This is a genomic window from Humitalea sp. 24SJ18S-53 (genome assembly GCF_050632385.1).
In the GTDB taxonomy this organism is placed as follows: Bacteria; Pseudomonadota; Alphaproteobacteria; order Acetobacterales; family Acetobacteraceae; genus Humitalea.
The window spans coordinates 677,164-898,628 of record NZ_CP192599.1 but is presented as its reverse complement, the minus strand read 5'-3'; the positions used below and the strand labels follow the sequence as shown (position 1 = coordinate 898,628).

Annotated in this window: 221 protein-coding genes, 5 tRNA genes and 2 other RNA genes (2 of these 228 only partly in view); 120 read left to right on the top strand and 108 right to left on the bottom strand. The window is 68.9% G+C overall.

Features of this window, described 5'->3' with window-relative positions; genetic code table 11:
- Together ACQW02_RS04345 and ACQW02_RS04340 are read right to left on the bottom strand one after the other, a co-directional pair.
- Positions 1-54 carry the 5' end (the start) of an NADPH:quinone oxidoreductase family protein gene (locus ACQW02_RS04345; protein WP_431284041.1) on the bottom strand. The gene continues 942 nt to the left of window position 1, outside the view, so 54 of the gene's 996 nt are visible here — the first part of the coding sequence; the start codon lies at positions 52-54; the stop codon falls past the left edge of the window.
- Entirely contained in the window at positions 54-1,013 is a 960-nt protein-coding gene (locus ACQW02_RS04340; RefSeq protein ID WP_431284040.1) for a Bug family tripartite tricarboxylate transporter substrate binding protein, read from the bottom strand. The genes ACQW02_RS04345 and ACQW02_RS04340 overlap by 1 nt, the downstream gene beginning before the upstream one ends.
- Positions 1,014-1,070: 57 nt before the next feature.
- On the opposite strand from ACQW02_RS04340, the gene ACQW02_RS04335 reads away from it, so the two are divergent.
- Positions 1,071-1,769, top strand: coding sequence for an SOS response-associated peptidase (locus ACQW02_RS04335; RefSeq protein ID WP_431284039.1), 699 nt, complete (start codon positions 1,071-1,073; stop codon positions 1,767-1,769).
- Positions 1,770-1,891: 122 nt separating this feature from the next.
- On the opposite strand, the gene ACQW02_RS04330 is transcribed toward ACQW02_RS04335, so the two are convergent.
- The 4 genes from ACQW02_RS04330 to ACQW02_RS04315 all read right to left on the bottom strand — a co-directional run bounded on the left by ACQW02_RS04330 (position 1,892) and on the right by ACQW02_RS04315 (position 6,331).
- Positions 1,892-3,256, bottom strand: a complete 1,365-nt coding sequence (locus ACQW02_RS04330; RefSeq protein WP_431284038.1) for a flavin monoamine oxidase family protein — start codon at positions 3,254-3,256, stop codon at positions 1,892-1,894.
- Between the two features lie 281 nt (positions 3,257-3,537).
- Entirely contained in the window at positions 3,538-4,512 is a 975-nt protein-coding gene (locus ACQW02_RS04325) for a Bug family tripartite tricarboxylate transporter substrate binding protein (protein WP_431284037.1), read from the bottom strand.
- Between the two features lie 36 nt (positions 4,513-4,548).
- Positions 4,549-4,899 (bottom strand): hydroxyisourate hydrolase, encoded by a 351-nt coding sequence (gene uraH, locus ACQW02_RS04320; RefSeq protein ID WP_431284036.1) that lies wholly within the window; start codon positions 4,897-4,899, stop codon positions 4,549-4,551.
- A 4-nt stretch (positions 4,900-4,903) separates the two neighbouring features.
- Positions 4,904-6,331 (bottom strand): FAD-dependent oxidoreductase, encoded by a 1,428-nt coding sequence (locus ACQW02_RS04315; RefSeq protein WP_431284035.1) that lies wholly within the window; start codon positions 6,329-6,331, stop codon positions 4,904-4,906.
- A 142-nt stretch (positions 6,332-6,473) separates the two neighbouring features.
- Between ACQW02_RS04315 and ACQW02_RS04310 the strand changes: the two genes are divergently transcribed.
- From ACQW02_RS04310 to serA, 4 genes are all read left to right on the top strand, one after another.
- Positions 6,474-7,730, top strand: a complete 1,257-nt coding sequence (locus tag ACQW02_RS04310; RefSeq protein WP_431284034.1) for a M20 family metallo-hydrolase — start codon at positions 6,474-6,476, stop codon at positions 7,728-7,730.
- A 76-nt stretch (positions 7,731-7,806) separates the two neighbouring features.
- A complete protein-coding gene (locus tag ACQW02_RS04305; protein WP_431284033.1) occupies positions 7,807-8,118 on the top strand; it encodes a hypothetical protein in 312 nt (103 codons plus the stop codon).
- Positions 8,115-9,578: a methyl-accepting chemotaxis protein gene (locus ACQW02_RS04300; protein WP_431284032.1), complete on the top strand. Its 1,464-nt coding sequence runs from the start codon at positions 8,115-8,117 to the stop codon at positions 9,576-9,578. Before ACQW02_RS04305 ends, ACQW02_RS04300 begins: the two co-directional genes overlap by 4 nt.
- Positions 9,579-9,705: 127 nt before the next feature.
- A complete protein-coding gene (gene serA, locus ACQW02_RS04295; RefSeq protein ID WP_431284031.1) occupies positions 9,706-10,950 on the top strand; it encodes a phosphoglycerate dehydrogenase in 1,245 nt (414 codons plus the stop codon).
- 257 nt (positions 10,951-11,207) lie between these two features.
- On the opposite strand, the gene ACQW02_RS04290 is transcribed toward serA, so the two are convergent.
- From ACQW02_RS04290 to ACQW02_RS04280, 3 genes are read right to left on the bottom strand one after another with little or no spacing between them, the layout of a single operon-like run.
- Positions 11,208-12,227 carry an amino acid ABC transporter substrate-binding protein gene (locus ACQW02_RS04290; RefSeq protein WP_431284030.1) on the bottom strand — a complete coding sequence of 340 codons (1,020 nt, stop codon included), beginning with the start codon at positions 12,225-12,227 and terminating at the stop codon, positions 11,208-11,210.
- Positions 12,224-14,107: a TRAP transporter permease gene (locus tag ACQW02_RS04285; RefSeq protein WP_431284029.1), complete on the bottom strand. Its 1,884-nt coding sequence runs from the start codon at positions 14,105-14,107 to the stop codon at positions 12,224-12,226. The genes ACQW02_RS04290 and ACQW02_RS04285 overlap by 4 nt, the downstream gene beginning before the upstream one ends.
- Positions 14,108-14,122: 15 nt before the next feature.
- Positions 14,123-15,112 carry a TAXI family TRAP transporter solute-binding subunit gene (locus tag ACQW02_RS04280; RefSeq protein ID WP_431284028.1) on the bottom strand — a complete coding sequence of 330 codons (990 nt, stop codon included), beginning with the start codon at positions 15,110-15,112 and terminating at the stop codon, positions 14,123-14,125.
- Between the two features lie 152 nt (positions 15,113-15,264).
- Between ACQW02_RS04280 and ACQW02_RS04275 the strand changes: the two genes are divergently transcribed.
- Together ACQW02_RS04275 and ACQW02_RS04270 are read left to right on the top strand one after the other, a co-directional pair.
- Positions 15,265-16,284 (top strand): YeiH family protein, encoded by a 1,020-nt coding sequence (locus ACQW02_RS04275; RefSeq protein ID WP_431284027.1) that lies wholly within the window; start codon positions 15,265-15,267, stop codon positions 16,282-16,284.
- A 2-nt stretch (positions 16,285-16,286) separates the two neighbouring features.
- Positions 16,287-17,138 (top strand): peptidase, encoded by an 852-nt coding sequence (locus ACQW02_RS04270; protein ID WP_431284026.1) that lies wholly within the window; start codon positions 16,287-16,289, stop codon positions 17,136-17,138.
- Between the two features lie 4 nt (positions 17,139-17,142).
- Here ACQW02_RS04270 and pdxY read toward each other — a convergent pair whose 3' ends face one another.
- Entirely contained in the window at positions 17,143-18,030 is an 888-nt protein-coding gene (gene pdxY / locus ACQW02_RS04265; RefSeq protein ID WP_431284025.1) for a pyridoxal kinase PdxY, read from the bottom strand.
- A 119-nt stretch (positions 18,031-18,149) separates the two neighbouring features.
- On the opposite strand from pdxY, the gene ACQW02_RS04260 reads away from it, so the two are divergent.
- From ACQW02_RS04260 to ACQW02_RS04230, 7 genes are all read left to right on the top strand, one after another.
- Positions 18,150-19,478: an ABC transporter substrate-binding protein gene (locus ACQW02_RS04260; RefSeq protein WP_431284024.1), complete on the top strand. Its 1,329-nt coding sequence runs from the start codon at positions 18,150-18,152 to the stop codon at positions 19,476-19,478.
- Positions 19,478-20,413: a branched-chain amino acid ABC transporter permease gene (locus tag ACQW02_RS04255; protein ID WP_431284023.1), complete on the top strand. Its 936-nt coding sequence runs from the start codon at positions 19,478-19,480 to the stop codon at positions 20,411-20,413. Before ACQW02_RS04260 ends, ACQW02_RS04255 begins: the two co-directional genes overlap by 1 nt.
- Complete coding sequence (locus ACQW02_RS04250; protein ID WP_431284022.1) at positions 20,406-21,356, top strand: branched-chain amino acid ABC transporter permease; 951 nt, start codon at positions 20,406-20,408, stop codon at positions 21,354-21,356. Before ACQW02_RS04255 ends, ACQW02_RS04250 begins: the two co-directional genes overlap by 8 nt.
- Positions 21,353-22,111: an ABC transporter ATP-binding protein gene (locus ACQW02_RS04245; RefSeq protein ID WP_431284021.1), complete on the top strand. Its 759-nt coding sequence runs from the start codon at positions 21,353-21,355 to the stop codon at positions 22,109-22,111. The genes ACQW02_RS04250 and ACQW02_RS04245 overlap by 4 nt, the downstream gene beginning before the upstream one ends.
- Positions 22,108-22,764, top strand: a complete 657-nt coding sequence (locus tag ACQW02_RS04240; RefSeq protein WP_431284020.1) for an ABC transporter ATP-binding protein — start codon at positions 22,108-22,110, stop codon at positions 22,762-22,764. Before ACQW02_RS04245 ends, ACQW02_RS04240 begins: the two co-directional genes overlap by 4 nt.
- 95 nt (positions 22,765-22,859) lie before the next feature.
- The gene (gene rpmE / locus ACQW02_RS04235) at positions 22,860-23,090 is read left to right on the top strand and encodes a 50S ribosomal protein L31 (protein WP_431284019.1); all 231 of its coding nucleotides are present in this window, start codon (positions 22,860-22,862) and stop codon (positions 23,088-23,090) included.
- 221 nt (positions 23,091-23,311) lie between these two features.
- Positions 23,312-23,776: an Hsp20 family protein gene (locus tag ACQW02_RS04230; RefSeq protein ID WP_431284018.1), complete on the top strand. Its 465-nt coding sequence runs from the start codon at positions 23,312-23,314 to the stop codon at positions 23,774-23,776.
- A 46-nt stretch (positions 23,777-23,822) separates the two neighbouring features.
- On the opposite strand, the gene ACQW02_RS04225 is transcribed toward ACQW02_RS04230, so the two are convergent.
- Complete coding sequence (locus tag ACQW02_RS04225; protein WP_431284017.1) at positions 23,823-24,014, bottom strand: DUF1192 family protein; 192 nt, start codon at positions 24,012-24,014, stop codon at positions 23,823-23,825.
- 320 nt (positions 24,015-24,334) lie between these two features.
- Between ACQW02_RS04225 and ACQW02_RS04220 the strand changes: the two genes are divergently transcribed.
- Positions 24,335-24,895 (top strand): DUF1013 domain-containing protein, encoded by a 561-nt coding sequence (locus tag ACQW02_RS04220; RefSeq protein ID WP_431284016.1) that lies wholly within the window; start codon positions 24,335-24,337, stop codon positions 24,893-24,895.
- Positions 24,896-24,953: 58 nt separating this feature from the next.
- Here ACQW02_RS04220 and ACQW02_RS04215 read toward each other — a convergent pair whose 3' ends face one another.
- Positions 24,954-25,127, bottom strand: a complete 174-nt coding sequence (locus ACQW02_RS04215) for a YdcH family protein (protein WP_431284015.1) — start codon at positions 25,125-25,127, stop codon at positions 24,954-24,956.
- 132 nt (positions 25,128-25,259) lie between these two features.
- Between ACQW02_RS04215 and ACQW02_RS04210 the strand changes: the two genes are divergently transcribed.
- The 6 genes from ACQW02_RS04210 (at position 25,260) to ACQW02_RS04185 (ending at position 31,058) form a co-directional block, all read left to right on the top strand.
- Positions 25,260-25,460 (top strand): YdcH family protein, encoded by a 201-nt coding sequence (locus ACQW02_RS04210; protein ID WP_431284014.1) that lies wholly within the window; start codon positions 25,260-25,262, stop codon positions 25,458-25,460.
- A gap of 32 nt (positions 25,461-25,492) precedes the next feature.
- Positions 25,493-25,948 (top strand): 5-(carboxyamino)imidazole ribonucleotide mutase, encoded by a 456-nt coding sequence (purE, locus tag ACQW02_RS04205; protein ID WP_431285860.1) that lies wholly within the window; start codon positions 25,493-25,495, stop codon positions 25,946-25,948.
- The gene (locus ACQW02_RS04200; RefSeq protein WP_431284013.1) at positions 25,945-27,069 is read left to right on the top strand and encodes a 5-(carboxyamino)imidazole ribonucleotide synthase; all 1,125 of its coding nucleotides are present in this window, start codon (positions 25,945-25,947) and stop codon (positions 27,067-27,069) included. Before purE ends, ACQW02_RS04200 begins: the two co-directional genes overlap by 4 nt.
- 200 nt (positions 27,070-27,269) lie before the next feature.
- Complete coding sequence (locus ACQW02_RS04195; protein ID WP_431284012.1) at positions 27,270-28,373, top strand: OmpA family protein; 1,104 nt, start codon at positions 27,270-27,272, stop codon at positions 28,371-28,373.
- Positions 28,374-28,617: 244 nt separating this feature from the next.
- Complete coding sequence (locus ACQW02_RS04190) at positions 28,618-29,721, top strand: OmpA family protein (protein ID WP_431284011.1); 1,104 nt, start codon at positions 28,618-28,620, stop codon at positions 29,719-29,721.
- Positions 29,722-29,957: 236 nt separating this feature from the next.
- Complete coding sequence (locus ACQW02_RS04185; protein ID WP_431284010.1) at positions 29,958-31,058, top strand: OmpA family protein; 1,101 nt, start codon at positions 29,958-29,960, stop codon at positions 31,056-31,058.
- A 132-nt stretch (positions 31,059-31,190) separates the two neighbouring features.
- Here the strand turns inward: ACQW02_RS04185 and ACQW02_RS04180 are convergent, their stop codons facing one another.
- From ACQW02_RS04180 to def, 3 genes are all read right to left on the bottom strand, one after another.
- Positions 31,191-31,748, bottom strand: coding sequence for a hypothetical protein (locus tag ACQW02_RS04180; RefSeq protein ID WP_431284009.1), 558 nt, complete (start codon positions 31,746-31,748; stop codon positions 31,191-31,193).
- A 183-nt stretch (positions 31,749-31,931) separates the two neighbouring features.
- Positions 31,932-32,531, bottom strand: coding sequence for a COQ9 family protein (locus ACQW02_RS04175; protein WP_431284008.1), 600 nt, complete (start codon positions 32,529-32,531; stop codon positions 31,932-31,934).
- The gene (def, locus tag ACQW02_RS04170) at positions 32,528-33,049 is read right to left on the bottom strand and encodes a peptide deformylase (protein ID WP_431284007.1); all 522 of its coding nucleotides are present in this window, start codon (positions 33,047-33,049) and stop codon (positions 32,528-32,530) included. The genes ACQW02_RS04175 and def overlap by 4 nt, the downstream gene beginning before the upstream one ends.
- A 179-nt stretch (positions 33,050-33,228) precedes the next feature.
- Between def and rpsU the strand changes: the two genes are divergently transcribed.
- Complete coding sequence (gene rpsU, locus ACQW02_RS04165) at positions 33,229-33,432, top strand: 30S ribosomal protein S21 (protein WP_007006360.1); 204 nt, start codon at positions 33,229-33,231, stop codon at positions 33,430-33,432.
- A gap of 201 nt (positions 33,433-33,633) precedes the next feature.
- Here rpsU and ACQW02_RS04160 read toward each other — a convergent pair whose 3' ends face one another.
- The 4 genes from ACQW02_RS04160 to ACQW02_RS04145 all read right to left on the bottom strand — a co-directional run bounded on the left by ACQW02_RS04160 (position 33,634) and on the right by ACQW02_RS04145 (position 37,743).
- A complete protein-coding gene (locus tag ACQW02_RS04160) occupies positions 33,634-34,695 on the bottom strand; it encodes a hypothetical protein (protein ID WP_431284006.1) in 1,062 nt (353 codons plus the stop codon).
- 93 nt (positions 34,696-34,788) lie between these two features.
- On the bottom strand, positions 34,789-36,189 hold the full coding sequence (locus ACQW02_RS04155; protein WP_431284005.1) for an NAD(P)(+) transhydrogenase (Re/Si-specific) subunit beta: 1,401 nt from the start codon (positions 36,187-36,189) through the stop codon (positions 34,789-34,791).
- Between the two features lie 4 nt (positions 36,190-36,193).
- Complete coding sequence (locus ACQW02_RS04150; RefSeq protein ID WP_431284004.1) at positions 36,194-36,586, bottom strand: NAD(P) transhydrogenase subunit alpha; 393 nt, start codon at positions 36,584-36,586, stop codon at positions 36,194-36,196.
- Complete coding sequence (locus ACQW02_RS04145) at positions 36,583-37,743, bottom strand: NAD(P) transhydrogenase subunit alpha (protein ID WP_431284003.1); 1,161 nt, start codon at positions 37,741-37,743, stop codon at positions 36,583-36,585. The genes ACQW02_RS04150 and ACQW02_RS04145 overlap by 4 nt, the downstream gene beginning before the upstream one ends.
- 122 nt (positions 37,744-37,865) lie before the next feature.
- Between ACQW02_RS04145 and ACQW02_RS04140 the strand changes: the two genes are divergently transcribed.
- Positions 37,866-38,633 (top strand): DUF3891 family protein, encoded by a 768-nt coding sequence (locus tag ACQW02_RS04140; protein ID WP_431284002.1) that lies wholly within the window; start codon positions 37,866-37,868, stop codon positions 38,631-38,633.
- 5 nt (positions 38,634-38,638) lie between these two features.
- Here the strand turns inward: ACQW02_RS04140 and ACQW02_RS04135 are convergent, their stop codons facing one another.
- Entirely contained in the window at positions 38,639-39,106 is a 468-nt protein-coding gene (locus tag ACQW02_RS04135) for a MarR family winged helix-turn-helix transcriptional regulator (RefSeq protein WP_431284001.1), read from the bottom strand.
- 113 nt (positions 39,107-39,219) lie between these two features.
- On the opposite strand from ACQW02_RS04135, the gene ACQW02_RS04130 reads away from it, so the two are divergent.
- From ACQW02_RS04130 to ACQW02_RS04115, 4 genes are all read left to right on the top strand, one after another.
- Positions 39,220-40,353, top strand: a complete 1,134-nt coding sequence (locus tag ACQW02_RS04130) for a TRAP transporter substrate-binding protein (protein ID WP_431284000.1) — start codon at positions 39,220-39,222, stop codon at positions 40,351-40,353.
- Between the two features lie 74 nt (positions 40,354-40,427).
- Entirely contained in the window at positions 40,428-41,150 is a 723-nt protein-coding gene (locus ACQW02_RS04125) for a TRAP transporter small permease subunit (protein WP_431283999.1), read from the top strand.
- Entirely contained in the window at positions 41,147-42,556 is a 1,410-nt protein-coding gene (locus tag ACQW02_RS04120; protein WP_431283998.1) for a TRAP transporter large permease, read from the top strand. Before ACQW02_RS04125 ends, ACQW02_RS04120 begins: the two co-directional genes overlap by 4 nt.
- A complete protein-coding gene (locus tag ACQW02_RS04115; protein ID WP_431283997.1) occupies positions 42,553-43,248 on the top strand; it encodes a hypothetical protein in 696 nt (231 codons plus the stop codon). Before ACQW02_RS04120 ends, ACQW02_RS04115 begins: the two co-directional genes overlap by 4 nt.
- Here the strand turns inward: ACQW02_RS04115 and ACQW02_RS04110 are convergent, their stop codons facing one another.
- The 44 genes from ACQW02_RS04110 to ACQW02_RS03895 all read right to left on the bottom strand — a co-directional run bounded on the left by ACQW02_RS04110 (position 43,249) and on the right by ACQW02_RS03895 (position 76,720).
- Positions 43,249-45,570: a xanthine dehydrogenase family protein molybdopterin-binding subunit gene (locus ACQW02_RS04110; protein WP_431283996.1), complete on the bottom strand. Its 2,322-nt coding sequence runs from the start codon at positions 45,568-45,570 to the stop codon at positions 43,249-43,251.
- Positions 45,571-45,606: 36 nt separating this feature from the next.
- Positions 45,607-46,467, bottom strand: a complete 861-nt coding sequence (locus tag ACQW02_RS04105; RefSeq protein ID WP_431283995.1) for a sulfite oxidase heme-binding subunit YedZ — start codon at positions 46,465-46,467, stop codon at positions 45,607-45,609.
- Positions 46,468-46,579: 112 nt separating this feature from the next.
- Positions 46,580-47,005 carry a 50S ribosomal protein L17 gene (gene rplQ / locus ACQW02_RS04100; RefSeq protein WP_431283994.1) on the bottom strand — a complete coding sequence of 142 codons (426 nt, stop codon included), beginning with the start codon at positions 47,003-47,005 and terminating at the stop codon, positions 46,580-46,582.
- A 21-nt stretch (positions 47,006-47,026) separates the two neighbouring features.
- Entirely contained in the window at positions 47,027-48,091 is a 1,065-nt protein-coding gene (locus tag ACQW02_RS04095; RefSeq protein WP_431283993.1) for a DNA-directed RNA polymerase subunit alpha, read from the bottom strand.
- Positions 48,057-48,461 carry a 30S ribosomal protein S11 gene (gene rpsK / locus ACQW02_RS04090; protein ID WP_431283992.1) on the bottom strand — a complete coding sequence of 135 codons (405 nt, stop codon included), beginning with the start codon at positions 48,459-48,461 and terminating at the stop codon, positions 48,057-48,059. The genes ACQW02_RS04095 and rpsK overlap by 35 nt, the downstream gene beginning before the upstream one ends.
- A complete protein-coding gene (gene rpsM, locus ACQW02_RS04085; protein ID WP_431283991.1) occupies positions 48,461-48,838 on the bottom strand; it encodes a 30S ribosomal protein S13 in 378 nt (125 codons plus the stop codon). Before rpsM ends, rpsK begins: the two co-directional genes overlap by 1 nt.
- Before the next feature lie 182 nt (positions 48,839-49,020).
- Positions 49,021-49,683: an adenylate kinase gene (locus ACQW02_RS04080; protein WP_431283990.1), complete on the bottom strand. Its 663-nt coding sequence runs from the start codon at positions 49,681-49,683 to the stop codon at positions 49,021-49,023.
- A 27-nt stretch (positions 49,684-49,710) separates the two neighbouring features.
- A complete protein-coding gene (gene secY / locus ACQW02_RS04075) occupies positions 49,711-51,066 on the bottom strand; it encodes a preprotein translocase subunit SecY (protein WP_431283989.1) in 1,356 nt (451 codons plus the stop codon).
- A 98-nt stretch (positions 51,067-51,164) separates the two neighbouring features.
- Positions 51,165-51,668 carry a 50S ribosomal protein L15 gene (gene rplO / locus ACQW02_RS04070; protein WP_431283988.1) on the bottom strand — a complete coding sequence of 168 codons (504 nt, stop codon included), beginning with the start codon at positions 51,666-51,668 and terminating at the stop codon, positions 51,165-51,167.
- Between the two features lie 4 nt (positions 51,669-51,672).
- Complete coding sequence (gene rpmD / locus ACQW02_RS04065) at positions 51,673-51,864, bottom strand: 50S ribosomal protein L30 (RefSeq protein WP_431283987.1); 192 nt, start codon at positions 51,862-51,864, stop codon at positions 51,673-51,675.
- Positions 51,857-52,495: a 30S ribosomal protein S5 gene (gene rpsE / locus ACQW02_RS04060; RefSeq protein ID WP_431283986.1), complete on the bottom strand. Its 639-nt coding sequence runs from the start codon at positions 52,493-52,495 to the stop codon at positions 51,857-51,859. The genes rpmD and rpsE overlap by 8 nt, the downstream gene beginning before the upstream one ends.
- Positions 52,496-52,506: 11 nt before the next feature.
- Positions 52,507-52,866 carry a 50S ribosomal protein L18 gene (rplR, locus tag ACQW02_RS04055; protein WP_431283985.1) on the bottom strand — a complete coding sequence of 120 codons (360 nt, stop codon included), beginning with the start codon at positions 52,864-52,866 and terminating at the stop codon, positions 52,507-52,509.
- Positions 52,866-53,399, bottom strand: a complete 534-nt coding sequence (rplF, locus tag ACQW02_RS04050; protein WP_431283984.1) for a 50S ribosomal protein L6 — start codon at positions 53,397-53,399, stop codon at positions 52,866-52,868. The genes rplR and rplF overlap by 1 nt, the downstream gene beginning before the upstream one ends.
- A 15-nt stretch (positions 53,400-53,414) precedes the next feature.
- Positions 53,415-53,813 (bottom strand): 30S ribosomal protein S8, encoded by a 399-nt coding sequence (gene rpsH, locus ACQW02_RS04045; protein WP_431283983.1) that lies wholly within the window; start codon positions 53,811-53,813, stop codon positions 53,415-53,417.
- A 10-nt stretch (positions 53,814-53,823) separates the two neighbouring features.
- Positions 53,824-54,129, bottom strand: coding sequence for a 30S ribosomal protein S14 (gene rpsN / locus ACQW02_RS04040; protein WP_431283982.1), 306 nt, complete (start codon positions 54,127-54,129; stop codon positions 53,824-53,826).
- 69 nt (positions 54,130-54,198) lie between these two features.
- The gene (rplE, locus tag ACQW02_RS04035) at positions 54,199-54,759 is read right to left on the bottom strand and encodes a 50S ribosomal protein L5 (protein ID WP_431283981.1); all 561 of its coding nucleotides are present in this window, start codon (positions 54,757-54,759) and stop codon (positions 54,199-54,201) included.
- On the bottom strand, positions 54,756-55,076 hold the full coding sequence (gene rplX, locus ACQW02_RS04030) for a 50S ribosomal protein L24 (protein ID WP_431283980.1): 321 nt from the start codon (positions 55,074-55,076) through the stop codon (positions 54,756-54,758). The genes rplE and rplX overlap by 4 nt, the downstream gene beginning before the upstream one ends.
- Before the next feature lie 2 nt (positions 55,077-55,078).
- Positions 55,079-55,390, bottom strand: a complete 312-nt coding sequence (gene rplN / locus ACQW02_RS04025; protein WP_431285859.1) for a 50S ribosomal protein L14 — start codon at positions 55,388-55,390, stop codon at positions 55,079-55,081.
- A gap of 53 nt (positions 55,391-55,443) precedes the next feature.
- Positions 55,444-55,728 carry a 30S ribosomal protein S17 gene (gene rpsQ, locus ACQW02_RS04020; RefSeq protein ID WP_431283979.1) on the bottom strand — a complete coding sequence of 95 codons (285 nt, stop codon included), beginning with the start codon at positions 55,726-55,728 and terminating at the stop codon, positions 55,444-55,446.
- 15 nt (positions 55,729-55,743) lie between these two features.
- Entirely contained in the window at positions 55,744-55,956 is a 213-nt protein-coding gene (rpmC, locus tag ACQW02_RS04015; RefSeq protein WP_431283978.1) for a 50S ribosomal protein L29, read from the bottom strand.
- Positions 55,957-55,960: 4 nt separating this feature from the next.
- Positions 55,961-56,380, bottom strand: coding sequence for a 50S ribosomal protein L16 (rplP, locus tag ACQW02_RS04010; protein ID WP_431283977.1), 420 nt, complete (start codon positions 56,378-56,380; stop codon positions 55,961-55,963).
- Between the two features lie 15 nt (positions 56,381-56,395).
- Complete coding sequence (gene rpsC / locus ACQW02_RS04005; protein WP_431283976.1) at positions 56,396-57,088, bottom strand: 30S ribosomal protein S3; 693 nt, start codon at positions 57,086-57,088, stop codon at positions 56,396-56,398.
- 1 nt (position 57,089) lies between these two features.
- Positions 57,090-57,491, bottom strand: coding sequence for a 50S ribosomal protein L22 (gene rplV / locus ACQW02_RS04000; RefSeq protein WP_431283975.1), 402 nt, complete (start codon positions 57,489-57,491; stop codon positions 57,090-57,092).
- A gap of 1 nt (position 57,492) precedes the next feature.
- A complete protein-coding gene (rpsS, locus tag ACQW02_RS03995; RefSeq protein ID WP_431283974.1) occupies positions 57,493-57,771 on the bottom strand; it encodes a 30S ribosomal protein S19 in 279 nt (92 codons plus the stop codon).
- Positions 57,772-57,776: 5 nt separating this feature from the next.
- Complete coding sequence (gene rplB, locus ACQW02_RS03990) at positions 57,777-58,610, bottom strand: 50S ribosomal protein L2 (protein WP_431285858.1); 834 nt, start codon at positions 58,608-58,610, stop codon at positions 57,777-57,779.
- 4 nt (positions 58,611-58,614) lie between these two features.
- Positions 58,615-58,911 carry a 50S ribosomal protein L23 gene (locus ACQW02_RS03985; RefSeq protein ID WP_431285857.1) on the bottom strand — a complete coding sequence of 99 codons (297 nt, stop codon included), beginning with the start codon at positions 58,909-58,911 and terminating at the stop codon, positions 58,615-58,617.
- A 32-nt stretch (positions 58,912-58,943) separates the two neighbouring features.
- Positions 58,944-59,564 carry a 50S ribosomal protein L4 gene (rplD, locus tag ACQW02_RS03980; protein ID WP_431283973.1) on the bottom strand — a complete coding sequence of 207 codons (621 nt, stop codon included), beginning with the start codon at positions 59,562-59,564 and terminating at the stop codon, positions 58,944-58,946.
- A 16-nt stretch (positions 59,565-59,580) separates the two neighbouring features.
- Complete coding sequence (gene rplC, locus ACQW02_RS03975) at positions 59,581-60,264, bottom strand: 50S ribosomal protein L3 (RefSeq protein ID WP_431283972.1); 684 nt, start codon at positions 60,262-60,264, stop codon at positions 59,581-59,583.
- 10 nt (positions 60,265-60,274) lie between these two features.
- Positions 60,275-60,583 carry a 30S ribosomal protein S10 gene (rpsJ, locus tag ACQW02_RS03970; RefSeq protein ID WP_027285682.1) on the bottom strand — a complete coding sequence of 103 codons (309 nt, stop codon included), beginning with the start codon at positions 60,581-60,583 and terminating at the stop codon, positions 60,275-60,277.
- Positions 60,584-60,610: 27 nt separating this feature from the next.
- Positions 60,611-61,798: an elongation factor Tu gene (tuf, locus tag ACQW02_RS03965; protein WP_431283961.1), complete on the bottom strand. Its 1,188-nt coding sequence runs from the start codon at positions 61,796-61,798 to the stop codon at positions 60,611-60,613.
- 29 nt (positions 61,799-61,827) lie between these two features.
- Positions 61,828-62,304 (bottom strand): 30S ribosomal protein S7, encoded by a 477-nt coding sequence (gene rpsG / locus ACQW02_RS03960; protein ID WP_431283971.1) that lies wholly within the window; start codon positions 62,302-62,304, stop codon positions 61,828-61,830.
- 11 nt (positions 62,305-62,315) lie between these two features.
- The gene (gene rpsL, locus ACQW02_RS03955) at positions 62,316-62,687 is read right to left on the bottom strand and encodes a 30S ribosomal protein S12 (RefSeq protein ID WP_431283970.1); all 372 of its coding nucleotides are present in this window, start codon (positions 62,685-62,687) and stop codon (positions 62,316-62,318) included.
- A gap of 289 nt (positions 62,688-62,976) precedes the next feature.
- A complete protein-coding gene (rpoC, locus tag ACQW02_RS03950; protein ID WP_431283969.1) occupies positions 62,977-67,173 on the bottom strand; it encodes a DNA-directed RNA polymerase subunit beta' in 4,197 nt (1,398 codons plus the stop codon).
- Positions 67,174-67,243: 70 nt separating this feature from the next.
- Positions 67,244-71,437, bottom strand: a complete 4,194-nt coding sequence (gene rpoB, locus ACQW02_RS03945; protein WP_431283968.1) for a DNA-directed RNA polymerase subunit beta — start codon at positions 71,435-71,437, stop codon at positions 67,244-67,246.
- Positions 71,438-71,678: 241 nt separating this feature from the next.
- Positions 71,679-72,053, bottom strand: coding sequence for a 50S ribosomal protein L7/L12 (rplL, locus tag ACQW02_RS03940; RefSeq protein ID WP_431283967.1), 375 nt, complete (start codon positions 72,051-72,053; stop codon positions 71,679-71,681).
- Positions 72,054-72,146: 93 nt separating this feature from the next.
- Positions 72,147-72,683: a 50S ribosomal protein L10 gene (gene rplJ, locus ACQW02_RS03935; protein ID WP_431283966.1), complete on the bottom strand. Its 537-nt coding sequence runs from the start codon at positions 72,681-72,683 to the stop codon at positions 72,147-72,149.
- A 282-nt stretch (positions 72,684-72,965) separates the two neighbouring features.
- The gene (gene rplA / locus ACQW02_RS03930) at positions 72,966-73,667 is read right to left on the bottom strand and encodes a 50S ribosomal protein L1 (RefSeq protein WP_431283965.1); all 702 of its coding nucleotides are present in this window, start codon (positions 73,665-73,667) and stop codon (positions 72,966-72,968) included.
- Between the two features lie 4 nt (positions 73,668-73,671).
- A complete protein-coding gene (gene rplK, locus ACQW02_RS03925) occupies positions 73,672-74,106 on the bottom strand; it encodes a 50S ribosomal protein L11 (RefSeq protein WP_431283964.1) in 435 nt (144 codons plus the stop codon).
- A gap of 176 nt (positions 74,107-74,282) precedes the next feature.
- The gene (nusG, locus tag ACQW02_RS03920) at positions 74,283-74,819 is read right to left on the bottom strand and encodes a transcription termination/antitermination protein NusG (protein ID WP_431283963.1); all 537 of its coding nucleotides are present in this window, start codon (positions 74,817-74,819) and stop codon (positions 74,283-74,285) included.
- Between the two features lies 1 nt (position 74,820).
- The gene (gene secE, locus ACQW02_RS03915; protein ID WP_431283962.1) at positions 74,821-75,018 is read right to left on the bottom strand and encodes a preprotein translocase subunit SecE; all 198 of its coding nucleotides are present in this window, start codon (positions 75,016-75,018) and stop codon (positions 74,821-74,823) included.
- Positions 75,019-75,100: 82 nt separating this feature from the next.
- Positions 75,101-75,177, bottom strand: a tRNA-Trp gene (locus ACQW02_RS03910).
- An 85-nt stretch (positions 75,178-75,262) separates the two neighbouring features.
- Entirely contained in the window at positions 75,263-76,450 is a 1,188-nt protein-coding gene (gene tuf, locus ACQW02_RS03905; RefSeq protein ID WP_431283961.1) for an elongation factor Tu, read from the bottom strand.
- A 65-nt stretch (positions 76,451-76,515) separates the two neighbouring features.
- A tRNA-Gly gene (locus tag ACQW02_RS03900) sits at positions 76,516-76,589 on the bottom strand.
- 48 nt (positions 76,590-76,637) lie between these two features.
- Positions 76,638-76,720 (bottom strand) — tRNA-Tyr (locus ACQW02_RS03895).
- 154 nt (positions 76,721-76,874) lie between these two features.
- Between ACQW02_RS03895 and rlmB the strand changes: the two genes are divergently transcribed.
- The 6 genes from rlmB to ACQW02_RS03865 all read left to right on the top strand — a co-directional run bounded on the left by rlmB (position 76,875) and on the right by ACQW02_RS03865 (position 80,505).
- Positions 76,875-78,197 carry a 23S rRNA (guanosine(2251)-2'-O)-methyltransferase RlmB gene (gene rlmB, locus ACQW02_RS03890; RefSeq protein WP_431283960.1) on the top strand — a complete coding sequence of 441 codons (1,323 nt, stop codon included), beginning with the start codon at positions 76,875-76,877 and terminating at the stop codon, positions 78,195-78,197.
- Between the two features lie 18 nt (positions 78,198-78,215).
- Complete coding sequence (locus tag ACQW02_RS03885) at positions 78,216-78,980, top strand: 2-keto-4-pentenoate hydratase (protein WP_431283959.1); 765 nt, start codon at positions 78,216-78,218, stop codon at positions 78,978-78,980.
- Between the two features lie 146 nt (positions 78,981-79,126).
- Positions 79,127-79,330 carry a hypothetical protein gene (locus tag ACQW02_RS03880; protein ID WP_431283958.1) on the top strand — a complete coding sequence of 68 codons (204 nt, stop codon included), beginning with the start codon at positions 79,127-79,129 and terminating at the stop codon, positions 79,328-79,330.
- An 81-nt stretch (positions 79,331-79,411) separates the two neighbouring features.
- Positions 79,412-79,483: transfer RNA gene (locus ACQW02_RS03875), tRNA-Thr, on the top strand.
- An 81-nt stretch (positions 79,484-79,564) separates the two neighbouring features.
- Positions 79,565-79,990, top strand: a complete 426-nt coding sequence (locus ACQW02_RS03870; RefSeq protein ID WP_431283957.1) for a hypothetical protein — start codon at positions 79,565-79,567, stop codon at positions 79,988-79,990.
- A 158-nt stretch (positions 79,991-80,148) separates the two neighbouring features.
- On the top strand, positions 80,149-80,505 hold the full coding sequence (locus tag ACQW02_RS03865; protein WP_431283956.1) for a hypothetical protein: 357 nt from the start codon (positions 80,149-80,151) through the stop codon (positions 80,503-80,505).
- Positions 80,506-80,507: 2 nt separating this feature from the next.
- Here ACQW02_RS03865 and ACQW02_RS03860 read toward each other — a convergent pair whose 3' ends face one another.
- From ACQW02_RS03860 to thyX, 4 genes are read right to left on the bottom strand one after another with little or no spacing between them, the layout of a single operon-like run.
- Positions 80,508-81,404 (bottom strand): ribokinase, encoded by an 897-nt coding sequence (locus ACQW02_RS03860; RefSeq protein WP_431283955.1) that lies wholly within the window; start codon positions 81,402-81,404, stop codon positions 80,508-80,510.
- A complete protein-coding gene (locus ACQW02_RS03855; RefSeq protein WP_431283954.1) occupies positions 81,401-82,000 on the bottom strand; it encodes an HD domain-containing protein in 600 nt (199 codons plus the stop codon). Before ACQW02_RS03855 ends, ACQW02_RS03860 begins: the two co-directional genes overlap by 4 nt.
- Complete coding sequence (locus tag ACQW02_RS03850; protein WP_431283953.1) at positions 82,000-82,251, bottom strand: hypothetical protein; 252 nt, start codon at positions 82,249-82,251, stop codon at positions 82,000-82,002. The genes ACQW02_RS03855 and ACQW02_RS03850 overlap by 1 nt, the downstream gene beginning before the upstream one ends.
- On the bottom strand, positions 82,244-83,185 hold the full coding sequence (thyX, locus tag ACQW02_RS03845; protein WP_431283952.1) for an FAD-dependent thymidylate synthase: 942 nt from the start codon (positions 83,183-83,185) through the stop codon (positions 82,244-82,246). The genes ACQW02_RS03850 and thyX overlap by 8 nt, the downstream gene beginning before the upstream one ends.
- A 151-nt stretch (positions 83,186-83,336) precedes the next feature.
- Between thyX and ssrA the strand changes: the two genes are divergently transcribed.
- Positions 83,337-83,691, top strand: a transfer-messenger RNA (tmRNA) gene (gene ssrA, locus ACQW02_RS03840).
- Between the two features lie 100 nt (positions 83,692-83,791).
- Entirely contained in the window at positions 83,792-84,301 is a 510-nt protein-coding gene (locus ACQW02_RS03835) for an SspB family protein (protein ID WP_431283951.1), read from the top strand.
- Positions 84,302-84,322: 21 nt separating this feature from the next.
- Here ACQW02_RS03835 and ACQW02_RS03830 read toward each other — a convergent pair whose 3' ends face one another.
- Both ACQW02_RS03830 and ACQW02_RS03825 read right to left on the bottom strand, forming a co-directional pair.
- The gene (locus ACQW02_RS03830) at positions 84,323-85,291 is read right to left on the bottom strand and encodes a Bug family tripartite tricarboxylate transporter substrate binding protein (RefSeq protein WP_431283950.1); all 969 of its coding nucleotides are present in this window, start codon (positions 85,289-85,291) and stop codon (positions 84,323-84,325) included.
- Between the two features lie 10 nt (positions 85,292-85,301).
- A complete protein-coding gene (locus tag ACQW02_RS03825) occupies positions 85,302-87,608 on the bottom strand; it encodes a DUF3604 domain-containing protein (RefSeq protein WP_431283949.1) in 2,307 nt (768 codons plus the stop codon).
- Positions 87,609-87,722: 114 nt separating this feature from the next.
- Here ACQW02_RS03825 and ACQW02_RS03820 point away from each other — a divergent pair, with 114 nt between their 5' ends.
- Genes ACQW02_RS03820 through ACQW02_RS03795 form a run of 6 tightly spaced genes read left to right on the top strand, consistent with a single transcriptional unit; the run spans position 87,723 to position 91,435 of the window.
- Positions 87,723-88,460, top strand: coding sequence for a GntR family transcriptional regulator (locus ACQW02_RS03820; RefSeq protein ID WP_431283948.1), 738 nt, complete (start codon positions 87,723-87,725; stop codon positions 88,458-88,460).
- A 57-nt stretch (positions 88,461-88,517) separates the two neighbouring features.
- Positions 88,518-90,185, top strand: coding sequence for a fumarate hydratase (locus ACQW02_RS03815; protein ID WP_431283947.1), 1,668 nt, complete (start codon positions 88,518-88,520; stop codon positions 90,183-90,185).
- Positions 90,182-90,415 carry a hypothetical protein gene (locus ACQW02_RS03810; RefSeq protein ID WP_431283946.1) on the top strand — a complete coding sequence of 78 codons (234 nt, stop codon included), beginning with the start codon at positions 90,182-90,184 and terminating at the stop codon, positions 90,413-90,415. The genes ACQW02_RS03815 and ACQW02_RS03810 overlap by 4 nt, the downstream gene beginning before the upstream one ends.
- On the top strand, positions 90,412-90,807 hold the full coding sequence (locus tag ACQW02_RS03805; RefSeq protein WP_431283945.1) for a RidA family protein: 396 nt from the start codon (positions 90,412-90,414) through the stop codon (positions 90,805-90,807). The genes ACQW02_RS03810 and ACQW02_RS03805 overlap by 4 nt, the downstream gene beginning before the upstream one ends.
- A complete protein-coding gene (locus ACQW02_RS03800; RefSeq protein WP_431283944.1) occupies positions 90,807-91,217 on the top strand; it encodes a VOC family protein in 411 nt (136 codons plus the stop codon). Before ACQW02_RS03805 ends, ACQW02_RS03800 begins: the two co-directional genes overlap by 1 nt.
- Complete coding sequence (locus tag ACQW02_RS03795) at positions 91,148-91,435, top strand: ribbon-helix-helix domain-containing protein (RefSeq protein ID WP_431285856.1); 288 nt, start codon at positions 91,148-91,150, stop codon at positions 91,433-91,435. The genes ACQW02_RS03800 and ACQW02_RS03795 overlap by 70 nt, the downstream gene beginning before the upstream one ends.
- Positions 91,436-91,535: 100 nt before the next feature.
- Here ACQW02_RS03795 and ACQW02_RS03790 read toward each other — a convergent pair whose 3' ends face one another.
- Positions 91,536-94,412: an AsmA family protein gene (locus ACQW02_RS03790; protein ID WP_431283943.1), complete on the bottom strand. Its 2,877-nt coding sequence runs from the start codon at positions 94,410-94,412 to the stop codon at positions 91,536-91,538.
- Positions 94,413-94,474: 62 nt separating this feature from the next.
- The gene (locus ACQW02_RS03785; protein WP_431283942.1) at positions 94,475-98,077 is read right to left on the bottom strand and encodes a hydantoinase B/oxoprolinase family protein; all 3,603 of its coding nucleotides are present in this window, start codon (positions 98,075-98,077) and stop codon (positions 94,475-94,477) included.
- Between the two features lie 66 nt (positions 98,078-98,143).
- On the opposite strand from ACQW02_RS03785, the gene ACQW02_RS03780 reads away from it, so the two are divergent.
- The 20 genes from ACQW02_RS03780 to ftsZ all read left to right on the top strand — a co-directional run bounded on the left by ACQW02_RS03780 (position 98,144) and on the right by ftsZ (position 120,515).
- Positions 98,144-98,656, top strand: a complete 513-nt coding sequence (locus ACQW02_RS03780; protein ID WP_431283941.1) for a winged helix DNA-binding protein — start codon at positions 98,144-98,146, stop codon at positions 98,654-98,656.
- A 213-nt stretch (positions 98,657-98,869) separates the two neighbouring features.
- The gene (locus tag ACQW02_RS03775; protein WP_431283940.1) at positions 98,870-99,634 is read left to right on the top strand and encodes a TerB family tellurite resistance protein; all 765 of its coding nucleotides are present in this window, start codon (positions 98,870-98,872) and stop codon (positions 99,632-99,634) included.
- Positions 99,631-100,308, top strand: a complete 678-nt coding sequence (locus ACQW02_RS03770) for an N-acetylmuramoyl-L-alanine amidase (protein WP_431283939.1) — start codon at positions 99,631-99,633, stop codon at positions 100,306-100,308. The genes ACQW02_RS03775 and ACQW02_RS03770 overlap by 4 nt, the downstream gene beginning before the upstream one ends.
- A gap of 31 nt (positions 100,309-100,339) precedes the next feature.
- Positions 100,340-100,743: RNase P RNA component class A (gene rnpB, locus ACQW02_RS03765), an RNA gene on the top strand.
- Positions 100,744-101,369: 626 nt separating this feature from the next.
- Positions 101,370-101,789: a division/cell wall cluster transcriptional repressor MraZ gene (locus ACQW02_RS03760; protein WP_431283938.1), complete on the top strand. Its 420-nt coding sequence runs from the start codon at positions 101,370-101,372 to the stop codon at positions 101,787-101,789.
- Complete coding sequence (gene rsmH / locus ACQW02_RS03755; protein WP_431283937.1) at positions 101,786-102,715, top strand: 16S rRNA (cytosine(1402)-N(4))-methyltransferase RsmH; 930 nt, start codon at positions 101,786-101,788, stop codon at positions 102,713-102,715. Before ACQW02_RS03760 ends, rsmH begins: the two co-directional genes overlap by 4 nt.
- Positions 102,712-103,707, top strand: a complete 996-nt coding sequence (gene ftsL, locus ACQW02_RS03750) for a cell division protein FtsL (RefSeq protein WP_431283936.1) — start codon at positions 102,712-102,714, stop codon at positions 103,705-103,707. The genes rsmH and ftsL overlap by 4 nt, the downstream gene beginning before the upstream one ends.
- The gene (locus tag ACQW02_RS03745; protein ID WP_431283935.1) at positions 103,704-105,956 is read left to right on the top strand and encodes a peptidoglycan D,D-transpeptidase FtsI family protein; all 2,253 of its coding nucleotides are present in this window, start codon (positions 103,704-103,706) and stop codon (positions 105,954-105,956) included. Before ftsL ends, ACQW02_RS03745 begins: the two co-directional genes overlap by 4 nt.
- 4 nt (positions 105,957-105,960) lie before the next feature.
- On the top strand, positions 105,961-107,400 hold the full coding sequence (locus ACQW02_RS03740; RefSeq protein ID WP_431286005.1) for a UDP-N-acetylmuramoyl-L-alanyl-D-glutamate--2,6-diaminopimelate ligase: 1,440 nt from the start codon (positions 105,961-105,963) through the stop codon (positions 107,398-107,400).
- Entirely contained in the window at positions 107,397-108,755 is a 1,359-nt protein-coding gene (locus ACQW02_RS03735) for a UDP-N-acetylmuramoyl-tripeptide--D-alanyl-D-alanine ligase (protein ID WP_431283934.1), read from the top strand. The genes ACQW02_RS03740 and ACQW02_RS03735 overlap by 4 nt, the downstream gene beginning before the upstream one ends.
- Complete coding sequence (gene mraY, locus ACQW02_RS03730) at positions 108,752-109,840, top strand: phospho-N-acetylmuramoyl-pentapeptide-transferase (protein WP_431283933.1); 1,089 nt, start codon at positions 108,752-108,754, stop codon at positions 109,838-109,840. The genes ACQW02_RS03735 and mraY overlap by 4 nt, the downstream gene beginning before the upstream one ends.
- Positions 109,837-111,207, top strand: coding sequence for a UDP-N-acetylmuramoyl-L-alanine--D-glutamate ligase (gene murD, locus ACQW02_RS03725; protein WP_431283932.1), 1,371 nt, complete (start codon positions 109,837-109,839; stop codon positions 111,205-111,207). Before mraY ends, murD begins: the two co-directional genes overlap by 4 nt.
- Positions 111,204-112,346: an FtsW/RodA/SpoVE family cell cycle protein gene (locus ACQW02_RS03720; protein ID WP_431286004.1), complete on the top strand. Its 1,143-nt coding sequence runs from the start codon at positions 111,204-111,206 to the stop codon at positions 112,344-112,346. The genes murD and ACQW02_RS03720 overlap by 4 nt, the downstream gene beginning before the upstream one ends.
- Positions 112,347-112,363: 17 nt before the next feature.
- On the top strand, positions 112,364-113,464 hold the full coding sequence (locus ACQW02_RS03715) for a UDP-N-acetylglucosamine--N-acetylmuramyl-(pentapeptide) pyrophosphoryl-undecaprenol N-acetylglucosamine transferase (RefSeq protein ID WP_431283931.1): 1,101 nt from the start codon (positions 112,364-112,366) through the stop codon (positions 113,462-113,464).
- Positions 113,464-114,891 (top strand): UDP-N-acetylmuramate--L-alanine ligase, encoded by a 1,428-nt coding sequence (gene murC, locus ACQW02_RS03710; RefSeq protein WP_431283930.1) that lies wholly within the window; start codon positions 113,464-113,466, stop codon positions 114,889-114,891. Before ACQW02_RS03715 ends, murC begins: the two co-directional genes overlap by 1 nt.
- Positions 114,888-115,775: a UDP-N-acetylmuramate dehydrogenase gene (gene murB, locus ACQW02_RS03705; protein ID WP_431283929.1), complete on the top strand. Its 888-nt coding sequence runs from the start codon at positions 114,888-114,890 to the stop codon at positions 115,773-115,775. The genes murC and murB overlap by 4 nt, the downstream gene beginning before the upstream one ends.
- Positions 115,772-116,689: a D-alanine--D-alanine ligase gene (locus tag ACQW02_RS03700; RefSeq protein ID WP_431283928.1), complete on the top strand. Its 918-nt coding sequence runs from the start codon at positions 115,772-115,774 to the stop codon at positions 116,687-116,689. Before murB ends, ACQW02_RS03700 begins: the two co-directional genes overlap by 4 nt.
- The gene (locus tag ACQW02_RS03695) at positions 116,679-117,530 is read left to right on the top strand and encodes a cell division protein FtsQ/DivIB (RefSeq protein WP_431283927.1); all 852 of its coding nucleotides are present in this window, start codon (positions 116,679-116,681) and stop codon (positions 117,528-117,530) included. The genes ACQW02_RS03700 and ACQW02_RS03695 overlap by 11 nt, the downstream gene beginning before the upstream one ends.
- A complete protein-coding gene (ftsA, locus tag ACQW02_RS03690) occupies positions 117,527-118,828 on the top strand; it encodes a cell division protein FtsA (protein WP_431283926.1) in 1,302 nt (433 codons plus the stop codon). Before ACQW02_RS03695 ends, ftsA begins: the two co-directional genes overlap by 4 nt.
- A gap of 85 nt (positions 118,829-118,913) precedes the next feature.
- Complete coding sequence (gene ftsZ, locus ACQW02_RS03685; protein ID WP_431283925.1) at positions 118,914-120,515, top strand: cell division protein FtsZ; 1,602 nt, start codon at positions 118,914-118,916, stop codon at positions 120,513-120,515.
- Positions 120,516-120,537: 22 nt separating this feature from the next.
- Here the strand turns inward: ftsZ and ACQW02_RS03680 are convergent, their stop codons facing one another.
- Entirely contained in the window at positions 120,538-122,610 is a 2,073-nt protein-coding gene (locus ACQW02_RS03680; protein WP_431283924.1) for a methyl-accepting chemotaxis protein, read from the bottom strand.
- Positions 122,611-122,937: 327 nt separating this feature from the next.
- Here ACQW02_RS03680 and lpxC point away from each other — a divergent pair, with 327 nt between their 5' ends.
- The 4 genes from lpxC (at position 122,938) to ligA (ending at position 128,756) form a co-directional block, all read left to right on the top strand.
- Positions 122,938-123,957, top strand: a complete 1,020-nt coding sequence (gene lpxC / locus ACQW02_RS03675; RefSeq protein ID WP_431283923.1) for a UDP-3-O-acyl-N-acetylglucosamine deacetylase — start codon at positions 122,938-122,940, stop codon at positions 123,955-123,957.
- Between the two features lie 105 nt (positions 123,958-124,062).
- Positions 124,063-124,929 (top strand): outer membrane protein assembly factor BamD, encoded by an 867-nt coding sequence (locus ACQW02_RS03670; RefSeq protein WP_431283922.1) that lies wholly within the window; start codon positions 124,063-124,065, stop codon positions 124,927-124,929.
- 33 nt (positions 124,930-124,962) lie between these two features.
- Positions 124,963-126,654 (top strand): DNA repair protein RecN, encoded by a 1,692-nt coding sequence (recN, locus tag ACQW02_RS03665; RefSeq protein WP_431283921.1) that lies wholly within the window; start codon positions 124,963-124,965, stop codon positions 126,652-126,654.
- Entirely contained in the window at positions 126,651-128,756 is a 2,106-nt protein-coding gene (gene ligA, locus ACQW02_RS03660; protein ID WP_431283920.1) for an NAD-dependent DNA ligase LigA, read from the top strand. The genes recN and ligA overlap by 4 nt, the downstream gene beginning before the upstream one ends.
- Here the strand turns inward: ligA and ACQW02_RS03655 are convergent.
- Together ACQW02_RS03655 and ACQW02_RS03650 are read right to left on the bottom strand one after the other, a co-directional pair.
- The gene (locus tag ACQW02_RS03655; protein WP_431283919.1) at positions 128,740-129,498 is read right to left on the bottom strand and encodes a hypothetical protein; all 759 of its coding nucleotides are present in this window, start codon (positions 129,496-129,498) and stop codon (positions 128,740-128,742) included. The genes ligA and ACQW02_RS03655 overlap by 17 nt on opposite strands.
- Positions 129,495-131,258 (bottom strand): aminopeptidase P family protein, encoded by a 1,764-nt coding sequence (locus ACQW02_RS03650; protein ID WP_431283918.1) that lies wholly within the window; start codon positions 131,256-131,258, stop codon positions 129,495-129,497. Before ACQW02_RS03650 ends, ACQW02_RS03655 begins: the two co-directional genes overlap by 4 nt.
- Positions 131,259-131,462: 204 nt before the next feature.
- Here ACQW02_RS03650 and ACQW02_RS03645 point away from each other — a divergent pair, with 204 nt between their 5' ends.
- A complete protein-coding gene (locus ACQW02_RS03645; RefSeq protein ID WP_431283917.1) occupies positions 131,463-131,750 on the top strand; it encodes a DUF1127 domain-containing protein in 288 nt (95 codons plus the stop codon).
- A 116-nt stretch (positions 131,751-131,866) separates the two neighbouring features.
- Here ACQW02_RS03645 and ACQW02_RS03640 read toward each other — a convergent pair whose 3' ends face one another.
- A complete protein-coding gene (locus tag ACQW02_RS03640) occupies positions 131,867-133,027 on the bottom strand; it encodes a YncE family protein (protein ID WP_431283916.1) in 1,161 nt (386 codons plus the stop codon).
- A 137-nt stretch (positions 133,028-133,164) separates the two neighbouring features.
- On the opposite strand from ACQW02_RS03640, the gene ACQW02_RS03635 reads away from it, so the two are divergent.
- The 9 genes from ACQW02_RS03635 to ACQW02_RS03595 all read left to right on the top strand — a co-directional run bounded on the left by ACQW02_RS03635 (position 133,165) and on the right by ACQW02_RS03595 (position 142,869).
- Positions 133,165-134,043, top strand: coding sequence for a 2-dehydro-3-deoxygalactonokinase (locus ACQW02_RS03635; protein ID WP_431283915.1), 879 nt, complete (start codon positions 133,165-133,167; stop codon positions 134,041-134,043).
- Positions 134,040-134,663: a 2-dehydro-3-deoxy-6-phosphogalactonate aldolase gene (locus tag ACQW02_RS03630; protein WP_431283914.1), complete on the top strand. Its 624-nt coding sequence runs from the start codon at positions 134,040-134,042 to the stop codon at positions 134,661-134,663. Before ACQW02_RS03635 ends, ACQW02_RS03630 begins: the two co-directional genes overlap by 4 nt.
- Positions 134,664-134,779: 116 nt before the next feature.
- Positions 134,780-135,823, top strand: coding sequence for a TRAP transporter substrate-binding protein (locus tag ACQW02_RS03625; protein ID WP_431283913.1), 1,044 nt, complete (start codon positions 134,780-134,782; stop codon positions 135,821-135,823).
- A gap of 138 nt (positions 135,824-135,961) precedes the next feature.
- Positions 135,962-136,483, top strand: coding sequence for a TRAP transporter small permease (locus ACQW02_RS03620; RefSeq protein ID WP_431283912.1), 522 nt, complete (start codon positions 135,962-135,964; stop codon positions 136,481-136,483).
- The gene (locus tag ACQW02_RS03615) at positions 136,483-137,805 is read left to right on the top strand and encodes a TRAP transporter large permease (protein ID WP_431283911.1); all 1,323 of its coding nucleotides are present in this window, start codon (positions 136,483-136,485) and stop codon (positions 137,803-137,805) included. Before ACQW02_RS03620 ends, ACQW02_RS03615 begins: the two co-directional genes overlap by 1 nt.
- A gap of 68 nt (positions 137,806-137,873) precedes the next feature.
- On the top strand, positions 137,874-139,019 hold the full coding sequence (gene pcaC / locus ACQW02_RS03610) for a 4-carboxymuconolactone decarboxylase (protein ID WP_431283910.1): 1,146 nt from the start codon (positions 137,874-137,876) through the stop codon (positions 139,017-139,019).
- A 108-nt stretch (positions 139,020-139,127) separates the two neighbouring features.
- Positions 139,128-140,096: a Bug family tripartite tricarboxylate transporter substrate binding protein gene (locus ACQW02_RS03605; protein WP_431283909.1), complete on the top strand. Its 969-nt coding sequence runs from the start codon at positions 139,128-139,130 to the stop codon at positions 140,094-140,096.
- A 38-nt stretch (positions 140,097-140,134) separates the two neighbouring features.
- Complete coding sequence (locus tag ACQW02_RS03600) at positions 140,135-141,412, top strand: hydroxymethylglutaryl-CoA reductase, degradative (RefSeq protein WP_431283908.1); 1,278 nt, start codon at positions 140,135-140,137, stop codon at positions 141,410-141,412.
- Between the two features lie 26 nt (positions 141,413-141,438).
- Positions 141,439-142,869 (top strand): PLP-dependent aminotransferase family protein, encoded by a 1,431-nt coding sequence (locus tag ACQW02_RS03595; protein ID WP_431283907.1) that lies wholly within the window; start codon positions 141,439-141,441, stop codon positions 142,867-142,869.
- Here ACQW02_RS03595 and ACQW02_RS03590 read toward each other — a convergent pair.
- From ACQW02_RS03590 to pyk, 3 genes are all read right to left on the bottom strand, one after another.
- Positions 142,823-142,969 carry a hypothetical protein gene (locus ACQW02_RS03590; protein WP_431283906.1) on the bottom strand — a complete coding sequence of 49 codons (147 nt, stop codon included), beginning with the start codon at positions 142,967-142,969 and terminating at the stop codon, positions 142,823-142,825. The two genes, ACQW02_RS03595 and ACQW02_RS03590, sit on opposite strands and share 47 nt — an antisense overlap.
- A gap of 29 nt (positions 142,970-142,998) precedes the next feature.
- Positions 142,999-143,424, bottom strand: a complete 426-nt coding sequence (locus ACQW02_RS03585) for a hypothetical protein (RefSeq protein WP_431283905.1) — start codon at positions 143,422-143,424, stop codon at positions 142,999-143,001.
- Between the two features lie 74 nt (positions 143,425-143,498).
- On the bottom strand, positions 143,499-144,932 hold the full coding sequence (gene pyk / locus ACQW02_RS03580; RefSeq protein ID WP_431286003.1) for a pyruvate kinase: 1,434 nt from the start codon (positions 144,930-144,932) through the stop codon (positions 143,499-143,501).
- Positions 144,933-145,273: 341 nt separating this feature from the next.
- Between pyk and ACQW02_RS03575 the strand changes: the two genes are divergently transcribed.
- The gene (locus ACQW02_RS03575; RefSeq protein ID WP_431283904.1) at positions 145,274-145,729 is read left to right on the top strand and encodes a hypothetical protein; all 456 of its coding nucleotides are present in this window, start codon (positions 145,274-145,276) and stop codon (positions 145,727-145,729) included.
- Between the two features lie 14 nt (positions 145,730-145,743).
- Here the strand turns inward: ACQW02_RS03575 and ACQW02_RS03570 are convergent, their stop codons facing one another.
- Both ACQW02_RS03570 and ACQW02_RS03565 read right to left on the bottom strand, forming a co-directional pair.
- Positions 145,744-147,018: a glycerate kinase type-2 family protein gene (locus ACQW02_RS03570; protein WP_431283903.1), complete on the bottom strand. Its 1,275-nt coding sequence runs from the start codon at positions 147,016-147,018 to the stop codon at positions 145,744-145,746.
- A gap of 70 nt (positions 147,019-147,088) precedes the next feature.
- A complete protein-coding gene (locus ACQW02_RS03565; protein ID WP_431283902.1) occupies positions 147,089-147,787 on the bottom strand; it encodes a GntR family transcriptional regulator in 699 nt (232 codons plus the stop codon).
- Positions 147,788-147,835: 48 nt separating this feature from the next.
- Between ACQW02_RS03565 and ACQW02_RS03560 the strand changes: the two genes are divergently transcribed.
- The 4 genes from ACQW02_RS03560 (at position 147,836) to ACQW02_RS03545 (ending at position 151,502) form a co-directional block, all read left to right on the top strand.
- Positions 147,836-148,912, top strand: coding sequence for a tartrate dehydrogenase (locus ACQW02_RS03560; RefSeq protein WP_431283901.1), 1,077 nt, complete (start codon positions 147,836-147,838; stop codon positions 148,910-148,912).
- Positions 148,909-149,883, top strand: coding sequence for a tripartite tricarboxylate transporter substrate-binding protein (locus tag ACQW02_RS03555; RefSeq protein ID WP_431283900.1), 975 nt, complete (start codon positions 148,909-148,911; stop codon positions 149,881-149,883). The genes ACQW02_RS03560 and ACQW02_RS03555 overlap by 4 nt, the downstream gene beginning before the upstream one ends.
- A 374-nt stretch (positions 149,884-150,257) precedes the next feature.
- Entirely contained in the window at positions 150,258-151,094 is an 837-nt protein-coding gene (locus ACQW02_RS03550) for a hypothetical protein (RefSeq protein WP_431283899.1), read from the top strand.
- A gap of 63 nt (positions 151,095-151,157) precedes the next feature.
- A complete protein-coding gene (locus tag ACQW02_RS03545) occupies positions 151,158-151,502 on the top strand; it encodes a DUF1244 domain-containing protein (RefSeq protein ID WP_431283898.1) in 345 nt (114 codons plus the stop codon).
- A 4-nt stretch (positions 151,503-151,506) separates the two neighbouring features.
- On the opposite strand, the gene ACQW02_RS03540 is transcribed toward ACQW02_RS03545, so the two are convergent.
- Positions 151,507-152,268: a VIT1/CCC1 transporter family protein gene (locus ACQW02_RS03540; RefSeq protein ID WP_431283897.1), complete on the bottom strand. Its 762-nt coding sequence runs from the start codon at positions 152,266-152,268 to the stop codon at positions 151,507-151,509.
- A 109-nt stretch (positions 152,269-152,377) separates the two neighbouring features.
- On the opposite strand from ACQW02_RS03540, the gene ACQW02_RS03535 reads away from it, so the two are divergent.
- The gene (locus tag ACQW02_RS03535) at positions 152,378-153,451 is read left to right on the top strand and encodes a calcium:proton antiporter (RefSeq protein WP_431283896.1); all 1,074 of its coding nucleotides are present in this window, start codon (positions 152,378-152,380) and stop codon (positions 153,449-153,451) included.
- Between the two features lie 258 nt (positions 153,452-153,709).
- Here the strand turns inward: ACQW02_RS03535 and ACQW02_RS03530 are convergent, their stop codons facing one another.
- From ACQW02_RS03530 to ACQW02_RS03510, 5 genes are all read right to left on the bottom strand, one after another.
- Positions 153,710-155,305, bottom strand: coding sequence for a DUF6311 domain-containing protein (locus ACQW02_RS03530; RefSeq protein WP_431283895.1), 1,596 nt, complete (start codon positions 155,303-155,305; stop codon positions 153,710-153,712).
- A gap of 16 nt (positions 155,306-155,321) precedes the next feature.
- Complete coding sequence (gap, locus tag ACQW02_RS03525; RefSeq protein WP_431283894.1) at positions 155,322-156,344, bottom strand: type I glyceraldehyde-3-phosphate dehydrogenase; 1,023 nt, start codon at positions 156,342-156,344, stop codon at positions 155,322-155,324.
- 16 nt (positions 156,345-156,360) lie between these two features.
- Complete coding sequence (gene tkt, locus ACQW02_RS03520) at positions 156,361-158,403, bottom strand: transketolase (RefSeq protein WP_431286002.1); 2,043 nt, start codon at positions 158,401-158,403, stop codon at positions 156,361-156,363.
- Between the two features lie 88 nt (positions 158,404-158,491).
- Positions 158,492-159,595 carry an AbrB family transcriptional regulator gene (locus ACQW02_RS03515; RefSeq protein ID WP_431283893.1) on the bottom strand — a complete coding sequence of 368 codons (1,104 nt, stop codon included), beginning with the start codon at positions 159,593-159,595 and terminating at the stop codon, positions 158,492-158,494.
- Between the two features lie 180 nt (positions 159,596-159,775).
- Positions 159,776-160,162 (bottom strand): DUF6636 domain-containing protein, encoded by a 387-nt coding sequence (locus ACQW02_RS03510; RefSeq protein ID WP_431283892.1) that lies wholly within the window; start codon positions 160,160-160,162, stop codon positions 159,776-159,778.
- 44 nt (positions 160,163-160,206) lie between these two features.
- On the opposite strand from ACQW02_RS03510, the gene ACQW02_RS03505 reads away from it, so the two are divergent.
- Positions 160,207-161,397, top strand: a complete 1,191-nt coding sequence (locus tag ACQW02_RS03505) for a phosphoglycerate kinase (protein ID WP_431283891.1) — start codon at positions 160,207-160,209, stop codon at positions 161,395-161,397.
- Positions 161,398-161,446: 49 nt separating this feature from the next.
- The gene (locus ACQW02_RS03500; protein WP_431283890.1) at positions 161,447-162,406 is read left to right on the top strand and encodes a tripartite tricarboxylate transporter substrate binding protein; all 960 of its coding nucleotides are present in this window, start codon (positions 161,447-161,449) and stop codon (positions 162,404-162,406) included.
- Positions 162,407-162,478: 72 nt separating this feature from the next.
- On the opposite strand, the gene ACQW02_RS03495 is transcribed toward ACQW02_RS03500, so the two are convergent.
- The gene (locus ACQW02_RS03495; protein WP_431283889.1) at positions 162,479-163,450 is read right to left on the bottom strand and encodes a Bug family tripartite tricarboxylate transporter substrate binding protein; all 972 of its coding nucleotides are present in this window, start codon (positions 163,448-163,450) and stop codon (positions 162,479-162,481) included.
- 197 nt (positions 163,451-163,647) lie between these two features.
- Between ACQW02_RS03495 and ACQW02_RS03490 the strand changes: the two genes are divergently transcribed.
- The gene (locus ACQW02_RS03490) at positions 163,648-164,442 is read left to right on the top strand and encodes a carboxymuconolactone decarboxylase family protein (protein ID WP_431283888.1); all 795 of its coding nucleotides are present in this window, start codon (positions 163,648-163,650) and stop codon (positions 164,440-164,442) included.
- A 26-nt stretch (positions 164,443-164,468) separates the two neighbouring features.
- Here the strand turns inward: ACQW02_RS03490 and ACQW02_RS03485 are convergent, their stop codons facing one another.
- A complete protein-coding gene (locus tag ACQW02_RS03485) occupies positions 164,469-165,551 on the bottom strand; it encodes an anhydro-N-acetylmuramic acid kinase (protein WP_431286001.1) in 1,083 nt (360 codons plus the stop codon).
- 257 nt (positions 165,552-165,808) lie between these two features.
- Here ACQW02_RS03485 and ACQW02_RS03480 point away from each other — a divergent pair, with 257 nt between their 5' ends.
- From ACQW02_RS03480 to panB, 3 genes are all read left to right on the top strand, one after another.
- On the top strand, positions 165,809-166,159 hold the full coding sequence (locus ACQW02_RS03480; RefSeq protein WP_431283887.1) for a hypothetical protein: 351 nt from the start codon (positions 165,809-165,811) through the stop codon (positions 166,157-166,159).
- A 186-nt stretch (positions 166,160-166,345) separates the two neighbouring features.
- A complete protein-coding gene (locus ACQW02_RS03475) occupies positions 166,346-166,666 on the top strand; it encodes a DMT family transporter (protein WP_431283886.1) in 321 nt (106 codons plus the stop codon).
- A gap of 190 nt (positions 166,667-166,856) precedes the next feature.
- The gene (gene panB, locus ACQW02_RS03470; protein WP_431283885.1) at positions 166,857-167,603 is read left to right on the top strand and encodes a 3-methyl-2-oxobutanoate hydroxymethyltransferase; all 747 of its coding nucleotides are present in this window, start codon (positions 166,857-166,859) and stop codon (positions 167,601-167,603) included.
- A gap of 132 nt (positions 167,604-167,735) precedes the next feature.
- Here panB and ACQW02_RS03465 read toward each other — a convergent pair.
- Positions 167,736-167,810, bottom strand: a tRNA-Gly gene (locus ACQW02_RS03465).
- A gap of 254 nt (positions 167,811-168,064) precedes the next feature.
- Between ACQW02_RS03465 and metZ the strand changes: the two genes are divergently transcribed.
- From metZ to ACQW02_RS03450, 3 genes are all read left to right on the top strand, one after another.
- Positions 168,065-169,423 carry an O-succinylhomoserine sulfhydrylase gene (gene metZ, locus ACQW02_RS03460; protein ID WP_431283884.1) on the top strand — a complete coding sequence of 453 codons (1,359 nt, stop codon included), beginning with the start codon at positions 168,065-168,067 and terminating at the stop codon, positions 169,421-169,423.
- A 10-nt stretch (positions 169,424-169,433) separates the two neighbouring features.
- Positions 169,434-170,051: a LysE family translocator gene (locus ACQW02_RS03455; RefSeq protein WP_431283883.1), complete on the top strand. Its 618-nt coding sequence runs from the start codon at positions 169,434-169,436 to the stop codon at positions 170,049-170,051.
- A gap of 201 nt (positions 170,052-170,252) precedes the next feature.
- Complete coding sequence (locus tag ACQW02_RS03450; protein ID WP_431283882.1) at positions 170,253-170,846, top strand: PEP-CTERM sorting domain-containing protein; 594 nt, start codon at positions 170,253-170,255, stop codon at positions 170,844-170,846.
- 40 nt (positions 170,847-170,886) lie between these two features.
- On the opposite strand, the gene ACQW02_RS03445 is transcribed toward ACQW02_RS03450, so the two are convergent.
- On the bottom strand, positions 170,887-171,744 hold the full coding sequence (locus ACQW02_RS03445) for an SH3 domain-containing protein (protein ID WP_431283881.1): 858 nt from the start codon (positions 171,742-171,744) through the stop codon (positions 170,887-170,889).
- A 158-nt stretch (positions 171,745-171,902) separates the two neighbouring features.
- On the opposite strand from ACQW02_RS03445, the gene ACQW02_RS03440 reads away from it, so the two are divergent.
- Complete coding sequence (locus ACQW02_RS03440; protein ID WP_431283880.1) at positions 171,903-173,009, top strand: acyltransferase family protein; 1,107 nt, start codon at positions 171,903-171,905, stop codon at positions 173,007-173,009.
- Positions 173,010-173,040: 31 nt separating this feature from the next.
- On the opposite strand, the gene hemC is transcribed toward ACQW02_RS03440, so the two are convergent.
- A complete protein-coding gene (gene hemC / locus ACQW02_RS03435) occupies positions 173,041-174,039 on the bottom strand; it encodes a hydroxymethylbilane synthase (protein ID WP_431286000.1) in 999 nt (332 codons plus the stop codon).
- 35 nt (positions 174,040-174,074) lie between these two features.
- On the opposite strand from hemC, the gene tsaD reads away from it, so the two are divergent.
- The 9 genes from tsaD (at position 174,075) to phoB (ending at position 182,453) form a co-directional block, all read left to right on the top strand.
- Positions 174,075-175,118 carry a tRNA (adenosine(37)-N6)-threonylcarbamoyltransferase complex transferase subunit TsaD gene (gene tsaD / locus ACQW02_RS03430; RefSeq protein ID WP_431283879.1) on the top strand — a complete coding sequence of 348 codons (1,044 nt, stop codon included), beginning with the start codon at positions 174,075-174,077 and terminating at the stop codon, positions 175,116-175,118.
- A 40-nt stretch (positions 175,119-175,158) separates the two neighbouring features.
- Complete coding sequence (locus ACQW02_RS03425) at positions 175,159-175,986, top strand: 23S rRNA (adenine(2030)-N(6))-methyltransferase RlmJ (RefSeq protein ID WP_431285999.1); 828 nt, start codon at positions 175,159-175,161, stop codon at positions 175,984-175,986.
- Positions 175,987-176,967 (top strand): NAD(P)H-dependent glycerol-3-phosphate dehydrogenase, encoded by a 981-nt coding sequence (locus ACQW02_RS03420; protein ID WP_431283878.1) that lies wholly within the window; start codon positions 175,987-175,989, stop codon positions 176,965-176,967.
- A gap of 140 nt (positions 176,968-177,107) precedes the next feature.
- On the top strand, positions 177,108-178,160 hold the full coding sequence (gene pstS / locus ACQW02_RS03415) for a phosphate ABC transporter substrate-binding protein PstS (protein ID WP_431283877.1): 1,053 nt from the start codon (positions 177,108-177,110) through the stop codon (positions 178,158-178,160).
- Positions 178,161-178,230: 70 nt separating this feature from the next.
- Positions 178,231-179,205 (top strand): phosphate ABC transporter permease subunit PstC, encoded by a 975-nt coding sequence (gene pstC / locus ACQW02_RS03410; protein ID WP_431283876.1) that lies wholly within the window; start codon positions 178,231-178,233, stop codon positions 179,203-179,205.
- A gap of 16 nt (positions 179,206-179,221) precedes the next feature.
- Positions 179,222-180,094 carry a phosphate ABC transporter permease PstA gene (pstA, locus tag ACQW02_RS03405; protein WP_431283875.1) on the top strand — a complete coding sequence of 291 codons (873 nt, stop codon included), beginning with the start codon at positions 179,222-179,224 and terminating at the stop codon, positions 180,092-180,094.
- An 80-nt stretch (positions 180,095-180,174) separates the two neighbouring features.
- Positions 180,175-180,987: a phosphate ABC transporter ATP-binding protein PstB gene (gene pstB, locus ACQW02_RS03400; RefSeq protein WP_431285998.1), complete on the top strand. Its 813-nt coding sequence runs from the start codon at positions 180,175-180,177 to the stop codon at positions 180,985-180,987.
- A gap of 13 nt (positions 180,988-181,000) precedes the next feature.
- Positions 181,001-181,726: a phosphate signaling complex protein PhoU gene (gene phoU, locus ACQW02_RS03395; RefSeq protein ID WP_431283874.1), complete on the top strand. Its 726-nt coding sequence runs from the start codon at positions 181,001-181,003 to the stop codon at positions 181,724-181,726.
- Between the two features lie 10 nt (positions 181,727-181,736).
- Complete coding sequence (gene phoB, locus ACQW02_RS03390) at positions 181,737-182,453, top strand: phosphate regulon transcriptional regulator PhoB (RefSeq protein WP_431283873.1); 717 nt, start codon at positions 181,737-181,739, stop codon at positions 182,451-182,453.
- Here the strand turns inward: phoB and ccmB are convergent.
- Positions 182,450-183,100 carry a heme exporter protein CcmB gene (gene ccmB, locus ACQW02_RS03385; protein WP_431283872.1) on the bottom strand — a complete coding sequence of 217 codons (651 nt, stop codon included), beginning with the start codon at positions 183,098-183,100 and terminating at the stop codon, positions 182,450-182,452. The two genes, phoB and ccmB, sit on opposite strands and share 4 nt — an antisense overlap.
- Positions 183,097-183,696 (bottom strand): heme ABC exporter ATP-binding protein CcmA, encoded by a 600-nt coding sequence (gene ccmA / locus ACQW02_RS03380; protein WP_431283871.1) that lies wholly within the window; start codon positions 183,694-183,696, stop codon positions 183,097-183,099. The genes ccmB and ccmA overlap by 4 nt, the downstream gene beginning before the upstream one ends.
- 101 nt (positions 183,697-183,797) lie before the next feature.
- Here ccmA and acnA point away from each other — a divergent pair, with 101 nt between their 5' ends.
- Positions 183,798-186,503 carry an aconitate hydratase AcnA gene (gene acnA, locus ACQW02_RS03375; RefSeq protein WP_431283870.1) on the top strand — a complete coding sequence of 902 codons (2,706 nt, stop codon included), beginning with the start codon at positions 183,798-183,800 and terminating at the stop codon, positions 186,501-186,503.
- 122 nt (positions 186,504-186,625) lie between these two features.
- Here acnA and ACQW02_RS03370 read toward each other — a convergent pair whose 3' ends face one another.
- Complete coding sequence (locus ACQW02_RS03370; RefSeq protein WP_431283869.1) at positions 186,626-187,324, bottom strand: DUF1194 domain-containing protein; 699 nt, start codon at positions 187,322-187,324, stop codon at positions 186,626-186,628.
- Positions 187,325-187,502: 178 nt separating this feature from the next.
- Between ACQW02_RS03370 and ACQW02_RS03365 the strand changes: the two genes are divergently transcribed.
- Entirely contained in the window at positions 187,503-188,453 is a 951-nt protein-coding gene (locus ACQW02_RS03365; protein ID WP_431283868.1) for an amidohydrolase family protein, read from the top strand.
- Here the strand turns inward: ACQW02_RS03365 and ACQW02_RS03360 are convergent.
- Entirely contained in the window at positions 188,432-189,562 is a 1,131-nt protein-coding gene (locus ACQW02_RS03360; protein WP_431283867.1) for an MFS transporter, read from the bottom strand. The two genes, ACQW02_RS03365 and ACQW02_RS03360, sit on opposite strands and share 22 nt — an antisense overlap.
- Before the next feature lie 82 nt (positions 189,563-189,644).
- Here ACQW02_RS03360 and ACQW02_RS03355 point away from each other — a divergent pair, with 82 nt between their 5' ends.
- The 5 genes from ACQW02_RS03355 (at position 189,645) to ACQW02_RS03335 (ending at position 196,171) form a co-directional block, all read left to right on the top strand.
- Positions 189,645-192,617 (top strand): helicase-related protein, encoded by a 2,973-nt coding sequence (locus tag ACQW02_RS03355; protein ID WP_431283866.1) that lies wholly within the window; start codon positions 189,645-189,647, stop codon positions 192,615-192,617.
- 9 nt (positions 192,618-192,626) lie between these two features.
- Positions 192,627-192,947: an RNA-binding S4 domain-containing protein gene (locus ACQW02_RS03350; RefSeq protein WP_431283865.1), complete on the top strand. Its 321-nt coding sequence runs from the start codon at positions 192,627-192,629 to the stop codon at positions 192,945-192,947.
- Between the two features lie 83 nt (positions 192,948-193,030).
- The gene (gene fdxA, locus ACQW02_RS03345; RefSeq protein ID WP_431283864.1) at positions 193,031-193,363 is read left to right on the top strand and encodes a ferredoxin FdxA; all 333 of its coding nucleotides are present in this window, start codon (positions 193,031-193,033) and stop codon (positions 193,361-193,363) included.
- 149 nt (positions 193,364-193,512) lie between these two features.
- Positions 193,513-194,571, top strand: coding sequence for a CarD family transcriptional regulator (locus ACQW02_RS03340; protein WP_431283863.1), 1,059 nt, complete (start codon positions 193,513-193,515; stop codon positions 194,569-194,571).
- Positions 194,572-194,689: 118 nt separating this feature from the next.
- A complete protein-coding gene (locus tag ACQW02_RS03335; protein WP_431283862.1) occupies positions 194,690-196,171 on the top strand; it encodes a mechanosensitive ion channel family protein in 1,482 nt (493 codons plus the stop codon).
- Between the two features lie 22 nt (positions 196,172-196,193).
- Here the strand turns inward: ACQW02_RS03335 and ACQW02_RS03330 are convergent, their stop codons facing one another.
- The 6 genes from ACQW02_RS03330 to ACQW02_RS03305 all read right to left on the bottom strand — a co-directional run bounded on the left by ACQW02_RS03330 (position 196,194) and on the right by ACQW02_RS03305 (position 204,807).
- Positions 196,194-198,140, bottom strand: a complete 1,947-nt coding sequence (locus ACQW02_RS03330; RefSeq protein ID WP_431283861.1) for an alpha/beta hydrolase domain-containing protein — start codon at positions 198,138-198,140, stop codon at positions 196,194-196,196.
- A 106-nt stretch (positions 198,141-198,246) separates the two neighbouring features.
- Positions 198,247-199,035: a Bax inhibitor-1/YccA family protein gene (locus tag ACQW02_RS03325; RefSeq protein WP_431283860.1), complete on the bottom strand. Its 789-nt coding sequence runs from the start codon at positions 199,033-199,035 to the stop codon at positions 198,247-198,249.
- A gap of 152 nt (positions 199,036-199,187) precedes the next feature.
- Positions 199,188-200,918, bottom strand: coding sequence for an ABC transporter ATP-binding protein (locus ACQW02_RS03320; protein ID WP_431283859.1), 1,731 nt, complete (start codon positions 200,916-200,918; stop codon positions 199,188-199,190).
- Positions 200,915-201,406 carry a deaminase gene (locus tag ACQW02_RS03315; RefSeq protein WP_431283858.1) on the bottom strand — a complete coding sequence of 164 codons (492 nt, stop codon included), beginning with the start codon at positions 201,404-201,406 and terminating at the stop codon, positions 200,915-200,917. Before ACQW02_RS03315 ends, ACQW02_RS03320 begins: the two co-directional genes overlap by 4 nt.
- Before the next feature lie 45 nt (positions 201,407-201,451).
- A complete protein-coding gene (locus tag ACQW02_RS03310) occupies positions 201,452-204,040 on the bottom strand; it encodes an ABC transporter permease (RefSeq protein WP_431283857.1) in 2,589 nt (862 codons plus the stop codon).
- A complete protein-coding gene (locus ACQW02_RS03305) occupies positions 204,037-204,807 on the bottom strand; it encodes an ABC transporter ATP-binding protein (protein ID WP_431283856.1) in 771 nt (256 codons plus the stop codon). The genes ACQW02_RS03310 and ACQW02_RS03305 overlap by 4 nt, the downstream gene beginning before the upstream one ends.
- Here ACQW02_RS03305 and ACQW02_RS03300 point away from each other — a divergent pair.
- The 7 genes from ACQW02_RS03300 (at position 204,788) to ACQW02_RS03270 (ending at position 209,443) form a co-directional block, all read left to right on the top strand.
- On the top strand, positions 204,788-205,465 hold the full coding sequence (locus ACQW02_RS03300; RefSeq protein ID WP_431283855.1) for an arylesterase: 678 nt from the start codon (positions 204,788-204,790) through the stop codon (positions 205,463-205,465). The two genes, ACQW02_RS03305 and ACQW02_RS03300, sit on opposite strands and share 20 nt — an antisense overlap.
- An 87-nt stretch (positions 205,466-205,552) precedes the next feature.
- Positions 205,553-206,089 (top strand): RNA 2',3'-cyclic phosphodiesterase, encoded by a 537-nt coding sequence (thpR, locus tag ACQW02_RS03295; RefSeq protein ID WP_431283854.1) that lies wholly within the window; start codon positions 205,553-205,555, stop codon positions 206,087-206,089.
- A gap of 27 nt (positions 206,090-206,116) precedes the next feature.
- Positions 206,117-206,470 carry a hypothetical protein gene (locus tag ACQW02_RS03290; RefSeq protein ID WP_431283853.1) on the top strand — a complete coding sequence of 118 codons (354 nt, stop codon included), beginning with the start codon at positions 206,117-206,119 and terminating at the stop codon, positions 206,468-206,470.
- A gap of 46 nt (positions 206,471-206,516) precedes the next feature.
- A complete protein-coding gene (locus ACQW02_RS03285; protein ID WP_431283852.1) occupies positions 206,517-206,990 on the top strand; it encodes a copper chaperone PCu(A)C in 474 nt (157 codons plus the stop codon).
- Positions 206,991-207,054: 64 nt separating this feature from the next.
- Positions 207,055-207,804, top strand: coding sequence for a RadC family protein (gene radC / locus ACQW02_RS03280; RefSeq protein WP_431283851.1), 750 nt, complete (start codon positions 207,055-207,057; stop codon positions 207,802-207,804).
- 64 nt (positions 207,805-207,868) lie between these two features.
- Positions 207,869-208,768, top strand: a complete 900-nt coding sequence (locus tag ACQW02_RS03275; RefSeq protein WP_431283850.1) for a S1C family serine protease — start codon at positions 207,869-207,871, stop codon at positions 208,766-208,768.
- A 120-nt stretch (positions 208,769-208,888) separates the two neighbouring features.
- Positions 208,889-209,443, top strand: coding sequence for a hypothetical protein (locus tag ACQW02_RS03270; RefSeq protein WP_431283849.1), 555 nt, complete (start codon positions 208,889-208,891; stop codon positions 209,441-209,443).
- Positions 209,444-209,694: 251 nt separating this feature from the next.
- On the opposite strand, the gene ACQW02_RS03265 is transcribed toward ACQW02_RS03270, so the two are convergent.
- Positions 209,695-210,087, bottom strand: coding sequence for a RidA family protein (locus ACQW02_RS03265; RefSeq protein WP_431283848.1), 393 nt, complete (start codon positions 210,085-210,087; stop codon positions 209,695-209,697).
- Positions 210,088-210,282: 195 nt separating this feature from the next.
- Here ACQW02_RS03265 and ACQW02_RS03260 point away from each other — a divergent pair, with 195 nt between their 5' ends.
- Genes ACQW02_RS03260 through ACQW02_RS03245 form a run of 4 tightly spaced genes read left to right on the top strand, consistent with a single transcriptional unit; the run spans position 210,283 to position 214,228 of the window.
- Positions 210,283-211,356 carry a TRAP transporter substrate-binding protein gene (locus tag ACQW02_RS03260; RefSeq protein WP_431283847.1) on the top strand — a complete coding sequence of 358 codons (1,074 nt, stop codon included), beginning with the start codon at positions 210,283-210,285 and terminating at the stop codon, positions 211,354-211,356.
- A 15-nt stretch (positions 211,357-211,371) separates the two neighbouring features.
- Entirely contained in the window at positions 211,372-211,977 is a 606-nt protein-coding gene (locus tag ACQW02_RS03255; protein ID WP_431283846.1) for a TRAP transporter small permease subunit, read from the top strand.
- Positions 211,974-213,332, top strand: a complete 1,359-nt coding sequence (locus ACQW02_RS03250) for a TRAP transporter large permease (RefSeq protein ID WP_431283845.1) — start codon at positions 211,974-211,976, stop codon at positions 213,330-213,332. Before ACQW02_RS03255 ends, ACQW02_RS03250 begins: the two co-directional genes overlap by 4 nt.
- On the top strand, positions 213,320-214,228 hold the full coding sequence (locus ACQW02_RS03245) for a polysaccharide deacetylase family protein (RefSeq protein WP_431283844.1): 909 nt from the start codon (positions 213,320-213,322) through the stop codon (positions 214,226-214,228). Before ACQW02_RS03250 ends, ACQW02_RS03245 begins: the two co-directional genes overlap by 13 nt.
- A gap of 93 nt (positions 214,229-214,321) precedes the next feature.
- Here the strand turns inward: ACQW02_RS03245 and ACQW02_RS03240 are convergent, their stop codons facing one another.
- From ACQW02_RS03240 to ACQW02_RS03230, 3 genes are all read right to left on the bottom strand, one after another.
- Positions 214,322-215,548: a hypothetical protein gene (locus ACQW02_RS03240; protein ID WP_431283843.1), complete on the bottom strand. Its 1,227-nt coding sequence runs from the start codon at positions 215,546-215,548 to the stop codon at positions 214,322-214,324.
- 6 nt (positions 215,549-215,554) lie between these two features.
- Entirely contained in the window at positions 215,555-216,124 is a 570-nt protein-coding gene (locus ACQW02_RS03235; RefSeq protein WP_431283842.1) for a hypothetical protein, read from the bottom strand.
- Positions 216,125-216,187: 63 nt separating this feature from the next.
- The gene (locus ACQW02_RS03230; RefSeq protein WP_431283841.1) at positions 216,188-217,810 is read right to left on the bottom strand and encodes an ABC transporter substrate-binding protein; all 1,623 of its coding nucleotides are present in this window, start codon (positions 217,808-217,810) and stop codon (positions 216,188-216,190) included.
- Between the two features lie 207 nt (positions 217,811-218,017).
- On the opposite strand from ACQW02_RS03230, the gene ACQW02_RS03225 reads away from it, so the two are divergent.
- Both ACQW02_RS03225 and ACQW02_RS03220 read left to right on the top strand, forming a co-directional pair.
- On the top strand, positions 218,018-219,031 hold the full coding sequence (locus tag ACQW02_RS03225) for a Rieske 2Fe-2S domain-containing protein (protein ID WP_431283840.1): 1,014 nt from the start codon (positions 218,018-218,020) through the stop codon (positions 219,029-219,031).
- Entirely contained in the window at positions 219,028-220,044 is a 1,017-nt protein-coding gene (locus ACQW02_RS03220) for an ABC transporter substrate-binding protein (protein WP_431283839.1), read from the top strand. The genes ACQW02_RS03225 and ACQW02_RS03220 overlap by 4 nt, the downstream gene beginning before the upstream one ends.
- A gap of 44 nt (positions 220,045-220,088) precedes the next feature.
- Here the strand turns inward: ACQW02_RS03220 and ACQW02_RS03215 are convergent, their stop codons facing one another.
- Both ACQW02_RS03215 and ACQW02_RS03210 read right to left on the bottom strand, forming a co-directional pair.
- Complete coding sequence (locus tag ACQW02_RS03215) at positions 220,089-220,406, bottom strand: DUF4387 domain-containing protein (RefSeq protein ID WP_431283838.1); 318 nt, start codon at positions 220,404-220,406, stop codon at positions 220,089-220,091.
- A gap of 1 nt (position 220,407) precedes the next feature.
- Positions 220,408-221,465, bottom strand: the 3' portion of a protein-coding gene (locus ACQW02_RS03210; RefSeq protein WP_431283837.1) for an acyclic terpene utilization AtuA family protein. It continues 304 nt past the right edge of the window; 1,058 of the gene's 1,362 nt are visible here — the last part of the coding sequence; its start codon lies off the right edge, out of view; its stop codon occupies positions 220,408-220,410.

Here is a 221,465-nt window from a genome sequence, read left to right as displayed (position 1 = left end):
CTTGACCTCCAGCGCATCGAAGTCGCGGTAGGTTTCGCAGACCAGGGCGCGCATCAGTCCCCCGTGATCCCGGCGGTGCGGACCAGCGCACCCCAGCGGTCGTATTCGCTGCGGCAGAAGGCGGCGAATTGGGCGGGGGTGTCGGCCACGGGCTCGGCGCCCAGGCTGGCCAGGCGGGCCGCGGCCTCGGGGGCGGCGACTGCGCTGGCAGTGGCCTGTTGCAGCCGCTCCACGATCGGCATGGGCGTGCGTGCGGGGGCCCAGATGCCGTACCAGGTGGAGATGTCGAACCCCGGCACGCCAGCCTCGGCCACAGTCGGCAGCTCGGGGAAGGCGGCGGTCCGCGTGGTCGATGTCACCGCTAGCGCCCGCAATTGCCCCGCCCGCACGGCCCCGGCTGATGATGGGATGCTGTCGAACATCACCTGCACATTGCCGGCCATCAGGTCGGCGATGGCGGGGCCACTGCCGCGATACGGGATGTGCTGCATCTGGGTGTCGGTCATCTGCTTGAACAATTCCCCCGCCAGATGCGGCGCCGCGGCATTGCCGGAGGAGGCGAAGGACGCCCGGCCCGGATTGGCGCGCAACCACGCGATCAGGTCGGCGATGGTCTGGATCGGCAGGGCCGGGTTCACCACCACCATCAGCGGCACGCGGGCGATCATCGTCACCGGCACGAAATCGGCCAACGCATCGAAGGGCATGGCGCGGTTGAGGTGCGGGATGATGGTGTGGATCGAGGCATTGACCAGGAAGGTCTGGCCATCGGGGGCGGCGCGCGCGACCTCCTGGCTGCCGATCACGCCCGAGGCCCCGGCGCGGTTTTCCACCACCACCGATTGGCCGATCGCGGCCGGCATGCCCAGTGCCACGACGCGGCCCAGGATGTCGGTCGGGCCGCCGGGCGGATAGGGGATGACGAAGCGGAAGGGGCGGGTGGGCCAGGTTTGCGCGCGCGCCGCCATCGGCAGCAGCGCGGCGGCAAAGCCCGCCCGGCGGGTGAAGCGCATGTTTTTATGTCCCAGGACGTGTTGGCCCGACGCTAGCGCGGACGTTAGCCTGCCGCCATGTGCGGACGCTTCTTCCTGCAACGCGACCCCGCGGGGCTGGCCCGGTATTTCGAGACGACGAACCCCACGCCGAACCACGCGGCGTCGTGGAACATCGCGCCGACGCAGGACAGCCTGGTGGTGCGCCGGCATCCGGAAACCGGCGCGCGGCACCTGGATGTGCTGCGCTGGGGGCTGGTGCCGCGATGGGCCAAGGATGCGTCGGGGGCGGCACGGTTGATGAACGCGCGATCGGACGGGATCGCCGACAAGCCATCCTTCCGCGACGCTTTTGCCAGGCGCCGCTGTCTTGTGCCGGCCGATGGATTCTACGAATGGCGGGCGGAGGACGCGAAGCAGCCCTATGCCGTCGCGCTGAAGTCGGGCGCGCCCATGGCCCTTGCGGGGCTGTGGGAAGGATGGAAGGCGCCGGACGGCACCTGGCTGAAAACCTTCTGCATCATCACGACCGAAGCCAACGCCAAGCAGGCGCTGATCCATGCGCGGATGCCGGTCATTTTGTCGCCCGAGGATTGGGACGCCTGGCTGGGCGACGGCCAGGACGCCGCGGAGTTGCTGCGCCCCTGCCCGGCCGAAATCCTGGCCACCTGGCCGGTGGGGCGCCGCGTGGGCAAGTTCGCCGAGAATGATGCGGGGCTTCTGGTCCGCGATCCGGCGGCGACACCGCCGCCGGCACTGGACGACGCACCGCCCTGAGCGAAATCCGCCCCCGCGTCCGTGTCACCGGATGGGGCGGTGAAAGTCCTCGCGCGGGGCCGCCTGGCTGGACCGGTTTCCGAATTGCCGCTTGAAAACCACGCCCCCTTGGCGCCGCGCGATCACCATTCCTGCCGAATGCGCGGCCGACCTTCCGCCGGCGCCGCCGCGTCGATCTGCCGCGCCGCTCGCAAGCCCGACTCGATCGCTCCCTCGACCCAGCCTGTCTTCAGCGTCGTGAAGTCACCCGCGAAGTGGATGCGGCCCTCGGGCTTGGACCACTCCCTCAGCATCCAGCCGCCGCCCATGGGCGGGCCGCCGAAGGACCCCTTGATCCACGGCTGTTCGCCCCAGGCGAAATCCTGCACCGCAAGAACCTCGTCGATGAGATCGGGCATGTCGGTCCGAAACTGATCCACGACGGGCTGCCCGCGGTTTGGCCCGGGCCGGGCGAGCACGGCGTCGGCATTCGCGCCGTTCAGGTAGAAAAACAGGCTTCCATGACCTCCGGGCTCATTGCCCGTGATGTCGATCGCACGCTCCCAGGAGCGGTCGCCACCCGCCATCGGCCAGCCACGCGCGTTCTTCGCCAGCCACGAGGGGGTCCGCGTCTTGACGACGACCTTGACGGTCTGGTCCCACTCCATCTCGGCGAAGAGGCGGGCCTTGGCGGCCGACCAGCCGGGCGTGACCTGGATATCCCCCATGACGCTGAAGGGAATGGTCGAGATGACGACATCGCCCGAAAACAATCGACCGCTTCGCGTGGTCACATGGACACGGCCCCCGGACTGGTCGATGGCCGCCACCGGGGAGCCGAGGAAGATCCGGTCGCGCCCGATCGCATCGGCCATGGCCAGCGGCAGCCGCTCGTTCCCGCCTTGAATACGGAACAGGTTCTGATCGCCGAAATGGTAGGCGAGGTCCGGAATGATCGCGAGCGCCGGCGACCCCGAGGTAAACCCGCCGCCATGCGCGTCGAGCAGCTTGCAGAAGGCGTCGGAGGCACCGACCCGGCGAATCATGTCGCCGAGCGTCACGTTCGAAAGACCCTCGATGGCATCGCCCTCGGGCCAGCGGGCGTCCAGCACCGTGTCGGTATCAAGCCCCACGCGCTGGAGGTAGCGGTTCAGGCTGGCGGCAATCGTGACGTTCCGTTCCGCCCTGTCGAGCGGCCAGGGCCAGTTGCCGAGATCCGCCGCCGAGGCGGTCATGCCATCGACCATATAGCGGGGCAGGCCATCATTGAGCGCCAGCAGCGGCAGGCCGAAATGGCGCACGTAGCCCAGCACATACGGCATGTTGGATCGGAAATGACCGCCGCCGGCTTCCGAGAACATGCCATCGCCGAGCGGAAGCGACAGAAGACGCCCGCCGATCCGGTCCTGGTATTCAAGCAGCGTGACCCGATGGCCCCGCCGCAGCAAGGACAGGGCGGCCGTGAGTCCCGCCATGCCGGCACCCAGCACGAGCACGTCGCGCGGCATCTGCCGGTTCTGCGCAAGGCCGGGGGAGGACAGGGTCGCGGACCCAGCGGCGGCGGCCCCACCGACCAGGAGGTTGCGCCGGGACAGTCCTGCCCGCAGCCGAGGCTGCGACGTATCGTCAGACATTCTTTTTCCTGATCCCGCGTGAGCGTTGAACTGAGGTCCGGCAGGCGACGTGTCCAGACCATCTTCCGTTCGCAAGGGCTCACGTCAAACGGTCTGGCCTGTTGTTCGTCGCAGTTTCCGGGTCGTCAGGTGAGTCCACCTCACTTGAACATGCTTCAGCCTGGCGTGACGCCCGCCGCGCGCACCGCTTCCCGCCACTTGGCGATCTCGGTGCGCACGAAGGTCGCGCATTCGTCGGGGGTCTGCGGCGCGGGGGTGCCGCCCAGTTCCACCATGCGGGCGGCAAAGGCGGGTTCGCGCAGGATCGCGGTCACATCGGTGTTGATGCGTTCCACGATCGCGCGCGGGGTCGCCGCCGGCACCGCCAGCCCGGCCCAGCCGATGGCGGAAAACCCCGGCAGGGTTTCGGCGATGGTCGGCACATCCGGCATCTGCGGCGCGCGTTCGGGGGAGGTGACGGCGATGGCGCGGATCCGCCCGCCCTGCACCTGCGGCAGCGCGCTGGCGACGCTGTCGAACATCATCGGGATATTGCCCGACAGCAGGTCGGCCATGGCCGGGCCGCTGCCGCGATAGGGCACGTGGGTCAGGCGGATGCCGGCCTGGGCCGCGAACATTTCGGCCGCCAGGTGCTGCGACGTGCCGGGGCCGCCGCTGCCGTAGTCGATGGCCCCGGGGCGTTCGCGGGCGGCGGCGATCAATTCGGCCGTGGTCCGCGGGGCGAAGCCCGGCCCCGCCACGATGACCAGCGGCACGGTGAAGACGGTGGTGATATAGGCGAGGTCCCGTTCCGCATCGAAGGGCAGGTTGGGGATCAGGCTGGGGTTGATGCCGATGGTGCCGCTGGTGCTGACGGTGACGGTATAGCCATCGGGGGCGGCACGCACGCCCGCCTCGGTGCCCACGACCCCTGCCCCACCGGCGCGGTTTTCCACGACGACGCGCTGCGGCCAGCGCTTGGACAGTTCCTCACCCAACAGGCGGATCATCGTGTCGGTCGCCTGGCCGGGCGGAAAGGGGATCAGGAAGCGGACGGGGCGGCTGGGCCAGGCGTCCTGCGCGCGAACGGCGGGGGCGGCCAGGATGGCGGCGGCCGTGAGCAAGCCGCGGCGGGCGATGGGGTTGGTCATGGGCGGGGTTCCTCCGCCGCGCTCCATAGAACCGCGCTACGATCCCCGATAGGTGGAGTAGGCCCATGGCGTGCAGCCCAGCGGCACATGGTAATGCCCGCCCGCGGTCGAAAACCCGACGTTGATCGCCACCACGTCGAAATACGCCGGGTCCGGCGCCATCCCGCGCGCGGCCCAATAATCTCCGATGCGAAAGCGCAATTCATAGCGGCCTGGGACAAAGGTTCCCGGCGGCAACAGCGGCGTCGGGGATTTGCCGTCCGAATCGGTCATCACCACAGCCACCTGCTCCAGCGGCGCCATGCGCCAGAGTTCGACGGTGATGCCGGCGCCGGGGATGCCCTCGGCCTGGTTCAGCACATGGATGGTCAGGATGCTGTCGTGCATGGGGTTACTCGGCGGCCAGGGGGAGTTCCTGCGGGATGGGTGCGGTCAGCTCCCATTCATCGTAATCCAGCAGGCTGTCCATATGCGCCTGGGCATCATCGACCCAGAGCGCCTGGCAGATGCCGTCCGACAGCCGTGCGACGCCATACTTCAACCCGCTGATGGACGCCCCGGACAGCCCCATGCTGGGGGTCGCGCCGTAGTTGATCAGGTGGAGGTGGCGCAGGGCGGGCGCCGCACCGGGGGTCTTTTCCCGCAGGGCAAAGGTTTTTTCCAGATAGGGACAGGCGCCCAGCGCCGGCCATTCCTGGCCCGGCGGCGGCGTATAGACGTCGCGCCACAGCAGGATCTTGTCTGACAAGCCGTCCAGTTCCGGACGCAGGGTCAGGTCGAAGGCGGTGCCGGTGCCGACGATCACATGGTCGCAGCGATGCGTGCCGTTCGGGGTTTCGACGACGATCTCGGCCCCCTCCATCCGGGCCGCGGTGGTCGGCGCCCCCATGAACAGGGAAAAGCGCGGATCATCCTTCACCCGGTCCCAGGAGGCCGGCGGCGGCGGTTGGTTCAGGTCGAAGATCTTGCGCATCATGCGCCACTTCATCGCATCCGGCATGGCGTGGAACTGGCCGAGGAAGCCCGCCTGTTCCATCCAGCGGAAGGGATTGACCCGCGGCATGCGCGGCCGCCGCACCAGCATGATGCCGGCGGCCGCCCCACTTTCCAGTGCCGTCGCCAAATTGTCGAAGGCCGAGGCCCCCGCCCCCACCACCAGCACCCGCTTGCCCGCCAGGCCCGCGAAATCGACGGGGCCAGACGTATGCGACACGCAAGCTGCCGGCAGCGTGTCGAAGGGTGCCGGGATCGACCATTGCCCCATGCCGTCCATGCCCGTCGCCAACACGCATTTGCGCGCCTTGACGGTGATCTCGCCAGCGGCGGTGCCGACCCGCAGGTGCAGCAGGTCGGTCGCCGGATCATGGCCGATGCCAAGCAGTTCATGGCCATGCCGCACCGGCAGGTCCAGCGTCGCCTGGACCCAGTCCAGGTAGCGCTGCCAGTCCTCACGGCCGATCTTTGGCAGGGCCTCCCAGGCGTCGGCGCCATCGCGGGCGGAAAAATAGGCTTCCGGGGTCAGGGCGGGCACGCCGAGGTCGGGGCCGGAGACGTGCTTTGGTGTCCGCAGGGTCCGCATCCGGGCGAAATTCGTCCAGACGCCGGTCTGGCCTGGCGGCGCGCGGTCCAGGATGGCCACGTTGGTGACACTCTGTCGCCGCAAGGCAAATGCGGTGGTCAGCCCGGCCTGGCCGCCGCCGATGATCGCCACGTCCAGCACATCGGCTGCCGCGGGCGGCACCCAGGCGCCGCGGGGATAGGACAGCAGCGCCAATTGGCGATGAACTTCGGCGGACAGGTCCTGAAGCGCTTGCGGCATGGGCGGGCGTCCTGGGCGTGGCGTGATCATTGCGTGCACCGCAGCATGTTCCGCCGCGCCGCACCGCGACAAGGCAAAGCAGCCCATTGATTTCGCGCATCGGGGCGGTGAAACACAAAGGCAGCACGGAGATGATGCAGCGATGACCAATGGCGTGGCACCGAACCTGGTCGCAGCGGTGGATGAAGCCCGGCAATGGGGCCGCCTGATGGAGATGGCCCGCCTGGGCGCCATCCCCGGCGATGGGGTGAACCGCGCCTGCCTGACGCCGTTGGATCGTGAATCCCGCCGGCTGCTGATCGGCTGGGGGCATGCGATCGGGCTGACCGAAAGCATCGATGCCCTGGGCAATCTGTTCCTGCGGCACGAAGGCACCGACCCAAGCCTGGCCCCCGTCCTGACCGGCAGCCACATGGACAGCCAGCCGAGCGGCGGGCGCTTCGACGGCATCTGGGGCGTGATCGCGGCGCTGGAGGCGATCCAGGCCCTGCGCGAGGCGGGCACGCCAACCAAACGCCCGATCGAACTGGTCGCCTGGACCAATGAGGAAGGCGGCCGCTTCGCGCCGGGCTGCATGGGCAGCATGGCCTATGCCGGGCACAGCGCCCCGGACACATGGGATGCGGCCACCGACAAGGATGATATCCGGTTTGGCGACGCCCTGGCCGAGCACCTGGCCCTGGAAGCGGATATCCCGCGCCGGCCGCTCGGCGGCAAACCCTTCGCCTATGTCGAGGCGCATATCGAGCAAGGCCCAAAACTGGAAGCCGAGGACCGCGACATCGGCATCGTCACCGGCATCCAGGGCAGCCGCTGGTTCACGGTGGACATCACCGGCAAATCCGACCACGCCGGCACCGCGCCGGTGGGCATGCGCCAGGACGCCGTGCAGGACATGGTCCGCGCCATCACCGCGCTGAATACGCTGATGTACGACCCCACCGATGTGCTGCGCTTCACCGTGGCGCGGATCGAGGTCTCGCCCAATTCCTCCAACTCGGTCGCCGGGAATGTGCGCTTCACCATCGACCTGCGGCACCCGGACAATGCGGTGCTACTGGCGCGGGGCAATGCCATCCTGGGCGTGGTGCAGGCGGCCATGCGGTTCTGCACGGCATCGGTCATCGAACGCTTCACGGCGGCCCCCGTGGTGTTCCAGCCCGAGGTCCCGGACGCGATCGAGCGCGCGGCGCTGGCCCAGGGCTTGAACGCGGTGCGCATGCCCTCCGGTGCCTTTCACGATGCGCAATTCATGGTGCCGCTGTGCCCGACGGGGATGATTTTCGTCCCCAGTGCCCGGGGCGTCAGCCATCACCCCAGCGAATACACAGCGCCGGAGCAACTGGCGGCCGGGGCGCGGGTGCTGGCGGCGGTGCTGGCGGATCTGGCGAACCAGTGACCTCGCGGCGTTAAACCCGGATTCACCGGGCAGGCGCCATGTCGCGTTCCGACAAGCGGAACGGAACGCCGACGCCATGCATGCCCTGCGACCAGCGCTGCTGCTGTTCGCCGCGATGACCGCGGCGGTGGCGGTGCTGCAACTGTTGCCCCGCCCGGGTGGGGCCGTGGCCGTCATCTATCCGCCCGGTGTTTCGGCCGGGATGGCGCTGCCCGGCTTGCTTGAAGCACGGCCTGGCTGGCTGCCGCTGCGGCTGGCCGAGGGGCTGGTCACGGTGATCTACGCCGATCCGGCGGCCGATCCCGCGCCCGGCCGGCCGCCCGGCGCCCTGTTCCTCGTCGCCGCCCGCACGCAGCCCGGCTGCGCCCCCCAAAGGACACGCACGTGAACCTCGATCATCTTCGCCAGGCGGCGGCCCGGCTTCTGTTGGCGCTGATCTGGACCATGGCCGCGGTGGCCATGCTGCTGGACCTTTTCACCCCCGGCGCCGGCGGCCCGGCGTGGCTTGCGACCGCACTCGCCCTGGTGCTGGCGCTTGGCGTCACGGTGCCGGCGCTGCGCGATCCGGGCGCCGAAGCCACCCGCTACCTGCTGACCGTGGCGCTGATGGGGGCGGTGTCGCTGCTGGTCTGGCGCGCCGGGCCGGTCTGGCAGATCGACATCCACATGGCCTATTTCGCGGGCCTGGCCGTGGTCACCGCGTTTTGCGACAAGCGCGCGATCCTGCTCGGCGCCGCCGTGGTGGCCGTGCATCACCTGGGGCTGGACCTGCTGCTGCCGGGCAGCGTGTTCCCCGCCGGCATGGGCGGGATCGACCGTGTGGTACTGCATGCCGCGATCCTGGCGGTCGAAGCCGGGGCGCTGGCCTGGGTCGCGCATGAACTGGACACGGCCGCCCGGGCCGCGACGGCCAGCGCCGCCGCCCTCGCCCAATCGCGCCACGCCGAACAGGAGGCCCTGGCCCATGTCCAGGCGCTGGAGCGCGACGCCGCCGCATCGGCCCATGCGGCACGGCAGGCGATGGCGGGCGGCATGGAGAAGGACACGGGCGCTGCCTCGGTCGCGCTGGGCGCGGCCGTGGTGGACCTGAATGGCTGCGCCACCCGCCTGTCGCAGGCCACCAGCCAGGCCGCGCGGGACGCCGCCGCCGCCAGCGACAATGTCGGGTCCAGCATGGCCGAGGTGCATACCGTCGCCGCCGCGGCCGAGGAACTGTCTGGCTCGGTCAGCGAGATCACCCGCCAGGTCGCCCAGGCCTCCGCCGTCACCCAGCGTGCCGTGGACGAAACGGCGGCGAGCAACACCGCCGTCCAGGGCCTGGCCGATGCCACCAACGAAATCGATCACGTCGTCCGCCTGATCCGCAGCATCGCCGAGCAGACCAACCTGCTGGCGCTGAACGCGACGATCGAGGCCGCGCGCGCCGGCGATGCCGGCAAGGGTTTTGCGGTCGTGGCCGGTGAGGTGAAGCAGCTTGCCGCCAGCACCGCCCGCGCGACCGAACAGATCTCGGCCCAGATCGCCACGGTGCAGCAGCGCACCGGCGTCGCCGTCACGGCGATCGGCAACATCGCCCGGGTGGTGGCGGAGGTGGACCAGGTCGCGACCGCCATCGCCGCCGCGGTGGAGGAACAGGGCTCCGCGACACGTGAGATCGCGGCCGCCGCCGCCCGCGTCGCCGCCGGCACCGACCAGGCGGTGACCGCGACCGGCCAGGCGGCCGAGGCCATCATGGCCGCCGCCAGCCTGGTGCAGCCGCTGGAACAGACCGCCCGGGACATCCGGCAGCAGCAGGACATCATGGATACGGCCATCGATGGGGTCGTGCGCGGGCTGCGCAAGGGCTGACGCAGGTCCGAGACCGGGGCCGCCCGGCCAAAAACGCGGGGCGGCCCTTCGGCGTCCAGACTTCCCCCGGGGCCCCGACTGGGGCAGGAAGCGGCCGGAATCATCCTTTTTCCGGATACCACCTGGCATGAGCCCCAAGCTTTCGCTTCCCAAGGACCTGATCCGCATCCTGCTGCTGGAAGGTATCTCGGACACCGCCGCCCAGACCCTGCATGACGCCGGCTACCGGTCGGTCACCCGCATGGCCAAGGCCCTGGATGGGGAGGCGCTGCACGATGCCCTGCGGGGCGTGCATCTTCTGGGCATCCGGTCGCGGACGCAGATGGACGCGGCGGCCTTTGCCGCGGCCGACCGGTTGATCGCGGTGGGCTGCTTTTCGGTCGGCACCAACCAGGTGGACCTCCAGGCCGCCAAGGACATTGGAGTGCCGGTGTTCAACGCCCCCTTCAGCAACACCCGCAGCGTCGCCGAACTGACGATGGGCGAGATCGTGATGCTGCTGCGCCGCATCCCGGGCAAGTCCAACGCCGCGCACGACGGCCGGTGGGAGAAGTCGGCCGAAGGGTCACGCGAAGTGCGCGGCAAGACGCTGGGCATCATCGGCTATGGCAACATCGGTTCCCAATTGTCAGTGCTGGCCGAGGCATTCGGCATGCGCGTGATCTTCCACGACGTCGTGCCCAAGCTCGCGCATGGCAATGCCGCGGGCAACACGCCGCTGCCGGTGCTGCTGGCGCAGAGCGACGTGGTCACCCTGCATGTGCCGGAAACCCCGGCGACCGAGAACCTGATGTCGGCCGACATGATCGCGCGGATGAAGCCGGGCGCGGTGCTGATCAACAACAGCCGCGGCACGGTGGTCGACCTGGACGCGCTGGCCCAATCCCTGCGCGACGGGCACCTGGGCGGGGCCTCGGTCGATGTCTTCCCCGAGGAACCGGCCAAGGGCAACGACATCTTCCGCACGCCCTTGCAGCACCTGCCCAACGTGATCCTGACCCCGCACATCGGCGGCAGCACGATGGAGGCACAGGAGCGCATCGGTGAGGAAGTGGCCCGCAAGCTGGTGGACTGGTCGGATACCGGCACCACCCTGGGTGCCGTGAACTTCCCCGAAGTGGCGCTGCCCGCGCGCCAGGCCGGCACGCGCTTCATCCATATCCATCGCAACCAGCCGGGTGTGCTGGCCTCGGTGAACGACATTTTTCGCGCGGCCTCGGCCAATGTCGCGGCGCAATACCTGCAGACCGATCCGCAGATCGGCTACGTGGTGGTGGATGCCGAAGGCATCGAGGATGCGGAGGTTGTGCAGGCCGCGCTACGCGACGTGCCCGGCACCTTGCGCAGCCGGGTGCTGTACGACCGGGGGTAGCTGAAGAACGGTGAGGTTGCGCCATGGAGAGGGCGTCGCCCCCTCCAAACCTCCCCCACCAGGGGCCGCCGCCCCTGGACCGGCGCGATGTATTGGAAAAATAAAGGGAGGGGCATGGGGCATGCCTGATCAATAGCGTGACCTTGATGCCCCTCCCTTTATTTTTCCAAATCCCGTGGGTTCCAAGGGGCCACGGCCCCTTGGTGGGGAGAGTTTGAGAGGGGCGAAGCCCCTTTCAAGACGCTACTTCACCCCCACTACCGCACCGGCGGCGCGTACATCAGTCCGCCCCGGTTCCACAGTGCGTTCAGCCCGCGCGGCAATTGGCTCGGGCTGTTCGGACCGACGTTACGGTCATAGATCTCGCCATAATTGCCGACGGCGCGGATGGCGTTGTAGGCCCAGCGCCGGTCCAGCCCCATCATCGGGCCGTGGTCGCCGGCGACGCCCAATAGGCGGCGGACATTGGGGTTGGTGCTGGCCAGCATCGCTTCGGCATTGGCCTGGGTGATGCCCAGCTCCTCGGCCTCAATCAGGGCGAAGACGGTCCAGCGCACGATGTCGAACCACTGGTCGTCGCCGTGGCGCACGGCCGGGGCCAGCGGTTCCTTGCTGATGACGTCGGGCAGGATCATGTGGTCGTCGGGGCGCTGGAGATTGGCGCGCACGCCGGTCAACTGGCTGATGTCGGTGGTGAAGACATCGCAGCGGCCGGAGGCATAGGACGCCTGGGTTTCGGCATTGTTCTCGAACACCAGCGGCCGGATCGCGACGCCCGTGGTGCGCGACCAGTCGGCCAGGTTCAATTCACTGGTGCTGCCGGCGGTGACGCAGATGGTGGCCCCCGCAAGATCGGCCGCACGCGCGACATTGGCGCTGCGCCGGACCAAGAAGCCCTGGCCGTCATAGAAATTCACCGCCGTGAAGTTCAGCCCATTGGCGGTGTCGCGCGCATGGGTCCAGGTGGTGCTGCGCGACAACACATCGACCTGCCCCGCCTGCAAGGCCGGCAGGCGGGTGGTGGAGGTCAGGACCGTCCAGCGCACCTTCTCCCCATCGCCCAGGGTGGAGGCGGCGATGGCGCGGCAGGTATCGGCGTCGAGGCCGCGATACACCCCGCGGCTGTCCATCATGCCAAGCCCCGGCGCCCCCGGATGCGCGCCGCAATCCAACACCCCCTTGGAGCGCACGCCGGCCAGGGTCGGCCCCGGCGCCACGCCCTGTTGCGCCACGGCGGGAACGGCGAGGAGGAGCAGGCCAAGCGTCAGGCGGATCATGCGGGCAGACCTTTTCGAATGGCGAGGAATTGCAGGAGAAGCGCCGCGGAAAGCCCCCCGACCGAAATCAGCAGCCGCGTCTCGTCGCCAAGACTATGCGCGAAGACTGCCAGCGTGCCACCGACGCCCAATGCCATGCGCAGCACCGGCCCCATCGGGCGAATCAGGAAGCCGGCGAAGGCGGCCGTGACCATCGTCAGGGCCGCCGCCTGGTTCGCGGTCGCGGAAAAAATGGTCCAGGCACTGCCCTGGAACATGATCCCCGGATCGTAGATGAAGCCGAAGCCCACGGTGAATCCGGCAATGCCGAACTTGGTCGCATGCACGCTGGTGATGGTCGGCCCGGATTTGGCGATCGCACTGGCGGCAAAGGCCGCGGCGGCCACGGGTGGCGAGGCATCGGCCAGCACGGCGAAATAGAAGATGAACAAATGCGCCGCCAGCATCGGCACGCCCAGGTCGATCAACTGCGGCACGCCGATGGCGGCGGCGATGATGTAGGACGGCGTGGTCGGGATCCCCATCCCCAGCACCAGCACGGTGAAGGCCAGAAGCACCAGCAGGATCGGCAGCGATCCGCCGGCCAGGCCCTTGATGATGCCGCCGAAGGCCACGACCATCCCCGTCGCGGTCAGGCAGGACACGACGATGCCAGCCCCCGCGATGGTCACGGCCAGCGGCGCCATGGTCAGCCCGGCATTGACGAAGGCATCGACGATCTGGCGCGGCCCCATCCGCGTGCGGCGCCGTATCACGGCCACGACGACCATCGCGACACAGGCCCAGAAGGCGGCGAAATTGCCCGACCAGCGCTCGCTCATCAGCCAGACCAGCACGCCGATCGGGATGACCAGGTGGGCATCGGCCAGGACTTCGCGCCAGGGCGGGATTTCCTCGGCCGTCATGGGCCGCATGCCGGCCTTCTTCGCCTCGAAATGCACGGCGGCCAGGATGCCGTAGTAGTAGAGCACCGCGCCGATGGCGGCGGCGACGACGATCTGGCTGTAGGGAATGTTGGTGATCTCGGCCATCACGAAGGCCGCGGCCCCCATGACCGGGGGCATCAGCGCGCCGCCGACCGATGCGGCGGCCTCGATCCCGCCCGCGACGGCGGGCTTGTAGCCGATGCGGATCATCAGCGGGATGGTCATGGCCCCGGTGGTGATGACGTTGGACACCGAGGACCCGCTCATCGTGCCGAACAGGCCGGAGGTGACCACCGCGACCTTGGCCGGCCCGCCGGAAAAGCGACCGGCGGCGGCGGCGCCAAGGTTGGTGAACAGCCGCCCCGTGCCTGACGCCTGCATGAAGGCGCCGAACAGGATGAAGACCGCGATGGTGGTCGCGACGATGCCGGTCAGCGGGCCATAGACACCGCCCGCGGTCGGCACCAGCCAGGCGCTTTCGACGATCTCGGCCCAGGTGAAGGTGCGGGTGTTCAGCACGCCCGGCAGGTATGGCCCGGCCAGCATGTAGCCCAGGCAGATGATGATCATCCAGGCGAGGCCCGGTTCAACCGCGCGGCGCGTCGCCTCCAGCAAGGTCACGATCGCGATGATGCCGAGCGCCATATACATCGGCCCGAACGGATCGACGTATTCCATGCGGTCGGAGACGACGTCCCAGTTCCACATCACCCAGGCATGCGGGGCGGCGGCGACGAAGGCCCAGACCCAGTCGAGCCAGGTCGGCCGGTCCATCCGCGACGACTTCAACGCCGGCCACAACAGGAAACACAAGGGGACGAAGACGGTCAGGTGGAAGCCGCGCATCCCGATGGGTTCGGGAAAGCCGAACCCACCGAAATACAGATGCACCGCCGCCGCCGAAGCCGCCCAGGCGAAAATGAACAGCCGCAATGGCCCGGAAAGATCGCGCATCGCGGCCTCTTTGGATCAGGCGGCCGGCATCACCCCGGCGGCCCGAAACGCCGCGGCCGCCCCCGGCGCCAGCGGCACGCCCGGATAGCGCCAGGCGGTGGCCGGATCGAAGGCCGCCATGCTGGCGTGGATGGCCGCCATGCGTGGCCCCTTGGCGTTGATCAGCGTCTTGGTGATCGCCTCGACGATCGGGGCCGGGACGCTTTCGTTGACCAGGATCACCGTGTCCATCGCGGTCACCTTGATCGCGTCGGGCTGCAGCGCCGGGTAGGTGCCGGCGGGCAGGTCGGCCTGGGTATAGGCATAGGTCGAGATCAGATGGTTGCGGATATCGTCCGGGAAGCCGACCAGCCGGCCGGTGCGGCGGCCCTGGGCGATTTCGGTCAGGATCGCGGCCGGGCGGGCGAGGGCCACATAGACATAGTCCACCTGGCCATCGATGAAGGCCGCCGAGATATCGGCATAGGAGCCGTTCAGGTAGCGCCCGCCACCGGAACGAATCGCCTCGGGGCTGGTGCCGAGGAAGCGCAGGATGCGCTGCATCGTCATCTCATCCGTGCTCGACCGTTGCGGCGTGCCGATCTTCAGCCCGCGCTGGGTCAGGATGCCGCGCATATCCTCCGGCCCGCCATCGGCGCGGCGCAGCAGGTAGTGGTCGGTCGGCGAATAGCCGGTGCCCAGGCTGCGCAGCTTGTCGTGGACGGCGGTGTAGGGCTCCTCGCCCTTCGCGGCATTGGCGGCGAAGGCATCGATGCCGAAGCCGATCTGGCTCTGGCCATTGTTGATGCGCGTGGCATTGGCCAGGCCCCCGCCGGGCACGACGCGGATGCGGATCTGCGGGTTCTCTTCCTGGATCAAGGTCGCGAGGCCGGCGGCCATAGTGTACCAGCCGCCACCGAGCGAACCCGCGACCCATTCCAGCGTCTGCTGTGCCTGCGCGGTGCGGATGAAGGGCAGCGCCAGGGCGCTGCCGGCGATCAGCGTGCGGCGGGTCGTCTGCGTCATGGTCGGAGCCTCGTGTCGAATGAAGCGCGGATGATGGGCGCGGCTTGGCAAGGTCCGCAATCCCGTATCCGCAGACATGTCACACGGTTGACCAGCGGCAGTTGCGGCGGCAAGCCTGTCCGGAACCTTGGCCACGGAGCCCGAACCCACCCATGGCCATGCCAGCCGGAGCCACCCTCACCTCACCGCTCGACCGGCTGCGCGCCATCGCGCCGGGCCTGCTGGTGGCTTTCGCCATCGCCGCCGTTGCCATCGTGATCCGCCGGGCTTCGGGGCTGGCGGCGCTGAACCCGGTGGTGGTCGCCTTGGTGATCGGCATCGCCGTGCGCGCCGCGATGGGGGCGCCGGCCGCCTGGAGGCCGGGCATCGCCTATGCCGTGCGGCCGGTGCTGCGCTTCGCCATCGTGCTGCTTGGCTTGCAGGTGACGCTGACGGAACTTCTGGGGATCGGCGCGCCGGCCCTGGCGCTGGCCTTCGTCGTGGTCGCGGCGACCTTGCCGTTTACCATGTGGCTGGGCCGGGTGATGGGGGTGGATCACACGCTGTCCTTGCTGATCGGCACGGGCACGGCGATCTGCGGCGCATCGGCCATCGTCGCCGCCAACCAGGTGGCCAAAGGCCGGGATGAGGATGTCGCCTATGCGCTGGCGGTCATCACCCTGTGCGGCACGGCGGCGCTGCTGATCTGGCCGATGCTGGCGGCCCCGCTCGGGCTGTCGCCGCTCGGCTACGGGATCTGGGCGGGGGCCAGCATCCATGAGGTTGTGCAGGCCGTGGGGGCCGCCGCCGCGGGCGGTACCGAGGCCGCGCAATCCGGCACGGTGATGAAGCTGGCGCGGGTCTTCCTGCTGGCCCCGGCGGTGCTGGTGCTGGGCTGGTGGGTGGCGCGCGGCGGCACCGCCGGCGATGCCAAGGTCGCCACCCCCTGGTTCGCCTTCGGCTTCCTGGGGCTGGTGCTGCTGGGTTCGACCGGGCTGCTGCCGCCGGAAGCGCGGGAAGCTTCGCGTGCCGTGGTGCCCTGGCTGCTGGCGGCATCGGTCGCGGGCCTGGGCCTGTCCACCGACTTGCGGGCCTTGCGGGCGCGCGGCGCGGCGCCGCTGATGCTGGGTGTCTTGAGCACGGTGTTCATCGCCGCCCTGGCCTGGGCCGGTGTGCGGCTGATCGGGATTTGAACATGGGCGTGATCCATCCGCTGACGGTCAGCCTGGGTGCCAGGCGCTACCGTGTCGAACGCCCCTGGGGCGTATTGCCGGCGGGCTATGGCCTGGTATCGGATGTCGCCTGCCTGGCCGATGGACGGGTGCTGGTGTTGCTGCGGAGCGACCCCTGCATCGGCGCCTGCGACCCGGCCGTTGCGGTACTGGGTGCCGATGGCACGCTGCTGGGTGGCTGGGGCGGCGATATCATCGCCGATGGGCACATGCTCTCCGTCGCCCCCGATGGCCGCGTCTGGGTGATCGACCGCGATGCGCACCAGATCATCGTCTTCACCCCCGATGGCGTGCCGGTGGCGACGCTGGGCACGCGGCACCGCGCGGACGTGCCGTTCAATGCGCCCTGCGATGTCGGGTTTGCCGCCGATGGCACGGCCTATGTCGCCGACGGCTATGGTGCCACGCGCGTGCATGTCTTCGGCCCGGATCTGTCCCCGCGCGGCGGCTGGGGCGAAGCGGGTCGTGGCCCCGGCCAGTTCAGCACGCCGCATTCGGTCGCCGTCTTCGCCGATGGCCGCGTCGCGGTCGCTGACCGTGAGAACGACCGCGTGCAGGTGTTCGCCCCCGATGGGCGGCACCTGCTGTCCATCGACGATGTCTATCGGCCGATGTCGGTCAATGTGGATGCCGATGGGCATCTGCTGGTGACCGACCAGGTGCCGCGCCTGTCGATGTTCACGGCGGATGGCGCGCTCGTCGCCCGCTGCCGGCCGGTGCTGAACGGCGCCCATGGCATGGCGATCGGGGCCGATGGGGCGATCTATTTGTCTGAGATGAACCCAGGCCGGGTCACGCGGCTTACGCCCATCTGAACCGTCAGGCGGGTTCGGGCGCGAAAACCCGTGACGGGCGCACGAACTCCTCCTGCGCGGCAACGGTCAGGATTTCGCGCGACCCCGCGGCCTCGGTCGCGCGCAGCACGCCAAAAATGCTGCTGACGGCGGATGCCATCGCGCCGGCGCCGCCCTGCCCCCGCAGCAGGTGGAACAGGAACAGGGCGGCGATGGCGTCGCCCGCGCCGTTCACCTGCACCGACAGGCGCGGCGTGCGCAGGCGGTGGAAGGCGCCGCCTTCGCCGACCAGCAGGTCGACCGCGTCATCGGGCGTGTCCTCGACCGCCAGGCTGGTCAGCAACACCACGCGCGGGCCGCCCGCCATCAGGGTGGCGACGGCGGCCTTGGCATCGGCCAGGGTCGCGATGGTCGTCCCGGTCAGCCATTCCAGCTCGAACTGGTTCGGGGTCGCGATATCGGCCTTCGGCAGCGCCTGGTCGCGGAAGAATTCCGGAATGCCGGGGCGGACGAAGATGCCGCGCCCGACATCGCCGATCACCGGATCGCAGCACCACAGCGCGCGCGGGTTGGCGTCCTTCACGCACAGCGCCGCGTCCAGGATCGCCTGCCCGATCGCCGCATCGCCCATGTAGCCCGACAGCACGGCATCGCAGCGCGGCAGCACGCCGCGATCGGCGATGCCCTGCACCAAGTCGCCGATCAGCGCCGCGTCGAACACCTGCCCGCGCCAGGCGCCATAGCCGGTGTGGTTGCTGAACTGCACGGTATTGATGGCCCAGACATCCGCGCCCAGCCGTTGCAGCGGAAACACCGCCGATGAATTGCCGACATGGCCATAGGCGACCGAGGATTGGATCGAGAGGATATTCACGCGCTGCACCCGCCGTTCGCGGCCGACCCTGCGGGTCACTCGGCCAAGAATCAACCGGCACCGGCGCATGGCCGGCGTGGGCCTTGCGCCGATCCCGGGCCGGTCACCATACTGCCCCCACAATGATCCGCTTCAGCGGACGGCACAGGGAAACGGCCATGATCGAGAACGAAGTCTCCCGGCGCGGGCTGATGCTCGGCACCGGCTTCGGCGGAGTGTTCCTGCCGGAGGCGCTGCGCAACGCCGCCATGGCGCAGGCAACCAAGCCGACCGAATTGAAGATCGGCATCACCACCTTCCTCTCCGGCCCCGCCTCGGTCTTCGGCGTGCCGGGCCGCCAGGCGGCGGAAATGCTGGCCGAGGAACTCAACGCCGCCGGCGGTATCGGCGGCGTGCCGGTGCGGCTGTTCTTCGTCGATGAAGCGCCGGGGATCGATCATCTGGTCGGCGAATTCCGCCGGCTGGTGCAGAATGAGCGGGTCGACGTCATCTTCGCCTCGATCTCCTCCGGCTCCTGCCTCGCCTGCACGCCGCTGGCCGAGGAGTTGCGCAAGGTCACGCTGCTGTGGGATTGCGGCACCCAGCGCATCTTTGAGGAGAAGCGCTACCAATACGCCTTCCGCCCGCAGGCCAATGCGACGCCGGAAGTCCTGGCCCCGCTGCTGTATCTGCTGAAGACCAAGCCCAATTTCCGCACCATGGCCGTGCTGAACCAGGACTACGCCTGGGGCCGCGATTCCTGGGAGATCTGGCGCACCGCGATGACGGCGCTGAAGCCCGACACGCGGACGGTGGCGGAACTCTTCCCGCGGTTCGGCGCCACCGATTTCTCGACCGAGATCACCCGCCTGCTGCAGTTGCGGCCGGATGTGATCTTCTCGACCACCTGGGGCGGGGAGTTGGACACCTTCATCCGCCAGGCCAATGAACGGCGGCTGTTCGAACGCTCGACCCTGGTGTCGCCCCTGGCGGAATCCTCGCTGGAGCGGGTCGGGCGCAGCCTGCCGGCGGGGCATATCATCGGCAGCCGCGGCGATCATTGGCACCTGCATCCGCGCCCGCGCGACCCCGCGGCGCTGCGCCGCTTCACCGAGGGGTTTCGCCGTCGCTACAACGCCTATCCGATCTACCCGACGCATCACATGGCCCAGGCGTTTTCCGCCTTGCAGGCCGCCTATGCCAAGGCCATCGCGACCAAGGGCGGCGCCTGGCCGAATGAGGCGGAACTGGCCGCGGCCTTCCCGAACCTGGAATTCGACACGCCGACCAGCCGCATGAAAATCCGCGAGGACGGCCAGGGGCTGGAACCGCAGTTGATCGGCACGACCCGCCATGTGGACGCCTATCCCTTCGCGGTCATGGACAGCATGGTGATCTTCCCGCCGGAACTGGTGACCACCCCGGCCGGGCAGAACAGCATCGAATGGCTGCGCGGGCTGAAGCCCGAGATCCTGGACCGGGTGCCGGCCCCGATCCCCTACGCCTGATGGGCGATTGGCTCGCCGACAATGGGCTGCTGGTGGGGTTGGCGCTGCTGGACGGGATTTCGTCGGCGGCGCTGATCTTCCTCGTGGCCGTGGGGCTGACCCTGGTGTTTGGCGTGCTGCGCGTGCTGAACGTCGCGCATGGCTCGCTCTATGCGATCGGGGCCTATGCGGCGGCCAGCGCGGGGATTTTCGCGGCATCGCGCGGGTTGCCGGCCTGGGCCTCGCTGCCGGCCATCGTCTTGTCGGCGGCGCTGGTGGGGGCGGTGCTGGGGCCGTTGATCGAAAAGCTGCTGCTGCGCCGGGTCTATGGCCAGGATCCGGTGCTGCAACTGCTGGTGACCTTCGCCCTGTTCATGATCCTGGAGGATGTCCAGAAACTGATCTGGGGCGTGCAGCCGGTGCACAATGACGCCGCGGTGCGGCTGCTCGGCACGGTGGATGTGCCCTTTGGCGGCGATGCCATCCCGTTCACCGCCTATCAGCTTTTCCTGCTGCCTGGCGTGGCCGTGGCGGTGCTGATCGGGCTGACCGTCTTCCTGCGCCGCACCCTGACCGGCCGCGTGATCGTCGCGGTGACCGAGGATCGGGAGGCCGCGACCGCCATCGGCATCGATAGCGCGCGGGTCTATCTGCTGACCTTCACCTTTGGTGCGGCGCTGGCGGCGCTCGGCGGGGCCTTGTCGTCGCCGACGGCGGCGCTTGTGCCGGGAGTCGGCGCCTCCACCATCGTGCTGAGTTTCGCCGTCGTCGCCACGGCCGGGCTGGGGCAGATCGAGGGTGCGGCCATCGCCGCCTTGCTGATCGGACTCGGGCGTTCGGTCGCCGTCTACTTCGCGCCGGAGTTCGAGGTCGTGGTGCCCTACATCATCATGGTGGCGGTGCTGCTGGTGCGGCCGCAGGGGCTCTTCGGCGTGGCGGTGACGCGTCGTGTCTGAGCCAGGGGGACGCACCGAAGCCGCCCTGGCCCTGGCCGGGGCCGCCGCCCTCGTGGCGGTGGCCTTCGCGGCACCCTGGCTGAAATTCGTGCTGACCCTGGCACTGGCCAAGGGGCTGGCGGTGCTTGGCATCCTGCTGCTGCTGCGCGCGGGGCAGGTCAGTTTCGGCCATGCGCTCTACGTCGCCTTCGCCGCCTATGTCGTGGCCTTCGCGGCACCTTCGATGCCGGAGGCGCTGGTGCTGCTGCCACTGGCCGCCGCCGGATCGGCGCTGCTGGGGTTGGTCATCGGGCTCTTCGTCTGCCGCTACCGCGAGATCTTCTTCGGCATGATGAACCTGGCCTTGAGCATGGTCTTCTATTCGCTGCTCGAAAAACTCTACCACCTCACCAAGGGCACCGACGGGATACGGGTCCTGGCGCCAACGGTCGCCGGGATGCGGCTGGACCGGGATTCCTATGAATGGGCGCTGTTCGGCATCGCCCTGGCGCTGGCGCTGGGGGCCGGGTTTTTGGCGCGGGTCTACCTAGCATCGCCGATGGGCCAGGCGCTGAGCGCGATCAAGACGCGCGAGACGCGGCTGGAATTCATGGGCGTGTCGGCCCGCGCCGCGCTGCTGTGTGCCTATGTCGCCTCGGCCCTGCTGGCCGGCTGCGCCGGGGCGCTGATCGCGATGACGACGCGGCATGTGACGCCGCTGCTGGGCTATTGGACCGCGTCCGGGGAATTGGTGTTCATCGCCATTCTGGGCGGGGCCGGGGCGGTGCTGGGGCCGTTCCTGGGGGCGGTCGCGTTCGAGATGGTCCGCGTCTACGCGGCGGCCACCGTCGCCGATTCCTGGCAGTTGATCCTGGGCAGCGTGTTGCTGGGCGTCATCCTGTTTGCCGCGCGGGGGCTGTGGGGCCTGCTGGAGAGCGCCTTGCGCCGGGTGCGCGGGGCATGAGCGTGCTGCTCTCCGCCAAGGGGTTGCGCCTGGCCTTCGGTGGCGTGAAGGCGGCCGATGGCATCGACCTGGATGTGATGGCCGGGGAATTTTTGGCGATCATCGGGCCGAACGGGGCGGGCAAGACCACCTTCATCAACATGACCACCGGCTACCTGCGGCCGCAGGGCGGCAGCATCGCCTTCGACGGCCAGCCGATTCTGGGATTGTCGCCGCGCGCCATCGTGCATCGCGGAATCGCGCGGTCGTTCCAATTGCCGCAGCTTTCGACGGAACACACGGTGCTGGAAAACGCCGCCCTGGCCGTCGCCGCCCATGCCGGCTTCTGGTCGCCCTTCCGCCCCCTGCTGCGGCCCGACTATCGCCGGGATGCCGAGGCGTTGTTGGATCGTTTTGGCCTTTTGCCCGTGGCCCATGCCCGCGCCGATGCGCTGAACGAGGGCGCGCGCAAGCTGACCGATATCGCCATGGCCGTGGCGCTGAAGCCGCGGTTGTTGCTGATGGACGAGCCGACCTCCGGCGTCGCCGCATCGGAAAAGATGGCGATCGTCGAAACCCTGGTCCGCGTGCTGCGCGCCGCCGGCGTCACCGCCGTCTTCGTCGAACACGACATGGAGGTGGTGGCCCGTTTCGCCGACCGCGTCGCCGTCTGGTCGCAGGGGCGTATCCTTGCGCTCGGCACGCCCCAGGCCGTGCTGAACGACCCCGTCGTGCGGCGCGAGGTCATCGGCATCGAGACGGGTGCCCCCGCATGATCGCGCTGGAGGGTGCCTCGGTCGCCATCGCCGGCGTGCCGGTCCTGCGCGGCGTGTCGCTGCATGTGCCGCCCGGTGGGCGGGTGGCGCTGGTCGGGCGCAATGGCGCGGGCAAGACCACCACCCTGCGTGCCATCATGGGGCTGGTGCCGCTGGAGGCCGGGCGCCTGATGCTGGGCGGCGCGGATGCCGCCACCCTGCCCGCGCATCACCGCGCCCGCATCGGCATCGGCTACGCGCCGGAGGAACGGCGCCTGTTCGGTGCCTTCACCGTGCGCCAGAACATGCTGCTGCCGGCCGAGGTTCTGGGATTGCCCAAGCCGGAAATCGCCCGGCGGCTGGAGGCGATTTTCGCCCTGCTGCCCGAATTGCGCGACCTCGCCCCCCGCCCGGCCGCGGGGCTTTCGGGTGGCCAGGGCAAGATGGTGGCGCTCGGCCGCGCGCTGATGGTCGGCACCCGGGCCGTGCTGCTGGACGAACCCTTCCAGGGCCTGGCCCCCGCCCTGGCGCAGCGTTATGCAGAGGCGCTGAAACGCCTGCGCGACGCGCTGCCCGATGTCGCCATCCTGATCACCGAGAGCAATCCCGAACTGCTGCGCCCCTTGGTCGAGGCCAGTTTCGTGATCGAGCGGGGCGAGATCACCCACGCGTAGGGTGCCCCCGTGGTTGCCTTGGCCGTCTCCCTCGCCTAAACACCGCCCCTTGCACGCGCCGGTCCCAATCGGCGCCAACCCGGAACCATGCCGCCATGAAGCCCGACATCCACCCCGAATACCACGAAATCAACATCATCATGACCGACGGGACGACGTTCAAGACGCGGTCCTGCATGGGCAAGGCGGGCGACACGCTGCGGCTGGACATCGACCCGAAGTCCCACCCGGCCTGGACCGGCGTGCAGCGCATGATGGACACGGGCGGCCAGGTGGCCAAGTTCAACAAGAAGTTCGCCGGCATCGGTATCCGCAAGGGCACCTGATCCCGTCCGAAAATTCGATGCTTCGGCGCCACCCCTTGAACCAGGGGGTGGCGCTTTTTATGTCTGGCCTGTCGATGGTGCCCGAACGGGGCCGTCGGCGCGGATCGCGGTCCGGCGGGGGAAACCCGTTGGCGCTGCCAGTTCTGGATCGCCCATTCGGGGGTCCGTCGGAAAACGATCCGCCCTGAAACAGAACCTTGCTGATGCAGGAGGTTTTTTCCATGAACGTCGATTTTCAGCCGCTTTTTCGTTCCGCCATTGGTTTCGACCGTCTGGCTCGCCTGCTCGATACCGCCCGCGCGGCGCCGGAGCAGAGCGCCTACCCGCCCTACAACATCGAAAAGACGGGTGACGACACCTATGTCCTGACGATGGCCGTTGCCGGCTTCTCGGCCGATGATCTTGAGATCACGGCACAGGACAACACGCTGCTGATCAGTGGCCACGGCCCGCAGGACAATGGCGAGCGTCGCTATCTGTATCGTGGCATCGCCGGCCGCGCCTTCGAACGGCGCTTCGTGCTGGCCGACCACATGCAGGTCGCCGGCGCCGACCTGGTCAACGGGCTGCTGCACGTGACCTTGCGGCGCCTGGTTCCGGAGGCCTTGAAGCCCCGCCGGATCGAGATCGCGGCCGCACCGCACACGCAGCCCGCGGCGATCGAACAGCAGTCCGTCGCGGCGTAACGACGATGGTTGGGGGCCGGCGGGTGACCGCCGGCCCCTTTCCACGTCACGGCGTGCGGAAGAACGCCGAGGCCGCGTGTTTCTGGGCCTGCCGCTTGGCGATGGCCGCTTCGGCGCGGGCGATTTCTTCCCGCAATTCGGCGATATAGGCCGCCAGTTCCTCCTCCCCCATCGGATCCAGCACGCGCGGAACAAAGGCATCCCGCCGCCTGGGGGCGTCATCTTCCAGCATTGCCATGCGTTCCTCCGTCAACCGCCCTGCACCGATCGGGTCGCGGGAGTCTTTGACCCCCGGGCCGCCGCCGCTTATATCCTCGAACATTCTGCGGTGCGGTGTGGTCTTCGCCAACCTGTCGCGCGCCTTGGCCCGAAGGTCGTTGAACCTTGGGGGGCCGGCGCGGACGGATTGGCCGGGTTGCCGGCACGCGTCGGCTGGCCTGTCGCTTTTCCCGAAGATCGGGCGGCAAGGCGGGTCCGGGGCGTGCCATGCTGCGCCCGGACCCGTGCCGCATCGCGGCACGTCCCGCTTTTCCGCTGCCAGACCCTAAGGTGCCGCTCATGTCCACGCCTCTGATGCCGAAGGCCACCGCCGTGTGGCTCATCGACAAGACCGCCCTGACTTTCGAGCAAGTGGCCGATTTCGTGGGGATGCACCCGCTGGAGGTGCAGGCGATCGCCGATGGCGAAGTCGCGCAAGGCATCGTCGGCTACGACCCGGTTGCCAACATGCAGTTGACCAAGGCCGAAATCGCCCGTTGCGAGGCCGATTCCAACGCGCGGTTGCAGATCCTCGCCTCCGCCACGCCGCCGCCCAAGGCCCGCGGCAAGGGTGCGCGCTACACGCCGGTCGCCAAGCGGAACGACCGGCCGGACGGCATCGCCTGGCTGCTGCGCAACCATCCGTTGCTGTCCGATGCCGCGATCGGCAAGCTGTTGGGGACCACGAAGGAAACCATCCAGAAGGTGCGCGACCGCACCCACTGGAACAGCGCCAATATCAAGCCGCGCGACCCGGTGATCCTGGGCCTGTGCAGCCAGTCCGACCTCTATGCCGTGCTGGCGCCGCTGGGCGAAAAGGCCATGCACGCGCCGCTGCCGGCGAATGAGGATGCGGCCTGAGGCTGAGGTGGCGTCTCGACCAGGCGGGTTCGCCTGATCGAGACGTATTGGCGTCGGGTTAGCGCGCCGGTTCTTTCAGTTTCTCCATTTCTTCCTTCAGTCGCAGCTTGTCGCGCTTCATCTGGGACAGCACACCACCGTCCGGTTGGGGTCGGCCATCTTCCGACTTGATCTGGCGATCAAGTGCGGCGTGGCGTTCCTCAAGGGCGCGGAGTCTTGCGATGATTGCCATGGGCGACGTCTCTCCGAGGCTGTGATTCGCCGGACAGGTCCGGCGCGCGGCGACTGGCGCCACCGCGCATCGGCATGGTAGGTCCAAGGCGTTAATCTTCGCAGCATTTTCCTTTAGGTGCTCCCGCACGCCATGCTTGCAGACCGCGACGCCCTGCTCCGACGCCTGCACGAGTTGCGGACCGAGCACCGGGACCTCGACACCGTCATCGCCCGGATCGAGGCCGGAACCGCCGATCAACTGCACCTCCAGCGGCTGAAGAAGCGCAAGCTGAAGCTGAAGGACGAGCTGGCCTGGATCGAAAGCCGCCTGGTGCCGGACATCACGGCGTGAGCGCCCCCCAGCCCCCCCGCGTCGGCATCATCATGGGCAGCCGCAGCGATTGGGAAACCATGCGCCATGCGTCCGAAACGCTGGACAAGCTGGGCATCGCCCATGAATCGACGGTCGTATCGGCCCATCGCACGCCGGACCGTATGTATACGTATGCGCGCGATGCCGCCGGGCGGGGCCTTGGCGTGATCATCGCCGGCGCCGGGGGTGCCGCGCATCTGCCGGGGATGACGGCATCGATGACCCGCCTGCCCGTGCTGGGCGTGCCGGTGCAGAGCCAGGCGCTGAACGGCATGGATAGCCTGTTGTCGATCGTGCAGATGCCGGCGGGCATCCCGGTCGGTACCCTGGCGATCGGCCGCGCCGGGGCGGTGAACGCGGCCCTTCTGGCCGCGGCGATCCTGGCCCTGGCCGATGCCCCATTGGCGGCACGGCTTGAGGCTTACCGTGCCGAGCACACGGCCAGCGTCGCTGAAACCCCGACATGAGCAGCGGGCCGCTGGCGCCTGGCGCGCGGATCGGCATTTTGGGGACCGGGCAGTTGGGCCGGATGTCGGCGTTGTCGGCCGCCCGACTCGGCTACCGGACGCATGTCTTCGGCCCCGAGGCCGATGGGCCGGGCATGCAGGTCGCCACGGCGCGCACCTGCGCCGCCTATGACGACACGGCGGCCCTGACGGCATTCGCCGGGCAGGTCGATGTCGTGACCTTCGAATTCGAGAATGTGCCGCATGCGACCCTGGCCGCCCTGGATGGCCGGGTTGCCTGCGCCCCCGGCGCGCAGGTCCTGGCCAATTGCCAGGACCGCCTGGTCGAAAAGCGCTTCATGGCCGCGGCCGGCGTGCCGGTCGGGCCCTGGGCGCCGGTCGAGTCGGCGGCCGACCTGGCCGCCGCGATCGCCGCCGTCGGTCTGCCCGCGGTGCTGAAGACGACCAGGCTCGGCTACGACGGGCGCGGCCAGGCGGTGGTGCACACGGTCGAGGACGCCAAGGCGGCCCTGGCGCGACTCGCCCCCCACCCGCTGATCCTTGAGGCCTTCATCCCTTTCGTCGCCGAAATCTCCGCCATCGTGGCGCGCGGCACCGATGGGTCGGTGGTGAGTTTCGATGCGGTCGAGAATCGGCACACACACCATATCCTGGACCTGTCCTTCGCGCCGGCGCGGATTCCCGCGGGCGTCGGCGCGGCGGCCCGGCGCCATGCGATGGCGCTGGCGACGGCCCAGGACCTGGTTGGCGTGTTGGCGGTGGAGTTCTTCCTGCTGGCGGACGGCCGCCTATTGGGCAATGAAATGGCGCCCCGGCCGCATAATTCCGGCCATTGGACGATGGACGCCTGCGACGTCAGCCAATTCGACCTTCACATACGCGCGATTGCCGGATGGCCCCTTACTGCACCCGCGCGGCACGCCGATGCGGTGATGCGCAACCTGATCGGCGCCGAGGGCATGGCGCGGTGCCCTGCCATGATGGCCATGCCCGGCGTGGCCCTGCACCTCTACGGCAAGGCGGAAGCAAGGCCAGGCCGCAAGATGGGCCATGCCACACGCTGCCTGCCGCTGGGTGCCCTTGGTTATCTGCCGGATGCGGGTGCCTTAGGGGAGCTTTAAACAAACCCCAGAACCTGTGACCAATTTGCCGATCCCGGGTGTGGCCCGAATGCCACATGGTTCTCTCGATTACCGCAACCCCGTAGGCAAACGCGTAATGACGGTGCTACCAAGCGATGGATGCGGCGGGCAGCCTGGGCATGGGTTCAGGGGATTGTCGCAATCACAACTCGTGTTCCTACTCTGAAGGGGGATTTATCATGAGCCTCAAGAAGGCGCTTCTTGCCGCCACGATGCTGAGCCTGCCGCTTGCGGCCCAGGCGCAGCCGATCACTGGCGTGTACATCGGCGGCGGCGCCGGTGTGAACTTCCTGGACGACATGGGCATCAAGCCCGGTTCGGGCACCACCGCGCAGCTGCAGGCCGCTGGCCTTGGCCCGTCGGGCAATGCCTCGTTCGCCACCGGCTGGGTCGGCGTCGTCTCCGTTGGTTGGGGCTTCGGCAACGGCGTGCGCGCTGAAGTCGAAGGCAACTTCCGCCAGAACGATGTGGACTCGGTCACGGGCTTCCGCACCGGCGTCGGCGCCACCAACTCGACCGGCAGCGTCCAGCAGTACGGCGTGATGGCCAACGCCCTGTTCGACTTCGACCTCGGCCTGCCGATCGTCCCCTACCTGGGCGTTGGCGCGGGTTACGTCGTGCAGAAGTGGAACTCGGTGACGGTTCGCCAGGGCTCCTCGGGCGGCCTGAACATCGACGGTGACGATGGGCAGTTCGCCTATCAGGGCATCGTCGGCGCGGCGTTCCCGATCGCGGCCGTCCCCGGCCTGTCGATCACCGCCGAATACCGCATCATGGCGACGCTCGAGGGCACGATCGATGCCACGCTGCGTAACCAGGCGACGGGCGCCACCACGCGCACGACGATCGACACGGACGGCCTGAACAACAGCCTGCTCATCGGCCTGCGTTATGCCTTCGGCGTCGAGCCGCCGCCGGCCCCGGTCGTGGCCCCGGCCGCTGCCCCGGCCCCGGCCCGCACCTACCTGGTGTTCTTCGACTGGAACCGTGCGGACCTGACGGATCGCGCGCGCCAGATCATCGCCGAAGCGGCTCAGAACAGCCGCCGCGTGCAGGTGACCCGGATCGAAGTGAACGGCTTCACGGACACCTCGGGTTCCGCGCAGTACAACCAGGGCCTGTCGGTGCGTCGCGCCGAAGCCGTTGCGGCCGAACTCGCCCGCCTCGGCATCGCGCGTTCCTCGATGACGATCCAGGGCTTCGGTCAGACCCGTCTCCTGGTTCCGACCGCGGACAACGTGCGCGAGCCGCAGAACCGTCGCGTCGAGATCATCCTGCGCTGATCAGTGCGGGACACCCCGGATCGCAAGATCCGGGGATCTCTTCGAAGCGAAAGGGGCACTCCGAAAGGGGCGCCCCTTTTTCTTGTCCGGATATTTTCCAGTTCACCACATATCCCGTTGCGGAAATGCGACACTGCGACTTCCGCGTGCAAGCCTGGACACAATCACGCCACAGAATTGAAGAGATGGGTATACGAATTCATAGCGATATGACTGTCGTTCTCGTGCTTCTCGGAGATCCATCATGCGCTCTTCCAAAAGCTTCTTGCTCGCTTCCGCCGCGCTGATCGCGTCGGCCCCCATCGCCTTCGCGCAGCCAGTGACGGGCGTCTACCTGGGGGCCGGCCTGGGCGTGAACTGGGCGTCCGACGCGGATATCTCGATCGACGGCGCGCTCTCCCCCGCAGCGGTTGCCGGGGGCATCACGCAAAGCGGCAAGGTCTCCTACGACCTTGGCTGGGTCGCCCTGGGTTCCGTCGGCTGGGGCTTCGGCAACGGCCTGCGGGTCGAAGGCGAAGTCTCCTACCGGCGCAACGACCTGGACGGCACCTCCGGCTTCGGCCAGAGCAACTTCTCGGGCTCCGAAGGGCACCGCGAAACCATCGGGACGATGGTGAACCTGCTCTACGACTTCCCGGTCAACTGGCCCGTCATCCCCTACATCGGCATCGGCGCCGGCTATGCCTGGACGTCGCAGGTGAATGCTGTGTCGATCTCCAGCACGGGCAATCAATTCAACTATCGCGGCGTCAATGGCGAATTCGCCTACCAGGGCATTCTCGGCGCCGCCTTCCCGATCACGGCGGTGCCCGGGCTGTCGCTGACCGCCGAGTATCGCTACTTCGCGACGCTCGACACGGACGTGGACGTGAAGGTGACGCAGGCCAACCGGCCGTCGCAGTTCCTGTCCGGCACCACGGACAATGCGAACAACAGCGTACTGATCGGCCTGCGCTATGCCTTCGGCGTCGCGCCGCCGCCGCCGCCGGTCGTGGCCCCGGCCGCGGCCCCTGCCCCGGCCCGCACCTATCTGGTGTTCTTCGACTGGAACCGCGCCGACCTGACCGATCGCGCGCGCCAGATCATCGCCGAGGCCGCCGAGAACAGCCGCCGCGTCGAACTGACCCGCATCGAGGTGAACGGCTTCACCGACACCTCGGGTTCCGCGCAGTACAATCAGGGCCTGTCGGTCCGGCGCGCCGAAACGGTCGCCGCGGAACTCGCCCGACTCGGCGTCCCGCGTTCCGCGATGTCGATCCAGGGGTTTGGCCAGACCCGCCTGCTGGTGCCGACCGCGGACAATGTGCGTGAACCGCAGAACCGCCGCGTGGAGATCATCCTGCGCTGATCGGCGCGGGACGCCCCGGATCGCACGATCCAGGGATCGGTTCGAAGGGAAGGGGACGCTCCGAAAGGGGCGTCCCTTTTTCTGCGTCGGATGCCCGTCGCTCGATAGTTGCACAAAAACCACACTGCGGCTTTTGTGTTAATGATGGGTTCCTGTATCGGTGTCCTATCGATTACAGTCACTACCAGTTGCACGGCCTGAATAATTTTCGCCTTTCCGTCACTCGGGGATACATCATGCGCTCCAGCAAAAGCGTCCTGCTCGCTTCCGCCGCCCTCATCGCAACGGCGCCCCTCGCCTTCGCTGAGCCGCTGACCGGCGTCTACATCGGTGCCGGCGTCGGCGTGAACATGGCATCGGACGCCGATCTCTCCATCGACGGTGCATTGAGCCCCGCAGCGACGGCCGCCGGCATCACGTCCAGCGGCAAGCAGTCCTACCAGCTCGGCATCGCGCTCGTCGGCTCGGTTGGCTACGGCTTCGGCAACGGCCTGCGGTCCGAGGTCGAGGTCTCCTACCGCCCCACCGGGCTGGACGACACGACCGGCTTCGGCCAGCGGAGCTTCAATGTTTCGACCGGCTGGCGTGCGACCACCGCGGCCATGGTGAATGTGCTCTACGACTTCCCCGTCGCCTGGCCGATCATCCCCTACGTCGGCGCCGGCGTCGGCTATGCCTGGACGTCGCAGGTGAACGCCCTGTCGATCTCCACCACCGGCAACCAGTTCAACTACCGTGGCGTGAACGGCGAATTCGCCTACCAGGGCATCATCGGCGCGGCCTATCCGATCGCGTCCGTCCCGGGCCTGGCGATCACCGCCGAGTATCGCTACCTCGCGACGCTCGACACCGATGTGGACATCAAGGTCACGCCGGCGAACCGGCCGTCGCAGTTCCTGTCCGGCAGCACGGACAATGCGAACAACAGCCTGCTGGTCGGCCTGCGCTATGCCTTCGGCGTCGCGCAGCCGGCCCCGGTCGTGGTGCCGGCCGCAGCCCCGGCCCCGGCCCGCACCTACCTGGTGTTCTTCGACTGGAACCGCGCCGACCTGACCGATCGCGCGCGCCAGATCATCGCCGAGGCGGCACAGAACAGCCGTCGCGTCGAGGTGACCCGCATCGAGGTGAACGGCTTCACCGATACCTCGGGGTCCGCCCAGTACAACCAGGGCCTGTCGGTGCGCCGCGCCGAAGCCGTCGCGGCTGAACTCGCCCGCCTCGGCATCGCGCGTTCCTCGATGACGATCCAGGGCTTCGGTCAGACCCGCCTGCTGGTGCCGACCGCGGACAACGTGCGCGAGCCGCAGAACCGCCGCGTCGAGATCATCCTGCGCTGATCGCACACAAGCGCGAAAGACCAGGGGCGCCTCCGCAAGGGGGCGCCCCTTTTTCTTGCCCGCTCCCCTCCGGCGCCGGGCACAAAAAAAGGACGCCCTGGGGCGTCCTTTTTCATGGCCGGGCGGCGGTGTTCAGCGCGCGGTGGTCGCCGGTGCCGCGCTGCGGTTGGCGGCCGGTGTGGCCTGCGCCGTGCGGGTCGGTTGCGCGGCGCGCGTCGGGGCCGCGGCGGCGGAGCGCGTGGCATTGGCGGCGCAGGCCGGCGCTTCCTGCAGGGTCGCGATGCGGCGATTCGCCGTCACCTGCTGCAGGCCTTCACGGCCATTGGCGGCCAGCGCCTCCTGGAACAGCGCGCCGACGTCGCGGCAGAAGTGCGAGCCCTGGCGGATGCCTTCCTGCGAATGGGTGTTCGCCAGGGTGGTGATGTAGTTGTCCACCGCCGTCGAATTGCCGCGGTAATAGGTGCGGATGGTGGTCAGCGTGGTGCGCAGCTCGGTCTGGTTGCGGTTCATGAACTGGCCGTATTCGGTGTACTTGTCACAGGACAGCGCTGCGACCATCAGCTGGCTTTGCAGCGCGCGCATGTCGAACGCAGCCCTTTGGGCGGCGGGCATGCAGGACTGCGCCACGGCCGGGGCAGCGATAGACGCCGCGACGAGGCCTGCGATCAGGGGACGAATCATGGTCTTCACGCTGGCTCTCCCGCCGAGAAATTTTCCGTTAAGGCTTCTACACGGTTCCGCACACGCTTGCGAAGCCTGAGTTCTGTAACACGAATCGCGCCAGGCCATGGACTTGGCCGATGTTGTGCATGTGTGGCCCTAGAATCACGGTTTCATAACGGTCCCGTCAAGCCCCATTGTCGCGGGGACGCCTCAGGCGGCCTGGGCCTTCGGCCGGCGCGACAGCCGCCCCAGGTCCCGCAGGCGCCGATCGAGGAAGGCCATCGTGGGCGCCAGGTCGTCGCTGTCATCCGTCAGCCAGAACGCCAGGGTCGCCCCGTAGACGGCCGCCAGCGAGGCTCGGCGCGTGTACCAGGACATGTCGGCGGAGGTGTCGCCCGCCGCATGCCACATGGCATCGACGGTCCGTGCGGTGCACCTGATCGCGGCGCGGGCGTTCCACGGCAGCGCCAGCAGCGCCAGGCCGCGTCGCACCGCGGGCTTGTCGGCCTGGGCCGCCCGCAGGCGCAATTCGACCAGGCGGCGAATCCGCGCCGGAACGCGCAGCGCGCCCAGCGATTCGGCCTGGGCGGCGGCGTCCATGTCGCGGTCGGCAAGGTCGCTCCAGGCCTCCACCATGCCGGTGGGGCCGGCGGGGAAGAGGAAGGGCGCATCGGCCACCGACAGCCCCGCCGCGGCGGCCTGGGGGCCTGCCAGGCCGTGGCGCAGGGCGGCCTCGGTCCAGCCATGCTCGGCCACATGCGGCAGCATGCAGCGCAGGGCGGCGTCGCGCTCGGGGCTGCGCTCGATCATGCGATGGTCTCCGTCTCGGCCGGGGTGGGGGGGTGCTGCGCCAGTTCCTCGGTGAACCCCAGCAGGGACAGGTCGTGCATCCGCATCAGGTAGAGCACGCCGTCCAGATGGTCGCATTCATGCTGCATCACGCGGGCCAGCAGCCCCTCCGCATCGCCCTCGACCACGCGTCCGTCCAGGGAGAAGCCGCGGAAGCCGACGCGCCGGCTGCGTCGGACGGCGCCGCGCAGGCCGGGAATCGACAGGCAGCCCTCGAAGCCCACCTCATCGGCCGGGTCCAGCAGGGTGATCTCCGGGTTGATCAGCGCGGCGACGCCGTCCTTGCCCTGCCGCCAGACGAAGATGCGCAGCGATTCATGGACTTGTGGGGCTGCCAGGCCCAGCCCCTGGGCGTCCAGCATGGTCGCCCCCATATCCATCACCAGCCGCCGGATCTCGGGCGCCATCGGATCGGCCACGGGCTCCGCGCGGCGGAGCAGGACGGGGTGCCCAAGCCGGGCGATCTTCAGGAGGGACATGACGCCACAAATAGGCGCTGCCCGGCCGATGCGACAGGAGGCCCCCCGCGCAAAATCGCAGGCAGGGGCTTCCATCCTCTCGCGTCCGCATGCTAGACGCTGCGCTTCCGCGACGGGTTTCGGCCCGGCGCTGTTTCCTTTTCGCCCTTTGGCATCCCTTTTGGCAGGAGTTGCACCGCGTGCAGGTCGTCGTCCGCGACAACAACATCGATCAGGCGCTTAAGGCCCTGAAGAAGAAGCTCCAGCGTGAGGGCGTCTTCCGTGAGATGAAGCTTCGTCGTCATTATGAGAAGCCCTCCGAACGCCGTGCGCGTGAGGCGGCCGAAGCCGTCCGTCGCGCCCGCAAGGTGGAGCGCAAGCGCCTGGAGCGCGAAGGCTTCTGACGACCTGAGGGCAGCGGCCGACGCCCCTGCCCTCAGCCAGTGTTTTGCGCGCTACGTCAGGCGGATTCGATCCGCGGCGTGGCCCGAAACCCCGCTCTGACATGATCTATCTGGCTGCCGCGCCCATGGCGTAGGCGGTCTGTTTTTGCATGCGCATCGCCTCGCGGGGCAGAGGCGATGCCCCTGCCCCGGCCCATTGCGTCAGCCGGGCACCAGCCGGACGCGATCGGCGGCGTAGCTCAGCGATCCGGTCCACCGGCTGACCGAGCACATGTGGAAAAGCTGCTGCACGAACAACGGATGCGGCCGCGCATCCTCCGGCATCACACGGGCGCCGGTATTGCGTTCGAACCAGTCCGTCCCCGAATCCACCTGCCAGAACATCCGGCAGTCGGGATCATCATTCGCGGCCGTGTTCGTGGCCGTTTTCATCGCCCGGAAGGTCGAGTCGTCCGTGATGTCGTGGAACCGCTCGGGGATGGCATAGACCAGCGTCCGCGGGTCCTCGAGGCTGCGAAACACGGGATTCGTCGGGAAGGTCTTGTAGGCGAAATTGCCGATGCGGACGAAGGACTCGAACATATCCTCCTGGCCGTTCCGGTAGCGCGCTGCGACCAGCGGATCGAAGAACGGGAATTCGATGCCGCGCAGTTTCAACACGGCGCACCAGTGATTGTCGAAGACGTCGCGGTGGCTCTTGGTGATGTTCTGGTTCTCGTAGTGCCGGCCGGGGAACCAGGCGCCGCGACGGACATGGACCGCATTGGTCGCGGTGATCCGGGCCTGCGGATAGGCCGTGGCGATGTATTCCCAGGGCCCGCCGAAGGTGGTGGTTCCCCGCACATTGGCCGGGTGCAACCGGGCGCTGGGTTTTTGGGCGATCTTCCCGAACTGGGGCGTCAGCGGATGGGATTGCTGCAAGCCCAGCAGGGCGACGGGGAAGCCCAGGTGCTGCAACAGGTAGTTGAAGCCCAGGGCGAGGTTCATGCAGTTGCCGCGCAGCACGCCGGTCACCCAGGCGCCACTGTCCCATGGCACGCCGACCTGCGTGAAGCTGTAGACGAAGTGGCTGGCGTCGATGTAGCGGCAATAGGCCTGGAAGGCGGTGAAGGCCACGCGCTCCAGGGTTGGGCCGCCGGCGTAGCGCGGCAGTTGCCGCGCGTTCACGAAGGCGTCCAGGCGCCTCTTCAACTCACCAACGGCTCGGGGATTATAAAGGGCGGATTCGACGGTATCCGGTAGCGTCGTCAGGGTCAGCGGCACGCAAGGATCCTTCTGGCCTGCAACGTTGCCCCCGTAAAATGGTTCGGCAGGCGATTCGATCGCCTGCCGCGCAACGTGCAGTTGAAGGATGGCTTATTTCTGCAGCGCCTGCACGATCTGCTGGGTCACCTTTTTGGCATCCCCAAACAGCATCATCGTGTTGTCGCGGAAAAACAGCTCGTTCTCGACGCCGGCATAGCCGGACGCCATGCCGCGCTTCACGAAGAACACGGTCTTGGCCTTTTCGACGTCCAGGATCGGCATGCCATAGATCGCCGAGGACTTGTCCGTCTTGGCGGCAGGGTTGGTCACGTCGTTTGCCCCGATGACATAGGCGACGTCCGCGTCGGCGAATTCGGGGTTGATCTCCTCCAACTCATGCACCTCGTCGTAGGGCACGTTGGCCTCGGCCAGCAGCACGTTCATGTGGCCGGGCATACGGCCCGCGACGGGGTGGATGGCGTAGGAGACGTCGACGCCTTCCTTCTTCAGCAGATCCGCCATTTCGCGCACCACCTGCTGGGCCTGGGCCACCGCCATGCCGTAGCCGGGCACCACGATGACCTTCTGGGCGTTCTTCATGATGTAGGCGGCATCTTCCGGGCTGCCGTTCTTGGTCGGCCGCGCCGGGCCACCGCCACCGGCGGCCGCCTCGCCACTCGTGGTCCCAAAGCCACCCAGCAGCACGTTGATGATGCTGCGGTTCATGCCCTTGCACATGATGTAGGACAGGATTGCGCCCGAAGCGCCGACCAAGGCGCCGGTCACGATCAGCAGCAGGTTGCCGATGGTAAAGCCGATGCCCGCCGCCGCCCAGCCGGAGTAGCTGTTCAGCATGGACACCACGACCGGCATGTCCGCGCCACCGATCGGGATGATCAGCAGGAAGCCCAGCCCGAAGGCCAGGATCGCGATCAGCCAGAACAGGATCGGGCTGCCCGTCGCGACGAAGCTCACGACCAGCACCAGCATCAGGATGCCGAGCCCGAGGTTCAGCTTGTGCTGGCCCGCGAAGAGGATCGGCGCGCCGGACATGCGCCCGTCGAGCTTGGCGAAGGCGATCAGCGAGCCGGAGAAGGTGATGGCACCAATGGCTAGGCCCAGCGACATCTCGACCAGCGATTGGGCGTGGATGTGCCCGCGCGTGCCGATGCCGAAGGATTCGGGGCTGTAGAAGGCCGCCGCCGCGACGAAGACCGCCGCCATGCCGACCAGGCTGTGGAAGAAGGCCACCAACTGCGGCAGCGACGTCATCTGGATGCGTCGCGCCAGCACCGTGCCGACGCTGCCGCCGATCGCGATGGCGACGATGATCAGCGCGAAGCCGCCGCCATCGATACCGCTGTGGAACAGGGTCGCGACCACAGCGATCCCCATGCCGATCATGCCGAACAGGTTGCCCTGGCGGCTGCTTTCGGGGTTCGACAACCCGCGCAGGGCCAGGATGAACAGGACGGACGCGATGAGATACGCGAGCGTGGAAATCGTCGCCATGTTCTCAGCCCTTCCGCTTGAACATCGCGAGCATGCGTCGCGTCACGATGAACCCACCAAAGATGTTCACCGAAGCAAGCATCACGCCGAGGAAGCCGAAGACGCGGGCGACATTGCTCTCGGCCATGCCGGCCGCGAGGATCGCGCCCACCACGATCACCGAGGAAATCGCGTTGGTGACGCCCATCAGCGGCGAATGCAGCGCAGGCGTCACCGACCAGACGACGTAATAGCCGACGAAGCAGGCGAGCAAGAAGATCGTCAGCATCAGCAGGAAGGGGTTGGCGGCCTCGGCCAGGGGCTGCACCGCCTGGGCGGCGGCCAGCGCGCGGTCGGCCATCGTCAGCGCCAGGTCGGCGGTGGCCTTGGCCTGGTTGGCGAGATCGGTCGGGTTCATGCCGCGGTCTCCTTCGGCAGAAAGTTGGGATGGACCACGGCGCCGGCGCGGGTGATCTGGCTGCCCTTGATGATGTCATCCTCGGGGTTCAGCACCGCCTTCTTGGCCTCCTTGTCCCAGAAGGTCGTCAGGAAGGTCAGCAGGTTGCGCGCATAGAGGTTGGACGCGGCCCCGGCGATGCGCCCGGGCCAGTTGTTCCAGCCCAGCACCTTCACCCCATTGGCGGTGGTGATCGCCTGGCCCGGCACCGTCGCCGAGCAATTGCCGCCGGCGTCGGAGGCGATGTCCACGATCACCGAGCCCGGCTTCATGCTGGCGACCATCGCGTCATTGATCAGGATCGGCGCGCGGCGGCCCTGCACCAGCGCGGTGCAGACGATGACATCGGCCTTGGCGGCGGCGACCGCGACGACCTCGGCCTGCTTGGCCAGGTATTCGGGGCTCATCGCCTTGGCATAGCCGCCGGTGGTCTGGGCGGCCTTCATCTCCTCATCCTCGTAGCCGACGAAGGTCGCGCCGAGGCTCTTGATCTCTTCCTTGGCGGCCGGGCGCACGTCGGTCGCCGACACGCGGCCCCCGAGGCGACGGGCCGTGGCGATCGCCTGCAACCCGGCGACGCCGGCGCCCATGATCAGGACGTTCGCGGCCGGGATCGTGCCCGCCGCGGTCATCAGCATCGGGAAGCCCTTGTCGTAGGCGACCGCGCCCTCGATCACCGCGCGATAGCCCGCCAGGTTCGCCTGGCTGGACAGCACGTCCATCGACTGCGCGCGGGTGATGCGCGGCAGCAGTTCCATCGACACCGCATCCAGGCCGAGCGTCGCATAGCGCTGTGCCGCCACGGTATCGGCGCCCAGGGTGCCGATCACCAGCGCGCCGCGCGGGATCAGGTAAAGCTCGTCCACCTCCCCTTCGCCCTGCGCCAGGGGGGCGCGCACCTTCAGCACGATCTCGGCGCCGGCGAGGGCTCCGGCGGCGTTGTTGAAGATCAGCGCCCCGGCTTCGGCATAGGCCGCGTCGGGCTGGCCGGCATGGATGCCGAGCCCGGCCTCGACAGCCACCGTGCAGCCGAGGGCGATGTATTTCTTCACCGTCTCCGGCGTCGCGGCCACGCGCGTTTCGCCGCCGCGGCGTTCCTTCAGCACCGCAAGGCGCATGTCACCAAATCCCCTGACCCAATTCGCACCGCAACATGATGATACAGGCCGATCAACGCAAGGCGGATAGCATGGCGGCAGGCCGCTTGCGGGGAAGCACCGGGCGCGGGCAACATCGCGCCATGCTCCTGCGCCCCATGCCCGACGGCGGCCTGCTGTGCGTCAGCCAGCCCGCCCATGCCCTGATCTCCGGCCAGTTGGCGCGCGCCTGGGGCGCCCCCGGCTTTGCCGCGCCGGCGCCGCTGGAACCGGTCGCGCTGGCCTGCGCGCAGCACGACGTGGCCTGGATGGGGTGGGAGGCCGAGCCCAGCTTCGACCCCGCGACCGGCCGGCCGCTGGAATTCCGCGGCCTGGGCGGGCGCCACCATGCGCCGATGTGGGCGGAGGGGGTGCGTCTCGCGCTGGCATCCTGGGGGCTGTGGCCGGCGCTGCTGATTTCACGCCACGGCAACCTGATCTATCGCCGCTTCCTCGACCGGCATCGCGTGGACCCCGCGGATGCGGCGGCGGCCGATGCCTACCTGGCCGAACAGGCGGTGCTGCAGGCCGAATGGGCGGCGCGCTTGGGTGTGACCGAGGCCGAGGTCGCGGCCAACAGCGCCATCCTGGGCGCGGTGGACCAGATGTCGCTGACCATCTGCTGGGGCCTGGCCGATTGCTGGACCGGCGACGCGCCACTGGCCGATGGCAGCCATGCCCGGATGATGCTGCGGCAAGGCGACGGCTATCTGGTCTGCGACCCCTGGCCGTTCCGCGAGGCCGAGGTGCGGGTCCAAACCGAAGCGACCCTTCTGGCCGCGCCCGCGACCTATCCGGATGCGGCGGCGATGCGTCAGGCGCTGGCCGTGTCGCCGCGAGTCGCCGTGTCGGCCGTGTTGCGCCGGGCGTAGCGCCGTCAGATCGCCAGGCGGCGCAGCAGCGCGAGCAGCGCCACCCTTTCGCCGGGATCGAGCGGGTTCAGCAGGGCATCCCGCGCCCGCAGCCCCTGGGCGCGGGCTTCGACCAGGGCGGCCTGGCCCTCCTCCGTCAATGTCAGGACCACGGTGCGCCGGTCCATCGGGTCGGTCGTCGCGGCGATCAGCCCGCGGTCGCGCAGCCGCTGCACCACCCCCTTCGTCGTCGCGGAATCGAGGGCCACAAGGCGGCCAAGCCGATTCTGCGTGATGCGGCCGGATTGATCGAGCCTGACCAGCGTCGCGAATTGCGTGGGCGTCAGGCCGCCGGGCCCACCGAGGGCGAGAAAGATCGCCGCGTAGCGCTGGTGCGCGCGGCGCAGCAAATGGCCAACCGAATCGTCCAGGCTGTAGGGCGGCTCCCCTGCCGCCGATGCGTCACGATCGAAGTCTTCCGCCGGCCGAACCATGGGATCGTTTCCGATTCTGCGTTTCTCGCATGACCGTATTGCGCTCTGAACGCATGTCCAATATGCGCTTGAGGTAATCTCCGCGCAACGTCGGGGACAGGGAGAAGATGTGCATGGAACAGGACGTAAAGCCGGGCCGCCGTGGACTTCTGGCGGGTGCGGCCGCGGCGACAGGTGCCGTCGTGCTGGCGACGCCGCAGGTCAGCCGGGCGCAAACGGTCGCCCTGCGCTTCCAATCCACCTGGCCACAGCGCGACATCTTCCACGAATTCGCACAGGATTATGTCAGCCGGGTTAACGCGATGGCGGGGGGGCGTCTGCGTCTTGACCTGCTGGCCGCCGGGGCCGTCGTCGGTGCCTTCCAGTTGCAGGACGCGGTGTCGGCCGGCACGCTGGATGGCGGGCACGGCGTGGCGGCCTATTGGTTCGGCAAGAACAAGGCCTTCAGCCTGTTCGGCACGACACCGCCCTGGTTCGGCGATGCGCATCAATTGCTCGGCTGGTTCTATTATGGCGGTGGTGAGGCGCTGTACCGGGAATTGGTGAATGACACGCTGCGGGTGAACACCGTGGGCTTCCTGACCGGGCCGATGCCGACGCAGCCGCTCGGCTGGTTCAAGAACCCGATCGAACGCGCCGACCAGGTCCGCGGCCTGAAGTATCGCACCGTGGGCCTGGCCGCCGACCTGATGGCCGAAATGGGGGCCGCCGTCGTGTCGCTGCCGGGGGGTGAGATCGTGCCCGCGTTGGAACGCGGCGTCATCGACGGCGCCGAGTTCAACAACCCGTCGTCCGATCGCGTGCTCGGTTTCCCCGACGTCGCGAAGAACTACATGATCCAGAGCTACCACCAGCCGGTGGAATGCTTCGAAGTCCTGTTCAACAAGCCGAAGTACGACGCGTTGCCGGCCGAATTGCAGGCGACCTTGCGGCATGGCGCGGAAGCGGCCTCCGCCGACATGTCGTGGAAGCTGCAGGACCGCTATTCGCGCGACCTGCTCGCCATGGCGCAGACCCAGGGTGTGAACGTGCGCCCGACGCCGCGCCCGGTGCTGGACGCCCAACTGGCCGCCTGGGACCGTGTCATCACGCGGCTTGAGGCGGATAACAGCAGCCCGGTGAACGGCCCGCTGTTCAAGAAGATCTGCGACAGCCAGCGCGACTGGTGCCGCCGGATCGGCAACTTCTTCCTGCGCTACGAAGTCAGCCCCGTGGTCTCCTACAACCACTTTTTCGCGCGCACCTGACGGCGGGCAGGGTCCGGCGGGCCGGTCGGGATTGCTCCCGTCCGGCCCGTTTTTCGTAAAGGGAGGGATCGGCGATGGGCGCTTCCGACAGCCTTGTGGTGGGACTGCTGGCGTCGCTGGTGGTGGCGGCGCTGCTGGTCGGCATCCTGTTTTCCGACCACCCCGCCGTGCAGAAGACCTTGCTGGGCATCGACCGGCTGTCGACCGTGGTCGGCCAGACCTTCGCCTGGTGCATCATCGCGTTGACCGGCGTCGTCGTTTACGAAGTGACCGCGCGCTACGTGTTCCGGGCGCCGACGACTTGGGGCTACGACGTCTCCTACATGCTCTACGGCACGCTGTTCATGATGGCGGGCGCCTATGCGCTGTCGCGCAACGGCCATGTGCGCGGCGATTTCCTCTACCGGATGATGTCGCCGCGGCGGCAGGCCGGGCTCGACCTGACGCTGTTCATCCTGTTTTTCTTTCCCGCGATCTTCGCCTTCATGATCGCCGGCTGGCATTTCTTCGCCATCTCGCTGGCGCAGAATGAACGCAGCATGTTCAGCCCCTCCGGCCCGGTGATCTGGCCGTTCAAGGGGCTGATCCCGGTCGTCGGTTTCATGTTGCTGCTGCAAGGCATCGTGGAATCCGTGCGCTGCGTGCGCACGCTGCGCGACGGCGTCTGGCCGCCGCGGCTGTCGGATGTCGAGGAACTGGACCAGGTCATCCTCGCCGCCGCCGAGGCCAAGGGGGCCGACGAACTCGCCCGCGAACTCGCAGCCAAGGGCGAGTCCGCCCTGACAGGACCCCGATGAGCGATCCCGCCCTTGGCCTGACCATGCTGGCGCTGTTCCTGGCGTTCATCATGCTGGGCTTCCCCATTGCATTCACCCTGATGGCGATGGGGCTGGGCTTCGGCTACCTCGGCATGGGCGACCGGGTCTTCGATCTGCTGGTGCAGCGCACCTATGCGGTCATGGCCAATGACGTGCTGCTGTCGGTGCCGCTGTTCGTGCTGATGGGCTACATCATCGAACGCGCCAATATCCTGGATCGATTGTTCAGATCCTTGCAGATGGCATCGGGCAATATCCCCGGCAGCCTGGCCGTCGCGACCCTGCTGACCTGCGCCTTGTTTGCGACGGCGACCGGCATCGTCGGCGCGGTCGTGACCCTGATGGGGTTGCTCGCCTTCCCGGCCATGCTGCGCGCCGGCTACGACCCGAAGCTGGCGGCGGGCGTGACCTGCGCGGGCGGGTGCCTGGGCATCCTGATCCCGCCGTCGATCATGCTGATCCTGTATGGCGCGACGGCCGGCGTGTCGGTGGTGCAGCTTTACGCCGCGGCCTTCATCCCGGGCATCATGCTGGCGGGGCTCTACATCGTCTATGTGATCGTGCTGGCGATCGTGAAGCCATCGGTCGCGCCGCGCCTGCCGCCGGAGGAGGTGAACATCCCCTTCGGCCGCATCCTCCTCAACCTCGCGACCTCCTTCATCCCGTTGGCGGCGCTGATCGGCATGGTGCTGGGGTCGATCCTGATGGGGCTGGCGACGCCGTCGGAAGCGGCCGCGATGGGCAGCCTGGGGTCGATCCTGCTGGCGGTGATCTACCGCGCCTTCACCTGGCAGAAGCTGCGCGAATCCGTCTATCTGACCGCGCGGACCAGCGCGATGGTCTGCTGGCTCTTCGTCGGCAGCTACGTCTTCTCCTCGGTCTTCGGCTACCTGGGCGGCCAGACGGTGGTGGAGGAATTCGTCAAATCCCTGCCGCTGAACACCTTCACCTTCATGCTGCTGGCGCAGGCGATCATCTTCGTGCTGGGCTGGCCGCTGGAATGGACCGAGATCATCGTGATCTTCGTGCCCATCTTCCTGCCGCTGCTGGATGATTTCGGCGTGTCGCCGCTGTTCTTCGGCGTGTTGATCGCGCTGAACCTGCAGACGTCGTTCCTGTCGCCGCCGGTCGCGATGGCGGCCTTCTACCTCAAGGGCGTGGCGCCGAAGCATGTGCGGCTGGAGGATATTTTCGCGGGCTGCATGCCCTTCATCTACATCGTCATCCTGACCATGCTGATGGTCTATATCTTCCCCGAACTGGTCACCTGGCTGCCGGATGCGCTGTATGGGAACGACCCCAATGCCGCCCCGACGATCCAGATGGAAGCGCCCCCCGCCGGCGGGTTCCAGGAGGAAGAAATCACCCTTCCGCCCATGCAATGAGCGAGGTCGACACGGCCGATGAGGCAGCCCGCTGGCTGGCCGAGGCCTGGACAACAGGCAACCCGCTGGCCGCCCTGCCGCCGGGCCTGGCCCCACGCGACACGGAGGCCGCCGAGGAGATCGCCGCCGCGCTGCTGACCTCCCTGGGGCAGCCACCGGTCGGGCTGCGCCTTCTGGCCGGGATGGTTGGCCCCCTGCTGGCCGGTCGGTTGATCGCCGGAGGCACGCCGATCGCCCTGGCCGGGTTGCGCCACCCCGTGGCGACGGCGGCCGTGGCGGGCGTGCTGGCGGCGCCGCTGGAGGAGGGTGCGACGACACCGCCCGTCTTCGCCAGCCTGCACGCCGCGGTGGATATCGCCGCGACGCGCTTCGGCACGCCACCCACCGATCCCGCGCAAACCATCGCCGACCTGGCCGGGCTTGGGATGGTGGTGCTGGGGCCGGCGATGCGCGTGGCCCCCGGCGACACACCCATCGCCCTGGCCCCCGGCCGCACCCGGCCCGCGGGCATCGCGCATGACCTGGCGGGCCTGTTCGCCACCGCCGCGGCGGAGGCCCGCGCAAGGGGTGGGTTGCCGGTGGGCGCGATGCTGCTGGTGGCTGGTCTGTCGCCGCCGGTCACGCCGGTTGCCGGGCTGCGCCTGACCTGCGCCGGCGGCGCCCTGGGCCGGGCGCGCGCCGATTTCGCCTGACTACGCCGCCGCCAGCGCCCGCCACACTTTTTCTGGCGTCACCGGCATGTCGATATGCGCAACGCCCAGCGCATCGGCTACGGCCGAGACGATCGCTGGCGGCGCGCCGCAAGACCCGCCCTCCCCCGCGCCCTTCACGCCCAACTCATTGGTCGGCGTCGGGACGATGTTGAAGCCGAGGTCGAACTCCGGCGCGTCGGCGGCGCGTGGCATCGCGTAATCCTGGAAGGTCGCGGTCAGGAACTGGCCGCTGTCATCGTCGTAGCGGGCGTGTTCCAGCATCGCCTGGCCGATGCCCTGCATGATCGCCCCATGCGCCTGGCCATGCACCAGCATCGGGTTGATCAGCTTGCCGCAGTCATCCACGGCGGCGTAGCGCGCCAGGGTGACGTGGCCGGTCTCAGGGTCCACCTCGACCTCCGCGACGTGGCAGCCGTTGGGGAAGTTGCATTCGGTGTCGCGCTTGTAGGTGAGTTGCTCGTCCAGCCCCGGGGTTTCGCCTGCGGGCAGGCGGGCGGGGTCCAGCGCGACCTCGATCACCTGCGCCCAGGTGGCGGACAGGTCGGTGCCGGCGACGCGGAAGGCATCGTCGTCCCATTCGATGTCGGTCACACCCGCTTCCAGGATATGCGCGGCGATCCGCTTGGCCTTGGCCATCACCATGTCGGAGGCGCGCAGGGTCGCGACCCCGCCCATCTGGCTGGAGCGCGAGCCACCGGTGCCGCCGCCATTGGCCACCGTCTCGGTATCGCCCTGCACCAGGTCGATGGACTCGAAGGGGATGCCCAGGCGTTCGGAGACGATCTGGGCAAAGGCCGTCGCATGGCCCTGGCCATGGCTGAAGGTGCCCATGTGCAGCTTGGCGCGCCCATCGGCCTCCATCCGCAGCCGCGCCCACTCGAAGGGCTGGCCGCCCGAGGCCTCGATGAAATAGCCGAGGCCGATGCCGCGTCGCTTACCCGCCGCTTCCGACGCCGCGCGCCGAGCCGGGAAACCGGCCCAATCGGCCAGGTCCAACGCCATGTCCTGGGTTTCGGCAAAATGGCCGCTGTCGATCAGGTTGCCGGCGGTGTTGCGGTAGGGGATCTGGTCCGGACGCACATAGTTGCGGCGGCGGATCTCGTCGCGGCCAATGCCGAAGGCCGCGGCGCCCATGTCGAGCAGCCGTTCCATGACATAGGCCGTCTCCGGCCGCCCTGCCCCGCGATAGGCGTCGGTGCTGGCGGTATTGGTGAAGACGCAGCGGACCTGCTGGTGCACGGCCTGCACGTCATAGACCGTGCCGGCGATGCGGGCGCCGGCGATGGTCGGGATGCGCGGCCCGAAATCCATCAGATAGGCGCCCATGGCGGCATCGGTGCGGACGCGCACGCCGGTTGCCTTGCCCGTCGCGTCGAAGGCCATTTCCGCCGTGGTCACATGGTCGCGCCCATGCGGGTCGCACAGGAATGTCTCGGTGCGGCCGCTGCGCCATTTCACCGGGCGGCCCAGGCGCTTGGCGGCCCAGAGCACCATCGCGGATTCGGGAAACAGTTTTCCGCGCAAGCCAAAGCCGCCGCCGACATCGGGCGAGATCACCCGCAACCGGTCCATCGGCACCTTGAAGATGAACTTGGCCAGGCTGTCGCGCACGCGGATGACGCCCTGGGTCGGGCTGTGCAACACGTGCTTGCCGTCCCGCCAGTCGCCGATGGCGACGCGGGGCTCCATCGGATTGCCGACCACGCGCTGGTTGACGAAGGACAGGGTGACCTGGCGGTCGGCGGCGGCGAAGGCGGCGTCCGTCTCCTCCTGCCGGCCGCTGTCCCACAGCACGCACAGGTTGTCGCGGCGCTGGTGGTCCGCCCAGATCACCGGGGCGTCCGGATCCATGGCGCGGGCGGTGTCGGTGACGCTGGGCAGGGGGTCGTAATCGACCTCGATCAGTTCCGCCGCGTCCTGGGCCTGGGCGCGGGTTTCGGCGACGACCAAGGCCACGGGGTCGCCGACGAAGCGGACCCGGGCCTCGGCCAGGATCGGCCTGGGCGGGCAGAAGACGGGGTCGGCGGCGGGGATTTCGACCTGCAGGGGGATCAGGCCCAGCCCGTCCGCATGGGCCTCGGCGACGGTCAGCACGGCCAGGACGCCGGGCGCGGCGCGGGCGGCGGCCAGGTCCATGCCGCGCATGATCGCGTGGGCGTGGGGGCTGCGGAGGATGACGGCATGCGCCTGGCCGGCCAGGTCCAGATCGTCGGTGTAGTTGCCGGCGCCCGTCAGGAAGCGGACGTCTTCCTTGCGCCGGACCGGTTGGCCGATGCCAAATTTTTCCCCCGCGTGATCCATTTTTTCCATCCCCAATTCGTCATGACTTGTATCGGGTCAGCGGGGCGGGCCGGCAAGGGCGCGTTGGCGCCAGAAGGTGATGAGGGCCATGACGAGCCCCGCGACAAGCACCCAATGCACCGGGCGTGGCACCATCTCCCAGTCCAGGTTCGCCGCGGCGATCCGATCGGCTGGCAGGCGCGTCGCCAGCGCGTACCAGGCGTATTCCAGCCCGGCCGTGACCACCGCGGCGGCGGGGGCCAGCGCCAGGATCGGCCAGGGTTGGGCGCGGCGTTCGGCCGGCAGCAGGCGCCAGAACATCAGCCAGACGAACAAGCCGGCCGAGAGCGTCGCCTCCGTCACATCCACCTTGCCCTGCAGGAAGTGGTGGAACAGCGCCAGCGCCGTGAGGGGGTAGACCCAGCGGTGCAGCTTCTTCCACCCCCGCCCCATCCGCCGCACGGCCCCATCGGTCGAGGTCCAGCCCAGCACCACCAGGCCGATGAAGGAGACCATGCCGATGGTCAGGTAGAAGCGAACCAGGATTTCCCAGGCGACCGTGCCGAGTTTCCAGTTCTGTTCGACGGCATAGAGAAACAGGTGGACGACGGCGTAGACGAGGCCCGTCAGCCCGACCATGCGGCGTAGCGGCACGACCTGCGGCCAGGCGGCAGTCCAGCGCAGCGGCGTGACCGCCAGCGCCAGCAACAGGGCGCGCACGGCCCATTTGCCGGTCTCGTGCAGGGCGGCCTTGGCGACCTCCGGCTCAAACGCGCCGCTGAACCACAACCAGAGCATCCAGACCCCCGGCGCGCAGCACAGTGCGAAACACCCCAGGCGCAGCCCTGAGACGCGGCCACCCCGCCCCAACCAGGGCCAGGGGATAGTGGGCAGGATGCGGCGGGCGGTCGCGGACATGGCGGGGGCTCGCTCGGGTGATGGTCAGAATGTGGTGGCGGGGCGCCAAACAGCAAACGGGGCCGGAGGGATTGCTCCCGCCGGCCCCGTTCGTGTCGTACAAGGGCTGTGATCAGCCCTGGTCGTCGTCCTCTTCGACCGCTTCCGGCCGCGGGCCGCTGTCGAGGCCCTTGGCAGCGGTGTCGCGATCCACCAGTTCGATCACCGCCATGTCGGCGGCATCGCCGTAGCGCACGCCGGCCTTGAGGACGCGGCAATACCCGCCGGTCCGGCCCTTGTAGCGATCGGCGATCGTGGTGAAGAGCTTGTCCACCATCCGCTCGTCGCGGATGACGGCATAGGCCTGACGGCGGGCGTGCAGCCCACCGCGCTTGCCCAGGGTGATCACCTTCTCGGCGTAGGGCCGAAGCTCCTTCGCCTTGGGCAGGGTGGTGGTGATCTGTTCGTGCTTGATCAGCGCCGTCACCATGCTGCGAAGCATGGCGAAACGGTGGCTGGTTGTGACGCCGAGCTTACGGCCGGCTACTCCGTGACGCATTGTCTTATCCTATCCGGCTGCTCAGAACGGCTCTTCGATCTTCTTGGCGAGGTCCTCGATGTTCTCGGGCGGCCAGCCGGTCACGGCCATGCCGAGACCCAGGCCCATCGAGGCGAGGACTTCCTTGATTTCGTTCAGCGACTTGCGCCCGAAATTCGGGGTGCGGAGCATTTCCTGCTCGGTCTTCTGCACGAGATCGCCAATGTAGACGATGTTGTCGTTCTTCAGGCAGTTCGCGCTGCGAACCGACAGTTCCAGCTCGTCCACCTTGCGCAGCAGGTGACGGTTGAAGCCGAGGTCTTCCTCGACTTCCGCCGCCTTGAACTGCGTCGGCTCGTCGAAGTTGATGAACAGCTGCAACTGATCCTGCAGCACGCGGGCGGCCACAGCCACCGCATCGTCAGGGGTCACGGTGCCATCGGTTTCGACCGTCAGCACCAGCTTGTCGTAGTCGGTGCGCTGACCCACGCGGGTCGGCTCCACCTTGTACGCCACGCGGCGGACGGGGCTGTAGATCGCATCGACCGGGATCAACCCGATCGGCGCATCCTCAGGCCGGTTCTCGGCGGCCGGAACATAGCCACGACCGAGGTCGATGGTCAGTTCCATCGACAGCTTCGCGCCTTCGTCCAACGTGCAGATCACGAGGTCAGGGTTCGAAATCTCGATGTCGCCGGTCGTCTGGATCTGGCCAGCCGTGACTTCGCCAGGACCCGTCGCCGTGAGCTGGAGGCGCTTCGGCCCCTCACCCGGCATACGGATCGCCAGCTTCTTGATGTTCAGCACGATGTCGGTCACGTCCTCGCGGACGCCCGACAGGGCGCTGAATTCATGCAACGCGCCGTCGATGCGGATGGCCGTGACAGCGGCCCCCTGCAAGGACGACAGCAGGATGCGCCGCAGCGCATTGCCAAGCGTCACGCCAAAGCCGCGTTCCAGCGGCTCGGCAATGATCGTGGCGGTGCGTGACGGATCGACCCCAGGCTCGACATCGAGCTTTTCGGGGTGGATCAGGTCGCGCCAGTTGCGTTCGAGCAAGTGTTCTTCCTCCTCAGACGCGCCGGCGCTTGCGCGGGCGGCAACCATTGTGGGGGATCGGCGTCACGTCGCGGATGGCGGTGACGTAGAAGCCGACCGCCTGGAGCGCGCGCAGTGCCGATTCACGGCCCGAACCGGGACCGGAGACGTGGATTTCCACGGTCTCCATCCCATGCTCGCGCGCCTTCTTGCCCGCATCCTCGGCCGCGACCTGCGCGGCGTAGGGGGTGGACTTCCGGCTGCCCTTGAAGCCCTGGCTACCGGCCGAGGACCAGGCAATCGCATTGCCCTGAGCGTCGGCGATGGTGACGATGGTGTTGTTGAAGCTGGCCAGCACGTGCGCGATGCCGGAGGAGATGTTCTTCCTCTCCTTGCGCTTCACGGGGCCGCGGGCGCCGGCGCGGGGTTCGCGGGCCATTACTTCGTCACCTTCTTCTTGCCGGCGATCGCAACGGCCTTACCCTTGCGCGTGCGCGCATTCGTGTGCGTGCGCTGACCGCGGACCGGCAGGCCCTTGCGGTGACGCAGGCCGCGGTAGCAACCGAGGTCCATCAGGCGCTTCTTGTTCATCGCCTCTTCACGGCGAAGATCGCCCTCGACGCGGTAATCACGGTCCACCATCTCGCGGATCCGCATGATCTCGTCGTCGGTCAGCTGGTTGACCCGGCGATCCTCGGGGATCTTCAGGGCCGCCACGATGTCCTTCGCGTTGTTCGGACCGATGCCGAAGATGTAGCGAAGGGAGATGAGCACCCGCTTGTTCGCGGGGATGTTAACGCCGGCGATGCGCGCCACTGGTTTTCACTCCTGGGGCCTGTCAGGGCCCGCTTATGCCCCGCACGAATGCGGCGGCCGATGGGTCAAGAGGTGATCCTTACGCCGCGTGGGCCTATTGCCACGATGCGCAAGTGCTTACGCGGCCGGGGTTGAACCCGTCCGCGTGAGAGGCGGGCTGTTAGGCCTGATTGGCCCAGCCGTCAAGCCGTGGCGGTTGCCTTGCCCAGGATAGTGGCGATCTGGCTGGCGACGACATCCATGTCGGCCATGCCATCGACCGTCTGCAACCGGCCGCGCGCGGCGTAATAGGGCAGCAGCGGCGCCGTCTGGCGGTGGTAGGCATCAAGCCTGGCCGCGACCGTTTCGGCCTTGTCATCCGCCCGGCGGATGAAGTTGGTGGCACCACAATTGTCGCAGACGCCGGACTTGGCGGTCGGCTTGAAGGTGTCGTGGTAGCCAGCCCCGCAACTGCCGCAGGTGAAGCGCCCGGCGATGCGCTCGACCAGGGCCGCGTCATCCACCTGCAATTCGATCACATGATCCAATGCCAGGCCCATTTCGGTCAGCATGGAATCCAGCGCCTCGGCCTGGGGCACGGTGCGCGGGAAGCCGTCCAGGATGAAGCCCCGGGCGCAATCGGGCTGGGTGACGCGCTTGGCCAGCATGGCGGTGATGATGCTATCGGGCACCAGGTCGCCGCGCTCCATGATGGCGCGCGCCTCGGTCCCGATGGCGCTGCCGGACTTCACCTCGGCCCGCAGCATGTCCCCGGTGGAGATCTGCGCGATGCCGTACTGTTCCTCCAGCCGCTTGGCCTGCGTGCCCTTGCCCGCACCCGGCGGCCCCAGAAGGATCAGGTTCATCGTGGTATTCCCCTTAGCGACGGCCCATTAGCGACGATTGGGTTGCCCCTTGCCACCCAGGCGCGCCTTCTTGATCAGACCCTCATACTGGTGCGCGAACAGATGCGACTGGACCTGCGCCACCGTGTCCATCGTGACAGAGACAATGATCAGAAGGGAAGTGCCGCCAAAATAGAAGGGAACACCATACTGCGAAATAAGCAGTTCGGGGATCAGGCAGACCACGCAGAGATAGGCAGCGCCCACCGCGGTCAGACGGGTCAAGACCCGGTCGAGGTAGTCGGCGGTGCTTTGGCCCGGCCGGATGCCGGGGATGAACCCGCCATACTTCTTCAGATTGTCGGCCGTCTCGGTCGGGTTGAACACCACGGCGGTGTAGAAGAAGGCGAAGAACACGATCATCACGACATACATGACCATGTAGAGCGGCTGCCCATGCGCCAGCCAGCCCGCGATGGTCGAGACCCAGGTATCCGAGGTCCGGTCGCCGAAGCCCGCAAACGTCGCCGGCAGCAGCAGCAGCGAGGAGGCGAAGATCGGCGGGATGACACCGGCGGTGTTCAGCTTCAGCGGCAAATGCGTGTTCTCACCGCCGAACATGCGGTTGCCCACCTGGCGCTTGGGGTATTGCACCGGGATGCGGCGCTGCGCGCGTTCGACATAGACGACCAGCGCGATCACGCCCAAGGCCATCGCCAGGAAGAACAGGATGAAGAAGGTGGACAGCGCGCCCGTGCGGCCGAGTTCCAAGGTCGCGGCCATCGCCGAGGGCAGGTTCGCCACGATGCCGGCAAAGATGATCAGGCTGATGCCATTGCCGACGCCGCGCGCGGTGATCTGCTCACCCAGCCACATCAGGAACATGGTGCCGCCGACCAGGGTGATCACGCAGGACAGCATGAAGAAGGCGCCAGGATCGGCGACCGCCGGCCCGAAGGATCCGCGCATAGACTGCAAGCCCGCGGCAATGCCCCAGGCCTGGAAGACCGCGATCACCACCGTCAGGTAACGGGTGTACTGGTTGAGCTTCTTGCGGCCCGACTCGCCTTCTTTCTTCAGCGTCTCCCAGGCCGGGATCGCCGCGGTCATCAGTTGCACGATGATGCTGGCGCTGATGTAGGGCATGATGTTCAGCGCGAAGACGGTCATGCGCCCCAGCGCACCGCCGGTGAACATGTCGAACATGCCGAGCACGCCGCCGCCATGCTGACGCAGGATATCCGCCATCACCGAGGCATCGACGCCAGGCACCGGCACATAGGTGCCGATCCGATACACGATCAGCGCGCCCAGGGTGAACCAGATGCGCTTCTTGAGTTCGGTCGCCTTGCTCAGCACCCCGAGGTTCAGGTTGGACGCAAGCTGTTCGGCGGCTGAAGCCATGGTCGGCGACCCTTCGAAGACAAAAACGGCGCCGGCGGAGGTCCCGCGCGGCGCCGCATATGGTGACTAGCCGAGGCCGGGATAACCCGGCAAGCGGATCAGGCTTCCGCGGCTGCTTCTGGCGCGGCTTCGGCGACCGGAATGGTCAGCGTGACCGTGCCGCCAGCGGCCTCGATGGCGGCGCGGGCGGCCACGGAGGCGCCGGCGACCGTGATCGTGATGGCGCGCTTGATCTCACCCTTGGCGAGCAGACGCACGCCGGCCAGGCCGGCCTTGGTCCGCACCACACCGGCGGCGCGCAGGGCGTCCTCGGTGATCGGCTCGCCGGCCGGCAGGCGGCCGGATTCGATCGCCGCATCCAGCGCGCCGATATTCAGGGCGGCGTATTCGCGACGGAAGGGGTTCACGAAGCCACGCTTGGGCAGACGCCGATAGATCGGGAGCTGACCGCCCTCGAACCCATTCAGCGAAACGCCGGAACGCGCCTTCTGACCCTTGACGCCGCGGCCACCGGTCTTGCCCTTGCCGGACCCGATACCACGACCGATGCGCTTGAATTTCTTCCGCGCGCCGTCGTTGTCCTTGAGTTCATTGAGCTTCATGGAATTACCCTTCCACCTTGATCAGGTGGGCGACCTTGCGGATCATCCCACGCACGGCGGGGGTGTCCTCAAGCTCGCTCGTGCGGCGGATCTTGTTGAGGCCGAGGCCGATCAGTGTCTCCTTCTGCCCGGGCTTGCGGCCCAGGGCAGAGGCGATCTGCACCAGCTTCACGGTCTTCTTCGGGGCTTCAGACACCGGTCGACTCCACTTCGACAGCGGCCGCAGCTTCACGCTTCTGCGGCAGCAGGTCGGTGACCTTCTTGCCACGGCGGGCGGCGACAGCACGGGGGCTGGTGCAACGACCCAAAGCGGCAAACGTCGCCTTGACCATGTTGTGCGGGTTCGTCGTGCCGGTGCACTTGGCGACGACATCGCCCATGCCCAGCGTTTCGAACACGGCGCGCATCGGGCCGCCGGCAATGATGCCGGTCCCCGCCGGGGCGGCGCGCAGGATCACGGAGCCGGCACCGAAATCGCCGGTCACGTCGTGATGCAGCGTGCGGCCTTCGCGCATCGGCACCTTGATCATGCCCTTCTTGGCACGCTCGGTCGCCTTGCGGATCGCCTCGGGCACTTCGCGCGCCTTGCCGGCGCCCCAGCCAACGCGGCCCTTCTCGTCACCCACGACAACCAGGGCGGCGAAGGAGAAGCGACGGCCACCCTTCACAACCTTGGCCACTCGATTGATGGTGACCAGCTTGTCCTTCAGTTCGTCGCCCTGCTCGCGCTCCTGCTGGCGCTCAGGTCCACGATCACTGCGGCGACGGCGGCGATCGCCTTCGCCACCACCCTCGCCGGGGCCGCCGGCCCTTGGTTCACGTGCCATCTAAATGCTCCTCAGAACGACAGCCCGCCCTCGCGGGCGCCGTCCGCCAGGCTCTTGACCCGGCCATGATAGAGATAGGGACCGCGGTCGAAGACCACGGCCGAGACGCCGGCGGCCAGGGCGCGTTCCGCCACCAGCTTGCCAACGGCCGAGGCCGCATCCTTGTCCGCGCCGGTCTTCAGCGTCTCGCGCATCGGCTTCTCGATGGACGAAGCGGCCGCAATGGTGCGGCCCGCCTTGTCGTCGATCACCTGGGCGTAGATGTGCTTGCCGGAACGGAAGACCGACAGGCGCACGCGCCCACCGCTCTTCTGCTTGAGGGAGTAGCGCAGACGGGCCCGCCGCCGCGCTTCGAGAGCCAACTTGTCCATTACTTCTTCTTGCCCTCCTTGCGACGGATGACTTCGTCCGTGTAGCGAACGCCCTTGCCCTTGTAGGGCTCGGGACCACGATAGCCGCGGATCTCAGCGGCGACCTGACCGACAACCTGCTTGTTGGCGCCCTCGACCTTGACCATGGTCGGCTTCTCGCAGGTGATCTTGATACCTTCCGGCACCTGGTAGCGGATTTCGTGGCTGTAGCCGAGGTTCAGGATCAATTCCTTCCCCTGGACGGCGGCCTTGTAGCCCGTGCCGGTGATTTCCATCGACTTCACGTAGCCGGCGGAAACGCCGACCACCATGCTGTTGATGAGCGAACGCGTGGTGCCCCACAGCGTGCGCGCGCGGCGATCATCGCCCCGCGGCGACACCGCCACCTCGTTGTTCTCGATCACCACATCGACCTGGTCGGTCAACGGAAGCGACAGCTCGCCCAGCTTGCCCTTGGCGGTCACCGTGCGGCCAATGAGCGACACCGTCACCCCGGCCGGCACAACCACCGGATATTTGCCTACGCGCGACATTGGATCATTCCTCCGTCAAAACACGCGGCAAAGGACTTCGCCGCCAACATTGGCAGCGCGGGCCTCATTGTCGCTCATCACGCCGCGCGGCGTGGAGAGGATGGAGATGCCGAGACCATTGTACTCCTTCGGGAGCTCCTTGATCTTGGAATACACCCGGCGCCCCGGCTTGGAGACGCGGCTGATTTCCTTGATGGCGGGCTCGCCCTCGGAATACTTCAGTTCGACGTGGATGTTCTTGATGCCCGGGCGAACATCTTCGATGCGCCAGCCGCGGATGTAACCTTCCCGCTTCAGCACTTCGAGGACGTCGGCACGGAGGCGCGACGCGGGCGAGACGAGCTTCGTCTGGCGCGCAGACTGCGCATTGCGGATGCGGGTCAACAGATCGCCCACAGGATCGGATAGCGACATGCCGGGTCCCCTACCAGCTTGCCTTGACCATGCCGGGGATGGCGCCCGCGGACGCGAGCTCCCGCAGCTGGATACGGCAAAGCTTGAACTTGCGATAATTGCCGCGCGAACGGCCTGTCAGCTCGCAACGCAGCCGCACCCGGACCTTGGCCGAGTTGCGCGGCATCTGCGCGAGCTTCAGGGTCGCGGCAAAACGATCCTCGACCGGGACGTCCCGGTCCATGATCACTTCCTTCAAAGCCGCACGACGCGGAGCGAAGGCCTTCGCCATCGCCTCGCGGTGCTTGTTCTTCATGATCGACGATGTCTTCGCCATGATCGTCCTAACCCTCCGGAACCTGTCGCGTCATCCGCGACGGTTTTCCAAACTCAGTTGATACCAAACTCAAGCAATGAAAGGCAGATCGAACGCCTTCAACAGCGCCTTCGCTTCCTTGTCGGTCTTCGCCGTCGTCACGAAGGTGATGTCCATGCCGCGAACGGCATCCACCTTGTCGTAGTTGATTTCGGGGAAGATGATCTGTTCCTTCAGGCCGAGGTTGAAATTCCCCAGCCCGTCGAAGCCCTTATTGCCCGGCAGGCCGCGGAAGTCACGCACGCGCGGGAGCGCGATCGTCACCAGGCGGTCCAGGAATTCGTACATCCGCTCACGGCGCAGGGTGACCTTGCAGCCGATCGCCTGGCCGGCGCGGATCTTGAAGCCGGCGATCGCCTTCTTCGAGATCGTCTTGACCGGCTTCTGGCCCGAGATCGCCGTCATGTCGGCAACCGCCGCATCCAGCTTCTTGCCGTCCGCGGCCGCTTCGCCCACGCCCATGTTGATCACGATCTTGGTCAGCTTCGGCACCTGCATCGGGTTGCCATAGCCGAATTCCGCCATCAGCTTCGCCCGCACGCTTTCGGCGTACAGGGTCTGCAGGCGCGGAAGTTCCTTCACGTCGCTCATGCGTCAATCACCTCGCCGGACGCCTTGGCGACCCGGACCTTCTTGCCGTCTTCCAGCACCTTGAAGCCGACACGGGTGGGCTTGCCGCCCTTCGGGTCGAGCAACGCGAGGTTGGAGAGGTGAATTGGCCCCTCCTTCTCGATGATGCCGCCCGGCTTGCCCATGCCCTGGGGCTTGGTGTGCCGCTTGACCATGTTCACGCCCTGCACGAAGGCACGGCTTTCCGTCGGGGAGATGCTCAGCACCTCACCGCGCTTGCCCTTGTCGCGACCGGCCAACACGTGGACCGTGTCGCCCTTGCGGATCTTTGCTGCCATGATCAGAGAACCTCCGGCGCCAGGGAGATGATCTTCATGTACTTCTTGGCGCGCAATTCGCGAACGACCGGCCCAAAGATACGCGTGCCGATCGGCTCGCCCTGCTTGTTGATCAACACCGCGGCGTTGCTGTCGAAGCGGATCGCGGAGCCGTCGTTGCGCCGCACCGGATAAGCGGTGCGGACGATGACGGCGCGATGCACCTCACCCTTCTTCACCTTGGCGCGAGGAATGGCATCCTTGATCGACACCACGATGATATCGCCGACCCCGGCGAAACGCCGCTTGGAGCCACCGAGCACCTTGATGCACATCACGCGACGGGCGCCGGAATTGTCGGCGACGTCGAGATGGCTTTCGGACTGGATCACGAGATCGCCCCTTCCGCATCAAAGCCGGCGGGACGTGCCACAGGCTGACCGGCGCGGGTGATCAGCAGCCAGGACTTGGTCTTGCTGATCGGCCGGCATTCTTCGATCTGCACCAGTTCGCCTTCGCGGGCCTGGTTCGTATCGTCATGCGCGGCATACTTCTTCGAGCGCCGGATGAACTTCTTGTAGAGCGGATGCATCACGCGACGTTCGACCAGGACCGTAATGGTCTTGTCCGTCTTGTCGCTAACGACCCGCCCGGTGAGGACGCGCTTCGGCATGGCCGGGGTCTCCTCTCAGGCTTGAGCGGTTGCGGCGGCGCGGCTGCGCTCACCGATAATGGTCTTGACCCGGGCGATGTCGCGGCGGACCGCCTTCACCCGGCTCAGGGCCTCAAGCTGCCCGGTCGCCCGCTGAAAGCGCAGGTTGAACTGCTCCTTCCTCAGGTCGAGCAACATCGTCTGCAATTCGTCCGGGGACTTGCCCCGCACATCGGCGATCTTGGTCATGGCGTCAGGCCTCCGCGCCCAGCCGCTGCACGACCTTGGTCTTGATCGGCAGCTTCGCCGCACCGAGCGAGAGGGCGGCCTTCGCCGTCTCGATCGATACGCCGTCAATCTCGAACATGATGCGACCGGGCTTCACCCGGCACACCCAGAATTCCGGGGCACCCTTGCCCGAACCCATCCGAACTTCGGCGGGCTTGGAGGACACGGGAACATCCGGAAAAATACGGATCCAGACCCGGCCGGCGCGCTTCATCTCACGGGTGATCGCGCGGCGAGCCGCCTCGATCTGCCGCGCGGTGACGCGCTCAGGCTCCATGGCCTTCAGCCCATAGGCGCCGAAGTTCAGGGTGAACCCGGCACGGGCCACACCCTTAATCCGACCCTTATGCGCCTTGCGATAAGTCGTGCGCTTCGGTTGCAACATCGTCGTAGATCTCTCTCAGCGCTGCGGGGCTTGTTCGGCCGCGCGCTTGTCCTGCGCCATCGGATCGTGCGCCAGGATCTCGCCCTTGAAGATCCAGACCTTCACGCCGCAGGTGCCGTAGGTGGTCTTGGCGGTCGCGACCCCGAAGTCGATGTCGGCACGCAGCGTGTGCAACGGCACGCGACCTTCGCGGTACCATTCCATACGTGCGATTTCGGCACCGCCCAGACGGCCGGAGCAGTTGATCCGGATGCCACCGGCGCCCAGACGCATCGCCGACTGAACCGCCCGCTTCATCGCGCGACGGAACGCCACGCGGCGCTCCAGCTGCTGCGCGATGCTTTCGGCGACCAGCGTGCTGTCGATTTCCGGCTTGCGGATTTCAACGATATTCAAGGAGACCTCGGCACCGGCCAGCTTCGCCATGTCCAGGCGCAGCTTCTCGATGTCCGCACCCTTCTTGCCGATCACGACGCCCGGACGGGCAGCGTGGATCGTCACGCGGGGCTTCTTGGCCGGGCGTTCGATGACGACACGGGACACGCCCGCGCCCTTCAGCCGATCGCGCAGCGTGGCACGAAGCTTCAGGTCGGCGTGCAGCAGGCTGGCGTAACCGCCGGAGCCGCTGGTGGCGTTGGCGAACCAACGGCTGTCCCAGGTGCGATTGATGCCGAGCCGGAGCCCGATCGGATTGACCTTGTGACCCATGTTACGCGGCCTCCCTCGTTGGTGCCGCAACCACCGTCTTTTCGGCGACCACGATCTTCAGGTGGCTGAACCATTTCTCGACACGCGCCGCCTTGCCGCGACCGCGGGCCTGGAAGCGCTTCATCACCATGCTGCGGCCAACCTCGGCCCGCGACACGACCAGGCGGTCGACGTCGAGCTGGTGGTTGTTCTCGGCATTGGCGATGGCGCTTTCCAACGTCTTCTTCACCGTCTGCGCGATGCGCTTCTTGCTGAAGGTCAGGTTGGCGACAGCGTCCTGCACCTTGGCGCCGCGAATCATCGCGGCCACCAGGTTCAGCTTGGTCGGCGAGACCCGAATATTCTTCAGGATCGCCTGTGCCTCGGTCTCAGGAAGACCGCGCGGATGATTTGGCTTGCTCATATCAGCCCCGCTTCGCCTTCTTGTCCGACGAGTGACCCGTGAAGGTCCGCGTCGGGGAGAATTCGCCGAACTTGTGCCCGACCATGTTCTCGGTCACCTGCACCGGGATGAACTTCTTCCCGTTGTAGACGCCGAAGACCAGGCCGACGAACTGCGGCAGGATCGTGCTGCGGCGCGACCAGATCTTGATGATCTCGCTCCGCTTGCTCTCCCGGGCCGCATCCGCCTTGCCCAGCAGGTAGCCGTCGACAAACGGCCCCTTCCATACGCTGCGCGCCATGGCGATCAGCCCTTCTTCACGTTGGCACGGCGGACAATCAGGCTGTCCGTGCGCTTGTTGTTGCGCGTCTTGTAGCCCTTCGTCGGCTTGCCCCACGGCGTGACGGGATGACGGCCACCGCTCGTGCGACCTTCACCACCACCATGCGGGTGATCGACCGGGTTCATGACAACACCACGCTGATGCGGCTTGCGACCGAGCCAACGGCTACGACCGGCCTTGCCGAGTTCCTGGTTCTGGTTGTCCGGGTTGGACACCGCACCGATGCTCGCCATGCATTCGCCACGCAGCAGGCGGACTTCGCCCGACTGCAGCTTGACCTGCACGTAGCCGCTGTCCTTGCCCACGAGCTGGGCGAAAGTACCAGCGGAGCGCGCCATCTTCGCGCCGGCGCCGGGCTTCATCTCGATGTTGTGGATGATCGTCCCGACCGGGATCGCACCCATCGGCATCGCGTTGCCAGGCTTGATGTCAGCCTTGGCGCCCGAGATGACCTGGTCGCCAACCTTCAGGCGCTGCGGCGCGATGATGTAGGCGAGCTCGCCATCCTCGTACTTCAGCAGCGCGATGAAGGCCGTGCGGTTGGGATCGTATTCGATCCGCTCCACCACGCCCGGCACGTCGAACTTGCGCCGCTTGAAGTCCACGATGCGGTAGGACTGCTTGTGTCCACCCCCACGGAACCGCACGGTGATCCGGCCGTGGTTGTTACGCCCGCCCGACGAGTGCAAGCCAACGGTCAAACCCTTGACGGGCTTGCCCTTCCACAATTCGGACCGGTCGATCAGCACGGTCCCGCGAAGGGACGGCGTGACCGGTTTGAAACTTTTCAGTGCCATGGTGTCACGCAAGCCCCGTCGTCAGGTCGATGCTCTGACCGGCTTCAAGCCGGATCATCGCCTTCTTCCAATCGGATCGCTGGCCTGGCCGGCCCTTGAACCGCTTGGATTTTCCCTTCACCACAATGGTGTTCACGGCCAGCACCGTGACGCCGAACAGGCCTTCGACCGCGGCCTTGATCTCGGGCTTGGAAGCCTCGAGCGGCACGCGGAAGACGATCTGCCCCTGTTCGGACAGCAACGTCGCCTTTTCGGTCACCAGCGGCGCCAAGATGGTCTGGTACATCCGCTCGCGCGTGATGGTGACCTTGGATGCCTTGATCTGCGTCTCGCTCACGAGAGCCGCTCCTTCAGGGCCTCGATGCCGGCGCGGGTCACCGCGAGGACATCATGGTTGAGGATGTCGTACACATTCGCGCCGATCGTCGGCAGGACATGCACGTGGGGCAGGTTGCTGACCACCCGGCCGAAGCTTTCGTCCACGGCGGCATCAACCACCAGGGCGCTCGTCCAGCCCAGGGCCTTGACCTTGGCGGCCATCGCGCTGGTCTTGGCACCCGTGTCGGCCGAAGCCGTGTCCAGGACGATCAACTTGCCCTCGGCCGCCTTCTGGCTGAGCGCGCTGATCAGCCCGAGACGGCGGACCTTCTTGTTCAGGCTGTAGCCATGGTCGCGCACGACCGGCCCATGCACGACGCCGCCCTTGCGGAACTGCGGCGCGCGCAGCGAGCCCTGGCGTGCATTGCCGGTGCCCTTCTGGCGATAGGGCTTCTTGGTCGTGCCGCTGACCTCGCCCATGCCCTTCACCTTGTGGGTGCCGGCACGGCGCTTGGCGAGCTGCCAATGAATGACGCGCGCCATGATATCGGCGCGGGGGGCGGTGCCGAACAGCTCGGCGGGGAGATCAATCTCCCCCGCCGCGGCATTGTCCAGCGAGATGACAGGAACTTGCATTGTCTTCAGGCGCCCCTTACGCCGCGGCCGTCGGATAAGGCGCATCGGCATGCCGCTTGCGCTTCACCGCGTCCTTGATCAGCACATAGGCGCCCTTGGCGCCCGGCACCGCGCCAGTCACCAGCAGCAGGCCCTTTTCAAGGTCGTGCCCGGCGATCTTCAGGTTCTGCGTCGTGACGCGCTCGGACCCGAGATGGCCAGCCATCTTCTTGTTCTTGAAGGTCTTGCCCGGATCCTGGCGGTTGCCCGTCGAACCGTGCGAACGGTGGCTGATCGACACGCCGTGCGACGCTTCGAGGCCCGAGAAGTTCCAGCGCTTCATCGCACCGGCGAAGCCCTTGCCCTTCGTGATGCCGACGACATCGACGAACTGGCCCTTCACGAAGTGCGCGCCGGACACCTTGGCGCCCATGTCGAGCACGGCGTCGGTGGCGACGCGGAACTCAACGATCTTCTGCGGGGCTTCGACGCCCAGCTTGGCGAAGGCGCCCTTGTTCGGCTTGGAAACGTTCTTCGCCTTAGCATGCCCGATGCCGAGCTGCACAGCCGTGTACTTGTTCTTCGCTTCATCGCGCTGCCCGACTACGCGCACGTCATCGACGTGCAGCACAGTGACGGGAACAGTGGAGCCGTCCTCGTTGAACACGCGGCTCATGCCGAGCTTGCGTGCGACCAGGCCGGTCCGGCCATAGATAGCCATGACGTCGTCCTCAGATCTTGATTTCGACATCCACGCCGGAGGCCAGGTCGAGCTTCATCAGCGCGTCCACGGTCTGCGGGGTGGGGTCGACGATGTCGAGAAGCCGGCGATGAGTCCGGATCTCGAACTGCTCGCGGCTTTTCTTGTCCACGTGCGGCGAACGGTTCACGGTGAAGCGTTCGATCTGCGTGGGCAGCGGGATCGGCCCGCGAACCCGCGCACCGGTGCGCTTGGCCGTGTTGACGATCTCCCGCGTGCTGCCATCCAGCACGCGGTGATCGAACGCCTTGAGGCGAATGCGGATATTCTGGCTGTCCATGGCGATAGGCCTGTTCGTCCTTTCGGCTTACGCCACGATCTTCGCGACGACGCCCGCACCAACCGTGCGGCCACCTTCGCGGATCGCGAAACGCAGACCCTCATCCATCGCGATCGGCGCAATCAACTCGACGTCCATCGTCACGTTGTCGCCCGGCATCACCATCTCAACGCCCTCAGGCAGCTGCACCACACCCGTCACGTCCGTCGTGCGGAAGTAGAACTGCGGACGATAGTTCGTGAAGAACGGCGTGTGACGGCCACCCTCTTCCTTCGTCAGCACATAGGCCTCGGCCTTGAACTTCGTGTGCGGCGTGATCGAACCCGGGGCCGCCAGGACCTGGCCGCGCTCCACGTCTTCACGCTTCGTGCCGCGCAGCAGCGCGCCGATGTTGTCGCCCGCCTGCCCAGAGTCCAGCAGCTTGCGGAACATCTCGACGCCCGTGACCACCGTCTTCACCGTCGCCTTCAGCCCGATGATCTCGACTTCCTCGCCGACCTTGACGATCCCGCGCTCGACGCGACCCGTCACCACCGTACCGCGGCCCGAGATCGAGAACACGTCTTCCACCGGCATCAGGAACGGACGGTCCATCGCACGCACCGGCTGCGGGATATACGCATCCACCGCCGCCATCAGCTTCAGGATCGCCTGCTCGCCCTTCTCCGGATCCTTGTCCTCCAGCGCCATCAGCGCCGAGCCATGGATGATCGGAATGTCGTCGCCAGGGAACTGGTAGCTGCTCAGCAGCTCGCGCACTTCCATCTCGACCAGTTCCAGCAGGTCGGGGTCGGCCATGTCCGTCTTGTTCAGGAACACCACCAGCGCCGGCACGCCAACCTGCCGCGCCAGCAGGATGTGCTCGCGCGTCTGCGGCATCGGGCCATCGGCCGCCGACACCACCAGGATCGCGCCGTCCATCTGCGCCGCGCCCGTGATCATGTTCTTCACGTAGTCCGCGTGACCCGGGCAATCCACGTGGGCGTAGTGACGGTTCGCCGTCTCATACTCCACATGCGCCGTCGAGATCGTGATCCCGCGCGCCCGCTCCTCAGGTGCCTTGTCGATCTGGTCATACGCCGTGAACGTCGCACCACCGGTCTTCGCAAGGATCTTGGTGATCGCCGCCGTCAGCGACGTCTTGCCATGATCCACATGCCCGATCGTGCCGATGTTGCAGTGCGGCTTGTTCCGCTCAAACTTCGCCTTGGCCATCGTCGTCTATCCCTCAGATCGGGGTTTCGTTACCAGCGGTAGTGGCTGAAGGCCTTGTTGGCCTCTGCCATCCGGTGCGTGTCTTCGCGCTTCTTGACAGCCGTGCCGCGGTTGTTCGCCGCGTCCATCAGCTCGCCGGAGAGGCGTTCAATCATCGTGTTCTCGCCACGCTTGCGCGCCGCGTCGATCAGCCAGCGGATCGCCAGCGCCTGACGGCGCTCCGGGCGAACTTCCACCGGCACCTGGTACGTCGCACCACCGACGCGGCGCGAACGCACCTCGACGGCCGGCTTGGCGTTGTCCATCGCTTCGTGGAACACGCGCAGCGGGTCGGCGGCAGGGCCGCCACGGCGCTTCAGCGTTTCCATGGCACCATAGACGATGCCTTCGGCGGTGCTCTTCTTCCCGTCGTACATCAGCACGTTCATGAAACGGCTAAGGACGAGATCGCCGAACTTGGGATCCGGCAGGACTTCACGCTTTTCGGCGCGGTGACGACGCGACATATCTCAGCCCCTCACTTCGGCCGCTTGGCGCCATAGAGCGAACGCCGCTTGCGCCGCTTCGGCAGGCCCTGCGTGTCCAGAACGCCGCGCAGGATGTGGTAACGCACGCCCGGCAAGTCCTTCACGCGACCACCGCGGATCAGGACGACCGAGTGTTCCTGGAGGTTGTGACCCTCACCAGGAATATAGCTGACGACTTCGTAGCCGTTGGTGAGCCGGACCTTGGCGACCTTACGGAGCGCGGAGTTCGGCTTCTTCGGCGTCGTCGTATAGACGCGCGTGCAGACGCCGCGCTTCTGCGGGCACCCTTCAAGGGCCGGAACCTTGTTCCGCGTCGGCTTCGGCTCGCGCCCGTTGGCGATGAGCTGGTTGATCGTCGGCATGACGCCCCTTCGTGACCTTCGTCAAAACAAACAGCCCCAAACCAAACAGAACCGCCCGCCCAGGAACGCGTGAGCGTCTCCCTGGCGGGCACTGTCCTGCCTGCGGCCTATGTCGGAGAATTCCCGACGGCGCCGCTGGCGTAGAACTGTCAACCAAACCGACCGAGGCAACCGAGGGCTGCCCTGGCGTGAGATGCGGCTTCTAGGGTGCCCCATCCGATGAGTCAAGTGAGGTTGCCCCCACCTGAAACCGGCCGCCGTCCTTACGGGCGTCGACCGGAAAGCCTTGCTATTCCGCGGCCTGCGTGGCGTTGCCAGGCAATGCCACGGGCTGTGCGGGGGCCGCTGGCGCCGGTGCCAGACGCCCCTTGTCGCGCTGCGCGGCAATGGCGCGCAGGCGGTTCATGACGGACCCCGTGCCCGCCGGGATCAGACGCCCGACAATCACGTTTTCCTTCAAGCCGTTCAGCGTATCGACCTTGCCCGCGGTCGCGGCCTCGGTCAGCACGCGAGTCGTCTCCTGGAACGACGCCGCGCTGATGAACGACGTGGTCTGCAACGACGCCTTGGTGATGCCCTGCAGCACCGGTTCGGCGAAGGCCAGGCGTTCCTTGGCAGCGAGTCGCTTGGCGTTCTCGACCTCGTATTCCATGCGCTCGACCGTCTCGCCCACCAGGAAGGTGGTGTCGCCCGGATCCAGGATCTCGACCTTCTGCAGCATCTGGCGAACGATCACCTCGATGTGCTTGTCGTTGATCTTCACGCCCTGGAGTCGATAGACGTCCTGCACCTCGTTCACGAGGTAGTTCGCCAGGGCTTCCACACCCAGGACCCGCAGGATGTCGTGCGGGACTCGCGGCCCGTCCACCAACGGGTCGCCCCGCTTGACGTAGTCGCCTTCCTGCACGGACACGTGCTTGCCCTTGGGCACGAGGTATTCGCGCGGCACGGGCGGCTCGTCATCCACCTGGTCCGGCACCACCAGCACGCGGCGCTTGGCCTTGTAGTCCTTGCCGAACTCCACGCGCCCATCGATCTCGCTGATGATCGCGTGATCCTTGGGACGCCGTGCCTCGAACAACTCGGCGACTCGGGGCAGACCACCCGTGATGTCGCGCGTCTTGGACGATTCGCGCGGCAGGCGGGCCAGCACGTCGCCGGCGGCGACGGTCGTGTGGTTGTCGGTCGACAGAATCGAGCCCGGCGGCAGGAAGCTGATCGCTTCCGACCCATTGGCCCGCTTCACCACGGCGCCGTTCTCATCCTTGAGCAACAGGCGCGGCCGCAGGTCGGCGGCCTTGCCCGGCGCCTTGTATTCGACGACTTCCTTGAACGACAACCCGGTCACATCGTCCTGGCGATCGACCAGGGTGATGCCCTCGATCAGGTCGGCGTATTCCACGATGCCCGTGCGCTCGGTGATGATCGGAAGGGTGAATGGGTCCCACTCGGCCAGCTTCTGGCCGCGCACGACCTGCGCCCCCTCGTCCGTCAGCAGCTTCGCGCCATAGGGCACGCGGAAGCGCGCGCGTTCACGGCCCGCCACGTCGGACAGCAGGATCTCGCAGTTCCGGCTCATCACGATCGGCGCGTTCTGGCTGTTCACCACGATGTTGCGGTTGAACACCTTCACGCTGCCATCCGCCGTCGCCTCGACCGCCGACTGCTCGACGCCGCGCTGGGCGGCGCCGCCGATGTGGAAGGTACGCATGGTCAACTGCGTGCCAGGCTCACCGATCGACTGGGCAGCGATGACGCCGACAGCCTCACCGATATTGACCGGCGTGCCGCGGGCGAGGTCGCGCCCGTAGCAGAAGGCACAGCAACCCTGCTTGGCTTCGCAGGTCAGCACCGAGCGGATGAAGACTTCTTCGACACCAGCCTTCTCGATCTTCTCGGCATCCGGCTCGTCCACCAGACGGCCGCGGGTGACGATCACCTCCCCGGTCGCCGGGTCGATCACGTCGCGCTGGATGGTCCGGCCGAGGATCCGTTCGGACAGCGGCGAGACGACCTCACCCCCATCCATCACGGCGCGCACGGTCAGGCCCTTGTCGGTGCCGCAATCGACTTCCGAGATGATGCTGTCCTGCGCCACGTCCACCAGACGCCGCGTCAGGTAGCCCGAGTTCGCCGTCTTCAGCGCGGTATCGGCCAGGCCCTTACGGGCGCCGTGGGTGGAGTTGAAGTACTCCAGCACGGTCAGGCCTTCCTTGAAGTTCGCGATGATCGGCTGCTCGATGATCTCGCCCGAGGGCTTGGCCATCAGCCCGCGCATACCTGCCAACTGGCGCATCTGCGCCGGCGAGCCACGCGCACCGGAATGCGACATCATCCAGACGCTGTTGGTCTGGCGGCCGATCTCCTCGCGGGAAATCTCCGCCATCATGGCCGAGGCGACCGTGTCGGTGCAGCGCGACCAGGCGTCGACGACCTTGTTGTAGCGTTCGCCGGCGGTGATCAACCCGTCGAGGTACTGCTGCTCGAACTCCTTGACCTCGCTCTTGGTCTTGGCGATCTCGCCGCCCTTGCTGGCGGGGACCATCATGTCGTCCTTGCCGAAGGAAATCCCGGCCTTGGCCGCATTGGCGAAGCCCAGGCCCATCAGCCGGTCGGCGAAGATCACGCTCTCCTTCTGGCCGCAGTGACGGTAGACCGCGTCGATCACGTCCGACACGGCCTTCTTGGTCAGCATGCGGTTGACCAGCGAATAGGGCAGCAGCGGATGCTTCGGCATCAGGTTGCCGATCATCACGCGGCCCGGCGTGGTCACCACGCGCTCCATGACCAATTCCCCTTCCGGGTTCATGGTCTGGCGGCGCATGCGGATCTTGGTGTGCAGCGTGATCGCCTTGGCGGCCAGCGCCTGCTCGATCTCGCCCATCTCCGAGAAGGCCTTGGCGGCGCGCTCGTCGGCCACCTTGTACTCGGGCGTTTCCAGGCTGAGGTAGTAGATGCCGAGCACGATGTCCTGGCTCGGCACGATGATCGGCTTGCCGTTCGCGGGCGACAGGATGTTGTTCGTGCTCATCATCAGCACGCGGGCTTCCAACTGGGCCTCGAGGCTCAGCGGCACGTGCACGGCCATCTGGTCGCCGTCGAAGTCGGCGTTGAAGGCGGTGCAGACCAGCGGGTGCAACTGGATCGCCTTGCCTTCGACCAACACCGGCTCGAACGCCTGGATGCCCAGGCGGTGCAGCGTGGGCGCGCGGTTCAGCAGGACCGGGTGCTCGCGGATCACCTCTTCCAGGATGTCCCAGACCTCCGGACGCTCCTTCTCCACCATCCGCTTGGCGGCCTTGATGGTCGTGGCGTGACCGTACTTCTCCAGCTTGGAGTAGATGAACGGCTTGAACAGCTCGAGCGCCATCTTCTTCGGCAACCCGCACTGGTGCAGCTTCAGCTCAGGCCCGACCACGATGACCGAACGGCCCGAGTAGTCGACGCGCTTGCCGAGAAGGTTCTGACGGAAACGGCCCTGCTTGCCCTTCAGCATGTCGGACAGCGACTTCAGCGGGCGCTTGTTGGCGCCGGCGATCGCACGGCCGCGACGGCCGTTGTCGAACAGCGCGTCCACCGCTTCCTGCAGCATGCGCTTTTCATTGCGCACGATGATGTCGGGCGCGCGCAGTTCGATCAGGCGCTTCAACCGGTTGTTACGGTTGATGACGCGGCGATACAGGTCGTTCAGGTCCGACGTCGCGAAGCGACCGCCGTCCAGCGGCACCAGCGGGCGCAGTTCCGGCGGAATGACCGGGACGACGTCCAGGATCATCCATTCCGGCCGGCAGCCGCTTTCGCCAAAGGCTTCCAGCAGCTTCAGCCGCTTGACCAGCTTCTTGCGCTTGGCCTCGGACGTCGTCTCCTTCAGGTCGGCGCGCAGGCGCGGCGCTTCCTTCTGGATGTCGATGCCGTGCAGGATCTGCTTCACCGCCTCGGCGCCGATGCCGACCTGGAAGGCTTCCTCGCCGAACTCGTCGAGCTTGGCCTGGAACTGGTCCTCGGTCAGGAGCTGATGCAGCTTGAGGTCGGTCAGACCCGGCTCCAGCACCACATGGCTTTCGAAGTACAGGACCTTCTCCAGGTCCTTCAGCGTCATATCGACCATCAGGCCGACGCGCGACGGCAGCGACTTCAGGAACCAGATGTGCGCGACGGGGCTGGCGAGTTCGATGTGGCCCATGCGCTCACGGCGCACCTTGGCCAAGGTGACTTCGACGCCGCACTTTTCGCAGATGATGCCGCGGAACTTCATCCGCTTGTACTTGCCGCACAGGCACTCGTAGTCCTTGATCGGCCCAAAGATGCGGGCACAGAACAGCCCGTCCCGCTCCGGCTTGAAGGTGCGGTAGTTGATCGTCTCGGGCTTCTTGATCTCGCCGTAGCTCCAGGAGCGGATCTGCTCCGGGCTCGCGATCGCGATCTTGATCTGGTCGAAGGTCATTGCCTGGCCGGTCTGGCCCAGGATCTTCATCAACTCGGACATGCAGCGTCCTTTCCGTCAGGGGGGAAAGCCGGGGCCGCGCGGGCCCCGGGTCCAAATCATTCGGCCAAGGTCACTCGGCGCGGGTTTCCAGGTCGACGTTCAGGCCAAGGCTCTTCAGTTCCTTGACCAGCACGTTGAAGGATTCCGGAATACCGGCCTCGAACGTGTCCTGGTCGCGCACGATCGCCTCGTAGACCTTGGTACGGCCCGACACGTCGTCCGACTTCACCGTCAGCATTTCCTGCAACGTGTAGGCGGCGCCGTAAGCTTCGAGCGCCCAGACCTCCATTTCGCCGAAACGCTGACCGCCGAACTGCGCCTTGCCGCCCAGGGGCTGCTGCGTGACCAGCGAATACGGACCAATCGACCGCGCGTGGATCTTGTCGTCGACCAGGTGGTGCAGCTTCAGCATGTAGATGTAGCCGACAGTCACCTTGCGTTCGAAGCGTTCGCCCGTGCGACCATCCTGCAGCCAGACCTGGCCCGAGGTATCGAGGCCGGCCTTCACCAGCATGCCTTCGATATCCTGGATGTTCGCGCCGTCGAACACCGGCGTCGCGATCGGAATGCCCTTCTTGAGGTTGTCGCCGAGTTCGATCAGCTCATCCTCGGTCATCCCGGCGATGTCGCGGTCGAAGACCTCGGTGCCATAGATGTCCTTCAGCTTGTCCATCAGCTCGTCACGCGCGGCGGCGGTGCGGCGGTAGTCTTCCACCAACTCGCCGACCTGCTTGCCGAGAGAGGCGCAAGCCCAGCCCAGGTGCGTCTCCAGGATCTGCCCGACGTTCATGCGCGACGGCACGCCCAGCGGGTTCAACACGATGTCCACATGCGTGCCGTCTTCGAGGAACGGCATGTCCTCGATCGGCACGACGCGGCTGACGACGCCCTTGTTGCCGTGACGGCCGGCCATCTTGTCGCCCGGCTGCAGCTTGCGCTTCACCGCCACGAAGACCTTGACCATCTTCATCACGCCAGGGGGCAGTTCATCGCCGCGCTGCAGCTTCTCGACCTTGCTGTCGAAACGCTTCTGCAGCTTCTCGACGGCAGCATCGAACTCCCGCTTCAGGGCTTCGATCTCGGCCATCGAGGCATCGTCCTGCACGCCGATCTGGCGCCAGGTCATGCGGTTGAACTCGGACAGCACCTCATCGGTGATGACCGTGCCGACCTTGACGCCCTTGAAGCCGCCCGAAGCCTTGCGGTTCAGCAGGCGTTCGCGCAGGCGCGAGGTGAAGCTGCGCTCCTGGATCGCGCGCTCGTCGTCGCGGTCCTTGGCCAGGCGCTCGATCTCCGAACGCTCGATCGCCATCGCGCGCTCGTCCTTGTCCACGCCACGGCGGCTGAACACGCGGACGTCGACGATGGTGCCCGTGACGCCCGGCGGCAGGCGCAGCGACGTGTCGCGCACGTCGGACGCCTTTTCACCGAAGATGGCGCGCAACAACTTCTCTTCCGGCGTCATCGGGCTTTCGCCCTTCGGCGTCACCTTGCCGACCAGGATGTCGCCCGGCTGCACTTCGGCGCCGATGTAGACGATGCCGGCCTCGTCGAGGTTGCGCAGGGCTTCCTCGCCGACGTTCGGGATGTCGCGGCTGATTTCTTCCTGCCCGAGCTTCGTGTCGCGGGCCATGACTTCGAATTCCTCGATGTGGATCGAGGTGAAGACGTCATCCCGGGCGATACGCTCGCTGATCAGAATGCTGTCTTCGAAGTTGTAGCCATTCCATGGCATGAAGGCGACGAGCACGTTCCGGCCCAGCGCCAGTTCGCCGAGTTCGGTCGACGGGCCGTCGGCGATGATGTCGCCCGGCCGCACCACATTGCCGACCCGCACGAGGGGCCGCTGATTGATGCAGGTGCTCTGGTTGCTGCGCATGAACTTGCGCAGGCGGTAGATATCGACGCCACGGGTGGTGCCGTCATCGCCCGTCGCGCGCACCACGATACGGGCGCCGTCGATGCTGTCCACGATGCCGTCGCGGCGGGCCACGATGGTCGCGCCCGAGTCACGGGCAACCGCCGCTTCCATCCCCGTGCCGACCAGCGGCGCATCGGACTGGATCAGCGGCACCGCCTGGCGCTGCATGTTCGAACCCATGAGCGCGCGATTCGCGTCGTCGTTCTCAAGGAACGGGATCAGCGCCGCGGCCACGGAGACCAACTGCTTCGGCGACACGTCGATCGCCGTCACTTCCTCCGGCTTCACCAGGCGGAAGTCGCCGTTCTGCCGCACGCTGACCAATTCGCTGCGGAATTGGCCGGTGACCGCGTCCACATCGGCATCGGCCTGGGCGACGATCAGCTTGTCTTCCTGCATCGCCGACAGATAGATCGGGTCGCCCGAGATATGGCCGTCCTTCACCATCCGGTACGGCGTCTCGATGAAGCCGTACTTGTTCACCTTGGCGAAGGTCGCGAGGCTGTTGATCAGCCCGATGTTCGGCCCTTCCGGCGTCTCGATCGGGCAGATGCGGCCGTAATGCGTCGGGTGCACGTCGCGCACCTCGAAGCCGGCACGCTCACGCGTAAGACCGCCCGGCCCGAGCGCCGAAAGACGACGCTTATGCGTCACTTCCGACAGCGGGTTGGTCTGGTCCATGAACTGCGACAACTGGCTGCTGCCGAAGAACTCGCGCACCGCGGCGGCCGCGGGCTTCGCGTTGATCAGGTCATGCGGCATGACGCTGTCGATATCGACCGAGCCCATGCGTTCCTTGATCGCGCGCTCCATGCGCAGCAACCCGACGCGGTACTGGTTCTCCATCAACTCGCCGACCGAACGCACCCGGCGGTTGCCGAGGTTGTCGATGTCGTCGATCTGGCCCTTGCCGTCCTTCAATTCCTGAAGGGTCTTCACCGTGGCGACGATGTCCTGCTTGCGCAGGGTGCGCAGGGTGTCCGGCGCGTCGTCGAAGGAGAAGTTCAGGCGCATGTTCATCTTCACGCGGCCGACCGCGGAAAGGTCATAGCGGTCGCCGTCGAAGAACAGCCCACGGAACAGCGCTTCGGCCGTGTCCGGCGTCGGCGGTTCGCCCGGGCGCATCACCCGGTAGATGTCCATCAGCGCTTCGTCACGGTTGGAATTCTTGTCCACCGCCAACGTGTTGCGGATCCACGGGCCGACCTGCTGGTCGATCGCCAGCATCGACAACTCGTCGATCCCGGCCTGCTCCAGCGCGGCCAGCTTCGGCTCGGTCAATTCCTCGCCGGCTTCGGCCCAGATCTCACCCGTTTCCAGGTTGACCATGTCCTCGGCGACGTAGCGGCCGAGCAGGTCGGCGCGGCTGACCAGCACTTCGGTCGTGCCGGCTTCCAGGATCTTCCGCGCCACGCGCGGGGTCATCTTGGCTTCCTTCTCCGCCACGACCTGGCCGGTCTTGGCGTCGACCAGGGCCTCGATCAGCTTGATGCCGCGGAAGGCCTCGGGCTCGAACGGACGGCTCCAGCCCTTCGGGCCGTTGCGGAACTGCACGCGGCCGTAGAAGTGGGTGAGGATCTCCTCGGCATCCATGCCGCGGACCTCGTTCGGCTCCAGCGGGGCGCCCTTCTCCAGGCGCTTCTGCTCGGTCGCGGCGCTGTCCAGCGCATAGAGCAAGGTCGTCGCCGGCAGCTTGCGCTTGCGGTCGATGCGAACGTAGCAAATGTCCTTGGCGTCGAATTCGAAGTCGAGCCACGAGCCGCGATACGGGATCACCCGCGCGGCAAACAGGTACTTGCCGCTGCTGTGGGTCTTGCCCTTGTCGTGGTCGAAGAAGACGCCCGGGCTGCGGTGCATCTGGCTGACGATGACGCGCTCGGTGCCATTGATGATGAAGGTGCCGTTGTCGGTCATGAGCGGCATGTCGCCCATGTAGACGTCCTGCTCCTTGATATCGCGGACCGACCGGCTGCCGGTGTCCTCGTCGATATCCCAGACGATCAGGCGCAGGCGCACCTTCAGCGGGGCGGCATAGGTCAGCCCGCGCTGGATGCATTCCTCGACGTCGTACTTGGGGTCTTCCAGCTCGTACTGGACGAATTCCAGCCGGCCACGGCCCGCGAAGTCGTCGATCGGGAAGACCGATTTGAACACTTCCTGCAGCCCGGCATGCATCCGGGCGTCCGGATGGACCTCCATCTGCAAGAAGGCCTCGTAGCTGGCCCGTTGCACGTCGATGAGGTTGGGCATCGGCGCCACTTCGGGCAGACGCCCAAAGGACTTGCGGATACGCTTCCGCCCGGTGAAGCTGCCCGAACCAAAGGACTTGCCGATCGCGTTCATGCCTGTCCTGCTGCCCCTATCTGCTCCGGCCCCGAACTCCCCGGCCGGCGGGGTAAAATCCCTCCAAGGCCGCCATCGGCCCGAAAGGACACGCCGGACAAGTCCCGGCGAAGAAACGCCCCGGTCATAGTCACCCGGGTAAAAAACGCAGGCGCGGGAAGAAGCCGGTTCCCCGGCCTCCCCCCGTTCCCGTCAGTCGTAACCCCGGCGCTGTCGCAGCGCCGGGCGGTCGAGAGCCGTGTTACTTGACCTCAACCTTGGCGCCGTTCTCTTCCAGCACCTTCTTGATCTTCTCGGCCTCATCCTTCGAGACGGCTTCCTTGACGACCTTCGGAGCGCCTTCGACCAGATCCTTGGCTTCCTTCAGGCCGAGGCCCGTGATCGTCCGGATCTCCTTGATCACGTTGATCTTCTTGTCGCCGGCGGCAACCAGGGTCACCGTGAATTCGGTCTGCGCCTCAACCGGGGCAGCAGCGGCGGCGGCGGGGGCTGCGGCAGCAGCGACCGGCGCGGCAGCGGAGACGCCCCACTTCTCTTCGAGCATCTTCGACAGTTCGGCGGCCTCGAGGACCGTCAGGGCGGAGAGTTCCTCCACCAGCTTAGCGAGTTCGGCCATGTTCGTGTTCCTTCGATCTAATGGCTTGGATTGGACTTGACAACCCCGGACCCCGGACAACCCGGGGCGGGGACACTGGCTGGCGACCTATAGTCAGGCCGCCTCGGCCTCATCCTTGCTCTCGTCCTTCTTGGCATACGCCGCCAGGACCCGCGCAACCTGCCCACCGGGGGCCTGAAGCACCGACGCGATCCGCGTGCCTGGGGTCTGGATCATGCCCAGCAACCCTGCGCGCAGCGCGTCCAGCGACGGCAGCTCGGCCAGTGCCTTGACCCCATCGGGGTTCAGCATCTGGGTCCCGAGCGCGCCGCCGAGGATCACGAACTTATCGTTCGTCTTGGCGAACTCCACGGCAGTCTTCGCCACGGCCACCGGATCCCGCGACCACGCAAGCGCGGTCGGACCCTTCAGCATAGGCGAAATGCCCTGGAAGCGGGTGCCGTCGAGGGCGAGCATGGCGAGCCGGTTCTTCGCGACCTTATACGTCGCTCCCGCCGCCTTCATCCGGCGCCGCAGGTTCAGCACGTGCGTGGCGGTCAACCCATTGTTCTGGGTAACCAGCACGAACGACGTCTCTGCGAACACCGTGGCGAGGGAGGCGACGAAATCGCGCTTCTCCGTACGATCCACGTCTCGTCTCCGTCGGTGGCCGAACCCTTATGGAAGGGGCACGGCCGGTTCACACCGGGGCGTCACGGATGTGACACCCCTGTTCGCCTGCCTGAGTTCGAGACACCAAGCCAAGCCATTGCGCGGGCGAACCCGCGGTCTGTCTGTTCTGGCACCCCGCCTACCCGTCGCGCCGCCATGCGGCCTTAAAGCCTTGAAAAGGCTACGTCGGGTCTCTGACAGGTTTCGGATGGCGACCATGGCCGCCACCCTGCCCACCACCCCGGAGGGTGGCGAATTTCTTCAGCCGTTGGCCGAAAGGGACGCGATGTCCACCTTCACACCAGGCCCCATCGAAGACGACACGGCGGCCTTCTTCACATAGGTGCCCTTGGCACCCGCCGGGCGGGCGCGCTGGATCGCATCGACCAGGGCGCGGGCGTTCTCGACCAGCTTCTCTTCGCTGAAGGAGACCTTGCCGATGCCGGCATGGATGATCCCGGCCTTCTCGGCGCGGAACTCGACCTGGCCGGCTCGGGCGGCGTTGATCGCGCCCTTCACGTCCATGGTCACGGTGCCGAGCTTGGGGTTCGGCATCAGGCCGCGCGGGCCCAAGACCTTACCCAGGCGACCAACGAGGCCCATCATGTCCGGGGTCGCGATGCAACGATCGAAGTCGATCTTGCCTTCCTGCACCGCGGCGGCCAGGTCGTCGGACCCAACCACGTCGGCGCCGGCGGCGGTCGCTTCATCGGCCTTGGCGCCACGGGCGAAGACCGCCACGCGCACGGTCTTGCCGGTGCCGTTCGGCAGGCCGACGACGCCGCGGACCATCTGGTCGGCGTGGCGCGGATCGATGCCGAGGTTCATCGACATCTCGACCGTCTCGTCGAACTTGGCCTTCGCATTGGCGCGGACCAGCTTCACGGCCTCCACCAGGCCATAGGACTTCTCGCGATCGAAGGCCTCATAGGCCGCGGTCAGCTTCTTGCTCAGCTTGGCCATCGGATCAGCCCTCCAACACGGTGATGCCCATGGAACGGGCGGAGCCCGTCAGCATGGACACGGCGCTTTCCACATCGGTGCAGTTCATGTCCTGCATCTTGATCGCCGCGATCTCGCGAAGCTGCGTCTTCGTGACGCGGCCGACGGGGCCACCCTTGCCGGGGGTCGTCGTGCCCTTCTCGATCTTCGCCGCCTTCTTCAGGAAGTAGGTGTTCGGCGGGGTCTTGGTCACGAAGGTGAAGGTACGGTCGCTGAACGCGGTGATGACCACCGGCGTCGGCGTGCCGGGCTCCATGCCCTGCGTCGCCGCGTTGAATTCCTTCACGAACTGCATGATGTTCAGGCCGCGCTGACCCAGCGCCGGGCCGACCGGCGGCGAGGGATTCGCCTTGGCCGCGGGGATCTGCAGCTTGATGTAACCGACGATTTTCTTCGCCATTAACCAAAGTCCTCTGTTGCGTCAGAGGCCCGCGGTTCATGCGGCCGGGTTGCCCCGACCTCCCGCGTTCCTGCGAACAAGTTAATAAACCGCAGACCGGAAACCGGCCCGCAGGGGAGGCGGGCGTATAGTCCCCCCTCACCCGACTGTCGAGTCACCCCAGCCATACCCAGGGGTCAGAGCTTCTCCACCTGGGCGTATTCCAACTCGACCGGCGTGGAACGCCCGAAGATGGACACGCTGACCTTGAGGCGGGAGCGTTCCTCGTCGACCTCTTCCACCGTGCCGTTGAAGCTGGTGAACGGGCCATCGGCCACCCGGACCTGTTCGCCGACTTCGTAGATGATCGAGGGGCGCTTGGGCTTGTCCACGCCTTCCTGGACCTGCTTGACCACCCGCTGGGCTTCGGCCTCGCTGATCGGGGTGGGCTTGTTCTTGGTGCCGAGGAAGCCGGTGACCTTGGGGGTGTCCTTGACCAGGTGCCAGGCGTCGTCGGTCATCGCCATCTTCACCAGCACGTAGCCGGGGAAGAACTTGCGCTCGGAGGCGATCTTCTGGCCCTTGCGGACCTCAACCACTTCTTCCGTCGGGACCAGGATGTCGCCGAAGGCATCGGCCAGGCCCTTCTGTTCGGCCTGCTGCTTGATCTGCTCCGCAATCTTCTTCTCGAAGCCGGAATAGACGTGCACGACGTACCACTTGAGATCGGCCATCTCAGACTCCAAAACCAAAGAGGAGGCTCATGGCGAGCTGGATCAGCTTGTCCACAACCAGGAAGAACACGGCCGCCAACGCCGACAGCGCCAGCACAAGCCCGGTCGTGATGAGGGTTTCCTTGCGTGACGGCCAGGTGACTCGCGCCACCTCGGTCTTCACGTCGCGGACGTATTGCACCGGATCGAACCTGGCCAATTCCGGCCCCTTCAACGCTGCGCGGGCGGAAGGCCCTTTTAGGGCCCGCCACCCGCGGTGGAAACAGGACTGCGGCGGGGGTTGGCAGGGGCGGAGGGTCTCGAACTCTCAACCTCCGGTTTTGGAGACCGGCGCTCTAGCCAATTGAGCTACGCCCCTTCACCCCACCGCAGTGGACGCGCCTTATAGCCGCGCCCGTTTCCGCCCGCCATACCCTGGCGGACGGAATCTCCATTAAGGATCGTTACGCCACGATCTTCGCGACGACGCCCGCACCAACCGTGCGGCCACCTTCGCGGATCGCGAAACGCAGACCCTCATCCATCGCGATCGGCGCAATCAACTCGACGTCCATCGTCACGTTGTCGCCCGGCATCACCATCTCAACGCCCTCAGGCAGCTGCACCACACCCGTCACGTCCGTCGTGCGGAAGTAGAACTGCGGACGATAGTTCGTGAAGAACGGCGTGTGACGGCCACCCTCTTCCTTCGTCAGCACATAGGCCTCGGCCTTGAACTTCGTGTGCGGCGTGATCGAACCCGGGGCCGCCAGGACCTGGCCGCGCTCCACGTCTTCACGCTTCGTGCCGCGCAGCAGCGCGCCGATGTTGTCGCCCGCCTGCCCAGAGTCCAGCAGCTTGCGGAACATCTCGACGCCCGTGACCACCGTCTTCACCGTCGCCTTCAGCCCGATGATCTCGACTTCCTCGCCGACCTTGACGATCCCGCGCTCGACGCGACCCGTCACCACCGTACCGCGGCCCGAGATCGAGAACACGTCTTCCACCGGCATCAGGAACGGACGGTCCATCGCACGCACCGGCTGCGGGATATACGCATCCACCGCCGCCATCAGCTTCAGGATCGCCTGCTCGCCCTTCTCCGGATCCTTGTCCTCCAGCGCCATCAGCGCCGAGCCATGGATGATCGGAATGTCGTCGCCAGGGAACTGGTAGCTGCTCAGCAGCTCGCGCACTTCCATCTCGACCAGTTCCAGCAGGTCGGGGTCGGCCATGTCCGTCTTGTTCAGGAACACCACCAGCGCCGGCACGCCAACCTGCCGCGCCAGCAGGATGTGCTCGCGCGTCTGCGGCATCGGGCCATCGGCCGCCGACACCACCAGGATCGCGCCGTCCATCTGCGCCGCGCCCGTGATCATGTTCTTCACGTAGTCCGCGTGACCCGGGCAATCCACGTGGGCGTAGTGACGGTTCGCCGTCTCATACTCCACATGCGCCGTCGAGATCGTGATCCCGCGCGCCCGCTCCTCAGGTGCCTTGTCGATCTGGTCATACGCCGTGAACGTCGCACCACCGGTCTTCGCAAGGATCTTGGTGATCGCCGCCGTCAGCGACGTCTTGCCATGATCCACATGCCCGATCGTGCCGATGTTGCAGTGCGGCTTGTTCCGCTCAAACTTCGCCTTGGCCATCGGGCCGTTCTCCGTCTCTACAGATTTGATTGGATGAGTCGCAGCCCAAGGCGTGGCCCGCGATCTGGAGCGGGTGACGGGAATCGAACCCGCACTACCAGCTTGGAAGGCTGACACTCTACCGTTGAGTTACACCCGCTAAGGAAAATCAGTCCACAGATTACGCGCCCCAACACCGGCCGGCATATGGAAGGGGTTGGATTCGAACCAACGTAGGCGTGCGCCAGCGGATTTACAGTCCGCCCCCTTTAGCCACTCGGGCACCCTTCCCCAACGCCAGCCGGTGAGAGCGGGCGGAGGTATCGGCAAAACGGACGGGGTGTCAACGTGACAATCCGAAGTTGGCCGCGCGACGTCCTCCTGGCGCAGGGGAGCCGCGCGGGATCGGCCCTTGTGCGGCGGCCCGGCATGGGCAGGATACATCATGCCCCGACCCCCTTCCCGCCCACCCAGCCGCCGCCCCGGTGCGGGTGGCCATGATGCCGATGCGCCCCGCGCACCGCGCGCCCCCCGCCCCCCGACGTCGGAAGACCGCGGCCGCAAGCCGCCTTTCGCCGGCCGCGAACGCCCCGAAGCCGCCGCGGCGCCATTCCGCGCCGGGCGCGACGACAGCCGCGCCCCACGCCGGTCCTTCGAATCCCGTGACGAGGAGCGCCGGCCCGCCGGCCCGCCGCGCGGCGCCCCCATGGCCGACCGCCCGCCCTACCGCGCCCGCAGCGCCCAGCCGGCCGCCGAGGGCGAACGCCCGCCCCGCGCCGCCCGCCCCTACAACCAGGACAAGCCGGCCCGCACGCCGCGCGCCGACGAACGCCCCCGTGGCGGGTTTGCCCCCCGCCCGGCCGATTCGGATCGGCCGGCCAGGTCGGAGGCGCGCCCAAGCGCGCCGCGCCCGCCGCGCTTCGACCCGACACGCACCGAATCCCCCCGCGCCGAGTCGCAGCGCCCCGCCTTCCTGCGCGACGCCCGCCAAGGCCGCCTGCCGCGTGTCACCGAGGCCGATGCCGCCCCCATTGCCACCCCGCCCAATACCTACTGGCTCTACGGGCTGCATGCGGTCGAAGCGGCGCTTCGCAACACCTCCCGCCGCGGCCACCGGCTGCTGCTGACGGCCGATGCCGAAGCGACCCTGACCGCCCGCCTGCCGCCCGAGGCGCTGACCCGTGGGCGCCTGACCCCCGAACGCGCCGACCGGCAGCGCTTCCAGACCTTCCTGACCGAGGATGCGGTGCACCAGGGCGCCGCCATGCTGGTCGAACCCCTGACCAATTCGCAGTTGGAGCGGGTGATCGCCGCCCGCCCCGGCCCGGTCGTGCTGCTCGACCAGGTGACCGACCCGCGCAACGTGGGTGCGATCCTGCGTTCCGCCGCGGCCTTCGGCGCCGCCGCCGTGGTGCTGCAATCGCGCCACGCGCCGCCGGAAACCGGCGCCATGGCCCGGGCCGCATCCGGCGCGCTGGACCTGGTGCCGATCGTGCGGGAGGTGAACCTGGCCCGCACCATCCAGTCGCTCCAGAAACTGGAATTCTGGGTCGTCGGCCTGGCCGGCACCGCCACCCGCACGATGGCGGAGGCGGGGCTGGGCACGCGCCGGATCGCGCTGGTGCTGGGGGCGGAGGACGCCGGTCTGCGCCGCCTGCAGCGCGAGACCTGCGACGAATTGCTGCGCCTGCCGATGGCCGAAGGGGTCGAGAGCCTGAACGTCTCGGCCGCCGCCGCTGTCGCGCTGTATGAAGTCTCCCGTCGCTAAAAAAGGGGGAAACCCGCGATGTCCGACGCCGCCAGCCTGATTCTGCAAGCACGTCGCGCGCGAAGAATGCTGGCGCCGTTGGAGGCGCTGGCGCCGAACACGCCGGCCGAGGGCTATGCCATCCAGGTCGCGCTGGCGGGGTTGATGGGTGACGTGCCGCCGGCCGGCTTCAAGATCGGCGCGACGACGGCGCAGATGCAGGCCTACCTCGGCCTGACCGGGCCGGCCGCCGGATTCGTGTCGGCGGCGGGGCTGCATGCCTCGGGAGCCAGGCTGCGCTTCGCCGATTTCGTGAACCCTGGCGTCGAATGCGAAATCGCCCTGCGGCTTGGCCGCGATATCGCACCCGCCCCCTGCACGATCGAACAGGCCACCGCCGCCATCGCCGAGGTCTTTGCCGGCATCGAGATCGTCGAACGCCGCTACGACGACTTCCTGGCCCTGGGCGCCCCGACCCTGATCGCCGACCAGGTCTTCCACGCCGCCGGCGTGACCGGCGCCCCCGCCCCCGGCTGGCCGGGCATCGCGCTGAAGGCGGCGCGCGGCCGCATGCTGGTGGATGGGGTGGAACGCGGCGCGGGCGTGGGCGCCGACCTGCTGGGCGACCCGCTGGCGGCATTGGCCTGGCTGGCCGATTCGGGCGCGGCGCACGGGTTTGGCGGGCTGCGGGCCGGGCAGATCGTGTTCCTGGGGTCGGTGACGCCGCCGATCTGGCTGGATGGCCCCTGCACGGTGAAGGTCGCCTTCGACCTGCTGGGCGAAGTGCAGCTTTCGTTCGCCTAGCGATCCCACGATTCATTCGGGGTTAGGGATTCGCGACCCATAACACCCGTGCCGCTGCTGTCTTGCGGTTCCGCGCCAGAAGGGCCCGTGGGTGAGGAACCCCTCGTATGTGCCCCGCCGAGATGCGACCTTCTACCTGGCCTGACTTGTCCGATGACCACCAGCTTGTCCTTGCGCGTGAAGCCCTGCGTCGCGCGGCCGAAACCATGGCGCAGCACGCCGATCTGCTGGCGGTCGAGATGGAGCGTGGCACCCTCCTGGACCAGGGCGGCCCTGATGCCTTGCGGCTCTTCGCCAATGTGATGCGCGCAACGAACTCCGATGCTTTCGGTGTGGCGGGCCATGCGTGACCTGACAGCGCGAAGGGCAAGCCTTGCCTGATGGCAGGCGGCCGGACTAATCCTGCGCGGACCACGCTGTGGTCGTGCAATGCCCGGTTAGCACAGCGGTAGTGCAGCGGTTTTGTAAACCGAAGGTCGGGGGTTCAATCCCCTCACCGGGCATGCCGCCCCGAGCACACATCCGTCATTGCAGCGGCGACACCGACGGCATTAGCGTGACCTCCTCCCAAAGGAGGCTCTGCAATGTGGACCTTCATTCGCCCGCTCTGCATCTGGCTCTGCCTCTGGGCGGTGCCGCTGGCGGCGCGTGGGAATGACGCGCAGCCGCCATCCTTCGCCCCACCCGTGCTGGCCCAGGCGGGTGGCGCTGCCTTCGACGGTACCTGGGATGGCCGCGGCACGCTCGTCTCCGTCGGGGGGCGCGGAACCGATTGTGGGGGGCCATCGATCGGGCATCGCCTGACCGTCAACAACGGCCAGCTCACGATCGAGTACAGCCCGCCCAATGGGATTCGGTTTGCCGGGCCGGTGGCGGCGGATGGGCGCTTCGATCTCTATTCCGGACCATCCCACTTCGCCGGGCAGTTCGCCGGCGGGACCATGACCGCGACATTCCGCAACCGGTCCTGCGAACGAAACTGGCGATTCCGCCGCCAGGCGGCTGGTTGAGCCTGGATCGGCTGCTGCCGCGATCGGCGGCGCGTCGCAGCATCGGGACCGCAAGGTAAATTGTTGCGAAGTCATACCGATTGACGGGCCGTCCATTTTGATGCGTTATCGAATCGTATCGATTACGATACTTTCGATCGCAAAGGCCCCGATCCCCCATGCCAGCATCTCGCCTGCTCGTCTGCGCCCTGTCCCTCGGCCTCGCCGCCTGTGCCGGCCGCGCCCCGGCCCCCGTGGCGGTCGTTCAACCGATGGACGAAAGCATGGATTGCAACGCGATCCAGGCCGAGGTCGCCGCCAACAACCAGCGCCTTTCGGCCCTTGGGTCCGAAAGCGGGGCCAAGGTGGCGCAGAACGTCATCGCGGGGGTCGCGGGCGCGATCTTCATCCTTCCGCTCTTCCTGATGGATTTCCAGGGTGCCGCCGGGATCGACGAACGGTCGATCCAGGCCAGGAACGCCTATCTCTCCACCCTTGCGCGGGCCCGCTGCACCACGCAGGCGCCTGTTGCCTGACGCTACGCCAGCATCGCCGCGATCTCCGCCGCCGTCGGCATCGCCGTCCCTGCGCCCTGCCTGGTGCAGGCGATGGCCGCCGCGGCATTCGCCCGCGCCATGGCGGGCGCCAGCGGCATGCCCGCCGCCAGGCCCGCCGCCAGCACCCCGCACCAGCAATCCCCGGCGCCCACGGTATCGACCGGCGTGACGACAAACGGCGATGCCGTCACCACCCCCTGCCTGGTCGCCGCCACAGCACCCCGCTCCGCCAGGGTCACCACCACGTCGATGCCCAGCGCCCGGTGCAGCGCCGCCGCGTCTGGGTGGCAGCCAAGCCCGGCGCCGAGCCAAGCGGCTTCCGGCTCGTTGACCACCAACAGGTCCAGCGCGCGCAGGGCCGCGACCTCCATCGGCGCGGCCGGTGCCAGGTTCATCACCACCCGCGCGCCGCGGGCGCGGGCGCGCAGGATCAGCGCCGCGTTCTCCGCCGCCGGGACCTCCATCTGCAACAGCAGCACCGTGCCCGGCCCCAGGTCCGCGTCCCCGACCTGATCCGCACGGGCCAAAGCATTGGCGCCGGTCGATACGGCGATCTGGTTGGCGCCCTGTGCATCGACGCAAACGGCGGCCAGCCCCGTCGGGCGATCGACAACCCGCAGCCGGGTCAGATCGACACCGGCCACCCGCAGCGGGGCCGTGACCACCTCGGCCGCCGGATCCGCGCCGACGGCACCGGCAAAGGCGATGGCGACGCCCTGCCCGCCCCGCGCCGCCGCCAGCGCCTGGTTCGCCCCCTTGCCGCCGGGCAGCATAGGGCCGGCCTCGCCCAGCACCGTCTCGCCGGCGCGCGGCAGGTGCGGCAGGCGGAAGACCAGGTCGGCGGCGGCCGAGCCAAAGACCAGGACAAGCGGAGTCATGGCACCAGCAGCGCCTCGTCCATCGCGCGTTCGCGCAGGCGGGTGATCAGCGCGCCAAACGCCGGGTCCACCGCCGCGGCCGGGTCCATCCGCCGGGCCGACTGCGCCACGGTCACCCCCGCCTGGCGCCAGGCCAACCCGCCGGAGATGACGCCCTGGCAAAACCCCTGCAACCGGTCGCAGCCCATGGCGAAGCGGGCCTCGTTGCTCTCGCCCGCCTCGAACTCCTCCCACAGCGCGCGCAGGGGCTGGCCGAGGTCGGGTGGCAGGGTCGCGAAAATGCGGTCGGCGGCGGCCAGTTCGCGGGCGGCCTGGGTGGCCGCACCTGGCGCGTCGAAAGCGAAGGTATCGCCGGCCTCGATCTCGACCAGGTCATGCGCCGCGATCATCGCCAGCGCCCGGCCCAGATCCACGGAAAACCCGACTTCGCCATGCAGCAGCACGGCGGCCAGCGCCACGTGCCAGGAATGTTCGGCGCTGTTTTCCCACCGGGCCTGGCCCTCGGCCGACAGGGTCCGGCCCTTGCGCAGCACGTGCTTCAACTGGTCCGCCAGGGTCAGGAAGCCCAGCAGCGCGTCGGCACGGTCGGGCGCCATCAGCGCCAGGCCCGCCCGATCAGGATGCCGGCGATCAGCGCCAGGATCACCAGCGCGCCGACATCGCCGACCAAGGCCACGGCCAGCGGCAAGCCGACCACCAGCAGCACGCCGCCCAGGATCGCCCAGCCCCAGCGCCGCAGCACCGGCCGCCCGGCCACCGCCTGGCCACGCTTGGCCCGCGCCGCCGGGGCGGCCGGGCGGCGCGCGGGGGCGCGGCGTGGCGAAGGCTGCGGCTTCGGATCAGCCATCGGCGCGGCCCAGCGTCTCCATGAACTCGCGCCATTCGCGCTTCGACAGGCCGGATTTCGCCTGGTCCACCGCCTCACCGGCCAGCATGCGTCGCACGATGCCGAGCATCTGGGCCGACAGCGTCACCGCGCCCAGCCGGTAGTCGCTGAAGGCTTCGGTCGACAGTGGCACCCAGGCGCGGACCGTATCCATCATCGCCTCGGCATAGACGCGGATTTCGTATTGCGCATGCGCATCGCCGCGCAGCGACAGGAAGCCGAACAGATTGTGCAGGTCGGTCTTCCAGTACCACTGCGTATAGGTGTTCAAGGTCAGGTTCATGCGCGCCAATTCACGCGCCAGCCCCGGACGCGACGGATCGCCCGGCGTGCCGTCCTCCGATTCGTTCAGCATATCGAGGTAATTGTCGTAGGTGCGCGTCGCATCGTCGCGCAGCAGCGCCAGCACGCGGTCCGCCTCGGCCCCTTGCAGCACCTCGCCCCGCCCCTGGCGGTTCACCGATGATTGTGCGGCCAGCGCCGTCGGCGCGGGCAGGTAGAACTCGCGCTCCAGGATCGAATACCGCGCGGAAATCTCGTTCACATTCGCCGTGCGGTGACGAATCCATTGGCGTGCGACGAAGATCGGCAATTTCACATGATACTTGATCTCGCACATCTCGAAGGGCGTCGAATGGCGGTGCCGCATCAGGTAGCGGATCAGGCCGCGGTCCTCGTTCGCGGCACGGGTGCCGCGGCCGTAGGAGACCCGGGCCGCCTGCACGACCGCGGCATCGTTGCCCATGTAGTCCACGACACGGACAAAGCCGTGGTCGAGCACCGGCAGGGGGCGGAACAGCATCGCCTCCAGCGCCGGAACGGTGGGGCGCCGCGTTTCCGCCAGCGCGGCGCGGGCCGCCGCGACCTCGTCTTCCTGTTCCGACGTCAAGCTCATGCCCCGGTCCCCGCCTTGGATACGGTGGCCATAGAACAATCCGGCGGGAGCGAGAACGGGGCACCCCGGACAGGTGACGTGCGCACAATGCCGTGTAAGTGACCAAGCGTCTCAGTTTGCGCTCGATCAAACGACATCCGGGACGCGATGGCCCCTCGAAAATCGTGGAGGATGTGATATATGTCATGGGCCGGTTCGCCGGCTATGGCGATAAACGCCGCGTGGCATAAGCGTTGTGGACCCGGGGGCAGTGCCCGGCGCCTCCACCATCTTCCCAGGGGTCCGCATGGGCCGGACCTTGGGAAACAGGCCCTTTATCGGGGGCTGGATATGGGGGCGAAACAGGCTCGACACGCGCGGTAAAGACGCGGTTTTCGTTCGGTATGGCTCCGCCGCGATGGGCCATTCACAAGTGCCAACGATAACAGCCGTGAGGCTGTGGCGCTCGCTGCCTAGGAATAGGTAAGCGCGGTTCGGGGGGCACCGGGCAACAGAAGCCCCCCACTTTTCGACCGCCCCCGCACCATCGGGACGGGCTGGGTTTCGAAGTGCTGAATTTCGCCGAACACGCTTACCGTAGACAAGCACGTAAACAGGAACGGTCACATGAATGGAGAGAACATCCAGCAGGCCGAAAGCCTGCTACCCTATGATGTTTGGACCGAAGAGGCGAGCCGGGAAGTCATGATCCGGGCGCTTGAATACGGCGCCAAGCATGGCCTTCCGGGTGAACACCATTTCTACGTTACCTTCCGCACGACCCATCCCAGCGTGAACATTCCCGGCCACCTCCGCGCCCGCTATCCGGAGGAGATGACGATCGTCCTGCAGCACCAGTTCTGGGACCTGAAGGTCGATCGCACGGCCAAGCTTTTCTCCGTCGGACTGTCCTTCGGCCAGGTGCCCTCCACCCTGGTGGTGCCCTTCGCCGCCGTGACGGCCTTCTGGGATCCCTGCGTGCGGATCGGACTGCGTTTTGGCGGCGACGAAGCGGCCGGGCGGGCGGATGCCGATGCCCAGCCCGAAGCCGCCGCGCCCGTCGAGACCCCTGAGGCGGACAGCAAGCCGCAGGTCGTCCAGCTTGACGCGTTTCGCCGCAAGCCGGCCAGGGACTGACACCAGCCCCGGCCGGACCACCTACTCCACCCGCGCGCCGGCGGCGCGCAGGATCGGACCCCATTTGGCGTGCTCAGCCTGCACCAGTGCAGGCATCCCCTCGGGCGGCACCGGTTCGACCAGTTCGAAGCCCAACTCGGTCAGCCGGCGCCGCACCGCCTCATCCGCCAGCATCCCCCGCGTCACCTCCCACATCCGGTCGATGATCGGTGCCGGCGTGCCGGCCACGGTCGCGACCCCGAACCAGGTCTGCATCTGGTAGCCAGGCACCCCGGCCTCCACCATCGTCGGCACCCCCGGCAGGAAGGCCGATGCGGTGGGTGAGGTCACGGCCAGCGCCCGCAAGGTCCCGCCCCGCACCCCGCCCAGGATGGTCGAGATATTGTAGTAGGCGAAATCCACCTCACCCGTGGTGACCGCCAGGATGCCCTGCGGCGCGCCGCGATAGGGCACATGGGTGAATTCCACCCCCGTCATCTGCGCCAGCATCGCCGATGACACGTGATGCGTCGTCCCCACCCCGCCGGAGGAATAGGTCAGCCGCCCCGGTGCCGCCCGCGCGGCCGCGAGGATATCGGCCACGCTGTGGAACGGGCTGGCGGCGCGAACCACCAACGCGTTCGACACCCCGGCCAGGGTCGAGACATAGGTGAAATCCTTCAGCGGATCGTAGCGCAGCGCCGGATAGATATGCGGGTTGAACGCCACCCCGGTCTGGCCGATCAGCACGGCCGTATAGCCATCCGGCGCGGAGCGAGAGACTTGTTCCATCGCCAGCGTGCCATTGGCGGCCGGGCGGTTTTCCACGACGACCTGGCCAGGCAGGCGCGTCGCCCATTGTTCGGCGACCAGCCGCGCCATGATGTCGACCGAGGAGCCGGCCGCGAGCGGCGCGACCATCGTGACGGTGCGGTTGGGCCATGCCGCTGTCTGGGCATGGGCCAGAGCGGGGATCAGCGCCGGCAGTGCGAGCAGGTGGCGTCGGTGCATGGGGCTCTCCTCAGCGGGGGATCAGGTAGATCGGGCTGGACCAGGCCACGCAGCCGTCCTCGAACACCGCGCGCAGGAACAGCGCGTTATCGGCATCGGGCCGCAGCGCGACGGTCCGCGTCAGGCGCAGCGCGGTGTTCGGGTTCACATCCGGTAGCCGGAACACCCGCAGGCGCCGGCCGAGGCCCCCTGCCTCGAACACCACATCCTCGGCGCCGATATCGGCCACGGGGATGCTGGCGGTGACGAGGTTGGTGGCGATCTCCAGCGTGCCGGTCGCGGCATCGTCCAGGATCGCCTCGAACCCCTGGGCGCCGCCGGTGGTGACGCCGTGGAAATCCAGCCGGTCCGGAGTCGCTGCGAATTGGTGGTCGATGTTCCAGCGGTTGATCGCCCGCACGCCCGACCAGCCATTGCCGGTCAGGGAGACCGAGCCGTCCCAGAACGTCTCGCGCCCACGGCCGCGGTACTCGCTGCCCTCCCACATCACCCGGATGCGGCGCGCGCCAGGGGGGCAGGCCGGGCGCCAGACTTCCAGAGCCTCGGTGCGGTTCATCAGGATGACGCGTTCAATGGGCGAAGCCGATTGGATGTCGAGGCTGAACACCGCCTCCGCATCGACCACATCGGCGAGGATATCGCCCATCATCGCGTTACGCGTGCGGCCCGTTGCCGCACCGCCCAGGGCGGGATCGTCGATATGCGCCGCGGCCTCGGTCGCCAGCGCCACCCGCGTATCGACGAACACGCGCGTGCCATTGGTCGTGGCAAAATGGTGCCGCCGCATCAGCGCATCGAAAATCCCCGCGCGATCGAGCTTTTGCGCCAGCAGACAGGTCAGCCCACCGTAGGAGCCGAACTGCGACCCACCGGGATGCGACGCCCCCTGGCGCCCCTTGTGCCCATCGGAATTGGCCACGATGCCGACCCGTGCGCCGACTGCAAAAGCATCCTCAAGCAACCAGTCGAAGGTGCCCCAGTCGCTATGCACCTCGACCGCGCGTTCCAGCGCCCGGTCATGGGCGAAGAACAGGTTCGCGTAGCGCCCGCCGACATGCGGCACGCAGAGGACAGGCAGCCCTTCCGCCCGCAGCGCGCTGTGCAATTCGCGCGCATCGAGCGCGTCGGTCGCGGCATCGGACAAGTCTTCCACCAGCGCGTGGCAGGACCGGCGGATCGTGCGGCCTTCATCCGGAAAAATCACGTTGCGGTCACCGCCGAGGGCGGTGTTCCCCGACCATTCGTAGCCCGGCAGGAAGACGAAGCGGCCCGGTTCGTCGAAATCGGCAAAGACCTCGTTGAAATGCGCCCAGGCCGCCGCCGTCACCTGGAAGTCATTGGCCTGATGGCAGATCGCGTCGACGCCGGCGAGGTCGCGGGCATAACTCGCCAGTTGCACGATATTGCCGCTGCCGACGGATTCGCCGGATTGCCCGTGCAGATCGGCCCAGAAGGGCAGCAGCTCCGTCGGCGCCACGCGCAGCGGGTTGGAGGTGACGAGCACCTGCCCCGCTGCATCGAGCCAGTCGATTCGCAGCGCCTCGGTCGCGGCGGTGGTCAGCCCCTCGATCCGATGGGCGCGGGCGCCCGCCGGCCAGTCGAAGGAGTCCGGCAGGCCAGCGACCGGCGCGCTGGACCGCAGCCGGACCATACCGGACAGGCCCGCCGACGGATTGCCCCAGGCATCATCCGCCCGCAGCAGCAGCGAGAACACATCGCCCGTGCGCCGCAGGGTCGGCAGGATCGCCCGGTGCGTGACCGGCGGCCCCGGCACGACCTTCACCGCTGGCTGCCCGGGCAGCAGCGCCCAGTTGCAGGCGGCGAAGACGTCAGCCAGCACCAGGAAGCGGAAGGGGTCCTCGCAGTATGTCTGCATCCGCAGGCCCGGCGATCCGCCGCGCCGGTCGCCGAGGCGAACCGTCAGCGTATCCCCGGGCGACAAGAATCCACGCACGACGGTGACCGTGATGGTCCGCGACCAGGGCCGCATGGCCAGCTTCGGGTCGAAGGCCAGCGACAGCAGCGCGCCATTGGACGCCTCGGCCGAGACGTAATTCGCCGCCTTGGGGTTGGTGAACTGCGGCCGCGCCACATCGCTGACCTGGCGCGTGCAGATCCGGATCGATCCGGTATCGTCCATGCCGAATCGCCCAGCCGTGAAGACCAGGGTGAAGGACGCATAGGACCCCGCCACCACGTCACCTTCGTCGAGCAGCGCCACACTGCCGATCTCGGCGGCGCGGTAGTCGGTGAAGTGGGCGGTATGGCCCGGATGGGCATTGGGGATGGACAGGTGCAGCGGAGGTGTCGTTGTCATGGGCGAAGGCTAAGAAGTTTGCTGGTCATGCGGCAAACCATTTTCTCGCCCAAAGCGTGACCGTGCTACGGTCACTGCCTGTTTCGGGAGCATCGGGTGCAAGGCAGCGCTGACATGGGTGGCAATGGTGCCTTGGCGGCATCCGACCCCGGCTTGCTCTATCGCCGTGTCGCGGCGGTGCTGCGCGCCCGCATCGCCGCCGGGCACCATCCGCCGGGCGGACGCCTGCCGACCATCGCCGCCCTGGCCGAGGCCTTTACCGTCGCCCCCGCCACCATCCGCCAGGCCCTGCGCGTGCTGGTACAGGAAGGCCTGGTCGCGTCACGGCAGGGCAGCGGCAGCTACGTCTCGCCGCGGGTCACCACCCCGGCCCCGCCGCTGGCGCTGGACCTGGGCTGGCCAGCCCTGGCCGGCGCGATCGCGGGGAACCTGCCGCATATGCTGATGGCGGATGACGCCCCGCCGCCCCTGTTGCCGACCGAGGGCCTGGCCGCCGCGCGCTACCGCCACATGCGCCGGGTGCACCACCGCCTGTCGGGCCAACCCTATGCGCTGGTGGACATGTGCATCGACCGCCGCTGGTTCGACCGCGCCCCGACGCGGTTCGAGGCGGAGATGGCGCTGCCCCTGCTGGAAGAACTCGGCGGCGCCGAATTGCCGGAGATGCGGCAGTCCTTTCGCCTGGGCTCCGCCGACGCCGATGCGGCGCGCCACCTGGGCGTCGCCCCCGGCGCCCCGGTCGGCTGCCTGCGCCGCGCCCTACGCGACCGGGATGGGGTGGTGGCCTATTGGTCGGACGGGGTGTTCCGCGCCGATGCCGTTGTATTCGAGGCGACGTTGAGCCGGGCGTGACCACGGCGCATCCCCGCGCTAAGTGCAGGACGCCATCCGCCTAGGGAAGCCGCCGCCATGACCCCGCCCCTGGACCACGCCGCCCCGCTCGCCGGCCGTCCCGACACCTTCCGCTACAGCCCGATGTTCCCACTTGGCGAGGACAGCACCCCCTATCGCCGCCTGCCGATCGACGGTGTTTCGACCATCACTGTCGATGGCCGCACGGTGCTGAAGATCGCCCCCAGGGCGCTGGAAGAACTGGCCTTCGCCGCCTGCAAGGATGTCTCCCACCTGCTGCGGCCGGCGCACCTCGCGCAGTTGCGCAAGATCCTGGACGATCCCGAGGCTTCGGCGAACGACCGCTTCGTGGCGCTCGACCTGCTGAAGAACGCGAATATCGCGGCCGGCGGCGTGCTGCCGATGTGTCAGGACACCGGCACCGCCATCGTCACCGGCAAGAAGGGCCAGCGCGTCTGGGTCGAGGGCGATGAGGAGGAAGCGCTCTCCTACGGCGTCCATCGCACCTATACCGAGACCAACCTGCGCTACAGCCAGATGGCGCCGATCACGATGTTCGAGGAGCAGAACACCGGCAACAACCTGCCGGTCGAGTTCAGCATCGGGGCCGCCCCCAGCGACCACCACGCCGATGAATTCCACCTGATGTTCGTGCTGAAGGGCGGCGGGTCCGCCAACAAGACCTTCCTCTACCAGGAAACCCGGGCGGTGCTGAACCGGCCGAAGCTGCTCGCTTTCCTGGAGCAGAAGATCAAGACGCTGGGGACCAGCGCCTGCCCGCCCTACCATCTGTCCATCGTGATCGGCGGCACCTCGGCCGAATCGACGTTGAAGACGGTAAAGCTCGGCAGCACCAAGTATCTCGATGCGCTGCCGACGCAGGGTTCGCTGGCCGGCCATGCCTTCCGCGACCTGGCGCTGGAAAAGGACGTGCATGCGCTGACCCAGAATCTGGGCATCGGGGCGCAGTTCGGCGGCAAGTATTTCTGCCACGACGTGCGGGTGATCCGCCTGCCGCGGCACGGCGCGTCGCTGCCGATCGGGATTGGCGTGTCCTGTTCGGCCGACCGGCAGATCAAGGCGAAGATCACCAAGGACGGCGTGTTCCTGGAACAGTTGGAACAGGACCCGGCGCACTACCTGCCCGAACACACGGAAGAAATCCTGGGCGGCGATGTGGTCAACATCGACCTGAACCGGCCGATGGACGAGATCCGCGCCGAACTGTCCAAGCATCCCGTGAAAACCCGCGTATCGCTGACCGGCACCATCGTCGTCGCGCGCGACATCGCCCATGCCAAGTTGCAGGAACGGCTGGATGCGGGGCTGGGGCTGCCGCAATACATCAAGGACCACCCGGTCTATTACGCCGGCCCGGCCAAGACGCCGGACGGCTTCGCCACCGGCAGTTTCGGGCCGACCACGGCGGGGCGCATGGACTCCTATGTCGATGCCTTCCAGGCCGCCGGCGGGTCGCTGATCATGCTGGCCAAGGGCAACCGGTCGCGCGCCGTACTGAACGCCTGCAAGAAATTTGGCGGCTTTTACCTCGGCTCGGTCGGCGGTCCGGCGGCCCGACTCGCCCAGGACTGCATCCGCAAGGTCGAGGTGCTGGAATACCCCGAACTCGGCATGGAAGCGGTGTGGCGGATCGAGGTCGAGGACTTCCCCGCCTTCATCGTCGTCGATGACAAGGGCAATGATTTCTACGAGGGGCTGGGGTGACCGGCTTCCGCTTCGACGTCGCCCTGGCGCCGGGTGAGGCGGGGACGCTGGTCACCGAACTGGTCGAACTGGATGGCATCCCCGCCATCGGCCACCGCCTGCGGGTGCGGCTGAAGCGGGATGCCGGGCAGATCGAACTGGATTTGATGATCACCGGCATCACCTGGTTCCACGCGCCGTCCAACATGTCCAAGTCCGGGCTGCTGGTCCTGGCGGGCTTGCGGACGTGACCCGCCGCCGCATCTCCTCCGGCTCCCGGTTCGAGGATGAGATCGGCTATTCCCGCGCCGTGGTGGATGGCGACTATGTCTGGGTCTCCGGCACCACTGGCTACGACTATGCGACCATGAGCATCGCCGATGGCGTCGTGGCCCAGGCCGAACAATGCTTCGACAATATCGCCGCCGCCCTGCACGAAGCCGGCTGCACGCTGGATGACGTGGTGCGCGTGCTGTTCATCGTGCCCGACCGCGCCGACTGGCAGCCGTGCTGGCCGGTGATCCGCGCCCGCCTCGGCACCGCGCGCCCCGCCTCCACCCTCATCCACGCCGGCCTGATGTCCGACGCCATGCGCATCGAGATCGAGGTCACCGCCCGGCTTCCCCAAAAGGACACCGCCTGATGCGCTTTTCCGTCGATCGCCTGGACCACCTCGTCATCACCTGCCGCGACGTCGAAATGTCGGCCAATTGGTACGAACGCGTGCTGGGCATGGAGCGTGAGGTGTTTGGCCCGCACGACCGGCTGTCGCTGCGTTTTGGCGGCCAGAAGATCAACCTGCGTCCCGTGACCGCCAGCCCCGAGGCCTGGTTCACCGGCACCGCCCCGATCCCCGGCAGCCAGGATCTGTGCTTCATCGTCACCATCGGCGCCGACCAGATCGTGTCGCATTTCCGCGCCGTCGGGGTCGAGATGATCCTGGGGCCGGTGCCGAAGGCGGGCGCGCTCGGCACCATCACCTCCTGCTACTGCCGCGACCCGGACGGCAATCTGATCGAAGTCTCGACCTATGGCGAGGACGCCGCGCGCTGACCGGCAAGCATCTGGAAAAACGCAGCCTGAGCCTGTCGGGGCATCGCACCTCGGTCGCCCTTGAGCCGGATTTCTGGGGCGCCTTGCAACGGATCGCGGCGGCGCGGGACATGAGCCTGCAGGCGCTGGTCGCCGGGGTCGATGCGGCGCGGGCGGAAACCGGCGTGCCGCTGACATCGGCGCTGCGGGTGATGGCGCTGCGCGAAGGCCGTCCTTAGAGCGTGATGGCCGTAGGCGCGAATGCGCCGCAGGGCTGAATCACACGACAAAACAACAAGCTAGACCGCGATGCGTGAGCGAATGCGAACGCATCGCGGTCTAGTCCCGTTCCGCCCGCCAACGGGTCCAGGCGGCGATTTCCGGCACGCGCGTGGGGGCCGCCAGGGCGCCGGACAGGCGCAGGCCGACCTCCGGCCCCTCCCCTGGCGGGACCGCGACCTGAAGGTCGATCGATCCACGCGACAGGTCGATGCTGCCCGTGGCGGTGGCGGTCGCGCCGCCCTCGGCCACCAGCCTGGCGGCGGTCAGGCTGCCGCGCCCGGCCTCGATCTTCATCGCCGCGTCCAGCCGTTCGATCGTCGTCGCCCCGGTCAGCAACCCGCGCCGCAGCCCCATCGCTGCTTCCTCCTCATCGGCCAGGGCGGCGGCGGCGGCGACGGCCGGCACGTCCAGCCCGTCCAGCACGCCGGCCGAGACCGCCATCTGCACCGTTCCCGACAGGGTGGCGAGCAAGGCGGCGGGCGCGCTGCCCTCGGCCGTCAGGGTGGCTTCCGCGACCAACTGGCCCGCCGTCACATCCAGCGGCAGGTCGAACAGCGGGCCGGCGATGGCCGCCCCGGCCAGGCGCAATTCCAGCGCCAGGCTTGGCACGTCGCCCGCCTCCATCCGCGCCTGGCCCGACACGCTGCCGCCGGAGACGCGGCCTTGCGCGATCTCGATCCCGGCGACGCCTTCGGCCAGGCGCAATGACATCACCGCCTGTTCCAGCAACGGCAGGCCGGGGATTTCGACCCGGGTGGCGCGCAGGGCGAGTTCGGCGTCCCAATCGCGCATCCAGGCCAGCGGCAGCGGCGCGGTCGCGCGCGGGGCGATCGGCGGCAGCGGCAGGCGTTCGGCGACCAGCCGCCCAGTCAACTTCGGCCGCGGCCCATCCAGCGCCAGCGCCGCCTGGCCGGACACGCGCAGGTCCCCGGCCACAAGATCCAGCCGCTCCGACGCCACGCCCTGCGGCCCGGCCGTCACCTGCGCCACCAGCGACAGCGACCCGGCCCCAAGCCAGCCTTCCCACAGGTCCGGCAGCCCTTCCGGGCCCGGGCCAAAGGCCTCGGTCAACAGCCGCGGCGCGCCGGGGTGGCGCAGCGTGACATTGCCGGTGCCGCGCGTGGCGGGCAGGTCCACCACCGCCTGGGTTTCCAGCCGCAACTCGCCCAATTCGGCCGCCAGCCGCAGCGCCACCGCCTCGGCCGGCCCGCTGCCGGTCAGGCGCAGGGTCATCGGCAAGGCCGCCAGTGGGCTTTCACCCGACCAGGGCACCGGCAGCAGCCCCAGCAAGCCATCGGCCCGGGCGGCGGAGGCCTCCAGCGAGACATCCTGGAAGCGCGGCGACCCCTGCCCCAGCGCCAGCCCCCCCGACAGGATGGCATCCGCCCCAGCCACCCGCGCGGTCGCCCGGCGCAGGGTCACCCGCCCCTGGTCCAGCGCGGCATCCAGCGCCAGCCGCTCCACCCGCGCCTGGCCCCAGTCGAGCGACGCCGCATCCAGCCGCAGATTGGCGTCGAACCCCGCCAGCGCGTCGCGCCAGGCCGCCTGGTCCCAGTCACTGGGCAGCAAGCCATCCAGCGCCAGGCGATCCAGGGTCAGGCCCAGCCCGACCGCCGGCCGCGCGCCGAAGCGGAAGACACCCGCGCCCGACAATTGCGTGCCGTCCAGGATCGCGACCAGTTCCGGCACCTCGGCCTGGGCCTCCTCCCAGACAAGCCGGAACCGCCCCTCGGCGCGGCGCAGCCGGGCGGGGTCGGTGGCACCCACCGGGACACCAAGGGCGGCCAGCGTGTCGCGCAGGTCGGGGGCCGCGAAGCGCACGGCCAGTTCCAGCCGCGCCCCGGCATTGGCGCCGGCCAATTCCACCTCCGCCTCCCCCGGCAGCACGGCCGAGACATCGGTCAGGGTCAGCCGGTCGCCATCCAGGATCGCCGCCCCGCGCAGCCGGCGCAGGGCGATGCCGCGATAGGTCGCGGCTTCGGCCGACAGATCGACCGACAGAGGCAAGGCATCGGCCTGGGTCGCGGCCGCGGCGCGCAGCGCGGCGCCCCAGGCGTCGAGGTCGAGCCGCGCCGCCGCCAGCGCGATATCCAGGCGCGGTTCCGGCGTCAGCCGCAGCGCCACCGCGCCGCGCGACGGTGCGCCCTGGAAATCGAGCGTCAGATCCTCCAGCGCCAGCAGGTCGCCCCCGGCGGTCAGCCGTGCCGTCGCGCGAAATGCGCCGGGCGGGGCCGGCAGCAGCGCTGACAGGTCGGGGCCGGTCGCCTCGATCCGGCCCTCGAACCCGCCCTCCGGCGCCAAGACCCCGCGGCCGGACAGCGACGCGCCGGCCGCGGCCAGGGTGATGTCCAGCGGCGCGATGGCATCCCAGCCCGCGCGCCCCAAGGTCGCGCCAAAGCGCACCGGCAGGCCGCGCCAGACCAGCCCGCCTTCGAAACGCAGCGCCTCGGCCACGCCGCCGGTGGTCAGGCGGCCGGCAAATCCATCCAAGGTCAGGTCGCCGATGCGCAGGCGGCCGTCCTCGATCCTGGCTTCCAGCACCGTCAGCCAGGCGGGCGCGCGCAGCGTCGGGACATTGGCGGGGGGCCAGGCGATGTGCAGGTCCACGCCGGCCAGCACGATCTCCCGCGGCTCGATCCGGTTCGCCAGCAGTGCCAGGAACGCCACGCGCAGCCGCAAGGTGCGGGCGGTCAGGGAGACATCATCGCCGTCGCCATCGCTGCCGATGGCGATGCCCTCGGCCTCGATCTGCGGTTGCGGCAGCAGGACCAGGCGGATGGGACCGGTGATGGTGACGGGGCGGCCCAGCCGTTCGGCGGCCAGGTAGGCGATGTCAGGACGCCAGCGTTCCCAGTCCAGCATCCGCGGGATCACCCACAGCGCCGCCAACAGGCAAAGCCCGATCGCGGTGAGGAAGTAGAGGCTGCGCTGCATCCCCTCCCCCGAAGCACCACGCGGGTTTCAGCGCAACCTCTGATCTTGTTGGAAAATGGGGCTCAGCCCTCGCCCCAGCCGCCACCACCGGGGGTTTCGAGCCCCAACACCTCGCCGGCCGCGAGCATCGCCTGGTCGCGGCCGCCTAGCGGTTGCAGGCTGCCGTCCAGCCGTTCGACCCATTGCCGCCCGGCCGCGCCATCGGCGCCACCGTGCAAGCCATGCGGCGCGACCTCTCGCCGGCTGGCCACGACGATCGCCTGCATGGGCTTGAGGAACCGGATCCGCCGCCGGCAGCCATCGCCGCCATGCCATTTTCCGGTGCCGCCCGAACCCCGCCGGATGGAGAATTCCTCCAGCCGCACCGGGTAGCGCATTTCCAGGATTTCCGGATCGGTCATGCGGGTATTGGTCATGTGGGTCTGCACGGGGCCCGTGCCGTCGAACCCCGGCCCCGCGCCGGTGCCGCCGCAGACGGTTTCGTAATACTGGACCTCGGAATCACCGAACAGCAGGTTGTTCATCGTCGCCTGCGCGCTGGCGCAGGCATCGAGGGCGGCGAGCAGCGCGTTGCAGGTGACCTGGCTGATCTCCGTATTCCCCGCGACGACCGCTGCGCCGGGGTTGGGCGACAGGAAGGATCCTGGCGGCACGGTCAGGGTCAGCGGCTTCAGGCAACCATCGTTCAGCGGCAGGTCGCCGCCGACCAGGGTGCGGAAGCAATAGAGCACGACGGCGCGGCACACCGCCTCCGGCGCGTTGAAGTTGCCGGGGCGCTGCGGACCGGTGCCGGTGAAATCGACCTCGGCCGAGCGGGTCGCGTGATTGACCCGCACCGCCACACGCAACGGCGTGCCGTCATCCAAGGTCGTGGCGAAACTGCCGTCCTGCAGGCGATCCAGCACGCGGCGGACGCTTTCCTCGGCATTGTCCATGACATGGCCCATGTAGGCCTGGACGACCGGAAGCCCCCAATCGGCGACGGCGCGGCGCAGCCCCTGGGCGCCGGTCTCATTCGCCGCGACCTGGGCCTTGATGTCAGCCACGTTCACGTCCGGGCTACGCGCGGGGTACCGGGCGCCGGCCAGGATGGCGCGGAACTCGGCCTCGCGGAAGTTTCCTTGCTCGACCAGAAGGAAGTCGTCGATGACGACGCCTTCTTCCTCAAGCGTCGTCGATTGCGGCGGAGTCGATCCCGGCGTCAGCCCGCCGATATCGGCGTGGTGGCCGCGCGATCCCGTGAAGAACAGGATGCTTTCGCCCGCCGCATCGAAGACAGGGGTGATGACGGTGATGTCCGGCAGATGCGTGCCGCCGTTGAACGGGTTGTTCAGGGCCACCGCATCGCCCGGACGCAGCGTCTTGCCCCGGCTGGCGATGACGGTGCGGACGCTTTGCCCCATGGCACCCAGATGGACGGGCACATGCGGCGCATTGGCGATCAGCGCGCCATCGGCGGAAAAGATCGCGCAGGAGAAATCCAGGCGTTCCTTGATGTTCACGCTCTGGCTGGTGTTTTGCAGGACGGCGCCGGTTTCCTCGGCGATGGCCATGAACAGGTTATTGAAGAGTTCCAGCAGCACCGGGTCGGGGCGCGAGGGATCGGCCACGCGCAGGGCGGCACTGGCACCGACTTTCCGCAGGATCATGTGGTTCGCCGCCGTCACCTCGGCCTGCCAGCCGGGTTCGATGACGGTGGTCGCATTGGCCTCGCGCACCAGGGCAGGGCCGTCGATGCGGTCGCCGGCCAGCAGTTCGGTGCGATCGAAGACGGGTGCAGTTTGGGCCGCGCCGCCGGTGTAGAGCGGGATGCTGTCCACGGTCGCGGGCCTGCCCCCCGGGGCGCGCGCGGCCAGGGCCGGTTCGGCCACGGCATCGCCAGGGAACACCGTTTCGACCACGGCGGATTCCACTACCACGGCACGGCCGGGGCTGGCGAAGCCGAAGCGGGCGCGGTGCAGGGCCGTAAAATCGTCCTCGGTGGCCTCGGCCGGCAGCACCAGCACCGCATCGGTGCCGGCGTAGCGCAGGTGCAGGCGATGATGCGCCACCAGCAGCGCGGGATCGGCGCCCTGGGCGGCCAGGGCGGCGCGGCCCTCGGCTTCAAGCCGGGCGTGGATGTCGGGCAGCAAGGACAGCGCCTCGGCCAAGGGGCGTTCCACCGGGGCCTCGCGGATCACGCCCTGGTCGGCCAGGCCCATGCCATAGGCCGAGAGCACCCCGGCGAAGGGATGCAGGAACACCGATTCCATGCCGAGTTCGTCCGCGACCAGGCAGGCGTGCTGCCCACCGGCGCCACCGAAGCAGGCCAGCGCATGGCGCGCGGCGTCATGGCCCTTCTGCAGCGACACCTGGCGAATGGCGGCGGCCATATTGGCGACGGCGATGCGCAGATAGCCCTCGGCCACGTCGCGCGGATCGGGCGTGGTGCCGGTGGCGGCGCCGATCTCCGCCGCCAGCGCCGCGAATTTCTGGCGCACCACATCGGCATCCAACGGCTGGTCGCCGTTCGGTCCAAAAATCGAGGGGAAGTGTGCGGGCTGGACCTTGCCCACCATGACATTCGCATCGGTCACGGTCAGCGGCCCGCCACGGCGGTAGCAGGCGGGGCCAGGCACCGCGCCGGCGCTATCGGGGCCGACGCGGAACCGCGCGCCGTCAAAGTGCAGAATGCTGCCGCCACCGGCCGCGACCGTGTTGATCGCCATCATCGGCGCGCGCATCCGCACCCCCGCGACGACGGTTTCAAAGGCGCGTTCGTATTGCCCGGCATAGAGCGCGACATCGGTGCTGGTGCCGCCCATGTCGAAGCCGATGATTTTTTCGAACCCGCCCATGGCGGCGGTGCGCGCGGCACCAACGATGCCGCCGGCCGGGCCGGACAGGATCGCATCCTTGCCCTGGAAGGCACGGCTATCCGCCAGCGCCCCCGACGACTGCATGAACAGCAGCGACACCCCCGGCAATTCCGCCGCGACCTGGTTCACGTAGCGCCGCAGGATCGGCGACAGATACGCATCCACCACGGCCGTATCGCCACGCGGCACGATGCGCGGCAGGGGCGATGCCTCATGCGACAGGGTGACCTGCGAAAATCCGATTTTCTGCGCGATGGCGCCGATGCGGCGTTCGTGTTCGGGAAAGGCCCAGGCGTGCAGCAGCACGATCGCCACGGCGCGGATGCCGGCGGCATGGGCGGCTTGCAGCGCCTCGGTCGCGGCAGCTTCGTCCAGCGGTTCGATCTCGGCGCCATCGGGGCCGATGCGGCCGCCGATCTCGGCGACGGTTTCATGCAGCAGGGACGGCAGTTTCACGTCCAGGTCGAACAGCCGCGGACGCGCCTGGTTGCCGATGCGCGGCAGGTCGGAAAAGCCGCGGTTGGTCAGCAGCAGCACCCGTTCGCCACGGCGTTCCAGAAGCGCGTTGGTGGCGACGGTGGTGCCCATCTTCACCGCCTGGATCAGCCCGGGCGGAATGGCTTCGCCCGGCGCCAGCCCCAGGATGCGGCGGATGCCCGCCACGGCGGCATCGGTGTAACGGCCGGGATCTTCACTGAGGAGCTTGGCCGTGGAAAGCGACCCATCCGGGTGCCGCGCCACGATATCGGTAAAGGTGCCGCCGCGATCGATCCAGAACTGCCAGGGGGCGGGCTGGGTCGGGGCCATGGGCGGGGTCCTTGGGTTGATCGGTAAAACCTTGACGTTTTATCGACGTTTTGTCAACGTTCACCCATGACCCGTGCCCCCGTCAGCGTCGTCTCCTCAGCGCATCTGGCGGCCGGCAGCAGCCCCGCGCTGTCGGAGGCCGAATACGGCCTGCTGCTCGCCGGGCATGCCTTCGACCGCTGGATCGTGCGTTGCATGGCGGCGGCCGGGCAGCCCGGGTTGTCGCCCACCGACGTGCTGGTCCTGCACACGGTGCATCACCGCGACCGGCCAAAACGCCTGGCCGATATCGGGCTGGTGCTGGGCATCGAGGACGCGCACCTGGTCGCCTATGCGGTGAAGAAACTCGCCGGGCTGGGGCTGGTCACGACCGCCCGCGCGGGGAAGGAAGCCGTGGTGACGGCGACCGAAACAGGCCAGGCCCTCTGCGCCCGCTATGCCCAGGTGCGGGAGGCCTTGCTGGCCGAAACCATCGCCGCCGGCGGGCCAGGCGCCCAGGGGTTGTCGGCGGCGGCGGGGATCCTGCGGGCGCTGGCCGGGGCCTTCGACCAGGCGGCGCGGGCGGCGGCGACGCTGTAGCTACTTCCGCCGCACCCACATCGTGACCAGCATCACCACCACGAGGATGATCATCCCCGTCCGGTGCTGCGCGATCCATTCCAGGGCTTGTTGCAGATGCATGGGCCGCTACTTAGGGCGGCAAGCCGGTGCCGGCAAATCGCCGCGCGACCACGCGCCGATTCCCCGGCGTCATGCTATCGGCACATTTGGCACAGCAGGAACCACGGCACCTTGGGCATCTGGGGCAAGATCATCGGCGGGGCCGCGGGCTTCCTCATGGGCGGTCCGGCCGGTGCGATCATGGGCGCGTCCCTGGGGCATGCCGCCGATTCCGGGGCGATCCGCGGCGGCGGCATGCCGCGCCCGGCCGATCTGGCGGCGCTGCTGGGCAACAAGGAAACCCTGTTCGCCGTGGCGGTCGTCGTGCTCTCGGCGAAACTCGCCAAGGTCGATGGCGCGGTGAAGCGGGAGGAGATCGCCGCCTTCCGCGCCCAATTCCGCATCCCCGAGGAAAACCTGCGCGAGGTCGGCCGCCTGTTCGATCAGGCGCGGGAGAATGCGACCGGCTTCGAACCCTTCGCCGATCGCCTCGGCCAGGCCTTTGCCGATAATCCGGCGCTGCTGGAGGATGTGCTGCACGCGCTTTTCGCCGTCGCCCGCGCCGATGGCCCGGTGAACCGTGGCGAGATCGGTTTTTTGGGGATCGTCCATACCCGCTTCCGCCTGCCGGTGGACGCCTGGGACCGCGCCCTGGGCGGCACCCCCCACCGCGCCCCGCGTGAGGTCGATGCGGTCGATGCCTATGCCGTGCTGGGCGTCGCCAAGGATGCGCCGGACGAGGCGATCCGCGCCGCCTGGCGCAAGCTGATGCGCGACCATCATCCCGACAGCATGGCCGCCCGCGGCGTGCCGGAAGCCTTTGCCAAGCGCGCGACCGACAAGGTGGCCGAGATCAACGCCGCCTGGGATAGAATCAAGCGCGCGAGAGGCCTGTGAAAACCATCCAGGCCCCCTCCCCCAACCACGACGCCCGCGACACGCCTGTCGATACGCTGATCCTGCACTACACCGACATGCGGACCGGCGCCGACGCCATCGCGCGCCTGCGCGACCCCGTCGCAAAAGTGTCCGCCCATTACGTGGTCGAGGAAGACGGCGCCGTCTTCGCCCTGGTGCCGGAAGATCGCCGCGCCTGGCATGCCGGCCTCTCCCACTGGCGCGGGCATGACGCGCTGAACGGCCGCAGCATCGGGATCGAGGTCGTGAACCCCGGCCATTCCTGCGGCTACCGCGCCTTTCCGGCGTTGCAGATGGCGGCGGTCTGCGACCTGTGCCTGGAGATCCTGGCGCGCCACCCGATCCCGCCGCGCAATGTCGTGGCCCATTCCGATGTCTCGCCCGACCGCAAGCGCGACCCGGGCGAATTGTTCGACTGGCGGGGCCTGGCCGCCAATGGCGTCGGCCTGTTCCCGGACGTCCCGGGCGACGGCCCGGCGCCGGCCGATGAAGCCGTGCTGCTCAAGACCCTTGCCGATATCGGCTTCCGCCCCGGCCTGCCGGCCAGAACGCTCATCGAGGCGTTCCAGCGTCACTGGCGCCCCGAACGGGTCGATGGCCGGGCCGATGCCGGCACCCTGGCGCGGGCCGAGGCGCTTCTGCGCTTGACCTGACCCCAAGGGGCGCGCATCCCCCCGCACGGTGCCAGGTGGCCAGACGACCGCGGGCCGGGGAGCGATCCCCGGTCGGAGGAAAGTCCGGGCTCCATGGAAGGACGGTGCCGGTCAACGACCGGCGGGGGTAACCCCAGGGAAAGTGCCACAGAAAACAAACCGCCGGGACGAGTTCGCTCCTCCAGGCATGGGTGAAACGGTGGGGCAAAAGCCCACCGCGCCCCCGGCAACGGGGGCGGCAGGGCAAACCCCACCGGGAGCAAGGCCGAATAGGGGCGGCCGGGCCGAGGCGGAGCGATCCGCCGGACGCCAGGGGTCTTTCAACCCGCCGCCCGGGTTGGCCGCGTGAAGCCCGCAGCGATGCGGGCTCCAGAGGAATGGTCGTCCGCGCCCGCAAGGGCGTGACAGAACCCGGCTTATCGGCCGCCTGGCACCGCTTTGCGACGAATGGATGCGCGGATCGCTCTGCGCCGCGCCGGTTGTTCCGCCATGCGCGGGAACGCTTCCAAATCACGTGTTACGGCCGGGGATGGACATCCCCAGGTTGTGCTCGAGCATGATTGACACTGCATCACGTTTTCGTGATTTCAACCTCTGGATGCTCCACACCCGCCGCACCGCGATTCGCGGCACGCCGCGGGCCGGGCCTTCGCGATGGTCCGCTCGCGCAATCCCAGGGCGGCGACCTGCGACATCACAGCAGCGGGCGATCCCCGCCGAGGTGACCGCTGTCCTATCGGCGGCGCCCTGAAGCGTTGCCGAAGACATGGGCGGTAAAACACGATCGACTTGTTCTTTTTTTGTTCGTGTCCGCCACGCATCACCAGCAAAATCCCGCAACAAACCACTAACAACCCTTGGCTACCCAAAAAGTGGCGTGCTATCCCATGACTGCCCGTGGGAGACCCAATACTCAGGGGGGTGAGGGGTCTCGGGGAACCACGAGCGGGTCGGGCGAGCTGGCGGGGTCGGGGGGCCCCGCCAGCCGTCGCGGACCAGACGGTGCCGGCTCTCGCCGACGCCGGGTGATGAATGGGATTGGGGGGCGAGCGTTCCGGCGAATGACCCACTTCCTGGGGACGCACCAAGGCAAGCTGGACAAGAAGGGCCGCCTGTCGGTGCCCGCGAGCTTCCGCTCTGCCCTGACGCGCCTGGGGACCGAGGAGGTTGTGCTGCGCCCGTCCCGTCGCCTTCGCTGCATCGAAGCCCTGCCGCAACCGGCGTTCGAGGCGCAGGCCCGCGCGCTCGACTCGCTGGACCCGTTTTCCAAGGAGCGCGAGGACTTGGCCTCGCGGCTCTACTCCCAAGCAGCCCAGTTGCGCCCTGACGCCGAGGGGCGCGTGGTTGTGCCTGACAACCTGACCGGATTCGCCCGGATGACGGATAGCGTGGTCTTCGTGGGGCTTGGCGAGGTGTTCCAGATCTGGTCACCCGAAGGATGGGCCGAACGCGCCGCCAGCCTGCAGGAGCCGGTGGCATGAGCCACGTCCCCGTCATGCTGGCCGAGGTGCTGGACACCCTGTCCCCACGCGATGCCGCGACCTATTGCGACGGCACCTTTGGTGGCGGCGGCTATGCCGCGGCCATCCTCGATGCCGCCGACTGCACCCTGTTCGCGATCGACCGCGACCCGGACGCGATCGCCCGCGGCGCCGAACTGGCGGCGCGCCACCCGGGGCGGCTGCACCTGCTGCAAGGCTGCTTCGGCGACATGATCGACCTGCTGGCTGAACGCGAGGTCGAGGCCCTGGACGGCGTCGTGCTGGACCTGGGCGTGTCGTCCTTCCAGATCGACCAGGCGGATCGCGGCTTTTCCTTCCGCATGGAGGGTCCGCTCGACATGCGGATGTCGCGCGAAGGCCCGTCCGCCGCCGATCTGGTGAACAACCTGCCGGAAGCCGAGTTGGCCGATGTGCTCTATATTTTCGGTGAGGAACGCCATTCCCGCCGGATCGCCCGCGCGATCGTCGCGGCGCGGATCGAGGCACCGATCACCACCACCGCCCGGCTGGCCGAAATCATCCGCGCCAATGTCCCGCGCGACCCGTCGGGCATCGATGGCGCGACCCGTTCGTTCCAGGCCCTGCGCATCCGCGTGAATGACGAGCTGGGCGAAATCGAACGCGGCCTGGCCGCGGCCACCCGCCTGCTGGCGCCCGGCGGCCGTCTGGTCGTCGTCGCCTTCCATTCGCTGGAGGACCGGATCGTGAAGCGGTTCATGCAGACAGCCACCGGCCGTGGCCCCGGCCAGAGCCGGCACAACCCGGCCGCCCTGATGGCACGCCCCGCGCCCACGCCCTTCCGGCTGCTGACGCCACAGGCGCTGCGGCCCGGCCGCGACGAAACCCAGGCCAACCCACGCGCCCGCAGCGCCCGGCTGCGCGCCATCGAACGTATCGCCGCATGATCCGACCCTTGACCGCGCTGATGCTGCTGGGCGCCGCCGGCGCCGGCCTGCACCTGTATTCCGTGAAGCAGGGCACGACCCTGCTGGAACGCGAATTACGCGACATCCGCCGCCAGACCGAGGCCGCGCGCGAACGCACCCAGGTGCTGCGCGCCGAATGGGCGCTGCTGAACGAACCCGACCGCCTGCGCCAGGTGGTGCAGCGCCACCTGCCGCTGGATGCGATGGCGCCGGCGCAATTCGTGCGGGAATCCGACCTGGCGCGCCGACTGCCGGCGCCCGTGACCTTCGCCGGCACGCCCAGCCTGTTCGCGCCCCTGCCCGGCAGCGAACCGGCGGGACGTGAAAGCGTGCTGGTGGCACGCGCGCCGGAGGCGCCGGTTGCGACCCCCGTGGCGGCAACCCCCGTCGCAGCAACCCCGGTCGCGGCGCCCGTGGCTGCGATCGCGGTCGCCGCCGTGGCGCCGCCGCGCGTCGCGGCGCCCGTCGCGCCCCCCGCCGCTGCCCCCGCGGCGGCCCCCGTCACGACCGCCACGATCGCATCCTTGGCGCCGCCGCCCCGCGCCGCCGCACCCCGGCCGCAGGCACCGCCGCCGCCCGCCATCCCGGCCGGCGGGTTGCAGCCGCCGGTCGTGGCGCCGGTCATCGCGCCGACGCAGAACGCCGCCGCCCGGGTGAACCCGCCGGTCGCGGCCGCCGTCACCGCGACCGCCTTGCCGCCCATTCCCGGCACGACGCAGACCGCGGCAGCCCGCGCGCCGCGCGCGGCACCCGCCCCGCCCGCCGCACCGCAGCCCTATGCGGCACGGCCGCCCGCGCAGCTCGTTCGCACGCCGCCGTCGCCCGCGACCGCGGTGCCGCCCAGCGTTGTCGGCACGCCGGGCCAGAACATCCGCCCGCTGCTGCCGCCGCCGGTGCCCTATGGCTCGTCCGGCTCCGGCCTGATCAGCAGCGCCACCGCCGCGACACTGACGGCACAGGCCGGTCGATGACGGACGGCGGCCCTCCACAGGCCCCCTCCCCCGACGCGATCCCGCGCCGGCAGGCGGTGCCCGGCCGGCCGCCGATGCGCACCCCCGCCGCGCCCGATGGCGGCGCCCGCGCCGCCCGCGCGCTGTCGCGCCGCCGGCTGGTCATGGCGGCCAGCGGCTTTGGCCTGTTGTTCGGCGCCGTCGCGCTGAAACTGGCCGATGCCACCTTGTTCGACCCGGTCGCCCCGCGCCGTATCAATTCGCTGTCCCGCCCGGTCGTCGCGGCCCCGCTGGTCACGGTCAGCCGTGGCGCGATCACCGACCGCAACGGCGAAATGCTGGCCGTGTCGCTGCCGGTGACGGCGCTCTACGCCAATCCGCGGCAGATCGAGAACCCGGCCGATGTCGCCGCCCGGCTGGCCCGCGTGCTGCCGCAACTGGATGTGGAACGCGTCACCGCCAGGCTTTCGACCGACCGGCAGTTCGCCTACCTCGCCCGCGCGCTGACGCCGCGGGAAATGGCGACGATCAACACCCTCGGCATTCCCGGCATCTATTTCGAGGACGCCGAGCGCCGCTACTACCCGCAAGGCCGTGCCGCCGTGCATGCGCTGGGCGCCGTGGACGTGGACGGCAACGGCGTCGCGGGGGTCGAGCGGTATTTCGACGAACGCCTGCGGCTGCGCAATTCCGAAACGCTGCGTCTGTCGATCGACGTGCGCGTGCAGCTCGCGCTGCGTGAGGCGCTGGGCCGCGCCATCGCCGACTTCAACGGCATCGGCGGCGCCGGCGTGGTGATGGATGTGCGGACCGGCGAAGTGCTGGGCATGATCAGCCTGCCGGACTTCGACCAGAACGACATCGGCTCGGCCACGGTCGAACAGCGCTTCAACCGGGTCACCGTCGGCGTCTACGAACCGGGCAGCACGTTCAAGCTGTTCACCACCGCGATGGCGCTGGAAGCCGGCACCACCACGGTGATGGGCGGCTATGACGCGTCCAGCCCGATCCGCTATGGCCGCTTCACCATCAGCGACTACCGGGGCAAGGGCCGTTGGCTGGCGCTGCCGGAAATCCTTGCCTATTCGTCGAACATCGCCTCCGCCCACATGGCGGCGGCGGTCGGGCCGGTGCGGCATCGCGCCTTCATGGGCGCGGCCGGCATGCTGGCCCGCCAGCACATCGAACTGCCGGAGGTCGCGACCCCGCTGGCCCCCACGGCCAGTGGCTGGCGCGACATCAACACGCTGACCGTCGGCTTCGGCCACGGCATTTCGGTGACGCCCCTGCACGTCGTGAACGGCGCCGCCGCCCTGGTGAACGGCGGCATCCTGCGCCAGCCGACCATCCTGGCCGTGCCGCCGGGCGAGGAGCGCGAGGGCGTGCGCCTGGTCTCCGAACGCACATCCGACACGCTGCGCCGGCTGATGCGCCTGGTCGTGACCGAAGGCTCCGGCCGTTCGGCCGATGTCCCGGGCTATTTCGTCGGCGGCAAGACCGGCACGGCACAGAAGACCGGGCCGCGCGGCGGATACCTGGCGAACAAGCGCATCGCGGCCTTCGTCGGCGCCTTCCCGATGTATGCGCCGCGCTACGCCGTCTACGTCATGGTGGATGAGCCGAGCGCCAATGCGCGCAGCCACGGCTTCGCGACCGCGGGCTGGGTCGCGGCCCCCGCCGCCAACATGGTGATCTCCCGCATCGCGCCGATCCTGGGCCTGGTGCCGGAGGATCCCCGCAACCCGGAGATGATCACGGCCACCGCGATGCCGTTGCAGCCGCGCCGGACGGGCGCGCCGCCGACCGCCACGGCCCGCGCGACGACCCCCGGCAGCGGCGAACCGACCGCCGCCGTCACCGCGATGAACGCCGCCATCGCCAATACCCCGGCCGCACGCGCCGCCGCCGCCGCACGGGCGGAGGCAGCGGGTGCCGCCGCGCCCCAGGCGCCTGCCGCCCAGGCCGCCGTGCCCGCGGCAGCAGCCCCCCGTGCGGCCAGTGCCACGCCGGCACCGGCACGCGCCGCCCGGCCGGCACCGACGCCGCCGCGCGCCGCCCAAGGCCCGGATGCGACAGGCCAAGCCAGCACGGGCCGCACCGCATCGCCGCGCAACGGCCCGCCCAGCGTCCAGACCCCGCCGACCGGCACGCTGCCGCCGCCGGTGCCGCTGATCCCCTCCACCCCGCTGCGCCTCACCTCGGGGCCGATGGCCGCGACACCGCGCCCCGCGATGTTGCCGCCGGCCGAGGCGATGCGTGACCCTCGGTGACGCGATGGCCGTGGATCGCGCCATCCGCCTGTCGGGTATCGCGACACCCGACACCATCCTGGCCGGGCTGACCGCGGACAGCCGCGCCGTCGCGCCTGGGTTCCTGTTCGCCGCCCTGTCTGGCGCCCGCGCCGATGGCCGCGGCTTCATCGCCGAGGCCGTGGCCCGGGGTGCTGCCGCCATCCTGGCGCCGGAGGGCACCGACTGGCCGCCCGGCGTGCCGCCGCGCCCGATGCTGACCGCGCCCGATCCGCGCCGCACCTTTGCCCGCATGGCGGCCGAGCACTACGCCCTGCAACCCGCCCGCGTGGTGGCGATCACCGGCACCAACGGCAAGACCAGCACAGCCGAATTCTGCCGCCAGATTTTTGCGGCGGAGGGCCGGCAGGCGGCCTCGCTCGGCACACTCGGCCTGGTGCGCGACGGCATTGCCAGCGGGCCCGGGCTGACCACGCCCGACCCCGTGGCGCTGCACGCGACCCTGGCGCAACTGGCGCGGGACGGGGTGACGGACCTGGCCATCGAGGCATCGTCCCACGGGCTGGACCAGCGCCGCCTGGACGGGGTGCGGATCGCGGCGGCCGGCTTCAGCAACCTGACCCGCGACCACCTGGACTACCACGGCGACATGGCCGGTTACCGCGCCGCCAAGCTGCGGCTGTTCGACACGCTGCTGGACGAAGGCGCCCCCGCCGTCGTCAACGCCGACATGGACGCCGCGACGCTGGACGCCCTGCGCGCCATCGCCGCCCGGCGCCGCCTGCGGCTGTCGACGGTGGGGGAAGCCGGCCAGGACATACGCCTGCTCTCCGCGCGCCCGCTGCCCGAAGGGCTGGCGATCGAGATCGACGCCTTTGGCACCCGCCACGCCATCGCCCTGCCGCTGCCCGGCCGCTTCCAGGCCGACAATGCCCTGCTGGCCGCGGGGCTGGCCCTGGCCACCGGCGCACGCGACCCGTGGGGTCCGCTGGCGCATCTGTCGGGCGTGCGCGGCCGGATGGAGCGCGCCGCGCGCCTGGCCAATGGCGCCGCCGTCTACGTCGATTACGCGCATACGCCGGATGCGCTGGAACGGCTGCTGCTGGCCCTGCGCCCGCATGCGGCCGGCCGGCTTGTGGTGGTCTTCGGCGCCGGTGGCGACCGCGATCCCGGCAAGCGCCCGCTGATGGGCGCCGTCGTCGCGCGCCTGGCCGATGCCGCCATCGTCACCGACGACAATCCCCGCGGCGAGGATCCCGCCACCATCCGCGCCGCCATCCTGGCCGCCTGCCCCGATGCGCGTGAGATCGGCGACCGCGCCGCCGCCATCGCCGCCGCCATGTCCGACCTGCGCCCCGGCGATGTGCTGGCCGTGGCCGGCAAGGGGCATGAACCGGGCCAGACCATCGCGGGCGTGACCCTGCCCTTCGACGACGCCGATGTGGTCCGGGGTTTTGCGGGATGAGCGCGCTCTGGACCGCCGCCGACCTGTGCGCCGCGACCGGCGGCACGGGTGGCGCCGATGTGACCGGCATCGCCATCGACAGCCGGGCCACGGTGGCGGGCGATCTGTTCGTGGCGCTGCTGGCCGAACGCGACGGGCATGATTTCGTCGCCGATGCGTTTGGCCGTGGCGCCGCCTGCGCGATGGTGACGCGCGACATGCCCGGCGGCCCCTGCCTGCGCGTCGCCGATACGCTGGATGGGCTGACCGCGCTGGGTGCTGCCGGCCGCGCGCGGTCCCGCGCCCGCGTCGTTGCCGTCACCGGCAGCGTGGCCAAGACCACCGTCAAGGAAATGCTGCGCCACGGGCTTTCCGCCCAGGCGCCGGTGCATGCCAGCGCCGCCAGCCACAACAACCAATGGGGCGTGCCGCTGACCCTGGCGCGCCAGCAGCCCGGCGCCGCCTATGCGGTGATCGAGATCGGCATGAACAACCGTGGCGAGATCGCGCCGCTCGCGCGCCTCGCGCAGCCGCATGTCGCGGTGATCACGAACATCGGCACGGCGCATATCGGGCACCTGGGTTCCGAGGCCGCGATCGCCGACGAGAAGGGCGATATTTTGCTGGGCCTGACGCAGGGCGGCACCGCCGTCCTGCCGGCCGACAGCCCGTTCTTCGCGTCGCTTGCCGCGCGCGCCAAATCGCAGGGTGCGGCAGTCGTCGGCTTTGGCGAGGCCCCGGAGGCCAGCGCCCGCCTGCTCGGCTTCACCGGCAGTGCCGAGGGCGGCGTGGCCGAGGTGTCGCTGCATGGCACGCACCTGACCATCGCCCTCGGGGCGCCGGGCCGGCACATGGCGGTGAACGCGCTGGCGGCCCTGGCGGCGGCGGCGGCGCTGGGCGCCGACCCCGCGCGTTTCGCCGCATCCCTGGCCGATTTCGACGCGGTCGCCGGGCGCGGCCAGCGCATCGCGCTACGGCTGGCGGGCGGTGGCCAGGCGTTGCTGCTGGATGAGTCCTACAATGCCTCCACCGCCTCGATCCGCGCGGCCCTGGCCGTGCTGGCGGCGCAGCCGGCGCGGCGGCGCATCGCTGTCCTGGGCGACATGCGCGAATTGGGCGAACACGGCCCGGCGCTGCATGCGGGGCTGGCCGCCGATGCGGCGGCGGCGGACCTGGTCTTCGCCTGCGGGCCGCTGATGGCCGGGATGTTCGCCGGCCTGCCGGCGGAAAAGCGCGGCGCCCATGCCGACGACAGCGCCACCCTGGCGCCGATCGTCGCGGCGGCGGTGCGCGACGGCGATGCGTTGATGGTGAAGGGCTCACTCGGCAGCCGGATGGCCGTTGTCGTCACTGCCTTGAAGGGGCTTTCTCAATGATCCCGCTGCTGCTTTCGGGGCTCTCCGATGAATTCATCGGCTTCAACCTGGTGCGCTATTCGACCTTTCGCGCGGGTGCGGCCTGCATCACCGCGCTGTTCATCGGGCTGTTCTTCGGCGCGCGCATCATCCGTTGGCTGCGCTCGTTCCAGCGCGGCGGGCAGCCGATCCGCGACGATGGGCCGGAACGCCACCTGATCGAAAAGAAGGGCACGCCGACCATGGGCGGCGTGCTGATCCTGCTGGGCATCCTGGCGGGCACGCTGCTTTGGGCCGACCTGCGCAACGGCCTCGTCTGGGCCGTGCTGCTGGTCACCGTCGGCTATGGCGCCATCGGTTTCGCCGATGACTGGCTGAAGGTGACCAAGCGCAATACCAAGGGCGTGTCCGGCCGCACGAAGCTGATCGCGCAGGCCGGCATCGGGCTGGTCGCCGCGATCTGGATCACCGCCCTGATGCCGGTGCCGTTGCAGGGCGCGCTGGCCTTTCCGGTGTTCAAGGAAGCGCTGCTGAACTTCGGCATCCTGTTCCCGCTGGTCGCGATGTTCGTGATGATGGGCGCATCGAATGCGGTGAACCTGACCGATGGGCTGGACGGGCTGGCCATCGTGCCGGCGATGATCGCGGCCGGGGTCTTCGCCTTCATCGCCTACCTCGTCGGCAACCGCATCTTTGCGGATTACCTGCAACTGCATGGCGTTCCGGGGGCCGGCGAATTGGCCGTGTTCTGTTCCGCGCTGGTTGGCGCGGGGTTGGGCTTCCTGTGGTTCAATGCCCCGCCCGCCGCGGTCTTCATGGGCGACACCGGCAGCCTGGCCCTCGGCGGCGCGCTGGGCGCCGTCGCGGTCGCGACCAAGCATGAAATCGTCCTGGCCATCGTCGGCGGGCTGTTCGTGGTCGAGACGCTGTCGGTCATCATCCAGGTCTTCTGGTACAAGCGCACCGGCAAGCGCGTCTTCCTGATGGCGCCGCTGCACCACCATTTTGAGAAGAAGGGCTGGGCCGAACCCACCATCGTCATCCGCTTCTGGATCATCGCGATGATCCTGGGCCTGGTTGGCCTGAGCACGCTCAAGATCCGATGAGCACGGCCCTCCCCTTCCGCCCCTTCGCCGGGCTTGCCGTCGCCGTGGTGGGCTTGGGCCGCGCCGGGCTGCCGGCGGCGCTGCGGCTGGTGGAATGGGGGGCCGATGTCACCGCCTGGGACGATGGCGCCGAGGCACGCGCGGCGGCCGAGGTCGCGGGCCTGGCGCTGCGCGACCTGCGCGAGGGCGCCTTCCGCTTCGATGCCTTGCTGTTGTCGCCGGGCATCCCCCATCGCTTGCCCAAGCCGCACCCGATCGCGGCGCGGGCCACGGGGCTCGGCGTGCCGGTCTTGTGCGATGTCGAATTCCTGACCGCGGCCCTGCGTGCCGCCGGCGCCACGCCGCTGATCGCCGGCATCACCGGCACCAATGGCAAGAGCACCACGACCGCGCTGCTGCACCACATCCTGGTTTCGGCCGGCTGGCGCGCCGAAGCCGGCGGCAACCTCGGCACGGCCGCCCTGTCGCTGCCGCTGCTGGGGGAGGGTCAGGCCTATGTCCTGGAAATGTCCTCCTACATGCTGGAACGCCTGGCCCGCACCCGCTTCAACGCGGCGGTGATGCTGAACCTGTCGCCCGACCACCTGGACCGGCACGGCGACATGGCGGGCTATGCCGCCGCCAAGGCGCAGATCTTCGCCCGGCAGGACCACACCGACATCGCCGTCATCGGCCAGGATGACGGCGCCCGCGCCCTGGCCGTCGGGCTGCACGCGCGCACGATCCCGATCTCGGGCACCACGCCGCAGCCGGGTGGCGTCTGGGCCGAGGCCGGGGTGCTGCGCGACGACAGCGGCGCGATCCTGGACCTGCGGGAGACCCTGGCCCTGCATGGCGACCACAACGCCCAGAACGCCGCCGCCGCCGCCGCCGTGGCGCTGACCTGGGGTGTCGCGCGTGGCGACCTGGCCGAGGGGCTGATGACCTACCCCGGCCTGCCGCACCGCGCCGAACGGGTCGGCACGCTGGATGGCATCCCCTGGATCAACGACAGCAAGGCGACCAACGCCGACAGCACGGCCCGCGCGCTGGCGACCTGGGGCCGCGTCGTGCTGATCGCCGGCGGCACGGGCAAGGAGGGCGGGATCGACTCCCTGGCCCCATTGTTCGGCCATATCGCCCATGCCGTGCTGATCGGCCGCGACGGGCCTGCCTTTGCCCAGACCCTGGCGGCGCATGGCGTGCCCCATACCATCGCCGGCACCCTGGCCGCCGCCATCCCCGCCGCCCGCGATGCCGCACGGACCACGGGGGCGGAGGCTGTGCTCCTGTCGCCAGCCGCCGCATCCTGGGACCAGTTCACCGGATTCGACGCCCGCGGCGATGCCTTCCGCGCCGCCGTCCAGGCCCTTGAGGAGCAGCCCTGATGGCCGTCACACGCGCCGACGACAGCACCCTCGGCCGCTGGTGGTGGACGGTGGACCGCCTGACCCTGGGCGCGCTGTTCCTGCTGGTCGCGATCGGCTTCGTGCTGATGCTGGCCGCCAGCCCCTCGGTCGCCGAACGCATCGGTGCCGCGTCGCGCCATGCCTTCATCGGCAAGCAGGTGTTCTTCCTGGCCGTCGCCTGCGCGCTGATGGTCGGCGTGTCGCTGCTCAGCCCCCGCCAGGTGCGGATCCTGGCGCTGCTCGGCTGTGCCGGGGCGCTGCTGCTGACCGCGGCGACCCTGGTGATCGGGCCGGAGGTGAAGGGCGCCCGCCGCTGGCTGCCCCTGCCCGGCTTCCAGTTGCAGCCGTCGGAATTCCTGAAACCCTGCCTGGCCGTGACCTGCGCCTGGCTGATCGCGCTGGGCCGCCGCCCCGGCAGCCGCTTTCCCGGGGCGCTGGCCGCCTGCGGGCTCTTCGCCGTGGCCGCCGCCCTGCTGAAACTGCAGCCCGATGTCGGGATGCTGATGGTCATCGCGGCCGTGCTGGCATCGCAATTGTTCGTCAATGGGCTGAACATGTTCGCGGTGGTCGCGATGGGTGGCGCCGGCGTCGCGCTCTTCGGCGCGGCCTATGCGCTGCTGCCGCATGTGCAATCGCGGGTGCATCGCTTCCTCGACCCCAATGCCGGCGACAACTACCAGGTCGAAGTGGCCATGGAGGCCTTCGGCAATGGCGGCCTGCTCGGCCGCGGCCCTGGCGAGGGCCGGATCAAGACCGTGCTGCCCGACGCCCATGCCGACTTCGTCTTCGCCGTGGCCGGCGAGGAGTTCGGCTTCATCCTGTGCCTGATTCTCATCGGCATCTTCGCCTTCGTTGTCGTGCGGGGACTCGTAAAACTATTGCCTGAGACGGATCGCTTCACCCTGATCGCCGCGACCGGGCTGCTGACGCAGTTCGGGCTGCAGGCCTTTGTAAACATGGCCTCTTCCCTGCACCTGATTCCGACCAAGGGCATGACCCTGCCGTTCATTTCCTACGGCGGGTCATCGGTGCTGGCCATCGCACTCGGGATGGGGTTCTTGCTCGCGCTGACGCGCCGGCGGACCGGCCCCACCGGGCGATCCGAGTCGGACGCCTGACCATGAGAGGACCGGCCGTGCGCCCGATCATCATCGCCGCTGGCGGCACCGGGGGGCATCTGTCCCCGGCCGAAGCGGTCGCGGCCGAATTTTCCGCCCGCGGCGAACGCGTGATCCTGATGACCGATGCGCGCAGCATGACCGCGACCGAGAATTTCCCCTGCGAGGAGCGGATCATCCTGTCGGGCGCGGGCCTCGCCGGCCGCGGCATTTTTCGCGCGGCCAAGGGTGGCGCCGCCATGATCGCCGGCGTCGCCCAGGCGGCGCGCGTGATGCGGGCGCAAAAGCCGGCGGCGGTGGTCGGCTTCGGCGGCTACCCATCGGTCGCACCTGTTATCGCAGCCCGGCTGTTCATGCCCGGCTGGCCGGTGCCGGTCATCCTGCATGAACAGAACGCGGTGCTGGGCCGCGCCAACCGCTTGCTGTCGCGCGGCCAGGCGACCCTGGCGCTGACCTATGCCGGAACGACGCGCATTCCGGTCAATGCCTATACGGTCGTGACCGGCAATCCGGTGCGTTCGGCCATTGCCGCATTGTCGGCGCAGCCCTACCCGGACGCGACCGGCCGGCTGCGCCTGCTGGTGACCGGCGGCAGCCTGGGGGCCGGGGTATTTTCCCGCCTGATACCGGCCGCGGTGGCGCTGCTGCCGACCGACATCCTGGCACGGCTGGACCTGGCGCAGCAGGTCCGGCCCGAGGACATGGACAGCGTGCGCGAACACTATCAAGCCCTGGGGCTGACCCCCGAACTGGCGCCCTTCTTCGCCGACATGCCGCAGCGGCTGGCGGGTGCGCATCTGGTGATCGCGCGGGCCGGTGCCTCGACCTGCGCGGAACTGGCCTGCGCCGGGCGCCCGGCCATCCTGGTGCCGCTGCCCGGTGCGATCGACGACCACCAGTCGGCCAATGCCGCGGCGCTGGCGGTCGGCGGCGGCGCCATCGTGGCCGCGCAAGGCGTGCTGACCCCCGATGCGCTGGCGGCCCATCTGGTGGCGCTGCTGGGCGACCCCGGCCGGTTGGCCGCGATGGCCGCCGCCGAACAGGCGATGGGCTGCCCCGATGCCGCGCGCCTCCTGGCCGATACCGTGCAGACCGCCGTGCGCGAGGAGGTCGGCTGATGCGCGCCCTGCCCCTGAACATCGGCCCCATCCACTTCGTCGGCATCGGCGGCATCGGCATGTCGGGCATCGCGGAGGTGCTGCATTCGCTCGGCTACCAGGTGCAAGGCAGCGACATCGCCGAAAGCGGCAATGTGCTGCGACTGCGCGATGCCGGGATTCCGGTGGCGATCGGACATGATGCGGCGAACCTCGGCGCCGCCGCCGTCGTGGTGATCTCGACCGCCGTCAAGCGCGACAATCCGGAGGTCATGGCCGCCCGCACCCGCCTGATCCCCGTCGTGCGCCGCGCCGAAATGCTGGCCGAGTTGATGCGCCTGAAATGGGCCATCGCGGTCGGTGGCACCCACGGCAAGACCACCACCACCAGCCTGGTCGCCTGCGTGCTGGAAGGGGCCAAGTTCGATCCCACCGTCATCAACGGCGGCATCGTCAACGCCTATGGCTCCAACACCCGCATGGGTTCGGGTGAGTGGATGGTGGTGGAGGCCGACGAAAGCGACGGATCCTTCCTGCGCCTGCCCGCCGTCGTCGCCATCGTGACCAACATGGACCCGGAACACCTGGACCATTGGGGCACCGAGGCCGCGATGAAGGAGGGCTACGCCCAGTTCGTCGGCAACATCCCCTTCTACGGCTTTGCCGTGCTCTGCGCCGACCATCCCGAAGTCCAGGCGATGATCCCGCGCCTGAGCGACCGCCGCCTGATCACCTATGGCTTCTCGCCGCAAGCCGATGTGCGGGCCGAACGGCTGGTGATGGACAAGATGGGTGCCACGTTCGAGGTGACGGTCGCCGACCGCGCCACCGGCCGCACCCGCAGGCTCAAGCCCTTCCGACTGCCGATGCTCGGCGCGCATAACGTGCAGAACGCGCTGGCCGCGATCGCCCTGGCGGTCGAGATGGATGTGGATGAACTGACCATCCGCTCCGCCCTGGCCGGCTTCAAGGGCGTCAAGCGCCGCTTTACCCGCGTGGGCGAGGCCGGCGGCATCACCGTGATCGACGACTACGGCCACCACCCGGTGGAAATCGCGGCCGTGCTGAAGGCCGCGCGCCAGGCCGGGGCGCGCGATGTCGTGGCCGTGGTGCAGCCGCATCGCTACACGCGCCTCGCACAATTGTTCGAGGATTTCTGCGCCTGCATGAATGATGCCGGCACCGTCATCATCGCCGATGTCTATGCCGCCGGCGAAACCCCGATGGAGGGCTATGACCGCGACGCGCTGGTCGATGGGTTGCGCGCGCGCGGCCATCGCAGCGTGGTGCCGCTGCCGGGGCCGGAGAGCCTGGCGGAAATGGTGCATGCCATCGCGCGCAGTGGCGACTACGTGGTCTGCCTCGGCGCCGGCAACATCACGCAATGGGCGCATGCGCTGCCGGCGCAACTCTCCGCGTTGCAACTTGGCCAGCCGAGGCGCGCATGATGCCGCAGGGCGCCCCCGCCGTCGTGCTGCCGCCACTGCGCGGCCGCGTGCAGGCACAGGCGCCGCTAGCGCCCACAACCTGGTTCCGTGTCGGCGGCCCGGCCGAATTTTTCGTGCGGCCCGCCGATGTGGACGACCTGTTGCTGCTGCTGCGCGACAGCGACCTGCCGATCACGGTGATCGGTGCGGCGTCGAACCTGCTGGTCCGCGACGGCGGGGTGGCGGGTGTCGTCGTCCGCCTGGGCGGGCGCGCCTTTGGTGGCGTGGTGCGGGATGGCGATGGCTATATCGCCGGTGCCGCGGCCCTGGATGCCACCGTCGCCGAACAGGCCGCGGCGGATGCAATGGACGGGCTGGCCTTCCTGTCGGGCATTCCCGGCACCATCGGCGGCGCGGTGGCGATGAACGCCGGCGCCTATGGCAGCGACATCTCGCAGGTCCTGGACTGGGCCGAGGTCGCGACACCGACCGGGCTGCAACGTGTGGATGCCAGCCTGCTGTCCTACCGCCACGCCGACCTGCCCGCGCGGGGCATCGTCGTCCGCGCCCGCCTGCGCGCGCATCCGGGCGACCCCTCCGCCCGCATGGCCGAAATCCGTGCCGCGCGGGACGCCACGCAGCCCGTGCGCGCCCGCACCGGCGGCAGCACTTTTGCCAATCCGCCGGGCCACAAGGCCTGGGCGCTGATCGATGCCGCCGGTTGCCGCGGCATGATCCTGGGCCAGGCCCAGGTCAGCCCGCTGCATTGCAATTTTTTGCTCAACCTCGGCGGCGCCACGGCGGCGGAGATCGAGGGCCTGGGCGAAGCGGTGCGCGAAACAGTCCACGCCCATTCGGGCATCGACCTGCGTTGGGAAATCCGCCGCATCGGAGAACCCGGATGACCCGCGTCACGGTCCTGCTCGGTGGCATCTCGGCGGAGCGCGAGGTCTCACTCGTCTCCGGCCGGCAATGCGCCGCCGCCCTGGAAAAGGCCGGTTTCACCGTCAGCACGATCGATGTCGGCGCCGACCCCGCCGCGCTGATCACGGCCCTGCGCGCCCAGAAGCCCGACGTGGTCTTCAACGCCCTGCATGGCCGCTTCGGCGAGGATGGCTGCGTGCAAGGGCTGCTCGACTGGATGGGCCTGCCCTACACGCATTCCGGGCTGCGTGCCTCGGCCAATGCGATGGACAAGGTCGCCGCCAAGACGGTGTTCCGCGCGGCGCATCTGCCGCTTGCCTCCGACGCGCTTCCCACGGCGGCGGAACTGGAAGCGGCCGATCCGCTGCCGCTGCCCTATGTCGTGAAGCCGATCCACGAGGGCTCCTCCGTCGGCGTCCACATCTTCCGCGATGGCGACAACCGCCGCGCCGAAATCGCGCGCGGCTGGACGCATGGCCCGATCATCGCCGAGGAATTCATCCCCGGCCGGGAACTGACCGTCGCCGTGCTGGGCGACGAGGCGCTGACCGTGACGGAAATCGCGCCCCGCACCGGCTTCTACGACTACGAAGCCAAGTACGCCGAAGGCGGCAGCGTCCATGTCCTGCCCGCCCGCATCCATCCCGATGCGGCGCATGAGGCGATGCGCATCGCCGTCGCGGCACATCACGCGCTCGGCTGCCGCGGCGTCTCGCGGTCCGATTTCCGCTATGACGACACCAAGGGTGAACCCGGCCGGCTGGTGCTGCTGGAAGTGAACACCCAGCCCGGCATGACGCCGACCAGCCTGGTGCCCGAACAGGCCGCCTGGCGCGGCATCGACTTCCCGACCCTTTGCGCACGACTGGTCACGGAGGCCCGCCATGGCGCGTGAACGGCAGCCGCTGAAGCGCCCGCATCGCTTCGTGCTGTTCCTGCGCCGGCGGCGCCCGCTGGTGCGCCCCGCGCTATGGGCCACGCTCGGCCTCGGCGTGTTCGGCACCATCGCCATGGGCATCGCCGCCTTCGACCCGGCCGGGCGCGCGGCGCGCCTGGTGGAGGACCCGGGCGGCCTCGGCGCGCGGCTGGGCCTGACCATCGAACAGGTGGAATTGCACGGCCGGCGCAACACCCCGATCGACCTGGTGCGCGGCGCGCTCGGCATCGTGCCCGGCGATCCGATGCTGGGCTTTTCCCCGCATGCGGCGAAGGAACGGCTGGAAACCATCGCCTGGGTCGCCCGCGCGCATGTCGAACGCCGCCTGCCCGACACCATCATGGTGCGGATCGAGGAACGCGAACCCTTCGCCCTGTGGCAGAACGCGGGCCGCTTCAGCGTCATCGACCGCAACGGCAATGTGGTGGCGACCACGACGCTGGATCAATTCGGCCCGCTGCCGCTGCTGGTCGGCCCCGGCGCCGATCGCGCCGGCGTCGCATTGGTCGATGCGCTGCGCCCCCATCCGGAGGTGATGGCCCGCGTGCAGGCGCTGGTGCGCGTCGCCGAACGGCGCTGGAACCTGCGGCTGCATTCGGGCACCGACATCCTGCTGCCCGATGGCAATGAGGTCGCGGCCATCGCGCGGCTCGCCGAACTGCATCGCAGCCACGCGATCCTCGACCGGCCGCTGGCCGCCGTCGATCTGCGGCTGGCCGACCGCATGGTGCTGCGCCCCATGGCGACCGCGGCCCCGGCGCCCATCCCTGTCACTCAACGAGGGACACCACGCGGATGAACCAGATCGCACGGCTGCCCGCCAACCTGTCGCTCGCCGATCCGCCGCTGGCCGGTGGTCGCCGTCGCCGCGCGCGCCCCGGTGTCTGGGGCGTGCTGGATCTTGGCAGCAGCAAGACCGTCTGCCTGATCGCGCGGGTCGAAGCCGATGGCGAACCCCGCGTGCTCGGCTTCGGCTGGCAGCGGTCGCGCGGCATCAAGGGCGGCAATATCGTCGACCTGCGCGATGCCGAGGCGACCATCCGCCAGGCCGTCGCCCAGGCCGAGGAAATGGCCGACCACAAGCTGACCGGCGTGATCGTCAACCTGTCCTGCGGCCAGCCCTATAGCCAGGTGCAGCACATCCAATGGCCGATCGGCGGTCGTGCCGTGACCGCGGCCGACATTCGCGCCGTGCTGAACGAAGCCCGCCGCCGCGCCGAGGAAGAGGGGCGGGAAACGGTCCACGCCATCCCGCTCGGCTTCACCATCGACGCGACGCCAGGGGTCGACGACCCGCGCGGCATGATCTGCGAAACGCTGGGGGCGCGACTGCATCTTGTCGGTGCGTCGCAAGCGTCGCTGCGCAACCTGGGCCTGGCCCTGTCCGCCTGCGACCTGGAAGTGGAAGAACTGGTCGCAGCCCCCTTCGCGGCCGCATTGGCCACCTTGGTCGAGGATGAAAAACTGATCGGCGCAACCGTCGTCGACATGGGCGGCGGCGCGACCACGCTCGCAGTTTTCCAGGATGGGCATCTGCTGCACACCGCGACCTTGCCGGTCGGCGGATGGAATGTGTCCAACGACCTCGCACTTGGCCTGACCACGACGATCACCCATGCCGAGCGCGTCAAGACCCTGCATGGCGGCGTGCTGGCCGGCCATGACGACGGGCGCGAGTTCCTGCCGATCCCGCAGGTCGGCGAGGAGGAAGAACAACTCGCACGCATCCCGCGCAGCGCCGTGGTCGGCGTGATTCGCCCGCGCCTGACCGAGACTCTGGAACTCGTCCGCGACCGTTTGGAAGCCGCCGGATTGGGTCCGGAAGTCGGCAAGCGCGTGGTGCTGACGGGTGGCGCAAGCCAGCTTGCCGGGGTACGGGAACTCGCGGCCGAAATTCTTGGGCGCCCGGTGCGACTCGGACGGCCGCACCAGATCCGTGGCTTGCCGGAGGCGCTGCACCGACCCGATTTCGCAGCGACGGTCGGGCTGCTTGGCTGGGGTTCGGGCGATGGGCGCCCGCCGCTCGATCTCGATCCCGCCGGTCCGCGGGCCGGATGGTTTTCACGACTTGCCGAATGGTGGCGGGACCGTCTCTGATGGCGACGCACCTACTCCGATTCGCGGGTCACGCCCGTGGCACCCACTAAATGTTGTTTAACGAGATGCTGAGGATGACGCGGCAATGACACTCAACCTGACGATTCAGCGGCAGGCCGTGGCGGATTTCTCGCCCCGCATCACCGTGATCGGCGTCGGTGGCGGCGGCATGAATGCTGTCGACAACATGATCGGATCGGGGCTTGAAGGCGTCGAATTCCTGGTGGCGAACACCGACGCGCAGCAACTCGCACGCAGCAAATCCGACCGGCGCGTGCAGTTGGGGCCGCATCTGACGCAGGGCCTCGGCGCCGGCGCCAAGCCCGAGATCGGGCGCGCGGCGGCCGAGGAAGCGGCCGAGGACATCGCCCGTCACCTCGACGGCTGCCACATGGTCTTCATCACCGCCGGCATGGGCGGCGGCACCGGCACCGGCGCGGCCCCCGTCATCGCGCGCCTGGCCCGCGAACGCGGCGTGCTGACCGTCGGCGTCGTCACCAAGCCCTTCGATTTCGAGCGTAAGCGCCGGATGGACGTGGCCGAACAGGGCCTGGCCGAGCTGCAGCAATACGTCGACACGCTGATCGTCATCCCGAACCAGAACCTGTTCAGGATGGCCAATGAGCGCACCGGCTTCGCCGAGGCGTTCAAGATGGCCGACAACGTGCTCTACATGGGCGTGTCCGGCGTGACCGACCTGATGATGAAGCCCGGCGTCGTGAACCTGGACTTCGCCGACATCCGCACCGTGATGTCCGAAATGGGCAAGGCGATGATGGGCACGGGCGAAGCCGAGGGCGAGGACCGCGCCATCCGCGCCGCCGAAGCCGCGATCAGCAATCCGCTGCTGGAAGACACCTCGATGCGCGGCGCGCGCGGCGTGCTGGTGAACATCACCGGCGGCGACGACGTGACCCTGTTCGAAGTGGACGAAGCGGTGCAGCGCATCGGCCGTGAGGTCGATCCCGACGCCAACCTGATCTTCGGCACCTCGCTCGACACCACCATGAACGGCCGCCTGCGCGTGTCGGTCGTGGCGACCGGCATCGAGGCCCAGGTCCAGCAGCAGGCCGAACGCCCCAAGCTGGTCGCCATGGGCGGCGGCGGCATCACCTTTGCCGTGGCCGGCCAGAGCGTGCCCGGCCAGATCGTGCAGGGTGCGCCCGCTGCGACGCCGCAGCCCGCGGCTGCGCCGACCGCCTTCCGCCCGGCCGCCCCCGTTGGGCGCCCTGCCGTGCCGGCTGGCCCCGTCCGCATGCCGGCCGCACCGCAGATGGCGCCGGCCGCGATGCCGCAGCCCGCGGCCCCGATGATGCCCGGCCTGCGCCGCCCGGCCACGATCACCGAAGCCCCGCCCGAGGCCTATGCCGAGCCCGTGATCCAGCAGGACTACGAGCCGGAGCAGCAGGCGCCGGAACCTGTGATGGCGGCCCCCGCCCAGATGGTGCCGCCCCCCCGCCCGGCCCCTGTCGCCAGCCAGCCGCCACGTCCCAGCACCTTCGCGTCGCTGTTCCAGAAGGTGACTGGCACCGGCATGATGAAGCGCGCCCTGCCCGCCGAGCCGACCTACCAGGCGGAACAGATGCGGCAGGAACCGGGGCTTGCCCCGCAGCATCGCCGTGCGGAACCCCGTTCGGAGGAGATGGGGCTCGACATCCCCACCTTCCTGCGCAAGCAGAACAACTGATCCACTTCGACGGGCGGCGGCTTCACGCCGCCCGGATATCCGCCAGGAAGCGGTCCACCTGGCCGCGCATCTGATCCGCCTGCTTCGCCAGTTCACCCGACGCCGCGCGCAATTCGACCGCCGAGGCGCCGGTGCGTTCCGCGCCTTCCCGCACCCCCGCCGCATGCCGCGCCGCTTCGCGCGTGCCTGACGCCGCCTCGGCCACAGCGCGCCCGATTTCCTGCGTGGCCGCCGCCTGTTGTTCGGCGGCCGCAGCCACGGCCGCGGTATTGGTGCCCATCTGCTCGATCGTGCGGGAAATGCCGGCGATGGCGGTCACCGTGCGCGTGGTCTCGCGCTGCATGGTGGCGATCTGCGCGCCGATTTCCTCGGTCGCGCGGGCGGTCTGCGCGGCCAGGGTCTTCACCTCCGACGCCACGACGGCAAAGCCCTTGCCGGCCTCACCGGCACGCGCCGCCTCGATCGTCGCGTTCAGCGCCAGCAGGTTGGTCTGGCTGGCGATGCCGTTGATCAGGCGAACCACCTCCCCGATGCGGCTGGCGGCCGTGGCCAGTTCCTGCACCGTGGCATCGGTCTGGCGGGTGTTCTCCGCCGCCTGGCGCGCGACCACCGCGGCGTCGTTCACCTGGCGTGAGATTTCGGCGATGGAGGCGCCCAGCTCCTCGGCCGAACTCGCGACCGTCTGCACGTTCACGCTGGCCTGTTCCGACGCGGCGGCGACCGAGATCGCCTGGTCCGTCCCATCGCGGGCGACGGCGGTCATGTCCAACGCGGTCCCGTCCAGCCCGGCCGCCGCCGTCGCCACGGCGCGCAGCACCACCGCCGCCTCCGCTTCGAAGCTGCGGATCAGGGTGGCGACGCGTTCGGCCTGCGCGGATTTGGCGGCTTCGTCGGCGACGCGGGCCGCGGCCATCTCCTCCCGCGCTATGGCGCCGGCGCGCAGCGTATCGACGGCGGTCGCCAGGCGGCCGAATTCATCGGCGCGGTCGCGCCCGGTCACCACCACCGACAGGTCGCCCGCCGCGATCCGGTCGACCGTGTCGGTCACCGCCAGCAGCGGCGACACCACCCGGCGCATCAACAGCACGACGGAGCCGATCGTCAGCCCGGCCGCGACCAGGGCCAGCACAACCGCGAAGACCAGTTGCATCCGGGCGCCCTGCGTGATCGCCGCCGCCTGGGCCAGCACCTGTTCCAGCGCCGCATCGCGCAATTGCAGGATGCTGGCCTGGGCCGGCACGCTCCAGCCACGGAAGGTGGCCAGATCCTCCGACCAGGGGGTCGCGGCGGCCCCGGCGGCCGCACGCACGCGGGCCCATTCCATCAGGCGGCGCCAACGGGGCTCGTCACGGCCCTGGAAGGTTTCGACCTGGCGCGCGGCCTCGGCCGTCACGGCCGGCGCGTCGTCCATGGTCGCGATCATGCGTCGCGCGCTCTCCCAGGCCTGTTCCACCCGGCCGGTCATCTGCTCGGCGGTGACGACATCGGCGGGCAGCACCGGGCGGCCGCCGACCCAGGCGTTCATCAGCAGGTTGCGGCGCCCGGCGTAGTCGCGAATGTCCATCCCCTGGATCGCGACATTGACCGCGGTCGCGATGGCGGGCGCATCGGTGGTGACACGCCGGGCGGCGGTGCCGGCCAGTTCGACCAGGCGGTTGCCCAGGGCCAGGCGGTCGGTCAGCACATCCCGCGCATAGCCCGCGTCCCGCGCCGCCGGGGGCTGGGCCAGCAGGCCATCCAGCCGCTGCCGCAGCCGCGCCAGCGCCGCCATGCTGTCGGCGGCGGCGGCGGGGTCGAGGCCGGATGCCAGGGCGCTCAGACGCGCTGCCTCCAGCAGGCGGTCGCTTTCCCCACGGGCGCGTTGCAGGGCATCGCGGTCGGGCGTGGCGGCCAGGGTGGCGGCGGTCAGTTGCCCCGCCTCCAGCGCAAACGCCGTCTGGGCGCGCTGCACATCGCTGATCACCCGCGCCGCACGTTCGGCCGCCACGCTGCGATTGAGGGTCCCGGCATTCTGCACCGCCAGCCAGGAGGCGGCGACCAGGCCCGGGATGGCCACGGCGGTGAACCCCGCAAGGAACAATGTCCGGATCTGCATGGATCAACCCTCGATTCACATGGCGCTGCTAACGGAGGGGCCAGTGTGCCGACGCCAGGCTTATGCCCCCTTAATGCCGCGGGGATTTTCGCGGAGCGGTTTCGGCGGGCGAGGAATGGGGTCCAAGGCGGCCTTATTCATGCCTCATTTTGCACTGCACAGATTGTTTAGAATCAACGGCTTGTAGTGAAACATGGAGAAACAAGGCTTGACTCGTGGTGGCCCACCCCCCCGGGCATATTGCATGCGGAAGTCGCGCCGCCGGGGCGCGCCCTGACATCCCGCGGATCCTCCGCCGGTTGGTTGGCTTCCCGGGACAAGGTGCTCATGGACGGTTATCAATCGATTGCGATGCTGGCGGGTTCGGGTGGCATGCGGCGTACGCTGCGGGCACCGATCGGCTGCGTCGGCATCGGTTTGCATTCCGGCTCCAAGGTCAGGATGACACTGCGTCCGGCCGCCCCCGGCGCCGGCATCCGCTTCCGCCGCACCGATATCGGCATCGAAATCCCCGCCCGCTACGATTATGTCGTCGATACCCGCCTCTGCACCGCCCTCGGCACGCCGGGCGGCGGATCGGCGCGGATCGGCACCATCGAACACGTGATGGCCGCCCTGGCCGGGGCCGGCGTGCATGATGCGGTGATCGAGGTCGATGCGGCCGAGGTCCCCATCCTCGACGGCTCCGCCCGCGACTTCCTCTTCCTGCTCGACAGCGCCGGCTACAGCGAAAGCGCGCTGCCGGTCGGCGTGCTGGAAATCCTCAAGCCCGTGCGCGTGACCGAGGGCGAGGGCCCCGATGCGGCCTGGGCCGAACTGCGCCCGACCCAGTCCGGCCCCGGCTGGTCGGCGGCGTTCGAAGCCGCGCTGACCATCGACTTCCCGAACACCGCCATCGGCCGCCAGTCGCTGGCCGTGCGCATCACGCCGGACACCTTCCGCCACGCCCTGGCCGATGCCCGCACCTTCACGCTGGCCGAGGATGTGACCCGGTTGCGGGCCGCCGGCCTCGCCCGCGGTGGCAGCTTGGTGAATGCCGTGGTGGTCGATGGGCCGATGATCCTGAACCCCACCGGGCTGCGCAGCGCAGATGAATTCGTGCGCCACAAGCTGCTGGACGTGGTCGGCGACCTGGCCCTGGCCGGCTACCCGATCACCGGCCGCTTCTCGGGCTACCGTTCCGGCCATGCGCTGAACAACCGGCTGCTGCGCGCCGTCTTCGCCGATCAGAGCGCGTTTCGCGTGGTCGAACCCGATTGGGTCGATGCCTCGCCGTCGTCGCGCGGTGCCGATTACCTGCCGGCCCGGGCGCCGGCCAAGGCGCGGGTCCTCGCCACCGCCGCCTGATCGTCCCGACGTCGCGGACCCGGTTTCGATACGTTACGGGCGGAAGGGCGTCGCCGCGCACGCCCCCCCTGCCATCCGGCCCGCCAGCCATGCTAGACAGGCCCCATGTCGACGCACCGCCTGACCCGCCCGCTCTTTCTCGCAGCCAGCCTCCTGCTCGGCCTCGGCGCCTGTTCCGGCGACGGCGGCATCCGCGCCTGGGATGGCACCGCCACCGGCCGCGCCACGCCGCGCCAACAGGCCCTGGCGACCGAAAGCCCCGAAAGCCTCTATGCCGGCGGCATGGATGCGCTGAACGCCCAGCGTTACGCGCAGGCGGTCGAGCTGTTCGACACGGTGGACCGCGAATACCCCTATTCCACCTGGGCGACCCAGGCGAAGCTGATGTCGGCCTTCGCCGACTACAGCCGCAATCGGTATACCGAGGCCGTGGGCGCGCTGGATCGCTTCATCCAACTGCACCCGGCGCATCGCGACATCGCCTATGCCTATTACCTGCGGTCGCTGTGCTTCTACGAACAGATCGTCGATGCCGAACGCGACCAGAGCGGCACCGAACTGGCCATGACCGCGTTGCAGGACGTGCAGAACCGCTTCCCCAACACGCCCTACGCCCGCGATGCGCGGCTGAAGATGGATCTGGCACGCGACCACCTGGCCGGTCAGCAGATGCACATCGGCCGCTTCTACCAGAACCGGAACCTGATGGCCGCGGCGGTCGGGCGCTATCGCCGCGTCGTGGACGATTACCAGACCACCAACCACGTGCCCGAGGCGCTGCACCGCCTGACCGAGATCTACATCTCCCTCGGCCTGACGGATGAGGCACGGCGCACCGCCAGCGTGCTGGGCCACAACTACCCGGGCAGCCCCTGGTACCAGGACAGCTACGCGCTGCTGGTCGAGGGCGCGCCGCGCGCGGCGCAGGACCGCCCGGGCTTCCTGTCCCGCGCCGTCAACTGGGTGTTTTAGCCCCGGTGCGCAACACAACCCGCGGCTGACACAATGCTGCAGGCGCTGGCGATCCGCGACGTCGTCCTGATCGAACGCCTGGACCTGGCCTTTGGGCCGGGCCTGTCGGTGCTGACCGGCGAAACCGGTGCCGGCAAGTCGATCCTGTTGGACAGCCTGGGCCTCGCCCTGGGCCAGCGGGCCGAGGCCGGGCTGGTCCGCGCCGGGCAAAACCAGGCCAGCGTCTCCGCCGCCTTCCAGCCGCCCACCAGCCACCCCGCCTTCGCCCTGCTGATCGAACAGGGGATCGAGGCGGAGGACGAGATCGTCCTGCGCCGCGTCGTCCAGGCCGACGGCAAGTCCCGCGCCTTCGTCAACGACCAGCCCGTGGGCGTCGCCCTGCTGCGCCGGCTGGGGGCCTTGCTGGTCGAGGTCCAGGGCCAGCACGACCAGGTCGGCCTGGCCGACCCCGCCGGTCATGCGGCCCTGCTCGACGCCTTTGGCGCGCTGGAGACGGACCGCACCCAGGTCGCCACCGCCCACCGCGCCTGGCGCGACGCCGAACGCGCCCTGGACGCCGCCCAGAAGGCCATCGCCGAGGCCCAGGCCGACGAAGAATGGCTGCGCCACGCCGTCGCCGAACTCGGCGCCCTGGCCCCGCAGGAGGGCGAGGAAGAAGCCCTCGCCACCCGCCGCCAGGGGCTGCAACACGGCGAACGCCGGGCCGAGGCCGTGGCGGCCGCCCTGGCCGAACTGACCCCGCGCGATCGCCGCCGCGGCGGCGGCCCCGCCGATGCCCTGCGCAGCGCCGCCCGCGCGCTGGAACGCATGCCCGGCCAGGACCAGGCGCAGCAGGAAGGCATCCAGCCCGCGCTGACCCTGCTCGGCATGGCGCAGGACGCGCTGTCGGAGGCCGAGACCCTGTTGACCCGCATGGTGCAGGACGCGGCCCCTGACCCCCGCGCGCTGGAACAGACCGAGGAGCGCCTGTTCGCCCTGCGCGCCGCCGCCCGCAAGCACGCCGTCGCGGTGGTGGAATTGCCGGATCTGCTGGAAAGCCTGAAGGCGCGGCTGTCTTCGCTGGACGCCGGGACCGGGCGCGTCGCGGCGCTGGAAAAGGCCGCGCGGGAAAACCGCACCGCCTATGTCGCCGCCGCCAATGCCCTGACCCAGGCGCGCACGGAGGCCGGCGCCCGGTTGGAAAAAGCCCTGTCGCGGGAACTCGTGCCACTGAAACTGGACCGCGCCCGCGTGACCGCCACGCTGACCCCCCGGCCGGAAGCCGCCTGGGGGGCCGATGGGCAGGACCGGGTGGAATTCCTCGTCTCCACCAACCCCGGCCAGACCCCCGGTGCGCTGGCCAAGATCGCATCGGGCGGCGAATTGTCGCGGCTGATGCTGGCGCTGAAAGTCGTGCTGTCGCGCGGCAGCCCGGTGCCGACGCTGGTGTTTGACGAAGTGGACAGCGGCATCGGCGGCGCCACCGCCGCCGCCGTCGGCGACCGCCTGACCAAGGTCGCGGCCCGTGTGCAGGTGCTGGTCGTGACGCATAGCCCGCAGGTCGCGGCGCGCGGCGCCGCGCATTTCCAGGTCGCCAAGCGGTTGCGCGACGGCCGCGCGGAAACCCGCGTGCTGGCGCTGGATACCGGTGCGCGGCGCGAGGAAATCGCCCGCATGCTGGCCGGCGAAAAAGTCACCGAAGCCGCCCGCGCCGCCGCCGATGAACTGCTGGCCGCCGTGGGATGAGCGGCTCCGTCGAAACCGAGGCCGAGGCGGCCGCGGAACTCGCCGCCCTGGCGGCCGAGATCGCGCGCCACGACGACGCCTATCACCGCCGCGACGCGCCCGAGATCAGCGACGCCGAATATGACGCGCTGGTCGCCCGCAACCGCGCGATCGAGGCACGCTTCCCCGCCCTGGTGCGCGACGACAGCCCCAGCCGCCGCGTCGGCGCCGCCTTGGCGCCCGGCTTCGCCAAGCTGCGCCACGGCGTGCCGATGCTGTCGCTCGACAACGTCTTCTCGGCCGAGGATTTTGCCGAGTTCTGCGCCCGCATCCGCCGCTTCCTGGCCTTGCCCGGCGATGCGCCGCTGACCTTCGTGGCAGAACCGAAGATCGACGGCCTGTCGATCAACCTGACCTATGAAGACGGTGTCTTCCTTCGCGGCGCCACGCGCGGCGATGGGACCGAGGGCGAGGATGTCACCGCCAACCTGCGCACGCTCAAAAGCCTGCCGCAGCGCCTGGCCGGCCCGGCGCCCAGGCATATCGAAATCCGCGGCGAAGTGTTCATGAGCAAGGCGGATTTCCTGGCCTTCCGCACAGCGCAGGAAAAGGCGGCGGAGGACCGCGAGGCGCGGCGCGAAGCGGGCGGCAAGCTGGGCGATGCCATCGTCGTGCCGGTCAATCCGCGCAATGCCGCGGCCGGGTCGCTGCGCCAGTTGGACCCGACCGTGACCGCATCGCGCCCGCTCGGGCTTTTCGCCTATGCGCTGGGTGCCGCAAGCGAAGCCCCCGCCGACAGCCACCACGCCTATCTGGAACGGCTGCGCGCCTGGGGGTTTGACGTGAACCCCCTCTCGACCCTCGTCACCGCCGAAGCCGCGCCGGATTTCCACGCGAGGATGGCGGCGGATCGCGCGACGCTGGATTACGACATCGATGGCGTGGTCTATAAACTCGACGATATCGCCTTGCAGGCGCGGTTGGGTTTCGTCGGCCGCGCGCCGCGCTGGGCCGTGGCCTGGAAATTCCCCGCCGAACAGGCGACGACGACCCTGCTGGACATCCAGATCCAGGTCGGCCGCACCGGCGCGCTGACCCCGCGCGCGGTGATGGCGCCGGTCAATGTCGGCGGCGTGCTGGTGCGCCACGCGACTCTGCACAATGAAGACGAGATCGCGCGCCTCGACGTCCGCATCGGCGACACCGTCGTCATCCAGCGCGCCGGCGACGTGATTCCGCAGGTCGTGCAAGTCGTGCTGGACAAGCGCCCCCCCGGCACCGTGCCCTGGCAACCACCGCAAACCTGCCCCGCCTGCGGCAGCCATGCGATCCGCCCGCCGGATGAGGTCGTGCGCCGCTGCACCGGCGGACTGATCTGCCCCGCCCAGGCGCTGGAACGGCTGATCCATTTCTGCAGCCGCCGCGCGATGGATATCGAGGGGCTGGGCGGCGAAAACCTGGAACGCCTGTTCACCACCGGGCTGGTCCGCACTCCGGCCGACATTTTTCGCCTGCGCGAACACCGCGCGACCCTGCTGTCCTGGGACGGCTGGGGCGAGCGCAAGGTGGACAACCTCCTCGCCGCCATCGAGGCGCGGCGCAGGCCGCCGCTGGAACGCTTCCTCTTCGCCCTCGGCATCCGCCGCATCGGCGAACAGAACGCAAAATTGCTGGCGCGGCACTACCACAGCCTCGCCGCCTGGCGCGCGGGGATGCTCGACGCCCGCATCATCGGCAGCGAGGCGCGCGAAGCCCTGGGCACCATCCAGGGCATCGGCCCCGCCATCGCCGAGGAACTGGTCGAGTTTTTCGCCGAGGCCCACAACCTGGCCGCGCTGGACGACCTCGCCGCCCAGGTCACCCCGGCCGAGGCCGAGACCGGCGATGCCTCCGGCCCCTTCGCCGGCAAGACACTCGTCTTCACCGGCACGCTGTCGGGCATGGCGCGCGACGAAGCCGGGGCCATCGCCGAACGGCTGGGCGCCAAGGTCGCCAAATCCGTCTCGGCAAAGACCGATTATCTCGTCGCCGGCGCGGATGCGGGGTCCAAGGCCACCAAGGCCGCCGCCCTCGGCGTCACCGTGCTGGACGAGGCCGCCTTCCGCCTTATGGCGGGCCTGTAGCCGCGACGAAATCGGCCAGCACGCCGCGCAGCATGCCGACCGGATCATGGCCCGGCCCCTCGGCGATCAAGGCGATATGCGAACCCGGCATTTCCAGGAACGGCGCCCCCGGCAGCCTGGCCGAGGCGACCGGCACCAGCCCGTCATTCGCCCCCACGCCATGCGTCGTCAGCCACTGGGCCATCCAGACATAGTGCCGGTCGCCCACCGGCACCGGGGCGGCCAGCACATCCGATCCCACCGCCAACACGGGCAGCCGCCCGACCACCGCCGCCACGGCCGCCGCGTTCTCCGCCATCCAGCTTGTCCGCGCCGTGGTCGTCAAATCATCCAGCCCCGCCCCCGAACCGGTGCCGAGCAACCGCAGCGCCACCCCCGCCGCCAGCCGCATTCTTTGGCGCGCCGCCAGCGCATCGGCGACCGGGCTGCCATGGAACGGTGACTGCAGGGCGATAAACCCCAGGCAGCGAATGGTGGGGTCGCAGAGGGCGGACAGCGCCTCCAGCCCGCCCTTGCTATGGGCGATGACCAAGGCCGGCGCCGGGTTCTGCCGCAACCAATCGGCGATACGCCCGGCATTGGTAGCGACCGCCGCACTCGTCGGCAGGTCCAGCCGGGTGACCAGCGCCCCCTGGTCGCGCAGCCAACGTGCCTGGGCCCCCATGTAGTCCAGGCCGATCCGCGCCCGCACATCCCCCATCAGGCCAAAGCACAGCAGGACCGGAACACCGTCGAGCGTCACAGCGGGGCGCAGGCCGCCCGCAGCCAGGCGGCGGTCGCCGCATCATCCAGAAGCGGGCCGACCTCGGCCAGCACGCGGGCGTGGTAGCCATCGACCCAGGCGCGTTCATCGGCGGTCAGCAGCCCGACTGCGATCAGGCGGCGGTCGTAGGGGGCCAGGGTCAGCGTCTCGAACCCCAGGAAGCGGCCGGTGTCGGTGCGGACCAGCAGCAGGTTCTCGATGCGGATGCCATAGGCGCCTGGCAGGTAGAAACCAGGCTCGTCCGACAGGATCATCCCGGCCTGCAAGGGCACGATCTTGGCCGCGCGGCTGAAGGCGACCGGCCCCTCATGCACCGACAGGAAGGAGCCGACGCCATGGCCCGTGCCGTGGTCGTAGTCCAGCGCCACGTCCCACAGGGGCCGCCGCGCGATCGCATCCAGATGCGGCCCCGCGACCCCGGCCGGGAAGCGCAGGGTCGCCAGCGCGACATGGCCGCGCAACACGCGGGTATAGCGGTCGGCCAGTTCCGCCGGCGGCGCCGCCGGCCCGGTCCAGACGGTCCGGGTCACATCCGTCGTGCCATCCCGATACTGCCCGCCGGAATCGAGCAAGAACACCTCATTTGCCGCGATGGCGCGGTCGCTTTCGGGGGTCGCCCGGTAATGCACGATCGCCCCATGTTCCCCGGCGCCGGCGATGGCCGGAAATGCCTCGGCGACGAACAGGGGTTTGCGCCGGCGCTCCTCCAGCAGGCGGGCGGCCGCCGACATCTCGGTCTGGCCGCCGGTGGGGCCGGCTTCGGCGAACCAGGCCAGGAAGCGGGCCAGGGCGACGGCATCGCGCAGGTGGGCCGCGCGGGTCCCCGCCTGCTCCACCAGGTTTTTCGTCGCGCGCGGCAGGCGGCAAGGGTCATCGGCCGTGGCCACGGTGGCCCCGGCCGCGCGCAGGCTGGTGGCGAACCAGGCGGGCGTCGCATCGGCGTCCAGCCGCACGATCTTGCCCGTCAGCGCGGCCAGGGCGGCCGGCAGATCGTCGCGCGGCAGGACCTGCACGGCATTGCCCAGATGGCTGCGCGCCTCGGCCCCGACCCGCGCCGGGTCCAGGAACAGCGCCACCGAGGCATCCGCCCGCAGCAGGGCAAAGCCGAGCGCCAGCGGCGTATGCGGCAGGTCGCGCCCGCGGATGTTCAGCAGCCAGGCGATGCTGTGCGGATCGGCCAGCACGGCCGCCGCCTGGCCGGCCTCGCGCAGGATTTTTGCCGCCGCCTCGCGCTTGGTGGCGGCGTCGACGCCGGCATGGGCCAGGGGATGTGGCTCGACCGGGGTCGCCGGGGCCGATGGCCGGTCGGCCCAGGCCTGGTCCAGCGGATTGGCCGCCAGTGGCACCAGCGTGACCCCCGCCTCGGCCAGCCGCGCCAGGGCCGCTTCGGTATGCAGCCAGGGATCGTAGCCGATGCGCCGCCCGGCGGCATTGGCGCGCAGCCAGGCGGTGGGCGGGCTGTCGGTGATGTGGTGGCGTTCCCACAGGATCGCGTCGGTCTGCTGCGCGACCTGGGTGGTGTAGCGCCCATCGGTGAAGACCGCCGCGCGATCCATCAGCACGATGGCCATGCCGGCGGAGCCGGTGAACCCGCTCAGCCAGGCCAGGCGGTCGCCCGACTCGGGCACGTATTCCCCCAGAAATTCATCGGATCGCGGCACCAGGACGCCATCGACCCCGGCCTCGGTCAGGCGTTGGCGCAGGGCAGCGAGGCGGTCGGCGGGGGTGTTTGCGGTCATCGCCACAAGGTAGCGAATGCGCCGCCGCCGCCAAGCCGGGGCCGCCCATGCATCAACACATGTTTCCACAGTATTACATGCGTTCGACGCATGGCTAACCGCCAGGCTTGTCACAACCGATTTTTCGGCACTGGCCTACATATCCACCCGCGAACAAACAGCGGCCAACCCGGTCCGCACGCAGACAGATTGATAGGACACATCATGGACGCCCGGATGAACCAGGCGGAACTCGCCGGCATGGCCCCCTTCACCCGCCCCCGCGATGCGGTGCTGGTGGATGAGCTGCGCGCAGCCGTCGCCCATGCCCAGGACCATGCCATCGCCCGCGGGGTCGCCACCGTCGGCCGCGCCGTCATGGCCGTCGTCGCCCGCATCGCCGCCATCCCGGCGCGGATGGAGATGGAAGCCGAATTGCGCGGCATGACCGACCGCGAACTGGCCGATATCGGCCTGACGCGCGGCCAGATCGGCAGCGTCCTCGGCCGCTGATCGCAGGCATGTTCCGCGCGGGGTAACTCCCCCTCCCGGCCCCGCGCGACGACAACGCCCGCATCCGCCCCGCCAGGGATGGATGCGGGCGTTGGTTTGTTATTGGGGTTTTTGGGCTACTGGGTCGGTTCCGCGATGCGGATCGCGGCCGGACCGCCGCTCATCGCGATCTTCTGTCCCGTGTCGCGCACGCCCTGTTCGGTGATCTCCAGCACCTGGATGTTCCGTTCCACCATGTTCTGCACGAACAGGCGCCGCCCGTCGCTGCTGAAGGCGGCCCCCTGCGCCCAGCCGCCGACAGTCGCATCGCCATGATGCCGCAGCGACGTGCCATCCAGCCGGTACACCCGCACCAGCCCCGTCCCCAGGAACGGTGAGCCCTGCGGCTTGTTCGACCCGTTCATCACCGTCACCGCGACGAACCGCCCGTCGGGCGAAAGCTCGATGCCCTCCGGCGTCTGGCCGACGCTGATGGTCTCCACCACGCGATAGGGTTCGCGCGCCAGGTCGATCACGCTGATCGTATCGGCATCGCCGGTGCCGCGCCCGATATTGGCGACCACCGCGGCCCGGCCGTGCGAGGCGATCGACAGGCCATAGGGGCGAACGCCCGGGGTCAATTGGCGGTCCTGCACCGTCACCGTTTCACCGGCGACCTCCAGCACGCCGATCGAATTGTCGCCGTTGCGGGTGACCAGGGCGCGGGTGCCATCCGGGGTGAAGGCGACGTGACTGACCTCGCTGGCGGCATTGCCGACCGTGACCTTGCCGAGCGGCGTCACCTGCCCGTCGCGCACGCGGAACACGCTGATGGTCCCCTCGGCGCGGTTGGCGACCAGCGCCAGCGTGCCCGCGCGGTTGAACGAAATACCCGCCGGCCCCGCCCCCGTCTCCAGCGTGCCGACCACGCGAATGCCGCGGTTGGACAGGTCCAGCACGGTCAGCCGGTTGTCGGGGATGGTGCGGGCCGGGTTGGCCGGGTCGATCTTCTGGTTGGAACTGACCAGGCCAATCAGCCCGTTGGGGCTGATCGCGACGGAGTAGGGCGGGCCGACGACCGAATGCGGCACCTGCGCCTCGGCGATCATCGCCGGCGGGTTGGCGCCCAGGTCGAGCAGCGCCACCGTATCCGGCGCCGGGTTCTGCACGATCCGGGTCACCCCATTGTCGAGCACGGCCTTGTTGTCATTCCCGGACAGCGCGAGTTGCGCCGCCGCCGGGCCGCCGAGCACGGCCGCACAGGTCGCGGCCAGAAGGCCGGTCTTGAAAAGGGTCATCGCGTTTCTTCTCCCGACGCGGGCTGTTTGGCGCCCGTTGCGATGCCGAGACTGCCCCGCCCCCGCCGCCCCGGGCAAGCCTGCCGTCTTGCCGGCCAGCCCCCAGGCCGCCACCCTGCCCGGCAAGGGAGAAACGCATGATCGGCGTCGACTGGGGCACCACCAACCTGCGCGCCTGGCGTTTCGGCCCGGATGGCACGATCCGCGACCGCCTGGCCGCGCCCGAGGGCCTGCTCTCCGGCCCACCGGGCGGCTTTCCCGCCACCCTGCTGCGCCACGCCGGGGCCTGGATCGCCGATGGCGAGACCACGATCATCATGTGCGGCATGGTCGGCAGCCGCCAGGGCTGGGCCGAGGCCGCCTACCTGCCCTGCCCCGCCGACCCCGCCCTGCTGGCCGCATCGCTGACCGAGGTCGCCATCCCCGGCGCCCGTGCCTTCATCATCCCCGGCCTGTCCTGCCGCGACGCCTGGGGCCGGCCGGATGTGGCGCGGGGGGAGGAGACCAAGGGCGCCGCCCTGATCGCCCGCCTCGGCCAGGCTTCCGCCACCCTGGTGCTGCCCGGCACCCACGGCAAATGGATGGCCATCGCGGATGGCCGGATCACCGGCTTCATGACCCATATGACCGGTGAGGTGTTCTCCGCGCTCTCGACCCACACCATCCTGGCCCGCACCCTGGATGCCGAGGCGCCGCACGATGCCGCCGCCTTCGCCGCGGGGGTGACCCAGGCGCGCGAGCCCACCGGCCTGCTGCACCACATCTTTACGCTGCGCGCTGCCTCGCTTCTGGATGGGATGACGCCGGCGGCCTCCCTCTCCCACCTCTCTGGACTGCTGATCGGCAGCGAAATCCTGGCCGGCACCACGCTCGGCGCGGCGCCCTTCCACGTGCTCGCTGAAAGCGGCCTCGGCGCGCGCTATGTCGAGGCCTTTGGCGTGCTCGGCATCCCTTGCGAGGCGGTGCATGGCGATGTCACCCCCGCCGGGCTCTTCGCGATCGGAGGCTTGCTGTGACGCTCAAGGACCACCTCGCCCACTGCCCGCTGGTCGCCATCCTGCGCGGGTTGCGCCCCGATGAGGCGCTGCCGATCGGCGAGGCGCTGGTCGGCGCCGGCTTCGGCATCCTGGAAGTGCCGCTGAATTCGCCCGACCCGATCGAGAGCATCCGCCGCCTGGCCGCGCGCTTCCCCGCGGCCCTGGTCGGCGCGGGCACGGTGATGACGCCCGACCAGGTCACCCAGGTCGCCGCCGCCGGCGGGCGGTTGATCGTGACCCCGCATGCCGCCGTCGATGTGGTGCGGGCGGCCAAGGGGCTGGGGCTGGTCGTGGTGCCAGGCTGCTTCACCCCGACCGAGGCTTTTGCGCTCCTCGCCGCCGGCGCCGATGGGCTGAAGCTCTTTCCGGCCGAAGCGGCCTCCCCCGCCGTGCTGCGCGCGATGCTGGCGGTGCTGCCGAAGGGCACGCCGCTGCTGCCGGTGGGTGGCATCGGTACCGACAACATCGCCGCCTGGCGCGTGGCCGGGGCGGCGGGGTTCGGGATTGGATCCTCGCTCTACAAGCCGGGCGATGATGCGGGGCTGGTGGGGGCGCGGGCGCGGGCCCTGGTCGCCCTGTGCAACGCCCTGCCACATTGACGCGGCGCGCGTGACCCTGCGTCACACGGAAACGCTTGAATACCGCGGCGCATCCGGGCAGATGCGAAGATGATGCGGCAATGACCGCCATGGACGACCGGGGAAACGCAAACGCCATGATCGAACGCCGCGCCCTTCTGCCGCTTGCCGCCGCCCTGGCCGCGCCGGGGTTGATCCGCCCCGCTCATGCCCAGGCGGTCACGCTGCGGCTGCACCACTTCCTGCCGCCCGTGTCGAACGTGCACCGCTTCTTCCTGATGCCCTGGGCGCGGAAGATCGAAACCGAGTCCAATGGCGCGCTGCGGGTGCAGATCTTCCCGTCCATGCAGTTGGGCGGCGCGCCGCCGCAATTGTTCGACCAGGCACGCGATGGCGTGGTGGACATGATCTGGACCCTGCCCGGCAATACCCCCGGCCGCTTCCCCAAGATCGAGGTCTTCGAACTGCCCTTCGTCGCCAACAAGCTCGGCGTGCCGAATGCCAAGGCGGTGCAGGAATTCTACGAGACGCAGTTGCGCGAGGAATTCCGCGAAGTGCACCCGATCTGCGTCTGGGGCCATGACGGCGGCTCCATCCACGCCAAGCGCGAAGTCCGCACCATGGAGGACATGCGCGGGTTGAAGCTGCGCTTCCCGACACGCCAGGCCGGCGAGGCGCTGCGCGCCCTCGGCGCATCCCCGATCGGCATGCCCGTGCCGCAGGTGCCCGAAGCCCTGAGCCAGGGCGTCATCGATGGCGCCGTGGTGCCGTGGGAAGTCGTGCCGTCGATCCGGCTGCAGGAACTCGTGCGCTTCCACACGGAAATCCCGGGCACGCCGACGCTGTATATCGCGACCTTCATCATCGCGATGAACAACGCGAAATACGCGGCCCTGCCGGCGGAGTTGAAGCGCGTGCTGGACGCCAATTCCGGCCAGGCGGCCGCCGAGATGGCCGGCCGCGTCTGGGACGAACAAGGCCCGCCGGTCGCCGAGATGGTGCGCCGCCGCGGCAACCAGATCATCACCCTGTCCGAGGCCGAGAAGGCGCGCTGGGTGACGGCGACCCAACCGGTCGTGGATGCCTGGGTCGCGGGATCGGCCGCGCGCGGTTTCGACGGCGCGGCGCTGCTGGCGGATGCGCGCCGCCTGGTCGCCAAATACGGCACCGGCGCCGCCTGAACCCCACACTGCTTCGCCCGGCATGGCTGCCGGGTGAAGCGGTATGGCAGGGCAGACTGTCTCCGCTTGGCGGGCGCGGCGCGCCATGCGACCAACGATTGGCCGGGCGGGGACCTAGAAAAACCATGAGCAGCATGCATGGCGGCTGACACGCCACGAGAGGCGCAGGATGCGCCGCACGGCCCCCCACCGGGGTTGATCCCCCGCGTTGCGGCCCTGGTCGCCATTGCTGGCGGCGTCATGCTGCTGGCCACCGCGCTGTTCACCACCGTGTCGGTGCTGAAGCGCTGGCTGACCAGCGACAGCATCCCCGGCGATTTCGAACTGGTGCAGATCGGCGCCGGGCTCTCGGTCTTCGGCTTCCTCGCCTATGGCACCGTCATGCGGTCCAACATCCTGGTGGATACGTTCACAACCTGGCTGCCGGCGCGCGTGACCGATTGGATGGATGCCTTCTGGTCGCTGGTCTGGGCGGGAATCACCTTGGCGCTGGCCGAGCGCATGGCCGTGGGCGCGCAGGAGATGCTGCGCAACCATACCGAGACGATGGTGCTGGCGATGCCCACCTGGTGGGCCGTCGGCGTCGGCGCCGGCGTCTTCGCCCTGACCGGGGTGGTCGCGCTGTGGTGGGTGCCGCGGCTGTTGCGGGGGCTCCACTGATGCAGCCGGAATTCGTCCAGGCCGCCGCCGGCTTCGCCGTGATGCTGGCGCTGATCGCGCTGCGCGCGCCGATCGGGCTGGCGATGCTTGTCGTGGGTGCGCTCGGGTATGTGTACATCCTCGATTGGGCGGCGCTGGCCAATTACCTGAAGACCACGCCGTTCCATCTGTTTGCCAACTACACGCTGTCGGTCATCCCGCTGTTCATCCTGATGGGGGCGCTGGCCGAACGCGCGGGGCTGGCGCGCGATCTGTTCGCCGCCGCCAATGCCGTGGTCGGGCGCAAGCCCGGCGGCATGGCGATGAGCGTGATCGCCGCCTGCGCCTGCTTCGGCGCGGTCTGCGGTTCTTCGGTCGCGACCACCGCGACCTTCGGCCGGGCGGCGCTGCCGGAGTTGCGGCGCTACGGCTACGACCATGGCTTCGCCACCGGCACCATCGCGGTCGGCGGCACCTTGGGCATCCTGATCCCGCCCTCGGTGATCCTGGTGATCTATGCGATCAGCACGGAACAGAACATCGCCAAGCTGTTCATGGCGGCCCTCATTCCCGGGCTGATGGCGACCGCCTTCTACATCGTCGCGATCTGGCTGACGGTGCGCGCCAGGCCCCACCTGGCGCCGGCGGGCGATGCCATCACGGGTGCGCAAAAGCGCGACGCCTTCCTCAACGTCATCCCGGTCATGCTGATCGCGATCGTCGTCGTCGGTGGCATCTATGGCGGGGTGTTCACCCCCACGGAATCGGCCGCGGTCGGCTGCATCGCGACCCTGGCCGTCGGTCTCGCCCGTCGCACGCTGGACTGGACCCGCATCGGGCAAAGCCTGCGCGGCACCGCCGAAACCACCGCGATGATCTTCGCCATCCTGCTGGGCGCCGAAGTGTTCAACGCCTTCCTCGCCCTGACCCAGGCGCCGGTGCTGCTGGCCTTCTGGATCGCGGAACAGGGGTTCGCGCCCTACCTCGTCATGGGGCTGCTGCTGTTTTCCTACATCATCCTCGGCGCGGTGATGGATGAGTTGGCGATGATCCTGCTGACCCTGCCGGTGTTCTTCCCCGTGGTGACCGCGCTGGACTTCGGCCTGACGGGTGAGGAAACCGCGATCTGGTTCGGCATCCTGGTGCTGATCGTGGTCGGCATCGGGCTGACCGCGCCGCCGATCGGGCTCAACGTCTTTGTGATCTCCTCGCTCGCGCGGGATGTGCCGATCGCCTCCACCTATCGCGGTGTGTTGCCCTACCTCGCGACCGACGCGATCCGGCTGCTCATCTGCCTGGCGTTTCCGGGCATCAGCCTGTGGCTGGTGCGTCTTCTGACCTGAGCCGCCGCTTGTAACCGAATGCCCTGCCGCCTAACGCTGGCGTCCGCATCGCAGCACGAGGCAATGTCATGTTCCTGCCCCTTCCTGGTTTCCTCGCCCATGTGGTGATCGAAGGCCCGCCGGAAGCGCCGCCCGTGCTGCTGCTGCACAGCATCGGCACGACCCTGCATGTATGGGACCCGCAGGTCGCGGCCCTGGCCACGCGCTATCGCCTCATCCGCCCCGACCTGCGCGGGCATGGGCTGTCGGGCATCGTGGCGGGCGACCACAGCATGTCACAACTCGCGGCCGACCAGGTGGCGCTGCTGGAGGCACTGGGGCTGGAGGCCGCGCATGTCGTCGGCCTGTCGATCGGCGGGCGGATCGCGCAGACGCTGGCGGCCGAGCACCCAGGGCGTGTCGCCTCCCTCCTGCTGCTCGACACCGCCATGGAATTCCCGCCCTTCGACCTGTGGCAGGGGCGGATCGATGCCGTGCGCACGACCGGCACCCAGGCGATCGTCGATGCGGTGATGCCGCGCTGGGTCGTGGATCCGACGGCGGACTCCTCCCAGGGGCTGAAGCAGATGCTGCTGGCGACCTCCGGCGAGGGTTACGCCGGTGCCGCTGCGGCCCTTCGTGACGCGCGGGCGGAGCACGTCGCCGGGCGCATCACCGTGCCCACGACCATCGTGGTCGGCAGCCTCGACCCCGCCTCACCGCCCGAAGCCGCCCAGGCGATGGCCGCGACCATCCCCGGCGCCGTGGTGCGGGTGATCGAGGGCGCGAGCCACATCCCCACCCTGGAATTTGCCGAACCCACGACCGCAGCCATCGCCGCCCACCTCGACGCGCAATGGGTGCCGCCGGCCGATGCCCATGCGGCCGGGATGGCGGTGCGGCGCGCCGTGCTGGGCGCGGCGCATGTGGCCCGCGCCCAGGCGGCCGCGACGCCGCTGGATGCGGCGTTCCAGGACTGGATCACCCGCAACGTCTGGGGCGGGGTCTGGACCCGACCCGGGCTGAACCGCCGCACGCGCAGCCTGCTGACCCTGGCGATGATGGCCGCCCTCGGCCGGCATGAGGAATTTGCCCTGCATGTGCGGGCGACCCGCAACACCGGGGTGACGCCGGAGGAGATCGCGGAGGTGCTGCTGGGCGTCGGCGCCTATGCCGGGGTGCCGGCCGCGAACCATGCGCTTAAGATCGCCAAGGAGGTTTTGGCGGCGGGCTAGGCATCCCGCTGTCCCAGCAAGAAAGCCCCGAACTGTCCCTTCCAGCTGCCGCCCCGATGGGACACCTATCCCCTCCATAAGGTCCAAGAAACCGGGAGGGATAAAATCATGAACCGCCGCAGCCTGCTGGCCGCCACCAGCCTTGCCTTCGCCCCGCTCGCCGCCCAGGCGCAGCAGGAAGCCTGGCCCAACCGCGCCATCACCATCGTCGAGGGCTATCCGCCCGGCGGGGTCACCGACCTCGCCTCCCGCGCCGTGTCGGAACGCATGTCGCGCGAGTTGAACGTGCCGGTGGTGGTGGACAACCGCCCCGGTGCCGCGACCTCGGTCGCCGCCACCTTTGTCGCCCGCGCCCGGCCGGATGGCTACACGCTGGTGATGGGCACCACGACGCTCGCCATCAACCAGACCCTGCAGCCCAACCTGACGCCGCGCGACCCGGGGCGGGAGCTGGAGGCGATCGGCATGGTCTTCCGCACCCCTTTCATCCTGCATGTGCATCCCTCGGTGCCGGCGCAGTCGGTGGCCGAGCTGATCGACTACGCCAAGGCCAATCCGGGCAAGCTGCTCTTCGCCTCGCCCGGCACCGGCGCGGTCAGCCACCTGTGCCTGGAATTGTTCAAGGCGCGCACCGGCATAGACATCGTGCATGTCCCCTATCGCGGTGGCGCGCCGGCGGCGCTGGACCTGCGCGCGGGCCGCGTGCATGCGATGTTCCAGGCACCGCAGGAAGCGGCCCCGACCCTGCGCGAGGGTGCGACCCGCGGCCTGGCCGTCACGGCAGCCGCGCCCCTGGCCGATTATCCGGCCCTGCCGCCGATCAACCAGACCATCCCGGGCTTCGAGGTCTTCTTCTGGCAGGGGCTTTTCGCGCCCGCTGGCACGCCGGCCCCGATCATCACCCGCGCCGCCGCCGCCCTGCAGGTGGCGACGACCGATCCCACCATCCGCGCCCGCCTGGCCGAACAGGGCGTGGAACTCGTCAGCGGCGATGCCACGGCGCTGCGCGCTGCCCTGGCCGATGACACCAAGCGCTGGGGCGACCTGATCCGGGACGCCGGCATCCGCCTCGAATAGCCGGACCCGCAGCGCATAACGACAGGACGACCCAGACCATGCCGACCCGCAACCTCACCTCCCGCATCTCCGGCTTCCACCGCATGACCACCGAGGAACGGCTAGAGGCTGTGGCCGCCTTCTCCGATCTCGACGAGAGCGCGGTCGGCACGCTGCGCCGTCCTGGCAACATCGATCCGCACCTGGCGGACCACATGATCGAGAACGTGGTGGCCACGCTCTCGATCCCGATCGGCGTCGCCACCAACATGAAGGTCGACGGGCGCGACGTGCTGGTGCCGATGGCGACCGAGGAATCCTCGGTGGTCGCCGCCGTCTGCAATTCGGCGCGGCAATGCTACGATTCCGGCGGCTTCATCACCTCCGTCTCCGGCAACCTGATGATCGCGCAGGTGCAGTTGGTCGGCGTGCCCGATCCCGAACAGGCGCGGATGATGATCCTGGAACGGCGGGAGGAAATCGCGGCGATCTGCGACAGTTGCGATCCCATGCTGCTGCGCCTCGGCGGCGGCTTCCGCGACCTGGAGGTACGGGTCCTCGCCTCGCGCGGCGGGCCGATGGTGATCACGCATCTTATCGTCGATACCCGCGACGCCATGGGGGCGAATACCGTCAACACCATGGCCGAGACGCTTGCCCCCTCCATCGAGGAATGGACCGGCGGCAAGGTCTTCCTGCGCATCCTGTCCAACCTCGCCGACCGGCGCCTGGCGCGCGCCCGCGCCGTCTGGCCTGTCGCCGCGATCGGCGGCGAAGCGGTGCGCGACGGCATGATCGCGGCCTACCATTTTGCGGAAGCCGATCCGTATCGCGCCGCCACGCACAACAAGGGCATCATGAACGGCGTGAGTGCTGTCGTACTGGCCACCGGCAACGACACCCGCGCGGTGGAGGCCGGTGCGCATGCCTATGCGGCCCGCAACGGCCGCTATTCCAGCCTGACGAGTTTTGAGGTGACGGCCGACGGATCGCTGGCGGGCATGCTGGAGATGCCCTTGCCGGTCGGGTTGGTCGGCGGGGCGACCAAGGTGCATCCGACCGCACAGGCCTGCCTGAAAATCCTGGGCGTTTCCACCGCCGCCGAACTCGCGCGCATCATCGCCGCCGTCGGGCTGGCGCAGAATTTTGGTGCGTTGAAGGCCCTAGCCACGGTCGGCATCCAGCAGGGCCACATGGCGCTGCATGCCCATAACGTCGCCATCGCCGTCGGCGCCACCGGCGCGGAGGTCGAGCAACTGGCCAACATCCTGGTCGCCCGCCGCCGGGTGCGGCAGGATGTGGCCGCGGAGGAACTGGCGAAGCTGCGCGGCGGCTGATGATCCACCCCGCGGGAGGGGTGTCATTGCATAGGCCAGTCACACGCGCCGATGCCATTGCCGCCCGGCTGGCCGATGCCATCGACCGCGGACTGGTGAAGCCCGGCACCCGTCTCGCCTCCATCCGGCAGGCCGCGCTGGACCATGACGTCTCGAAGAACACGATGGCGGAGGCTTACGACCGCCTGGTCGCCTCCGGCCATTGCGAGGCCCGGCGCGGGGCCGGGTATTTCGCCGCGGCCATGTCCCGCGCGCCGAGTCCGCGCGTCCCCGCCCATCTGGCCGAGGCGCTCGACACCGTCTCGCTGCTGCGCGAGCAGTTGGAAGCCCGCCACCTCGTGCGCCCCGGCGACGGCCGCCCGCCGCCGGGCTGGATGGAGGGATCGGAGTTGGGGGCGCAATTCGCCGCCGGCCGGATGCATCCGGGGCCGGCGACCGATGGCTATGGATCCTCCTGGGGCTACCTGCCGCTGCGCGAGCGCATCGCGTTGTCGATGGTCGAGCGCGGCATCTCCTGCGCGCCGGAACAGGTCCTGCTGACCCTCGGCGCCAATCACGCGCTGGACCTGGTGATCCGCCACCTGGCGGGGCCCGGCGATACGGTGCTGGTCGATGACCCCGGCTATTATCCGCTGTTCGGCAAGCTGCAATCGGCGCGTATCCGCGCGGTCGGCGTGCCGCGCCGCGCCGATGGGCCGGACCCGGATGCGCTGGAAGCGCGCCTGGCGGCACTGCGCCCCCGCGCCTTCTTCACCCAGTCGCTGGGCCACAACCCGACCGGCGGCACGCTGTCGCCCGCCGTCGCCCATGCGGTGCTGCGGGCTGCGGAGCGGCATGGCATCACCATCGTGGAATGCGATCCCTTCGCCGATCTCATGCCGGCCGCCAGCCCACGCCTCGCGGCACTGGATGGGCTGCGGCGGGTGATCCACATCGGCACTTTCTCAAAAACCCTCTCGGCCTCGCTGCGGGTCGGCCATGTGGTGGCCGATCCGGCGACGGCGCGGGCCTTGAACGATTTGAAGATGCTGACGGTGGTTTCCACCTCTCAATTTGTCGAACGCTTCGTGTCGCAGTTGATCGCGGCGGGGCACTACCTGCGCCATTTGCGGCGGCTGCGCGCACGGATCGCCGTCGCAACGACCGAGGCTGTGACAGGGCTGGCCTCCGTCGGCTGGCCCGTGGCGCCGCCATCGGGCGGCGGGCTTTATCTATGGGTGCCGCTGCCGGCGGGCTTGCAGGAAGAGGCGCTGTGCCGCGCCGCCGCGGCGGAGGGCATATTCCTCGCACCCGGGTCGGTGTTCCGCCCGGAGCGCGCCGAGGCGGCCGCGCCGCCCATGATGCGCGTCAACGTCGCCTATGCCGGCGATGCGCGCTTCCTGGAGTTCCTGGACCGGTCCCGGCGGGGCGTCAGATCGCCAGCCAGCTCAGCGCCAGGGCAATCACCGCCAGGGTGATCGAGACGATCAGCACGACCCGCACCGGCCGGCCAAGTCGGCCTTGGCGTACGCCGGTGGGGCTGTCGGGGGCGTGTCGGGGTTCAGGGATGTTGCTCATGGGGGAAGAACGCCCCAGAGCGGCGGAAGTTACCTGGTAGGCGTCGTCGGGGCAGGCGCGGGCGGGGTCGCGGCTTGCGGCGTCGCCACCGGCGTCAGCGTCTCACTCCCCGTGCCCTGCGCGCCCACCACGGTCCAGGTCCCGACCAGGCGCCCATCCGGCTGCAGGTTGTAGATACCGATCCCCGGCTGGTTCGCGGCCCCATAGACCACCGCGAAATTATGCCCCGACACCATGCCGACACCGTTGATCGCCGCCCCGGCGACCTGCCAGACGATGGTGAAGGACGCGCTACCGACCTGGTCCAGCACCGCGACGCCAGTGTATTCCGTGCCATCCAGGTTGCGCCCGGTGACGGTATAGCCGCCCGACCGCTGCGCCTCGGCCGGTTGCGGCATGGCCAGGACGCCGAAGCTGGCGGCAAGAAAGGCTGTGGCGAGGGTTCGGCGCATCATCGGGTCCTCGGGGGGGGTTTCGCTTCCGCGACGTGCCGCCCCCCTGCCCCGGCGTCAACCCATCCGAACGCCGGCTACCGCACCGTGGCAACGCGCAGCGCATTGGTGGTCCCCGGCGTGCCGAAGGGCACGCCCGCCGTCACCACGATCTCCTGCCCCGGCCGGGCAAAGCCTTCGCCGATGGCGGCGCGCGTCGCCTTGCTGACCATGTCGGTCATGCTATGCGCATCGGCCGTCAGCGACGGGTGCACGCCCCAGATCACCGCCATGCGCCTGGCCACCTGTTCGGATGTCGTCAGCCCCAGGATCGGGCAGTCCGGCCGCTCCCGCGCCACGCGCAGGGTGGTGCTGCCGGTGGCGGAGAAGGTCGCGATCGCCTCCGCACTGATGGTGTGGGCGACCTGGCGGGCGGCGGCCGAAATCGCACCGGCGCTGGTGCGCTCGGGTTCGGGGCGGGCGGCGTCGGTCATCCGGCGCCAGTCGGGGTCGCCTTCGACCCGCGCCACGATGCGGTCCATGATGTTCACCGCCTCGAACGGGTATTGCCCGGCGGCGGTTTCGGCCGAGAGCATCACCGCATCGGCGCCATCGAAGACCGCGGTCGCGACGTCCGACGCCTCCGCCCGGGTGGGCGATGGGGCGGTGATCATGCTTTCGAGCATCTGGGTCGCGACCACCACGGGTTTGCCCAGGGCACGCGCCGCGCGGACGATGCGCTTCTGGACCAGCGGCACGTCCTCCGTCGGCATTTCCACACCCAGGTCGCCGCGGGCGACCATGACGCAATCGGCCAGGGCCAGGATGCCATCCAGGTTTTCCACCGCCTGCGGCTTTTCCATCTTCACCATGACCCAGGCGCGGCCGTCGCAGATCGCCTGGCATTCGGCGACATCCTCCGGCCGCTGCACGAAGGACAGGCCGATGTATTCGATGCCCAGCGGCAGCACGAACTCCAGGTCCAGCCGGTCCTTGGGCGTCAGCGCCGGGATCGGCAGGGCGACGTCGGGCACGTTGACGCCCTTGCGATCCGACAGCGGGCCACCGAGCACGACCTCCGTTTCCAGATGGTCGTCGCGCCGGCGCAGGACGCGGAGTTTCAGTTTCCCGTCATCCAGCAGCAGATGCGTGCCGATGCCGGCAGCGGCCAGGATTTCCGGGTGCGGCAATTGCACCCGGCGCACGTCACCCGGGGTCGGCGACATGTCGAGCCGGAATTGCTGCCCGGCCACTAGTTGCACCCGCCCGGCCTGGAACTTGCCGACCCGCAGCTTCGGCCCCTGCACATCGGCCAGGATCCCGATGGGGCGGCCGAACTTCCGCTCCACCTCGCGGATCATGGCGATGCGGGCGGCATGGTCCTCGTGGCTGCCATGGGAAAAATTCAGCCGGAAGACATCGGCCCCTGCCTGGAACAGCCGGCCGATGATGTCGACCGTGGCCGAGGCCGGGCCCAGGGTCGCGATGATCTTCGTGCGGCGCCGGCGGCGCATGGGCAGGCGGGCAGCCATCCGGGGCAGTCCTTCTGAAAGGGTTTTGGCGGGCGCGGTCAGGTCCGGGCGAAGCGCGGTCGCCGGCAGGCCGAACAGGCGGCTAACCTCCTCCACCCGGTCGGCCGGCACGCGCTTCCATTGGCTGACCGCGGCGGTGGAGATGCCCAGCGCGCCCGCGATCCGGGTGACGGCGCCTCGGCGGGCCAGGAGATCTTCGAGGGCTGGGTCGCGCATAGGTTCAGCTTACAGAAAGTAAGAACGGACGCAAGCGCCGCAAATATACTTACTTTTATTAAGTCTCTTTTGAGCCGATGTGCCCGTCGCGTCAGCGTTGCGTATCTGCTACGATTATCGTGCCCATGTATGTCATCGCCATCATCCTGTTCATGGCCGTCCTGCCGGCCGCCTCCATCCTGGGGGGCTACGGGCAGGCCGACCTGGTCGCGCTTATCGGCACCTGGTTCGTGTTTTGGGCCGTGGGCGTGCGGTTGATGCTGGCCGGGGCGTGGCAGATCGTGAAGCCAAGCTTCACGGCGGTGAAGATCCTGGGCGTGACGGACCCGGCGGCGCTGATCATCGTGCAGGAACTGGGTTTCGCGAACCTGTCGATCGGCGCGATCGGCGCCCTGTCGCTGCTTGCGCCGGCGTGGACCGTGCCGGCCGCCATCACGGGTGGGCTGTTCTATGCCTTGGCGGGCCTGCGGCACCTGCTCCAGCCCGGGCGCAACGCGAAGGAAATCGTTGCCATGGTGTCGGACCTTTTCGCCGCCGCCGTGCTCGCGGCCTTCCTGGTGGCGACCGCCTTGACGGCCTGACCGGCCGACCCGGGTCATGACACCAGGAAGGCTCTGATATCATTCACATTGGTCAGCGTCGGGCCGGTGGTGATCAGATCCCCCACCGCGCCAAAAACCCCAAAGCTGTCGTGCCCCGTCAGGCAGTCCACCGGATCGATCCCGGCCGCCCTGGCGCGGGCCAGGGTGTCGGGCGTGGCGATGGCGCCGGCATTGGGCTCGGAGCCATCGATCCCGTCGCTGTCGCCCATCAGCGCCCAGATGCGCGGATGCCCCGCCAGTGCGACCGCCGCCCCCAGCAGGCATTCGCCATTGCGCCCCCCCCTGCCCCCCTGGCTGTCACCGAGGGTCACGGTGGTCTCGCCCCCCGACAGCAGCACGCAGGGTGCGGCCAACGGATGCCCATGCGTCGCGGACGATAGCGCGATCCCGGCCAGGACCTTGCCGACGATGGCGGCCTCGCCCTCCAGCGCATCGCCCAGGATCAGGGGCGTCAGGCCATGGCGGCGGGCCTCGGCGGCGGCGGCGGCCAGCGCCATCGCCGGGGTCGCGATCATCCGGTAATCCGCCCGCGCCAGGCGCGCGTCGCCGGGCTTTGGGGTTTCCTCCACGGCCGCGGCCAGATGCGCCGCGACCGCGACCGGCGGCAGGATGCCGTAGCGCGACAGGATGGCCCGTGCCTCGGCGAAGGTGCTGGGGTCGGCGACGGTGGGGCCGGAGGCGATCACCGTCGGGTCGTCGCCCGGCACGTCGGAGATCGCCAGCGTCACCACCCGCGCGGGAAAAGCCGCCGCCGCCAGCCTGCCGCCCTTGATCGCCGACAGGTGCCGGCGGACGCAGTTCATCTCATGGATCGTGGCACCGCAGGCCAGCAACTCGCGGTTCACCACCTGCTTGTCGGCCAGGGTCAGCCCCGGCGCCGGCAGCGCCAGCAAGGCCGACCCACCGCCCGAGATCAGCGCCAGCACCAGGTCATCGGCCGTCAGCCCGCCCACCATCGCCAGCATCCGCGCCGCCGCCGCCTGCCCCGCGGCATCGGGCACGGGGTGCGACGCCTCGACCACCTCGACCCCCTGGGTCGGGTAGCCGTGGCCGTAGCGGGTGACGACCAGGCCGGTGACGCCGGGCCACACGGCCTCGACCGCCGCGGCCATCACGGCGGCGGATTTGCCGGCGCCGACCACGATCACCCGGCCCGGCGGGCGCTCCGGCAGGTGGCGGGCCAGGACCACGCGCGGATCGGCGGCGGCGACGGCGGCATCGAAGATGGCGCGCAAGGCCGCGCGGGCGGTGGCATCGGTCCAGTCCATACGCGTGTCCCCCAACGGCCCCAGGCTTTCCTCGCGCTTACGGGACGCGGGCACGGGTGGCAAACCGGCGTCAAGCACGCTGCAGCGCCGCCAGGATCTCTGCACTGGCCCGTGCCCGGTGGGCGGCCGCGGCGGCACGGGCGGCCTCCGCATCGCCGGCGCCGATCGCCGCCAGGATCGCCGCGTGCTCGATGCCCGAGGCGGTCGGTTCCGGCCGCCGGGCGGCGGTCACGCTGCGGGCGCGCTGTGCCTGGTCGGCGGCGTTCTCGGCCAGGCGGGCGAGTTTCGGATTGCCCGACCCCGCCACCAGCGCGCGGTGGAAGCGGTCGTCGGCGGCGGCCCAGGCGGCGCGGTCGCCCTGCCCCAGGGCGGCGGCCATGGCCTCGGTCGCCTCCGTCATCGTCGCCAATGCCGTGGCGCCCGGCGCGGCGCGGCGCGCCAGCAGGGCGGCGGCGGCACCCTCCAGCGCGATCAGCACTTCGTAGGTCTGGCGCAGGTCTTCCGGGTCGATCGGCAGCACGCGCACGCCGCGGCGGGGCAGCACCGTCACCATGCCCTCGTGCTGCAGCCGGACCAGGGCCTCGTGCACGGGGGTGCGGCTCATCGCCAACTGGTCGGCGATGACCTGTTCGGCGGTTTCCTGCCCGGGGGGCAGCAGCCCCTCCAGGATGCTGGCCTTCAGCGCGGCATAGGCGGCGTCGGCCAGGCTTGCCCGGGCCGGGGCGGCCGGGGGCAGGATGACGCGACGAACTGGAGCCTTGACTTCCATACCAGATACCATACCAGTTGTGCGTCCCAAGAAGAAGAGGTCCCGATCATGCGCCACCATCGCATCGCCGCCATCCCGGGCGACGGCATCGGCAAGGAAGTCGTGCCCGCCGCCCTGGAGGTCCTGACCGCCCTGGCCGCCCGCGAGGGCGGTTTTTCCATCGAAGCCACCCATTTCGACTGGGGCAGCGACTACTACCGCGCCCATGGCAAGATGATGCCGGACGATGGGCTGACGACCCTGAAACCCTTCGATTCCATCCTGTTCGGCGCCGTCGGCGATCCGAACCTGCCGGATGACCTGACGCTCTGGGGCCTGCGGCTGAAGATCTGCCAGGGCTTCGACCAGTATGCGAACATCCGCCCGACTCGCGTGCTGCCCGGCCTGCAATCCCCGCTGCGCGACCTGCCGCCCGAAGGTTTTGATTGGCTGATCGTGCGGGAGAATTCCGAGGGCGAATACGCCGGCCACGGCGGCCGCGCCCATCGCGGCCACCCTGAGGAAATCGCCACCGAAACCTCCATTTTTACCCGCGCGGGCGTTACCCGCATCATGCGCTACGCTTTTGCTGCCGCCGCCGCCCGGCCGCGCAAGCTGCTGACGGTCGTCACAAAATCCAACGCCCAGCGCCACGGCATGGTGCTGTGGGATGAGATCGCGGCCGATGTCGCCCGCGAATTCCCCAGCGTCACCTGGCAGAAGGAACTGGTCGACGCGATGGCGGCCCGCATGGTCCGCCGCCCCGAAAGCGTGGACACGGTGGTCGCCACCAACCTGCATGCCGACATCCTGTCGGACCTGGCGGGCGCGCTGGCCGGGTCGCTGGGCGTCGCGCCGACCGGCAACGTGAACCCGGAACGCGCCTTCCCCTCGATGTTCGAGCCCATCCACGGCTCCGCCTTTGACATCATGGGCAAGGGCATCGCCAACCCGATCGGCACCTTCTGGTCGGCGGCGCTGATGCTGGAGCACCTGGGCGAGGCCAAGGCCGCTGCGTCGTTGATCGCCGCGATCGAAAAGGTCACGCTGGAAGGCCGCACCCTGCCCGCCGACCTGGGTGGATCGGCCAATACCGCTGCCGTCACCGCGGCCGTCGTCGCCGCCATCGAAGGGAGGAACGCATGATCCGCCGCGCTATCCTGGCCCCCACTTTCTTGGCGCTGACGCTCCTGGCCGGCCCGGCCATGGCGCAGCGTTTCCCTGACCGACCCATCACCATCACCGTGCCCTTCACCGCCGGCGGGCCGACCGACACCATCGCCCGGCTGACCGCCGAGGCGATGGCGCGCGACCTCGGCTCACCGGTGGTGGTCGAGAATGTCACCGGCGCGGGCGGCACCATCGCAGCTGGCCGCATCGCCCAGGCGCGGCCGGATGGGCACAGCCTGCTGATCCACCACATCGGCATGGCGACCACGGCCACGCTGTACCGGCGGCTGGCCTTCGACGTGCAGACCAGTTTTGTCCCGCTGGGCCTGGTGTCCGACGCCGCCATGACCATCGTCACCCGCCCCGACTTCCCGGCCGAGGATCTGGCCGGGCTGGTCGGCGTGATGCGGGCGCGGAAGGATGCGCTGAACCTTGGGCATTCCGGCCTGGGCGGGGCCAACCAGCTTTGCGGCATGCTGTTGCAGCAGGCGGCGGGGGCGCAACTGACCACCATCGTCTACCGCGGCAGCGCGCCCGCGATCACCGAGCTGATGGCCGGGCGGCTGGACGTGTTCTGCGACCAGGCGACCAATACCGTGCCCTATCTCGCCGACCGCCGCATCCGGGGCTACGCCGTGTCCACCATGGCCCGCGTGCCGGGGATCGACCTGCCGACCGCGAACGAGGCCGGGCTGTCGGGGTTCGAGATGTCCACCTGGCACGGGCTCTACGCCCCGCGCGGCACCCCGCCCGAGGTCGTGGCGCGGCTGAACACCGCGATCCGCGCGGCGATGCGGGATGAGCGGCTGCGGGCACGCTTCGGCGAATTGCAGACCCAGGTCGCGACCGAGGCCCAGGCCGATCCCGCCTATCACGCGCGGTTCCTGGCGGCCGAGGTCGCCAAGTGGCGCGTGGCCATCCAGGCGGCCGGCGAATACGCTGATTGACCAGCTTTCGTATGGGTTTTTGCACTTTCGGACAAATGCCCAGGGGTGCGACGCAGGCCGCCTGGATCGCGTAGGTGAGGTAGCATCGGCCGGGGCGAAAGACAAGGAATATTGTCCTTCGTTCCGGCCGCCCAACCGCAGCCATCGCCTGCGCCCCGCAAATGAACACCCGAATAGGTTGAGTTCCGGGCGATATTTTCGCCCAACCGCGATTGACGGCACGGTGATAACCGTGAACCCTGCTTCGTGTCGCCCGGCTGCGGATCACAGTATCCAGACGGACCCCAACCAGGATCAAGAAGATGAATCGCGAAAAAGTAATGCGTGCTTTTTCCCGTTTATCGCTTTTTCTCTGTCTTGATGTCGCGGCGAGTATGGTTGTTTCGCAATATGCGGCGGCCCAGACGGTCACTGTGCCGAGCCGCGGCTTCTACATCGGCGCTGGTGGCAGTTATAATTCCGTCGGCTTTGGCGCGCAGGACGCCTTTGCCATGGGCACATCGGATATCTACCAGCGTGGCGCCCTGGTCTCGACCGGTGAAGCCGGTGGCCCGGCACGGATCTACATGCCGCGCGAATCCGGTTTCGCCCCCTCCGCACAGGCGGGGTATTTCCAGCATTTCCCGGGCAGCAATTGGCTCTGGGGAGGCAAGTTTTCGTACAGTCATGTCGCCGTGGACTCCACGGTCCAGGACGCGCGGATCCATCAGGTCGGGTCCTTCGCGCAAGTCGGCAGCGGCAGCCAGATCCCCTTTACCGGCAATGTCGTCGTCCGGTCCTTCGAGACCAGGCTCAATCATCAACTGACACTGACGCCCTTCCTGGGCCGTTCCTATGATCGAGGCTTCTTCTATGTCGGTGCCGGGCCGACGCTCACGGAGAGCGAGACCAGCATGAACGGCATGATCGGCTTTGCCGACATCAATGGCGACCGGACGAATGTGTCGGGCCCGCCGGCCAATTTCTCCGGCACCTCCTGGGTGGCGGGCGCGGCCTTTGTGGTGGGTGCCACCTATTTCTTTGATTCGGCCTGGTTCATGGACTTCACCTACACCTATTCCGTGACCGGCACGGCGAAGATGGATTTCTCCGGCCCCTTCACCAATCCCAACGCCGACCAGGGCGTGACGACGATCGGCGTGCTGTCCGGCAATTCGTCCGGCAGCCTGAGCACGCAGGGGCTGACCATCACCATCAACCGGGCCTTCTGATCGCGCGCTTGAGCCATCGGCGGTCCCGCGCCATGTGTGCGGCCAATCGCACGGAGCCCCGCCATGCCCGCACAGCCTGAAGCCGACCTCACCCTGGGTGCCGCCGCCGCGATGGATGCGGCGACCCGCGAAAGGCTGGAAGCCGCCGCCTTCCGCAAGATGATCGCGCATCTGCGCGCGCGGACCGATGTGCAGAACATCGACATGATGAACCTGACCGGCTTCTGCCGGAACTGCCTGTCGCGCTGGTATCAGGAAGCCGCCGCCGATGCCGGCATCGCGCTGGAAACCCCCGCCGCGCGGGAAGTGATCTACGGCATGCCCTATGCCGATTGGCAGAAGGCGAACCAGACGGAAGCGACCCCGGCGCAGAAAGCGGCCTTCGCCGCCGGCAACCCGGGGCACTGACGCATTACCGGCTGGCCACCCCGGCCACGACGAAGGCCAGCGCCGCCGCCGCGACCCCGACCCCCAGCGCCTGCGCGGCACCCGGCCCTGGCGGCAGCCCGGTCGCGCGGGCCTTCAGCCAGCCGAAGCCGGTCAGCGCCACGGCGGTCAGCACGGCGGACAGGATCAGCGCCGGCCTTGTCCCGCTGAACAGCATGTAGGGCAGCAGCGGGATCAGCCCGCCGGCGACATAGGCGCCGCCCATGGCCATCGCGGAACGCTGCGCCAGGCCCGATTCGGGTTCGGTCATCTCCAATTCGAACCGCATCATGAAATCGACCCAGGTGTCGGGGTCGGCGCAGATCGCGTCGGTCGCGCCGGTCAGGATGTCGTCGCGCAGGCCCTGGCGATGCAGAATGACCAGCACCTCCCACCGTTCGCGGTCGGGCCAGTCGTGGATTTCCTGCGCTTCCCGCCGGCGTTCGGCGGCGTAGTGCGCGATCTCCGTGCGCGCCGCCAGAAGCCCGCCCATTCCCTTCGCGACGCAGCCCGCGGCGATGACGGCCAGGCCAGCGGTGACGATCAGCGGGTTCGACGCCACCGTGCCGGCCAGGCCCGCCGCCAGGGCGAAGGGCACCGTCAAGCCATCCGCCACGCCGATGACGATGTCGCGCACCGTCTGGCTGCCGGCGAAATGGGATTCGGGCGCGGGGCCGGGCGGCGGCGGCGGCAGCCCGTCGCGCCAGGACGGGCGTGGCTTGTCGGGGGTCGCGGCGTCATGCGGCATGGCGCCAACCTAACCGCTTCGTGGCAGGACGGGGAAGTTTCCCCCGTTATTGGTTGGCCCGGGCGAGCACCTGTGCCACCAACATCCGGATTTAATTGGGGATGTTGGCATGGCGGGAAGCGCGAAACACGGCCTGCCCTGGTGGTCCTGGGTGTTCCCGATCCTGGCGCTGGGGCTGGTGCTGCTGCATCCGGACCCGCTCGGCGTCGGCGGCGTGGTCATGGGGCTGGCCCTGATCGGTGCCGTCTTCGCGGGCGTGCACCATGCCGAGGTCGTCGCCCATCGCATCGGCGAGCCCTTCGGCAGCCTGGTCCTGGCCGTCGCCGTCACCGTCATCGAGGCCGGGTTGATCGTGTCGATGATGCTGGGCGGCGGCAAGGAAACCGTGGCGCGCGATTCCGTCTTCGCCGCGCTGATGATCGCGCTGAATGGCATCGTCGGCCTGGCGCTGGTGCTGGGGGGCGCGCGTTATCTGGAACAGGGGTTCCAGGCCCGCGCCGCCGCGGCCTACCTGGCCGTGCTGGCGGCAATGGCGACCTTGACCCTGGTGCTGCCGAACTACACCGCCTCGACCCCCGGGCCGGTGTTCAACACGGCGCAACTGGTCTTCGTGTCGGTGGTGTCGCTGGTGCTGTATGTCGTGTTCCTGTTCGTGCAGACGGTGCGCCACCGCGAATACTTTCTGCCGGAGGCGGATGACGCCGATGGCATCGCCGACCCGCCCAGCCTGCGGGCCACGTGGATGTCCGCGGGGCTGATGCTGCCGGCGCTGGTCGGCGTCGTGCTGCTGGCCAAGTTCCTGGCCCCCGCGGTCGAGGCAGGGGTCGCCGCGGCCGCCGCCCCGGTGTCGGTCGTGGGCGTCGCCATCGCGGCGCTGGTGCTGCTGCCGGAGGGGTTTTCGGCGGTGCGCGCGGCGCGGCGGAACCGGTTGCAGACGTCGCTGAACCTGGCGCTGGGCTCGGTCATCGCCTGCATCGGCCTGACCATCCCGGTGGTCGCGGTGGTGGCGATCTGGCTGGGCCAGCCGCTGGTGCTGGGGCTGCGGCCGTCGGAAACGGTGTTGCTGGTGCTGACCCTGTTCACCGCCGGGCTGACCCTGGGCAGCGGACGGACGACAGTGTTGCAGGGCGCCGTGCACCTGGTGATCTTCGCGGCGTTCCTGTTCATGGCGGTGGTGCCGTAATGGGGAAGTCGCGCTTTGAAAGGGGCTTCGCCCCTCTCAAACTCTCCCCACCAAGGGACCGTGGCCCCTTGGAACCCACGCTGTTGGTAAAATAAAGGGAGGGGCATGGAGCACGTTGCACCAATGGCGTGACCTTGATACCCCTCCCTTTATTTTACCAATACTCCGCCGGTCCAGGGTGGCGGCCCCTGGTGGGGGAGGCGTGGAGGGGGCGAAGCCCCTTCCACTGGCGCAACCGTCCCATTACTGCCACGACCGTCAGCGGCAGAGGGTCACGTCGCCCACCTGCCCGCAGCGCGCCACCGCATCGGGCACCAGCGGCGCCAGGCTGGGCTGGGCGAGCGGCAGGATCAGCCGCACTTCGCCTGGTGCCAGGGGGGCGGAGGCCAGTGTGGCGTCCCGGCAGACCGGTGGGTTGCGCCAGCGGGCGACATACATGGTGCTGACCGGCACGGCGCGTTCGGAGGCGAGGGCCAGGACTTCCAAGAGGCGGGTCAGGGTGTCGCCGTCGCGGGCGGCATCCACGCAGGGCCAGCTTGGCAGCAGGGTCAGGGTTTGGGCGCCGGCAAAGGCGTCGCGCAGGGCGGGGGCATCGACCGTCCAGGGGGGGCGGGCGGCGGCCCAGTCGGCGATGGCGCGGCGCAGGGGGGCGGCATCGGCGAATTGCAGCAGGCCGGCGACCAGGCAAAGGGCGGGGGAAATCCGCGCCAGCAGGACGAAGCCGCCGATCAGCAACCCATAGGCGACGGGCCAGAAGAAGCGGCCGGAACTGCGGAACTGTTCCAGGAAGCCCGGGGCCTGGCCAAGGTCCAGGATGAGTCTGTCACCGAAGCCGACCTTGTGACTGACGGCGAGCAGGGTCAGCGCGAAGAGCGCCAGCACCAGCCCCGCATGTGCCCGCATTCCGGCGAAGGCCACGCCCGGTCGCGCCAGCACGCCCACCAATAGGGCAGCCAATAGCCCAAAGCCCAGCCAGTTGTAGCCTTCCCAGCCGCCATGCCCGGTTGCATCCAGTTGCGGCGACCAAGGCCAGCCGATCAGCCCCGATCCCGCCGGCCAGACCGGCGACAGCAGGTTCATCGCGAACTGCCCATAGCCACCATCGCCGGCGGCGCCGAGGTAGCCGAACCCCGCCATCACCCCGACCATCGCCACCAGCGCCACGCCGACCGCGACGCCGGATGCGAGGAAGGAGTTTCCACGCAGCAACCGCGTCAGCGGCACGGCGCCGAGCAGGGCCAAGGACATCGCGGCGAGATAGGGGTGGATCAGCAGGGTCGCGACCTGCGCCAGGATCGCCGCGGCCCAAAGCGCCGCATTCGGGCGCACGACCAGGCGCAGGTAGAAGCCAAGCGCCACCAACAGCACGAAATGCCCGGTCAACGCGGCGTGCCCGAAACGCCCGATGAAGGCGGGCATCGATGCCGCCGCCAGCGCGACGCCGATGGCCGGCAGCAACCGCGTCTCCCCTGCCCCGCGCAGCGCCCAGACGGCAGCGACGGGTTGCAGCAGCCAAGCCAGGCCGCCGAACAATCCGACGCCGTGGAAGCCGGGCGGCAGGACGCCGCGAATGGTTTTGAGTGCCAGCGTCAGAAGCGGGATGACGTCAGCAAAAACGGTGTTCACCCCACCTTCCTGCGTGTTCAACGTCAGGGCCAGGGTGGGCGGCCAGCGCCAGGGCTCGGCCAGCAGATAGCGTTGGGCGACGATATGCTGCGCGGTGTCGCCCACGGGGCGCCAGTCGAAGCCGGCGCGGGGGAAGAGCACGTCGAGCGGAAAGACCCAAAGCGCCAGCGCGGCCCCCAGCAGGAGAGCCGCGCCATAGGCAAAGACAGCGCGCGGCGCCGAAGTCATGGCGCCGCGCGGGGTTTCACAGGCTGCCGAACAGCGCCGCGGTGTCGCTCATGCGGTTCGAGAAGCCCCATTCATTGTCGTACCAGGACATCACCCGCACCAGCGCGCCATCGACCACCTGGGTCTGCGTCGCGTCGAAGGTCGACGACGCCGGGTTGTGGTTGAAGTCGATGCTGACCAGCGGGGCGGTGTTGTAGCCCAGGATGCCCTTCAGCGGGCCGCTCTCGCTGGCCGCCTTCATCACAGCGTTGATCGCTTCCTTGGTCAGGCCCTCGGTCTTGGCCGGCACGAAGTCGAGCGAGACGAGCGACACGTTCGGCGTCGGGATGCGGATGGCGGTGCCGTCCAGCTTACCCTTCAGTTCCGGCAACACCAGGCCCACGGCCTTGGCCGCACCCGTGCTGGTCGGGATGGCGGAAACGGCGGCGGCGCGGGCGCGGTGCAGGTCCTTGTGCAGCGTGTCCACGGTGTTCTGGTCGCCGGTATAGGCGTGGATGGTGACCATGTAGCCGCGCAGGATGCCGAAGTTGTCGTGCAGCACCTTGGCGATCGGGGCCAGGCAGTTGGTGGTGCAGGAGGCGTTGGAGACGACCGTCATCTCCTTCGTCAGCGTCTTCTCGTTCACGCCATAGACGATGGTCGCATCGGCGTCCTCACCGGGGGCCGAGATGAGCACCTTGCGCGCGCCGGCGGTGATCAGGGCTGAAGCCTTGTCCTTGGCGGTGAAGATGCCCGTGCATTCCATCGCGACATCGACGCCCTGGAACGGAACCTTGGTCGGGTCGCGTTCGGCGCTGACGACGATGGGCGCATAGGTGCGGCCATTGGCGGTGATGATCAGCTTGTTGCCGTCGACGACGACGTCGCCGGGAAAGCGGCCGTGCACGCTGTCGAAGCGGAACAGATGCGCATTCGCCTCGACACTGCCGAGGTCGTTGATCGCGATGCATTCGACATCGCTGCGGCCGCTTTCAATCATGGCGCGCAGCACAAGCCGCCCGATGCGTCCGAACCCGTTGATCGCGACCTTCACGGCCATGTCTGTCTTTCCCTTTTCAGGTGTTGGTGGAAATGCGTTTGCGCGCCGCATTCGCGGCCGCCTCCGCGGTGATGCCGAAGTGCTGGTACAGCGCCTCGGCTGGCGCACTGGCGCCAAAGCCCGTCATGCCGATGAAGGCGCCATCGGCGCCGAGCCAGCGGTCCCAGCCGAAGCCGATCGCGGCCTCGATCCCGATGCGCGGGGCGGTGCCGAGGGTCGCCTCGCGATAGGCTTCGTCCTGCGCGCCAAACAATTCCCAGCAGGGCAGCGAGACGACGGCGGCGGGCAGGCCCTCGGCCTCCAGCAGGTCGCGCGCGGCCATGGCCAGTTGCACTTCCGACCCCGTGGCGATGAAGGTCGCGCGGCGCGGGCCGGAGGCTTCGGCCAGCACATAGCCACCACGGGCGCAGCGGTTTTCCGCCGTGTCGGTGCGCAGCGTCGGCAGGCCCTGGCGCGACAGGGCGAGGACGGAAGGCCCTTCGTTCCGGCGCAGCGCCAGGTCCCAGCATTCCGCCGTTTCCATCGCATCCGCCGGGCGGAAGACCGACACGTTCGGCATGCAGCGCAGGCTGGCGAGGGTTTCGACCGGCTGGTGCGTCGGGCCGTCTTCGCCCAGGCCGATGCTGTCATGCGTCAGCACGTGTATGACGCGCTGGTGCATCAGCGCCGCCAGGCGCAGTGCCGGGCGCAGGTAGTCGGCAAAGATCAGGAAGGTGCCGGAATAGGGAATGATGCCACCATGCAGCGCCATCCCGTTCATCGCGGCGGCCATGCCGTGTTCGCGGATGCCCCAATGGACGAAACGGCCGGCGAAATCGCCCGGGCGGATCGCGGGGATGCCCTTCACATTGGTGTTGTTGCTGCCGGTGAGGTCGGCGCTGCCGCCGATCATTTCCGGCACGGCGGGCACCAGGGCTTCCAGCGCCTTCTGGCTGGAGATGCGGCTGCCCTCTTTCGGCTTCTTCTCGGCGATGGAGACGCGCAGCGCGTTCAGCGCCTCGGTCCAGTTGTCCGGCAGGCGGCCCTGAGTGGCGCGATCAAAATCGCCCTTCTGGGGGTGCTTGGCCAGGCGCTTGAGCCAGGAACGGCGGGTGCCGCCCGAACGGGCGCCGGCGGCGGCCCAGGGGGTGCGCAGGTCGTCGGGGACCTCGAAGGGCGCATGCGTCCAACCGAGCGCGGCCTTGGCGGCGGCGGCTTCGGCGCCACCCAGTGGCGCGCCGTGGCTGCCGGCGGTGCCGGCCTTGGTCGGGGCCGAAAAACCGATGATGGTGCGGCAGGCGATGATCGTCGGCTTCTGGGACCGCATGGCCTGGGCGCAGGCGGCGGCCACGGCTTCATGGTCATGCCCATCGACGCGCTTGGTCGCCCAGCCGTAGCTGGCAAAACGCTTCAACTGGTCGTCCGACGAGGACATCGACAGGTCGCCGTCGATGGAAATGCCGTTGTCGTCCCACAGCACCGTCAGCTTCGACAGGCCGAGGTGGCCCGCCAGCGACGCCGCTTCGTGGGAAATCCCTTCCATCAGGTCGCCGTCGGAGGCGATGACCCAGGTGCGGTGATCGACCAGCGACCGCCCGAACCGTGCCGCCAGGTGCCGTTCCGCCAGCGCCATGCCGACGGCGGTGGCGATGCCCTGGCCGAGCGGACCGGTGGTCGTCTCGATCCCCGGATGTTCGCCGTATTCGGGGTGGCCGGCGGCGACCGAATGCAGTTGCCGGAACTGCTTCAGATCCTCGATCCCCATCCCGGCATGGCCGGTCAGGTGCAGCAGGGAATAGAGCAGCATCGACCCATGCCCGGCCGAGAGCACGAAACGGTCGCGATCGGGCCAGCGCGGGTCGGCGGCGTCGTATTTCAGGAAGCGCGACCACAGCACCGTCGCGACATCGGCCATGCCCATCGGCATGCCGGGGTGGCCGGATTTGGCGGCCTCGACCGCGTCGATGGCCAGGGCGCGGATGGCATCGGCCATGCGCCGCGCCTCGGTGACCGGACGGGCCAGCACTTCGGCCTGGGCGGCGAGCGCCGGGTTGGGCGCGTTGGGATCGGCGGGGGGCAGGCTGGCCAAGGGGGCGGGTATCCAGAGGCTGCGAAGGCGCCGTGGCTATAAGACGGGGGGCCGGTATCGGCAACCGAGGGTGGTGCGCTCAATCCCCCGCGGCGGGTGAAAACCCCTGGGCCGAGCGGTGAAAGCGGTCCGACAGGAAGCGCGCCAGGGGTGGGGCGATCAGGATGACAAGGATCAGCCGCGCGGTCTGCAAGGCCATGACGAAGGACATGTCGACATGGCTTGCGGCACCGATCGCCGCGATGGAATCAAGTCCGCCGGGGCTCATCGCCAGGAAGGCGGTCAGCGCGTCGATGTTCAGTTCCCACATCAGCACGAGCGAGACCAGGCCGCAGAAGCCGATCAGCACGACAGTCGTGAAGATGATGCGCGGCAGTGCCGCGGCGGCCAGCACCAGGACCGGCCGGGTAAAGCCCAGGCCGATGCTGCAGCCGATGACGGCGTAGCACAGGGTTATTAGCCAGCGGGGTATCTGCAGATCGACCAACCCCGCGCCATGCAGCACCGCGCCGAAGACCAGCGGCAGCAGCAATGGCCCGGCGGGCACGCGGAACCGCCGCCCGATAAAACCGCCCAATGCCGCCAGCACCAGGGTGGAGGCGAAGGCCAGCGGCTCGATGGCCGGGAACATCGGCGGGACGGGCACCGATGCCGGCAGCCCGCCGGCGAGCCAATGCGCCAGCAGCGCCGCCGTCACGGCGACGCCGGCCACGCGCATATATTGCATCAGCGCGACCAGCCGGATGTCGGCGCCAAAGGCCTCGGCCATCACCACCATGGCGGCGGCGCCGCCCGGGGCCGCGCCCCAGATCGCGGTGGTGCCCGGCAGCACGCGCCAGGACATCATCAGCCAGCCCAGCGCGCCGCTGGCCAGCAGGGTCGCGACCACGGCGGCCATGATCACCGGCCAGTCATGCACGAAGGCGACGATGATCCCCGGCGTGACCAGGGTCGCGATCAGGCAGCCGACGATCGACTGCGCGCCCACGTGCCACAGGCGGGGCAGTCGGATGCCGCCCGCGAAAACGCCCACGAGGATACCGGCCAGCATGGGGCCGAGGAGTTGGGACGCCGGCAGGTGCATCGCCTGCAAGCCCGGCGTGATCGTGGCCGCCAGCAGCACCAGCGCCAGCCATTTGGCCCAACGCGGCAGCAGCGATGCCTGGCCCAGGAAGTCCCACATGCCAATCGCCTTCCCAAGCCCAACGAACCGAAATGACCAGGCGCCCGCCTGCGGGGCCGCGCGCCCCGTTCTAGGCCATGCAAACGCCGTGCTGGCCATGCCCAGTCTGGCACCCCTCACCGGCAGGTCTTGCATGCGTCGTCATCGGGACTGGCCGGCCGGGTTGTTCAAACCGGCAATTCAGAACAGCCGTAGCTGCGTCCGGGCCATGTCGAAGCCGCGGCCATCGGCGTTGACGCAGCGCAGGCCCGTCGGGGCCGCGGTGCATTCGATCCCAGCCATGCGCCAAGCCGTGCTGTAGCCCAGCACGGCGGAGCCCGGGTTCATCACCCCATCGCTATGGCACAGGCGTTTCACCGGGCCACGTGGGCCAATTTCGACCGAATTGCCCCATTCCGCATCGCAACCGCGCGGTCGGGGCGCCGGCGCAAAGCTGTAGGAGAGGATATCGCAGCGCAGTGATTCGCCCTGCCAGCCGCAATGAATGTTGCCGGAGGGCAGTTGGAACGTGTCCTGGGCCGATGCTACCACCGGAAGCAACACCAGAATCGCCCATAAGCGCTTCACGAAAACCTCCCTCGCCACGCCATTGCGCCAGGATTGTCGAAGACATGCCCTTCCAAACGATTGATGCACTGGATGCCACCGGCAAGCGCGTGCTGCTGCGCGCCGACCTGAACGTGCCGATGAAGGACGGGCGCATCACCGACCGCACCCGTATCGAGCGCCTGTGCCCGACCATCCGCGAACTGGCCCAAAAGGGCGCGCGCATCATTGTATGCAGCCATTTCGACCGGCCAAAGGGAAAAATCGTGCCGGAGATGTCGCTGGCCCCGATGGCCGAGGCGCTGTCCGAGGCGCTAGGCCGCCCGGTGACGTTCGCCGCCGATTGCGTCGGCCCGGTGGCCGAGGCCGCCGTCGCGGCGCTCGCCGATGGCGACATTCTGCTGCTGGAAAACACCCGCTTCCATGCCGGCGAGGAGAAGAACGACCCGGCCCTGGCCGCCGGCCTGGCAAAGCTGGCCGATGCCTATGTGAACGACGCCTTTTCCGCCGCCCATCGCGCCCATGCCAGCACGGAGGGCGTCGCCCACCTGCTGCCATCCTACGCCGGCCGGCTGATGCAGGCGGAGTTGGAGGCGCTGGATGCGGCGCTCGGCCGGCCCTCGCGCCCCGTGGTCGCCATCGTCGGCGGCGCCAAGGTCAGCACCAAGCTGGACCTGCTGGGCAACCTGTCGGCCAAGGTCGATGTGCTGGTGATCGGTGGTGCCATGGCCAATACCTTCCTGGCCGCACAGGGCGCCGCGATGGGCAAGTCGCTGCAGGAAGCCGAGATGCACGCCACGGCCCTGGAGATCCTGACCACGGCCAAGGCCAACAACTGCGAGATCCTGCTGCCGGTCGACCTGGTCGCGGCCCAGGAATTCGCCGCCGGATCGCCGCACCGCACCGTGCCGGCGATGTCGGTGCCGGAGGGCACGATGGCGCTCGATGTCGGGCCGCAGACGGTGGAACTGATCGAGGCGCGGCTGCGCGGCGCCGGCACGCTGGTCTGGAACGGGCCGCTCGGCGCCTTCGAGATCCCGCCCTTCGATACGGCGACGGTGGCGATCGCCGAGATGGTGGCGGGGCTGACAGCCTCGGCCGGGTTGAAGTCGATCGGCGGCGGCGGCGACACGGTATCGGCGCTGAAGCATGCCGGGGTGGTGGAACGGCTGACCTATGTGTCCTCGGCCGGTGGAGCCTTCCTGGAATGGCTTGAGGGCAAGACCCTTCCTGGCGTCGCAGCCCTGGGCGGGTAAGCCGGTTTGGTTCATGCTCGGGGGTGGGAGAAGGAAACCACCAATGCGCATGAACCGCAGAACCCTGCTGGCTGGGCTGGCAGCGCCGAGCCTTGCCACGGCGCAAACCGCGCCCGCCTGGTCGCCCGACCGCCAGATCACGATGATCGTGGCCTTCGCCGCCGGCGGCGGCACCGATACCGCGGCACGCACCATCGCGCGCTTCATGGAACAGCATCTGGGCCAACCCGTCGTGGTGCTGAACCGCCCCGGTGCGGGCGGTGAGATCGGCTTTGCCGAACTGGCCCGCGCGCGGCCGGATGGGCTGACCATCGGCTTCATCAACACCCCGCATATCGTGACCCTGCCGATCGAGCGGCGGACGCGGTTCGCGCTGGATGATTTTACGTTGATCGCCAATATCGTCGACGATCCGGGCGGGCTGTGGGTGCTGGCCGATAGCGAGATCCGCGACCTGGCGGGCTTGCTCGCCGCCGCCCGCGCGCGGCCGGACGCGATCGGCTACGGCAGCACCGGCATCGGCAGCGACGACCACCTGGCCGTGCTGGCGCTGGAACGCGCGGCCAATGTGCGCTTCCTGCACGTGCCCTTCGGCGGCAGCGCGCAGGTGAAGCAGAACCTGCTGTCGCGCGCGATCCCCGTCGCCTGCATGAACATGGCAGAGGGGATGAACGAATTCCGCCAGGGCATCATGCGGCCCCTGGCGCAGATGGGCATGACGCGGTGGGAGGTCGCGGCCGAAGTGCCGACCCTGCGCGAATTGGGGTTCGACGTGGTCGAAGGATCGATGCGCGGCATGGCCGCCCCCGCCGGCATGCCGGCGCCGATCCTGGCGCGGCTGTCCGACGCCCTGGCCAAGACCGTCGCCGACCCCGAATTCCAGCGCATGGCGGCGACCCAAAGCCTGCCGCTGCGATTCCTGGGGCCGGAAGCATATCGGGCGGAACTGGTGGCCATGCGGGCGAAGTATAGCGCGCTATGGGCGCAGCATCCGTGGCGGGAGGGGTAGCGGGTTGGTGGAAGGGGGGAGGCCCCCCCTTTGTTCGGCCACCAGCCAGGGCGTCCTCGGCCTGGCGTGCGGTTAATCCAGCCGGACGCCCAGTGCGCCGATCAGTTGTCCCCATCGGGCGAATTCGCTTTGGTTCATCGCGACGAAGGTGGCGACATCTTGCGTTTCAATGGTCGCACCTTGCTGTTCCGCGCGCGCGAGCAGCGCCGGGTCCGACATGGCGGCGACGGCGGCCTGATGCAGCCGGGCAAGCACCGGGCCCGGCAGTCCGGCCGGGGCGTAGAGCCCGTACCAGTAGGGCATGCCCAGGTCCGGAAAGCCTTGTTCGGTGAAGGTCGGCAGATCGGCCAATACGCCGATCCGGCGCGCGCCGGCCGTGCCAAGCGCCTTGATCCGCCCGTCGCGCACCAGGGCGAGGTAGGGCCCGACGCTGTCGAAGGCGAAGTCGATGTCGCCGCGCATCAGGCCTTGCTGCATTTCCACCGTGGTACGGTAGGCCACATCGGTGACATCCACGCCGGCCTGCACGCGGAACTGTTCCGCCGACAGATGCGTGCCGTTACCGCGGCCGGTGCTGCCGAAGCGCATGGGTTCGCGGGCCGCCTTGGCCCGGGCGACCAGGTCCTGGACGCTGGTGAAGCCTGCGGCGGGGTTGGCATAGAGCAGGATACGGCCGCGCATCAGCAGCGTGATCGGCTGGAATTGATCCGGTCGATAGGGCGTGCGGCTGAACAGGTTCGGGTTGGCGGCAAAGACGGTGGAACCGCCGAAGAGCAGCGTATAGCCATCAGGCCGCGCGTTCGCGACAGCCTCCGCGCCGATCATGCTGGAGCCGCCGGCCTTGTTCTCGACCACGACCGGCTGGCCCAGGACCGGCGCCATGCCCTGTGCCAATTGACGCCCCAGGAGATCGGGCTCGCTGCCCGGCCCATAGGGCATGATCAGGCGAACGGCGCGGTCCGGAAAGGCTTGCGCGCGCGCGCCATCCGGCAGGAAAAGACCGGCCGCGAGGGCTGCGGTCGCACGGCGGCTGAACATGGGCATGGCGCATTCTCCCCAAAGTGTCTCCTCGTCTCCGGCGTGGCACACCGGATCGGGCGATTTTCAAGGGATCGTAGAAACAGACCGATCGGTCAGTCAACTCTTCTGATTGATTGTTTGACCTATGGACTTTGGCCATCGGCTTTGCCACGCTGCCGACCAAGCGGTCAGCATGGCACCGCGTGATGGAGGAAACGCGCGTGACCAGCCACCCGCCAGCCCCGGCCGCCGCCATCGCATCCGACAGCGCGGAGCTGACGCCGGACCAGGTGGCCATGAGGGATGCCTACATCCGCGCCCGCGGCTACTGGAAGCCGTGGACGGAAGGGCTGCTTCGCATGAGCCCCAATTTCCTCAACGCCTACGCGGCCTATGCCGGTCACCCCGCGGCGCATGGCCCGCTGTCCCCGCTGATGTGCGAACTGATCTACGTCGCGCTCGACGGCTCAGGCACCCATCTTTTTGAATCCGGCCTCAAGCTGCATATGCGCCTGGCGCTGGAGCGCGGGGCGACGCCGCTTCAGGTGATCGAGGTGTTGCACCTGGCCACGATGCAGGGATTGGATGGGGTGGCCCTGGGCCTCGACATCCTGGTCGAGGAACTGGAAGCGGTCGGCCAGTCCCTGCCCCCGCCCGACCCCGCGCATGCGGCGCAGCGCGCTGCCTATGAAGCCCGCTTCGGCGATTGGCCGATATTCTGCGAGCGTATGCTACGCCTCGATCCGCCCTATTTCGCCGTGATGCTCGACCTGCTGAGCTGCCGGGAGGCCGGCGAAGGGCTGGATGAGAAGACACGGGCGCTGCTCAGCGTGGCGCTCTCCTCCTGCTTCACGGAACTCGCCGCCGATGCCGCGCGGCTCCATATCCGGCGCGCCTTGCGCCTGGGCGCGACACGGGAGGAATTGCTCCAGGTCCTGCAAATGACGGCGCACCTTGGCGTTCATGCCTGCTCGATCGGCGTGCCCGCGCTGACGGAGGTTTTGGCCCGCCGGTAGCTTCGGGCTCCCTCCGTCCACAGGCCCTACAGCAGCGACCCGACCAGGCGCCCGCCTGTCATCGCCCGTGGTGCACCGGTCGTGCCCGGGAATGTCAGTGGCAGGCCGCGTGTGACGCGGGCGGCCAGGAAGCCGAAGGCCTGGGCTTCCAGGGCATCGCCGTCCCAGCCGGCGACTTCGACCGCGCGGACGGGGGCTTCCAGCGCGCCTTGCAGCGCCCGCATCAGCCCCGGGTTGCGCCGGCCGCCGCCGGCGACCAGCCATTGCAGGGGTGGTTCCGGAAAATGGCGCGCGGCGGCGGCGACGGCGCAGGCGCAGAAGGCGGCCAGGGTCGCGGCGCCATCGGCGGGCGACAGGGCGCCGGCGCCGGCTTCGCGCAGGGCGCGGTCGAAATCCAGGCGGTCCAGGCTTTTGGGCGGGGGGGCGGCCAGGTAGGGATGCGCGAGCAGGCGCCCCAGCACGGCGCCATCGGCCTGGCCCGCCAGCGTCAGCCGGCCGTCGCGGTCGTAATCCTCACCGGTCGAACGCCGGGCCCAGTCGTCGAGCGGGCCGTTGGCGGGACCGGTGTCGAAGGCCATGAGGGTGCCATCGGGGCCGATCCAGGTGACGTTGGCGACGCCGCCCAGGTTCAGGATCGCCAGCGGTTTCGGCAGGGGTGCGGCCAGGGCGGCGTGGAAGGCCGGGACCAGCGGCGCCCCCTGCCCGCCCGCCGCGACATCGGCGCTGCGGAAATCGAAGGCGACGGTCATGCCGGTCGCGCGGGCGAGTTCGGCGGCATCCCCGATCTGCCAGGTGCGGGGGGTCGCACCGCCTGGCTGGTGCAGGATCGTCTGGCCGTGGAAGCCGATGACATCGGCATAGAGGCCGAGGGCGGAGACGGCCTCCGCATGGCGATGGGTCAGGCGGGCGGTGCAATCCAGCAGGGCGGGATCATCGGCGGCCAGGCCAGGCGCGCGGTCCAGCAGCAGCCGCAGGTCCCGCCGCAGCGCCGGGCCATAGGGCAGGGTCAGCGCGGGGCCGAGGCGGCTGATGGTCGTGCCGTCGGTTTCGACATAGGCGGCATCGACGCCGTCCAGCGACGTGCCGCTCATCAGCCCGATGGTGCGCAGGATCACGCTTTCCGCGCGGACAGAGGTATCGGCCAACATGCGCATCCCGCCATCCATCAAGTGATTCCCCCGCCCAAGTCATGACTCCGGGGCGCGACTCCGGGGCACGACTCCGGCCCCGCGCGCGTGTTGCATGGTGCCGTGACGGGGTCTTGCGCAAGCGTCTTTGCATATTCCGGCCAGAACGCGCAGCACGGATACGGGGGATTAAGAACCGTCAGCGCAAACCCCCTGCGTCTGCACACATGGAGGTTTCGATGTCGCTTCGTCGTGGGTTTTTCGGGTTGCTGCTGGGCACTGCCGTCATGGGCGCGGCGATTGGGTCGGCGCAGGCGCAATGCGATACCAGCTTCACCTTGCTGAACGAATCCGGATCGACCGTGAACGAGTTCTACTTCGGCTCCAGCAACCAGCAGTCCTGGGGCGTCGACCAGCTCGGCACCAACGTGCTGGCCAATGGCCGCACCATGAACTTCCGGGCGCGCAGCGCGGGGCGGAATGACTTCAAGGTGGTCTGGGCGAATGGCCAGACGGCGGAGATCATGCGCATCGACATCTGCTCCACGAGCCAGATCGTCGCGACGCGCCGGGGTATCGAGGCGCGCTGACGCGCGGCCGGTGGGGCCATGGCACCGTCTGGAAAGATGGCGCGGTGGTCCCGGCCGGGATGGCAGCATCAAGCATTGCAAAACAGCCTGGCCTGCGCGAAATAACGCATCGCGAGGCCACGTCCTTGTTCCCCGGCCACGGGGTTGAAGTCCGGGACGGCCCGGCCCTTGAATCCGAGGGCCGCCATGGCTTGGGTCTATCTCGTAACCGCCGGCATTCTTGAGATCGTCTGGGCCTATGCGATGAAGCAGTCGCACGGCTTTTCACGTCCTTGGCCGACCGCGATCATGCTCGTGACGATGGCCGGCAGCTTCGGCCTGCTCGCGTTGTCGATGCGAACCTTGCCGCTTGGCACGGCCTATACGATCTGGACCGGAATCGGCGCGGTCGGCGCTTTCCTGGTCGGCATCAGCCTTCTCGGCGAGGAGGTCACGGTGGCCCGCGTGATCGCGGCGGTGCTGATCGTCGCCGGCCTCGTGACCATGAAGCTGGCGAGTTCCCACTGACAGCGGCGTGGGCTTGAATCCGAAGGTGGTGCAAACTGCCGCCGGGGTCGATCTCCATCACCAAGCCACCGCAATGAAGTGAGCCGAAATGTCTACCGTGCCGCCTGAGTCCAAGTCTGAATCGCAGCGTCCCATCCGTCGCACCACTGTCCCCGATATCGCATCGCGCAAGCGCGGTGCGCCGATTGTCATGCTCACCGCCTATACCGCGCGTATGGCGGAGCTTCTTGATCGTCACTGCGACGTGCTGCTGGTGGGCGATAGCCTGGCGCAGACGATCTATGGCTTGCCGACGACACTGCCCGTGACGCTCGACATGATGATCGCGCATGGCGCGGCCGTGGTGCGGGGGTCGCGGCGCTGTCTGGTTGTCGTGGACATGCCGTTTGGAAGTTATGAGGAAAGCCCGCAACAGGCCTTCCGCTCCGCCGCGTCCCTGCTGCGCGAGACGGGTGCGGGCGCGGTGAAGCTGGAAGGCGGCGTGGAGATGGCGGAGACGGTCGCCTTCCTCCGGTCGCGGGGCATTCCCGTGATGGCGCATGTGGGGCTGACGCCGCAGGCGGTGAATGTCCTGGGCGGCTATGCGGCGCGTGGCCGGGGCGATGCCGATTATACGAAGATCTTCGACGACGCCGTCGCCGTCGCGCAGGCCGGTGCCTTCGCCGTCGTCATCGAGGGCGTGGTGGAGCCGCTGGCGCTGTCGATCATCGAGGCGATCGAATGCCCGACGATCGGCATCGGCGCATCGGCGAAATGCGACGGACAGGTTCTTGTGGTCGACGACATGCTGGGGATGTTCGACAGGACGGCCAGGTTCGTGAAGAGTTTCGACTCCCTGGGCGCGCGGATCGATGCCGCGGCCGAGGCCTATGCCGCATCGGTGCGGGAGCGCCGTTTTCCTGAGCAGCAGCACCTTTACCAACCGCCGTCCAAATAGGGGCTGGGGCGGGTGTCGCGGATCGTCGCCCGGGTTGGTGTAGGCGAAGGGCCAGGGGCCGATGCTGTTGCGCCGCGTCATGGCTGGCTCCACCGGGGGTGGAATGCCTGCGCGTGCGGTTGCCGGAGAAAATGGAGCGGGTGAGGGGAATTGAACCCCTGACATTCAGCTTGGGAAGCTGACGTTCTACCTCTGAACTACACCCGCCTTGCCCCCTTCATAACCGCCTCCCGCCCCACCCGTCCAGCCTCCCGCTTGACCCGCCCCCTCCCCCGCCGCTACCGATAGCGCCGGCGGTGACACCCGCCCCTCGCGATTTGTCCGGCCAGCTTGCGGCGAGGTCCCATTTGGGTCGTGTCCCTTCACCGGGCCGCGGAAAACAATCGCGCTAAACGGCCTGGTGTGTGCCCGCGCGGCCTACACTTGTCCGGGCCGGCCATGTCCAGTCGTCAGGTTCAGCCATGGCCAAGCCCAAGCCCACCAAGACCTACCGCCCCGCGACCCAGCTCGTCCGCGGCGGCACCGAACGTTCCGAACACGGGGAGACGTCAGAGGCGCTCTTCCTGACCTCCGGCTTCGTCTACGACAGCGCGGCCCAGGCCGAGGCGACGTTCAAGAACGAGGTCCAGCACTACCAGTACAGCCGCTTCGGCAACCCCACCGTCACCATGCTGGAATCCCGGCTGGCGGCGCTGGAGGGTGCGGAGGCCTGCATCGCCACCGCCACCGGCATGGCCGCCGTGCATGCGTCGATGCTGTCGCAGCTCAAGACCGGCGATCGCGTGGTCGCCGCCCGGGCGCTGTTCGGGTCGTGTCACTGGATCGTGTCCACCCTGCTGCCGCGCTACGGCATCCAGACCGAATTCGTCGATGGGCACGACCTCGACCAGTGGGAAGCCGCGTTCAAGAAGCCCTGCGCGATGGTGCTGCTGGAAACGCCGTCGAACCCGATGCTCGACCTGGTCGACCTGCGCGCGGTCAGCGACATGGCGCATAAGGTCGGCGCGCTGGTCGTGGTGGACAACGTCTTCGCTACCCCGCTGTTGCAGCGGCCGATGCAGTTCGGCGCCGATATCGTGGTCTATTCCGCGACCAAGCATTTCGACGGCCAGGGCCGCGTGCTGGGCGGGGCCGTGCTGGGCAACCAGAAGTGGGTGGATGAGGTGCTGCGCCCCTTCATCCGCAACACCGGACCCTCGATCAGCCCGTTCAACGCCTGGACCATCCTGAAGGGGTTGGAGACGCTGCACCTGCGCGTCCCCGCCATGTGTCGGGCCGCAGCCAGCATCGCCGACTTCCTGGCGGAGCGGGCGGAGGTCGCGCAGGTCCGCTACCCCTTCCGGCTCGACCATCCGCAGCATGCGCTGGCCAAGAAGCAGATGGGCGCCGGCGGCACCCTGGTCACGTTTGACGTGAAGGGTGGCAAGGATGCGACCTTCCGCGTGCTGGACGCGCTGCAACTGGTTGATATCTCGAACAACCTCGGCGACGCCAAGAGCCTGGTGACCCATCCCGCGACCACCACGCATATGCGTGTTGGGGCGGAGGAACGGGCGCGGCTGGGCATCTCGGACGGCAGCGTGCGCCTGTCGGTCGGGTTGGAGGATGTGTCGGACCTGATCGAGGACCTGGCCGCCGCGCTGGATGCCGCCGAACCGGCCAAGACCAAGCGCCGCGCCAAGCCGGCCGAGCCCGCGGCCGCCGCCCCCGAACCGGCCGCGAAACCGGCCCGTGCGGCGCCGAAGCGTCAGGAAGCCGATCTGTTCGCCGATGCGATGCGCGACCTGCTGCGGCCCTTGCAGCCGACCGGCGAAAAATGAGCTCCCACACATGACCTGGGCGACCTGGGCCGCCTTCTGCGCCGCCGCCATCGCCATGCTGGTGATCCCGGGGCCGACCATCCTGTTGGTGATCGGCCAGTCGCTGGGGGTCGCCACCGGGCGGTGGCGGCGGGTGCTGCCGCTGGTGGCCGGGGTCGCGGCGGGCGATGCGCTGGCCATGACGGTGTCGCTGGCGGGGCTGGGGGCGGTGCTCGCGGCCTCGGCCCATGCTTTCACCGTGTTGAAATGGGTGGGGGCCGCCTATCTGGTTTGGCTCGGCATCAAGCTCTGGCGGGCGCCGGTCGGGGATGCGGCGCCGGTGCTGCCGCCCGGGCGGGCCGCACGCCAGGCCTTTGTGGTGACGGCGCTGAACCCCAAGGGCATCGCCTTCTTCACCGCCTTTGTGCCGCAGTTCCTTAATGCGGGGCAGCCGTTCCTGCCGCAGGCGGCGCTGCTGACGGTGACCTTCGTCAGCCTGGGCGCGGTGAATGCCGCGGCCTATGCGGTGCTGGCGGGGCGACTGTCCGGCGCGGTCCAGAGGCCCGCGATGCGGCGTGGATTCAACCGCCTCGGCGGCGGTGTATTGATCACGGCGGGGGTCGCGACCGCGGCGATGCGCCGGGCCTGACCAACGCGGGGCGCGCAACACCGCCCCACGCGCTTGCGAGAAAATCTGGTCAACAAACGTTACACATTTTTTGTAAGCCATGCGCGGCTGTCAGGAAGTCTTTGCTTTCAAAGCAATATTCTTCCTGGCCCCGGATTTGCGTAACGCTTTCCCATCGAAACCAACCGCTCCCGCGGCCGGGTCTTTCAAGGGGAACAGACGATGTCATTGACTGCTGCCGCAACACGCCGGGCGGGCTTCGCCGCCGGCCTCGCGATGGTCACCTGGCTCCTGAACGCAGGCATCGCCGCCGCGGCCCCCATCACCTATTCCATCAATCAGACCATCGGCGCGGGCAGCGTGGTCGGCACGATTGAAACAGACGGGACCACCGGTGTGCTCAGCACCGGCGATATCACCGGTTTCGCGCTGACCCTGAACGGCGTGGGTGCCAGCACGGTCATCACCAACCTGGACAGCGTCGTGCTGGTGGCCGGAAATGCCCTGACCGCGACGGTGACCAACCTGCTGTTCAACTTCAGCGGAACCCCCGGGGCCTATCTGCTGTTCCAGGAAAACACGTTCTCCGGCACGCGCTATTACTGCGACGCGACCAACACTGACGTCTGCTACCAGGGTTCCAGTGTCGTTCCGCAGTCGATCTTCAGCGCCTCCGCGCAGAATGTCGCCATGAGCGGCAACCAGGTCATCGCGACCGCCGCCGGCACGCCCGTTCCCGAACCGGCGTCACTGGCCCTGTTCGGCGTCGGCCTTGCCGGCCTCGGCTGCCTGGCCCGCCGCCGCAAGGCGGTCTGACCCGGGCGCCGCAAGGCGCCCTGGCCCGGGCGCAGCGCCGCTACCGCACCAGTTCGAAGGCCCCATCGCCCGACCGGTCGGCCAGTTGCACCGTCTGGGCAAAATTATCCCGTCGCGCCAGGTTGGTCGCGACCAGGGTCCGCAGGGCCGCGAAACCGGAATTGTCGGCCGCCTGGGCCGCCACGCGGGTCGGCAGCAGGGTGAAGGCGTTGTTGGGCGCGTAGCCCGTGATCCCGCCCGCCGCATCGACGAAGGCAAAGCCGCCGGGCGCGGCGCGGATGGTGACCTGCTGTCCGGCCGACAGGCGCCCGGTTTCCGGCGCGTTGTTTTCCGGCCGCAGGCGCAGCGGAAGGGCTGCCGACGCCGCCGCGCGGGTCCCGCCCCCGACCGTCGGGTCGCGCAGGCTGGCGGCGCGGGTGCCGGGGGCCGCGGCCTCCACCGCCGCGTCGATGCGCGCGGCGCGGCTGGCCATTTCGGCGCGAATGCGGTTGGCGCGGGCCAGGTCCTGGCGCAGGCGGCCATTGGCGGCGGCCAGGCGGGTGGGCAGTTCGGCCGGCGGGAAGACGCCGCTGGCGGCGTCGGAGCGGACCACCCGCACCTCGGTCCAGCGGCAATACAGCAGCGCGTCGAAGGAAATCTGCAACCGCTCGATCGCGGCGTTTTCCCGCGTCAGTTCGGCCTCCATCTCGGCGGCCGTGGGCGGGCCCTGGCGGCGCGGCGGGCTGCCGAACAGGTCTCCGGCATTGACGAAGACCACGACCTGGGGGCCGCACATGTCGTCGGGGCTGGCCGCCGCGCTCGTGGTGGGCGTGCCGCCCCCGGGGGTGCAGGCGCCGAGCGCAAGGGCGCCGGTAAGGGCCGTGGCCAGAATCCGAATGCGGGCCTGCGGGTGCGCCATTGCGTCGTGACTTTCCAATATCCGGGCTGCGATCGGCCGGAGTGAACGAGCCATGCGCCCACCGCGCAACCCCCGAGCCGCGGAGGGTCAGCTTTTTATTGCGATAAAAAATTAAATTCGATACCGTTACGGCCGTTAGCGGTTTGCATCGTGCCTCGATGGATGCGCCCTCCGAGAAAAGGACGACCATCGTGCATCCAGTCACGTCCCTCTACCTTGATGCGGTTCGCTTTTCGGCGGCGATGCTGGTGCTGGTGGGCCATCTCGCCGCGCAACGCTTCACCGACGGGCTATTCTGGCAGGTTGCGCCGTACAAGGCCGATGCCGTGACGGTGTTTTTCGTCCTCAGTGGCTACGTCATTGCCTACGTGTCGGACGGCCGTGAGACCACCGCACGCTCCTACGCCATGGCCCGCGTGGCACGAATCGCTTCGGTCGGCGTGCCCGCCCTGGTGCTGGCCTATTGGCTGGACCGGTGGGGCATGATGCTGCGGCCCGACCTGCAAGCCGCAGGCCTGAGTTACGATGTCACGAGGCTTGAGCAGGACTACTTGCGCAACGTGGTGTTCCTGGGGCGCATCTGGTTCGATGAACGGCTTCCCGGATCGATGGGCCCGTGGTGGTCGCTCAATTACGAGGTCTGGTACTATGTCGCTTTCGGACTGATCCTGTTCGCCCGTGGTGCCGTGCGGCTGACGGCGCTCGGGCTTCTCCTGTTGGTGCTCGGCCCGTTTGTCGCGTTGCATTGGCCCATTTGGTTGATGGGTGTTGGCGCCTATGCGCTACGCGACCGCTTGTCGCCCCGGGCCGGCCTATGGCTGGCGCTGCTGGCTGCGGTCGCGATACTGCCGGTCGCGGGGTGGGGTTTCCCGCCCCTGGAATTTCCCGTCGAGTTGACGCCCGCAGCGCTGGGGCGACGGTATGCCATCGGTGGGCTGTTCGCGGCCCATCTGATCGGCGTGGCTGCCGCGGCGCCCATGCTTGGGCGGCCCCCGAGATGGTTGGTCGGGGCCGTTCGATGGCTCGCGGGCGCGACCTTCACGATCTACCTGTTGCACTTGCCGGTGGCGCATTTTCTGACGACGGTGCTGCCCTGGCCGCCGAGAGAAACTGCGTCCCGTGCCGCGATGTACGGCATCACGCTGGTCGTGCTGTTCGCCGTCGCCGCCGTCACGGAACGCCGCAAGGACCTATGGCGCCGCTGGATCGAGGCGCTGGCGGCGCGATCGGTTCCCATGGTCAAGAAACTCGCTGCAGGGCCCTGACTGTCTGGAGTCCGCGCAGGATCGCCCCCTGTCAGCCAAAAATATCCGCCGGGCAATCGGCCCGCAGCCCTTCGCCCAGTTCCCGCCCGATCCGCGCGGCATCGGCCGCCGCCCCGCGCACCGACCGCTTCAGCAGGAAACTGCCATCCGGCCGGGCGACCAGGCCGGTCAGGTGCAGGCTGCCATCCGGCAGCAGCCGCGCATGCCCGCCGATGGGGGTGCGGCAGGACCCGTCCAGGGCCGCCAGCATCGCCCGTTCCGCCTGGGAGACGGCGGCGGCTTCCCGATCCTCGATCCCGCTCAGCAGTTCCAGCAGTTCGACGTTGGCGGCGCGGCAGGTGACGCCGACGATGCCCTGGCCGGCGGCGGGGACCATCGCCTCGGGGTCCAGCACCAGGGAGGCTTCGTGTTCCAGGCCGAGCCGGCGCAGGCCGGCGAGGGCGAGCAGCGTGGCGTCGAAGCCGCCGGCGCGGACCTTATCCAGGCGGCTTTGCACATTGCCGCGGATCATCGCCACGGTCAGGTCGGGGCGCGCGGCCAGCACCTGGGCCTGGCGGCGCAGGCTGGCGGTGCCGATGGTGGCGCCGACCGGCAGGCAGGCATAGGGATCGGCCGGGTCGGGCTGGCCGCAGCCGGCGCCGAGGACCAGCGCGTCGCGCGCATCCTCGCGCTTCAGGGTGCAGGCCAGGACGATGCCAGGGGGCATCTCGGTTTCCAGGTCCTTCAGGCTATGGACGGCGAAATCCACCCGCCCATCCAGCAGGGCCTCGTGGATTTCCTTGGCGAAGAGGCCCTTGCCGCCGATGTCGGCCAGGCGGCGGTCCTGGATCTGGTCGCCGGAGGTGGCGATCACATGTTCCTCGAACGCATCCACCGCGCGGAGCACAGGGCAGAATCCGGTAATGATCTCAAGGAAGTGTCGTGTCTGCCAAAGCGCCAGCGGCGAACCGCGGGTGCCGACGCGCAGCGGCAGGCCATGCGAATGGGCGGGCACGCGGCGCCCGGGGTGCAGGGAGTGGCCAGGAGACATGGCTTTGGACATGGCGGCGTCATAGAACCCCGTTCGTGGAACGCATAGATCACCTGACCGGCCCCGTCCTCGGAATCGAAAGCAGTTGCGACGAAACCGCCGCCGCCGTGCTCGCCGCGGACGGGACCATTTTGGCCGAGGTGGTGCGGTCGCAACTGGCGGAACATGTGGCCTTTGGCGGGGTGGTGCCGGAAATCGCCGCCCGCGCGCATCTGGCGCATCTGCCGGCGCTGGTGGCGCGGGTGCTGGAGGAGGCCGGGATCGGCCCGCAAGACCTGGGCGGAATCGCCGCGACATCCGGCCCCGGGCTGATCGGCGGGTTGGTGGTGGGGGCCAGTTTCGCCAAGGGCATGGCGCTGGCGAACCAAAAGCCCTTCATCGCCGTGAACCATCTGGAGGCGCATGCGCTGACCCCGCGGCTGCCGAGCCTGGGCGCGCCGCCGGCCTTTCCCTACCTGCTGCTGCTGCTGTCGGGCGGGCATTGCCAATGCGTCGCGGTCGAGGGGCTGGGCCAATACCGCCGCCTGGGCAGCACGCTGGATGATGCGATCGGCGAGGCTTTTGACAAATCCGCCAAGATTCTGGGGCTGGGCTGGCCCGGCGGGCCCTTGCTGGAACGGCTGGCGGCGACGGGGGATGCAAAGCGCGCGCCCCTGCCCCGCCCTCTTTTCGGGCGGGCGGGGTGCGATTTCTCCTTTTCCGGGTTGAAGACGGCGGTCGCCCAGAAGGCGGCGAAGGCGACCTGCGACCAGGATCGTGCGGATTTGGCGGCGGGGTTCCAGGCCTCGGTCGCGGCGGTGCTGGCCGATCGGGCGGCGCATGCGTTGGCGATGATCGACGGCCCGACCGCGATGGTCGTGGCCGGCGGGGTCGCGGCCAATGGCGCGGTGCGGGCGGCGCTGGCGGGGGTCGCGGCGCGGGCGGGGCTGCCGCTGGTGGCGCCGCCGATCCGGCTGTGTACGGACAACGCGGTGATGGTCGCCTGGGCCGGGATCGAGCGGCTGCGTGCCGGGGATCGCGATCCTGTCGGGCATGCGCCGCGCCCGCGCTGGCCGCTGGATACGCTCACCGCGCCTTGAGGCCCTTGCGTCCTGGCCGCCGCCCCCCGACAAGGCGCCGGTGAATTATCGCCACGCCTTCCATGCCGGAAATTTCGCCGATTGCGTCAAGCACGCGCTGCTGCACGCGCTGCTGGATGCCCTGCTGAAAAAGCCCGCGCCCTTTGCCGTGCTGGATACCCATGCCGGGCGCGGGCGCTATGACCTGTCGTCGGACGAGGCGCGGCGCACCGGCGAATGGCTGACCGGGATCGGGCGGCTGCTGGAGATCACGGACGGCCCGCTGGCACCCTGGGTCGCAGCGATGAATGGCGCCGGGGCGCCGGTGACCTATCCGGGGTCGCCGCTGCAGATCCGCGACCGGTTGCGCCCGGACGACCGGCTGCTGGCCTGCGAACTGCACCCCGAGGATCACGCGGCCCTGGCGCAATTGTTCCGCCGCGACGCGCAGGTTGCCGTGCACAAGCGCGATGCCTGGGAGGCTTTGCGCGCCCTGACCCCCTTCCCCGAACGTCGCGGCCTGGTGCTGATCGATCCGCCCTTTGAGGAGCCGGGCGAATTCGGCCGCCTGGCGACGGGCCTCGCCCTGGTGAACCACCGCTTCCGCGCCGCCATCCAGGCCGCCTGGTATCCGATCAAGCATCGCGCGCCGGTCCGGGCGTTTCATACCGACTTGGCCGATAGCGGCGTTCGCGACGTGCTGGATTGCCAGTTGTGGCTGCGGGAGCCGACCGATGCCGACCGGCTGAACGGCTGCGGGCTGGTGGTGGTGAACCCGCCCTGGGGCTTTGCCGAGGCGGCGACGGAGATCCTTCAGGCTTTGCTTGCACGCCTGGGCAATGGCGAGGCCGGCCAGGGCTGCGCCGTCACCATGCTGGTGCCGGAGTAGATGGCCCGCATCGCCGTCATCGGCGCCGGGGCCTGGGGCACGGCGCTGGCGATCCAGGCGGCCCGCGCCGGGCGGGACGTGGCGCTTTGGGTCCGCATGCCGGAACGCGCGGCCGATATGGCCGCCACCCGCCGCAACGACGCGCATCTGGCGGGCATCGCCCTGCCCGAGTCCATGCGCATCACCTCCGATGCGCGGCAGGCCCTGGAGGGTGCGGCACTCATCGTGCTGGCGGTGCCGACGCAGCATCTGGCCTCGGTCCTCGCCACCCTGCCCGCGCATGACGCGCCCTTGCTGCTGGCGGCCAAGGGGGTCGAGCGCACGACCCTGCGCCTGCCGACCGAAATCGCCACCGGCCTGCGGCCCGATGCGGTCATCGGCGTGCTCTCCGGCCCCAATTTCGCGGCCGAGGTCGCCGCCGGCCTGCCCGCGGCGGCCGTGGTGGCCAGCCTGGACGATGCGTTCCGCGCGCAGGTCCCGGATTTGCTGGGCACCCCCTCCTTCCGGCTCTACGCCGGGGATGACCCGATCGGGGCCGAGGTCGGGGGGGCCGCGAAAAACGTCATCGCCATCGCCGCCGGGGCGGTGATCGGCGCGGGACTCGGCGAAAACGCCCGTGCCGCCCTGGTCACCCGGGGCCTGGCCGAAATCGCGCGGCTGGCCGTGGCGCTGGGCGGGCGGGCGGAGACGGTGGCGGGGCTGTCGGGCCTGGGCGACCTGCTGCTGACCTGCACCGGGGCCGCCAGCCGGAACTTTTCCTTCGGCCTCGCCCTGGGGCGGGGTGAGACCGCGGCGGCCATCCTGGCTGGCCGCACAAGTGTCACAGAAGGCGTGGCGACCGCCCCGGCCCTGGTCGCGCGCGCGGCGCGGGCGGGGGTGGAAATGCCCATCGCCGCAGCCGTGGCGGCGGTGCTGGACGGCGCGATCAGCCTGTCGGGCGCGGTTGACGGGCTGCTGGGGCGCCCGCGCGGGCGGGAATAGTCACAGACAACTACCCTGGGTTGTCGCCATCACTGTCATCTTACCTTCATAAATCTGCAATCGTGGCGTCGCCCTGGCGACCTAGAAGCGCCTCGCCGGCCGACCCAGGTCAGCCTTTCTTATCGGGGAGTTTCCCAAGCATGCTTATCACCCGCCGCAGCGCATTGTTCACCAGCGCCGCCGCCCTCGCCGCGCCCAGCATCGGTTTTGCCCAGGGCGCCGCCGCCCCGGTCACGGGCGCGGGCGCGTCCTTCCCGGCGCCGATCTACCAGAAGTGGGCCGAAGCGGCCCGTTCGGGGATCAGCGTCGCCGTGAACTACCAGTCGGTCGGCTCGGGCGCGGGCCTGGCGCAGATCCGCAACCGCACGGTCGATTTCGGCGCGTCGGACGCCCCGATGCCGGCGGCGCAGATCGCCGAGGGCAAGTTCCTCCAGTTCCCGACCGTCATGGGTTCGCTGGTCGCCATCGTGAACCTGCCCGGGATTGCCGATAACCAGTTGAAGATGACCGGCGAGATCCTGGCCGACATCTACCTCGGCAAGATCACCCGCTGGAACGACCCGCGCATCGTCGCGATCAACGCCGGCGTGACCCTGCCGAGCCTGGCGATCGCGCCGGTCTATCGCGCCGATGGCTCGGGCACGACCTTCATCTGGGTGTCCTACCTGTCGGCCGTGTCGCCGGAATGGAAAGACAAGGTTGGCGCCGGCACCTCCGTCCGCTGGCCAGTCGGCAATGGCGCCCGTGGCAACGAGGGCGTGGCCGCGACCGTGCGCAACACGCGCGGTGCGATCGGCTATGTCGAGAATGCCTATGCCATCCAGAACCGCCTGACCTCGACGCAGTTGAAGAACAAGGCCGGCAACTTCGTCGAGCCGAACACGGCGAACTTCACCGCCGCCGCCGCGAACGCCGATTGGACCGTGCCGAACTTCGCCGCCTCCATCATCGACACGGCGGGCGCCAATTCCTGGCCGATCGTCGGGCCGACCTGGGTGATCGTGCCGCTGGAGCCGACCGATGCGACCCGCGCGCTGAACACGCTGCGGTTCTTCGACTGGGCCTACAAGTCGGGCGATGCCCTGGCGCATGAGCTGGAATACATCCCGCTGCCGGACGCGGTGAAGACCGCGGTGCGGGCGACCTGGAGCGGCGTCAAGGGCCCGAACGGCGCGGCCGTCTGGTCCGCCTGATCACACCCGGGGTGACGCCGTGACGGCGTCACCCCTTCTACCTGCGCGATCCTTGGCCGGAGCGGACCCCTTGTCGCAATCAACAGCCATCCTGGGGGCGCCGATAGCCGCCCCTCGCCGCAAGTCGGGCGCCTCCTTGGGCGATACGCTCTTCGCCGGGGCCTGCACCTCGGCCGGTGTCATCGTGCTGCTGCTGCTCGGCGGCATCATCGTCGAATTGTTCATCGGCGGCTGGCCCGCCTTCCGGACCTTCGGCCTCGGCTTCGTCACCGGCGTCGAATGGGACCCGGTGGCCGAGGTTTTTGGCGCCGGCGTGTCGATCTACGGCACCATCGTCACCGCCGTGCTGGCGCTGCTGCTGGCCGTGCCGCTGGCCTTTGGCGTCGCCTTCTATTTGACCGAACTGGCGCCGCCCTGGCTGCGCGGGCCGGTCGGCACCGCGATCGAATTGCTGGCCGCCGTGCCATCGATCATCTACGGCATGTGGGGCTTCTTCCTGCTGGCGCCGATCATGGCCAGCACCGTGCAGCCCTGGATGATCGACACCATCGGCGAAGTGCCGATCATCGGGGCGCTGTTCCAGGGCCCGGCCTTCGGCACCGGCATCTTTACCGCGGCCCTGGTGCTGGCGGTCATGGTGCTGCCCTTCATCGCCGCGACCATGCGCGATGTCTTCCTGCAGGTCCCGCAGGTCTACAAGGAAAGCGCCTATGGCCTGGGGGCCACGACCTGGGAGGTCGTGAAGGGCGTCGTGCTGCCCTATACCCGCATCTCGGTCGCCGGCGGCATCATGCTGGGCCTGGGGCGCGCATTGGGTGAGACGATGGCGGTGACCTTCGTCATCGGCAACGCCAACCGCATCTCCACCTCGCTCTTCGGTTCGGGCAACACCATCGCCTCGATCGTGGCGCTGGAGTTCGGCGAAAGCGAATTGGGCAGCCTGAAGCTCTCGGCGCTGCTGGCGCTCGGCTTCATCCTCTTCGTCATTTCCTTCATCGTGCTGGCGGCCTCGCGCCTGCTGCTGCGCCCCAAGATCGGCTCGTGAGAGAGGATATCGGATCATGAGCGCCACCATCTTCGCCGCCCGCGACGCGGCCACCGCCGCCGCCCTGGGTCGTAGCCGCAAGCGCCGCGACACGCTGGTCCGCGTGCTCTGCAACCTCGCCACCATCATCGCCCTGGGCGTGCTGGTGTCGATCCTGGGGCTGCTGACCTATCGCGGCTTTGCCGCCCTCGACCTCACGCTGTTCACCACCAGCACCAGGCCGCCAGGGTCCAACGGCGGGTTGTTGAACGCCATCGTCGGCAGCCTGATCCAGGTGTCGATCGCAACCGTCATCGGCACACCGATCGGCATGCTGGTCGGCACCTACCTGGCCGAATACGCGCGCAATTCGGCCCTGGGCAACATGGTCCGCTTCGTGTCGGACATCCTGCTCTCGGCACCCTCCATCCTGATCGGTCTGTTCGTCTACCAGTTGCTGGTGGTGCCCTTTGGCGGGTTCTCCGGCTGGGCGGGCGTGGTGGCGCTGTCGATCATCATCATCCCGGTGGTGGTGCGCACGACCGAGGACATGCTGCGGCTGATCCCCGACACGCTGCGCGAAGCGGTCTGTGGCCTGGGTGCGCCGAAGTGGAAGATGATCGTGCTGGTGTGCTGGCGTTCGGCGATCAGCGGCATCCTGACCGGCATCCTGCTCGGCATCGCGCGGATCGCGGGGGAAACGGCGCCGCTGCTGTTCACCTCGCTCGGCAATAACAACTGGTCGACCGACCTGACCAAGCCCTTCCCCAGCCTGCCGCTGACCATCTACGCCTATGCCGGCTCGCCCTACGAAGACTGGATCGCGCTGGCCTGGGCCGGTGCGCTGCTGACCACCGCCATGGTGCTGGGGCTGAACGTCGTGGCCCGCGCCGTGCTGAAGCCACGCTGATGAACGCCCCCGACAAGCCCATTCTGGACCCGAAGGACACGACGATGAGCAGCAGCATGACCGACGGCGCGCCCCCCCGCATGGCAGCCACCACCGGCTTCGGTGGCGTCGAGGCACGCAGCACCGCGGCGCTGAACGCCCAGGCCCGCATTTCCTGCCGCAACCTGGATTTCTTCTACGGCGCGAACCGGGCGCTGAAGGCGATCAACTTCGACCTGCCGGAAAAGCAGGTCACCGGCATGATCGGCCCGTCGGGCTGCGGCAAGTCCACCCTGCTGCGGGTGCTGAACCGGATGTACAGCCTGTATCCGGGCCAGCGCGCGACGGGCGAGGTCCTGCTGGATGGCGAGAACATCATCGCCGACAGCGTCGACATGAACGCGCTGCGGGCGAAGATCGGCATGGTCTTCCAGAAGCCCACGCCCTTCCCCATGACGATCCGCGAGAACATCGCCTTCGGCATCCGCCTGCATGAAAAGCTGGCGAAGCCTGCCATGGACGAGCGCATCGAATGGGCGCTGACCCGCGCCGCCCTGTGGGGTGAGGTCAAGGACCGCCTGGATGCCAGCGCCATGGGCCTGTCGGGTGGCCAGCAGCAGCGCCTGTGCATCGCCCGCACCATCGCGGTGCGGCCTGAGGTGATCCTGTTCGACGAGCCGACATCCGCCCTCGACCCCATCAGCACCTTGAAGATCGAGGAGCTGATCGACGAGTTGAAGCGCGACTTCACCATCTGCATCGTGACGCACAACATGCAGCAGGCGGCGCGCTGCGCCGACCAGGTGGCCTTCTTCTACCTGGGCGAGCTGATCGAGGTATCGCCGGCGGCGCAGATGTTCACAGCGCCCAAGCACCCCAAGACCCAGGAATACATCACCGGCCGGTTCGGCTGAGAGAGGCCAGGACATGCCGCAGGACCTATCGGAGCATATCGTGAAATCCTACGACGAGCAGCTGAAGCGCTTGCGCGAACTCGTGGTCCGCATGGGCGGGCTGGCGGAACGGCAATTGGCCGATTCCACCACCGCGCTGATGCAGCGCAACGCGGAATTCGCCGGGCAGATCATCGAACGCGATGCCGAGATCAATGCGCTGGAGCGCGAGATCGAGGCCTTCTGCATCCAGTTGCTCGCCCTGCGGCAGCCGGTGGCGCAGGACCTGCGGTTCATCATCGCCTGCCTGAAGGTGGCGCATAACCTGGAGCGCATCGGCGACTACGCCCGCAATGCCGCCAAGCGCACCGTCGTGCTGGCCAGCCTGCCGCATGTCGGCAGCATGAACGGCTTCGAGTGGATGGCGCGCCTGGTGCAGCAGAACCTGAAGGACGCGATCGACGCCCTGGTGAACCAGGATGCCGCCGCGGCCGAACGGGTCTGGGGCGCGGATGAGGCGGTGGACAAGATCTACAACGGCATCTTCCGCGAATTGCTGACGCATATGATGGAAGACCCGCGCAACATCACCGCGGCGACCCACATGATGTTCATCGCCAAGAACTTCGAACGCATCGGCGACCACGCGACCAACATCGCGGAAACCGTGCATTACGCGATCGTCGGCGACACCCTGCCGGAAGATCGCCCCAAGTCGGATGGCAGCAACTATGCCGTTGTCCGCCCACCCGCGGATTAGGGATATCGCCATGCCCGACATGTTCACCGGCCCCGGCAAGCCCACCATCCTCATCGTCGAGGATGAGGCGCCGTTGCTGACCCTGCTGCGCTACAACCTGGAAAAGCAGGGGTTCCGTGTCGAGGAAGCGACCGACGGGCAGGAAGCCCTGCTGCGCGTGTCCGAGGCCAAGCCGGACCTGGTGCTGCTGGACTGGATGCTGCCGGCCCTGTCGGGCCTTGAGGTGTGCCGCCAGTTGCGCCGCCGCCCCGCGACGCGCGAATTGCCCATCATCATGGTCACCGCGCGGACCGAGGACCAGGACGCCGTGCGCGCGCTGGACACGGGGGCCGACGACTACATCGCCAAGCCCTTCGCGATGGAGGCGCTGCTGGCCCGCATCCGGGCACTGCTGCGCCGGTCGGGTGCGGTCGTTGCCAAGGGGACCTTGGCCTACAAGGACCTGTCGATGGACCAGGACGCGCATCGCGTGACACGCAATGCGCGCGCGCTGCACCTGGGGCCGACCGAATATCGGCTGCTGGAATTCTTCCTGCAGCACCCGGGCCGCGTGTTCACCCGCGAGCAATTGCTGGATGCGGTCTGGGGCCGCGACATCCATGTCGAACCCCGCACGGTGGATGTGCATATCCGCCGGCTGCGCAAGGCGGTGAACGGGGATGGCGAGATGGACCTGATCCGCACGGTGCGGGCTGCCGGGTATGCGCTGGATTCCGACCCGGGCTAAGCCCCCCGGAGCGCCGCCCCCGCCGCGAGCGGCGCGAGCGGCGCGAGCAAGGCGGCCTGGGCCGCCAATAGATAGAGGAAGGCCGCCGGCGACACGCCCCCGGCCGCCGCCTCGATCGCCCCCGCGGCAAAAATCACCGCCGGGATCGCCAGGGGCAGCACCAGCAGCGGCAGCAGCACCCCGCCCCGTCGCGCGCCCAGGGTCAGCGCGGCACCCAGCGTGCCCAATAGCGACAGCACCAGCGTCGCCAGCGCCAGCGCCAGCAGGGCGACGCCCCAGGCCTCGGTCGCCAGGTTCAGCATCGCGGCCGCGACCGGCACCGCCAGCAGCAGCGGCAGCCCCGTGGCCAGCCAATGCGCCATGGCTTTCACCGCCGCGATGCCCGCCGGCGAGACGCCCGACAGCAGAAGCAGGTCGAGCGAGCCATCCTCCTCCTCCGCCCCGAACATGCGGTCGAGCGGCAGCAGCGCCGCCAGCAGCGCCGATGCGACCAGGGCGCCGGGCGCCAGCCTGGCCAGGGCATCCGGCGCCGGACCGACGCCGAAGGGGAAGAGGGCGGCGACCAGGATAAAGAACAGCACCGCCCCCAGGCTGTCCGCTGGCTGGCGCAGCGCCAGCCGCAATTCGCGGGCCAGGAGAGCGATCACAGGGATAGCGTCTCGGCACCCGGCAGCGGCAGCGGCAGATGCGTCGCCGCGACCACCATGCCCCCGGCCGCGCGATGCGACGCCAGAAGTACGCCGAAGCGATCGACCGAGGCCGTGTCCAACCCCAGGGTCGGTTCATCCAGCAGCCACAAGGGCGCGGCCCCGAGCGCCAGCCGGGCCAGGGCAGCGCGCCGCCCCTGCCCCGCCGAAAGCACCCGCGCCGGCAGCCGGGCCAGCGGCGCGAGCCCAACGGCCGCCAGGGCCGCCAGGATCTCGGCCGCGCCGACGCCGGCCAGCGCCGCGTAGGGCGCGAGGTTTTCCGTCACGGTCAGCGCCGGCTTCATCGCATCGCGGTGGCCAAGCCAGCGCAGGCGGCGGGCATGGGCGGCCGGATCCTCGGCGGTATCATGTCCATCCCAGGTCACGCGGCCCTGCGCCGGGGCGAGCAAACCGGCCAGGATCCGCAGCAGGCTGGTCTTGCCGGCACCATTGCGTCCGGCGAGCAGCAGGGCCCCGCCGGGCGCGAGCCGGAAGGACAGGTCGGCGAAAACCGCCCTTTCCCCCCGCCAACAGGCTACCCCTTCGGCCGCGAACACGCCCAAATTCCCCCAAACCAACCGCCGCGGGCCGATTGTTCCGCTGCCCCCCCCTGCTATAACCCCCGCTATCGCAGTCAAGAGACAGGACCAGCCCAACCATGCGCATGATCGGCCAGGATACCCTCAAGACGCGGCGGACACTTTCGGTGGATGGGAAGACCTACCACTATTTTTCGATGCCAGAGGCCGCCAAGACCCTCGGCGACGTGTCCCGCCTGCCGTTCAGCCTCAAGGTTTTGCTGGAGAACGTGCTCAGGAACGAGGATGGCCGCGCCTATACCGTCGCCGATGCGCAGGCGGTGGTGGATTGGGTCAAGGAAGGCCGCAGCACCCGCGAAGTGCCGTTCCGCCCGGCCCGCATCCTGCTGCAGGATTTTACCGGCGTCCCGGCGGTGGTCGATCTCGCCGCCATGCGCGATGCGCTGCTGAACCTGGGCGGTGACCCGCGCCGGGTGAACCCGCTGCTGCCGGTCGACCTCGTGATCGACCACTCGGTCATGGTCGATGTCTCCGGCACCGCGACATCGTTGCAGCAGAACGTCGATATCGAGTTCGAGCGCAACGGCGAGCGTTATGAGTTCCTGCGCTGGGGCCAGGAAGCCTTCGCGAACTTCCGCGTCGTGCCGCCCGGCACGGGCATCTGCCACCAGGTGAACCTGGAATACCTGGCCCAGGTCGTCTGGACGATGACCGATGCCGGCGATGTCTATGCCTTCCCCGATAGCTGCTACGGCACCGACAGCCACACCACGATGGTCAACGGCCTGGGCGTGCTCGGCTGGGGCGTCGGCGGGATCGAGGCTGAGGCCGCGATGCTCGGCCAGCCGATCGCCATGCTGATCCCGGATGTCATCGGCTTCCGCCTGACCGGCAAGCTGAAGGAAGGCGTTACCGCGACCGACCTCGTGCTGACCGTCACGCAGATGCTTCGCAAGAAGGGCGTGGTCGGCAAGTTCGTCGAATTCTTCGGGTCGGGCCTGGATGACCTGCCGGTCGCCGACCGCGCGACCATCGGCAACATGGCGCCGGAATATGGCGCGACCTGCGGCTTCTTCCCGGTGGACGAGGCGACCCTGGGCTACCTGCGCCTGTCCGGTCGCGACGAGCACCGCATCAACCTGACCCGCGAATGGTGCAAGGCGCAGGGCATGTTCCGCGATGCGAACACGCCGGAACCGGTCTTCACCGACCTGCTGGAATTGGACATGGGCACGGTCGAGCCGTCGATGGCCGGCCCGAAGCGCCCGCAGGACCGCCTGGCGCTGACCGGCGTCGCTGCTTCCTTCAGCAAGGATTTGGCCGCCGGCACCATGGGTGTTCCGGGCGACAAGGCCGGCCTGCGCGTGCCGGTCGAGGGTGCGGACTACGACCTCGGCCACGGCGATGTGGTGATCGCGGCGATCACGTCGTGCACCAACACGTCGAACCCCTATGTCATGGTCGCGGCCGGGCTGGTGGCCCGCAAGGCGCGGGCCAAGGGGCTGATGCCGAAGCCTTGGGTGAAGACCTCGCTCGCCCCTGGCAGCCAGGTGGTCACGGAATACCTGGAAAAGTCCGGGCTGAACCATGATCTCGACGCGCTGGGCTTCCAGACCGTCGGCTACGGCTGCACCACCTGCATCGGCAATTCCGGTCCGCTGGAAGACCCGATCGTGGATGCGATCGAGAACAACAAGCTGGTCGCGGCCTCGGTCCTGTCGGGCAACCGCAACTTTGAGGGCCGCGTGCATGCCAATGTGCGCGCCAACTACCTCGCCTCCCCGCCGCTGGTCGTCGCCTACTCCCTCGCCGGCACGGTGAAGCTGGACCTGGCGACGCAGCCGCTGGGCATCGGCAGCGATGGCCAGCCGGTGTTCCTGCGCGACATCTGGCCGAGCCAGAAGGAAGTGAACGACACGGTGCATGAGAACGTGACGCGCGCGATGTTCCGCGAGCGGTACGGCGATGTGTTCAAGGGCCCGGCGCAATGGCAGGCGATCCGCGTCGATGCGGAAAGCGACACCTATCGTTGGAACTCGGGCAGCACCTACGTGCAGAACCCGCCCTACTTCGATGGCATGACCGCCGAGCCGCTGCCGATCGCCTCGATCAAGGGCGCGCGCCTGCTGGCGCTGCTGGCCGACAGCATCACGACCGACCACATCTCCCCGGCCGGCAGCATCAAGAAGGCGTCGCCCGCGGGCGAATACCTGGGCGAGCACCAGGTGCGCCAGGCGGACTTCAACTCCTACGGCGCCCGCCGTGGCAACCACCAGGTCATGATGCGCGGCACCTTCGCCAATATCCGCATCAAGAACGAAATGGCGCCGGGCACCGAAGGTGGCGTGTCCAAGCATTATCCGTCGGGCGACACCGGCGCGATGTATGACGTGGCCATGCGCTACAAGCGCGAAGGCGTGCCGCTGGTGATTTTTGGCGGCAAGGAATACGGCACGGGTTCGTCCCGCGACTGGGCGGCGAAGGGCACCTTCCTGCTGGGCGTGAAGGCGGTCGTCGCCGAATCCTTCGAGCGCATTCACCGGTCGAACCTCGTGGGCATGGGCGTGCTGCCGCTGACCTTCAAGGAAGGCGAGAGCCGCAAGTCGCTGAACCTGGTCGGCGACGAGGTGATCGACATTTCCGGCGTCGAGCAGCTTTCGCCGCGCATGACGCTTGAGATGACCATCCACCGCGCCGACGGCACCACGCACAAGACCGAAGTGCTGTGCCGCGTCGATACGGCGGATGAGGTCGAATACTACAAGAACGGCGGCATCCTGCAGTACGTGCTGCGCGGGATGGCCAAGGAGAAGGCCGCGGCCTGAGGGAGGTCGCACCTTGAGAGGGGCTTCGCCCCTCTCAAACTCTCCCCACCAAGGGGCCGTGGCCCCTGGTAGGGGTGGTCTGGAGGGGGCGAAGCCCCTTCCACGGCGCCGCCCTCCCCCAGCTACGACATTTCGCGGATCAGTTTCGCCCGCAGTGCCCTCCCGATGTCGCGGCGGTCTTCCGCCGTGATGACGAAGGACCCCGGGCCGCCCATCACGTCCCGGCGGTAGTGTTCTTCCAGCGGTTCGCCGCCCCGCGTGACGGTCCCGGGGCCGGAAATCGCCAGCGCGTTCACGATCATGCCCCGCCGCACCACGATGTCCCGCGCGATCGGCGATGGGCGCAGGCTGCGCAGGTCGGGACCGTCGCCCGAAACGTCGATCACCATCTGGTCCGAACTATACGGCCCTTCGCGCAGCAGATGGCTCGCGTGGTGAATGGCGTCGCCGATGGCGTTGTAGGATTGCGTCGTGCGCGGGGCCGCCAGCAGTGCCGCGGCCAGCGCCTGGGCCGAGGCTGCGTCGCTGACCCGGCGCCAGTCCACGGTGGTCTGCGACCCGCCGGGCGAACCCCATTCGATCACCGCGATCGCCACCGCGCCGCGGGGCTTGCTGCGGATGGCGGCGATGACCGGGGCGCTGGTCAGGGCCTCGGCATAGCCTTCGCGCTGGATGGCGAATTCTGCCTCGCCGATCGAGCCGGAGGCGTCCATGGCGAGCACCAGCAGCACGTCCACGGGCTCCTGCGCCGCGGCGTCGCGCGCGGCTAGCACGGCGGGGGTGGCGAGCAGGGCGCGGCGGGGAAAACGAACAAGGGTCATGCGGGATGCCTGTGCTGGCGGCCGGGATGGGCTGCCGTGGCAGCGTCGCGCGCGGGGCTGCGCGCCTGCAAGATGTTTGGCGCGCGGTGCCGCCCCTTTGCGTTATCGACACAACCGGCCTTAGCCTTGCGCCGTGTGCGGGAAAAACCCGCGGCCAATACAATTCGGAGGGAATTCCATGACACCCACCCCCAACCGCCGCGCGGTGCTGGGCGGCCTTGCCGCGGCAGCCATCGCTTCGCCGGTCCTGGCGCAAGGTGCTGCCGGCGCCGTGCGCTTTTCGGGCGGCACCGAGGCGCCGCGCCTGGTGGCGCCCCCCAATGCCACGGACTGCCACCATCACGTCTATGATGCCCGCTTCCCGGCCGATCCCCGGACCACCTTGCGGCCGCCGGATGCGAGCCCGGCCGATTACAACACGCTGCGCCAGCGCCTCGGCACCACGCGTTCGGTGCTCGTCACGCCCAGCACCTATGGCACCGACAACAGCCTGCATCTGCAGGCGATGCGGGAACTGGGGCCGGAGCGCACCCGCATGGTCGCGGTGGTCGATCCGACCGTGAGCGACGCGGTGTTGCGGGAGATGCATGCCGCCGGCGTGCGCGGCATCCGCTTCAACCTGGTGCAGGCGGGGGTCACCACCTTCGACATGGTGCAACCGCTGGCGGCGCGAATCGCCCCCTTAGGCTGGCACATCCAGTTCCATTTGCTGGGGCCGCAGATCGCCGAACAGGAAGCGATGATCCGCGGCTTGCCGACCCCGGTGGTCTTCGACCATTTGGGTCGCATCCCGCTGCCCGAGGGCGTGAACAGCCCGGGCTATGTCGCGGTGCGGCGCCTGCTGGATACGGGTCGGGCCTGGGTGAAGCTGTCGGGCGCTTATATGGACACCAAGGTCGGCGCGGCCGGGAACTGGTCGGATACCGTGCCGATCGCCTCGGGCTACGCGCAGGCGGCACCGGAACGCGTGGTCTGGGCCAGCGACTGGCCGCATGTGACCGAAGGCCCCGACAAGTCGGATGATGCGAAGCTGCTGGACCTGCTGACCATCTGGGTACCGAACGAGGCGGCGCGGCATCGTGTGCTGGTGGACAATCCTGCCCAGCTCTACGACTTCCCGCGCGGCTGAGCGAAACAGGCAAACACCAGGGCGATGGCGCAGAGCGCCGCCATCGCCCAATAGGCGGCCCCGCCAATCGCCGCGTAGAGCGGCCCGGCCGCCAGCATCAGCAGCCCAAGCGGCAGCCCCACCCCCACGGCGGCATGCAGCGTCTGGGCGGAAGCCTGGGCATGCGCCGGCACCACCGAGACGAGGATCCGCATCGCCGCCAGATGCTGGCAGGCGAAGGTCGCGCCATGCATCGCCTGGGCCAGCACCAGCGCCGGCAGCCAGGATGTGCTGGCGGTGATGCCCCAGCGCAGGATGCCGAAGCTGGCCGCGACCATGGTCAACCCGCGCCAGCCGAGCTTGTCCACGAAGCGCGCCGCGACCAGGAAGATCAGCACCTCCGCCAGCACGCCTTCGGACCACAACAGGCCGATGACCTGGGGCGAATGGCCCTCGGCCAGCCAGTGGATGGTGCCGAAGCTGTAGTAGAGCGCGTGGCTGCCCTGGATCAGCCCGGATAGGATCAACACGTGGCGGAAGGCCGGCAGGGCGATGGCTTCGCGCAAGCCGCCCCGGCGGCGTTGCACCCGTGGCACCGGCGGCAGGGCGGTGGCGGCCAGGGCGGCGCCCAGGAACAGGGCGGCGACGATCCAGGGCAGCGGCGCATGGCCCCAGCGCCCGACGACGATGCCGGAGACGGTGGCGAAGACGATGAAGGACAGGCTGGCCAGCCCCCTCACCCGGCCATAGTCGAACAACCCCTGGCGGGCGCCCTGCACGGTCAGCATCTCCGCGATCGGCAGGATGGGGGCCTGCACCATGCTGTGCACGGCCTGCACCAGCAGGAAGCCGACCACCCCGGCGACCAGGCCGAAGCCGCCGACCGTCAGCCCGGCCAGCAGGGCGGCGGTGACCAACACCTTCCGCGGGTCGCCCATGGCATCGGCGATCCGGCCGCCGAGCGGCCCCGATATCACGCGGGTGGCGCTGCCCGTGGCCAGCACGGCGGCGACCTCGGCCGGGCTCAATCCGCCCGCCGCCAGCAGCGCCGGCAGGAAGGGCAGGAACACCCCGACGGCCCCCAAAAGGGCCACCAACAACAGGCCATGGGCGATACCGGGGGGGAGCACGGGCGATACCGTGGACACCCGCAGGCGTGTCGGCAAGTCATGGCGGTTGCCAATGCGCTCGCCCCGCTTCACACAGTCGCGCATGAGCGATTTCTACCCGCGCGTTAAAGCCGTCCTCGGGCCGACGAACACCGGCAAGACCCATCTCGCGATCACGCGAATGCTGGGGCATTCGTCTGGAATCATTGGCTTTCCCCTGCGCCTGCTGGCGCGTGAGAACTACGACCGCATGGTCGCGGCCAAGGGCGCGAAGTATGTTGCCCTGATCACCGGCGAGGAAAAGATCGTCCCGCCGGAGGCCAAATGGTTCGCCTGCACGGTCGAAGCCATGCCGCTGGACCGCAAGGTCGAGTTTTTGGCGGTGGACGAGATCCAACTCTGCGCCGATTCCGACCGTGGACATATTTTCACGGACCGGATGCTGCACGCGCGCGGCATGGTCGAGACGATGTTCCTGGGCGCCGAGACGATGCGGCCGCTGCTGCAACGCCTGGTGCCGCATATCGAGATCGAGACCCGGCCGCGCCTGTCGGAACTGACCTATGCCGGGCCTGCGAAGCTGACCCGGTTGCCGCCGCGTTCGGCCGTGGTCGCGTTCTCGGCCGGCGAGGTCTACGCCATCGCCGAGGCGATCCGTCGTCGCCGGGGTGGTTGCGCGGTGGTCATGGGCCGGCTGTCGCCGCGCACGCGCAACGCCCAGGTCGCGCTTTACCAGAACCGCGAAGTGGACTTCCTGGTCGCGACGGATGCGATCGGCATGGGCTTGAACATGGACGTGGACCATGTCGCCTTCGCCGCCCTGCAGAAATTCGATGGCCACCGGCCCCGCCCGCTGACGACGCAGGAAGCCGCGCAGATCGCCGGGCGTGCCGGGCGTGGCATGCGCAACGGCACCTTCGGCACCACCGCCGATTGCCCGGCGCTGGACGAGGACCTGGTGCAGGGGATCGAGGCGCATCGCTTCGAACCGCTGGCCGCCATCGCCTGGCGCAACGCCGACCTGGATTTTACCGGCATCGATGCGCTGCTGGACAGCCTGGCCCTGCCCGCGACCCTGCCGGGCCTGGCCAAGGGCAATGACGCGACGGACCACATCACCTTGGCCGCGCTGTCGCGGGATGAGGCGGTGCGGAAAGCAGCATCCGGTAAGTCGCGCGTAAAACTGCTGTGGGAGACGTGCCAGATCCCCGACTTCCGCAAGCTGGCGGATGACAGCCACACGCGCTTCTGCCAGCGCATCTTCACCCACCTCGTCGAGGATGGCGGGCTGCCGGAAGACTGGATGGCGAGCCAGATCGCCATCACCCATCGCGCCGATGGCGACATCGACACGCTGATGGCGCGCCTGTCGGCGATCCGCGTCTGGGCCTATGTCGCCGCCCGTGGCGATTGGCTGAAGGATGCCGAGCGCTTCCAACAGGAAGCCCGCGCCGCCGAGGACGCCGTCAGCGACGCGCTGCATGAAAAGCTGACCGCCCGCTTCGTCGATCGCCGCGCGGCGCATCTGATCCGCGCGCTGGACGATACGGAGGAGGATCTGCTCTCCGCCGTCACGCGCGATGGCGCGGTGGTGGTCGAGGGCCATCCGGTCGGGAAGGTCGAGGGCTTTGCCTTCACGCCCGATCCGTCGGCGACAGAGGCCGATGACAAGAAGCTGGTCCTGCGCGCGGCACGCCGGGCGCTGCGCGAGGAGATGCCCCGCCGCGTCGGCCAGCTGGAAGCGGCTGGGGATGACAAGTTCACCCTGACCGACCTGCACCGGATCCTGTGGGAAGGAGCGGAAGTCGCCCGGCTGAAGCCGGGGCCGGAGCCGATCAAGCCGCAGGTCGAACCGCTGCCGTCGGAATTCCTGGATGGGCCGGCGCGGGAGCGCGTGCGCATTCGCCTGCAGGCCTGGCTGGATGCGGTGATCGCGCGCGATTTCGCCGTGCTCTTCGCCGTGGAGGCCAAGGCGACCGAGGACGCCGATTTGCGCGGCCCGGTCTTTACCCTGCGCGAGCACCTGGGCCTGCTGCCGGGCGGCACCGATCCGCGCATGACGCAGGAATTGCGCGAGAAGCTGAAGGCGATCGGCGTCCGCGCCGGGCGTTTTGCCCTCTACATCCCGGAAATGCTGAAGCCACGCGCCATGGCGCTGCGGGCGCAGATCTGGGCGCTGCGGGCGCAGCAGAAGGTGCCGTCGCTGCCGGGTGGCGGTCTGGTTTCGACCACGCCGATGCTGGATTGGCCGCGCGGCTTTGGCGCGGCGATGGGCTGGATGCCGATGGGCGCCGCGGCGCTGCGGCTGGACGTCGCCGAACGCATCGCCGGCGAATTGGGCCACCTGACGCGCCGCGCGCCGGCCGTGCTGCCGCCCGAGATCGTCAGCCGCATGGGCGTGAAGGCCGATGCGCTGCCGGGGGTTTTGGCGGGGCTGGGCTTCGTCGCCGTGCCGCCGGAACCGCTGGAGGAAGGCGCCTTTGGCCCGCCCGCCCCGGCCATGGTCGCGCATCGCCCGCGCGCACAACACCCGCCCCGGCGCGGGAACCAGGGCGGGCCGCGTCGCGACCAGGCCCCGGCGGCTGAAGGTGCCGAGGCTGCCGGCGCCCCACGCCCGTCGCGCCGCGACCGCCAGCGCCAGCCCCGCCCGCCGGTCGAGGCGGCAGCCGCCCCCGCCGAGGGCGCCGCACCGCCGGCCGAGGGCGCCACCGAGCGCCCGCGCGACCAGCGCCCGCCACGCCGCGACAACCGGCCGCAGGGCCCACGGCCGGATCAGCGCCAGAGCGGTGGTGAACCACGCCAGGGCGGCGAGCAGCGCCCGGCCGGCGACCAGCGCCAGGGTGACCAGCGCCAGGGCGATCAACGCCAGGGCGACCAGCGTTGGCAGAACCGCGGCAAGCCCCCCGGCGGCGGCCCGGGTGGTCGTGACAATCGCGACGGCCCCCGCACCGGCGGCGGCTTCCGCGATCGTGGCCCGCCGCGCAGCCAGGTGCTGTTCGAACCCAAGTCCACCGGGCGCGGCCCGGACCCGGACAGCCCCTTCTCGGTGCTGGCCAACCTGCTGCGCAAGCCCTGACCCCGCGCCATGCCGCAGCCCGAGCAGCGACAGCGGCTCGATCTATGGTTGTGGCATGCGCGGCTGGCCCGCAGCCGGGCCGACTGCACCCGCCTGGTCGAAAAGGGCGCGGTGCGGCTGAACCGGCAGCCGACCGAAAAACCGCATGCCCGCGTCGGGCCGGGTGACCTGCTGACCATCGCCCTGGGCAAGGGCGAGCAGGGCATCATCAAGGTCTGGCGCGTGCTGGCACTCGCGGAACGTCGCGGCCCGGCACCGGAAGCGCGCCTGTTGTATGAGGACCTGTCAGCACTACCTGACTCGGATGCGGATCCGCAGGCCCGCGCCTGACTGGACCCACCACCGCGCCGCAGCATATGGACAGGCGGCAGTCCGCGGGCCATCTACGCCGTACCGGACGGGAGAGCCTGATCGTGACCTACGTCGTCACCGAGAGCTGCATCAAGTGCAAGTACATGGATTGCGTGGAAGTCTGCCCGGTGGACTGTTTCTACGTCGGTGAGAACATGCTCGTCATCCACCCGGATGAATGCATCGATTGCGGCGTCTGCGAACCCGAATGCCCGGCCGAGGCGATCCTGCCCGACAGCGACGACAAGGCCGCCGCCTTCGCCGAGCTGAACCGCACCTATGCCGCGGAATGGCCGAACATCACCCGCAAGGGTGACGCGCCCGCCGATGCCGATGAGTGGAAAGACAAGCCAGGCAAGATGGCGCTGTTCGACCCGGCCCCCGGCAAGCCTTGATCCGCCCCTGGGTCCCGGGCGCCCGCTTCCACTACCCCTGACAAGGGGCTTGTTTTCTGTTATACTGCCCAAATTGGTGGAAGCGCCTGCGCTGACCGCCTCGACGTTCGCGTGGTCTGGACGCGCGGCACGTGACAGGGACAGCAGCAATGCCGACAGCAGCCAAGGGCAAGGGTGCGGTGAAACCGCCCGCCAAGGGTCAGGCCAAGGCCGTGAAGCCGCCAGCCGGCAAGGCGGTGGAGACGAAAGCCACCCCGGCCCACGGGAAACAGGCCACGGCGACCAAGGCGCCCGCCGCCAAGGTCGCGGCGGCCAAGGCCCCGGTGGCAAAGGCGCCGGTCGCCAAGACCCCCGCGCCGCCGCCACCCGCCAGCCCACCGCGCCCCATCGCCGCCAAGGCGGCGGCACAGCACAGCCCAGCCAAGACCGAGGCCCGCCCGCCGGTTGAACCGCCCACCCCCGCCCCGGCCCGCCGGACCCTTCCCCCCACCGGCACCGCCCCCAGCGGCTTTGCCGAGACACAGGCCAATGCCCCCTTGTCCATGACCGATACGACCACCCCCGCCGCCGCACCGACCGACCAGGCGCCTGAACTCGCCGGCAACATCGTGATCCCCGGGCCGCACCTGCCCGGCGGGATGCCCGGCGGCGGTCGCCCGCCGATCAGTGGCATGCCGAAGCCGCCGCCGAAGCCGCTCGGCAACAATGGCAAGGATTTCAAGGCGGGCGACCACGTGGTCTACCCGACGCATGGCGTCGGCCAGGTCCAGGGGATCGAGGAACTGCCCGTCATGGGTTCGACGATCCGCATGATCGTCGTGACCTTCGACGAGAACCGCATGACCCTGAAGGTGCCGATCGGCAAGGCCGCCTCCTCCGGCCTGCGGATGCTGGCCGATGGGCCGAAGATCGGCGAGGCGCTGGACACGCTGAAGGGCCGCGCCCGCATCAAGCGCACCATGTGGTCCCGCCGTGCGCAGGAATACGAACAGAAGATCAACTCCGGCGACCCCATCGCCATTGCCGAGGTGGTGCGCGACCTGCACCGCAACGCGGGGCAGCCGGACCAGTCCTTCAGCGAACGCCAGATCTACGAACAGGCGCTGGACCGCCTGGCGGCCGAGGTCGCGGCGATCGACCGCACCGACAAGCCGACCGCGGTGGACAAGCTGCTGGCGACGTTGAAGTCGGGCCTGGCCGCGGCCTGAGGACGAAACCCGGGGGATCCAGGTCCCCCGGCCCCGCCGCGACCATGCCTGCCCTGGGAAGGCGGCGCCCGTCGGGCGCGACGCCCCCATCTCCCAGCTGCGACATATGGCGGAACAGATGTCCCTAGACGCGTTCCAGGCCTCTCCGCTCGCGCAGCTGGTCTTTGTCGGCGTGGCCGGCATCGTGGTGTGGCACCTTATTGGCCGTGGCCGGCCGAACACGCGGCTGGTCGTCCAGATCGCCTTCTTCGCGGTCATGACCGCGATCCTGATCGCCAACGGCATCGCTCCACAGAGTTTCGGCGGCTATGGCGCGGATGAGGCGACGGCGCTGCTTGTCGTGGCGGCGAAGCTGCTGTGGTGGGTGCACTTGGCCTGGGCCGTCATCGGCTTCGTGCGCATCTACCTGGTCCTGGATGGCCGGCCGAGGGAAGCCCGGCTGCTGCAGGACCTGATCGTCGGCCTGGTCTACCTGGGCATGATTCTGTCGGTCCTGGCCTTCGTCTTCGGCGCGCCGATCGGCACGCTGGTCGCGACCTCGGGCGTGATCGCCATCATCCTGGGCCTGGCGCTGCAGAACACGCTGGGCGACGTCTTCTCCGGCATCGCGCTCACGCTGGGCCGCCCCTATGCGATCGGCGACTGGATCCTGCTCAGCGACGGGACGGAGGGGCGCGTCGTCGAGAGCAACTGGCGTTCGACCCATCTGCTGACCGCCGCGAATAATTTCGTCGTGCTGCCCAATGGCCTGCTGGCGAAACTCGGCCTGACCAATGTCAGCCGCCCGGACGAGACGCATTGGATCGGACTGACGGTGCGGGTCGCGCCGACGCGCATGCCCTCCATCGTCGTGGACGTCATGCGGGACGTCCTGTTGAGCTGCACTGCGATCGTGAAGGAACCGCCGCCGGTTGTCGCGCTCAAGGGCCTCGACGCCACGGCGCTGGAGGTCGAATTGCAGTTCCGGGTCACCAGCCCGGCGCAGCGCACGCCGGCGCGCAACGAGGTGCTGGACCTAGTCTATCGGCACTGCAAATCGGCTGGCCTGCTGCTGGCCATGCCCCCGGCATCCGCTGTCGCCATGGCCGATCTGCCGACCGAGGAAAACGCGATGCCGCCGCAGGTCACGCCACTGGCGCTGATCGAGGCGATCTCGATCTTCTCGCCGCTGACGCGCGACGAAAAGGCAGCGCTCGCCGCCGCGACGTCATCCCGCGCATTCCGGGAAGGCGATGTGATCGCCCGGCAGGGCGACATGCTGCGCAGCCTGATGATGGTGCGCGCCGGCGTCATCGAGATGCGGCATGAGGACAAGGAATGCGGGCGGCTCGCGCCCGGCGATTTCTTTGGCGAGACGGGGTTGCTGGCGGGGATGGGCGAAGCCTGCACGCTGACGGCTCTGACCCGCGTGACGGTCTATGAAATGGACCAGCACAGCTTTGCGCCGCTGCTGCGGGATCGGCCGACCATGGCCGAGGACCTGGCCCAGTGCCTGTCGCGGCGGGCCGAACGGGTCCAGGCGGGCGCGGCGCAAGGCCTGCCACAGGAACGCAGCGAGCGGGCGTTCCTGAAGGCGATCCGGACGATCTTCCGCGGCTGACGGGGCCCTTTCGCGACTGGCGCTACCGCCGGAACCGCGCCAGCGTATCGGCCTGGGCCGCAGCCGTGATCGCCGCCACATCCTCGGCCAGCAGCAGCCGTTCCACCGCCATGCGCTGCGCCGTGGCAGCAACCGCCGCGACATAGGCGTCCGGCGTCGGGTAGCGTTCGGCGATCGACAGGCGCGGGTCGCCCGCCGCCTCACGCTCCGCCTTGGTCGCGGCGAAGGGCACTGCCGCGCCGGTGTTGTAGCAGAGCGCCCCTGGGGCGAACCCCGCGCTGCGCGGGTTCCAGCCGGTGTAGGTCGCGCGCGGCACCTCGGTCACCGGCTGGCGCAGCCCGCCGACCGCATTGCCATCGGCATCGACGCGCGGGACCAGCACGACGTATTCGCCGCGCACCACCGGCGGCACCACGGTGTTGTCCACCAGTTGCGCCGGCCCGACCGTGCCGCGATAGCCGAGCGGCGTCAGGCCGGCATATTGCCCCGCCGGCGGCACCAGCGTGCCCTGGGCGATGCTGGGGTAGCGGCTGACGGGCGGTTCGACGCCCTCACGCAGCCAGGCCTCCATCGCGACCAGCAGGGCGCGACCGGAGGCGCCGGCGGACAGCGGGTTCACCGGCAGCGCGCAACGGTCGATCGGGGCGGCGACGGCATTGCTGGTGGCGAAATGCGGGTGGCCAACATTGGCATAGGCGCGGACTTCCGCCGGCAGGTCGATGTGCCGGCCCTGCGTGTCGGTCACCAGCAAGGACGCGCGGGCACCCCAGAACTCATACTCGCTGTCGGTCTGCATGATGCGCGGGCAGGTATTGGTCAGCCGGCAGCGCAGCAGCAACCCGTCGCGGGCGCCCGTCAGGTGATCCTCCGTCACGCCATAGGTGAAGGGGAACTGGTCGGCCGGGTAGTGCCGGTCGCCATGCGGCGTCGGGTTGCGGCCGGGCTGGGAGAAGCGGGCGTTGGTGTAGCTGCGGCGGCTGCCCGGGATATGTGGCAGCATGGCGTCATAGACTTGGCGGCCACGCTCATCCTCGTTGAAGCCGAGGTAGAGGTAGTCGCGCACCACGCGGCCGGATTGCGACACGCCGTGCAGGATGGCGCGGTCGACGGTGGGGCGGCCGTCGGTGGCCAGGGGGTTGGCGGCGCTGCGGTCCCGGCGCAGGAAGGCCGCGACATCGCGCATGGCGGCGAAGGCGATGCCCTGCACCGCCGGGTCCTTGGCCGTGTAGATGAATTCATACAGCGCACCGGCGTCGAAACCGGCGGGGCGCGTGATTTCGATGGTCTTGTCGTCGATGAAGCGGAAGCGCAGGTCGGGCGGCGTCACGCGCGGGTCATCGGCCTGGGCGCGAACGGTCAGGGTGGCACCATCGCGCGTCGCCGCCGGGTAGGTCAGGGTGCCGGTCGCGGGGTTGGTGGTGTTGTCGAACAGGAATTCTTCGCGCGAGACACCGGTGACATTGGGCACGATCGGCGCTTCCAGCCGCAGCCCGGCGCCGCGCGCATCGCCCGACGGGATATCGGCCTGCCAACCGACCCAGACCATCGTGTAGCCCTGGCGCATCAGGAAGCCGTTGCCGGCGTCGCGGCCTTGCAGCAGCCCGTTGGCGCCGTTGACGTCGTTGTAGAGCTGGCCTTCCAGTTCCCGCCCGCGGTTCGGCACTTCGACCAGCAGGGTGCCATTGCCGGCGAAGGCGCGGACGGGGCGCAGGATCACGACCTCAGTCACTGCCTCCACCCGGCCGGCCGCGTTGCGCGGGGCCAGGGCGATGTCGGCGATGATGGCATTGTGCGGATCGGCGGGGTCGAGGCTGAGAGTGGCGCGCCCGACCAGGCGTTCATAAGCTCCGGTGCTGCCAAAACTGGCCCCGGCAAAGGCGGGGGTGGGGGGCTGGAGGTCGAGGCGGGCGACCTCCGCCATCGCGGGCGTTGCCAGGACAAGGGCCAGGGCGGCGATTGGTTTACGCATCTTGGTTTCCCCCAATTTTTGGGAAGCCTAACCGCGGTCCGCCAAAAAGCGAAAGGCCCCGCGGATTGCTCCGCGGGGCCTCAAGTCGCATCAGGTTTTGGCCTGATCAGTTGCTCTGGTTACGCACGCCCATGAACTGCATCATGAACTGGAACAGGTTCACGAAGTTCAGGTACAGGCCCAGCGCGTCCATCACGCTGCGCTTGCCGGCGAGTTCCGTGCCCTCGGCATAGGCGTGCTCGATGTAGTCCGCCTTGATGCGCTGGGTGTCGTAGGCGGTCAGGCCGACGAAGATCACGACGCCGAGGACGCTGATGACGAAGGCCATCATGCCGCTCTGCAGGAACATGTTCACCAGGCTGGCGATGATGATGCCGATCAGGCCCATCATCATGAAGGACCCCATCTTCGTCAGGTCGGCCTTCGTCGTGTAGCCGTAGAGGCTGGTCGCGGCGAACATGCCGGCGGTGATGAAGAAGGTGCTGGCGATGCTGGCGCCCGTGTAGATGACGAAGATGTTCGCCATGCTGGCGCCCATCGCGGCGCAGAAGGCCCAGAACAGCGCCTGCACCGAGGTCTTGCTCATCCGGTTCACGCCGAAGGACAGCACCAGCACGAAGGCGAGCGGCGAGAACATCGCGATGTAGCCGAGGATCGTCGGCGCCACGCTCATGCCGCGCGGGGTGCGGATCACTTCGTAGAACAGCGACGCCACGGCCGGGTTATGCGCGATGAAATACGCGACGAAGCCGGTCAGGAGCAGCCCCGAGGCCATCCAGTTGTACACGCGCAGCATGTAAGCGCGCAGCCCGACATCAAGTGCGGCTGCGTCAACGCTGGCGGTACGGCCCCATCCGGCCATCGGCGCCTGCGGTCGGTTGTTGGACCAGGACATGTGGGAGCTCTCTCCTGAAGGCGGATGATTCCGCCGATACCCGCACTATATGGACGCCACGTAACCCGGATCAAGGGCCATGGCGGTCACGCAATCGCGCGGACCCCGGCAGCATAGGCCGGGTTCAGCGGTTTCGGAACAGTCCCGCAGCCTTATTCGGCCGCGTCGTCCGGGGCGAATTGCGCGGCATGCAGGCGGCCATAGGCGCCGCCCCGGGCCAGCAGGTCGCGATGGGAGCCTTGTTCCACAATCCCCTCATCCGTCACGACCAGGATGCGGTCGGCGTCGCGGATGGTCGCCAGGCGATGGGCGATGACCAGGGTGGTGCGCCCGGCCGCGAGGTCGGCCAGGGATTGCTGGATGGCGCGCTCCGTCTCGGTGTCCAGCGCGGAGGTCGCTTCGTCCAGGATCAGGATGGGCGGGTTGCGCAGGAACATGCGGGCGATGGCCAGGCGCTGTTTCTGGCCGCCGGAGAGCTTCACGCCGCGTTCGCCGATCAGCGTGTCCAGCCCATCCGGCAGGTCGGCGATCACGGCATCCAGCCTGGCCCGGCGGGCGGCATCCAGGATATCGGCCTCGGAGGCCCCCAGGCGGCCATAGGCGATATTGTCGCGGAAGGTGCCGGCGAAGAGGAAGACATCCTGCTGCACGATGCCGATCTGCCCGCGCAGGGAGGCCTGGGTCATGTCGCGGATGTCGATGCCGTCGATGGTGATGCGGCCGGACTGGATCTCGTAGAAGCGCGGCAGCAGCGAGCAGATGGTGGTCTTGCCGGCGCCGGATGGGCCGACCAGCGCCACGGTTTCGCCGGCCGCGACCGAGAAGGACAGGTCGCGCAGCACCGGGCGGTCGGGGGTGTAGCCGAAGGTCACGCCATCGAACCGCACATCCCCGCGCAGCGGGCCGGCGGGGGTGGCGCCGGGGCGGTCCTCGATCTCGGGGGCCGTGGCGAGCAATGCCAAAAAGCTGCGGAAGCCGGCGATGCCCTTGGGGTAGGTCTCGATGACCTGCCCCAGCTTGTCGAGCGGCCGGTAGAACACGCCGACCAACAGCAGGAAGGCGACGAAATCGCCGACCGACAGGGCGGAGCGCAGGATCAGCACGGCCCCGGCCAGCATGACCAGCACCTGCACCAGCCGCAGGCCCAGGTAGTTCAGCGTGTTGCCCGCCGCCATCAGCCGGTAGGCGTCGAGCTTGGTGCGACGGTAGAGGTCGTTGTCCGCGGCAAAAAGGCGTTGTTCATGCGCCTCGTTGCCAAAGGCCTTGACTACGCGGATGCCGCCGACGGCTTCCTCGATCCGCGCGTTGAAGGCGCCGACCCGGCCGAATTGCGCCTGCCAGTTCGCCGTCATCCGCCCGCCGTAATGCGCGACCACCCAGCCGACCGCCGGGACCACGGCGGCGGTGATCAGCGCCAGGACGGGGCTGATCAGCAGCATCAGCCCCAGGGCGCCGAGGAAGGTCAGCAGCGCGATCAGCAGATCTTCGGGGCCGTGGTGGGCGACCTCCCCGATGTCTTCCAGATCCTTGGTGACCCGCCCGACCAGGTGCCCGGTTTTTTGGCTGTCGTAGAAGCCGAAGGAGAGGGTCATCAGATGGTCAAAGGCTCGACGGCGCAGTTCCGTCTCGATCGCGATGCCGAGGACATGGCCCCAATAGGTGACGACGGCCATCAGCCCGGCATTGGCGACATAGACCGCCAGCAGGGCGAAGACGGCCAGGCCGATCAACTGCATGTCCGCCTGCGGCAGCAGGTGGTCGATGAAGGCGCGGACCGCCATCGGGAAGCCGAGTTCCAGCATGCCCGACAGGGCGGCACAGCCGAAATCCAGCAGCAACAGCCGCAGATGCGGCCGGTAGCAGTCGAGGAACTGGCGGATCATCGCCAATAGCCGGCGTGGGGCACCGCGCCCTCGTCCTCAAGACAGGGGCCGACGACCGTGACGGGTTCGGCGGCGGTGGCCAGCACGGCGGTGCAGGACAGCGACAGCCCGGCGGTATGCGGCTGGGCATTGCGCAGATGCAGGATGGCGGCGGCCGACAGGCCGAAGACGACGCGCCCGATGCCGGTGTAGAAGATCGCCGCACTGCACATCGCGCAGGGTTCGCCGCTGGAATAGATCGTTGACGCGCGCAGGGTGTCGCGCGGGATGGCGGCGGTGATGGCGGCCTGGCAGGCGTTCATCTCGGAATGGGCCAGGGTGCCGTCGCCCGATGACCCTTGGGTGGAGCCGGCCTCGGCCAGCACCGTGCCATCCGCATCGGCGATGACAGCGGCGAAGGGACGGTCGCCGCGTGCGCGGGCCGCCCCGGCCAGGGCAAAGGCCCGGCGCAACAGGGCGGCGTCGCGGTCGGTCAGGTGATGGTCCACGGCATCGGTCTCCTGATGCCGCGGGCCAAGGCTGACCGGGGGCGGCTACTCGTTGCGCAGCAGCGGCGCCGCGCGCGCCCGCAACGCAAGCGCCGTGCCCACATAGCCAAAAGCCATGGTCAGCGCGATGCAGCCGAGCACAACGCTGACCAGCGTCCAGGGCAAAAACGCCCATTCGGCCCGCATGACGAAGCGCACGACGCCCCAGGCGGCGGCCGTGCCGGCGGCGGCGGCCAGGACCCCCGATGCCAGGCCGAGCACGCCGAATTCCACCAGATAGGCGTGGCGGATCTGCGCCCTTGTCGCGCCCACGGTCTTCAACACCACCGCATCCCGTACCCGGCGCTGCTGCCCGGCCGCGACCGCGCCCGCCAGCACCAGCATCCCCGCCAGCAAGGTGACCGAGGCGGTGGAGGACAGCGCCATCGACAGGCGGCCGAGCAGGCTCGACACAGCCTCCAGCGCATCGCGCACGCGGATGCCGGAGATGTTCGGGAAGGCATCGGTCAGCGCCCGCAGCACCGCCACATCCTGGCCGGGGTCGTTGCGGACGGTGGCGATGTGGGTGTGGGGTGCGGCTTCCAGCAAGCCGGGCGACGCGACCAGGGTGAAATTGATCCCAAGCGTCCGCCAGGCGACGTCGCGCAGGCTGGCGATGGTCAGGTCCACGTCCCGCCCCATCACATTGACCGTGATGATGCTGCCCAGGCCGACGCCCCAGCCCTCGGCCAGGGCCGCATCGAAGGACACCAGCGGCGGGCCGGCGTAATCGGCCGGCCACCAGCGGCCGGCGACCAACCGGGTATTGGCCGGGGGCGTCGCGGCATAGGTCAGCCCCCGGTCGCCACGCAGCGCCCAGGCGGTGTCGGGGGTGGTCTGCACCTTGTCCACCGCCACGCCATCCACCGCGACGATGCGGGCGCGCAGGCTGGGCACGCGGGCGACCTGGTTCACCCCAGGAAGGGCGCGGGCGGTGGCGTCGAAGGCGGCGGTCTGGTCGTTCTGGATGTCGATGAAGAAGAAGGACGGCGCGGCACTGGGCATCTGTTCGTTGATCTGGCGGCGCAGATTGCCCTCGATCATCGCGACCGCCGCCAGGGTGGTCAGCCCGATGCCGAGCGAGACCAGCATGATCGGCGTCGCCGTGCCCGGGCGGTAGAGGTTCGCCAGCCCAAGACGCAGCGCCGGATGGCGCACCCGCCCGATTTTCTTCGCCCCCGCCATCACCAGCGACGCCCCGCCCCGGAACAGCGCCAGGGTCGCCAGCGCACCGGCGCAGAAAGCGGCGGCAAAGCCCGGCTGTTCGGCCGTCGCGACCACCAGCACGACCAGGGCCGCACCCGCCGCGGCATTGGCCGCGACCAGCGACCAGCGCGGCCGGCCGCCCTGGGCCACCACCCCATCGCGGAACAGAGCCGCGCCCGGGATTTCCCGCGCACGACCCAGGGGCCAAAGGGAAAAGGCCAGCGCCGTCAGCAAGCCATAGAGCGCCGCCAAGCCCAGCGGCAGCGGGTAGAACCCCAGGCGTGGCGGCACCGGCAGCGCATCGCCGATGGCGGACGCGGCAAGCCCCGTCAGCCCGGCGCCGATCACCAGCCCGATGGCGATGCCGACCACGGCCAGGACCAGCACCTGCATCAGGTAGGTGGCAAAGATCAGGTCGGCCGGGGCACCCAGGCAGCGCAGGGTCGCGATGGTGCGCGACCGCGCCGCCAACCAGGCGCGCACGCCCGTGGCCACCCCGATGCCGCCGACCAGCAGCGCCGTCAGCCCGGCCAGGGTCAGGAAGGACGCCGCGCGATCGACGAACCGCGTCACCTGCGGCGCCGCCCCGTCCGCCAGCCGGATGCGCCAGCCGCCATCGGCAAAGGGCTGCGCGCCCAGCGCATCGGCGAAGGCGCGGGCATTGGCCCCCGGCGGCAGGGCGATGCGGTATTCATAGGCGACCAGGCTGCCCGGCTGGATCAGCCCCGTCGCCGGCACCGCCGCCAGCGGAATCATCGCGCGCGGCCCCAGGATGCTGGGGCTGGCGACCTTGTCCGGTTCGGCGGTGATGATGCCGTCCAGGATGAACCGCGCCTCGCCAATGCGCAGCGTGTCGCCGACCGAGACGCCCAGGCGTTCGGCGATCGAGCGTTCCAGCGCGACGCCGAAGGCGCCATCCGGCCGCGCGGCCGGCAGGATGCCGCCCGGCGGATCCAGCACCAGCGCGCCATAGAGCGGATAGGCGGTGTCCACCGCCTTGAGTTCGACCAGCGCGCGTTCGCCCGATGGCGCGATGGCCATGGCGCGCATCTGGGTGACTTCGGAGATGCGGCCGCCCGATCGGGCGATCCAGGCGCGGGCTTCGGGCGGCAGGGTGCGATAGGTGGCCCGGACCTCGACATCGCCGCCCAGCAGCTTGGTCGCATCCTGGGCCAGCCCGGCCTCGGTCGCGGCGCGCAGGGTGCCGACGGCGGCAATGGCGGCGACGCCGAGCGCCAGGCAGGCGATGACGATCCGCAGCCCCTTCAGCCCGCCGCGCAATTCGCGCCGGGCGTAGCGTGCGGCCAGGCCCAGCGTGGCGGGCCAGTCCAGGGCGGTGCCATGCGCGACGCCGGATGGTGCGTCGCCGGATGCGGCCCCCGCGCTCACGCCGCCGCGGCCCGGCCGGCGCTGTCGGAAACGATGCGCCCGTCCTCGATACGCAACTGGCGGCCGCAGCGATTGGCCAGCGCGGGGTCGTGGGTGATCAGCAACAAGGTGGTGCCCAGGCGGCGCTGCATGCCGAAGAGCAATTCCATCACCGCCGCGCCATTGCCGCGGTCGAGGTTTCCGGTCGGCTCATCGGCCAGGATCAGCCGGGGTTCGCCGACCACGGCGCGGGCCAGGGCCACGCGCTGCTGTTCGCCGCCCGACAATTGCCCCGGGTAGTGGTCGATGCGGTGGCCCAGCCCGACCTCCCGCAACGCGGCCTCGGCCAGGTCGAAGGCATCGCGGCGGCCGGCGAATTCCAGCGGCACGGCGACGTTTTCCAGCGCGGTCATGGTCGGGATCAGGTGGAAGGCCTGGAACACGATGCCCAGCCGGTCGCGGCGGAAGCGGGCCAGCGCATCTTCGTCCAAGTCCGTCAAATTCTGGCCCGCGACGGTCAGGCTGCCGGCGGTCGCGCGTTCCAGCCCGGCCAGCAGCATCAGCAACGAGGTCTTGCCCGAGCCCGAGGGGCCGACGATCCCGACCGAGGCCCCCGCCCGGATCGACAGATCGACATCGCGAAGAATGTTGACCGGCCCGCCCGCCGTCCCCACCGTAAAGGCAAGGTTCCGGGCCGCGATGAGCGGCGGGGCCGAGTCGAGAGCGGGCTCCGTGTGTCGGGAGGCCGTCAGGTCGGGGCTATGCGTCATGTTGTCGGGCTGGGTCATCACTACCGGATATGGGCGCCGGGCCGCGCTGGCAAAGGTATTGCTCGGTATCGGATTGTTGCAGTGCGATGACGCCGCTGCCCAGTCGCCGCCGCGCGAATTGCGCATCGCCATGCTGGGCGATTCGATCACCGCCGGCTACGGCCTGGCCCGTGGCGAGGGGCCGCCGGCGCGGCTGGAGGCGCTGCTGCGCGCGGCCGGTCGGCCGGTGCGGATCATCGACGCCGGCGTGTCGGGCGATACCACCGCCGGTGGCCGGTCGCGGCTGGACTGGACCCTGGCGGACCGGCCGGATGCGGTGATCGTGGCACTCGGCGGCAATGACGGGCTGCGCGGCATCGCCCCCGCCGTCACCGCCGCCAACCTGGCCGATATCCTGGACCGCCTGGCGGCGCGGCGGGTGCCGGTGCTGCTGGCGGGAATGGTCGCGCCGCCGAACCTCGGCGCCGAGTATGGCCGCGACTTCGCCGCCGTCTTCGCCCGGCTTGCGGCCGAACGCCCGGGGGTGGTGTTCTACCCCTTCCTGCTGGATGGCGTGGCGGGGGATGAGGCGCTGAACCAGCCCGACCGCATCCATCCCAATCCGCGCGGTGCGGCGATCCTGGCGGAACGCATGCTGCCCGCGGTCGAACGGCTGATCGCCCAAATCCCCGCCTAACCACAGGAGACCACCCCCGGCACCCCCGCCTGCCCGGCCGCGCACAAAAATCCCCCGACGCCGCCCTTGCGAGAAGGACGACCGCCGATGCTCCGTCTGTTCGTTGCCCTCGAACTGCCCGCCATGCTGCGTGCCCAATTGGCCGCCTTGCAGACCGGCATCCCCGGTGCCCGCTGGGTGCCGCCGGAAAATTACCACCTGACCCTGCGCTTCATCGGCGAGATCGAGAACTGGCAGGCCGAGGAGGTGGACCTGGCCCTGGCCAATATCCGCACCCGGGGCTTCGACCTGACCCTGCGCGGCATCGGATTGTTCGAAAAGGCCGGGCGCATCCAGGCGATGTATGTCGCGGTGGAACGATCCGATGCGCTGACGCATCTGCGCAGCAAGATCGAAACCGCCCTGCAGCGCTGCGGCCTGGCGCCGGACCGCAAGCGCTTCGCCCCCCATGTCACCATCGCGCGGACCGACCGGGCGGCACCGGAGAAACTGGCGGGCTTCGTCCAGGCGCATAACCTGTTCCGGGCGCCGCCGGTGCCGGTCGGGGCCTTTACCCTGTATTCCTCGCGGCTGGGCAAGGAAGCCTCGGTCTATGAGGCCGAGGTCGCCTACGAGTTGGCGTAGCCGCCGCGCGGGGCTAGACGGGCGGTGATGCGCCGTCCCCCTGCCCTGCTGGCCTGGTTGCTGGTCGCCCTGCTGTCCTGGCAGTCGGCGACGGCGGCGGCGCATTGCCTGGGTGCCGCCGCGGCCAATGCCACGCTGGAAATCTGCGGCGTGGACGGGATGCGGCAGATGCCGCTGAACCCCGACATGGCGCCGCATGTCGAAAGCATCTGCGCCGTCTGCCATGTGTTGCCGGCGGTGGCCCTGCCCGCCCCGGACACGCTGCCGGTGCCGGTGCTGTGGGGCCAGGCGGCGCCGATGGCGCTGGCCGCGGTCGCGACCCTGCGCCCTGGCGCGCGGGCGCCGCCCTATCCACCGACGGGACCACCCATCCTCCTCTGACGCGACACCAAAAGCCCCACGCATCGGATTGAGGATTCTTATTGCCATGTTGATTCGTCGCGCGCTGATCGCCAGCGCCCTTGCCCTGCCCTTCGTTGCCCAGACCGCCCGCGCGCATGACTATACCGTGGGCGACATCGCCATCGGCCATCCCTGGAGCCGCGCGGCCGTCGCCGGCGGCACCGGCGCGGGGTTCATGACCCTGCGCAGCACGGGCGCGGGCGATCGCCTGCTCTCCGCCAGCAGCCCCGCCGCCCGGACGGTGGAGTTGCACACCGCGATCCGCGACGGCGAGGTGATGCGGATGCGCCCCGTCACCGACATTCCGGTCGCGGCCGGGCAGAGCGTGACCCTGGCCCCCGGGGGCTTCCACATCATGCTGATCGGGCTGACCCAGCCGATGGCGGCGGGGTCGCGCGTGCCGCTGACCCTGCGCTTCGAACGCGGTGGCGAGGTGACGGTGGAACTGGCGGTGGAACGCGCCGGCGCGCCGGCGGCGGCGGGCGCCCACCAGCATTAGCCGCGCGGGGGGTGACGGCATCGCCGCCCCCCCCTAGCCTTCCTCCATCCAGGACATGAGGGCGATGGCAGGCAAGCGACGCGGTCTGGCGGAAGCCTCCCAGGCGTTCCTCGTGATGGATGCCCCCCAGGTCTCGGAAGCCCCGCCCGGCCCCGATGGCCATCGCGACCGCATGCGCGGGCGCTTGCTGACCAGCGGGCCGGACAGCCTGCAAGACTACGAAATGCTGGAGATGCTGCTGTTCCTGGCGATCCCGCGGCGCGACACCAAGCCGATCGCCAAGGCGCTGCTGGCGCGCTTCGGGTCCTTCGCCGCCGTGATGGCCGCCGAGCCGCGCCACCTGAAGGAGGCCGACCACGTCGGCGACAGCGCGGTCGCGGCGCTGAAACTGGTGCAGGGTGCAGCGCTGCGGATGATGCGGGAGGAAGTGCGCGCCCAGCCCGTGCTGAACAACTGGCAGCGGCTGATCGACTATCTGTCGGCGGCTCTGGCCCGGGAAACCGTCGAACAATTCCGCATCCTGTTCCTGGACGCGAAGAACCGGCTGCTGGCGGATGAGGCCCAGGCCCGCGGCACGGTGAACCACACGCCGGTCTATCCGCGCGAAGTGGTCAAGCGCGCGCTGGAGGTGCAGGCGACCGCGCTGATCCTGGTGCACAACCACCCATCGGGCGACCCCACCCCCTCCCGCGCCGATATCGAGATGACGGCCGAGATCAAGTCGGCCGCCGCCGTGCTCGGCATCGTCGTGCATGACCATTTGATCATCGGCAACGGCCGGCACCTGTCCTTCCGGCGCGAAGGGCTGTTGTGATCGTGAAAGGTCTTGCGCAAACGCGCCGTTGACCCCGAAGGCCGCGGGGTCGCAGGCTGCGGGAATGCGCCACTCCCCCCTGATCGCCGCCGCCATCTGCCTCCTGCTCGTCCCCGCCGCCTTCGCGCAGCAGGGCAAGCCCGCCGCCCCAAGCCAGCAGGCGCTGCCGGGCAAGCCGGGCGCCGCCCCCCCGCAGGCCGCAGCGCCGCGTGCACCGGCCCCGCCGCCCCAGGCCACCCTGCCCGGCAAGCCCGGCGCCACCCCGCCGCAGGCCCAGGCCGCCCTGCCCGGCAAGCCGCGCGCCCTGGCCCCGGGCGAAATCCCGCCCTATGCGCGCCAGGTGTCGAGTGGCACCGGCTTCGTCATCGCCGATCGCCGCGTGATGACCAACCATCACGTCGTCCAGGGCTGCACCGGCGTGCGCCTGCGCACCACCGGCGGGCGCGACATCGACGCGCGGGTGCTGCGCACCGATGAGGAGCGCGACCTGGCGCTGCTATCCGTCGAGGCCGAGATCGGCCCGGCCCTCGCCTTCCGCAGCGGCCCCGAGGTGCGGCGGGGTGAGGCGGTGGTGACCTATGGCTTCCCGTTGGCCGGGTTGCTGTCGTCGGGGCCGACGCTGACGACCGGCGATGTCTCGGCGCTGGCCGGGCTGTCGGACAATGCGCGGCACTACCAGATCTCGGCGCCGGTGCAGCCGGGCAATTCCGGCGGGCCGGTGATGGACCTGGCCGGCAATGTCGTCGGCATCGTGGTGTCGAAACTGAACGCGCAGCGCATCGCCCAGCGCACCGGCGACATCCCGCAGAACGTGAACTTCGCCGTGAAATCGACGGAAGCCCTGGACTGGCTGCGCGGATCGGATGTGGAACCGCGCGTCGCCGCCACCGGCCCGCTGCTTTCCCCGGCCGAGGTGGGTGAGATGGCGCATGCGTCGACCGTTTTCGTGCGCTGCCTGCGGTAACGCGGATTTTTCTGGCGCGCCCCGGGGGCATTGTCGTTCTGTTCAGTTAAAGGCCTCGACACTGCGCTATGGGGCACCCCGCCCCGCACCAAGCTGGCACAGGGCCTGGAGAAGCGTCGCATGTCACAACATACCCCACACTTGGCAGGCTGCGCCTGCTGCGCGGATTACCTGATCCCGCGTTTTGGCCGGCGCCTATTCATCGCAGCGGCGGGTGCCGCCGGGCTGGTGGCGGGCCTGCCCCGGCCAGCGGCGGCCCAAGGCGGATATGATGCGATGGTCCTGACCTGCATCGACCCGCGCTTTCCGGCACCGACCATGGCCTGGGCGCAGCAGCAGAACCTTGTGGGCCGGTACAGCCAATTCGCCTTCGCCGGATCCGCCATCGGCGTCGTCGCCCCGGCGTTCCAGGCCTGGCACCGCACGTTCTGGGACAACCTGGGCGCCTCGATCCAATTGCACGGGATCCCCAAGGTCATCGCGATCAACCATCGCGACTGCGGTGCCGCGAAGATCGCCTACGGCGCCGCCCGCGTCGCGGATCGGCAGGTCGAGACGGTGACGCATCTCGCATCACTCGAAACCTTCCGCGCCCAGGTGCGCCAGCGGCATCCGACCATGCTGGTCGACACCGGACTGATGGACCTGGACGGGTCGATCGAGATGTTTGGCTGAAGGGTTAGGGCGGTCTGTGGAAGGGGCTATTCGCCCCCTCCACGCCTCCCCCAACCAGGGGCCGCCGCCCCTGGACCGACGAGGTGTTTTGGCCAAGGCATGGGAGGGGCGTCAGAGGCGGTCCAGCGCCGCTGGCGTGACATTCCCCTCCCATGCCTTGGCCAAATGCCGCGGGTTCCAAGGGCCCGCCGGCCCTTGGTAGGGGGAGTGTGAGGGGGACGAAGTCCCTCTCACAGAACCGCCCTCACCCCCTACGCATCCGGCCCCAGCCAGGCGATCACGTCGAATTCGACCAGGAGTTCCGGCATGCCCATGCTGCCGGTGACGGTCGCGCGGCTCGGCAGGCTGTCGCCGAAGAAGAACTCCCGATAGACCTCGTTCATCCCGGCGAAGTATCGCATGTCGGTCAGGTAAATCATGACGCGCGCGACGTCGTCCATGCTGCCGCCGGCGGCTTCGAGCAGGTGTTTGAGGTTGGTCAGGGCCTGTCGGGTTTGGGCGCGGATGTCGCCGACGCCGACGATTTTGCCTTGCACGTCCAGCGACACGGTGGCGGCGTAGAAGTGCCCGCCGGCGACTGTCGCCTGTGCATGTGGGTTGGTCGGCGTCACGACCAGTGGCGAGAACACGGTCTTCTTCGGCATCGGCGATCCCTTGGGTTGTGGCCGCGAAGACTGCGTTGCCGGCGTGATCGCGGCAACCATGCGTCGCCGCGCGCCAACCTGCCGATGCTTTGGGCAAAGCCGGGATGGCGGGCGCGGGCGGCGCCGAGGATTCGGGTGGCAGCGCGCAAAGCCGCGTGCCAGCCTCAAGACCTCATCACATCCGGAGAGCCTCGCATGGCCCGTCTGCACCACCTCGCCCTCGCCGCCGGCCTCGCGGTCCTGGCCGCCGTGCCTGGCCAGGCACAGGATCTTGCGGCCGGGCCGCGCGTCGCGATGACCGCGGTCACCCAGCCCGGGCCGACCTTGCCGCAATACACCCAGGTGGACATGCCGCTGCTGCGCGATGGTTTTGGCACGCGCAGCGGTGGGCGCGTCGCGGTGACCCTGCAGTCCTGGCCGGAACGCGGCGTCGGTGGGCCGGAGGTCATTCGCCTGGTGCGTTCGGGGCAGGTCGAGATTGGCGGCGCGACGCTGGGCGTCGTGTCGGGTGACGTGCCGATGCTGGATGCGCTGGACCTGGCGGGGCTGAACCCGACCCTGGAGCAGGCGCGCCGCGTGGCCGATGCGATGACGCCTGTGCTGAACCGCGATCTTGAGCGCGTCGGCGTGCGGATGCTCGCGGTCTATCCGTTCCCGGCGCAGGTGTTCTTCTGCCGCCGCCCGGTGACGGGCATGGCGTCGATGCGCGGGTTGCGGGTGCGGACCAACGGGCCGTCGGTCGCCGATTTCGTGCAGGCCTATGGCGCGCAGGCCGCGGCCATCGCCTTCCCCGAGGTCTATTCCGCGCTGGAACGCGGCACGGTCGATTGCGCCATCACCGGCACCGGCACGGCCAATGGCGTGAAGTGGTGGGAAGTCACCACGCATATGTACACCCTGCCCTCGACCTGGAGCCTGTCGGGCTACTTCGTGAACCTGGCCTGGTGGAACCGCCAGACGCCGGAGGTTCGCGCCTTCCTTGAAGACGGCTTCAAGCGTGTCGCCGATGCGCAATGGGAATTGGGCGCGGTCGCGACGCAGGATGGCATCGATTGCAACCTGGGCCTGGCCGACAAGTGCCGCATCCATACGGTGGTGCCCGAGGCGCGGCGCATGATCGAGGTGGTGCCGAGCCAGGCCGATCTGGACAGCATCAAGACGACCTTCCGCGACACCGTGCTGCCGGCCTGGGTGCGGCGCTGCGGCGCGCGTTGCGGCGAGGTCTACAATGAGGTGATCGCGCCCATCAGCGGGGTTCGGGCCCAGTAATTGGACTCCAGCAAGTTGGAGCCAACGGCCCTCGGCCCGCTACGTCGGGTCGCGGACCGGTTGGCGCTGGGGTTGATGCTGCTGGGGGGCGCGTTGTTCCTGGCGGCGACCCTGCTGATCACCGGCGATGTGATCGCGCGGAACTTCTTCGGATTTTCCACGCGGTCCACCATCGAACTCTCGGGCTATGCGCTGGCGATTGGCATTTCCTGGTCGTTGGCGGGGGTGCTGGCGCGGCGGGCGCATATCCGCGTGGACCTGCTGGTGCGGAAACTGCCGCCGAAGCCGCGCGCCTATGCGCATCTGCTGGCCTTCTGCCTGCTGACGGTCTTTGCCGGTTACCTCGGCTACGGCGCCTGGATGCTGGTGGACGAGAGCCTGATGTTCAATGCGACGGATATCTCCGCACTGCGGGCGCCGTTGTGGATTCCGCAGGCGCTGTGGGCGGGGGGGATGTTCTTCTTCCTGCTCTGCGTGCTGCTGCGGACCTTGGACATCCTGCTGCTGACCTTGGCCGGGCGCTACGACGATGTCGAAACCGTCGCCGGCGCACGCAATGACATGGATGAAGCGGAGGAAACCCTGGAAGCCATCGGCGCGCGTGAGGCTTTGCGGCGATGATCGCAATCGTATTCATTTTTGCTGTCGTCGGCGCCTTTGGCTACGCGACCTTCATGGGTGCCGGCCCCGCGCATTTGCCCTGGGCCGAGGCCATCATGCTGATTGGCCTCTTCCTGGGCTTCTTCGGCGCGGGGGTGCATGTCGGCGCGGCGCTAGGGTGTTTGGGGCTGGTCGCGGGGTTCCTGCTGTCGGACCGGCCCTTCTGGCTCTACATCGGCCAGACCTTGTGGACGACGAACACCAATTTCGTGCTGGTGTCGGTGCCGCTGTTCCTGCTGATGGGCGAAGTCATGCTGCGCGCGGGCCTGTCCAATCGGCTGTATTCCGCGATGGGCGTCTGGCTGAACCGATTTCCGGGGGGGTTGCTGCACACCAACATCGCCTCCTGCGCCGTGTTCTCCGCGATCAGTGGATCATCGGTCGCGACGGCCGCGACGATGGGATCGGTGGCGCTGCCGTATTTCCGCGACACGCATCACAACCCGCGGATGGTGTTGGGATCGCTGGCGGCGGGTGGTGCGCTGGGCAACCTGATCCCGCCGGGGATCACCTTCATCGTCTATGCGCTGATCACCGAGACCTCGGTCGGGGCCTTGTATGTCGCGGCGATCGGGCCGGCGCTGCTGGTCGTGGTGTTGTTCACCTTGGTGATCCTGGTGCATGGCTGGCGCCATCCCGCACCACCCGGGCCGCGCGCGACGACGGCCCAAAAATGGCAATCGCTGCTGGACCTCATCCCGACCCTGCTGCTGATGGGGCTGGTGCTGGGCACGATCTACACGGGTGTCGCGACGCCCACGGAAAGTGCTGCCTTCGGCGTGGTTGGCGCGTTGGCGCTGGGGGCCTGGGAACGCAAGCTGTCATGGCCGCTGTTGCGCGACAGCCTGTCGGGGACGGCGCTGGCGACGTCGATGATCGGGCTGATCTTGTTGGGCGCCTATCTGCTGAACTTCGTGCTGGCCTCGGTCGGCGTGCCGCAGGCGCTGGCGCAGGCGGTGGGCGGGCTGCCGTTTCCGCCCTGGGTGCTCATGCTGTTCATCATCGGCTTCTACATCGCGCTGGGCACCTTCATGGAGGGCTTCTCCATGATCGTGACCACCATCCCGGTGATCTTCCCCCTGGTGAAGGCGCTGGGCTACGACCCCATCTGGTTCGGCGTGATCGTGACCATGCTGGTGGAGATCGCGATGATCTCGCCGCCTGACGGCACCATCCTCTATGTGTTGCAGGGCATGCGACAGCCGCCCGGGCCGATCGAGGATGTCTTTGCCGGCGTGATGCCCTTCCTTGCCGTCTATATCCTGGCGGTGCTGTTGTTGCTCTGGCATCCGGGGATTGCGCTATGGCTGGTGTGATCCGCGACCGCCGGGGCTATGCCAATGCCCGCCCTGATCCGGCCTGGCCGAACGGCGCCCGCGTCGCGGTGAACTTCGCCATCAATATCGAGGAAGGCAGCGAATACTGCGCCGAGAATGGCGACCCCATCACCGACTGGTCGCTGAGCGAGGCCGTGGGCATCGATGTCGGCATCACAGGCCGCGATCTGGCCGCGGAATCCATGTATGACTACGGCAGCCGCGTCGGCATCTGGCGCCTGCTGCGCGTCTTCGCTGACAGGGACATGCCTTTCACCGCCTTCGCCTGCGCCCAGGCCCTGGAAAAAACCCCAGAGATCGCCCGCGCCATCGCCGATAGCGGTGCCGACCTGTGCTGCCACGGTTGGCGCTGGGTGAAGCACTGGACGCTGACTGAATCCGAGGAACGCGACCACATCGCCCGCGCCGTCGAAAGCCTGAAGCGCACCGTCGGCGCTGCGCCCACCGGCTGGACCTGCCGCTATGGGCCATCGGTGAACACGCGCCGCCTGTTGGTGGAGCACGGCGGGTTTCTGTACGACAGCGACGCCTATGATGACGAACTGCCGTATTGGACGCGCGTGTCAGACCAGCCGCACCTGATCGTGCCGTATTCGCTGGTCACCAACGACTGCAAGCTGGCGCCGGGCACCATCAACACCGCCGGCGAATTCTTCACGCTGCTGCGCGATGCTTTCGACTGGCTGCATGCGGAGGGCAAGCATCAGCCTGGCATGATGTCCATCGGTGTGCATCCGCGCATGATCGGCCATGCCGCGCGCATCGGCGGGCTGGCGCGCTTCCTGGACCATGTGGCGGCGCATGGCGACAGCGTATGGGTCACCGGCCGGGAGGCGATTGCCCGGCATTGGATGGCGCGGTTTCCGGCACCCTAGCCCGCGATGCGTTCGCATTCGCTCACGCATCACGGTCTAGCTTGTTGTTTTGTCGCGTGATTCAGCCCTGCGGCGCGTTCGCGCCTACGGCCATCACGCTCTAGCCACCAGCCGGTGCAGCACCCCCTGCGCCCAGCGGGCCATCGCGTCATTGGCTTCGCGATCGAAGCGCCGGCGCGTCTGCGCGCGTAGCGCCAGATTGGCCATGGCGACGCGCACGGCGGCCTCGGCCGCGTTCAATCCGATGGCGCCGACCCGGTCGTTGAAACGAATGACGCTGCTCAACAGCGGCGCCGGCAGCGCGCCGAAACCCATGGGGTCGGCGAGCACCGTGACCTCGTCCAACCCCGTTTCGTCCAGCGCCGCCAGGGCCGCGTCATGCACCTCGCCGCCGGTTTCGCCACGCAGATGCACGTCGCGCGCGGTGCCGAGCCAGTCGCCCGCGCCGGGCAGGCCGGTCAGTTCCTCGGCCAGCGCCTGTGCCGCCGCCAGCGCATCGGCCGCGGGCTCCGCGCGCAGCCGGTCGAGCAGCGGTAGCACCGCAGCACCTGGGTGTTCGTAGCGCATGGCCAAGGCCGTGGCGGGCAGGAGCCATGGCGCGACCGGCCCATCGAAGCGCGTCTGGGCTGCTGTCAGCAGGGCGCTGTAATCGGCATCCAGAAGCGCATTGGCGGCGACGAAATGCGCTTCCAGCCGGGCGCCATCCAGCAGCACTTCCGGCCCCTCCAGCGACGCCGCCGTCACCGCGGCGGTGAAGGCGACCGCGGCGCCTTCCACCACATGCCCATCGGCCAGCCCGCCTTCCCGCGGCAGCCACATCTCCGCACGGATACCGTCCAGCGCCGCGAAGAGCCCGGGCAGCACCGCCGCCGCCAGCGACGGGTCGCCGCCGGTATCGCGCGACGCGCGGGCGATGGCGCGGTTGTTCGTCAGCGCCACATCGACGACCCGTTCCAGCCGCCCGATATCGACGCGCCGGCGCAAGAAGCCGGGGGCCCAGCCGAGCAGGGTCCGCACCGCCAGCCAAACCGGGTTGTCGCGCAGGTCGCGCCAGGCGGCGGCGTTCACCCGGTCGATGACGGCGCGGCGGATCGCCTCCGCACGGGTCAGCCCGTAGCCGCTGCAGACCGTTTGCAGGTGGTGGTAGGTTTCATGGTTGATCGCCTCGATCAGCTCGCGCGTCGCACCGCCGGTGAAGGCGGCGGAATCGCCGTTCACCACCAGCACGCCGAAGGCGGCCTCGTATTGCGCCTGGATGTCGGGCGGGAGGAATTGCGGCTGGGGGCCGAGGCTCAACCCATCCAGGATCGCGTCGGACATCGCCGCCTAGACCCCACGCGCGCGCCAGAAACCCTGGGTGTCGGCGGCGGCCAGGGCGACGACATGGCCGTCGCGGGTCTCGACCTCCTTCAGGCTCAGCAGCACGCCTTCCAGCATGGTCTCGGGCACGGCGCCGGCGCCATCGGCGGCGGCCAGGGGTGCGAGGACCGCGACCGGGCATGGCCCATGGGTTTGCAGCAGACCGACCACCCGCAACTGGCGCGGGGTCAGCAGCGCGCCCTTGCGCCACAGGGTCCAGGCCAGGGTCGCGACGGCGGTGATGGCCGGCACGATGGCGGGCCAGGCGATGCCGGCACTCGCGGCCAGGGTGGCGAGGCCCGTGGCGGCCGAACCGATGGTCTCGATCACCGGCAGATCATCGTCGCGGATGACGTAGCGCCCGATCCGCAGGTTCAGCGCGGTCTGGCCGGGCAAGGCGGGTGTGGCGCGGAAGGCTTCCTCACCCATCGCGACCCCGGCGGCGAGCACAGAAGCGACATCGGCCGGCGTATCTGCGCCCAGATGGTCGCCGATGGCGGCGCGGAACGCCGTCGCATCATCCAGCGTGATGGCCATGACCTGCCCCCCGTCGATACGCCAGAGACTAGCGCGGACGGGGGCCAGGGCCAGACGAAATCGCTACCCGACGGTGACGGGCCCCAGGTCCTGGAACCAGTTGCGCGCCTGGACAAAGCCCCGCACCTGCGCCCGCATCGCGCGCGGGTTCAGGTCATGGGCCACGAAGAGGAACAGCGCCTCGTTCACGATCTTCTCGTGCGCCTGTTTCACCACGGCATCGAGGGCCGCGGGGTCGAAGGCGACGCGCATCTGCTGGAACAGCGCATCCATCGCCGGGTCCTCGTAGTGGCCCCAGTTGGTGCCGCGCGGCGACTGCAGGCTGCTGTCCAGATGGCGGATCAGCGCCGTGAAGGGGTCCTGGCTGAAGTAGGAGTTGTTGTGCGCCGTGGCCCCGCGCGAGGCGGGATCGCGCGCCCCGGCGCGCCAGGCGGTGGTCAGCACGTTCCAGTCGGTGACTTCGAATTCGACATTGATGCCGACTTCGCGCAGCCCTTGCTGGATCGCCTCGTTCATCGGGATCGGCTGCATCATGCCGCTGCCGGACGACGGGATCAGCACCTTCGTCCGGATCGGGTTGCGCGGTGAGAAGCCGGCGGCGGCGAGGAGGCGGCGCGCTTCGGCCGGGTCGTGCCGCACGCGGAAGCTTGGGGTGCCGAACCAGGGGCTGGTGGCGGTCACCAGGCCCAGCGCCGGCTGCATCGTGCCGCCCAGCAGGCCCGCGATCCCGTCGCGGTCGATCGCGAGGTTGGCCGCCTGGCGGACGCGGATGTCGCGCCAGGGCGAACCCTCCATCATGGAAAAGTGCCAGATCCAGACATGCGGGTATTCGTTGGTCACGATCTTAAACCCGGCGCGTTCCAGCGAGGGGATGACGTCGGGCGGCGGTGCCTCGATCCAATCGACCTGGTTGGCGCGCAGGGCGGCGGCGCGGGTATTGGCTTCCGGCATCGGCAGCAGGATCACGCGTTCGGTCTTGGGCCGGCGTGCGGGGTTCCAATAGGCGGTGTTGGGCACCAGCACGGCGCGTTCGCGCGGGTTGTATTCCGTCAGCTTGAACGGGCCAGTGCCGGAGGGTGCGTTGAGGAAGGCATCCCAGTTGCGCCCGACCTTCTCCCATTGCGCCGGGGAGGACATGACGATCCAGGCGATGCCGTAGGGCAGCAGGGCATCATCCTCACGCGTGATCACCGCGACCGTCATGGGGTCGATCACCTCGGCCCGCAGCACGGTCGGGATGCGGGAGCGGCCTTGTGCGGCCTGGCGCGGGTCGAACTGCGGCTTGGACTGGTCCAGCAGTTTTTCGATGTTCCAGACGACGGCGGCGGCATCGAAGGCGCTGCCGTCGTGGAAGGTGACGCCGGGGCGGAGTTTGAAGATCCAGCGCTTGGTATCGGCGGGATCGACGGACCATTCGGTCGCGAGGTTCGGCGCCAGGCGCGACGGCGCGTCCGAGCGCGACAGGTCCCAGAAGACCAGGCTGTCGAACAGCGTGTAGCCGATGAAGCGCTGGCCCTCGCCGCCCTGGTCGGTCTGGCCGTTCGGCAGCGGAATGGCGGAGGCGGTCATGGCGATCCGCAGGGTGCCGCCGGCCGGTGCCTGCGCCAGGGCGAGGTCGGCGGGGACGAAGAACGCGCCGGCGCCAAGGGCGGCGGTGCGGAGCAGGTGGCGGCGGTCGATGGTCATGGGGCCTCCCAGCGGATCACGCCGGAAACCTAGACGGCGCCACGCCCGCGGCGGCGCCGGGGTTCGCCTATTTTCGCGTCACCACGCCGGAAATTGCCAAAAACCCGGCAAATCCGGCGGCCGATGGCGCGAATTCTGCGCAGATCGCGCCGCCGGTGGCGCCGCGTGGCCGATAGCATCGGGTGAATTTTTGGGAACCCGCCCGCCATGAAGATCGCCGACGCCCCGGTTTTCCGTCGCTTCTGGTATCCGGCGATGCCGGTCGATGCCCTGAAGGATGGGCCAAAAGCCTTCAGCCTGTTCGGTGAGGACATGGTGATCTGGCAGGCGGCGGATGGCACGGTGTCGGCGTTGGTCGATGAATGCTGCCATCGATCCGTAAAGCTCTCGCTGGGCGAGACGCGTGATTCCAGCCTGATCTGTCCCTATCACGGCTGGGAATACGATGTGGCCGGCAAGGTCACCCTGATCCCGCAGCGCCCCGACGTGCCCCCGCCAGCCGGCGCGCGCGTAAAGGCCTATCACGCCGCCGCCCGCTACGGCTTCGTCTGGGTCGCGGTCGAGGATCCGCTGACCGGCATCCCCGACCTGCCGGAGGCCGAGGCACCCGGCTACCGCCTGATCCAGGAGTTCCACGAGGCCTGGGACATGAGCACCTTCCGCCTGGTCGACAACTGGTTCGACCTGGCCCACGTCGCCTTCGTGCACCGCGAGACGCAAGGCGACACCAGCCGCCCGGTGCCGCCGCATGAGGATATCGAGGAATTCGACTTTGGGCTGATCAGCCGGGCGAGCGTCGTCATCGCCAATCGTGCCGCGGGCCAGGAATATACCGGCATCGCCGAGGCGACGACCGTGCGCACCCGCGTCGCGACCTGGTGGGCGCCGAATTGCCGCAAGCTGCACATCACCTACCCGAATGGGTTGCAGCACATCATCTTCACCGCGGCGACGCCGCTCGGCGACAAGCGGCTGCTGTTCACGCAATTCTGCATCAGGAACGACCGCGAGGAAGACATCCCCGCGGAAAAAGCCATCGCCTTCGATCGCCGCGTGACGACCGAGGACAAGGACATCCTGGAACACACCCGCGCCGATGTGCCGATCATGCCGGGCGAGACGCCGGAACAAGGCATGCCGACCGATCGCGCGGGAAACCTCGCGCGGAAAAAACTGCGCCAGATCATCGAAACCTATAGCCCCGCGATGGAGCCCGCATGATGCAGATCGCCCGACGTTCGGTTTTGCTCGCCGCCCCGTTCCTTGGGATCGGCGCCGCCCAGGCGCAAGCGCGGACCTGCCGCTTCACCTTGGACTGGACCCTGAGCGGATCATCCGCCTTCGCATTGGCCGCGCGGCAACAAGGGTATTTTACGCAGGAAGGCATCGATATCCGCATCTCGCGCGGGTTTGGCTCGGGCAGGGTGCCGGTGGACCTGGCGGCGGGGACCTATGACGTCGGCTTCGGCGATTTCAATTCCATGGCGAAGTTCGTCGCGGAAAACCCGGCCTCGGGGCTGGTCGCGGTGCTGATGGTGTTCGACGGGCTGCCACTGGTGGCTGTGTCCAAGCAGGGCGGCGGCATCGCCACGCCAAAAGACCTGGAAGGCAAGCGCATCGCCGCCCCCGAAGGCGACGCCGGGCGCCAGATTTTCCCGGTGTTTGCCGCCGCCGCGGGGTTTGACGCGCGAACGGTGAACTGGATCAGCGTCTCGCCGGAACTGCGCGAACCGATGCTGGTGCGCGGACAGGCCGATGCGATCACCGGCTTCATCTCCTCGGCCACCATCAGCCTGAAGGGCTTGGGGATGCCGCTCGATCAGCAGGTGATCATGCGCTACCGCGACTTTGGCGTGCCGCTCTATTCCAACGCGGTGATGACGACCCGGCGCTATGCCGAAGCGAACCCGGATATCCTGCGCGGCGTCGTCCGCGCCATCGCCCGTGGCACGCGATTCATGGTGGCCAATCCAGCCGCCGCCGTCGCCGCGGTGAAGGAGGCCGAGCCCCTGGTCGATACCGCGCTGGAAACCGAACGCGCGCAGTTGGTGGTCAACGAGATGATCATGACCGACCACGTCCGCGCCCACGGCCTGTCCGCCGTGGACCCTGCGCGCATGACCCGCAGCCTGGAAATCCTGGAACGCGTCTACGCCTTCCCGCGCCGCCCGGCACTGACGGAGGTCTATACCGACGCCTACCTGCCGGCGGCGACGGATCGCGCGATGGCGTGAAGGTTGCGCCATGGAAGGGGCTTCGCCCCCCTCAAGGCACCGCCCTACGCGTTCAGCGGGATATCCACATCCAGCAGCGGCGCGTGCTGCTGCGCGCCATAGACGTCGGTGTCGCCAAAGTCGCCGGCCGGCACCAGGCGCGGCAGTGTCGCCTTGAAGGCCGAGGCGGTGTCGTAGGGGGTGAAGAGGACGTCTTCTTCCGCCACGCCGTAGAGCTTGGCGAAGAGTGCCGCGTTCAGCGTGCCGGTCGCCTTCACGCGGCGGTACAGCGCCGCATCCTCGAACAGCACGTCGATGGTCACGTAGAACGGGCCTGCATTCTTGCTTTTGCAGACCTGCGCGATGTCACGGATCAGGGCCATGTCAGACGGTCTCGTATTCGATGGGGAATGGCGCGCAGGGATCGTCCACCGCCATGGTGTGGAAGACGCTGAAGCGATACTGCGGTCCGAGGGCGATGTCCGACGGCGAGAAGGGGAAGGCCATGTTGCCTTCCTTGCACAACCGCCCCGGGAAGTCCGCGTGCAGCATGCTGGTGCGTGCCATCGCCAGCACCGCGTTCGCGATGTCCTGGGTATCGGCCACGACCTCGACGACGAAGCCCAGCTCATGGCCCATCGGCTTGGGCGTCGGCTCCCACCCGGCCATGACGCCATCGCGCCCATAGACGCGCAGCCCCATGCGATAGGCCGAGGGCGGCACGCCAAAGTCGGCGGCCTTCATCGCCACCTTGTTGCGATGCGTCTCCAGGTAGGAGTCGATCTGGCTGATCAGCACCGGGTCGCGCGTGCCGCAGATGCTGATGGCGCGATAGCCGGCGCGCTCCACGCCTTCCAGCTTCACGGTATAGGTCGCGGCCGGCACCCAGGTCATGCCGGAGACCTTCACCGCGCGATCGGACACAGCCTCGAACACCACATCGGAGGTATCGAGCATGCCGCCCGGTTCGGTGTGATGGATCGGGCTGGCGTTCTCATGCAGCGCGAAGTTCGACACCGACAGCGGCGTGCAGCGGCGGATGGGGTTCGGCGGTTCGCAGATCAGGTGATCGTCGCGCAAAGTGACCAGCAGGCAGTCGGGTTCCTTCGGCACCGAAGGCTCGGCGCCGCATTCCAGCATCTTGCCGGCATACCAGGCGACGGCGGGCGGAATGCCGCCGCGGATCGCGACCGCGGCCCATTGCGCGGGATCGCTGCTGCGGCCGCAGAGGATGACCTGCGCGCCGCCATCCAGCGCGCGGGCGATCGGTTCCGGCCCCATCATCGCGACGATGCGTTCGGCGCGGTTGATCGTGGCGGCATCGAGCGGCGGCAGCTTGGCCAGCGCCCGCATGCGCCCGGCGTTGACCGCCTCGATCAGGGTCGCCTTGTCGGTTTCCGAATGGATCAGCGCCATGCGGAAGGAGAGTTGTTCCTCGCGGG

Bases quoted from the DNA above. Each gene is read 5' to 3' on its own strand.
- ACQW02_RS04340 (WP_431284040.1), bottom strand. From the start codon at position 1,013: ATGCGCTTCACCCGCCGGGCGGGCTTTGCCGCCGCGCTGCTGCCGATG.
- ACQW02_RS04335 (WP_431284039.1), top strand. From the start codon at position 1,071: ATGTGCGGACGCTTCTTCCTGCAACGCGACCCCGCGGGGCTGGCCCGG.
- ACQW02_RS04330 (WP_431284038.1), bottom strand. From the start codon at position 3,256: ATGCCGCGCGACGTGCTCGTGCTGGGTGCCGGCATGGCGGGACTCACG.
- ACQW02_RS04325 (WP_431284037.1), bottom strand. From the start codon at position 4,512: ATGACCAACCCCATCGCCCGCCGCGGCTTGCTCACGGCCGCCGCCATC.
- uraH (WP_431284036.1), bottom strand. From the start codon at position 4,899: ATGCACGACAGCATCCTGACCATCCATGTGCTGAACCAGGCCGAGGGC.
- ACQW02_RS04315 (WP_431284035.1), bottom strand. From the start codon at position 6,331: ATGCCGCAAGCGCTTCAGGACCTGTCCGCCGAAGTTCATCGCCAATTG.
- ACQW02_RS04310 (WP_431284034.1), top strand. From the start codon at position 6,474: ATGACCAATGGCGTGGCACCGAACCTGGTCGCAGCGGTGGATGAAGCC.
- ACQW02_RS04305 (WP_431284033.1), top strand. From the start codon at position 7,807: ATGCATGCCCTGCGACCAGCGCTGCTGCTGTTCGCCGCGATGACCGCG.
- serA (WP_431284031.1), top strand. From the start codon at position 9,706: ATGAGCCCCAAGCTTTCGCTTCCCAAGGACCTGATCCGCATCCTGCTG.
- ACQW02_RS04290 (WP_431284030.1), bottom strand. From the start codon at position 12,227: ATGATCCGCCTGACGCTTGGCCTGCTCCTCCTCGCCGTTCCCGCCGTG.
- ACQW02_RS04285 (WP_431284029.1), bottom strand. From the start codon at position 14,107: ATGCGCGATCTTTCCGGGCCATTGCGGCTGTTCATTTTCGCCTGGGCG.
- ACQW02_RS04280 (WP_431284028.1), bottom strand. From the start codon at position 15,112: ATGACGCAGACGACCCGCCGCACGCTGATCGCCGGCAGCGCCCTGGCG.
- ACQW02_RS04275 (WP_431284027.1), top strand. From the start codon at position 15,265: ATGGCCATGCCAGCCGGAGCCACCCTCACCTCACCGCTCGACCGGCTG.
- ACQW02_RS04270 (WP_431284026.1), top strand. From the start codon at position 16,287: ATGGGCGTGATCCATCCGCTGACGGTCAGCCTGGGTGCCAGGCGCTAC.
- ACQW02_RS04260 (WP_431284024.1), top strand. From the start codon at position 18,150: ATGATCGAGAACGAAGTCTCCCGGCGCGGGCTGATGCTCGGCACCGGC.
- ACQW02_RS04255 (WP_431284023.1), top strand. From the start codon at position 19,478: ATGGGCGATTGGCTCGCCGACAATGGGCTGCTGGTGGGGTTGGCGCTG.
- ACQW02_RS04245 (WP_431284021.1), top strand. From the start codon at position 21,353: ATGAGCGTGCTGCTCTCCGCCAAGGGGTTGCGCCTGGCCTTCGGTGGC.
- ACQW02_RS04240 (WP_431284020.1), top strand. From the start codon at position 22,108: ATGATCGCGCTGGAGGGTGCCTCGGTCGCCATCGCCGGCGTGCCGGTC.
- rpmE (WP_431284019.1), top strand. From the start codon at position 22,860: ATGAAGCCCGACATCCACCCCGAATACCACGAAATCAACATCATCATG.
- ACQW02_RS04230 (WP_431284018.1), top strand. From the start codon at position 23,312: ATGAACGTCGATTTTCAGCCGCTTTTTCGTTCCGCCATTGGTTTCGAC.
- ACQW02_RS04225 (WP_431284017.1), bottom strand. From the start codon at position 24,014: ATGGCAATGCTGGAAGATGACGCCCCCAGGCGGCGGGATGCCTTTGTT.
- ACQW02_RS04220 (WP_431284016.1), top strand. From the start codon at position 24,335: ATGTCCACGCCTCTGATGCCGAAGGCCACCGCCGTGTGGCTCATCGAC.
- ACQW02_RS04215 (WP_431284015.1), bottom strand. From the start codon at position 25,127: ATGGCAATCATCGCAAGACTCCGCGCCCTTGAGGAACGCCACGCCGCA.
- ACQW02_RS04210 (WP_431284014.1), top strand. From the start codon at position 25,260: ATGCTTGCAGACCGCGACGCCCTGCTCCGACGCCTGCACGAGTTGCGG.
- purE (WP_431285860.1), top strand. From the start codon at position 25,493: ATGGGCAGCCGCAGCGATTGGGAAACCATGCGCCATGCGTCCGAAACG.
- ACQW02_RS04200 (WP_431284013.1), top strand. From the start codon at position 25,945: ATGAGCAGCGGGCCGCTGGCGCCTGGCGCGCGGATCGGCATTTTGGGG.
- ACQW02_RS04195 (WP_431284012.1), top strand. From the start codon at position 27,270: ATGAGCCTCAAGAAGGCGCTTCTTGCCGCCACGATGCTGAGCCTGCCG.
- ACQW02_RS04190 (WP_431284011.1), top strand. From the start codon at position 28,618: ATGCGCTCTTCCAAAAGCTTCTTGCTCGCTTCCGCCGCGCTGATCGCG.
- ACQW02_RS04185 (WP_431284010.1), top strand. From the start codon at position 29,958: ATGCGCTCCAGCAAAAGCGTCCTGCTCGCTTCCGCCGCCCTCATCGCA.
- ACQW02_RS04175 (WP_431284008.1), bottom strand. From the start codon at position 32,531: ATGATCGAGCGCAGCCCCGAGCGCGACGCCGCCCTGCGCTGCATGCTG.
- def (WP_431284007.1), bottom strand. From the start codon at position 33,049: ATGTCCCTCCTGAAGATCGCCCGGCTTGGGCACCCCGTCCTGCTCCGC.
- ACQW02_RS04155 (WP_431284005.1), bottom strand. From the start codon at position 36,189: ATGGCGACGATTTCCACGCTCGCGTATCTCATCGCGTCCGTCCTGTTC.
- ACQW02_RS04150 (WP_431284004.1), bottom strand. From the start codon at position 36,586: ATGAACCCGACCGATCTCGCCAACCAGGCCAAGGCCACCGCCGACCTG.
- ACQW02_RS04145 (WP_431284003.1), bottom strand. From the start codon at position 37,743: ATGCGCCTTGCGGTGCTGAAGGAACGCCGCGGCGGCGAAACGCGCGTG.
- ACQW02_RS04140 (WP_431284002.1), top strand. From the start codon at position 37,866: ATGCTCCTGCGCCCCATGCCCGACGGCGGCCTGCTGTGCGTCAGCCAG.
- ACQW02_RS04135 (WP_431284001.1), bottom strand. From the start codon at position 39,106: ATGGTTCGGCCGGCGGAAGACTTCGATCGTGACGCATCGGCGGCAGGG.
- ACQW02_RS04130 (WP_431284000.1), top strand. From the start codon at position 39,220: ATGGAACAGGACGTAAAGCCGGGCCGCCGTGGACTTCTGGCGGGTGCG.
- ACQW02_RS04125 (WP_431283999.1), top strand. From the start codon at position 40,428: ATGGGCGCTTCCGACAGCCTTGTGGTGGGACTGCTGGCGTCGCTGGTG.
- ACQW02_RS04120 (WP_431283998.1), top strand. From the start codon at position 41,147: ATGAGCGATCCCGCCCTTGGCCTGACCATGCTGGCGCTGTTCCTGGCG.
- ACQW02_RS04115 (WP_431283997.1), top strand. From the start codon at position 42,553: ATGAGCGAGGTCGACACGGCCGATGAGGCAGCCCGCTGGCTGGCCGAG.
- ACQW02_RS04110 (WP_431283996.1), bottom strand. From the start codon at position 45,570: ATGGATCACGCGGGGGAAAAATTTGGCATCGGCCAACCGGTCCGGCGC.
- ACQW02_RS04105 (WP_431283995.1), bottom strand. From the start codon at position 46,467: ATGTCCGCGACCGCCCGCCGCATCCTGCCCACTATCCCCTGGCCCTGG.
- rplQ (WP_431283994.1), bottom strand. From the start codon at position 47,005: ATGCGTCACGGAGTAGCCGGCCGTAAGCTCGGCGTCACAACCAGCCAC.
- ACQW02_RS04095 (WP_431283993.1), bottom strand. From the start codon at position 48,091: ATGGTTGCCGCCCGCGCAAGCGCCGGCGCGTCTGAGGAGGAAGAACAC.
- rpsK (WP_431283992.1), bottom strand. From the start codon at position 48,461: ATGGCCCGCGAACCCCGCGCCGGCGCCCGCGGCCCCGTGAAGCGCAAG.
- ACQW02_RS04080 (WP_431283990.1), bottom strand. From the start codon at position 49,683: ATGAACCTGATCCTTCTGGGGCCGCCGGGTGCGGGCAAGGGCACGCAG.
- secY (WP_431283989.1), bottom strand. From the start codon at position 51,066: ATGGCTTCAGCCGCCGAACAGCTTGCGTCCAACCTGAACCTCGGGGTG.
- rplO (WP_431283988.1), bottom strand. From the start codon at position 51,668: ATGAAGCTCAATGAACTCAAGGACAACGACGGCGCGCGGAAGAAATTC.
- rpsE (WP_431283986.1), bottom strand. From the start codon at position 52,495: ATGGCACGTGAACCAAGGGCCGGCGGCCCCGGCGAGGGTGGTGGCGAA.
- rplR (WP_431283985.1), bottom strand. From the start codon at position 52,866: ATGGACAAGTTGGCTCTCGAAGCGCGGCGGCGGGCCCGTCTGCGCTAC.
- rplF (WP_431283984.1), bottom strand. From the start codon at position 53,399: ATGTCGCGCGTAGGCAAATATCCGGTGGTTGTGCCGGCCGGGGTGACG.
- rpsH (WP_431283983.1), bottom strand. From the start codon at position 53,813: ATGTCGCTATCCGATCCTGTGGGCGATCTGTTGACCCGCATCCGCAAT.
- rpsN (WP_431283982.1), bottom strand. From the start codon at position 54,129: ATGGCGAAGACATCGTCGATCATGAAGAACAAGCACCGCGAGGCGATG.
- rplE (WP_431283981.1), bottom strand. From the start codon at position 54,759: ATGAGCGACGTGAAGGAACTTCCGCGCCTGCAGACCCTGTACGCCGAA.
- rplX (WP_431283980.1), bottom strand. From the start codon at position 55,076: ATGGCAGCAAAGATCCGCAAGGGCGACACGGTCCACGTGTTGGCCGGT.
- rplN (WP_431285859.1), bottom strand. From the start codon at position 55,390: ATGTGCATCAAGGTGCTCGGTGGCTCCAAGCGGCGTTTCGCCGGGGTC.
- rpsQ (WP_431283979.1), bottom strand. From the start codon at position 55,728: ATGCCGAAGCGCGTCCTCACCGGGCGGGTCGTTAGCGACAAGACGGAC.
- rpmC (WP_431283978.1), bottom strand. From the start codon at position 55,956: ATGACCAAGATCGCCGATGTGCGGGGCAAGTCCCCGGACGAATTGCAG.
- rplP (WP_431283977.1), bottom strand. From the start codon at position 56,380: ATGTTGCAACCGAAGCGCACGACTTATCGCAAGGCGCATAAGGGTCGG.
- rpsC (WP_431283976.1), bottom strand. From the start codon at position 57,088: ATGGGTCACAAGGTCAATCCGATCGGGCTCCGGCTCGGCATCAATCGC.
- rplV (WP_431283975.1), bottom strand. From the start codon at position 57,491: ATGAGCAAGCCAAATCATCCGCGCGGTCTTCCTGAGACCGAGGCACAG.
- rpsS (WP_431283974.1), bottom strand. From the start codon at position 57,771: ATGGCGCGCAGCGTATGGAAGGGGCCGTTTGTCGACGGCTACCTGCTG.
- rplB (WP_431285858.1), bottom strand. From the start codon at position 58,610: ATGGCACTGAAAAGTTTCAAACCGGTCACGCCGTCCCTTCGCGGGACC.
- rplD (WP_431283973.1), bottom strand. From the start codon at position 59,564: ATGCAAGTTCCTGTCATCTCGCTGGACAATGCCGCGGCGGGGGAGATT.
- rplC (WP_431283972.1), bottom strand. From the start codon at position 60,264: ATGGCTATCTATGGCCGGACCGGCCTGGTCGCACGCAAGCTCGGCATG.
- rpsJ (WP_027285682.1), bottom strand. From the start codon at position 60,583: ATGGACAGCCAGAATATCCGCATTCGCCTCAAGGCGTTCGATCACCGC.
- tuf (WP_431283961.1), bottom strand. From the start codon at position 61,798: ATGGCCAAGGCGAAGTTTGAGCGGAACAAGCCGCACTGCAACATCGGC.
- rpsG (WP_431283971.1), bottom strand. From the start codon at position 62,304: ATGTCGCGTCGTCACCGCGCCGAAAAGCGTGAAGTCCTGCCGGATCCC.
- rpsL (WP_431283970.1), bottom strand. From the start codon at position 62,687: ATGCCGACGATCAACCAGCTCATCGCCAACGGGCGCGAGCCGAAGCCG.
- rpoC (WP_431283969.1), bottom strand. From the start codon at position 67,173: ATGTCCGAGTTGATGAAGATCCTGGGCCAGACCGGCCAGGCAATGACC.
- rpoB (WP_431283968.1), bottom strand. From the start codon at position 71,437: ATGAACGCGATCGGCAAGTCCTTTGGTTCGGGCAGCTTCACCGGGCGG.
- rplL (WP_431283967.1), bottom strand. From the start codon at position 72,053: ATGGCCGAACTCGCTAAGCTGGTGGAGGAACTCTCCGCCCTGACGGTC.
- rplA (WP_431283965.1), bottom strand. From the start codon at position 73,667: ATGGCCAAGCTGAGCAAGAAGCTGACCGCGGCCTATGAGGCCTTCGAT.
- rplK (WP_431283964.1), bottom strand. From the start codon at position 74,106: ATGGCGAAGAAAATCGTCGGTTACATCAAGCTGCAGATCCCCGCGGCC.
- nusG (WP_431283963.1), bottom strand. From the start codon at position 74,819: ATGGCCGATCTCAAGTGGTACGTCGTGCACGTCTATTCCGGCTTCGAG.
- tuf (WP_431283961.1), bottom strand. From the start codon at position 76,450: ATGGCCAAGGCGAAGTTTGAGCGGAACAAGCCGCACTGCAACATCGGC.
- rlmB (WP_431283960.1), top strand. From the start codon at position 76,875: ATGCCCCGACCCCCTTCCCGCCCACCCAGCCGCCGCCCCGGTGCGGGT.
- ACQW02_RS03885 (WP_431283959.1), top strand. From the start codon at position 78,216: ATGTCCGACGCCGCCAGCCTGATTCTGCAAGCACGTCGCGCGCGAAGA.
- ACQW02_RS03870 (WP_431283957.1), top strand. From the start codon at position 79,565: ATGTGGACCTTCATTCGCCCGCTCTGCATCTGGCTCTGCCTCTGGGCG.
- ACQW02_RS03865 (WP_431283956.1), top strand. From the start codon at position 80,149: ATGCCAGCATCTCGCCTGCTCGTCTGCGCCCTGTCCCTCGGCCTCGCC.
- ACQW02_RS03860 (WP_431283955.1), bottom strand. From the start codon at position 81,404: ATGACTCCGCTTGTCCTGGTCTTTGGCTCGGCCGCCGCCGACCTGGTC.
- ACQW02_RS03855 (WP_431283954.1), bottom strand. From the start codon at position 82,000: ATGGCGCCCGACCGTGCCGACGCGCTGCTGGGCTTCCTGACCCTGGCG.
- ACQW02_RS03850 (WP_431283953.1), bottom strand. From the start codon at position 82,251: ATGGCTGATCCGAAGCCGCAGCCTTCGCCACGCCGCGCCCCCGCGCGC.
- thyX (WP_431283952.1), bottom strand. From the start codon at position 83,185: ATGAGCTTGACGTCGGAACAGGAAGACGAGGTCGCGGCGGCCCGCGCC.
- ACQW02_RS03835 (WP_431283951.1), top strand. From the start codon at position 83,792: ATGAATGGAGAGAACATCCAGCAGGCCGAAAGCCTGCTACCCTATGAT.
- ACQW02_RS03830 (WP_431283950.1), bottom strand. From the start codon at position 85,291: ATGCACCGACGCCACCTGCTCGCACTGCCGGCGCTGATCCCCGCTCTG.
- ACQW02_RS03825 (WP_431283949.1), bottom strand. From the start codon at position 87,608: ATGACAACGACACCTCCGCTGCACCTGTCCATCCCCAATGCCCATCCG.
- ACQW02_RS03820 (WP_431283948.1), top strand. From the start codon at position 87,723: ATGGGTGGCAATGGTGCCTTGGCGGCATCCGACCCCGGCTTGCTCTAT.
- ACQW02_RS03815 (WP_431283947.1), top strand. From the start codon at position 88,518: ATGACCCCGCCCCTGGACCACGCCGCCCCGCTCGCCGGCCGTCCCGAC.
- ACQW02_RS03800 (WP_431283944.1), top strand. From the start codon at position 90,807: ATGCGCTTTTCCGTCGATCGCCTGGACCACCTCGTCATCACCTGCCGC.
- ACQW02_RS03790 (WP_431283943.1), bottom strand. From the start codon at position 94,412: ATGCAGCGCAGCCTCTACTTCCTCACCGCGATCGGGCTTTGCCTGTTG.
- ACQW02_RS03785 (WP_431283942.1), bottom strand. From the start codon at position 98,077: ATGGCCCCGACCCAGCCCGCCCCCTGGCAGTTCTGGATCGATCGCGGC.
- ACQW02_RS03780 (WP_431283941.1), top strand. From the start codon at position 98,144: ATGACCCGTGCCCCCGTCAGCGTCGTCTCCTCAGCGCATCTGGCGGCC.
- ACQW02_RS03760 (WP_431283938.1), top strand. From the start codon at position 101,370: ATGACCCACTTCCTGGGGACGCACCAAGGCAAGCTGGACAAGAAGGGC.
- rsmH (WP_431283937.1), top strand. From the start codon at position 101,786: ATGAGCCACGTCCCCGTCATGCTGGCCGAGGTGCTGGACACCCTGTCC.
- ftsL (WP_431283936.1), top strand. From the start codon at position 102,712: ATGATCCGACCCTTGACCGCGCTGATGCTGCTGGGCGCCGCCGGCGCC.
- ACQW02_RS03745 (WP_431283935.1), top strand. From the start codon at position 103,704: ATGACGGACGGCGGCCCTCCACAGGCCCCCTCCCCCGACGCGATCCCG.
- ACQW02_RS03740 (WP_431286005.1), top strand. From the start codon at position 105,961: ATGGCCGTGGATCGCGCCATCCGCCTGTCGGGTATCGCGACACCCGAC.
- ACQW02_RS03735 (WP_431283934.1), top strand. From the start codon at position 107,397: ATGAGCGCGCTCTGGACCGCCGCCGACCTGTGCGCCGCGACCGGCGGC.
- mraY (WP_431283933.1), top strand. From the start codon at position 108,752: ATGATCCCGCTGCTGCTTTCGGGGCTCTCCGATGAATTCATCGGCTTC.
- murD (WP_431283932.1), top strand. From the start codon at position 109,837: ATGAGCACGGCCCTCCCCTTCCGCCCCTTCGCCGGGCTTGCCGTCGCC.
- murC (WP_431283930.1), top strand. From the start codon at position 113,464: ATGCGCGCCCTGCCCCTGAACATCGGCCCCATCCACTTCGTCGGCATC.
- murB (WP_431283929.1), top strand. From the start codon at position 114,888: ATGATGCCGCAGGGCGCCCCCGCCGTCGTGCTGCCGCCACTGCGCGGC.
- ACQW02_RS03700 (WP_431283928.1), top strand. From the start codon at position 115,772: ATGACCCGCGTCACGGTCCTGCTCGGTGGCATCTCGGCGGAGCGCGAG.
- ACQW02_RS03695 (WP_431283927.1), top strand. From the start codon at position 116,679: ATGGCGCGTGAACGGCAGCCGCTGAAGCGCCCGCATCGCTTCGTGCTG.
- ftsA (WP_431283926.1), top strand. From the start codon at position 117,527: ATGAACCAGATCGCACGGCTGCCCGCCAACCTGTCGCTCGCCGATCCG.
- ftsZ (WP_431283925.1), top strand. From the start codon at position 118,914: ATGACACTCAACCTGACGATTCAGCGGCAGGCCGTGGCGGATTTCTCG.
- ACQW02_RS03680 (WP_431283924.1), bottom strand. From the start codon at position 122,610: ATGCAGATCCGGACATTGTTCCTTGCGGGGTTCACCGCCGTGGCCATC.
- lpxC (WP_431283923.1), top strand. From the start codon at position 122,938: ATGGACGGTTATCAATCGATTGCGATGCTGGCGGGTTCGGGTGGCATG.
- ACQW02_RS03670 (WP_431283922.1), top strand. From the start codon at position 124,063: ATGTCGACGCACCGCCTGACCCGCCCGCTCTTTCTCGCAGCCAGCCTC.
- recN (WP_431283921.1), top strand. From the start codon at position 124,963: ATGCTGCAGGCGCTGGCGATCCGCGACGTCGTCCTGATCGAACGCCTG.
- ligA (WP_431283920.1), top strand. From the start codon at position 126,651: ATGAGCGGCTCCGTCGAAACCGAGGCCGAGGCGGCCGCGGAACTCGCC.
- ACQW02_RS03650 (WP_431283918.1), bottom strand. From the start codon at position 131,258: ATGACCGCAAACACCCCCGCCGACCGCCTCGCTGCCCTGCGCCAACGC.
- ACQW02_RS03645 (WP_431283917.1), top strand. From the start codon at position 131,463: ATGGACGCCCGGATGAACCAGGCGGAACTCGCCGGCATGGCCCCCTTC.
- ACQW02_RS03640 (WP_431283916.1), bottom strand. From the start codon at position 133,027: ATGACCCTTTTCAAGACCGGCCTTCTGGCCGCGACCTGTGCGGCCGTG.
- ACQW02_RS03635 (WP_431283915.1), top strand. From the start codon at position 133,165: ATGATCGGCGTCGACTGGGGCACCACCAACCTGCGCGCCTGGCGTTTC.
- ACQW02_RS03625 (WP_431283913.1), top strand. From the start codon at position 134,780: ATGATCGAACGCCGCGCCCTTCTGCCGCTTGCCGCCGCCCTGGCCGCG.
- ACQW02_RS03620 (WP_431283912.1), top strand. From the start codon at position 135,962: ATGGCGGCTGACACGCCACGAGAGGCGCAGGATGCGCCGCACGGCCCC.
- ACQW02_RS03615 (WP_431283911.1), top strand. From the start codon at position 136,483: ATGCAGCCGGAATTCGTCCAGGCCGCCGCCGGCTTCGCCGTGATGCTG.
- pcaC (WP_431283910.1), top strand. From the start codon at position 137,874: ATGTTCCTGCCCCTTCCTGGTTTCCTCGCCCATGTGGTGATCGAAGGC.
- ACQW02_RS03605 (WP_431283909.1), top strand. From the start codon at position 139,128: ATGAACCGCCGCAGCCTGCTGGCCGCCACCAGCCTTGCCTTCGCCCCG.
- ACQW02_RS03600 (WP_431283908.1), top strand. From the start codon at position 140,135: ATGCCGACCCGCAACCTCACCTCCCGCATCTCCGGCTTCCACCGCATG.
- ACQW02_RS03590 (WP_431283906.1), bottom strand. From the start codon at position 142,969: ATGAGCAACATCCCTGAACCCCGACACGCCCCCGACAGCCCCACCGGC.
- ACQW02_RS03585 (WP_431283905.1), bottom strand. From the start codon at position 143,424: ATGATGCGCCGAACCCTCGCCACAGCCTTTCTTGCCGCCAGCTTCGGC.
- pyk (WP_431286003.1), bottom strand. From the start codon at position 144,932: ATGGCTGCCCGCCTGCCCATGCGCCGCCGGCGCCGCACGAAGATCATC.
- ACQW02_RS03575 (WP_431283904.1), top strand. From the start codon at position 145,274: ATGTATGTCATCGCCATCATCCTGTTCATGGCCGTCCTGCCGGCCGCC.
- ACQW02_RS03570 (WP_431283903.1), bottom strand. From the start codon at position 147,018: ATGGACTGGACCGATGCCACCGCCCGCGCGGCCTTGCGCGCCATCTTC.
- ACQW02_RS03565 (WP_431283902.1), bottom strand. From the start codon at position 147,787: ATGGAAGTCAAGGCTCCAGTTCGTCGCGTCATCCTGCCCCCGGCCGCC.
- ACQW02_RS03560 (WP_431283901.1), top strand. From the start codon at position 147,836: ATGCGCCACCATCGCATCGCCGCCATCCCGGGCGACGGCATCGGCAAG.
- ACQW02_RS03555 (WP_431283900.1), top strand. From the start codon at position 148,909: ATGATCCGCCGCGCTATCCTGGCCCCCACTTTCTTGGCGCTGACGCTC.
- ACQW02_RS03550 (WP_431283899.1), top strand. From the start codon at position 150,258: ATGGTTGTTTCGCAATATGCGGCGGCCCAGACGGTCACTGTGCCGAGC.
- ACQW02_RS03545 (WP_431283898.1), top strand. From the start codon at position 151,158: ATGCCCGCACAGCCTGAAGCCGACCTCACCCTGGGTGCCGCCGCCGCG.
- ACQW02_RS03540 (WP_431283897.1), bottom strand. From the start codon at position 152,268: ATGCCGCATGACGCCGCGACCCCCGACAAGCCACGCCCGTCCTGGCGC.
- ACQW02_RS03535 (WP_431283896.1), top strand. From the start codon at position 152,378: ATGGCGGGAAGCGCGAAACACGGCCTGCCCTGGTGGTCCTGGGTGTTC.
- ACQW02_RS03530 (WP_431283895.1), bottom strand. From the start codon at position 155,305: ATGACTTCGGCGCCGCGCGCTGTCTTTGCCTATGGCGCGGCTCTCCTG.
- gap (WP_431283894.1), bottom strand. From the start codon at position 156,344: ATGGCCGTGAAGGTCGCGATCAACGGGTTCGGACGCATCGGGCGGCTT.
- ACQW02_RS03515 (WP_431283893.1), bottom strand. From the start codon at position 159,595: ATGTGGGACTTCCTGGGCCAGGCATCGCTGCTGCCGCGTTGGGCCAAA.
- ACQW02_RS03505 (WP_431283891.1), top strand. From the start codon at position 160,207: ATGCCCTTCCAAACGATTGATGCACTGGATGCCACCGGCAAGCGCGTG.
- ACQW02_RS03500 (WP_431283890.1), top strand. From the start codon at position 161,447: ATGAACCGCAGAACCCTGCTGGCTGGGCTGGCAGCGCCGAGCCTTGCC.
- ACQW02_RS03495 (WP_431283889.1), bottom strand. From the start codon at position 163,450: ATGCCCATGTTCAGCCGCCGTGCGACCGCAGCCCTCGCGGCCGGTCTT.
- ACQW02_RS03480 (WP_431283887.1), top strand. From the start codon at position 165,809: ATGTCGCTTCGTCGTGGGTTTTTCGGGTTGCTGCTGGGCACTGCCGTC.
- ACQW02_RS03475 (WP_431283886.1), top strand. From the start codon at position 166,346: ATGGCTTGGGTCTATCTCGTAACCGCCGGCATTCTTGAGATCGTCTGG.
- panB (WP_431283885.1), top strand. From the start codon at position 166,857: ATGCTCACCGCCTATACCGCGCGTATGGCGGAGCTTCTTGATCGTCAC.
- metZ (WP_431283884.1), top strand. From the start codon at position 168,065: ATGGCCAAGCCCAAGCCCACCAAGACCTACCGCCCCGCGACCCAGCTC.
- ACQW02_RS03455 (WP_431283883.1), top strand. From the start codon at position 169,434: ATGACCTGGGCGACCTGGGCCGCCTTCTGCGCCGCCGCCATCGCCATG.
- ACQW02_RS03450 (WP_431283882.1), top strand. From the start codon at position 170,253: ATGTCATTGACTGCTGCCGCAACACGCCGGGCGGGCTTCGCCGCCGGC.
- ACQW02_RS03445 (WP_431283881.1), bottom strand. From the start codon at position 171,744: ATGGCGCACCCGCAGGCCCGCATTCGGATTCTGGCCACGGCCCTTACC.
- ACQW02_RS03440 (WP_431283880.1), top strand. From the start codon at position 171,903: ATGGATGCGCCCTCCGAGAAAAGGACGACCATCGTGCATCCAGTCACG.
- hemC (WP_431286000.1), bottom strand. From the start codon at position 174,039: ATGTCTCCTGGCCACTCCCTGCACCCCGGGCGCCGCGTGCCCGCCCAT.
- ACQW02_RS03420 (WP_431283878.1), top strand. From the start codon at position 175,987: ATGGCCCGCATCGCCGTCATCGGCGCCGGGGCCTGGGGCACGGCGCTG.
- pstS (WP_431283877.1), top strand. From the start codon at position 177,108: ATGCTTATCACCCGCCGCAGCGCATTGTTCACCAGCGCCGCCGCCCTC.
- pstA (WP_431283875.1), top strand. From the start codon at position 179,222: ATGAGCGCCACCATCTTCGCCGCCCGCGACGCGGCCACCGCCGCCGCC.
- pstB (WP_431285998.1), top strand. From the start codon at position 180,175: ATGGCAGCCACCACCGGCTTCGGTGGCGTCGAGGCACGCAGCACCGCG.
- phoU (WP_431283874.1), top strand. From the start codon at position 181,001: ATGCCGCAGGACCTATCGGAGCATATCGTGAAATCCTACGACGAGCAG.
- phoB (WP_431283873.1), top strand. From the start codon at position 181,737: ATGCCCGACATGTTCACCGGCCCCGGCAAGCCCACCATCCTCATCGTC.
- acnA (WP_431283870.1), top strand. From the start codon at position 183,798: ATGCGCATGATCGGCCAGGATACCCTCAAGACGCGGCGGACACTTTCG.
- ACQW02_RS03370 (WP_431283869.1), bottom strand. From the start codon at position 187,324: ATGACCCTTGTTCGTTTTCCCCGCCGCGCCCTGCTCGCCACCCCCGCC.
- ACQW02_RS03365 (WP_431283868.1), top strand. From the start codon at position 187,503: ATGACACCCACCCCCAACCGCCGCGCGGTGCTGGGCGGCCTTGCCGCG.
- ACQW02_RS03355 (WP_431283866.1), top strand. From the start codon at position 189,645: ATGAGCGATTTCTACCCGCGCGTTAAAGCCGTCCTCGGGCCGACGAAC.
- ACQW02_RS03350 (WP_431283865.1), top strand. From the start codon at position 192,627: ATGCCGCAGCCCGAGCAGCGACAGCGGCTCGATCTATGGTTGTGGCAT.
- ACQW02_RS03340 (WP_431283863.1), top strand. From the start codon at position 193,513: ATGCCGACAGCAGCCAAGGGCAAGGGTGCGGTGAAACCGCCCGCCAAG.
- ACQW02_RS03335 (WP_431283862.1), top strand. From the start codon at position 194,690: ATGTCCCTAGACGCGTTCCAGGCCTCTCCGCTCGCGCAGCTGGTCTTT.
- ACQW02_RS03330 (WP_431283861.1), bottom strand. From the start codon at position 198,140: ATGCGTAAACCAATCGCCGCCCTGGCCCTTGTCCTGGCAACGCCCGCG.
- ACQW02_RS03325 (WP_431283860.1), bottom strand. From the start codon at position 199,035: ATGTCCTGGTCCAACAACCGACCGCAGGCGCCGATGGCCGGATGGGGC.
- ACQW02_RS03320 (WP_431283859.1), bottom strand. From the start codon at position 200,918: ATGATCCGCCAGTTCCTCGACTGCTACCGGCCGCATCTGCGGCTGTTG.
- ACQW02_RS03300 (WP_431283855.1), top strand. From the start codon at position 204,788: ATGTTGTCGGGCTGGGTCATCACTACCGGATATGGGCGCCGGGCCGCG.
- ACQW02_RS03305 (WP_431283856.1), bottom strand. From the start codon at position 204,807: ATGACCCAGCCCGACAACATGACGCATAGCCCCGACCTGACGGCCTCC.
- thpR (WP_431283854.1), top strand. From the start codon at position 205,553: ATGCTCCGTCTGTTCGTTGCCCTCGAACTGCCCGCCATGCTGCGTGCC.
- ACQW02_RS03290 (WP_431283853.1), top strand. From the start codon at position 206,117: ATGCGCCGTCCCCCTGCCCTGCTGGCCTGGTTGCTGGTCGCCCTGCTG.
- ACQW02_RS03285 (WP_431283852.1), top strand. From the start codon at position 206,517: ATGTTGATTCGTCGCGCGCTGATCGCCAGCGCCCTTGCCCTGCCCTTC.
- radC (WP_431283851.1), top strand. From the start codon at position 207,055: ATGGCAGGCAAGCGACGCGGTCTGGCGGAAGCCTCCCAGGCGTTCCTC.
- ACQW02_RS03275 (WP_431283850.1), top strand. From the start codon at position 207,869: ATGCGCCACTCCCCCCTGATCGCCGCCGCCATCTGCCTCCTGCTCGTC.
- ACQW02_RS03270 (WP_431283849.1), top strand. From the start codon at position 208,889: ATGTCACAACATACCCCACACTTGGCAGGCTGCGCCTGCTGCGCGGAT.
- ACQW02_RS03265 (WP_431283848.1), bottom strand. From the start codon at position 210,087: ATGCCGAAGAAGACCGTGTTCTCGCCACTGGTCGTGACGCCGACCAAC.
- ACQW02_RS03260 (WP_431283847.1), top strand. From the start codon at position 210,283: ATGGCCCGTCTGCACCACCTCGCCCTCGCCGCCGGCCTCGCGGTCCTG.
- ACQW02_RS03250 (WP_431283845.1), top strand. From the start codon at position 211,974: ATGATCGCAATCGTATTCATTTTTGCTGTCGTCGGCGCCTTTGGCTAC.
- ACQW02_RS03245 (WP_431283844.1), top strand. From the start codon at position 213,320: ATGGCTGGTGTGATCCGCGACCGCCGGGGCTATGCCAATGCCCGCCCT.
- ACQW02_RS03240 (WP_431283843.1), bottom strand. From the start codon at position 215,548: ATGTCCGACGCGATCCTGGATGGGTTGAGCCTCGGCCCCCAGCCGCAA.
- ACQW02_RS03235 (WP_431283842.1), bottom strand. From the start codon at position 216,124: ATGGCCATCACGCTGGATGATGCGACGGCGTTCCGCGCCGCCATCGGC.
- ACQW02_RS03230 (WP_431283841.1), bottom strand. From the start codon at position 217,810: ATGACCATCGACCGCCGCCACCTGCTCCGCACCGCCGCCCTTGGCGCC.
- ACQW02_RS03225 (WP_431283840.1), top strand. From the start codon at position 218,018: ATGAAGATCGCCGACGCCCCGGTTTTCCGTCGCTTCTGGTATCCGGCG.
- ACQW02_RS03220 (WP_431283839.1), top strand. From the start codon at position 219,028: ATGATGCAGATCGCCCGACGTTCGGTTTTGCTCGCCGCCCCGTTCCTT.
- ACQW02_RS03215 (WP_431283838.1), bottom strand. From the start codon at position 220,406: ATGGCCCTGATCCGTGACATCGCGCAGGTCTGCAAAAGCAAGAATGCA.